The sequence below is a fragment of the Usitatibacter rugosus genome (assembly GCF_013003965.1).
In the GTDB taxonomy this organism is placed as follows: domain Bacteria; phylum Pseudomonadota; class Gammaproteobacteria; order Burkholderiales; family Usitatibacteraceae; genus Usitatibacter; species Usitatibacter rugosus.
Genome location: NZ_CP053069.1, coordinates 4,063,243 through 4,283,769, shown reverse-complemented (window position 1 = coordinate 4,283,769; position 220,527 = coordinate 4,063,243). Strand labels below are relative to the sequence as shown.

The 220,527-nt window shown below is 66.4% G+C and carries 223 protein-coding genes and 1 tRNA gene (2 of these 224 cut by a window edge); 106 read left to right on the top strand and 118 right to left on the bottom strand.

Annotation, left to right across the window (positions count from 1 at the left end; genetic code table 11):
- The 5 genes from DSM104443_RS20385 to DSM104443_RS20365 all read right to left on the bottom strand — a co-directional run.
- Positions 1-859 carry the 5' portion of an AAA family ATPase gene (locus DSM104443_RS20385; RefSeq protein WP_171095617.1) on the bottom strand. The gene continues 1,577 nt to the left of window position 1, outside the view, so only the first 859 of its 2,436 coding nucleotides appear in the window; it begins with the start codon at positions 857-859; its stop codon lies off the left edge, out of view.
- Positions 856-1,410, bottom strand: coding sequence for a hypothetical protein (locus DSM104443_RS20380; RefSeq protein ID WP_171095615.1), 555 nt, complete (start codon positions 1,408-1,410; stop codon positions 856-858). The genes DSM104443_RS20385 and DSM104443_RS20380 overlap by 4 nt, the downstream gene beginning before the upstream one ends.
- A gap of 14 nt (positions 1,411-1,424) precedes the next feature.
- On the bottom strand, positions 1,425-3,137 hold the full coding sequence (locus tag DSM104443_RS20375) for an SIR2 family protein (protein ID WP_171095613.1): 1,713 nt from the start codon (positions 3,135-3,137) through the stop codon (positions 1,425-1,427).
- Positions 3,138-3,313: 176 nt separating this feature from the next.
- Entirely contained in the window at positions 3,314-4,111 is a 798-nt protein-coding gene (locus tag DSM104443_RS20370; RefSeq protein WP_171095611.1) for a substrate-binding domain-containing protein, read from the bottom strand.
- Positions 4,108-5,325 (bottom strand): S41 family peptidase, encoded by a 1,218-nt coding sequence (locus DSM104443_RS20365; protein WP_171095610.1) that lies wholly within the window; start codon positions 5,323-5,325, stop codon positions 4,108-4,110. The genes DSM104443_RS20370 and DSM104443_RS20365 overlap by 4 nt, the downstream gene beginning before the upstream one ends.
- A gap of 66 nt (positions 5,326-5,391) precedes the next feature.
- Between DSM104443_RS20365 and DSM104443_RS20360 the strand changes: the two genes are divergently transcribed.
- Genes DSM104443_RS20360 through DSM104443_RS20350 form a run of 3 tightly spaced genes read left to right on the top strand, consistent with a single transcriptional unit; the run spans position 5,392 to position 6,749 of the window.
- The gene (locus tag DSM104443_RS20360; protein ID WP_171095608.1) at positions 5,392-5,919 is read left to right on the top strand and encodes a PARP-type zinc finger-containing protein; all 528 of its coding nucleotides are present in this window, start codon (positions 5,392-5,394) and stop codon (positions 5,917-5,919) included.
- 24 nt (positions 5,920-5,943) lie between these two features.
- Positions 5,944-6,327 carry a VOC family protein gene (locus DSM104443_RS20355; RefSeq protein ID WP_171095606.1) on the top strand — a complete coding sequence of 128 codons (384 nt, stop codon included), beginning with the start codon at positions 5,944-5,946 and terminating at the stop codon, positions 6,325-6,327.
- Positions 6,324-6,749, top strand: a complete 426-nt coding sequence (locus DSM104443_RS20350; protein WP_171095604.1) for a VOC family protein — start codon at positions 6,324-6,326, stop codon at positions 6,747-6,749. Before DSM104443_RS20355 ends, DSM104443_RS20350 begins: the two co-directional genes overlap by 4 nt.
- On the opposite strand, the gene DSM104443_RS20345 is transcribed toward DSM104443_RS20350, so the two are convergent.
- The 5 genes from DSM104443_RS20345 to senB form a co-directional block, all read right to left on the bottom strand.
- Positions 6,736-8,391: a sulfurtransferase gene (locus DSM104443_RS20345; protein ID WP_171095602.1), complete on the bottom strand. Its 1,656-nt coding sequence runs from the start codon at positions 8,389-8,391 to the stop codon at positions 6,736-6,738. The genes DSM104443_RS20350 and DSM104443_RS20345 overlap by 14 nt on opposite strands.
- Before the next feature lie 11 nt (positions 8,392-8,402).
- Positions 8,403-9,269: an ABC transporter permease gene (locus DSM104443_RS20340; protein ID WP_171095600.1), complete on the bottom strand. Its 867-nt coding sequence runs from the start codon at positions 9,267-9,269 to the stop codon at positions 8,403-8,405.
- Entirely contained in the window at positions 9,266-10,141 is an 876-nt protein-coding gene (locus DSM104443_RS20335) for an ABC transporter ATP-binding protein (protein WP_171095598.1), read from the bottom strand. The genes DSM104443_RS20340 and DSM104443_RS20335 overlap by 4 nt, the downstream gene beginning before the upstream one ends.
- A complete protein-coding gene (locus DSM104443_RS20330; RefSeq protein WP_171095596.1) occupies positions 10,141-10,524 on the bottom strand; it encodes a GntR family transcriptional regulator in 384 nt (127 codons plus the stop codon). Before DSM104443_RS20330 ends, DSM104443_RS20335 begins: the two co-directional genes overlap by 1 nt.
- A gap of 90 nt (positions 10,525-10,614) precedes the next feature.
- Complete coding sequence (senB, locus tag DSM104443_RS20325; protein ID WP_171095594.1) at positions 10,615-11,610, bottom strand: selenoneine biosynthesis selenosugar synthase SenB; 996 nt, start codon at positions 11,608-11,610, stop codon at positions 10,615-10,617.
- A 12-nt stretch (positions 11,611-11,622) separates the two neighbouring features.
- Between senB and senA the strand changes: the two genes are divergently transcribed.
- The gene (gene senA, locus DSM104443_RS20320) at positions 11,623-12,792 is read left to right on the top strand and encodes a selenoneine synthase SenA (RefSeq protein ID WP_171095592.1); all 1,170 of its coding nucleotides are present in this window, start codon (positions 11,623-11,625) and stop codon (positions 12,790-12,792) included.
- Between the two features lie 15 nt (positions 12,793-12,807).
- Here senA and DSM104443_RS20315 read toward each other — a convergent pair whose 3' ends face one another.
- Both DSM104443_RS20315 and DSM104443_RS20310 read right to left on the bottom strand, forming a co-directional pair.
- Complete coding sequence (locus DSM104443_RS20315; protein WP_171095590.1) at positions 12,808-13,791, bottom strand: tripartite tricarboxylate transporter substrate binding protein; 984 nt, start codon at positions 13,789-13,791, stop codon at positions 12,808-12,810.
- A 190-nt stretch (positions 13,792-13,981) separates the two neighbouring features.
- Entirely contained in the window at positions 13,982-15,082 is a 1,101-nt protein-coding gene (locus DSM104443_RS20310) for a DUF3616 domain-containing protein (protein WP_171095588.1), read from the bottom strand.
- Between the two features lie 95 nt (positions 15,083-15,177).
- Between DSM104443_RS20310 and olsF the strand changes: the two genes are divergently transcribed.
- Positions 15,178-16,944, top strand: a complete 1,767-nt coding sequence (olsF, locus tag DSM104443_RS20305; protein ID WP_171095586.1) for a bifunctional ornithine lipid synthase OlsF — start codon at positions 15,178-15,180, stop codon at positions 16,942-16,944.
- Here the strand turns inward: olsF and DSM104443_RS20300 are convergent.
- Entirely contained in the window at positions 16,931-17,740 is an 810-nt protein-coding gene (locus tag DSM104443_RS20300) for an alpha/beta fold hydrolase (RefSeq protein WP_171095584.1), read from the bottom strand. The genes olsF and DSM104443_RS20300 overlap by 14 nt on opposite strands.
- 157 nt (positions 17,741-17,897) lie before the next feature.
- Between DSM104443_RS20300 and DSM104443_RS20295 the strand changes: the two genes are divergently transcribed.
- The 5 genes from DSM104443_RS20295 (at position 17,898) to DSM104443_RS20275 (ending at position 22,357) form a co-directional block, all read left to right on the top strand.
- Positions 17,898-18,404 carry a hemerythrin domain-containing protein gene (locus DSM104443_RS20295; RefSeq protein WP_171095581.1) on the top strand — a complete coding sequence of 169 codons (507 nt, stop codon included), beginning with the start codon at positions 17,898-17,900 and terminating at the stop codon, positions 18,402-18,404.
- Between the two features lie 68 nt (positions 18,405-18,472).
- On the top strand, positions 18,473-19,501 hold the full coding sequence (locus DSM104443_RS20290; RefSeq protein WP_171095579.1) for an aldo/keto reductase: 1,029 nt from the start codon (positions 18,473-18,475) through the stop codon (positions 19,499-19,501).
- Positions 19,498-20,250, top strand: coding sequence for a hypothetical protein (locus DSM104443_RS20285; RefSeq protein WP_171095577.1), 753 nt, complete (start codon positions 19,498-19,500; stop codon positions 20,248-20,250). Before DSM104443_RS20290 ends, DSM104443_RS20285 begins: the two co-directional genes overlap by 4 nt.
- Before the next feature lie 53 nt (positions 20,251-20,303).
- On the top strand, positions 20,304-21,440 hold the full coding sequence (locus DSM104443_RS20280; protein ID WP_171096662.1) for a BaiN/RdsA family NAD(P)/FAD-dependent oxidoreductase: 1,137 nt from the start codon (positions 20,304-20,306) through the stop codon (positions 21,438-21,440).
- 101 nt (positions 21,441-21,541) lie between these two features.
- Positions 21,542-22,357, top strand: a complete 816-nt coding sequence (locus tag DSM104443_RS20275) for a caspase family protein (RefSeq protein WP_171095575.1) — start codon at positions 21,542-21,544, stop codon at positions 22,355-22,357.
- 61 nt (positions 22,358-22,418) lie between these two features.
- Here the strand turns inward: DSM104443_RS20275 and DSM104443_RS20270 are convergent, their stop codons facing one another.
- Both DSM104443_RS20270 and DSM104443_RS20265 read right to left on the bottom strand, forming a co-directional pair.
- Entirely contained in the window at positions 22,419-23,603 is a 1,185-nt protein-coding gene (locus tag DSM104443_RS20270) for a lytic murein transglycosylase (RefSeq protein ID WP_171095573.1), read from the bottom strand.
- 99 nt (positions 23,604-23,702) lie between these two features.
- Positions 23,703-24,767 carry a hypothetical protein gene (locus DSM104443_RS20265; RefSeq protein ID WP_171095571.1) on the bottom strand — a complete coding sequence of 355 codons (1,065 nt, stop codon included), beginning with the start codon at positions 24,765-24,767 and terminating at the stop codon, positions 23,703-23,705.
- A gap of 141 nt (positions 24,768-24,908) precedes the next feature.
- Between DSM104443_RS20265 and DSM104443_RS20260 the strand changes: the two genes are divergently transcribed.
- Positions 24,909-25,379 carry a hypothetical protein gene (locus DSM104443_RS20260; RefSeq protein WP_212756820.1) on the top strand — a complete coding sequence of 157 codons (471 nt, stop codon included), beginning with the start codon at positions 24,909-24,911 and terminating at the stop codon, positions 25,377-25,379.
- Complete coding sequence (locus DSM104443_RS20255) at positions 25,376-25,852, top strand: thioredoxin family protein (RefSeq protein WP_171095567.1); 477 nt, start codon at positions 25,376-25,378, stop codon at positions 25,850-25,852. The genes DSM104443_RS20260 and DSM104443_RS20255 overlap by 4 nt, the downstream gene beginning before the upstream one ends.
- Here DSM104443_RS20255 and DSM104443_RS20250 read toward each other — a convergent pair.
- The 3 genes from DSM104443_RS20250 to DSM104443_RS20240 are packed head-to-tail and all read right to left on the bottom strand — an operon-like array spanning position 25,821 to position 31,892.
- Entirely contained in the window at positions 25,821-28,166 is a 2,346-nt protein-coding gene (locus DSM104443_RS20250) for a PAS domain-containing hybrid sensor histidine kinase/response regulator (RefSeq protein ID WP_171095565.1), read from the bottom strand. The two genes, DSM104443_RS20255 and DSM104443_RS20250, sit on opposite strands and share 32 nt — an antisense overlap.
- Before the next feature lie 31 nt (positions 28,167-28,197).
- Positions 28,198-31,584, bottom strand: a complete 3,387-nt coding sequence (locus DSM104443_RS22095; protein ID WP_171095563.1) for a S41 family peptidase — start codon at positions 31,582-31,584, stop codon at positions 28,198-28,200.
- Positions 31,585-31,622: 38 nt separating this feature from the next.
- Positions 31,623-31,892, bottom strand: coding sequence for an HPr family phosphocarrier protein (locus DSM104443_RS20240; protein ID WP_171095560.1), 270 nt, complete (start codon positions 31,890-31,892; stop codon positions 31,623-31,625).
- A gap of 163 nt (positions 31,893-32,055) precedes the next feature.
- Between DSM104443_RS20240 and DSM104443_RS20235 the strand changes: the two genes are divergently transcribed.
- Entirely contained in the window at positions 32,056-32,937 is an 882-nt protein-coding gene (locus DSM104443_RS20235; protein ID WP_171095558.1) for a pirin family protein, read from the top strand.
- A 45-nt stretch (positions 32,938-32,982) separates the two neighbouring features.
- On the top strand, positions 32,983-33,606 hold the full coding sequence (locus tag DSM104443_RS20230; protein WP_171095556.1) for a glutathione S-transferase family protein: 624 nt from the start codon (positions 32,983-32,985) through the stop codon (positions 33,604-33,606).
- A 17-nt stretch (positions 33,607-33,623) separates the two neighbouring features.
- On the opposite strand, the gene DSM104443_RS20225 is transcribed toward DSM104443_RS20230, so the two are convergent.
- Positions 33,624-34,688 carry a potassium channel family protein gene (locus DSM104443_RS20225; RefSeq protein ID WP_171095554.1) on the bottom strand — a complete coding sequence of 355 codons (1,065 nt, stop codon included), beginning with the start codon at positions 34,686-34,688 and terminating at the stop codon, positions 33,624-33,626.
- Between the two features lie 30 nt (positions 34,689-34,718).
- On the opposite strand from DSM104443_RS20225, the gene DSM104443_RS20220 reads away from it, so the two are divergent.
- Positions 34,719-35,366 (top strand): tetratricopeptide repeat protein, encoded by a 648-nt coding sequence (locus DSM104443_RS20220; RefSeq protein ID WP_171095552.1) that lies wholly within the window; start codon positions 34,719-34,721, stop codon positions 35,364-35,366.
- A gap of 37 nt (positions 35,367-35,403) precedes the next feature.
- Here the strand turns inward: DSM104443_RS20220 and DSM104443_RS20215 are convergent, their stop codons facing one another.
- Together DSM104443_RS20215 and DSM104443_RS20210 are read right to left on the bottom strand one after the other, a co-directional pair.
- A complete protein-coding gene (locus DSM104443_RS20215) occupies positions 35,404-36,396 on the bottom strand; it encodes an alpha/beta hydrolase family protein (RefSeq protein ID WP_171095550.1) in 993 nt (330 codons plus the stop codon).
- Positions 36,397-36,567: 171 nt separating this feature from the next.
- Complete coding sequence (locus tag DSM104443_RS20210) at positions 36,568-37,530, bottom strand: tripartite tricarboxylate transporter substrate-binding protein (protein WP_171095548.1); 963 nt, start codon at positions 37,528-37,530, stop codon at positions 36,568-36,570.
- Between the two features lie 58 nt (positions 37,531-37,588).
- Between DSM104443_RS20210 and DSM104443_RS20205 the strand changes: the two genes are divergently transcribed.
- Positions 37,589-38,560: a zinc-binding dehydrogenase gene (locus DSM104443_RS20205; protein WP_171095546.1), complete on the top strand. Its 972-nt coding sequence runs from the start codon at positions 37,589-37,591 to the stop codon at positions 38,558-38,560.
- Positions 38,557-39,519 (top strand): Bug family tripartite tricarboxylate transporter substrate binding protein, encoded by a 963-nt coding sequence (locus tag DSM104443_RS20200; protein WP_171095544.1) that lies wholly within the window; start codon positions 38,557-38,559, stop codon positions 39,517-39,519. Before DSM104443_RS20205 ends, DSM104443_RS20200 begins: the two co-directional genes overlap by 4 nt.
- Positions 39,520-39,622: 103 nt before the next feature.
- Here DSM104443_RS20200 and DSM104443_RS20195 read toward each other — a convergent pair whose 3' ends face one another.
- The 7 genes from DSM104443_RS20195 to DSM104443_RS20165 all read right to left on the bottom strand — a co-directional run bounded on the left by DSM104443_RS20195 (position 39,623) and on the right by DSM104443_RS20165 (position 43,622).
- On the bottom strand, positions 39,623-40,279 hold the full coding sequence (locus DSM104443_RS20195; RefSeq protein ID WP_171095542.1) for a GNAT family N-acetyltransferase: 657 nt from the start codon (positions 40,277-40,279) through the stop codon (positions 39,623-39,625).
- Between the two features lie 23 nt (positions 40,280-40,302).
- Entirely contained in the window at positions 40,303-40,860 is a 558-nt protein-coding gene (locus DSM104443_RS20190; protein WP_171095541.1) for a flavin reductase family protein, read from the bottom strand.
- 30 nt (positions 40,861-40,890) lie between these two features.
- Positions 40,891-41,373, bottom strand: coding sequence for a GNAT family N-acetyltransferase (locus DSM104443_RS20185; protein ID WP_171095538.1), 483 nt, complete (start codon positions 41,371-41,373; stop codon positions 40,891-40,893).
- Between the two features lie 93 nt (positions 41,374-41,466).
- Entirely contained in the window at positions 41,467-42,630 is a 1,164-nt protein-coding gene (locus DSM104443_RS20180; RefSeq protein WP_171095537.1) for a glycerophosphodiester phosphodiesterase, read from the bottom strand.
- Positions 42,631-42,740: 110 nt separating this feature from the next.
- A complete protein-coding gene (locus tag DSM104443_RS20175; RefSeq protein ID WP_171095535.1) occupies positions 42,741-42,938 on the bottom strand; it encodes a hypothetical protein in 198 nt (65 codons plus the stop codon).
- The gene (locus tag DSM104443_RS20170; RefSeq protein ID WP_171095533.1) at positions 42,935-43,297 is read right to left on the bottom strand and encodes a phage holin family protein; all 363 of its coding nucleotides are present in this window, start codon (positions 43,295-43,297) and stop codon (positions 42,935-42,937) included. The genes DSM104443_RS20175 and DSM104443_RS20170 overlap by 4 nt, the downstream gene beginning before the upstream one ends.
- A gap of 1 nt (position 43,298) precedes the next feature.
- Positions 43,299-43,622, bottom strand: a complete 324-nt coding sequence (locus DSM104443_RS20165) for an ElaB/YgaM/YqjD family protein (RefSeq protein ID WP_171095531.1) — start codon at positions 43,620-43,622, stop codon at positions 43,299-43,301.
- Positions 43,623-43,779: 157 nt separating this feature from the next.
- Here DSM104443_RS20165 and DSM104443_RS20160 point away from each other — a divergent pair, with 157 nt between their 5' ends.
- From DSM104443_RS20160 to DSM104443_RS20140, 5 genes are all read left to right on the top strand, one after another.
- Entirely contained in the window at positions 43,780-44,043 is a 264-nt protein-coding gene (locus DSM104443_RS20160) for a hypothetical protein (protein WP_171095529.1), read from the top strand.
- A gap of 99 nt (positions 44,044-44,142) precedes the next feature.
- Positions 44,143-44,853, top strand: a complete 711-nt coding sequence (locus tag DSM104443_RS20155) for an alpha/beta fold hydrolase (RefSeq protein WP_212756818.1) — start codon at positions 44,143-44,145, stop codon at positions 44,851-44,853.
- Positions 44,854-44,866: 13 nt separating this feature from the next.
- Positions 44,867-45,697 carry an alpha/beta fold hydrolase gene (locus DSM104443_RS20150; RefSeq protein WP_171095525.1) on the top strand — a complete coding sequence of 277 codons (831 nt, stop codon included), beginning with the start codon at positions 44,867-44,869 and terminating at the stop codon, positions 45,695-45,697.
- Positions 45,694-46,128, top strand: a complete 435-nt coding sequence (locus tag DSM104443_RS20145; RefSeq protein ID WP_171095524.1) for a DUF6010 family protein — start codon at positions 45,694-45,696, stop codon at positions 46,126-46,128. The genes DSM104443_RS20150 and DSM104443_RS20145 overlap by 4 nt, the downstream gene beginning before the upstream one ends.
- A gap of 130 nt (positions 46,129-46,258) precedes the next feature.
- Positions 46,259-46,603, top strand: coding sequence for a helix-turn-helix domain-containing protein (locus tag DSM104443_RS20140; RefSeq protein ID WP_171095521.1), 345 nt, complete (start codon positions 46,259-46,261; stop codon positions 46,601-46,603).
- Here the strand turns inward: DSM104443_RS20140 and DSM104443_RS20135 are convergent.
- Both DSM104443_RS20135 and DSM104443_RS20130 read right to left on the bottom strand, forming a co-directional pair.
- Positions 46,590-47,219, bottom strand: coding sequence for a response regulator (locus DSM104443_RS20135; protein ID WP_171095519.1), 630 nt, complete (start codon positions 47,217-47,219; stop codon positions 46,590-46,592). The two genes, DSM104443_RS20140 and DSM104443_RS20135, sit on opposite strands and share 14 nt — an antisense overlap.
- Positions 47,216-50,251, bottom strand: coding sequence for a sensor histidine kinase (locus DSM104443_RS20130; protein ID WP_171095517.1), 3,036 nt, complete (start codon positions 50,249-50,251; stop codon positions 47,216-47,218). Before DSM104443_RS20130 ends, DSM104443_RS20135 begins: the two co-directional genes overlap by 4 nt.
- Positions 50,252-50,380: 129 nt before the next feature.
- Between DSM104443_RS20130 and DSM104443_RS20125 the strand changes: the two genes are divergently transcribed.
- A complete protein-coding gene (locus DSM104443_RS20125) occupies positions 50,381-50,767 on the top strand; it encodes a hypothetical protein (protein WP_171095515.1) in 387 nt (128 codons plus the stop codon).
- A 6-nt stretch (positions 50,768-50,773) separates the two neighbouring features.
- Here DSM104443_RS20125 and DSM104443_RS20120 read toward each other — a convergent pair whose 3' ends face one another.
- Positions 50,774-52,024, bottom strand: a complete 1,251-nt coding sequence (locus tag DSM104443_RS20120) for an NAD(P)/FAD-dependent oxidoreductase (RefSeq protein ID WP_171095512.1) — start codon at positions 52,022-52,024, stop codon at positions 50,774-50,776.
- Positions 52,021-53,007 (bottom strand): tripartite tricarboxylate transporter substrate binding protein, encoded by a 987-nt coding sequence (locus tag DSM104443_RS20115; protein ID WP_171095510.1) that lies wholly within the window; start codon positions 53,005-53,007, stop codon positions 52,021-52,023. Before DSM104443_RS20115 ends, DSM104443_RS20120 begins: the two co-directional genes overlap by 4 nt.
- A gap of 120 nt (positions 53,008-53,127) precedes the next feature.
- Here DSM104443_RS20115 and DSM104443_RS20110 point away from each other — a divergent pair, with 120 nt between their 5' ends.
- Entirely contained in the window at positions 53,128-53,568 is a 441-nt protein-coding gene (locus tag DSM104443_RS20110; RefSeq protein ID WP_171095508.1) for an OsmC family protein, read from the top strand.
- Between the two features lie 10 nt (positions 53,569-53,578).
- Here the strand turns inward: DSM104443_RS20110 and DSM104443_RS20105 are convergent, their stop codons facing one another.
- Together DSM104443_RS20105 and DSM104443_RS20100 are read right to left on the bottom strand one after the other, a co-directional pair.
- Positions 53,579-55,099, bottom strand: coding sequence for an alpha/beta hydrolase domain-containing protein (locus tag DSM104443_RS20105; RefSeq protein WP_171095506.1), 1,521 nt, complete (start codon positions 55,097-55,099; stop codon positions 53,579-53,581).
- Positions 55,100-55,157: 58 nt separating this feature from the next.
- Positions 55,158-56,057 carry a LysR family transcriptional regulator gene (locus DSM104443_RS20100; RefSeq protein ID WP_171095504.1) on the bottom strand — a complete coding sequence of 300 codons (900 nt, stop codon included), beginning with the start codon at positions 56,055-56,057 and terminating at the stop codon, positions 55,158-55,160.
- A gap of 98 nt (positions 56,058-56,155) precedes the next feature.
- On the opposite strand from DSM104443_RS20100, the gene DSM104443_RS20095 reads away from it, so the two are divergent.
- Positions 56,156-57,055, top strand: a complete 900-nt coding sequence (locus DSM104443_RS20095; protein ID WP_212756816.1) for an alpha/beta fold hydrolase — start codon at positions 56,156-56,158, stop codon at positions 57,053-57,055.
- Positions 57,056-57,099: 44 nt separating this feature from the next.
- Here DSM104443_RS20095 and DSM104443_RS20090 read toward each other — a convergent pair whose 3' ends face one another.
- Genes DSM104443_RS20090 through DSM104443_RS20065 form a run of 6 tightly spaced genes read right to left on the bottom strand, consistent with a single transcriptional unit; the run spans position 57,100 to position 64,377 of the window.
- Positions 57,100-57,687, bottom strand: a complete 588-nt coding sequence (locus tag DSM104443_RS20090) for a hypothetical protein (protein WP_171095500.1) — start codon at positions 57,685-57,687, stop codon at positions 57,100-57,102.
- A 29-nt stretch (positions 57,688-57,716) separates the two neighbouring features.
- Positions 57,717-59,852, bottom strand: a complete 2,136-nt coding sequence (locus tag DSM104443_RS20085; RefSeq protein WP_171095498.1) for a choice-of-anchor U domain-containing protein — start codon at positions 59,850-59,852, stop codon at positions 57,717-57,719.
- A gap of 41 nt (positions 59,853-59,893) precedes the next feature.
- Positions 59,894-61,057: a serine hydrolase domain-containing protein gene (locus tag DSM104443_RS20080; protein WP_171095496.1), complete on the bottom strand. Its 1,164-nt coding sequence runs from the start codon at positions 61,055-61,057 to the stop codon at positions 59,894-59,896.
- 9 nt (positions 61,058-61,066) lie between these two features.
- Entirely contained in the window at positions 61,067-63,079 is a 2,013-nt protein-coding gene (locus DSM104443_RS20075) for a C13 family peptidase (protein WP_171095494.1), read from the bottom strand.
- Between the two features lie 51 nt (positions 63,080-63,130).
- A complete protein-coding gene (locus tag DSM104443_RS20070) occupies positions 63,131-63,517 on the bottom strand; it encodes a hypothetical protein (RefSeq protein ID WP_171095492.1) in 387 nt (128 codons plus the stop codon).
- On the bottom strand, positions 63,514-64,377 hold the full coding sequence (locus DSM104443_RS20065) for a LysR family transcriptional regulator (RefSeq protein WP_246232374.1): 864 nt from the start codon (positions 64,375-64,377) through the stop codon (positions 63,514-63,516). Before DSM104443_RS20065 ends, DSM104443_RS20070 begins: the two co-directional genes overlap by 4 nt.
- A 422-nt stretch (positions 64,378-64,799) precedes the next feature.
- Between DSM104443_RS20065 and DSM104443_RS20060 the strand changes: the two genes are divergently transcribed.
- From DSM104443_RS20060 to dndC, 4 genes are all read left to right on the top strand, one after another.
- Positions 64,800-65,531: a hypothetical protein gene (locus DSM104443_RS20060; RefSeq protein WP_171095488.1), complete on the top strand. Its 732-nt coding sequence runs from the start codon at positions 64,800-64,802 to the stop codon at positions 65,529-65,531.
- Positions 65,532-66,063: 532 nt separating this feature from the next.
- On the top strand, positions 66,064-67,035 hold the full coding sequence (locus DSM104443_RS20055) for a HEPN domain-containing protein (RefSeq protein WP_171095486.1): 972 nt from the start codon (positions 66,064-66,066) through the stop codon (positions 67,033-67,035).
- Positions 67,036-67,201: 166 nt separating this feature from the next.
- The gene (locus DSM104443_RS20050) at positions 67,202-67,795 is read left to right on the top strand and encodes a hypothetical protein (RefSeq protein ID WP_171095483.1); all 594 of its coding nucleotides are present in this window, start codon (positions 67,202-67,204) and stop codon (positions 67,793-67,795) included.
- Between the two features lie 7 nt (positions 67,796-67,802).
- A complete protein-coding gene (dndC, locus tag DSM104443_RS20045) occupies positions 67,803-68,819 on the top strand; it encodes a DNA phosphorothioation system sulfurtransferase DndC (RefSeq protein WP_171095481.1) in 1,017 nt (338 codons plus the stop codon).
- Between the two features lie 7 nt (positions 68,820-68,826).
- Here dndC and DSM104443_RS20040 read toward each other — a convergent pair whose 3' ends face one another.
- From DSM104443_RS20040 to DSM104443_RS19990, 11 genes are all read right to left on the bottom strand, one after another.
- A complete protein-coding gene (locus tag DSM104443_RS20040) occupies positions 68,827-69,609 on the bottom strand; it encodes an N-acyl homoserine lactonase family protein (RefSeq protein WP_171095479.1) in 783 nt (260 codons plus the stop codon).
- On the bottom strand, positions 69,593-70,987 hold the full coding sequence (locus DSM104443_RS20035) for an MmgE/PrpD family protein (RefSeq protein ID WP_171095477.1): 1,395 nt from the start codon (positions 70,985-70,987) through the stop codon (positions 69,593-69,595). Before DSM104443_RS20035 ends, DSM104443_RS20040 begins: the two co-directional genes overlap by 17 nt.
- Complete coding sequence (locus tag DSM104443_RS20030; protein ID WP_171095475.1) at positions 70,988-71,962, bottom strand: Bug family tripartite tricarboxylate transporter substrate binding protein; 975 nt, start codon at positions 71,960-71,962, stop codon at positions 70,988-70,990.
- A gap of 16 nt (positions 71,963-71,978) precedes the next feature.
- Entirely contained in the window at positions 71,979-72,947 is a 969-nt protein-coding gene (locus DSM104443_RS20025; protein WP_171095473.1) for a Bug family tripartite tricarboxylate transporter substrate binding protein, read from the bottom strand.
- Between the two features lie 68 nt (positions 72,948-73,015).
- Positions 73,016-73,744, bottom strand: coding sequence for an SDR family NAD(P)-dependent oxidoreductase (locus DSM104443_RS20020; RefSeq protein ID WP_171095470.1), 729 nt, complete (start codon positions 73,742-73,744; stop codon positions 73,016-73,018).
- Positions 73,741-75,168, bottom strand: a complete 1,428-nt coding sequence (locus tag DSM104443_RS20015; protein ID WP_171095468.1) for an MmgE/PrpD family protein — start codon at positions 75,166-75,168, stop codon at positions 73,741-73,743. Before DSM104443_RS20015 ends, DSM104443_RS20020 begins: the two co-directional genes overlap by 4 nt.
- Entirely contained in the window at positions 75,165-76,163 is a 999-nt protein-coding gene (locus DSM104443_RS20010) for an NAD-dependent epimerase/dehydratase family protein (protein WP_171095466.1), read from the bottom strand. Before DSM104443_RS20010 ends, DSM104443_RS20015 begins: the two co-directional genes overlap by 4 nt.
- A 203-nt stretch (positions 76,164-76,366) precedes the next feature.
- Positions 76,367-77,317, bottom strand: a complete 951-nt coding sequence (locus tag DSM104443_RS20005) for a Bug family tripartite tricarboxylate transporter substrate binding protein (RefSeq protein WP_171095464.1) — start codon at positions 77,315-77,317, stop codon at positions 76,367-76,369.
- Between the two features lie 42 nt (positions 77,318-77,359).
- Positions 77,360-78,172 (bottom strand): N-acyl homoserine lactonase family protein, encoded by an 813-nt coding sequence (locus tag DSM104443_RS20000; RefSeq protein ID WP_171095462.1) that lies wholly within the window; start codon positions 78,170-78,172, stop codon positions 77,360-77,362.
- Between the two features lie 47 nt (positions 78,173-78,219).
- On the bottom strand, positions 78,220-79,560 hold the full coding sequence (locus tag DSM104443_RS19995; protein WP_171095460.1) for an MmgE/PrpD family protein: 1,341 nt from the start codon (positions 79,558-79,560) through the stop codon (positions 78,220-78,222).
- 23 nt (positions 79,561-79,583) lie between these two features.
- Positions 79,584-80,984: an MmgE/PrpD family protein gene (locus DSM104443_RS19990; RefSeq protein ID WP_171095458.1), complete on the bottom strand. Its 1,401-nt coding sequence runs from the start codon at positions 80,982-80,984 to the stop codon at positions 79,584-79,586.
- A 107-nt stretch (positions 80,985-81,091) separates the two neighbouring features.
- Between DSM104443_RS19990 and DSM104443_RS19985 the strand changes: the two genes are divergently transcribed.
- From DSM104443_RS19985 to DSM104443_RS19960, 6 genes are all read left to right on the top strand, one after another.
- A complete protein-coding gene (locus DSM104443_RS19985; protein WP_171095456.1) occupies positions 81,092-82,018 on the top strand; it encodes a LysR family transcriptional regulator in 927 nt (308 codons plus the stop codon).
- A gap of 119 nt (positions 82,019-82,137) precedes the next feature.
- A complete protein-coding gene (locus tag DSM104443_RS19980) occupies positions 82,138-83,115 on the top strand; it encodes a Bug family tripartite tricarboxylate transporter substrate binding protein (RefSeq protein ID WP_171095454.1) in 978 nt (325 codons plus the stop codon).
- Positions 83,112-83,987: an isocitrate lyase/PEP mutase family protein gene (locus DSM104443_RS19975; protein WP_212756814.1), complete on the top strand. Its 876-nt coding sequence runs from the start codon at positions 83,112-83,114 to the stop codon at positions 83,985-83,987. Before DSM104443_RS19980 ends, DSM104443_RS19975 begins: the two co-directional genes overlap by 4 nt.
- A gap of 94 nt (positions 83,988-84,081) precedes the next feature.
- Entirely contained in the window at positions 84,082-85,476 is a 1,395-nt protein-coding gene (locus DSM104443_RS19970; protein WP_171095452.1) for a 3-isopropylmalate dehydratase large subunit, read from the top strand.
- Positions 85,477-85,478: 2 nt separating this feature from the next.
- Complete coding sequence (leuD, locus tag DSM104443_RS19965) at positions 85,479-86,090, top strand: 3-isopropylmalate dehydratase small subunit (protein ID WP_171095450.1); 612 nt, start codon at positions 85,479-85,481, stop codon at positions 86,088-86,090.
- A gap of 27 nt (positions 86,091-86,117) precedes the next feature.
- Positions 86,118-86,303, top strand: a complete 186-nt coding sequence (locus tag DSM104443_RS19960) for a tautomerase family protein (protein WP_171095448.1) — start codon at positions 86,118-86,120, stop codon at positions 86,301-86,303.
- Here DSM104443_RS19960 and DSM104443_RS19955 read toward each other — a convergent pair.
- The 13 genes from DSM104443_RS19955 to DSM104443_RS19895 all read right to left on the bottom strand — a co-directional run bounded on the left by DSM104443_RS19955 (position 86,272) and on the right by DSM104443_RS19895 (position 98,226).
- Positions 86,272-87,678, bottom strand: coding sequence for a patatin-like phospholipase family protein (locus DSM104443_RS19955; protein WP_171095446.1), 1,407 nt, complete (start codon positions 87,676-87,678; stop codon positions 86,272-86,274). The two genes, DSM104443_RS19960 and DSM104443_RS19955, sit on opposite strands and share 32 nt — an antisense overlap.
- Before the next feature lie 21 nt (positions 87,679-87,699).
- Positions 87,700-88,059 carry a YciI family protein gene (locus DSM104443_RS19950; RefSeq protein ID WP_171095444.1) on the bottom strand — a complete coding sequence of 120 codons (360 nt, stop codon included), beginning with the start codon at positions 88,057-88,059 and terminating at the stop codon, positions 87,700-87,702.
- 86 nt (positions 88,060-88,145) lie between these two features.
- Positions 88,146-88,589, bottom strand: a complete 444-nt coding sequence (locus DSM104443_RS19945) for a VOC family protein (protein WP_171095442.1) — start codon at positions 88,587-88,589, stop codon at positions 88,146-88,148.
- A 30-nt stretch (positions 88,590-88,619) separates the two neighbouring features.
- Positions 88,620-89,447 carry a helix-turn-helix domain-containing protein gene (locus tag DSM104443_RS19940; RefSeq protein ID WP_171095440.1) on the bottom strand — a complete coding sequence of 276 codons (828 nt, stop codon included), beginning with the start codon at positions 89,445-89,447 and terminating at the stop codon, positions 88,620-88,622.
- A complete protein-coding gene (locus tag DSM104443_RS19935) occupies positions 89,447-89,905 on the bottom strand; it encodes a hypothetical protein (RefSeq protein ID WP_171095438.1) in 459 nt (152 codons plus the stop codon). Before DSM104443_RS19935 ends, DSM104443_RS19940 begins: the two co-directional genes overlap by 1 nt.
- Position 89,906: 1 nt before the next feature.
- Positions 89,907-90,632, bottom strand: coding sequence for an alpha/beta hydrolase (locus DSM104443_RS19930; protein ID WP_171095436.1), 726 nt, complete (start codon positions 90,630-90,632; stop codon positions 89,907-89,909).
- On the bottom strand, positions 90,632-91,987 hold the full coding sequence (locus DSM104443_RS19925) for a DUF58 domain-containing protein (RefSeq protein ID WP_212756812.1): 1,356 nt from the start codon (positions 91,985-91,987) through the stop codon (positions 90,632-90,634). Before DSM104443_RS19925 ends, DSM104443_RS19930 begins: the two co-directional genes overlap by 1 nt.
- Positions 91,984-92,970: an AAA family ATPase gene (locus DSM104443_RS19920; RefSeq protein ID WP_171095434.1), complete on the bottom strand. Its 987-nt coding sequence runs from the start codon at positions 92,968-92,970 to the stop codon at positions 91,984-91,986. The genes DSM104443_RS19925 and DSM104443_RS19920 overlap by 4 nt, the downstream gene beginning before the upstream one ends.
- Positions 92,967-94,268 (bottom strand): DUF4350 domain-containing protein, encoded by a 1,302-nt coding sequence (locus DSM104443_RS19915; protein ID WP_171095432.1) that lies wholly within the window; start codon positions 94,266-94,268, stop codon positions 92,967-92,969. The genes DSM104443_RS19920 and DSM104443_RS19915 overlap by 4 nt, the downstream gene beginning before the upstream one ends.
- Positions 94,265-95,779 (bottom strand): DUF4129 domain-containing protein, encoded by a 1,515-nt coding sequence (locus DSM104443_RS19910; RefSeq protein ID WP_171095430.1) that lies wholly within the window; start codon positions 95,777-95,779, stop codon positions 94,265-94,267. Before DSM104443_RS19910 ends, DSM104443_RS19915 begins: the two co-directional genes overlap by 4 nt.
- Positions 95,769-96,758, bottom strand: a complete 990-nt coding sequence (locus DSM104443_RS19905; protein ID WP_171095428.1) for a stage II sporulation protein M — start codon at positions 96,756-96,758, stop codon at positions 95,769-95,771. Before DSM104443_RS19905 ends, DSM104443_RS19910 begins: the two co-directional genes overlap by 11 nt.
- Positions 96,755-97,441, bottom strand: coding sequence for an RDD family protein (locus tag DSM104443_RS19900; RefSeq protein ID WP_171095426.1), 687 nt, complete (start codon positions 97,439-97,441; stop codon positions 96,755-96,757). The genes DSM104443_RS19905 and DSM104443_RS19900 overlap by 4 nt, the downstream gene beginning before the upstream one ends.
- Positions 97,438-98,226 carry a BPSS1780 family membrane protein gene (locus tag DSM104443_RS19895; protein ID WP_171095424.1) on the bottom strand — a complete coding sequence of 263 codons (789 nt, stop codon included), beginning with the start codon at positions 98,224-98,226 and terminating at the stop codon, positions 97,438-97,440. The genes DSM104443_RS19900 and DSM104443_RS19895 overlap by 4 nt, the downstream gene beginning before the upstream one ends.
- A 105-nt stretch (positions 98,227-98,331) precedes the next feature.
- Between DSM104443_RS19895 and DSM104443_RS19890 the strand changes: the two genes are divergently transcribed.
- From DSM104443_RS19890 to DSM104443_RS19875, 4 genes are all read left to right on the top strand, one after another.
- Positions 98,332-98,505 (top strand): hypothetical protein, encoded by a 174-nt coding sequence (locus DSM104443_RS19890; protein ID WP_171095422.1) that lies wholly within the window; start codon positions 98,332-98,334, stop codon positions 98,503-98,505.
- Between the two features lie 16 nt (positions 98,506-98,521).
- The gene (locus DSM104443_RS19885) at positions 98,522-99,193 is read left to right on the top strand and encodes a response regulator transcription factor (RefSeq protein ID WP_171095420.1); all 672 of its coding nucleotides are present in this window, start codon (positions 98,522-98,524) and stop codon (positions 99,191-99,193) included.
- The gene (locus DSM104443_RS19880; protein ID WP_171095418.1) at positions 99,190-100,578 is read left to right on the top strand and encodes a sensor histidine kinase; all 1,389 of its coding nucleotides are present in this window, start codon (positions 99,190-99,192) and stop codon (positions 100,576-100,578) included. The genes DSM104443_RS19885 and DSM104443_RS19880 overlap by 4 nt, the downstream gene beginning before the upstream one ends.
- Before the next feature lie 103 nt (positions 100,579-100,681).
- A complete protein-coding gene (locus DSM104443_RS19875; RefSeq protein ID WP_171095416.1) occupies positions 100,682-102,298 on the top strand; it encodes an MFS transporter in 1,617 nt (538 codons plus the stop codon).
- Between the two features lie 77 nt (positions 102,299-102,375).
- On the opposite strand, the gene DSM104443_RS19870 is transcribed toward DSM104443_RS19875, so the two are convergent.
- The 12 genes from DSM104443_RS19870 to DSM104443_RS19815 form a co-directional block, all read right to left on the bottom strand.
- Entirely contained in the window at positions 102,376-102,873 is a 498-nt protein-coding gene (locus DSM104443_RS19870; RefSeq protein WP_171095414.1) for a hypothetical protein, read from the bottom strand.
- 184 nt (positions 102,874-103,057) lie between these two features.
- On the bottom strand, positions 103,058-105,712 hold the full coding sequence (locus tag DSM104443_RS19865) for a Calx-beta domain-containing protein (protein ID WP_171095412.1): 2,655 nt from the start codon (positions 105,710-105,712) through the stop codon (positions 103,058-103,060).
- A 31-nt stretch (positions 105,713-105,743) separates the two neighbouring features.
- Positions 105,744-111,287, bottom strand: coding sequence for a Calx-beta domain-containing protein (locus tag DSM104443_RS19860; protein ID WP_171095409.1), 5,544 nt, complete (start codon positions 111,285-111,287; stop codon positions 105,744-105,746).
- Between the two features lie 257 nt (positions 111,288-111,544).
- A complete protein-coding gene (locus DSM104443_RS19855) occupies positions 111,545-112,510 on the bottom strand; it encodes a Bug family tripartite tricarboxylate transporter substrate binding protein (RefSeq protein WP_171095407.1) in 966 nt (321 codons plus the stop codon).
- Between the two features lie 23 nt (positions 112,511-112,533).
- Positions 112,534-113,307 carry a 2-dehydro-3-deoxyglucarate aldolase gene (gene garL, locus DSM104443_RS19850; protein ID WP_171095405.1) on the bottom strand — a complete coding sequence of 258 codons (774 nt, stop codon included), beginning with the start codon at positions 113,305-113,307 and terminating at the stop codon, positions 112,534-112,536.
- A gap of 8 nt (positions 113,308-113,315) precedes the next feature.
- The gene (locus DSM104443_RS19845) at positions 113,316-114,284 is read right to left on the bottom strand and encodes a Bug family tripartite tricarboxylate transporter substrate binding protein (protein WP_212756811.1); all 969 of its coding nucleotides are present in this window, start codon (positions 114,282-114,284) and stop codon (positions 113,316-113,318) included.
- 2 nt (positions 114,285-114,286) lie between these two features.
- On the bottom strand, positions 114,287-115,309 hold the full coding sequence (locus DSM104443_RS19840; RefSeq protein WP_171095400.1) for an SMP-30/gluconolactonase/LRE family protein: 1,023 nt from the start codon (positions 115,307-115,309) through the stop codon (positions 114,287-114,289).
- Positions 115,310-115,526: 217 nt separating this feature from the next.
- Positions 115,527-117,260: an L-arabinonate dehydratase gene (gene araD, locus DSM104443_RS19835; protein WP_171095398.1), complete on the bottom strand. Its 1,734-nt coding sequence runs from the start codon at positions 117,258-117,260 to the stop codon at positions 115,527-115,529.
- A complete protein-coding gene (locus tag DSM104443_RS19830; RefSeq protein WP_171095396.1) occupies positions 117,253-118,218 on the bottom strand; it encodes a Bug family tripartite tricarboxylate transporter substrate binding protein in 966 nt (321 codons plus the stop codon). The genes araD and DSM104443_RS19830 overlap by 8 nt, the downstream gene beginning before the upstream one ends.
- A 24-nt stretch (positions 118,219-118,242) precedes the next feature.
- Positions 118,243-119,190 carry a dihydrodipicolinate synthase family protein gene (locus DSM104443_RS19825; RefSeq protein WP_171095394.1) on the bottom strand — a complete coding sequence of 316 codons (948 nt, stop codon included), beginning with the start codon at positions 119,188-119,190 and terminating at the stop codon, positions 118,243-118,245.
- A gap of 75 nt (positions 119,191-119,265) precedes the next feature.
- On the bottom strand, positions 119,266-120,297 hold the full coding sequence (locus DSM104443_RS19820; RefSeq protein ID WP_171095392.1) for a LacI family DNA-binding transcriptional regulator: 1,032 nt from the start codon (positions 120,295-120,297) through the stop codon (positions 119,266-119,268).
- 47 nt (positions 120,298-120,344) lie between these two features.
- Complete coding sequence (locus tag DSM104443_RS19815) at positions 120,345-121,388, bottom strand: AbrB family transcriptional regulator (RefSeq protein ID WP_171095390.1); 1,044 nt, start codon at positions 121,386-121,388, stop codon at positions 120,345-120,347.
- Positions 121,389-121,483: 95 nt separating this feature from the next.
- On the opposite strand from DSM104443_RS19815, the gene DSM104443_RS19810 reads away from it, so the two are divergent.
- The 4 genes from DSM104443_RS19810 to DSM104443_RS19800 all read left to right on the top strand — a co-directional run bounded on the left by DSM104443_RS19810 (position 121,484) and on the right by DSM104443_RS19800 (position 125,086).
- Positions 121,484-121,559: transfer RNA gene (locus DSM104443_RS19810), tRNA-Phe, on the top strand.
- Between the two features lie 142 nt (positions 121,560-121,701).
- Positions 121,702-122,076, top strand: a complete 375-nt coding sequence (locus tag DSM104443_RS19805) for an STAS domain-containing protein (protein WP_171095387.1) — start codon at positions 121,702-121,704, stop codon at positions 122,074-122,076.
- 8 nt (positions 122,077-122,084) lie between these two features.
- Positions 122,085-123,041, top strand: a complete 957-nt coding sequence (locus tag DSM104443_RS21970) for an MBL fold metallo-hydrolase (protein WP_246232372.1) — start codon at positions 122,085-122,087, stop codon at positions 123,039-123,041.
- Positions 122,942-125,086: a SpoIIE family protein phosphatase gene (locus DSM104443_RS19800; RefSeq protein WP_246233009.1), complete on the top strand. Its 2,145-nt coding sequence runs from the start codon at positions 122,942-122,944 to the stop codon at positions 125,084-125,086. The genes DSM104443_RS21970 and DSM104443_RS19800 overlap by 100 nt, the downstream gene beginning before the upstream one ends.
- A gap of 49 nt (positions 125,087-125,135) precedes the next feature.
- Here the strand turns inward: DSM104443_RS19800 and DSM104443_RS19795 are convergent, their stop codons facing one another.
- A complete protein-coding gene (locus DSM104443_RS19795) occupies positions 125,136-125,741 on the bottom strand; it encodes an OmpA family protein (RefSeq protein ID WP_171095383.1) in 606 nt (201 codons plus the stop codon).
- A 7-nt stretch (positions 125,742-125,748) separates the two neighbouring features.
- Entirely contained in the window at positions 125,749-126,201 is a 453-nt protein-coding gene (locus tag DSM104443_RS19790) for a FecR family protein (protein ID WP_171095380.1), read from the bottom strand.
- Positions 126,202-126,282: 81 nt separating this feature from the next.
- On the opposite strand from DSM104443_RS19790, the gene DSM104443_RS19785 reads away from it, so the two are divergent.
- The gene (locus DSM104443_RS19785) at positions 126,283-126,681 is read left to right on the top strand and encodes an ATP-binding protein (protein WP_171095377.1); all 399 of its coding nucleotides are present in this window, start codon (positions 126,283-126,285) and stop codon (positions 126,679-126,681) included.
- On the opposite strand, the gene pap is transcribed toward DSM104443_RS19785, so the two are convergent.
- From pap to kynA, 3 genes are read right to left on the bottom strand one after another with little or no spacing between them, the layout of a single operon-like run.
- Positions 126,668-128,140 (bottom strand): polyphosphate:AMP phosphotransferase, encoded by a 1,473-nt coding sequence (pap, locus tag DSM104443_RS19780; RefSeq protein ID WP_171095375.1) that lies wholly within the window; start codon positions 128,138-128,140, stop codon positions 126,668-126,670. The genes DSM104443_RS19785 and pap overlap by 14 nt on opposite strands.
- 4 nt (positions 128,141-128,144) lie before the next feature.
- On the bottom strand, positions 128,145-129,623 hold the full coding sequence (locus DSM104443_RS19775; RefSeq protein ID WP_171095373.1) for a CYTH and CHAD domain-containing protein: 1,479 nt from the start codon (positions 129,621-129,623) through the stop codon (positions 128,145-128,147).
- Positions 129,624-129,625: 2 nt separating this feature from the next.
- A complete protein-coding gene (kynA, locus tag DSM104443_RS19770; protein WP_171095371.1) occupies positions 129,626-130,465 on the bottom strand; it encodes a tryptophan 2,3-dioxygenase in 840 nt (279 codons plus the stop codon).
- A 72-nt stretch (positions 130,466-130,537) separates the two neighbouring features.
- Here kynA and arsS point away from each other — a divergent pair, with 72 nt between their 5' ends.
- The 9 genes from arsS to DSM104443_RS19725 are packed head-to-tail and all read left to right on the top strand — an operon-like array spanning position 130,538 to position 139,784.
- Entirely contained in the window at positions 130,538-131,500 is a 963-nt protein-coding gene (arsS, locus tag DSM104443_RS19765; protein WP_171095370.1) for an arsenosugar biosynthesis radical SAM (seleno)protein ArsS, read from the top strand.
- Position 131,501: 1 nt separating this feature from the next.
- Positions 131,502-132,464 (top strand): hypothetical protein, encoded by a 963-nt coding sequence (locus DSM104443_RS19760; protein ID WP_171095368.1) that lies wholly within the window; start codon positions 131,502-131,504, stop codon positions 132,462-132,464.
- Between the two features lie 10 nt (positions 132,465-132,474).
- Positions 132,475-133,530: a patatin-like phospholipase family protein gene (locus tag DSM104443_RS19755; protein ID WP_171095366.1), complete on the top strand. Its 1,056-nt coding sequence runs from the start codon at positions 132,475-132,477 to the stop codon at positions 133,528-133,530.
- A gap of 28 nt (positions 133,531-133,558) precedes the next feature.
- Entirely contained in the window at positions 133,559-135,787 is a 2,229-nt protein-coding gene (gene lpdA / locus DSM104443_RS19750) for a dihydrolipoyl dehydrogenase (RefSeq protein WP_171095364.1), read from the top strand.
- Positions 135,788-135,798: 11 nt separating this feature from the next.
- Complete coding sequence (locus DSM104443_RS19745) at positions 135,799-136,608, top strand: DUF547 domain-containing protein (protein ID WP_171095362.1); 810 nt, start codon at positions 135,799-135,801, stop codon at positions 136,606-136,608.
- Positions 136,609-136,611: 3 nt separating this feature from the next.
- Positions 136,612-137,313 carry a TIGR04283 family arsenosugar biosynthesis glycosyltransferase gene (locus tag DSM104443_RS19740; protein WP_171095361.1) on the top strand — a complete coding sequence of 234 codons (702 nt, stop codon included), beginning with the start codon at positions 136,612-136,614 and terminating at the stop codon, positions 137,311-137,313.
- Positions 137,294-137,938 (top strand): TIGR04282 family arsenosugar biosynthesis glycosyltransferase, encoded by a 645-nt coding sequence (locus DSM104443_RS19735; protein ID WP_171095360.1) that lies wholly within the window; start codon positions 137,294-137,296, stop codon positions 137,936-137,938. The genes DSM104443_RS19740 and DSM104443_RS19735 overlap by 20 nt, the downstream gene beginning before the upstream one ends.
- The gene (locus DSM104443_RS19730) at positions 137,935-138,675 is read left to right on the top strand and encodes a DUF3047 domain-containing protein (RefSeq protein WP_171095358.1); all 741 of its coding nucleotides are present in this window, start codon (positions 137,935-137,937) and stop codon (positions 138,673-138,675) included. The genes DSM104443_RS19735 and DSM104443_RS19730 overlap by 4 nt, the downstream gene beginning before the upstream one ends.
- Positions 138,672-139,784 carry an FAD-dependent oxidoreductase gene (locus DSM104443_RS19725; RefSeq protein ID WP_171095356.1) on the top strand — a complete coding sequence of 371 codons (1,113 nt, stop codon included), beginning with the start codon at positions 138,672-138,674 and terminating at the stop codon, positions 139,782-139,784. Before DSM104443_RS19730 ends, DSM104443_RS19725 begins: the two co-directional genes overlap by 4 nt.
- A gap of 3 nt (positions 139,785-139,787) precedes the next feature.
- Here the strand turns inward: DSM104443_RS19725 and DSM104443_RS19720 are convergent, their stop codons facing one another.
- The 3 genes from DSM104443_RS19720 to DSM104443_RS19710 are packed head-to-tail and all read right to left on the bottom strand — an operon-like array spanning position 139,788 to position 142,209.
- A complete protein-coding gene (locus tag DSM104443_RS19720) occupies positions 139,788-140,057 on the bottom strand; it encodes a hypothetical protein (RefSeq protein ID WP_171095354.1) in 270 nt (89 codons plus the stop codon).
- Positions 140,058-140,092: 35 nt separating this feature from the next.
- Positions 140,093-141,385, bottom strand: a complete 1,293-nt coding sequence (locus DSM104443_RS19715; protein WP_343034619.1) for an HlyC/CorC family transporter — start codon at positions 141,383-141,385, stop codon at positions 140,093-140,095.
- A complete protein-coding gene (locus DSM104443_RS19710) occupies positions 141,382-142,209 on the bottom strand; it encodes a cytochrome C assembly family protein (RefSeq protein ID WP_171095352.1) in 828 nt (275 codons plus the stop codon). The genes DSM104443_RS19715 and DSM104443_RS19710 overlap by 4 nt, the downstream gene beginning before the upstream one ends.
- A gap of 46 nt (positions 142,210-142,255) precedes the next feature.
- On the opposite strand from DSM104443_RS19710, the gene ffh reads away from it, so the two are divergent.
- The 10 genes from ffh (at position 142,256) to rplS (ending at position 150,938) form a co-directional block, all read left to right on the top strand.
- Positions 142,256-143,608: a signal recognition particle protein gene (gene ffh, locus DSM104443_RS19705; protein WP_171095350.1), complete on the top strand. Its 1,353-nt coding sequence runs from the start codon at positions 142,256-142,258 to the stop codon at positions 143,606-143,608.
- A 5-nt stretch (positions 143,609-143,613) separates the two neighbouring features.
- The gene (locus DSM104443_RS19700) at positions 143,614-144,132 is read left to right on the top strand and encodes a DUF4166 domain-containing protein (protein WP_171095348.1); all 519 of its coding nucleotides are present in this window, start codon (positions 143,614-143,616) and stop codon (positions 144,130-144,132) included.
- A complete protein-coding gene (locus tag DSM104443_RS19695; RefSeq protein ID WP_171095346.1) occupies positions 144,122-144,526 on the top strand; it encodes a thiol-disulfide oxidoreductase DCC family protein in 405 nt (134 codons plus the stop codon). The genes DSM104443_RS19700 and DSM104443_RS19695 overlap by 11 nt, the downstream gene beginning before the upstream one ends.
- Positions 144,523-145,632, top strand: a complete 1,110-nt coding sequence (locus tag DSM104443_RS19690) for a saccharopine dehydrogenase family protein (protein WP_171095344.1) — start codon at positions 144,523-144,525, stop codon at positions 145,630-145,632. The genes DSM104443_RS19695 and DSM104443_RS19690 overlap by 4 nt, the downstream gene beginning before the upstream one ends.
- Complete coding sequence (locus tag DSM104443_RS19685) at positions 145,629-147,023, top strand: M20/M25/M40 family metallo-hydrolase (protein WP_171095342.1); 1,395 nt, start codon at positions 145,629-145,631, stop codon at positions 147,021-147,023. Before DSM104443_RS19690 ends, DSM104443_RS19685 begins: the two co-directional genes overlap by 4 nt.
- Before the next feature lie 20 nt (positions 147,024-147,043).
- Positions 147,044-148,156: an ABC transporter substrate-binding protein gene (locus DSM104443_RS19680; RefSeq protein ID WP_171095339.1), complete on the top strand. Its 1,113-nt coding sequence runs from the start codon at positions 147,044-147,046 to the stop codon at positions 148,154-148,156.
- 742 nt (positions 148,157-148,898) lie between these two features.
- Positions 148,899-149,177, top strand: coding sequence for a 30S ribosomal protein S16 (gene rpsP / locus DSM104443_RS19675; protein ID WP_171095337.1), 279 nt, complete (start codon positions 148,899-148,901; stop codon positions 149,175-149,177).
- Between the two features lie 40 nt (positions 149,178-149,217).
- Positions 149,218-149,703: a ribosome maturation factor RimM gene (gene rimM, locus DSM104443_RS19670; RefSeq protein WP_171096654.1), complete on the top strand. Its 486-nt coding sequence runs from the start codon at positions 149,218-149,220 to the stop codon at positions 149,701-149,703.
- Positions 149,703-150,470, top strand: a complete 768-nt coding sequence (trmD, locus tag DSM104443_RS19665) for a tRNA (guanosine(37)-N1)-methyltransferase TrmD (protein WP_171095335.1) — start codon at positions 149,703-149,705, stop codon at positions 150,468-150,470. The genes rimM and trmD overlap by 1 nt, the downstream gene beginning before the upstream one ends.
- Before the next feature lie 69 nt (positions 150,471-150,539).
- Complete coding sequence (rplS, locus tag DSM104443_RS19660) at positions 150,540-150,938, top strand: 50S ribosomal protein L19 (RefSeq protein ID WP_171095333.1); 399 nt, start codon at positions 150,540-150,542, stop codon at positions 150,936-150,938.
- Between the two features lie 88 nt (positions 150,939-151,026).
- On the opposite strand, the gene ypfJ is transcribed toward rplS, so the two are convergent.
- The 3 genes from ypfJ to DSM104443_RS19645 are packed head-to-tail and all read right to left on the bottom strand — an operon-like array spanning position 151,027 to position 153,567.
- Positions 151,027-151,878, bottom strand: coding sequence for a KPN_02809 family neutral zinc metallopeptidase (ypfJ, locus tag DSM104443_RS19655; RefSeq protein ID WP_171095331.1), 852 nt, complete (start codon positions 151,876-151,878; stop codon positions 151,027-151,029).
- Positions 151,879-151,912: 34 nt separating this feature from the next.
- Complete coding sequence (locus DSM104443_RS19650; RefSeq protein WP_171095329.1) at positions 151,913-152,815, bottom strand: AEC family transporter; 903 nt, start codon at positions 152,813-152,815, stop codon at positions 151,913-151,915.
- Positions 152,815-153,567, bottom strand: a complete 753-nt coding sequence (locus DSM104443_RS19645) for a GntR family transcriptional regulator (protein ID WP_171095326.1) — start codon at positions 153,565-153,567, stop codon at positions 152,815-152,817. Before DSM104443_RS19645 ends, DSM104443_RS19650 begins: the two co-directional genes overlap by 1 nt.
- Before the next feature lie 88 nt (positions 153,568-153,655).
- On the opposite strand from DSM104443_RS19645, the gene DSM104443_RS19640 reads away from it, so the two are divergent.
- The 22 genes from DSM104443_RS19640 (at position 153,656) to DSM104443_RS19535 (ending at position 172,048) form a co-directional block, all read left to right on the top strand.
- Complete coding sequence (locus DSM104443_RS19640; RefSeq protein WP_171095324.1) at positions 153,656-153,937, top strand: UxaA family hydrolase; 282 nt, start codon at positions 153,656-153,658, stop codon at positions 153,935-153,937.
- Positions 153,938-153,967: 30 nt separating this feature from the next.
- Positions 153,968-155,137, top strand: coding sequence for a UxaA family hydrolase (locus DSM104443_RS19635; protein WP_171095322.1), 1,170 nt, complete (start codon positions 153,968-153,970; stop codon positions 155,135-155,137).
- A gap of 91 nt (positions 155,138-155,228) precedes the next feature.
- Positions 155,229-156,158: a YeiH family protein gene (locus tag DSM104443_RS19630; protein ID WP_212756806.1), complete on the top strand. Its 930-nt coding sequence runs from the start codon at positions 155,229-155,231 to the stop codon at positions 156,156-156,158.
- Positions 156,155-156,874 (top strand): succinate dehydrogenase/fumarate reductase iron-sulfur subunit, encoded by a 720-nt coding sequence (locus tag DSM104443_RS19625; protein ID WP_171095318.1) that lies wholly within the window; start codon positions 156,155-156,157, stop codon positions 156,872-156,874. Before DSM104443_RS19630 ends, DSM104443_RS19625 begins: the two co-directional genes overlap by 4 nt.
- Positions 156,871-157,209 (top strand): succinate dehydrogenase/fumarate reductase transmembrane subunit, encoded by a 339-nt coding sequence (locus DSM104443_RS19620; RefSeq protein ID WP_212756804.1) that lies wholly within the window; start codon positions 156,871-156,873, stop codon positions 157,207-157,209. Before DSM104443_RS19625 ends, DSM104443_RS19620 begins: the two co-directional genes overlap by 4 nt.
- Positions 157,206-157,541 carry a succinate dehydrogenase/fumarate reductase transmembrane subunit gene (locus DSM104443_RS19615; protein ID WP_171095316.1) on the top strand — a complete coding sequence of 112 codons (336 nt, stop codon included), beginning with the start codon at positions 157,206-157,208 and terminating at the stop codon, positions 157,539-157,541. Before DSM104443_RS19620 ends, DSM104443_RS19615 begins: the two co-directional genes overlap by 4 nt.
- Positions 157,542-157,587: 46 nt before the next feature.
- Positions 157,588-158,556: a Bug family tripartite tricarboxylate transporter substrate binding protein gene (locus tag DSM104443_RS19610; RefSeq protein ID WP_212756802.1), complete on the top strand. Its 969-nt coding sequence runs from the start codon at positions 157,588-157,590 to the stop codon at positions 158,554-158,556.
- Positions 158,556-159,431, top strand: coding sequence for a fumarate hydratase (locus DSM104443_RS19605; protein WP_171095315.1), 876 nt, complete (start codon positions 158,556-158,558; stop codon positions 159,429-159,431). Before DSM104443_RS19610 ends, DSM104443_RS19605 begins: the two co-directional genes overlap by 1 nt.
- A gap of 2 nt (positions 159,432-159,433) precedes the next feature.
- A complete protein-coding gene (locus tag DSM104443_RS19600; protein ID WP_171095313.1) occupies positions 159,434-160,045 on the top strand; it encodes a fumarate hydratase C-terminal domain-containing protein in 612 nt (203 codons plus the stop codon).
- Between the two features lie 188 nt (positions 160,046-160,233).
- Positions 160,234-160,860: an energy transducer TonB gene (locus DSM104443_RS22090; RefSeq protein ID WP_171095311.1), complete on the top strand. Its 627-nt coding sequence runs from the start codon at positions 160,234-160,236 to the stop codon at positions 160,858-160,860.
- Positions 160,861-160,921: 61 nt separating this feature from the next.
- A complete protein-coding gene (locus tag DSM104443_RS19590; RefSeq protein ID WP_171095309.1) occupies positions 160,922-161,791 on the top strand; it encodes a MotA/TolQ/ExbB proton channel family protein in 870 nt (289 codons plus the stop codon).
- 21 nt (positions 161,792-161,812) lie between these two features.
- Complete coding sequence (locus DSM104443_RS19585; protein ID WP_171095307.1) at positions 161,813-162,247, top strand: ExbD/TolR family protein; 435 nt, start codon at positions 161,813-161,815, stop codon at positions 162,245-162,247.
- 24 nt (positions 162,248-162,271) lie between these two features.
- On the top strand, positions 162,272-162,700 hold the full coding sequence (locus DSM104443_RS19580; protein ID WP_171095305.1) for an ExbD/TolR family protein: 429 nt from the start codon (positions 162,272-162,274) through the stop codon (positions 162,698-162,700).
- An 11-nt stretch (positions 162,701-162,711) separates the two neighbouring features.
- Positions 162,712-163,905 (top strand): tetratricopeptide repeat protein, encoded by a 1,194-nt coding sequence (locus DSM104443_RS19575; protein WP_212756800.1) that lies wholly within the window; start codon positions 162,712-162,714, stop codon positions 163,903-163,905.
- Positions 163,906-163,938: 33 nt separating this feature from the next.
- A complete protein-coding gene (locus DSM104443_RS19570; RefSeq protein WP_171095303.1) occupies positions 163,939-165,897 on the top strand; it encodes a TRAP transporter permease in 1,959 nt (652 codons plus the stop codon).
- Positions 165,894-167,630, top strand: coding sequence for an L-aspartate oxidase (locus DSM104443_RS19565; RefSeq protein WP_171095301.1), 1,737 nt, complete (start codon positions 165,894-165,896; stop codon positions 167,628-167,630). Before DSM104443_RS19570 ends, DSM104443_RS19565 begins: the two co-directional genes overlap by 4 nt.
- Positions 167,627-168,643 (top strand): Ldh family oxidoreductase, encoded by a 1,017-nt coding sequence (locus tag DSM104443_RS19560; protein ID WP_171095299.1) that lies wholly within the window; start codon positions 167,627-167,629, stop codon positions 168,641-168,643. The genes DSM104443_RS19565 and DSM104443_RS19560 overlap by 4 nt, the downstream gene beginning before the upstream one ends.
- Entirely contained in the window at positions 168,643-169,128 is a 486-nt protein-coding gene (locus tag DSM104443_RS19555) for a methylated-DNA--[protein]-cysteine S-methyltransferase (RefSeq protein ID WP_171095297.1), read from the top strand. Before DSM104443_RS19560 ends, DSM104443_RS19555 begins: the two co-directional genes overlap by 1 nt.
- A complete protein-coding gene (xerD, locus tag DSM104443_RS19550) occupies positions 169,112-170,023 on the top strand; it encodes a site-specific tyrosine recombinase XerD (protein ID WP_171095295.1) in 912 nt (303 codons plus the stop codon). The genes DSM104443_RS19555 and xerD overlap by 17 nt, the downstream gene beginning before the upstream one ends.
- Positions 170,020-170,772, top strand: coding sequence for a sulfite exporter TauE/SafE family protein (locus DSM104443_RS19545; RefSeq protein ID WP_171095293.1), 753 nt, complete (start codon positions 170,020-170,022; stop codon positions 170,770-170,772). Before xerD ends, DSM104443_RS19545 begins: the two co-directional genes overlap by 4 nt.
- A complete protein-coding gene (locus DSM104443_RS19540; protein ID WP_171095291.1) occupies positions 170,769-171,248 on the top strand; it encodes an aminoacyl-tRNA deacylase in 480 nt (159 codons plus the stop codon). Before DSM104443_RS19545 ends, DSM104443_RS19540 begins: the two co-directional genes overlap by 4 nt.
- A 35-nt stretch (positions 171,249-171,283) precedes the next feature.
- Positions 171,284-172,048 carry a BPSS1780 family membrane protein gene (locus DSM104443_RS19535; protein WP_171095290.1) on the top strand — a complete coding sequence of 255 codons (765 nt, stop codon included), beginning with the start codon at positions 171,284-171,286 and terminating at the stop codon, positions 172,046-172,048.
- Positions 172,049-172,112: 64 nt separating this feature from the next.
- Here the strand turns inward: DSM104443_RS19535 and DSM104443_RS19530 are convergent, their stop codons facing one another.
- Both DSM104443_RS19530 and DSM104443_RS19525 read right to left on the bottom strand, forming a co-directional pair.
- Positions 172,113-172,307, bottom strand: coding sequence for a DUF2905 family protein (locus DSM104443_RS19530; protein WP_171095288.1), 195 nt, complete (start codon positions 172,305-172,307; stop codon positions 172,113-172,115).
- The gene (locus DSM104443_RS19525) at positions 172,304-172,657 is read right to left on the bottom strand and encodes a dihydroneopterin aldolase (protein WP_171095286.1); all 354 of its coding nucleotides are present in this window, start codon (positions 172,655-172,657) and stop codon (positions 172,304-172,306) included. Before DSM104443_RS19525 ends, DSM104443_RS19530 begins: the two co-directional genes overlap by 4 nt.
- Before the next feature lie 26 nt (positions 172,658-172,683).
- Here DSM104443_RS19525 and plsY point away from each other — a divergent pair, with 26 nt between their 5' ends.
- Genes plsY through DSM104443_RS19510 form a run of 3 tightly spaced genes read left to right on the top strand, consistent with a single transcriptional unit; the run spans position 172,684 to position 174,837 of the window.
- A complete protein-coding gene (gene plsY, locus DSM104443_RS19520) occupies positions 172,684-173,304 on the top strand; it encodes a glycerol-3-phosphate 1-O-acyltransferase PlsY (protein ID WP_171095284.1) in 621 nt (206 codons plus the stop codon).
- Positions 173,301-173,867, top strand: a complete 567-nt coding sequence (locus DSM104443_RS19515; protein WP_171095281.1) for a response regulator transcription factor — start codon at positions 173,301-173,303, stop codon at positions 173,865-173,867. Before plsY ends, DSM104443_RS19515 begins: the two co-directional genes overlap by 4 nt.
- Positions 173,868-173,877: 10 nt before the next feature.
- A complete protein-coding gene (locus DSM104443_RS19510) occupies positions 173,878-174,837 on the top strand; it encodes a hypothetical protein (RefSeq protein ID WP_171095279.1) in 960 nt (319 codons plus the stop codon).
- Here the strand turns inward: DSM104443_RS19510 and DSM104443_RS19505 are convergent.
- Positions 174,820-175,200 (bottom strand): DUF2784 domain-containing protein, encoded by a 381-nt coding sequence (locus DSM104443_RS19505; RefSeq protein ID WP_171095277.1) that lies wholly within the window; start codon positions 175,198-175,200, stop codon positions 174,820-174,822. The genes DSM104443_RS19510 and DSM104443_RS19505 overlap by 18 nt on opposite strands.
- Before the next feature lie 37 nt (positions 175,201-175,237).
- Here DSM104443_RS19505 and DSM104443_RS19500 point away from each other — a divergent pair, with 37 nt between their 5' ends.
- Positions 175,238-177,238 carry a S9 family peptidase gene (locus tag DSM104443_RS19500; RefSeq protein WP_171095275.1) on the top strand — a complete coding sequence of 667 codons (2,001 nt, stop codon included), beginning with the start codon at positions 175,238-175,240 and terminating at the stop codon, positions 177,236-177,238.
- On the opposite strand, the gene DSM104443_RS19495 is transcribed toward DSM104443_RS19500, so the two are convergent.
- The 3 genes from DSM104443_RS19495 to DSM104443_RS19485 are packed head-to-tail and all read right to left on the bottom strand — an operon-like array spanning position 177,239 to position 180,916.
- Entirely contained in the window at positions 177,239-179,191 is a 1,953-nt protein-coding gene (locus DSM104443_RS19495; protein ID WP_212756798.1) for an alpha/beta hydrolase family protein, read from the bottom strand.
- The gene (locus tag DSM104443_RS19490; RefSeq protein WP_171095273.1) at positions 179,188-180,045 is read right to left on the bottom strand and encodes a sulfurtransferase; all 858 of its coding nucleotides are present in this window, start codon (positions 180,043-180,045) and stop codon (positions 179,188-179,190) included. The genes DSM104443_RS19495 and DSM104443_RS19490 overlap by 4 nt, the downstream gene beginning before the upstream one ends.
- Before the next feature lies 1 nt (position 180,046).
- Entirely contained in the window at positions 180,047-180,916 is an 870-nt protein-coding gene (locus tag DSM104443_RS19485) for a DMT family transporter (RefSeq protein ID WP_246232369.1), read from the bottom strand.
- 21 nt (positions 180,917-180,937) lie between these two features.
- Here DSM104443_RS19485 and DSM104443_RS19480 point away from each other — a divergent pair, with 21 nt between their 5' ends.
- A complete protein-coding gene (locus tag DSM104443_RS19480; RefSeq protein WP_171095271.1) occupies positions 180,938-182,125 on the top strand; it encodes an MFS transporter in 1,188 nt (395 codons plus the stop codon).
- Here DSM104443_RS19480 and DSM104443_RS19475 read toward each other — a convergent pair.
- The 6 genes from DSM104443_RS19475 to DSM104443_RS19450 are packed head-to-tail and all read right to left on the bottom strand — an operon-like array spanning position 182,016 to position 186,825.
- The gene (locus tag DSM104443_RS19475; protein WP_171095268.1) at positions 182,016-184,184 is read right to left on the bottom strand and encodes a peptidase domain-containing ABC transporter; all 2,169 of its coding nucleotides are present in this window, start codon (positions 184,182-184,184) and stop codon (positions 182,016-182,018) included. The two genes, DSM104443_RS19480 and DSM104443_RS19475, sit on opposite strands and share 110 nt — an antisense overlap.
- Positions 184,184-185,437 carry a beta-barrel domain-containing protein gene (locus DSM104443_RS19470; RefSeq protein WP_171095266.1) on the bottom strand — a complete coding sequence of 418 codons (1,254 nt, stop codon included), beginning with the start codon at positions 185,435-185,437 and terminating at the stop codon, positions 184,184-184,186. Before DSM104443_RS19470 ends, DSM104443_RS19475 begins: the two co-directional genes overlap by 1 nt.
- 1 nt (position 185,438) lies before the next feature.
- Positions 185,439-186,254 (bottom strand): CPBP family intramembrane glutamic endopeptidase, encoded by an 816-nt coding sequence (locus DSM104443_RS19465; protein WP_171095264.1) that lies wholly within the window; start codon positions 186,252-186,254, stop codon positions 185,439-185,441.
- A 32-nt stretch (positions 186,255-186,286) separates the two neighbouring features.
- On the bottom strand, positions 186,287-186,469 hold the full coding sequence (locus DSM104443_RS19460) for a hypothetical protein (protein ID WP_171095262.1): 183 nt from the start codon (positions 186,467-186,469) through the stop codon (positions 186,287-186,289).
- A gap of 24 nt (positions 186,470-186,493) precedes the next feature.
- Positions 186,494-186,667, bottom strand: coding sequence for a hypothetical protein (locus DSM104443_RS19455; RefSeq protein ID WP_171095260.1), 174 nt, complete (start codon positions 186,665-186,667; stop codon positions 186,494-186,496).
- Entirely contained in the window at positions 186,664-186,825 is a 162-nt protein-coding gene (locus tag DSM104443_RS19450) for a hypothetical protein (RefSeq protein WP_171095257.1), read from the bottom strand. Before DSM104443_RS19450 ends, DSM104443_RS19455 begins: the two co-directional genes overlap by 4 nt.
- 132 nt (positions 186,826-186,957) lie before the next feature.
- Between DSM104443_RS19450 and DSM104443_RS19445 the strand changes: the two genes are divergently transcribed.
- From DSM104443_RS19445 to DSM104443_RS19435, 3 genes are all read left to right on the top strand, one after another.
- The gene (locus DSM104443_RS19445; RefSeq protein WP_171095255.1) at positions 186,958-187,173 is read left to right on the top strand and encodes a type II toxin-antitoxin system HicB family antitoxin; all 216 of its coding nucleotides are present in this window, start codon (positions 186,958-186,960) and stop codon (positions 187,171-187,173) included.
- 79 nt (positions 187,174-187,252) lie between these two features.
- The gene (gene fusA, locus DSM104443_RS19440; RefSeq protein WP_171095252.1) at positions 187,253-189,301 is read left to right on the top strand and encodes an elongation factor G; all 2,049 of its coding nucleotides are present in this window, start codon (positions 187,253-187,255) and stop codon (positions 189,299-189,301) included.
- A 177-nt stretch (positions 189,302-189,478) separates the two neighbouring features.
- Positions 189,479-190,036, top strand: coding sequence for an STY4526/YPO1902 family pathogenicity island replication protein (locus tag DSM104443_RS19435; protein WP_171095250.1), 558 nt, complete (start codon positions 189,479-189,481; stop codon positions 190,034-190,036).
- A gap of 21 nt (positions 190,037-190,057) precedes the next feature.
- Here the strand turns inward: DSM104443_RS19435 and DSM104443_RS19430 are convergent, their stop codons facing one another.
- From DSM104443_RS19430 to DSM104443_RS19420, 3 genes are all read right to left on the bottom strand, one after another.
- Positions 190,058-191,032, bottom strand: a complete 975-nt coding sequence (locus tag DSM104443_RS19430) for a hypothetical protein (RefSeq protein ID WP_171095248.1) — start codon at positions 191,030-191,032, stop codon at positions 190,058-190,060.
- A gap of 167 nt (positions 191,033-191,199) precedes the next feature.
- Complete coding sequence (locus tag DSM104443_RS22085; RefSeq protein WP_171095246.1) at positions 191,200-192,267, bottom strand: hypothetical protein; 1,068 nt, start codon at positions 192,265-192,267, stop codon at positions 191,200-191,202.
- 106 nt (positions 192,268-192,373) lie between these two features.
- Positions 192,374-193,486: an aromatic ring-hydroxylating oxygenase subunit alpha gene (locus DSM104443_RS19420; RefSeq protein WP_171095244.1), complete on the bottom strand. Its 1,113-nt coding sequence runs from the start codon at positions 193,484-193,486 to the stop codon at positions 192,374-192,376.
- A gap of 255 nt (positions 193,487-193,741) precedes the next feature.
- Here DSM104443_RS19420 and xseB point away from each other — a divergent pair, with 255 nt between their 5' ends.
- The 6 genes from xseB to DSM104443_RS19390 are packed head-to-tail and all read left to right on the top strand — an operon-like array spanning position 193,742 to position 198,508.
- Positions 193,742-193,984 carry an exodeoxyribonuclease VII small subunit gene (gene xseB / locus DSM104443_RS19415; RefSeq protein ID WP_171095242.1) on the top strand — a complete coding sequence of 81 codons (243 nt, stop codon included), beginning with the start codon at positions 193,742-193,744 and terminating at the stop codon, positions 193,982-193,984.
- 44 nt (positions 193,985-194,028) lie between these two features.
- Positions 194,029-194,877 (top strand): polyprenyl synthetase family protein, encoded by an 849-nt coding sequence (locus DSM104443_RS19410; protein WP_171096644.1) that lies wholly within the window; start codon positions 194,029-194,031, stop codon positions 194,875-194,877.
- Between the two features lie 34 nt (positions 194,878-194,911).
- The gene (gene dxs / locus DSM104443_RS19405; RefSeq protein ID WP_171095240.1) at positions 194,912-196,807 is read left to right on the top strand and encodes a 1-deoxy-D-xylulose-5-phosphate synthase; all 1,896 of its coding nucleotides are present in this window, start codon (positions 194,912-194,914) and stop codon (positions 196,805-196,807) included.
- 2 nt (positions 196,808-196,809) lie between these two features.
- Positions 196,810-197,325, top strand: coding sequence for a hypothetical protein (locus tag DSM104443_RS19400; protein WP_171095238.1), 516 nt, complete (start codon positions 196,810-196,812; stop codon positions 197,323-197,325).
- Between the two features lie 2 nt (positions 197,326-197,327).
- A complete protein-coding gene (locus tag DSM104443_RS19395; protein WP_171095236.1) occupies positions 197,328-198,107 on the top strand; it encodes an SDR family NAD(P)-dependent oxidoreductase in 780 nt (259 codons plus the stop codon).
- Between the two features lie 35 nt (positions 198,108-198,142).
- Positions 198,143-198,508: a hypothetical protein gene (locus tag DSM104443_RS19390; protein ID WP_171095234.1), complete on the top strand. Its 366-nt coding sequence runs from the start codon at positions 198,143-198,145 to the stop codon at positions 198,506-198,508.
- A gap of 108 nt (positions 198,509-198,616) precedes the next feature.
- Here DSM104443_RS19390 and DSM104443_RS19385 read toward each other — a convergent pair whose 3' ends face one another.
- From DSM104443_RS19385 to DSM104443_RS19370, 4 genes are all read right to left on the bottom strand, one after another.
- Positions 198,617-200,716, bottom strand: a complete 2,100-nt coding sequence (locus DSM104443_RS19385) for a 3-hydroxybutyrate oligomer hydrolase family protein (RefSeq protein ID WP_171095232.1) — start codon at positions 200,714-200,716, stop codon at positions 198,617-198,619.
- A gap of 194 nt (positions 200,717-200,910) precedes the next feature.
- Positions 200,911-202,329: a sigma-54 interaction domain-containing protein gene (locus DSM104443_RS19380; RefSeq protein ID WP_171095230.1), complete on the bottom strand. Its 1,419-nt coding sequence runs from the start codon at positions 202,327-202,329 to the stop codon at positions 200,911-200,913.
- Between the two features lie 69 nt (positions 202,330-202,398).
- Positions 202,399-203,100: a glutathione binding-like protein gene (locus DSM104443_RS19375; protein ID WP_171095228.1), complete on the bottom strand. Its 702-nt coding sequence runs from the start codon at positions 203,098-203,100 to the stop codon at positions 202,399-202,401.
- Positions 203,101-203,222: 122 nt separating this feature from the next.
- On the bottom strand, positions 203,223-204,299 hold the full coding sequence (locus DSM104443_RS19370; protein ID WP_171095226.1) for an NADH:flavin oxidoreductase/NADH oxidase: 1,077 nt from the start codon (positions 204,297-204,299) through the stop codon (positions 203,223-203,225).
- A 40-nt stretch (positions 204,300-204,339) separates the two neighbouring features.
- On the opposite strand from DSM104443_RS19370, the gene DSM104443_RS19365 reads away from it, so the two are divergent.
- Positions 204,340-205,407: a patatin-like phospholipase family protein gene (locus DSM104443_RS19365; RefSeq protein ID WP_171095224.1), complete on the top strand. Its 1,068-nt coding sequence runs from the start codon at positions 204,340-204,342 to the stop codon at positions 205,405-205,407.
- Positions 205,408-205,414: 7 nt separating this feature from the next.
- Here the strand turns inward: DSM104443_RS19365 and DSM104443_RS19360 are convergent, their stop codons facing one another.
- Genes DSM104443_RS19360 through metH form a run of 4 tightly spaced genes read right to left on the bottom strand, consistent with a single transcriptional unit; the run spans position 205,415 to position 211,602 of the window.
- Positions 205,415-206,050, bottom strand: coding sequence for a DsbA family protein (locus tag DSM104443_RS19360; RefSeq protein ID WP_171095222.1), 636 nt, complete (start codon positions 206,048-206,050; stop codon positions 205,415-205,417).
- 26 nt (positions 206,051-206,076) lie between these two features.
- A complete protein-coding gene (locus tag DSM104443_RS19355; RefSeq protein ID WP_171095220.1) occupies positions 206,077-206,928 on the bottom strand; it encodes a DMT family transporter in 852 nt (283 codons plus the stop codon).
- Between the two features lie 7 nt (positions 206,929-206,935).
- Positions 206,936-207,895, bottom strand: a complete 960-nt coding sequence (locus DSM104443_RS19350) for a Bug family tripartite tricarboxylate transporter substrate binding protein (RefSeq protein ID WP_171095218.1) — start codon at positions 207,893-207,895, stop codon at positions 206,936-206,938.
- Positions 207,895-211,602, bottom strand: a complete 3,708-nt coding sequence (gene metH, locus DSM104443_RS19345; protein WP_171095215.1) for a methionine synthase — start codon at positions 211,600-211,602, stop codon at positions 207,895-207,897. Before metH ends, DSM104443_RS19350 begins: the two co-directional genes overlap by 1 nt.
- A 35-nt stretch (positions 211,603-211,637) precedes the next feature.
- On the opposite strand from metH, the gene DSM104443_RS19340 reads away from it, so the two are divergent.
- The 6 genes from DSM104443_RS19340 to DSM104443_RS19315 all read left to right on the top strand — a co-directional run bounded on the left by DSM104443_RS19340 (position 211,638) and on the right by DSM104443_RS19315 (position 214,939).
- On the top strand, positions 211,638-212,783 hold the full coding sequence (locus tag DSM104443_RS19340) for a trans-sulfuration enzyme family protein (protein ID WP_171095213.1): 1,146 nt from the start codon (positions 211,638-211,640) through the stop codon (positions 212,781-212,783).
- Positions 212,780-213,061: a DUF427 domain-containing protein gene (locus tag DSM104443_RS19335; protein WP_171095211.1), complete on the top strand. Its 282-nt coding sequence runs from the start codon at positions 212,780-212,782 to the stop codon at positions 213,059-213,061. Before DSM104443_RS19340 ends, DSM104443_RS19335 begins: the two co-directional genes overlap by 4 nt.
- A 43-nt stretch (positions 213,062-213,104) precedes the next feature.
- Positions 213,105-213,485 carry a hypothetical protein gene (locus tag DSM104443_RS19330; RefSeq protein WP_171095209.1) on the top strand — a complete coding sequence of 127 codons (381 nt, stop codon included), beginning with the start codon at positions 213,105-213,107 and terminating at the stop codon, positions 213,483-213,485.
- 76 nt (positions 213,486-213,561) lie between these two features.
- Positions 213,562-214,215, top strand: a complete 654-nt coding sequence (locus tag DSM104443_RS19325) for a hypothetical protein (protein ID WP_171095207.1) — start codon at positions 213,562-213,564, stop codon at positions 214,213-214,215.
- A gap of 8 nt (positions 214,216-214,223) precedes the next feature.
- Complete coding sequence (locus tag DSM104443_RS19320) at positions 214,224-214,556, top strand: heavy-metal-associated domain-containing protein (protein WP_246232366.1); 333 nt, start codon at positions 214,224-214,226, stop codon at positions 214,554-214,556.
- Positions 214,553-214,939, top strand: a complete 387-nt coding sequence (locus DSM104443_RS19315; protein ID WP_171095205.1) for a hypothetical protein — start codon at positions 214,553-214,555, stop codon at positions 214,937-214,939. Before DSM104443_RS19320 ends, DSM104443_RS19315 begins: the two co-directional genes overlap by 4 nt.
- A 64-nt stretch (positions 214,940-215,003) precedes the next feature.
- On the opposite strand, the gene DSM104443_RS19310 is transcribed toward DSM104443_RS19315, so the two are convergent.
- The 8 genes in view from DSM104443_RS19310 to atzF are tightly spaced (each overlapping or abutting the next) and all read right to left on the bottom strand, a layout consistent with a single transcriptional unit that may run on beyond the window.
- Positions 215,004-215,705, bottom strand: a complete 702-nt coding sequence (locus DSM104443_RS19310) for a GntR family transcriptional regulator (RefSeq protein WP_212756796.1) — start codon at positions 215,703-215,705, stop codon at positions 215,004-215,006.
- Positions 215,702-216,103 (bottom strand): oxalurate catabolism protein HpxZ, encoded by a 402-nt coding sequence (gene hpxZ / locus DSM104443_RS19305; protein WP_171095201.1) that lies wholly within the window; start codon positions 216,101-216,103, stop codon positions 215,702-215,704. Before hpxZ ends, DSM104443_RS19310 begins: the two co-directional genes overlap by 4 nt.
- Complete coding sequence (locus DSM104443_RS19300) at positions 216,100-217,488, bottom strand: AtzE family amidohydrolase (RefSeq protein ID WP_171095199.1); 1,389 nt, start codon at positions 217,486-217,488, stop codon at positions 216,100-216,102. Before DSM104443_RS19300 ends, hpxZ begins: the two co-directional genes overlap by 4 nt.
- Positions 217,485-217,667 carry a DUF4089 domain-containing protein gene (locus DSM104443_RS19295; protein ID WP_171095197.1) on the bottom strand — a complete coding sequence of 61 codons (183 nt, stop codon included), beginning with the start codon at positions 217,665-217,667 and terminating at the stop codon, positions 217,485-217,487. Before DSM104443_RS19295 ends, DSM104443_RS19300 begins: the two co-directional genes overlap by 4 nt.
- Positions 217,668-218,492 (bottom strand): ABC transporter ATP-binding protein, encoded by an 825-nt coding sequence (locus DSM104443_RS19290; protein ID WP_171095195.1) that lies wholly within the window; start codon positions 218,490-218,492, stop codon positions 217,668-217,670. It lies immediately after the preceding gene.
- Positions 218,489-219,247: an ABC transporter permease gene (locus DSM104443_RS19285; protein WP_171095193.1), complete on the bottom strand. Its 759-nt coding sequence runs from the start codon at positions 219,245-219,247 to the stop codon at positions 218,489-218,491. The genes DSM104443_RS19290 and DSM104443_RS19285 overlap by 4 nt, the downstream gene beginning before the upstream one ends.
- A complete protein-coding gene (locus DSM104443_RS19280; RefSeq protein WP_171095191.1) occupies positions 219,244-220,248 on the bottom strand; it encodes an ABC transporter substrate-binding protein in 1,005 nt (334 codons plus the stop codon). Before DSM104443_RS19280 ends, DSM104443_RS19285 begins: the two co-directional genes overlap by 4 nt.
- On the bottom strand, positions 220,245-220,527 hold the final stretch of the coding sequence (gene atzF / locus DSM104443_RS19275) for an allophanate hydrolase (protein ID WP_246232364.1). The gene runs 1,568 nt beyond the window's last position; the window shows 283 of its 1,851 coding nt (coding positions 1,569-1,851); its start codon lies beyond the right edge, outside the window; the stop codon is at positions 220,245-220,247. Before atzF ends, DSM104443_RS19280 begins: the two co-directional genes overlap by 4 nt.

Below are 220,527 nucleotides of genomic sequence, written 5' to 3'. Positions count from 1 at the left end.
TCGCCTCGACTTCCAGCGCGACGATCTCCGCTTGCGAGTCGGTTGGAACTAGGACGTTCCACTGCTCGCGCGCCGAAGATACTTCCCGCTGAAGGCCGGCAAGCTCCTGGAGAGGCGCATCTTCGTTGGCCGAACCTAGAAGGCGAGCAAGTTCCTCAAGCGGCATCTCGGCCGGAACTGAAATGGCCATCCCCACAAGGATCGGATCTAGGGACGTTCTGAAAGCCGCCATTCGCACCCTGAGCTCGGCCAACTCCTTCTGACTGGCGACCGACCGTTTCCCAATCTCCGGAATGTCCTCGCGCACTTCCCAGTACCGGGGAACCGTACCCTTGAGCCTGCGCACGTCTCCCGCGTCATGAAGGCCGTCGATCAGGGCGTCGAGGTGATCGAGTCCAAGCAGGTCCTTCACGAACCTTGTTAAGGGCGTTTCCGACTGGCGCGCGCTGCCTCCCTCGTATAGTTCCAACAATCGACCCAAGGTGGCCTGAGCTAGAAAGCAGCGCTCCCCGTAGTGGTGGGAGTCATCGCTCGATAGCAAGGGAGTCGCAGTGATCCCATCGCTGTCGATCGTCGCAACACCCCATTGGGTGTCGTTGCCGTAGTTCTCGCAAGCAGCTTTGACCGAAGCGCTTTGTGCCTCTTTGTGTATTAGATGTGCAGCGTAGTTGACGTCAATTCGTTGAAACGATTGAACTCGCCCGGTGAGTGCCAACTCGAGTGCAGATAGAAGGCTAGTTTTCCCCGTTCCATTCTGTCCGTGTATCAGCACAACTGGCGCATCGAGGGGGACGTTTATGGTTCCTCGGATGCTCCGAAAGTTCGTTATGGACAATGACTTGAGTCGAGCTGAACTCATGTCGAAGCCATTCCGCTGTCTCTCGGCTCATCGAGGCTCGAATCGATAAGCTTGTGCAACCCCTCGCTCACCGCGCTGGCCCCTTGCGGAGCCCTCATGACTAGGTCAGAGAAGGGAGCTCCAAGACCTTCAGCGACGTTTCGCACTTCCTTGAGCGAGTCGGCAAGCTTCCCTGACGATGCGGGCACGTTAAGCGGGAGAAGCACGGCGAGAGACCGTTGAATCTCGTCTGGTTCAAGACTCGCGACAAACAGCACGCGGCAGAGCCTAGCCATGGCCTCAACCACTCTATCCATTGGTCTTGGCCCGACCAGCAGCAGCGTAATTGGGCGTTTCGATTGGGAAACGTCTAAGGCGCGCGCCAGTCCCTCGACGTTTCTCAAGATACTGGCTCCTTGCTCGAAAGCTGTGTCCGCGATCACAACAACTTCGCTCGATACCCTTGTTCCAATAAAGACAGCGGCGAACGGAAACTCTAACCCTGAGATGTTGATTGGCGTAGCTAATGCCTTGAACCCCGCTGGGGCCAGAGCCTCGGCAATCTCGCCCATCGAGCGAGGCGCATTCACATCGACACCTGCATGCGGAACCTCTGGGCTAGCTCATCGATGCTGCTCGCAGCAGAGAATATGCTGGCGATACTGACGTCCTGTGCACCGGCTTTCCCCGTCCGTCCTGGTGGCGTTCGCGGGGTTCGCGCATAGGAAGAGGCAAGCTCGCCTGCTTGTATTACCACCACATCTGGTGCGTCTTCGACGTGACCACTCCTAACTAGCGTGAGTGCGGAGTGACTATTTGCCGTAAGGAGCACTCTGCATGTACGTCGCCCATTCGAGATGGTCAAGACGCCCGCAGCGATGTCCGTAGTTTTCGAGAGAGCCAAAGACCACCAGCCCTTTAGAACACCCAAACCCAATAGTCCAATCGCAATCGAACATTCGCGAAATCCAGATGCATTGAGCCCTGGATAGGCCGCAAGAGACTGAATCGGGACGGGAAGAGCCGGTTCGTACGCGTCAACGCCGACGCCCGTCCCATTTCTAAATAGCGCGAGAAAATAGGAAACATAGTTGATCAGGGCGTTCACATACGCGAGCCGGTCAAGACCGTCGGCGCCAGATGCGGCGGCATTTCGAAGGGTGATGGCCCCTTCCTTAAGCATTCCCCTGCCCGCGGGGTCGATGAGGCCGGGTAATAAGTCGATCAGTGCGATGACTTTCGACGTAAGTGCGTGGAGGACGACGGCGGGTAGCAGCTGTCTTGCGTACGCTCTCAGCAACGATCCTTCAACAATTGCTTGTCGATTGGTGGCGTTGAACGTAGCTCGATAGACGTTCTGAAGCAGCCCAATCTGATCGGTGCCGACCTGATCTTCTGAAAACACGAAGCTGGGCCGATCTCCTGGCCAGGGCCATGCCGTCCTCGCCTCTGAGTTTGCAAAGAGAGACTGAATGTTTGCATCCTGCGCCGACAGACCCATCATCAGCGTTGGCTTCGATCCAATGAGTGAGCCGAGAGCATCCACCACTCCCAAGTTATCGGGGAGACTGAGCCATCCATTAATCTGTGACTGACGAGCGACGAGAAATCGCCTGTACTCGCCCTCATTCGCTGTTGCTTTGACCGCACATCCGTGAAATTTGTATAGGGTGCTTCGGAGAGCCGGTGTGCGCAAGTCGGTGAACTTCACGCATACAACCAGCACGTTTGTGGAGGGATATAGCTTGGTCAAAGCCCTCTCCAAGAGACCATCCCAGTTCGCACTTGCCACGGTCGAGGCGACGCCCTCGAGAATCAGAATGGCAACACAAAGGTGCTCGACGTCCGGCTCTAGGGACGGATTCGCATACGTCGAGCGAACATCTGCTGCCTCCCAAAGTAGGAAGTCTTCGTCCTTTCCATCGACAAGAGTATCTAGAAACCGCGCGTAGTTTGTGGACAGTCGCCTGACTATCGCGTCCGTGTCTGGCCAGGCCGAGAACGGAACAGAGATATCAAAGCGAGCCCGTTCCGGTGCTGTTGGCGAGGCGAGGTTTAGTGCGCGATCGAGGGCGCTTCTGAACGGACATGCTGTATCGGCTGGGTCGATATGAGATCGCAAATATTCAATTACCTTGCCGATGATTGTCTGCAATCCAGGAACGCGTCCAAACGAGATGCCGGATCCGAGCCAGAGCGCATAGCGGTCTTCAGCCACTCCTTTCGCAACTGGCAGAAAAGGGCCGTCCAGCAGTTCTAACGTCTGCCGAACAGTTATTGTGGCGGCGGTGAAAGTCATGTTTATAAGATCTTCGGAGAGACCCAAGAACGCCCGCTCAGATTGCCTCTTCGGCTCGGTCGAAACCCTACACACTGAGGTAGGAATTGGCGCCGACGAGGTCCATCTACGCGACAGGCGCCTCTTCGTATCGCGTGCGATCGGTGTCGTGCCGGAAGTCGAGGTCGCTCATGTCGCTACTGTCCGGACATGGGTGCCAGCCCGGCCTTCGTAATCGCCGCCGCCGCTTCCGGCGACGAGAGGAACTTGATCAGCGCGCGGCTCGCATCCGCGTTCTCGACCGAGTTGGCGAGCACGCCCGAGAAGGCGACACGCGATTGCAGCTCCGAGGGAATCGGGCCGACCAAATCGATGCCCGGCACGTGCATCAGCTCGCTCACCTGCTGGAAGCCGATCTCCGCCTCCCCGCGCGCAACGACCGCGGCGACGGGTTCCCCCGAGGGCGGCCCACGCACCTTGCGGCTCTTCGACTGGATCTGCTCCCACACGCCGAGCTGCTGGAACAGCACGGTGGAAAGGTAAGTGCCGCTGCTGCTGTCCGAGTAGGCGATGGACTTGGCCGAAAGCAGAGTCTTCTTGAAGGCATCCACGGTCGAGATGTCCGGCTTCGCCGCGCCGGCTTTCACCACCATCCCAATCTGCGAGCGCGCGAAGGCAACCTTGGTATCGCCTTGCACTTGTCCCTTCTTCGCCAGATCGTCGATCGCCTTGCCGTCCATGATGACGACATCGACGCCTTCACCGCGGCCGATGCGCGCGGGAATGGCTTCGGGCGAATCACCCATCGACGGGCCGCGCGTCGTGACGAGCTTGTGGCCGCTCGCCTTCTCGAACGCGGGGGCGAGTTCCGAATACGCGCCGTAGAACCCGGCCGAGATCATCACGCGAACCTCTGCGGCGGACGCGCCCTGCGCGGCCAGCAGCGCGGCGAGTGCGAGGGTGGAAACCCATCGAGCCAGCGATCCTGCTTTCATTGTTCTCTCCTCGGAAATAAGTCAGTTTGCGCCGCCTTCAAAGGCGGGAGCTGTTGCAGCGCGCGTTCCAGCACGGCGTCGCGTTCACCCGTACGACGATCCGCTCCTTCGACCACGATGTCCGGTACGAGGCCCTTGCCGTCGAACGATCGGAGCTTGGGCGTGAGATAGCGCGCCGTCGTGAGCTTGAGGACTCCATCGTTCCCGCCCAGGGGAAGGAGCGTCTGGATCGTCCCGATGCCCGCGGTGTTCGAACCCACGACGATGGCGCGCTTGTTGTCCTGCAAGGCACCCGCGACGATCTCCGCGCCGCTGGACGTATAGCCGTTGACGAGCACCACGAGGGGGACCGATTGCCGGACCTGCTCGCTCACACCCTCATACGGGTTCGGGGCAAATGCGCCGCGAACGTAGTTCGATTTCTTCGCGGTAAGGCTCATCGGCACATCCTTGGACCGACCCCGCAGCTCGGCGATGGGGGCATCGGTGGGCAGGAACGCGGCGGCGATCCCGATGCTCACGGGAAGCAGGCCACCCGTGTTACCCCGGAGGTCGAGGACCAGGCCCCGAACGTTGGATCCGGCCTCCTTGTCGAGCTTCTTCAACTGGTCGGCCAGCAGCGTCATCGCATCCGGGCTGAACCGGGCGAGGCGCACGTAGGCAATGTTGCCGGCCAGCAGGCGGCCGTCGGCGATGGGAGGGGAATAGGCCTCGCGTTCCAGGTCGAACTCCCTGGCCTTCGCCTCGCCCTCGCGCACGATCGCGATCTTGATCCGCGAGCCCTTGTCACCCCGGAGAAGGCGGATGATCTCGTCGAGGGGTAAACCAGTCACGGGTTTCGCGTCGATGCGAACGATGACGTCGCCGGCGAGAATTCCACCGCGTGCGGCAGCCGACCCCTCGAACGGCGTCAGCACCTCGATCAACCCGTCCCGGTCCCGCACCTCGATCCCGATGACGCCTGTCTGTTTCGGGTTGAGCAGGTTGTCGTACTTCTCCTTGTCGATATAGGAGGAATACCGGTCGAGCGCTGCAACCATGCCGCTGACGCATCCGCCGATGAGCTTCTGATCGCTGGGGACATCGACGTAGTCCGTACGGATTCGCGCGACCGACTCGTTGAAGATGCGCGTCATGTCCGTCGGCGGTGGATCGGCTGCGGCCTCGGCGAAGCCCGGCAGCAAAGCGATGGCGACAAGGATCGTCCGGGTCATGGAGGCCAGCCCTCTGTTTGGGATGGCCATGATAATGCCCGCGCTGGGTCGCTTTACAATCTGCCCATGCCAAACACCTTCGAACCGGCCGCCACGGGCCGATCCAAATGCCGCGGCTGCGGAATCGCCATCGCGAAGGGCGAGCTGCGCTTCGGTGAGCGCGTTCCCAATGCTTTCGGCGAGGGCGAGGCCACGCAGTGGTTCCATCCGCTGTGCGCGGCGTTCAAGCGGCCGGACGCGGTGATCGCGGGTCTCGAGACGGCGGCGCCGGACCTTCCCGATCGCGCGACCCTGGAACGCGTGGCCAAAACGTCGAGCGCACACGCGCGTTTGCAGCGCATCGATGGCGCGGAGCGCTCACCGACAGGACAAGCCAAGTGCCGCCACTGCAAGGAGCCGATCGAGAAAGGCACCTGGCGCATCCGCCTCGTGTTCTACGAGGAGGGCATGTTCTCGCCCGGCGGCTACGTGCACATGGCCTGCCGCGGTCCCTACTTCGAATCCACCGAGCTCGTGGAACCGGTGCTGCACTTCAGCCCGGCACTCTCCGTAACGGATCGCGAGGAACTCAAGGCCGCGATGGAAGCCTCATAGGGAGACATCCCCGTGGAGGCCGCAATGCTGCAGAAATCTCCGATGTATTCCTACATTCCCGTGAAAGACGTTCCACGCGCGCGCAAGTTTTACGAGGAGAAGGTCGGCCTCAAGGCGAAAGAGGAGCGCGCCGGCGGCGTGGTCTACGAATTCGGCGATCACACCGCGTGCTTCATGTATCCGACGCCCAACGCCGGCACGTCGGCCGCGAGCCAGGCTTTCTGGTCGGTGGACAACCTCGAGCGCGAAGTGGCGGAGCTGAAGAAGCGCGGCGTGAAGTTCGAGGAGTACGACGTCCCCGGCATGAAGACCGAGAACTCCATCGCCACGGGCGGCGGCGCCAAAGCCGCGTGGTTCAAGGACACCGAGGGCAACATCATGGCCCTCATCCAGGACGTGCCCCAATGAGCGTCGAATTCCACCGGGGGCGTTTGATCGACCACGTGCAGCTCCACGTGAAGGACCTCGCGAAGAGCCTCGCCTTCTACAAGGCCGCGCTCGGAGCGTTGGGCAAGGGCGACATCGTCCACGAAGGCGACGGCTACTTCTATGCCGACGAGCTCTTCATCGATGCCGATGCATCCGTGAAGGTCCTGCCCGTCCACATCGCTTTCCTGGCCGCGAGCCAGGAAGAGGTGCAGCGCTTCCATCGCGACGCGCTGAAGGCGGGTGGCAAGGACAACGGTAAGCCCGGGCCGCGGGACTACCACCCCGGCTATTACGCGGCGTTCGTGCTCGATCCCGACGGCAACAACATCGAGGCCACGTACCACGGGCCCTCGACACGGAGCGCCCCGTCGGTCGTGTTCAAGCCGATCACGCCGGCGTGAGCATCTTCACGGCCGGGTAGCCCATCAGCTTCAGCACGTAGTAGTTGACCGCTGCCTCGCCGGGATCGTCGGAGAAAGCGACGAGCTCGGCGTAGCGCGGCACGCCCGCCTTGGTGAGGACGGCCCAGATGTCCTTCGCTTCCTTCGGCGTGCCGTCGGGCTTGAGCAGCTCCGTGTACGGCACATGCACGACCTTGCCTTCCGGCGCCTTGGCCGGAACCTGCGAGCCCGAAGCGATGAACACTCTCGGGATCGCACTGGAAGCATTCGCGGCAGCCGGTTGTGTCTTTGCGGTGTAGACGACGGGCCGCACCGGTGAGACGTCCTTCGTCACCGCGAAGCCCCGACGAGACATGCGGTCCAGCGATTCGATGGAGTCCATCGACTCCATGAAGATCGAGACCTTCTTCTGCCCCAGCCGCTCGAGCAGCACGTACGCGAGCGCCGCGTCCTTGGTCACGCCGGCGTTGGAGACGACGACCGCTTCATGCGAAGGATCCACGCCCGACGCGCCGAGGATCTCCGCGAGCTTCACCGGATCGCCGATGTTGCCCCGGAACGATTCCGCGGGAACGTTGAGCGCGAACGGCACGTGCCCCTGGCTGTAGGCCGCGGCGGGCCGCACGTCCACGACGCTCACGCGCGCGATGCCGTACATGCGCAGCATCTTGCCGCCCCACGCCTGCAGCCAATCCGTCTCGCGCATCATCCCGGGCGCGCCGTAGGTCCAGAACGGCAGGTCGCGATCGTCCTGCAACCAGCCCAATTGCGATTCGAGCGAAAGCTTCACCTTCGGATAGCCCACGATGTGCTTGAGGGCGAAGTACGGAACGCTCGCCGCACCGCCCCCGCCGCAGTGCGCCTGGATCTCCTGGTCGGAGCGGATTCCGACGAGCGAGAGCATCGCCTTCATCTCCTCGGGCGACTTGAACGTCTTGTCGGCGTTGAAGAGATCCTCGGAGGGCAGCGACACCGCGTGCGGAATGTGGCCCGCCTTGTTGAAGAATCCCGTGGCGCCGTAGTGATAGTCGAGGCCGAGCGCATCGACGAGCACCTTGCCGCCGGTATCGCCGGATGCCGCAACCAACTCCGGCATGCGCGCTCGCACGTCCTCGTTGGTCTTCGTGACGCGGAAGGTGCCGGGTGAGGGTGCGGGCGTCGCGTCCTTCGTGACCGGAAGCCCGAGCGCCTGCCACTTCGCGATCCCGCCGTCGAGGATGAAGAGATCCTTCGCGGGGAATCCGTAGTACGTGAGCGAGAAGAAGAGCCGGGTCGCGAACCACGTGCCGCCCTGGTCGTACATCACGACCTTCTTCCCGGGAGTGAGGCCCATCGCCTGGAACATCTTCTCGATCTCCGCGAGCGGCATGTCGCGCACGCCGAAGCTCGCCAGCCTGAACACGTCCGCATTCACCGCACCGGGGATGTGCTGCTTCGCGTAGAGATTTGGCGGCTGTGCGTCGATCAGCAGCACCCCGGCCGTCTCGCGGTTCTTCGCAAGCCACGCCGCGTCGATGAGGTTGCTCGCCAGGGCCGATTGCGCGAAAAGGACCATTGCGATCCCCGCGAAGGGGAACATCACTCTCCGGAAGAGGAACGTCATTCCCGTGAAGACGGGAATCCAGGTTTTCAGCATCTTCATCGTTGTCTCCGTCAGATCGGCTCGCGCGAGCGACGTATGCGGATCGCCACCGCGAGGAAAGCCACCGCAAGGGCGAGCCCGACCCAGAGACCGTAGCTCGAGACGAACCGCACGGGATCCAGCTGCGCGGTCGACAGCACCATGCTCTTCCCGGCGCCCGGGACGAATCCTTCGGTGATCGCTCCGGTGACGCGGTACTTCAGGAAGGAATAGACGTACGAGCTGTCGAACGCGATCCTCTCGAACAGGAAGACCCCGAAGAGCGGAAGCGTGGCCCAGAGGAACGGCGCCTTCTTCGCCCACGCGGATACGAACAGCAGCGCGCCGTAGATCGGCGCGTACCAGAGCGCGTGCACGACGAGGCCATAGGCCATCACCACGGTCATCTCCCCGAGCGGCAGCGACGACCACACCGCGCCGACGTCGACGCCCTTCGCTGCGAGCACGACACCGCTCGAGGCGAAGATCAGGAGCTGCGTAGCCAGCGCGACACAGAATGCGACGGCCGGGAGCACCGCCATGGGCACGACGAACTTCGAGAGCACCGTCATGCGGTCCGAGACCGGCATCGATTTCCAGAAGAGGATGCTGCGGTCGCGCCGCTCGGCATACAGGGCGTCGAGGCAATAGAACAGCGCGACGATGAAGGTGATGAAGAGGATCATCGAGGCGGAGAAGCTGTACGGCATCGCGACGATGAACGCCCGCTTAGCGGGATCCATCTGCGAGAGCCCCTGCAGCGGTGCCGCCTGCTTGGCAATGTGCGCGGTGAACGCCAGCACCTCGAAGCCCGCCGCGACCAGCGGCGCGATGTACAGGGACCGGTGCTCCCAGAGCTCGCGTCGCAGGGACCAAACCAGTGTCGAGCGCGCGTTCATGCCGCCACCCGTTGCGCGGTGCCTGCGTCGTTGCCGATGAGAGCCACGAAGACATCCGCGATGCTCGGCGTGCGCACCTCGCCCAGCTCGGCCAGGCGCGTCCGGTTCGCGTTGTCGTAGAGCAGGATGCTGCGGCCGAAGACCTGCCGCTCGTGCAGCGGCGACAACGCGCGCGCCGCTTCGGCGTTCTCGGGCATCACCATCACTTCCGAGAAGCGCCCCTCGAACGCTTCCATCGAGGAATCCAGCACGATGCGGCCGCGGTTGATGAAGGCCACGTCGGTGAGGACGTGCTGGATCTCTTCCACCTGGTGAGTGGTCACGAGGATGGTGCGCTTGCCGTCGAAGTAGTCGTTCAGCAGCGAGTCGTAGAACTGCTTGCGGAAGAGGATGTCGAGGCCGAGCGTGGGCTCGTCCAGCACCAGCAGCTTCGCGTCGATGGCCATGACGAGCGCGAGGTGCAGCTGCGTCACCATGCCCTTCGAGAGCTTGCCCACCTTCTTGTCGCGCGGGAGCGTCGTCTTCGCGAGGAAGGCGTCGGCCTTCGCGCGGTCGAAGCGCGGATGCACGCCGGCCACGTAGTCCACGGCCTGCGAGACCTTGATCCAGCGCGGCAGCACTGCCACGTCCGCGATGAAGCACGCCTCGCGCATCAGCTCGTCGCGCTCCTTCCACGGATCGCGCCCGAGCACCTTCAGCTCGCCCTGGCACGGCGTGAGGCCGAGGATCGCATTGAGCGCAGTCGTCTTGCCCGCGCCGTTGGGGCCGATCAAGCCCAGGATGCGGCCCTCCTCGACGCGAAGGTCCACGCCATCCAGCGCGGCGGTGGTGCCATAGGTTTTCCGCAGTCCGCGGGCCTCGATGCAGGACATCAGCTCTCCTTCTTTCCGGTGCGGCGCTTCGCGGCGGGGCGGGCGAGAAGATCCTCGACCGTGAGCCCGAGGCGCTCGATGTGCTCGCGAAGCCGCGGCCATTCGTCCTTCAGGAACCCCTCGCGCTCGCTCTTCAGCAGCAGGCCGCGCGCGCCCTGGTTCACGAACATGCCCAGCCCCCGCCTCGTCTCCACCAGCCCCTCGTCCACGAGCTGCTGGTATCCCTTCATGACGGTGAGCGGGTTCACCCTGGATTCAGCCGACACGGTGCGAACGGAAGGCAGCGAGTCGCCCTCGTTCAACGCGCCGTCGAGGATCATGGCGACGATCCGGTCGCGGAGCTGCCGGTAGATCGGCTGGCTGTCGTTCCACTCTCCGTCCATCGGCGGTGCGGCTTTCCCTGGGTGACCTAGTGTTATAGTTGACTATAACACGTGGCCGAATGCAAGCCCGGGTCGGGCGAAAAGGAAAAGCTACGGGGAGCCGAGCAGGTCCGCGGCCAGCTTCAGCACGGCCGCCTTCTCACGGGCGGGATCGAAGAGCGGCGAGCGCTCGTGGCATTGCTCGCGCAGCCGCTTCATCAGCGCACCGCTTTGCGTCCGGTGCAGCTCGTCGCGGCATGCGATGAGCATCAGGGCCAACTGGGCCGCGCTTCCGTGGTGGAAGTATCCGAAATAATCGGGACCGAGCATCCCGATGTTGCCCTCCACGTCCGAGGCGAGCACCGGCGTGCCGGAGCGAATCGCTTCGTGGACTACATGCGCTCCACCCTCGGCACGGCTCGTGTGGACGAGCAGGTGCGCGCGCTGGATCCGCCGGCGCACTTCTTCGTGGGGCAGGCCGCCCAGCCACCGGTAGTTCGGAGCGCCCTTGGCCGTCGCACGGGCGCGAGCGCCGAGGCTTGGATCGAGTGCCTCGCCGATGTGGTCGATGAAGATGTCGCGCTCCGCACGCAGCTGAAGCGCGGCATCGAAGAGCGTCTCGGGCGACTTCACGTCGCGCAGGTGCCCGACCATCACGGCCCGCAGGCGCGAGTGGGGCTTGGTGAGCGTGGGCCGCTTCGTGGCCGACTGGAAGATCACCCGGGCCTTTGCGCGCGCGGAGGGCGGCAACCTCTCCTTGCCGAGCTCCTGCAGCACGACCACGTGCTGGGCCAGCGACAGCGCCTCCTTCGACAGGGGATCCATTCCATCGAGCCCGTAGAGATCGGTGCCCGTCATCACGACCGCAAGCCCGTGCTCCCCGCGGATTCCGGCCCACGTGTTGATCGAGGCCAGCGAGCGCACGGCATGCAACGCGATCATCGCGTCGTCGCGCTCGGAGGCACCGCCGTCGGGCCAATGCTGCACGATGCGCGTCCTGTAGCGGGGTGCCAGCATCCGCGCCCAGCGCGACGCCGTCTGCCAGTTGCCGTTGTTGGCATCGGCAAGGGCCGGAGTCACAATGACGATCGATCTTTCGTGGGCCATCGACCTCCTTCGATGCTGGGTGATACGCAGGCAACGCCGGGGCACTTTGCGAGAACCGCGGGGCGGGCCTGGCTGCGCGAGGCGCTGCAGCAGTCCCGCAGCCGCACCTTAGCCCTGTTTGCCGCGTTCGAGAAACGGCTCGCCGCCAGCAACCTCACGATACCCATGTCGCCGCAGGTAAATCCACCGCTGTGGGAGCTGGGCCACGTCGGCTGGTTCCAGGACTGGTGGGTCGCGCGCAACGTCGAGCGTGGCGCGGGCGTGCGCTGCAATCCGGATCGCGCGAGGAGTGCGTCGCGGCTTCCCGGCGCGGATGCCCTCTACGACTCCAGCAACGTCCCGCACGATTCGCGCTGGTCGTTACCATTGCCGAGCCCCGCGGAGACGAAGGCCTATCTCGCGGCCGGTCTCGCCGACACGCTGGCGCTGCTCGACACCGCGGCCGAGACCGACGCCGACCTCTACTTCTTCCGCCTCGTGCTCCTGCACGAGGACATGCACGGCGAAGCGGTTGCCTACATGGCGCAGGCGCTCGGCATTCCCGATCCGCGTGACGCGGCTCTTCCCGGACCGCCTTTGGCCGCCGTGACGGGCACGCTCTGGATCCCCGGTCGCCCGTGGGTGCTGGGCCGCAAGGCGGACGCCCCGGGCTTTGCATTCGACAACGAGCAAGGCATGGCGCCGGTGATCGTGGAGACGTTCGAGATCGACGCCTCGCCGCTCACCTGGGCGCGCTACCTTCCGTTCCTCGAGCAGGGTGCCGCGGTTCCGCGCTATCTCCGCAAGCAGGACGGTGCGTGGCAGCGCCTGGCGTTCGGATCATGGATCCCGCTGCAGCCCGACGCGGCGGTCTGCCATATCACGTTGCCGGAAGCGCTGGCGTGGTGCCGTTGGGCGGGGCGGCGCCTGCCCACCGAAGCGGAATGGGAACTGGCCGAGCACACGTCATCGACCTTCACGTGGGGCTCGGTGTGGGAGTGGACCGCCAGTGCGTTCGCGCCGTACCCGGGCTTCGAGCCGCATCCCTATCGCGATTACTCCGAACCCTGGTTCTACACGCGCCAGGTGCTGAAGGGAGCGAGCGCCATGACCCACCCGCGCATCGCCCACCCCAAGTACCGCAACTTCTTCACGCCGGACCGCAACGACATCCCCGCGGGCTTCCGCACCGTCGCGCAATAAAGGGGTCAGACTCCTTTATTCGGCCTTCACCTTCGCGTCGCGGATCACCTTGCCCCACTTGTCCATCTCGCCGACGATGAACGCGTCGAACTCGGCGGGTGTGTTGCCGACGGGCACGATGCCCAGGTCGTCGAAGGCTTTCTTCACCTCTTCCATCCGCACCACGGCTGCGACTTCCGCGGAGAGCTTCTTCACGATCTCGGGCGGCGTGCCCGCGGGGGCGAGGAAGCCGGCCCACGTGCTGCCGGTGAATCCCGTGAAGCCCTGCTCGATGAACGTCGGGACTTCCGGCGCGGCTGCGAGGCGCCGGTCCGCGGAGATGCCGATCATGCGGATCTTCCCCGCCTTGCCGTTGGGGAGGATTCCCGAGGGCGCATCGAAGAGAAGCTGGATCCGACCGCCGAGCAGATCCGCCATCGCGGGCGCCGTGCCCTTGTAGGGGATGTGCACCATGTCCACGCCGGTGAGCGACTTGAAGTATTCCGTCGTGAGGTGCGCGGCCGCCCCGTTGCCCGACGAGCCGAAGCTGATCTTCCCGGGATTGGCCTTCGCGTAGGCCACGAGCTCCTTGCCGTTCTTCACCGGCAGGTCGACGTTCACCGCGGCGATGAGCGGCGAGATGCCCACGAGCGAGACCGGCATGAAGTCCTTGCGCGAGTCGTACGGCAGCTTCGCGTAGAGCGCCGGGCTCGAAGAGAACGCCGCGATCACCAGCACGAACGTATAGCCGTCAGGCGCGGACTTCGCGAGCGCCTCGGTGCCGACGATGCCGTTGGCCCCGGGCTTGTTGTCGATCGTGAAGGGCTGCTTCAGCCGCTCCTGCAGCCGCAGCGCCACGGTGCGCGCCGTGATGTCGGTGAAGCCGCCGGGCGTGTACGGAACGATGATGCGGACGGGCTTCGTCGGCCAGTCGGCCTGCGCGAGTGCGAGCGAGGGGGCGAGGGCGAGGAGCGAAGCGGCGAGGGCAGCGCCGTGGAAGCGGCGGCGGGTCGTTTGCATGGCGGAACATCCTCCGGTGACGGCCCGGCGTCTGGCGGCCGGCGCTCGAAGGGCATCGTAGAACGGTAACGATCCCGACCGCAACGCGTCACGGGCCGCCTTCAGGATGTTCCTGGTTCTTCTTTGTGGCATCTCTCATCCCCCGGTGAGACCTCCGGCCCGCTCTCCCCCGTGCGGGCCGATTTTTTTGCTACGCGGGCAGGACGAAGAGATCCGCCGCGACGCCGTGCTTGCCGAGGTACCGGGCCTTCGCCGCGCGTTCGTAGACGACGAGCAGGCGATCGCGGCCGTCCCGCGACGGAACGACGACGATGCCTTCAGGATGATCGCTGCCTTGTCCCACCGGAAGGTCGAGCGCCTTGATCACGTCGCCCTCGCGGACGCGCCGCTGCACATCGGAGCGCGCGCCGCCGATCCAGCGATGGACACGAGCGGGCCCATCGAGCCCGGACGTCGGCCCGGCGAGCACGAGGAGATCGAGGCCCTGGCGTGCGAGGCCACGGACGCCGAGCCCACCCAGCCTGAGGAAATGCTTGCGGTAGAGGCGTTGCCCGCGCCCGAAGCGCGCGAGCCGCAGCAGCGACGGATGCCCGCGCACGGGACGCAGCTCGATCTCGAGGATCACCGCGTAGTCATTGAGCACCGGCCCGCGCAATCCGAGCAGCACGCGATCGCCGACGACCGCGAGCCCTTCGATGTCGAGTCCGTTCTCCTTGCCGGGCAGCGCCAGCGAATCGCCGAGATGCTCGTCGCCGCGCAGCGCCGCGATGAGCGCGTTGCCGCCGCGTCCGTCCTCGAGCCGCGCCGCCAACCGCTTGCGATCACCGTGGCCCGCACGCTTCCGCAAATGCTGCGTGCCGTCGTTGCCGACGATCGGGATCCGCGCGATCAGGCAACGCGAAGGCTTGCGCTCGGTGCGTGCGAGCGTCTTCGCGACACGCCGTGCCGACATGCCCGGCTCCGGCATCGTGCGCGAGGCAGCGTGCGAACCCACGAGCCACAAGTAGCCGTCGGCGATGTCCAGGTCTTCCAGGTCCGCCTCGCCCTTCGAGCCGCCGGGGACCGAGAGGAAATCATCGAGGGCGAAGGAGGCGTGAGCCGCAAAGAGCGGAGGCCGTGCACGCGCGCGATCCAGCCGCTCCACGCTGCGCGTCTCGTCGCACGCGACCCAGAGCGAATCGCCGGAGCCGCTGATCCCGGAGAGGCCGTCGCGCATGACATGCGGCCCCTCCAGCTCGTCGAGGGCGGGATCGAACTGCAGGGCCACGCGGCCGCGCGAAGGTCTCTTCATGGGCGAGATTGAATGACGCTCCTGTGACGTTTTCGCGACGGGGACGTTCGACAAATGTCCTCGATCCGCAACGCGATGTTCGTAGCATTTACATCATGTTCCAGATCCAGCAAGTGATCGAAGCGAAGTTCCCCGATCTCAAGCGCCAGCCCGCGATGATCACGCGTCCGGCGCTCGCCTGGCTGCGCAGGATGGCGCGCGAGCGGGAGGTCAACGACTTCCTCGCGGATAACGCCGGGCTGGAGGGCATCGAGTTCATCGACCGCATCCTCGAGCACTTCAATTTCAGTTATTCGGTCGACAGCGGCGAGATCGAGAACATTCCCGCCGAAGGCCGCGTGGTGATCGTCGCGAACCACCCCCTGGGCCTGCTGGACGGGATCGCGCTGCTGAAGATGGTGAGCCGCGTGCGCAAGGACGTGCGCATTGTCGCGAACGACATCCTGATGCGCTTCGAGCCGCTCCACCCGCTGCTGCTGCCGGTGGCCAACCTCGGCGCCGGCTACAACAAGGACAACGTGCGCGCGATCCACGATGCGCTCGCCAACGACGAGGCCGTGATCATCTTCCCGAGCGGCGAGGTGTCGCGCGCGGGGCTCACGGGGATCCGCGACGGTCGCTGGCAGGCGGGATTCCTGCGCTTCGCCGAGCAGGCGAAGGCGCCGCTGCTTCCCGTGCACCTGGATGGCCGCAACTCGGCGCTCTTCTACGGTGTCTCCACCGTCTTCAAGCCGCTCTCGACGTTGATGCTCTTCAGCGAGGCGATGCGCCAGAGGAACGTGAAGCTCCCCGTGCACGTAGGTGAACTGATCCCGTGGAAGGAGATCGCCGCCCTCGATGTCCCGCGCGAGCAGAAGATCCGCCGCATCACGAACCAGCTCTACGGCATCTCCAAGCCCGCGAAGGTCCTCGCGTTCCGCACCGAGAAGCCGGTGGCGCATCCCGAGAATCGCCTGGACCTGCGCCGCGAGCTGCGCGCGGCCGAGCGTCTCGGGCAGACCACCGACGGCAAGGAGATCTACCTCTTCACGGCGCGCGGCAATTCGGCGGTGATGCGCGAGCTGGGGCGGCTGCGCGAGATCGCCTTTCGCCAGGTGGGCGAGGGCACCGGGAAGCGCCGCGATCTCGACGCCTTCGACTGCTACTACAAGCACGTCGTGCTCTGGGACGAGTCCGAGCTGCAGATCGTCGGCGCCTATCGCATCGGCGAGGTGCAGGACATCCTCGCGAAGCGTGGCGCCGAAGGCCTCTACACGCACACGCTCTTCTCGTTCGAGGAGGGGCTGCGCTCGCACTTCTCGCAATCGCTCGAGCTGGGCCGCAGCTTCGTGCAGCCGCGCTACCAGGGCCTGCGCGCGCTGGATAACCTCTGGCAGGGCATCGGCGCGTACATCGCCTCGCGCCCGCAGGTGCGCTACCTCTTTGGGCCCGTCAGCGTGAGCGCGGGCTACCCCGAGGAGGCGAGGAAGCTCCTCGTGTACTTCTACCAACGCTACTTCGGCATGCCCGAGCGCCTGGCCACGCCGCGCGTCCCATTCGTGATCACCGAATCGGAGGAGCGCGTGCTGGCCGGCATGATTCCGGGCGACGACTACACCCGCGACTTCCGTGCGTTGAAGCAGCGCCTCGCCGACCTGGGCGTGAACGTGCCGACGCTCTACAAGCAATACACGGAGCTGTGCGACGAGGGCGGAGCGCACTTCCTCGGCTTCAGCGTCGATCCGGCGTTTTCGGGCTGCATCGATGGGCTCGTGGTCGTGGACCTGCTGCGCCTCAAGCCTTCCAAGCGCGACCGCTACCTGCGCACGCCGCTTGCCGCGACGGTGGCACCCGCGGACAACGGCCTGCTCAAGTCCGCCTAGCAGCGCTCCACTCGCCGACGCGCTGCGCCACCCACGGGCCGTCGTCCAGCGGGAGGTCGTGGCCCGCGTCGAGGTGCACCTCGATCGGTACTTTCCAGCGCTTCGCGATCGCGCGTGAGCACGCCGGGTCCACCAGCCTGTCGCCCTCGCTCACGAGTACCAGTGTCGGGACTTTGGGCGGCTGCGGCGGAGCGGAGTAGCGCGCGGCCGCGATCAGCTGGCGAAGGGCGTTCGCGTGCGACACGGGCGCGTCGTTGCGGATGCGCGTCCACGCCTCGACGATGTTGCCGTCGGGATCGCCGCGCGTGCTGGTGAGGGCGAGCGTGCGCTTCTCCCGAGCCCGCGCGTCCCGCGAGAGCGCGAGCCTCAGGATGGCCGCATAGTTGCCCGGAATCAGGCGATCCTGGATCGGGCTGTACGACCGCAGGCTCGTGCCGATGAGCACCATCGACTCGACTTCCCTGGGGTAGCGCGTTGCCCACTCGACCGCGATCATGCCGCCCAGCGAGAGGCCGAGCACGTGATACGGCGGCTTCGCGCCCGTCTGCGCGAGATCGCTACGGAGCCGTTCGAGAATCCCCGCGATCGTGGCGGGGCTCTTTTCCTTCACGCGCGTTCCGGTGCCGGGAAGGTCCGGCGTCAGGAGCTGCGCGCAGGGAAGGGCGTCCGCGAGCTGCCGCGTGAACCGGCCCCATTGCCGGGCTTCGCGCGTCAGGCCGCGCAGCAACACCCAACGCCCCGTGCCCGTCTCGAGCTGGGGGCGGATTCGCGTGTTCGGGCTGTCGTCCTTCCACATCTGCCGAGTGTAGGCAGGGCGGCCGGGGCCGTACCGTGAAAAGTGGGTGGCGTGGGCGTGAAAAATGGACGCTCCGACACCGCGATGGCGTGTACGCCTACAGCCACCGAACGGCCCGTAGCCTATTTTTGGGTCTACTTTGTTCAGGAGAGATCCCATGAGAACCCAAACCCATTCCCGCACCGCCGCCGCACCCCGCAAGTCCGCCACGGCGCCCGACGCGATCGCCCTGCTGAAGGCCGATCACAAGAAGGTTTCCGACATGTTCGCGCAGTACGAGAAGCTGGGCGACCGCGCCAAGGTCCAGAAGCTGAAGCTCGCCCGCAAGATCTGCGGCGAGCTGAAGGTGCACACCCAGATCGAGGAAGAGATCCTCTATCCGGCCGCGCGCGCCTACCTGCCCAAGCAGGACGACCTTCTCGACGAAGCCCAGGTCGAGCACAACGGCGCCAAGCAGCTCATCGCCGAGCTGGACGCGATGCAGCCCGACGACGACTACTTCGATGCCAAGGTCACGGTGCTCTCCGAGTACATCAAGCACCACGTGAAGGAAGAGCACGAGGAGATGTTCCCGAAGCTGCGCAAGACCGACCTCGACCTGCAGGAGCTGGGCATGCGCCTCGCGTTCCGCAAGTCGGAGCTGGCGAAGCAGGTCTCGCCCTAGGCTAGAATGTTTCTTCACCCGGGAAGCCCCGCCTCGGCGGGGCTTTTCGCTTTTTCGGGAGAGGAAACATGGATTATCGATCGCTGGGCGAGAGCGGCCTCAAGGTCTCGCCCATCTGCCTGGGCACGATGATGTTCGGTGACCGCACGGATCCGAACGAGGCGGCCCGCATCGTGAGCTCGGCGCGCACCGCCGGCGTGAATTTCATCGACACCGCGAACGTGTACGCCAGGGGCGATTCGGAGCGCGTCGTCGGCGAGTTCATCCGCCCGCACCGCGCGCACTGGGTGCTTGCGACGAAGGTCGCCAACATCATGGGCGATGGTCCCAACGATCGCGGCCTGTCGAAGGCCCACATGGTCCGCGCGCTGGATGCGAGTCTCGATCGGCTGCACACCGACTACATCGACCTCTACTACTTGCATAAGGATGACACCTCCACGCCGCTGGAGGAGACGTTGCGCGCCATGGACGGCTTCATCCGCGCCGGGAAGGTCCGCTACTGGGCGCTCTCCAACTACCGCGCCTGGCGCATCGCCGAGGTCATGCGCCTCTGCGACGCGCTCGGCATGCCGCGGCCGATCGCCCTGCAGCCGTACTACAACGCGATGAACCGCATGCCGGAGGTCGAGGTCCTGCCCGCGTGCGCCTATTACGGGATGGGGGTGGTCCCCTACAGCCCGCTCGCTCGCGGCGTGCTGACCGGCAAGTACAAGGCGGGTGCCAAGCCCCCCGAGGATTCCCGTGCCGGCCGCGGCGACAAGCGCATCGCCCAGACCGAGTTTCGCGAGGAGTCGATGAAGTACGCGGAGAAGATGGCGGCGCATGCGAAGAAGAAAGGCGTCACGCCCGGGCAGTTCGCCACGGCGTGGGTGCTCGCGAGCGACATCGTCACCTCCGTGCTGGCCGGCCCGCGCACGCTGGAACAGTGGGAGGAATATCTCGGAGCGCTCAACGTGAAGTGGGCGCCTGAGGACGAGGCGCTGGTCGATGGGCTCGTCGCCCCCGGCCATCCCTCCACGCCCGGCTACTCCGACCCGATGTATCCGTTCTTCGGGCGGACGCGCTCGGGTAATCCGGTGCGGAGCCCGCGGTGAACGCGTTCCGGCGGGCGGTTTGTGCGGCGCTCCTCGGCGCGTCGGTGCTGCTGCTCGCCGCGGCTTGCGGTGGAAGCAGTGGCGGCGACAGCGGGACAGTCAATCCACCTCCGCCTCCGCCCCCGCCGCCTCCCGCGGGGCAGAAGATCCGCTTCGTCAATTTCACCAACAACCCGATCGTCTTCGAGGGCGGCGGTGAAACCACGACGGTGCCACCGCAGTCGACCACCGACCCGCACTCGGTCGCGACAGGTCCGGTGCCCTTCACCGCACGTTCGAACCAGGGTGATGGCTCTTCCACGATCAGTGGATCCGTGAACGTCGCGGCGGGTGAGGTCGGGCTCGTGACGGCGTTCGCCGGCGTGGGATCGAGCCCGCTCGAGCAGTTCGTGACCATCAAGGGGCAGCCCGCGGATGCTGCGCGGGTCACGTTCTCCGCCTACGCCTATCGCGACAACTCGAGCTTCGACGTGTATGTGCTCGCACCCGGCACGCCGATCGCGGGAGCGACGCCGCTCTTCACCGGGGTGACGTACCGGGCGGCGCCGGTGCAATCCATCCATTTCGGAACGTACGCGGTCACCGTGGTGAACAGCGGAACGATGAACGTCGTCACGCAATCCGGGCCGATCGCGATCACCGACGGGCAGGATACGGCCATCGTCCTGGCTCGGGATTTCCCGCTGCGCGAGCGCTTGCTCGTCGTGAATCTCGGCACCGCCACGTACTACCCGGACGTCCGGCCTTAGTGGCTGGACCGGCCCGTTTCGACGTCGCGGTCGTCGGAGCCGGCGCCGCGGGGATGATGGCCGCGGCCACCGCCGGGCAGCGTGGCCGCAGCGTGGTCCTCATCGACCACTACAAGGAGCTGGGCGAGAAGATCCGCATTTCCGGCGGCGGGCGCTGCAACTTCACCAACCTGCACGCGACGCACCGCGACTTCCTCTCGCGCAATCCCGACTTCTGCCGCTCGGCGTTCGCGCGCTTCACGCCACGTGATTTCATCGCGCTCGTGGAGAAGCACGGCATCGCATATCACGAGAAGACGCTGGGACAGCTCTTCTGCGACGACTCGGCGAAACAAGTGATCGAGTTGTTGAAGAAGGAATGCGATGACGGGTCCGTGACGTGGATGCGGCCCTGCGGCGTGACGGACGTCGTGAAGACGGATGAAGGATTCGAGATTGGCACCGAGGAAGGCGCCGTTCACGTGGCGTCGCTGATCGTCGCGTCCGGGGGCCTCACCGTGCCGAAGATCGGTGCCACGCCGTTTGCGTACAAGCTCGCGGAGCAGTTCGGGCTCGCGGTGGTGCCTCCCAAGCCGGCGCTGGTGCCGCTTGCGATGGACGAGCCGTGGCTGAAGATCTACGGCGAGCTTTCGGGGCTCTCGCTCGATGTCGAGATCACGTGCGGCGGCCGGAAGTTTCGCGAGGCCCTGTTGATCACGCATCGCGGCCTCTCGGGCCCGGCGGTGCTGCAGGCCTCGTCGTACTGGCAGATGGAGGAGTCGCGCGATCCCCTGCACGTGAACCTGTTGCCCGGCACCGATGCACGCGCGTTCCTCGCCACCCATCGGCAGTCGCCCTTGAACCTCGCCACGCTCGTCGCGCATCGCTGGCCCGCGCGCTTCGCCCAGGCCTGGTGCACCGAGCACGACGCGACGCTTCCGATCACGCAGCTTCCCGAGCGCAAGGTGCAGGAGCTCGCCACGCTGCTCGGCGACTGGAAGCTGCAACCCAGCGGCACGCTCGGCTACAACAAGGCCGAGGTCACGCTGGGCGGCGTGGACACGAAGGGCCTCTCGTCCAAGACGATGGAAGCCCGCACTGTCCCCGGCCTCTTCTTCATCGGCGAGGCCGTCGACGTCACCGGCCACCTCGGCGGCTTCAACTTCCAATGGGCCTGGGCTTCCGGCCATGCGGCCGGCGAAGCGGCCTGAAGAGCGGAAGAAATTAGGGTCAGCTTCTTTTTAGCGCCAGTCCGGCCGCGTGGCCGGGGCACTAAAAAGAAGCTGACCCTAATTTCTTCTACACTTTGTCCATGCCTAAAGCCAAAGCACTCTCCTTGCATGTAGGTGTCGACTCCGTCGACCCGAAGCATTACGCCGGCTGGAAGGGCGAGCTCAAATGCGCCGAGCAGGACGCGGTGGACATGGCCGCGGTCGCGAAGGGCATGGGCATCAAGGCCAAGGTGCTGCACACCAAGGCGGCCACGCGCTCCGGCGTGCTGAAGGCGATCGAGGAGGCGGGCAAGCAGCTCAAGGCCGGCGACTTCTTCCTGCTCACTTTCTCCGGCTACGGCAGCCAGGTGATGGACGTGAGCGGCGACGAGATCGACCTCATGGACGAGACGTGGTGCGTGCACGACGCGCAGTTGATCGACGACGAGCTCCATTGGGAGCTGGGCCGGTTCTGCCGCGGCGTGCGAGTCCTCGTGATCGTCGATTCCTCGCCCAGCGGCTCGGTGGTGCGCGACGTCACGCCTACGCCCGATCCGCCGCCCGCAGGACAACGCTCGCGCCTCATGCCGATCTCCGTGCGCGAGAAGGTCTACCGGCAGAACATGAAGTTCTACGACGACCTGCAGAAGAAGACGCGCGCCGATGCGACGACCGAGAACGGGCCGTCCGTCATCGTGTGGGTCGCCTGCCAGGAAAACCAGGCGGCGCTCGAAGGCAAGGCCAACGGCGTGATGACGGGGCAGATCCTGCGCCTGTGGAACCAGGGCTCGTTCCAGGGCGGCTACCAGCGCTTCTTCATGCACCTCGTCGCGAAGATGCCCAGCTCGCAAACGCCGCAGCTCCGAACCTATGGAGACGTGGCCACCTTCGAGATGCAAAAGGTCTTCGCGCCGTAGAGCAATAAAGGGGTCAGACCACTTTATTCGCAACGGCACCGAATAAAGTGGTCTGACCCCTTTATTGCTTGCGAAGGGCCTTCAGGACTCGTTGCCCTGCATAACCATCGGGCGCCACTCCCTCGGAAACCTGGAAGGCCTTCACGGCATCGATGGTGCGCGGCCCGATCAATCCATCCGCCTCGCCGACGTCGTAGCCGCGCAGCGCGAGACGCTCCTGCAGCTCGAAGCGCTCCGAGCGCGAGAGCCCGGGGTCATCCGTGGGCCACGATTTCCTGAAGGGCTTCCCGCCGCGCAAGCGGTCGGAGAGGTGCGCGATCGCGAGCGCATACGATTCCGCGGTGTTGTACGAGTAGATCGCGTCGTAGTTGCGGAGCGCCAGGAATGCCGGGCCGCGAGCACCCGCGGGCAGCAGCAGCGCCGCCTTCGCATCGCCCAGCAGCGGCTTGCCGTCGACGCGCTGGATGCCGTGCTTCACCCAATCGTCGAGATGGATCTTCGTGCGGCGGCCCGAAGGGCCCGTGTACTTCGCCGGGATCCGAACCTCGTAGCCCCACGGCTGGCCGCTCTGCCATCCGGCTTGCTTGAGGTAGTTCGCGGTGGAGCCGAGCGCATCGGGCACGGAGCTCACGACATCGCGCCGGCCGTCGCCGTCGAAATCCACCGCCAGGCGCTGGAACGTCGAGGGCATGAATTGCGTGTGGCCGAACGCGCCGGCCCAGGAGCCCTTGAGGAGATCGACCTCGATGTCGCCGCTGCCGAGGATCTTCAGCACCGACACCAGCTCGCCGCGGAAGTACGCCTGCCGCTTGCCGTAGCAGGAGGCCGTGACGAGCGAGCGCACCAGCGGGCGCTTGCCCATGATCTTCCCGTAGTTGGACTCCACGCCCCACACCGCGACCACCGTGTAGCGGTCGACGCCGTACACCTTCTCCGCGCGCTCGAGCGTCTTGTTCCACTGCTTCAGCTGCGCCTGGCCCTCGGCGATGCGCTTGTCGTCGACCAGCCCGGCCATGTACTGCCAGATGGGCGTCGAGAACTCCGGCTGGTTGCCCATCGCGACGATCACCGTCTGGTCCGGCTCGATGCGGCTCATCGCCACGTCGAACTGGTCGTTGGTGATGCCTTCGCGCTGCGCCTGCGTGCGCAGCTCCGCGAGGCAGGCGGTGAATTCGGCGGGGAGGGGCGGCTCTGCCTGGGCCAGTGCCAGGGCGGGAAGGAGGAGAAGGATCGGAACGCCGCGCATTCCGTCCATTATCGCAATAAAGGGGTCAGACTCCTTTATTCGCCATGGCAAAGTGGCAAATAAAAGTGGCAAATAAAGGAGTCTGACCCCTTTATTGCGTCAGCCTTTTCGGCGATTTTTCACGAGCCAGGAGTCGACAATGGCCACGGTCTGGTCGATGGCCGCGGACTTCTTGCCGTGCTGGGCACCGACGCATTGCACAAGGCGATCGACGCGCTCGATGTTGGGAGCGCCGGCAGCCAGCGCGCGAGCAGCAGACGAAGGAGACCCCAGCGACTGCGCGGCATTCGCGTACTTCTCGAACGGCACCATGTCGTTGCGATCGGCGCCGAGCGAGACGCAGAGATCGACGACGTAGTTGTAGAGGGCGCGAGACTCCTCGATGTTGCCGTGCACCGCATCCTTGATCGGGCGCACGCCGTCGGCGAGCACGCAGCGGTAGTTGCCCGCCATCAGCATCGCCCACTTGGCGAGCGGGACGAACACCGAGTCGTGCACCTTCAACTTCACCGGCAGCTCGATCTTCTCGCCGTTCACCTCGAAGCGCGCGGCCTCGACGCTGTCCGCGATCTCGCGAAGCATCTTCGTATCCGCATCGGAAGCAAAGCGAGCCGCCTTGAAGTTGGTGGGCAACCGCACCTGGAGCACGTTCACCTCTTCCTCGGGCGGGCGGAAGGCCTGGGGATCGGGCGAGCAGAGCGTGAGGAACTGGGGATCGACGTTGTCCCACACGGAAGGATCGGTGTAGCTCTCGCGGCACTTCGACGCATCCACGCCGGGGACGCGCGCGAGATACGGCAGCGGCGGCATGTTCATGATCGACATCGTCGGCACCTTCGACTTGCCGACCAAATCGAGCAGCGCACGCACTGCAGGCTGCCCGTACTGCGGCTCCTGCATGGCGAGCACCACCATGTCGAACGCCTTCGGGTCGAGCCCTTCCGGACCGCTCGCCGTGAGCTTGCCCGGCAGGTTCTTCGAGTTGACCTCGACCAGCCCCTCGCGCCCCTTCACCGGCATGCGCACCACCGCGCCCTTGGCGTTGATGAGCGCCTGCTCGGCGGGCAGGCAGACGAGATTGACGCTGTGCCCGGCGAGGGCGAGCTTCACGCCGAGCAGGGAGCCATAGGAGGCGCCCAGGATGAGTATTTTTCGAGTGGCCATGCGAGGACTCCCTTCCAACTTCATTCGAGACGCGTATGGTCCGCCACCCACGCCGCGTTGTCGCCTCTTTGCCGTAATAACCCTTGAAACGGACGCTCCGATATCAAGCGAGGTGACTTCCGGTTTGTTATGCTGCAGCGCATGAATCCCCTCCTGGCCATCCACGTTTTGATCAGCCTGGTGGCCATCGCCATCGGGCTTTACTGGGCCGCGGGCCTCCTCAGGAACGACCGCATGGACAAGGCCACGGCCTGGTTCCTCGCGCTCACGATCGCCACCTCGGCCACGGGCTTCATCCTGCCCGCCGAGAAGATCCTCCCCTCGCACATCACGGGAATCCTCTCGCTCATCCTGCTCGCAATGGCGTGCGTCGCCCGCTATCCAAAGAAAATGAACGGCGCGTGGCGCGGCATCTTCCTGTTCACGGCGGTCGCATCGCTTTATCTCAACGTGTTCGTGCTCGTGGTGCAGCTCTTCCTCAAGGTGCCCGCGCTGAAGGCTCTTGCACCGCAGCAGAATGAGCCGCCCTTCCTCGCCGCGCAGGGGCTCACGTTGGTGGTCTTCGTCGCCATCGGAATCCTCTCCCTCAAGCGTTTCCGTCCCATCCCATGATCGCCTTCCGCCGCTTCGCCCTCGCACGGGCCGCCGCCATCCTTGCGCTGACCTTGCCGTTAGCCACCATCGCGGCTGAGCCGCTCTATCCCGACGTCTCGCGCGGCAAGGCGGACGTGGACGCCGCGCTCAAGCAGGCCGCGGCAACGAAGAAGCGCGTGATCGTGGATTTCGGCGGCAACTGGTGCGCCGACTGCAAGGTCCTCGATATCAATCTCAAGAAGCCGGAGAACGCCGAGTTCCTGCAGAAGCACTACGTGCTGGTGCACGTGAACGTCGGCGACAAGGGCATCACCGACAACTTCGAGGTTGCCGAGCGCTACGCCATCCCGCTGAAGAAGGGCGTGCCCGCGCTGGCCGTGCTGGAAGCCGACGGCAAGGTGGTCTACGCGCAGAGGAACGGCGAGTTCGAGTCCATGAGGAAGCTGGACCCGAAGTCCGTCAACGAATTCCTGCAGCAGTGGGCGCGCTGAGCGGTTCCTTCGTCTTCCGGTCCAGCGATTCCAGCAACGCCTTCAACGCATCGATCTCCGCGGGCTTCACCAGGTGGAAGTCGAAGCCTGCGTCGCGTGCGAGCGCGCGGTCCTTGTCCTGCCCCCAGCCGGTGAGTGCCACGATCGTCGCGTCGTGCTTCGGGAACAGCGAGCGCAACGTGCGCGCGACCTCGTAGCCGTCCATGCGCGGCATGCCGATGTCGAGGAACACCAGCGACGGCTCGTAGGCCCGGAATGCCGCGATGGCTTCGGGGCCGTCCCGGGCGATGCGCACTTCCGAACCCATTGCGTCGAGGATCATCGCGAGGCTGTCGCCGGCATCGCGGTTGTCGTCCACCACGAGGATGCGGCGGCGCTGCACGGCGGACGGGTTGGCCTGCACGCTCGACGCGGCGGCGGCTTCGGTCTGGATGAGCGGCAGGCGCAAGGTGAACTCGCTGCCCTTGCCCACGCCCTCGCTGCGCGCCTCGAGCTTGCCCTCGTGCATCTCCGAGAGACGCCGCGCAAGCGCGAGGCCGATGCCCAGCCCGCCCTGGCCGCGCCCGCTGGTGCGATCGCCGCGGCTGAACATGTTGAACATTCGGGGCAGCGCTTCGGGCGCGATGCCGCTGCCGTTGTCGGCGATCGTGACCAGGGCCTCGGGGCCTTCGCCACGCCGCAGCTCGAGTGCGATCCGTCCACCGTCGTCCGTGTACTTGGCCGCGTTGTCGAGGAGGTTGGTGAGGATCTGCGCGAGGCGCACGGGATCGCCATCGACCCACAGCGATTCTTCCGGCAGCGAAACCGTCAGCACGTGCCTGGCGGCCTGCATCAGCGGCTGGCTCGACTCGACGGCGTTGCGCACGATTGTCTTCAGGTCCACGCGCTCGCGGCGCAGCGTGAAGGTGCCGCGGCTGATGCGCGAGACCTCGAGCAGGTCGTCCACGAGCCGCACGAGGTGGTTCACTTGCCGCTCCATCATCTCGCGCACCGGGGAGAGCTTGTCGTCGTCGCCTCCGGTCATCCGCATGATCGCGACCGAGTTGCGTAGCGGTGCGAGCGGGTTGCGAAGCTCGTGCGAGAGCGTGGCGAGGAATTCGTCCTTCGCCTGATCCGCTTCGCGCAGCTGCTCGGCCTGGAGGCGCATCGCCTGCTCGATCTGCTGGCGCTCGGTCGTGTCGCGTGCGGTGCCCGCCACGGCAACGACGTCGCCCAGCGGCCCGAAGACCGGCGCGAAGATGTAGTCGTAGACCCTGCGGCCATCCGTGCCGGTGAAGGGCACCTCGCCGCGAATCGGCTGGCGCGTGGCGACGACCTGGTCGATCTCGCGATCGTGCATCTCGGCCTGCCAGGGCGGGTAGCCCAGCTCGAGGCAGGTCCTGCCGAGCGATTCCTCCCGGTTCTTGCCCCACATGCGGAGCAGCGCCTGGTTCGCGTACATGAAGCGGTGCTCGAGGTCGAAGACGAACACGAGATCGGGCGTGTTCGAGAGCGCCGTCTCGTACACCAGTTTCTGGCGTGCGGCCTCGACCGACATGCGTTCGCGCTCCGACTCGCTCTCCATCCGGTCGTTGATGTTGCGGAAGTAGATCGCCACGCCGAGGGAGACCGGGTAGACGTGCACCTCGTACCAGCGCTGGTGGTCGGGATAGAAGTTGGTGATCTGCTGCGGCACGCGCTGCTCCATCGCCTGGCGGTACACCGGCTCGAAGATGCTGCCGTTCAGGCCGGGGAACGACTCCCACAGCACGGTGCCCTCAAGCTCTCCCCGCGACTGGCCGAGGATCAGCTCGGCACCGCGGTTTACGTAGGTGAATCGCCAGTCATGGTCGAGCGCGAAGAAGCCTTCGGGGATGCTCTCCAGGATCTCGGTCGCGCGGAGCGCCTTCGCGTCCTGGTGCGCACGCGCGGCCTTCGCGTGTTCCGTTACGTCCTCCGTGCGATGGAGGATCCAGGCGATCTCCCCCGATTCGGACAGCACGGGCGTGTTCTCCACCGACCAGTAGTGCTCGTCGGTGCCGCCGGTGGGCAGGGGCAGGTCGTAGCGCTGGATGGGCATGCGGTCGGGACCACGCGTGGACAGCACGCTGGCGAGCGATGTGCGCAGTGTCTCCATCGTGGCCAGTTGCGGCGCCCCCGCAGCCTGGAAGGCCTCGAAGATGCCGCGGCCGACGAGGGATTCCCGGGTGCGGCGTGTCCCCGCGAGGTAAGCGTCGCTGGCCGCCAGGATGGTAAATCTTGCATCGGGGGCGAGGACGGCGATCAGCCCCGGTAAATGGGCGAAGATGCGCTCGAAGTCCAGGGCCGTTTGCATGGCCCCATCTTACGGATTCCCCCGCGTCCCGCTAGCGGGGAATGACGGGAGCCGGGTAGGGCTTCTCCTTCAATTTCTGCTCGAGCACGCGGATCGCGGCTGCAAGCTGCGCATCTTCGCCGCGGTACGTCGCGTTCGGCGGGTTGTCGACTTCGATATCGGGCGTGACGCCGGTGCCTTCGATGATCCACGCGCCGTCGGGCGTGAATTGCCCGAACTCCGCGGCGCGCACGCCGCCTCCGTCGATCAGGCCATTCGAATCGGTGAGCCACACGCCGGCGCCGGCCGTGCGCTTGCCGATCACGGTGCCGATGCCGAGGCGCTTGATCCCCTCGGCGAAGGTCTCGCCGTCGGAGTACGTGCCCTCGTCGATCAGCACCACGACGTGCCCGCGGAACGCGGCCTGCATGTTGGAGAAGGTGCCGCCGCTCGGCGTGCGCCACCACGCCCACACGCGGCGCATGAGCTTCTCGATCAGGATCGAATCGATGTTGCCGCCGCCGTTGCCGCGCACGTCGATGATGAGGCCCTCGCGGTCGATGCTCGGGTAGTACTCGCGCGCGAACGAGGCGAGGTCGTTCGGTCCCATCGCGCGGAGATACAGGTAACCGAAGCGGCCCTTCGATTCGGCTTCCACCTTGTCGCGCACGCGCCATTCGTAGTCGCGCCGCTTCATCTCGGACTCGCGCGCGAACGGCACCGGGGTCGCGATGGTTTTCCGTGGCGCGCTGCCCGGCGTGCGCAGCTCCACCAGCACCTGCTTGCCCGCGCGGTCGCGAAGCATCGCGTGCACGTCGGAAACCTCGCGCACCGGGCGGCCGTCGATCGCGACGAGGATGTCGCCTTCCTTCGCGGAAACCTCCGTCCTCGAAAGCGGCGGCAGGTCGTTCAGCAGGTCGGGATCGGCGCGATAGAGCTTCGCGATGCGCACCGTTCCGTCGGCGGCCTTTTCATAGGTCGCTCCGAGCGACGCGGGATTGATCGCATCGGTGCCACGGCGCAGGTCGCCGCCGCGCGACTGCGAGTGCAACAGCGAGAGCTCGGCCATCATCTGCGACAGCAGGTCGGCGAGCTCCTCGCGGTCAGTGACGCGCGGGAGCAGCGCTCCGTACTTCGCGCGCATCGCCTTCCAGTCCACGCCCTTCAGCTTCGAGTCGTAGAACCAGTCGCGGTGCATGCGCCATGCGTCGGCGAACATGCCGTTCCATTCCTCGCGCGGCAGCACGGAGAACTGCCAGTCGGCGAGCCGCACCTGGAACTTGGGCAGCTCCGTCGGCGGGCGCGGCGTGGGATCGACGATGTACATGTCGCCCGCCTGTCCGCCCGCGGCCCATTTGCGCACGAAGAGCTTCTTCGCATCGGTGGAGATCACGAACTGCCGCACGTCCGCGGACCACACCTCGGGCGACGCGCCGGTGTTGTCGATGGGCACGGACTTCAGCGTCGCCTTCGCTTCGGGCGTCGTGTCGGCCTCGAGATACCAGAGGCGCTTGCCGTCGCTCGCGAGGCCGGTGTAGTTGCCCGCGGGCAGCGGCACTTCGTAGACGCGCTTCTCGAGGCCATCCCACGCGATGGCCGGGACCTTCGGCGGCGTCACGGGGCGTGGCGGCTCGCCCGGGGAGCCCTTCGCGGGCGCGGCGCCGGGTGTCGCGGGCGGCACGGGGCCGGGCGTCGGGGGTGCGGGGTCCTGGCCTTCGGCGAGACCCTTCGCGGGCTCGGCTTTCGAGGGCTCCGTCTTCGGCGGCTCGACGCGCACGGGCGCGGGCTTCGTCGGATCGGCCTTCTCCGGCTCGGGCTTCAGCGCCTCCAGCTCATCGCGCGGCTGGAACGGGAAGCGGTTGCCGGGCTGGAGCGCGATCGCATAGACGCGCGAGCGTTTGTCGAAATAGGGACCCATGTTGCGGTCACCCCAGGGGCCGCTCGCGAGCGCCTCGAAGTTGCGGTTGCCGATGAACCAGAACCATTTGCCGTCGGGCGAGAAGGACGGGCGCGTGCTCGGGTAGCGCGTCGACGCGACCGGAAAGGCCTTCAAGTCGCTCGTGCGATAGATCACGACCTGGGTAATTCCCGCACGGCCGATGGCGCGCTCCGCCGCGAAGGCGCTGCTGTCCGGCGCCCACGCGAGGTTGGCGAACGATTGCCCGGATTGATCCTTGCGCTCGTCCACGAGGCGATCGCGACCCGAGCTCACCTCGAGCAGCCACAGGCGCTGGCGGCGATCGTGGTGCGCGATCCACTTGCCGTCGGGGGACGGCGTCGCATCGAGGCGCGTGCCGTCGGCATTCTTCGTGAGCTGCTTGCCCGGGCCGCTGCCATCCGCGGGAAAGAGCCACAGCTCGGTCTCGCCCGACGCGTCCGCGATGACGAGCACCGATTTGCCATCGGGCATGATCTCCGCGCTGCGGGCGCGCGCACCCGGGGGCAGGTCGATGTCCACGCGGCGAAGCGCTCCGATGCCCGCCGTGGCCACGGCGCCGCGCGCGACGATCGCGATGCGGTCGCCGTTGGAGGACAGCGCGACGGTCGCGAAGCGTTCCATCGGGCGCACCCAGCGCTCGCGCTGCTGGTCGAAGTCCGAGAGCAGGCGCGGTGCCAGCAGCCGATCGCCGCCGGCCGCGAGCTCGAGCACGTGAAGGTCCGCGCCCTGCTGGTACACCGCGCGATCGCCCGACACCGAATACGCGCGCACCTCGAAATCCGTGTGCCGCGTGTGCTGGCGAAGGTCCCCGCCGCTCGCATTCATCGACCACAGGTTCATCACGCCGCCATTGCGGTCGGAGAGGAACACGATGCGATCGCGCCACGCCTGGGGATTGCTGCTGTTGGCATCGGGGCGCGTGAGGGCCGTGGCTTCCGCGCCTTCACGGAATTTCCACAATGTGGTCGTGGCGCCGCCGCGATAATTGCGGACGTTGTCGCCCTTGCGGTCGCCCTGCGTGAAGACGAGCGTGCCGTCGGCGAGCGTGGTCGCGGCGCCGCCTTCCTCCAGCGCGATGGGTCGGACCGTCGCCTTGTCGATCGAGACCGCGGCCAGGCGAAGCTTGCGCAGGCCATGCAGGTATCGCGTGGTGACGAGCACCTCGCCGTTGCCATTCCAGCCGACGACATCGGCGCGGTCGCCGTACCAGGTGAGCCGCTTCGGCAAGCCTCCGCCGATGGGCATCACGTACGCCTCGGTCGGCCCTTCATAGGAGGCGCTGAACGCGACCCAGCGGCCATCGGGCGAGATGGCCGGCGTGGATTCGGTGCCCGGATGGGAGGTGAGGCGTTGTGCGTCGCCGCCGGCGAGGGTGGTGCGCCACAGGTCGCCTTCGGCGACGAAGACGACCGTGTCACCGTTTATGGCGGGCTGGCGGAAATAGGCGGCGAGCGAGGGTGTTGCCGCGAGGACGGCAAGGACGACTGCGAGTGTGCGCACGGCGGGCCCCTTTGGACGGACCCGCCGGATTGTACCGGCTAGCTCTTCTCCCCGAAGCCGCCGTCGATCAGGCGCGTGACGGCCGTCATCGCCTCGATCTCGTCGGGCCCCGCGGTCTCGATGTAGATGCGCGAGCCCATGCCGGCGGCGAGGATCATCACGGCCACGAGGCTTCTCGCATTCGCGCGTCTCCCATTGGCGACTAACACGACGGTTGAGGTGAACTGCGTTGCGAGGATGGTGAGGCGGGCGGCGGCACGCGCGTGCAGGCCGTAGCGATTCTTGATGACGATCTCATTTTGTTGCATGGGGTGGTCCTCCTGCTGGATTGCGAATGCGAACCTTTGGGGCCGATCGTTTGCAAGTTGGTTCCCGCGAATCCACATTCAAGTGTAAATGGGTGCTCGATGTTCCTTCATCGAGGTTTCGCTGTGGCCATGAGGCAACACATCGTTGTTGTAGAGTGACAGCATGCCGATTCGACATGTCATCGATCCCCGACACACGGAGCTCTCGCCGGGCTTCACCGTGCGCCGCTCGCTGCCCTCGTTGCCCGCGCGCTCCGTGGGGCCATTCGTGTTCTTCGACCACTTCGGCCCCGTCGATGCGAAGCCGGGCGACAACCACGACGTCCGGCCGCACCCGCACATCGGCCTCGCGACGGTCACGTACATGCTCGAGGGCGCGCAACTGCATCGCGACAGCCTGGGTTCGGTGCAGCGCATCGAGCCGGGCGCGGTGAACTGGATGACCGCCGGCCGCGGCATCGTGCACTCGGAGCGCACGCCACCGGACCTCCGAGACAAGGATCGTCGCACGCACGGGTTGCAGCTTTGGGTCGGGTTGCCGAAAAGTGCGGAGGAAGCCGAGCCTTCGTTCCAGCATGCGGAAGCCGCGTCGATCCCGGTGTGGAAGGACGGCGTCACCACGGTGCGCGTTCTCGTCGGCACGTTCGATGGGCTCCGCTCGCCGGTGAAGACCTTCGCGCCCACGCAGTACCTCGACATCTCCACGAAGGGTGGGCGCTTCACGCTGCCCGCGGATTTCGGCGGCGGTATCGCGGAGCGGGCGATCTACGCCTTCGATGCCGGGCTGGAAGCGGACGACCAGCCCGTTCCGCTCGAAAGGCTCACGGTGCTCGAGCCCGGCAGCGACGTCGTATTGGCCTCCAACAAGAAGGCCCGCTTCGTCGTCATCGGTGGCGCGCCCCTCGATGGCCCGCGCCACATGTGGTGGAATTTCGTCTCCTCCAGCCAGGACCGCATCGATCAGGCAAAGAAGGACTGGTCGACCATGGCCATGGGTACGATTCCGGGTGATGACACCGAATGGATCCCCCTCCCCAACAAATAGGGTCAGACCCTATTTCCCTCGAAAAAAGGGTCTGACCCTCATTTCATGATCACCATCCATCACCTCAACGATTCCCGCTCCGAACGCATCGTGTGGCTCGCCGAGGAGCTCGGCCTGCCGTACAAGCTCGTGCGCCACCAGCGCGAGAAGACGGGTGCTGCGCCGCCGGAATACAAGGAGCTCCATCCGCTCGGCAAGGCGCCGGTGATCGAGGACGGAGACGTGAAGCTCGCGGAATCCGGCGCGATCGTCGAATACCTCGTGCAGCGCCACGGCGGCGGCCGTCTTGCCCCCAAGCCGGAGGACGCGTCGTACCGCGATTACATTTATTGGATGCACTTCGCCGAGGGCAGCCTGATGACGCTCTCGATGGTCGCGCTGTTCGTGAGCCGCATTCCGGAGGCGAAGGAAAGTCCCGTGAAGCAGCGCATCGATGGGCGGCTGAAGGGAATGCTCGCGTTCGTGGACGCCGAGCTCGCATCGCGCACGTGGTTCGCGGGAGACGCCTTCACCGCGGCGGACGTGATGATGCTGTTCCCGTTCACCACGATGCGCCACTACCTCGACTACGACATCTCCGCGTATCCGAACATCGTCGCGTATGTGAAGCGCATCGAGGCGCGGCCCGCCTACGTGAAAGCGATGTCGCTGGCGGGACGCGGGAAGTAAATAGGGTCAGCTACTTTTTAGAGTGGCGGGGCGGTTTCCACTCGCATGCCCGGCTTGTCCGGGTTCGCGTGGATCGCGAAGAGCAGGTCGTCCGCCTCGAAGCGTAGCGTCGGCGAATCCCAGAAGCCGATCACCTGCCCTCCACGCTCGATCGCCACGACGAGCATCGCGGGAATCTCGCCCCAGCACTTGCCGATCTCTGCCGGCAGCACCTTGCGTTCGACGATGCGCAGGAAGCCCGCGTGCCCCGCGAGCAGGTCGGAGATGAAGCGCGTCGTGTAGCGCGAGTTGACGGCATCGGCCATCAGGAAGCCCGCAAGCCGCGAAGGCGCGATCACTTCCTGCGCCCCGGCGCGCTGCACCAGCCGCAGGTTCTCCTCGTCCTTCACCTGCGCGAGGATGCGGATGCCGGTGTTGAGGTTGCGCGCGGTGAGCGTCGCGAGCGCCACGATCTCGTCGCTGCGGATGCAGAAGAGGATCGCCTTCGCCTTCGCGATCCCCGCCTGCTGCTGGACGATGTCGCGCGTGCAATCGCCCCGCAGGCCGACATGCCCGGCCTCCGCGGCTTCCTCGAGACGCTCGGGATCCATGTCGATCACCACGACGCGATGCGATCCGCCCTCGGGCGATGCGAGCGCTTTCGCCGCGCTGCTCCCTGCGTACCCGTAACCGCAGACGATGACGTGATCGCCGAGGCTTTCCTGGATCTTCCTCATGCGGCGGTCCTCCACGAAGCGTTGCCAGAAGAATTCATACGCCGTCCCGATGAACATGAGCCAGATGAAGATGCGGATCGGCGTGATCACCAGCGCGTCCACGAGCCGCGCCTGGTCGCCGACGGGAACGATGTCGCCGTAGCCGACCGTGGTGATCGTCACCATCGTGAAGTAGAGGACGTCGGCGAAGCCGAGCGGCCCCTTGCCGTTCGCGTCGTGGAGGTTGTGCCGCTCGAGCCAGAACACGACGACGGCCGCGACAATCCCGATGACGATCAGCGCCACGCGTCCCGCAAGGCGCCGTCCCGTGGACACCTCGCGCACGTAGAGGAGGCGCATGTACTGGGAAGCCTGGGCGCGTCGCATGGTCCGGATTGTAAGCGTAGAGTGAAGGCCATGAAGACCGCCCTCGCTTCCTTCCTGGTGGCGGCGATCACGGCCCTCGCGCCGGCGCTCGCCGCCGAACCGCAGATGACCCGCCCGCAGGCGCTGAAACGGCTGGCCGATTCGGACGCCGGCAAGCGCCGCGAGGCCATCGCCCGCCTCGGCGACGTGGGCGTGATGGCGGATGCGAAGGCGCTCGTGGACGAGCTCCGCGACCCCGACGAGCAGGCCCGCACCCACGCCGAGGAAGCGCTGTGGAAGATCTGGGCACGCTCGGGCGATGCGAAGGTTGACGCGCTCTACGCGAAGGGCATGGCCCAGATGTCGGCCGGCGATGGCGAGGGTGCTGTCGAGACCTTCACGCGCATCATCAAGATGAAGCCCGCCTTTGCCGAGGCCTGGAACAAGCGCGCCACCGTGTACTTCCTCATGGAGGAGTACGAGAAGTCACTCGCCGATTGCGATGAGGTGATGAAGCGAAACCCCTATCACTTCGGTGCGCTATCGGGATATTTCCAGATCTACCTGGAGATGGAGGAGTACGAGCGCGCGATCCGCTATGGCCGCCGTGCGCTCGCGATCAACCCGAACCTCGAGGGACTGAAGAACTCCGTCGAGGCCCTGGAGCGCCAGATCGGAAAGAGCGAGCAGGTCGTCTAGACCCGCAAAAATGGGGTCAGACCCCAATTAGGGTCAGCTACTTTTTCTGCCACTGGTCCGCGGGCTCGAGCACCGACTTTGCCTCGGATCCGTCGAGCCACTCACGCGCATTTGCGTCGTCGCGCAAGTACGCATCCCAGAACGCGGTGCTGAGGGCGAGGATCGCGCGGTGATGGTTGGGGTTGCGCGTCTCGCGATCGCCGGGGAGTGCGCGGTCCGTGAAGGCGGAATGCTCGGCGAGGTTCAGCACCACCTCGTACTTGCTGCCGGGCGGAAGCGCGGGGAAGACTTCGAGGCGCGATGCGAGGTCGATGAAGCCAATGGGCGCCGTGTCCAACGTGCCCGTCATCAACATCCATGGAATGCCGACGGCGCCGAACGAGCGCTTTGCGTCGCCCCGCCGTGGACCGCTGGGGCTGAACATGACCGCTGCTTTGATACGAGCGTCCGGACCCCTGCCGAGCGACATGGATTGGCCCGACACCGCCTGCGTCGTGATCGCCCCGAACGAATGGCCCGACATGCCGACGTGCGCGAGGTCGAGGCGGCCACGCAACGGCGATGCGGTGTCGGTGTTCCAACGCTCGAGCTGGTCGAGCGTGGCGCGCACGTCCTTCTCGCGCAGCAGGAGGTTGTTGAAGGTCGCCGCATTGCGCATCGCCTTCATGCGCTCCGCCGGCGGCACGCCCTGCCACACGGACGCATCGCTGCCGGGGTGCTGGAGGAATACGGCGACGTAACCGCGCTTCGCCCAGTGCTCGCCCATGAATGCGTTGCCCTCGCGCGAGCCGCCGAGGCCGTGGCTGAAGAGCACGACCGGCGCCGGAGCTGTTCCCGCGGGGAGGAAAACTCGCAGGGGCACCTGGCGTTTCTCGCCCGGCACGGCGAGATCGACCGTTCGGACCTTCGCCCTGGAAGATATGGCGAGCGGATCGTATCCGTCGGCTGCGAACGCCTCGCCGTTGTCGATCAGCAGTACGGCCGTGGCGCACAGCGCGGCAAAGGCAATGGCAGGGACGAGCGGTCTCATGGCCCGTCCTTTCTAGCATGCAGCTTCATCCACTCAAAACACTCGAGTGTATGAATTTGTGTGGACGAATAAAGGGGTCAGACCCCTTTATTCGGTAAGGCATGAATAAAGGGGTCTGACCCCTTTATTCGGTAAGGCATGAATAAAGGGGTCTGACCCCTTTATTCGTCCTTACTCAGCCTTGATGCCGGCGGCCTTGATGATGGGCACCCACTTGTCCATCTCTGCCTTGTGGAACGCGGCGAGACCTTCGGGCGTCTGCTGTTCCCTGGTCGCCATGTCGAGGCCGAGATCGGCGAAGCGCGCCTTCACCGAGGGCTCCGCCAGTGCAGCCGTCATCGCCGCATTGAGCTTCGCGATCACGTCCTTCGGTGTTCCCTTCGGCGCGAAGAAGCCGAACCAGCCGGAGACGTAAAGGCCTTTCACGCCCGCTTCGTCCGCGGTGGGAATGCCGGGCACGACGTCGGAACGCGCCGGCGACATATTTGCATACGCTTTGATCGTCCCCGCGCGCACCTGGGGCAGCGCCGCGGCGGCCTGCACCACGAGGAGGTCGATGTTGCCCCCGAGGATGTCCTGCATCGCCGGTCCCGCACCCTTGTACGGCACGAAGAGCATCGTGGCCCCGGTCAACTGCTGAAGCAGCACACCCGTGGTCTGCGCGGCGGCGTTCTGGTTCGCGAGCGTCGCCTTGCCGGGATTGGCCTTCATCCAGGCGACGAGGCTCTTGAGGTCATCTGCGGGAAGGCCTTTCCGGCCGAGCAGAAGCTGCGGATTGATCGACAGCAGCCCGATCGGCTCGAAATCCTTCTGCAGGTCGTAGGTCCCGGGGAACACGACGGCATTCGCGACGTGCGTGTCCCACTGGCCGATATCGATCGTGTAGCCATCGGGCGCCGAGCGGGCGAGTCGTCCCACCGCGATCGAGCCACCCGCGCCGCCGACGTTCTCCACGACGACGGTCTGCCCCAGCGTCACGCGCATCCGTTCGGCCATGATCCGCGCCACGGCATCGGTGGATCCGCCGGGCGGGAAGGGGACGAGCAGCGTGATGTTGCGGGTGGGGTACTGCGCGGCGGCGAGGCCGCTGAAAAGCACGAGGACGAGCGAGAGCACCCTGCCGATCTTGTTCATGGCGTTTATCTCCTCCGGTTGGCTGGCAAGATCGTACTCCCAAGGTATTCTGGCTCCCATGAAGTCCTATTCCATGCAGGCCACGGCGGACACCGCCGTCATCGAGCTCAAGGAAGTCCCCGTCCCCGAGCCCGGACCCACCCAGCTCCTCGTGAAGCTCCACGCGGCGAGCCTGAATCGCGGCGAGTTCATCCTCGGCCACGGCCTCACCAAGCCGGGCAGCAACAAGCCCATCGGCATGGAAGGCGCGGGCGTGGTCGAGAAGGTCGGCTCGGCGGTCACGACATTCAAACCGGGCGACCGCGTGATGCTGCGCGGGCCGGGAACATTCTCCGAATACACCGCGGCGGACGTGCGGGAGGCGATCATGATGCCGCCCAACCTCTCGTTCATCGACGCCTCGGCCATTCCGCTCACGTTCCTCGTCGTGCACGACATGCTCGTGCAGCAGGGGAAGCTCAAGGCCGGCGAGTGGCTGCTTGTCACGGGTGTCAGTTCCGGTGTGGGTGTCGCGTCGCTGCAGGCGGCGAAGGCGATGGGCGCCAAGGTGATCGGCACGTCGGGCTCGCGCGCGAAGCTGGATCGCCTCGATGAAGTCGGTCTCGACATCGGTCTCCACACACGCAAAGGCGATTTCTCCACGGCGGTACTCGAGGCCACGGGCGGCAAGGGCGTGAACCTCGTCGTGAACACCGTCGGCGGTTCCGTGTTCGAGGAGTGCATTCGCTCGATGGCGTTCGAGGGGCGGCTCGCGACCGTGGGCTACGTGGACAACCAGCTCTCGGCGAAGATCGACATCCAGGCGCTGCATGCGAAGCGCCTCACGCTCTTCGGCGTCTCGAACAAGATGCGCACGCCCGAGCAGCGCGCGGCCGGCGTGCCCGCGTTCGTGCGCGACTTCATGCCGCACATCGCCGCCGGGCGCATCAAGCCGCTCGTGGACAGCGTCTACCCGTTCGACAAGCTCGAAGAGGCGAAGGCGCACATGGAAGCCAACCAGCACCTCGGAAAGATCGTCCTGAAGATATGATCCTGCGCGCCTTCTTTGTCGCTGCCACCCTCGTTGCGTCGCTGGACGCGGCGGCCCAAGCCTATCCCTCGAAAGCGATCCGCCTTGTCGTCGGCTTCGCGCCCGGTGGCGCTGCGGATACGGTCGCCCGTGCGTATGCGGATCAATTGACCCGCATCCTCGGGCAGCCGATCGTGATCGAGAACCGCGCGGGCGCGGGCTCGTCGATCGCGGCCGACAACGTCGCCAAGTCGCCGCCCGATGGCTACTCGGTGCTGATCGCGAGCCCGGCTTCGATCTCGGTGAACCCGGCGCTGAACGCCAAGCTCACGTACAAGGCGAGCGACCTCGCGCCCATCACGAAGATCTCCACTTCGCCGCTGATCGTCGTCGCCAATCCCTCGATCGGCATCAACTCGCTGAAGGACTTGGTCGACCAGGCGAAGAAGAACCCCGGCAAGCTGAACTACGCGACCTCGGGCGTGGGCTCGGCGCCGCACTTCGGTGCCGCGTACTTCAGCCAGATCGCGAAGGTCGAGATGGTGCACGTGCCGTTCAAGGGCGGCTCGCCCGCGATCGTCTCGGTGATCTCGGGCGACACGCAGGTCTCGTTCGCCACGCCGCCGTCGGTGCTCGGCATGGTGAAGGCCGGCCGCTTGAAGGCGTTGGCCATCACCGACCGCGAGCGCTCCTCGCTCATGCCTGACATCCCGGGCACGAAGGAAGCGGGCCTGCCCGACTACGCGATTGCCTTCTGGTACGGGCTCTTCGTTCCCGCCGGCACGCCGCCCGAGATCGTGAAGAAGCTCTACGACGCCACGGTCCAGGCGGGCCGCACGCCGGAAGTGAAAGCCACGCTCGCCCGTGAAGGCACCGAGGTCGCGCTCTCGAAGTCGCCCGAAGAGTTTGCCTCGTTCCTCGTCGAGGACGCCAAGTTCTGGGTCAAGCTCGCCAAGGAATCCGGCGCCACCGCCGACTAAGCAGGGTCGAATAAAGGGGTCAGACCACTTTATTCGCCTCGTCTCCCGGCCCTCGCCGGGTTGAACCGAGACGAATAAAGTGGTCTGACCCCTTTATTCGACCCTAATTTCTGACGACGATCCGCATCGGCACTTCGCGAGTCACGACGAAGCCCATCTTCTTGTAGAGCTCCACGGCGCGGGTGTTCTTGGCTGCCACGTGCAGGAAGGGCGTCTCGCCGCGTGCGAGCAGGCGGCGGACCATGAGCTCCGTCATGCGTCTTGCGAGTCCGCGGCCCTGGAACTCGGGGCGCGTACAGATGCCGCTGATCTCCCGCAGCGTTCCGTCCTGCAGCCTCTCGCCCGCCATCGCGACGAGCAGCTCATCCTCGAATACGCCGTACCACTCGCCGAGCTCGATCGTCCTTTCTCCAAAAGGACCGGGCCGCGTGAGGGCGGTGAGCTCCATCGCCTGCGGAACGTGCTCGGCGCGAAGCCGAACCACGTGCAGCGTCTCGTCGGAGGGAGGAAGCGAGCCCGTCCAGAGCATCGGGCACATCGTCGTGTCGAGCTCGATCTTCCAACCGGCAGGCTCCGCACCGGTCCACTCGCCGCAGTAGAAGCGCTCGCCGGCCTCGCAGTAGGGAGCGATCCCGGCGAAATCGGCGGAAGACGGTTCAGCGAACGCGAGCAGCGGCGAATAGCCGGCAGCAAAGCGCCGCGCGCGCTCCGTACCGGCAGTGAGGCGCTTCTGCGAGCCCGCGAAGGCCCGCCAGATCATGTTCGACAGCGTTTCCAAATTTCCTAGAGCATCCCCGGATCGAAGAGGCGCCGCCGGCTGACATTCGTGCCGGAGAGCATGAAGACGCCATCCCCGCGATAGTGGAACGTCCTAGGATACTTGGGCGACGCCGCGACGTGGCCCTTCACCACTTTCCAGATGAAGAGCGAGCGCTTCCGGGCGAGCGTCTTGTCGAAGAGCTTGCACTCGAAGCTCGCATAGCACTCGCGGATCAACGGGGCCTTCACTTTCGACGCCTTGCCCGCCGTGAGACCGAATGCCTCGAACTTGTCGATCTCCGCGCCCGTGCTGTTGCCGATGCGAATCGCTGTCTCGAGCAGCTCCACCGTCGGGATGTTGATCACGCACTCCTTCGTCTTCGTGACGATGTCGCGCGTGTAGTCCTGGTCCCAGATGTACGTGCCGACGAGGACGGGGCCGTCGCCCATCATCATGTGCCAGCCCATCGTCATCACGTTGGGCACGCCTTTCCACGCGGTGGAAACGAGGATGACCGGCCCGGGCTCGAGCAGTCGGCGAATGTCGCCAGGATCGACTTCGCGTTTTCGATAGGTGCGCATGGGAGTGGGACCTCCGAAACCGCGGTGGGTTCAGGCGGGGTCACGCAGCTCGTAGCGCTGGTCGCCGACCTCCGCGCCGGTCACGTGGATGAATCCGAGCGAACGCGCCAGGTGGATCGAAGCATCATTGCGGCTGTCGACGTTGGCGAGGAAACGCGTTGTTCCGTGGCGCTCGCGCAGGATCCGCATCATCGCCTCGGTCGCTTCCCGGCCGAAACCCTTGCCCTGCGACGAGGGCGCGATCACGTACGCGATCCACGCTTGCCGTCCGGAGACGGTCGCCTGCACGAAGCCGATGGCCTTGCCGGTCCCGACCTCGCGAACGATCCAGTTCAACCACAGCTCGCTGCCATCCGCCGACTTCCCTTCCTCCAGGCGTGCGTAGCGCGTCGCCAGCGCTTCGAGCGAGACGGGCGCCGCTTCATCGATGTAGCGGTAGATAGAGGGATCGGCCAGCACCGTGAACATCTCGGGTGCATGCCCGCGGGTGAGGGGCTCGAGGGTGATGCGCATGCGTCCAGAGTAGCGGCTTGCTACCCGGCTCGCCAGCGCCGGCTCCGCGGCATGTATAGCCATGCCTGCGGCGCCGGCGCCGCAATCAAGGGCTCAGTCGAAATCGCGATCGCACTTGCGCGTCGCGGTTAGGCACTCGTCGTAGTTGGAATCCGTCGCGAGCAGGAACATCGCGCGCGCGGCGAACGCCGTGTCGACGAAATCGCTGAAGACACCGTCCACGCCCAGCTCGTAGAAGCGGATGTACTCGCGAACCGGCACGCCGCCGAACGGGGGTGGCATGCGCGACGCTTCATTGCGGAACGTGTACGGAACCACGAGCAGGCCAGCCTTGTGCGCATCGGCGACCACGTTGGTGGGCGGCAGCAGCGCGGCGGACGTCCAGCTCTGGATGTACGGCTTCCAGGGGCCGATGCCGTCGGCGTACGTCTTCACCTCGGCGAGGCCCGCGGGCGTGACGAGATCCTTGAAGAGCCCGGTGCGGCCGGCGACGGTCCAGTCGTACGGACGATCGTAGGGCGCCGTGAAGTCGAGCGAGCCGTCGGCGTTGATGTCGTTTGCGTCGATGAGCTGGATCAGCCGTACGGACGTCTTGCGGTTGAGGTAGCGCAGGTTCGCGGTCTCGAACGACTGGATGAATACCGGCGCATCACGGCGGTTCCAGCCTGCACGCGAGAGCGCGGCCAGGAGACGGTCTTCGAGCGCCAGGCCGATCGACTGGTGGTACGTCGGATGCTTCGTCTCCGGGTACACGCCGATCGTGCGGCCCACGTCGTCGGACTTACGCTTGGCGAGCGCGATCACTTCGTCGAACGTCGGGATCGCAAACTTGCCGTTGAAGCGTTGGTCACGATCCGCGAGCGGCTGCTTGGCGCGGATGTACTGCTTCACCTCCGCCAGCGTGAAGTCACTCGCGAACCAGCCTTCCTGCGGGAAGCCGTCGATCATCACCGTGCGCTTGCGGTTGGCGAACTGCGGCAACTGGCTCACGTTCGTGGTGTCGACGAGGTTCGGCTCGTGGCGCGCGATGAGGAAGCCATCCTTCGTGGCGACGAGGTCGGGCTCGATGAAGTCCGCGCCCAGCTCGATCGCGAGCGCATAGCCTTCGAGCGTGTGATCCGGGAGATATCCGGGGGCACCGCGGTGGCCGATGACGAGCGGCGCTGCCTTGCCGTCCTTGTGGTCCGCTGCTGCGAGCGGGGACATGACCGCGCTGGCGGCCGCGAAGATCGCGGCAGCGATGATTCCGAGTTTCATGAAGCGCTCCGTGTGCGGTGGTGGAGCGCGGATCGTGCTCTACGGCCGTGACGGAGCGATGAAGCTTACGTGGCACTGTCGCTGTGGCGCGACCGGCCAGCCCGCGAGACTTACTTGCGGAACGAGGAAAGTATCGAGACGATGCTTCGGACGACCGAGAACATCGTGAGACCGCGCGTCAGCCAGCCCGCCCCGACCGAGAGCTTGTCGCGGAACGTGACGACCTCGTAGCGGAGCTGTGCGCGATAGAGCGCCGACTGCGCGATCAGGAGGTCCTTGCGAACCTGGAGGTCTTCTCCCTCGTTCATGGGGTCGGATCTCCAGTGACTTCGCGCAGCGCCTTCAGGTCGGCTTCGAGCTCGCGCACCGTCGCGTCGAAAGGCGGCGCGCGGTTGTAGACCGCCGAGCGCAGCCGCATGAGCGCCAGGCCGCCGCCCGCTCCATAGAGAACAACGACGCCACCCAGTGCAAGCAGGCGATAGGTGTCCCAGAACGCCGCGGCGATGAGGATGCCGAAGAGCACGAGCGCCCCGCCCATCAGGAACGCCGCCACGACGCCGAGCACGAGCATGCGCTGGAGGTGCAGCGCCTCCTCGCGCAGCTCGAGCCCGAGGAGCTCGACACGTGTGCCGATCAGGCCGAGGAGGGCGGTACCCGCTTCGCGCATGCTAGCGGCGATTGGACGCGATCATGATGCCGATGATGACACCCGCCGCGGCCGCGACACCCACCGCGGTCCACGGATTGCCTTTCACGTAGGCATCCGCCTCGCGGGCGGCGCCCGTGGCCTTGTCCATCGCGTCGCCCTGCAACTCGCGAAGACGGCCCTTCGCGGCTTCCAGGTTGGCGCCCACCGTATTACGCATCTCGGCGGCCTTTTCGCCGCTCACGTTCGCGAGCGAGCGCAGCAGCGTCTCGGTGTCGGTGACGATCTTGCCGAAATCCTCGAGAAGCCGCTGGCGTGCCGCGGCGAGGTCGTTTTCCTGGGTCATGGTGTTCCCCAATGAAGGTTGGCAGGGACCCAGTATATTCCGCGCCGTCGTCAACGCCTGCCTATTGAGCAAGCGAATGCAATTCCGACGAGCGCTCCGCGAATAGATTGGCGTCACACCTCGACCCCGACGGTGCCCACCAACGAAAGGAACACACATGAAATACCCGATGCTGAAGGCCGCGCTGGCCGCCACCACCCTTTCCTTCGCCGCGCCGCACGCGTTCGCGGATGGCCACGAGAACGCCAACGTGTTCGTGAAGGCGGCCGCGAAGAAGGAGAGCGCCACGATCTCGAAGGCCGAGATGCAGAAGATGATGGAGAAGGCGTTCGACAAGGTCGACACGGAGAAGAAAGGGAAGATCAACCAGAAGCAGTTCGAGCTCTTCATGGCCGAGCTCACGCGCATGAGCGGGGGCTGAACGACCATGGACTCCCTACGCACCGCACACGTGTCCGTGTCGTTCCTGGTCGCACTGATGGTCACGTTTCCCCCGCCTGTCAAAGCCAAGGAGAAAAGCATGAGCAAGCCCAGCATCGTCCTCGTCCATGGCGCGTTCGCCGACTCCTCGAGCTGGGACGGCGTCGTCACCAAGTTGCGCGCCCAGGGCTACCCTGTCATCGCCGCCGCGAATCCGCTTCGAAGCGTGAAGGGCGACGCGGCCTACGTGGCCAGCGTCCTCGACAGCATCGAAGGCCCGATCGTGCTGGTGGGCCACTCGTACGGCGGGACGGTCATCACCAACGCCGTCAACGGCAACGCGAACGTGAAGGCGCTGGTCTATGTCGCGGGCTTTGCGCCCGACAAGGGCGAGACCGCGGTCTATCTCTCCGGCAAGTTTCCCGGGGGCACGCTGGGGCCGACGCTGGCGCCGCCGGTCACGTTGCCCGACGGGGGCAAGGATCTCTACATCCAGCAGGACAAGTTCCGCGCGCAGTTCGCCGCCGACGTGCCCGCGGTCCAGACGACCCGCATGGCGGCTGCGCAGCGTCCCGTCACCGAGGCCGCGCTCAACGAAGCGTCCGGGGACGCCGCATGGAAGTCGGTTCCGTCCTGGTTCATCTACGGAGAGCTCGACAACAACATCCCCGCGGCGGCCATCAGCTACATGGCCGAGCGTGCGGGTGCGCGCAAGACCGTGAACGTGAAAGGCGCATCGCACGTGGTGATGGTCTCGCACCCGGACCAGGTCGCGAAGCTGATCGGCGAAGCTGCCGCGTCGGCCCGCTGAGCGGAGGGGCCCCATGAGCACGATCACCACCCGGGACGGCACGCGGATCTACTACAAGGACTGGGGCAAGGGGCAGCCGGTGGTCTTCAGCCACGGCTGGCCGCTTTCCTCCGATGCGTGGGAAGCGCAGATGTTCTTCCTCGCCTCGAATGGCTATCGGTGCATCGCGCACGACCGGCGCGGCCACGGCCGGTCGAGCCAGCCGTGGAACGGCAACGACATGGACACGTACGCGGACGATCTCGCCGAGCTTTTCGCGGCGCTCGACCTGCGCGACGCGATCATGGTCGGCCACTCCACGGGCGGCGGCGAGGTCGCGCGCTTCATCGGCCGCCACGGCACGCAGCGTGTCGCCAAGGTCGTGCTCATGGGCGCGGTACCTCCGATCATGTTGAAGACGCCTTCCAACCCGGGCGGCCTGCCGATCGAGGTCTTCGACGGCTTCCGCAGGGCGTACCTCGAGGATCGCGCGCAGTTCTTCCTCGACGTCGCGAGCGGACCGTTCTTCGGCTTCAACCGGCCCGGCGCGAAGGTCTCGGAGGGGCTCATCCAGTCGTGGTGGCTGCAGGGCATGATGTGCGGCCACAAGAACGGCTACGACTGCATCAAAGCGTTCTCGGAGACCGACTTCACCGAGGACCTGAAGAAGATCGACGTTCCCACGCTGATCATCCACGGCGATGACGACCAGATCGTGCCCTTCCGTGCGTCGGCGATCCTCTCGGCGAAGCTCGTGAAGAAAGCCGAGCTGAAGATCTACAGGGGCGGTACGCACAGCCTGGGCGACACCAGCAAGAAGGATCTCAACGCCGACCTGCTGGCGTTCGCGAGGAGCCAACCATGAGCACCCACTCGCACGATTCGGCCTTCTCGAAGCGCCCGATCCTCACGGGCGTGGCCGTCGGCATCGGTTCACTGCTGCCGCATGCGTTCCTGCCACCCCAGGCTTCGCTGGCGTTCGCGGCGATCCTCATCGCGCTCATCGCCGGAATCTACTTCGGCTTCGCGGTGATGAACGGGTCGCCTCGTGACCAGATGGTCGAGTTCAACATCACCGGACTCTTCGCGACGGCCGGGTTGTTGGGGCTGCTCTACTGGCCGGTCGTCTTGCCTCTCGCGTACTTCGCACATGCCTGCTGGGACCTGGCGCACCACAACCGCGCGCACCTGCCGCTGGTCGCCATTCCTCGCTGGTACGTGCCGTGGTGCGTGGTGATCGACGTGATCGTCGGCACGGGCCTGCTCGTCATCTGGCGCAGCCACGGCCTCATCTAGCCACGCTGGGGTAGGACTCGTGACTCACACTATCGAAGGACAACAAGTTCGAGCTTTCCGGTCTTATGCGTCGCGTGTCGCGCTCGCAGGATGGCATCACCTCATTGCCATCCTGCGAAAGGAAACTCGAATGCACACTTCAAGCGGACTCAAGCCACGCGCGATGGAACGCGTGATGGCGCACATCGAAGACAACATCGGCGAGAACTTGAACCTCGGCACGCTGGCGAGCATCGCCTGCGTCAGCAAGTTCCACTTCGTGAGGATGTTTCGCCGGAGCACGGGCCACAGCCCGATGGCCTTCGTGCTGCGCCGGCGCATCGAGCTCGCGCGGCTCGCGCTGGAGGGACGGGAGACGACGCTGGCGAGCGTGGCGGCGGAGCTCGGGTTCTACGACCAGAGCCACTTCACGCGCTCCTTCCGCCGCCACACCGGCTTCACGCCGGGGAAGTACCAACCGCTCACATGTCGATGATGCCGCGCTTGAGCGCGATGGTGACGGCGTGCGTCCGGTCGCTCGCGGAGAGCTTGCCCATGATGTTCTTCACATGCGACTTGACGGTGTCTTCGGAGAGCGAGAGCTGCGCGGCGATGGTCTTGTTGGAGCCGCCGGCGGCCACACGCTTGAGCACGTCGACTTCGCGGGGCGAAAGGGTGTCGTCGGCGACGTGGGCCGCGAGCTCGGCGGCGATCTCCCGCGGGATATAGCGCTGGCCGGCGTGCGCGGAGCGAATGCCCTCCACGAGATCCTCGTGCGGCATGCTCTTCAGCAGGTAACCGATCGCACCGGCCTTCAGCGCACGCAGCGCCTGGGCATCGCCCTGGTACGTGGTCAGCATCACGATGCGGGCATTGGGCCACTCGGCGCGGATGGCCGCGGCGGCGGCGATGCCGTCCATGCCCGGCATCTGCAGGTCCATCAGGGTCACGTCCGGCCGGTGCTCGCGGAAGCGAGCGAGCGCTTCGTGTCCGTCGCTTGCCTGCGCAACGATCTTCATGCCGGGCACGCTGTCGATCACGGCGGCCAATCCCTCGCGCAGGAGCGGATGGTCGTCGACGACGAGGATGCGTATGGGCGCGGTGTCGGTCATCGTTGGGCTCCCAGGAGGTCGCGAATCGATTGCCACGCCGAGCGTGGAGCGCGGCGGACGTATGCGGCGGCGGCGGGCACGCGCAGGGCGATCTCCGTGCCGGTGCCGGCCCCCTCGCGGCTCCAGACGTCGAGCTGCGCGCCCAGCTTCTGTGCTCGCTCGCGCATTCCGCGCATGCCCCAATGGCCGGCGGATTGGGCTGCGTCGAGGTTTACGCCAACGCCATCGTCCCGAACGCGCACGCGCAGCCCTTCTTCTTCATAGATGAGCTGGACTTCGATCGACGCGGCGCGGGCGTGGCGAAATGCGTTGAGCAGCGCCTCGCGTCCGATCTGGTAGGCCTCCTGCCTTGTCGCCGCTCCCAGGGGGCGCGGTGCACCCTCGACGAGCGTGCGAAAGTCGATCTCCAGTCCCCGGGCCAGCTCCTGGCCCACCGCGGCCAGCGCATCGCCAAGGTCGCGGCCCGCATCCGCGGGAACGCGCAGGTCCTGGATGCGGTCACGGCCCTCGCTCACGGCGGCCGTGGCGCGCTCGATGGTCTTCTCGAGCATCGCGCGAACGGGTTCCTCGCGAGGGAGATGGTTGGCCGCCGCTTGCACGCTGTAGACGAGGCCCTGTGTTCCCTGCAGCAACGTGTCGTGCAGCTCGCGCGCGATGCGCTCGCGCTCCGCCATGCGCTCGTTGAAGCGGGTGCGCATCTGCCTTGCCACCTGCCGGACCCGGAACCGGATCACGGCCCACAGGGCGAGCCCGGATGCCGCCACGCACAGCGCGATGAACCATCCGGTCTGGAAGAACGTCGGCGGGATCCGGAACTCCAGCGTTCCGCCCGTCTCGTTCCACACACCGTCATTGTTGGAGGCCATGACGTGGAAGCGATGCAGGCCCGGAGCGAGGTTCGTGTAGAACGCCTGCTGGCGGCCGCGCACGTCCTGCCAATCCTTGTCGACGCCTTCGAGCTTGTAGCGGTAGCGAACCTTCTCGGCCATCGTGAGGCTGATGCCGACGTAGTCGATGCGGATCGAGGCGGGGTTCGCGGGCAATGTCGCCTTCTCCGTAAGCGCATAGGACTTGCCGTCGGCAACAAGAGCCTGGATCGAGACTTGCGGAGGAACCAGGTTGCGATGGATGCGAGTGGGATCGAGGGAATAGATGTCCACCCCCGTAGCGAACCAGAGCCGGCCATCGGTGCCCTCGACCGCGCTCGGCAGCGGACGAATCCTGGCGCTGGTGCCTTGCACGCCGTCGGCCGCATCGAAGATCTCGCCCCGGATGCGATGTGCGGGCTCGGTAGCCGCTAGGCGCAGCTCAGCGGACGTGATGTGGATGATTCCAGGCGCGGCGTTGAGCCACAGGTCACCGTCGGCCGTTTCGATGATGCCGGTGATGTTCCTGAACGCGCCCTCCACCTCGGAGCTCATCGCCCGGAAACGCGTGCCGTCGAAGAGCGCCAGTCCGACATCGCCGCCGGCCCAGACCCGCCCGCGCCTGGCGTGGATGGCCGTGACGTTGCCGATGGGAAGCCGATCCTTCCCGGCGAACACACGGGCGCGGTCGCCCTCGACCACGGCCACGCGGCCTTCCGTGTAGCCGAACCACACGCGCCCCTCGGCATCCGTCGCCATCGAAATCGCGGTCAGCTCCGGCAACGACGCGATGCCACCGTAGGCCTTCCAGGCTCCGTCCTTCAGCCGGAACACGCCGTTGCGCACGATCGAAACCCAGAGCGCCCCGGCGCGGTCCTTGGCCATCGCCTGCACATCCCAGTCGCCCGTGCCCTCCGGCCGCTTCATGCGGTCTACGCGTCCCGGCGCAAAGCGCACGAACCCGTTGGGGCCTCCCAGCAGGACGGAGCCATCGTCGAGACGAATCGCGCAGGACACCGAGCCCACGTTCGCGGGAAGAAGCTCCGGACGGTCCTGGACCTTGAACGACGGGAACATCCATCCTCCGACCCACAAGGCTCCTCGATCCGCGGCGACGATGGCTGCGTTGATCGGAGCGTAGCCAGCCTCCAGCACAGGTGGCGGGGGCACGACCGCGGCGACGGTGCGCTCCGAGAAGCGAAGCAGGCCGCGCTCCGATGCAACCCACACGTTGCCTTCGCTATCTTCGAAGATATTGAACGCGACGGCGGGCTTGATGGAATCCCACGACTCGACTCGATTCGCCGATCGCGGGTCCAGCCCTTCCGGGCGCGTGTTCCGCCGCACTTCGCCCTTCTCCGAGGTGACCCAAACCGCGCCGTCCCGATCGAACAGGAGGGAGCGTTGCGGCGACCGGGTCCGTTGGCGAGGGGTGTCGTTCTGGAAGACCTTGCGGACCACAGCACCGTTGCCCCACCAGACCGCGCCGGACCGCGACTCGAACAGGGCCGTTGTCCCTGCCGCTCCGGTCTCGTGGTCACCGGGCGCGCCAACCTCGCGAAACATCGTCTCGCCCTTGGGCAGGAAACGAACCGACTTGCGGGTTGCGCTCCAGAGCGTTCCCGCGCTGTCGACCATCACGGGATCCGTCAGCTCATTCGGATGGCCGCTTTCCGGGCCGAGCCTTAGCCAACGCGAGCCTTCGAGGCGCGCGACGCCGCCGGTGCCTCCCATCCAGATTCTCCCGTCGTGATCTTCGGTGAACGACATCACGGAGCCCGGCGGGAGGCCCTCGCGTTCCGTGTAGATCGTCGCCTGGCCGTCCTTCAGGAAGGCCGCGCCGCCGAAGGAGAAGCCGATCCACACACCGCCCGAGGAGGGAGCGAAAAGTTCGAAGATGGCGATCGACGACAGGCGATCGTCGCGTGGAATCTCGACCGGCTCGAAGCGCAAGCCGTCGAACCGGTGCAGGCCGTTGGTGCTGGCAATCCAGAGGTATCCGTCGCTGGCCTGCACGAGTGTCGAGATCCCGGTGGGAACGCCGTCCCTGGGACTCCACGTGGTGAGGCGGAGATCGCGGAGCTTGCTGTCGAGGCTCAGCGCGGAAGCTGCCGTGCACCAGGCCAGGAGAATCAACGCTGCCGCCAGTCGTCCGGTGCCGGCCATCGATGTCTTTCGCCGTGGGAGAAGGAAATCTAACGCAAGGCGTGGAGGATCAAATCACTCGAAAGCATGAGCGGGGCATCCCCGGAATTCGGGTACTTCCCCCCAACATCGATGCCTACGATGCCATGGATGCAAAGACTTTTCTCCATGTTTCCCACGGGGCGGCCGGGCTACGCGCTCCTGCTGATGCGAGCGGCGCTGGGCCTCATGGTGCTGGCCGGCGTGATCGCTCCGTTGGCGAGCCGCGAGGCGTCGCCGGTCGTGCTGCTGCTTGCGTGGGTGGCGGTGATCTCGCTGGCGGTGGGAGTGCTCACGCCCGTCGCTTCGCTCTTGTGCGTCGTGCTCGAGCTCATCGCGTGGCGCGCGTCGGGCGGAGACCTCGAGGTGGTTTACGTCTGTTCGGTGATCACCGCGCTTGCGCTCGCGCTGCTCGGACCGGGCGGCTACTCCGTGGACGCGCGGCTCTTCGGACGAAGGCAGGTCATCTTCCGCTCCGGTGAGGATTCGAACCGGTGACGGCTCTTACTTCACCGTGAAGCGCGAGGGCCGGAAAGGCGTCACGTCGATGCCGGGCTTCTTCCCCGCGACGATCTCCGCGATGTACTTGCCCATGACGGGGCCGCCGGTGATCCCGAAGTGGCCGTTGCCGAAGGCGAAGTACGCGTTGTCGTAGCCCGGTGCTTGTCCCAATGCGGGCAGGCCATCCGGGAAGGAGGGGCGATCGCCGGCCCAACGCGTGACGTTCCCGAGCTTCAAGGCGGGGAACATCTTCAGGGCCTGGCGCTTGAGCAGCTCGGTGCGTGACCAGTCCGGTTCCGAATCGACGCCTCCGAACTCCGCCGTACCCGCCACCCGTAGCCCCATGTTCATCGGCGCGCAAGCGAACGAGAGGTCGCGATTGGTGACGGTGACCTTCGGCATCACGTTCGAATCGACGACGGTGATGTGATAACCGCGCTCGGCTTCGAGCGGCACCTCGATGCCCAGTGCGGCTGCAAGCTTGCGCGAACCGACGCCCGCCGCGATCACGAGACGCTCAACCGGCATCGTGGTGTCGTTCACCGAGATCGCCTGCACGTGCATTCCGTTGGTGAGGATCGAGACGACCTTGCCGCGCACGATCGTGGCGCCGTTCTTCTCGGCTTCCTTCGCGAGGATCGTCGTGAGCTGGTGCGGGTTCTTCACGCGGCCGTTGTCGGGCAGCAGGAGGCCACTCCCATATATGGGGGCCAGCGTGGGTTCGGCCTCGAGGACCTCGGCGCCGCTGATGGGGATGGCCTTGATGCCGGCCGCTTCGCGCATGAACTGCGCGAGCTGCGAGCCTTGCGCGTAGTTCTCGCGCTCGGAGACGTAGAGCTGGCCGCAGCGGTCGATGAGCGCATCGGCTTCCGTGCCGCGCGTGAGTTCCGCGTATGCGTCGAACGTGCCGCGGTGGAGGTCGCGCATGGCGCGGGAAGTCTTCAGTGCGTTCTCGACCTTCGCTTCCTTCGCCGCGGCCATGAACCACGGCAGCACCTTGAGGAAGTATCCGGGCCGGACCTTGAGCGGACCCTCGTCGTCGAGCAGCCACTTGGGCGCCTCGCTGAGGATGCCGGGAATGAGATACGGGACTACCGCGCCCGGGCTGATGTTGCCCGCGTTGCCGAAGGACGTGCCCTCGCCGATGTTGCCGGCCTCGACCAGCGTGACGGTGAAGCCCTGGCGCTGCAGGAAGAGGGCGGAGCAGACGCCGACGATGCCGCCGCCGATGACGGTGACTTGCGACGTCATCATTCCACCTTGATGTTGCGGTCCTTCACGAGCTTGCCGAACTTCTGCGTCTCGCTGCGGATGAACTGTGCGGTCTCGGCGGGACTCTTCGTGCCGTCCGGTTCCATGCCGAGGGCGACCAGCTTTTCACGCAACACGGGCGTGGCCAGCACGTCTTTCATGGCCGCGTTGAGCTTCGCCACGACGTCGGGCGGCGTGCCGGCTGGCGCCTGGATCGATTCCCAAGTGCCGATATCGAAGCCGGGGACGCCGGACTCTGCCACGGTCGGGATGTCGGGCAAGTAGCCGACGCGCTTCGAGGTGGAGACCGCGATGCCGCGAAGCTTGCCTTCCTTCACCAGCGGCACGGCCGACCCAATGCCCGGGAACATCATCGTCACGCGTCCACCCAGCAGCTCGGTGATCGCGGGACCGCTGCCCTTGAACGGGATGTGCAGCATCTCGGTTCCGGTCATCGCGGAGAACATTTCACCCGCGAGGTGCGCGGCGCTCCCCTGGCCAAAGGATGCGTACGTGAGCTTGCCGGGCTGCGCCTTCGCGAGCGCGACCAGCTCCGCCACGTTCTTCGCGGGGATCTCCATGTTCGTGATCAGCATCAGCGGCACGACCGCGACCAGGCCCACGGGCGCGAAATCCTTCTCCGGATCGAACGAGAGCTTGTAGAGGCTGGGGTTGATCGCGAACGACGCCGAGACGAAGAGCAGCGTGTAGCCGTCCGCGGGCTGGCTCTTCACGAACTCGGTGGCGATGATGGTGTTGGCGCCGGGCTTGTTCTCGACGACGACCGGTTGGCCGAGCTTGTCGGAGAGGGCCTGGGCCGTGAGGCGGGCCGCGGAGTCGGAACCGCCGCCCGGCGGGAAGCCCACGATCAACTTGATCGGTTTGTTGGGATACTGGGCATGGGCAATGCCGGCGCTCGCGAGGAAAAGGACGCCGAGCGTGACCGCTCCGGCGAGGCGGGCGAATGAATGGCGGATAAGGGACATTGGCGCTCCGACGTGGGTATCGCCCTCAGGATGCCTTGCCCACGCGCCCCGCGGCAAGGCACCAAGGGTCGCAACCGTTGTCAGAGCTGGCAGGCTTCAACAATTCCAAGGAGAAGAACCATGAGTGGCATCGAAAAGACGGCAAGCGTTCACTGGGAAGGCGGCGGCAAGGCCGGCGTCGGCAAGATCAGCACGCAAACGGCCGCCCTGAAGGAATACCCCTATGGCTTCGGCAGCCGCTTCGAGGACGACCGGCGGGGCACGAACCCGGAGGAGATCCTCGCCGCCGCGCACGCCGCGTGCTTCACCATGGCGTTCTCGTTTGCTTGCGACAAGGCGGGGTTCAAGACGGAGATCGTCGATACGAAGGCCGCCGTGCGGCTCGTGAAGGATGGCGACGGGTTCACCATCGATCGCATCGCGCTGGAGTTGACCGCGAAGGTGCCCGGGATCACGCCGGAGAAGTTCGAGGAGCTGGCCCAGGGCGCGAAGAAGGGCTGCCCGCTCTCGAAGGCGCTGGCCAGCGTGCCCGAGGTGACTCTCAAGGCGACGCTGGCCTAGCGGAGGGTTTTTACCGGGCTGTCTGTGCCCCTCGCGCCCTCGGGCGCGACGGAGCGAACGCCGGATTCTCCGCCGCCGCATTCACGATCACCGCACCATCGTCCTCGAGCAGCAGCTTCTGCGACTCGAGGTCACGCACGGCCAGGCGGATCTTCGTCATGTACTCGTTGACGCCGCCGGGATAGCGCGCCTCGAGCACTTCCTTCGTGAACGGCCGGTATGTCCCGGCTTGCCGACACGCCATCACCGAGAGCGGTGAGTTCATGTAGCCGTGGCTCGCGATCGGCACCATCAGGTCCGGCAGCACCACGCCGCTCATCGGGTTGTGATCGCGATCGAGCTTCGGGACCATCAGCACCGAGCCCGTCAGGTACTTCGGCGCCTGGAAGACCTCCCCGTCAGTCGGCCGAGCTTCGAGCGCGAACAGCTTGTTGGCCGGAGGAGATGCCTTGCCCTGAACCCACAGGTCGAGCGCCACCAACTGCGCGCGCAGAGCCGGCGACCAGTCGATCTGCCCCTGGCCTTCGTCGCAGTCCTTGTTCTTCGTGCGCGAGTTCGTGTGCGGCGCGCCGGCGATGTCGTACATGCGCACGTTGTCGGGGATGGGGAGATCGGCCGAGCCCTTCGCGCCGGTGCGTGAAAGCGCCGCGCGTCCGCCCATGTAGTCGTTGTAGGTGTGGTTCACCATCACGAGCGGCAGCTTCGTGTACTTCGGACCCGCGACCTTCATTACCTCGCCGTACGTGAAGGGCTCTTCGTGCACGCCGCGATGCTCGGGGTTGGTGTGGCCCGGCGTCTCGGATGCGACCGAGGTCGGCCCCGGCCCCGCATCGAGTAGCGGCATGCCGCCCGCGGCCGCGTTCACGATGTGCAGCGCATCGAAGGCCGTCTTGCCGCCCGCCTCGTTGAACCCGTTCACGAGGAAGCTCTTCAGGAAGCGCGCGGTCTGTGAGTAGCCGAGCCCGTAGACGCGCTCGATGCCATCCTTGCGCAGGTAGATTGCGACGTCGCGAACCGCCGCGAAGCCCACGCCTTCCGCGTAGAGCTTCTTGCTGCCGCTCTCGAACGCCGGCAGCGTCGGGCCTTCGCCGAGCTCCCATTGCACGACGGCGAGCGAGTAGCCGCGGTCCTGCAGGAAGCCGGTGCCCTGGTCGAGCGAACCGACGAGGATCGGGCGCGTGCGCGGGCTGTTGTAGAGGCCGTGCGCGATCGGGCGGCCGCGGTTGGGCACGTCCACGATCAGCGCGCCGTTACCCGCGCGGGGATTCTCGGGAACGATCAGCGTGACCGGCGTCTTGTACTCGACCATGCCGCTTGCATTGCGCGGCGCCTTGTCGAGGCCGGGGATCTTCTCGGTGGGAGACAGTACGCCGCGAGCCTCGGCCTCGATCTTCACGAACTTGCCCGCGGCAAAGTCACCGTACGGCTCCTTCGACGTGATGGAGAACTCGGTGATGGCCGCACCGGCCAGGGCGGGCACGAGGGCAAGCGACAGGATTGTTGCGGCGCGCGAAATCGCGGGCAGGGTCATCGGGACTCCTCCGTATATCGTTCTTATGTGTTCCCGATCCTACGCTGCCCCCGGAACGTCACATACCGCGTTCCCAGTACGGAGGATCCCCGAACGCCGCTCTCAAGCATTCGATGAGGGCGCGCACCTTCGCCGATGCGCCCCGTGTCGTGGCGTACGCGACGTGCACTTCCGCGCTGTCCGCTTCGGCTCCGATCTTCAGGACTTGCAGCTTCTTCGCATCCAGCTCGGGGCGGCAGATGTACGTCGGCAGCAAGGTGATGCCGAGGCCCGCGATCGCGGCGTCGCGCATGGCGATCCCGTTGTTCACGCGCAGGAAACGCTTCGGGCGGACGACGGTGGAGGTCTTGCCCGCCTTGAAGCGCCAATCGGAATCCCGGTTGGCGTAGAGGATGCCGGCATGGTCGTGGAGTGCCTCGAGCGTGCGGGGCGTTCCGTGCTTGCGCAGATATGCCGGCGACGCGACGAGCACCCGCCGGCTCATGGCCACTCGCTTCGCGATCACGCGCGCGTCCGCCACGGCGCCATGGCGGATCACCGCGTCGTACCCATCGGCGGCGACGTCCACGAAGCGGTCGTCCAGCTCCAGCGAGAGCTGGATGCCCGGGTTCGCGAGCAGGAAGGGATAGAGCGCACGTCCGAGGTGCAGCGTGCCGAAGCTCACCGGCGCCGAGATGCGGAACGGCCCGGCAAGCTGGCCGCGGCGATCGGCGATCTCCGCCCGGGCGTCGGCCGCTTCCTGCACGATCCGCCGTGCCCGGTCGAGAAAGGCGCTGCCCTCGACGGTCAGGTTGAGCTTCCGCGTGGTGCGCTGCACGAGGTGTGCACCAAGAGAGCGCTCCAATTCGGTGAGCCGCTCGCTCACGACGGACTTGGAAAGATTCAGGGCTCGCGCCGCCCCGCTCACGGAGCCCGCGTCCGCGATGGCCAGGAAGGCGGCAATGCCGTCGAACTTCATTGTTCGACTATACCGAACGCCGGATTCGCGGTCGCGTCCTTATGCGCGGGTGCACGATCCGATCTAATCGGGGCGTATATCAACCTATGGGAGCAGTCATGAAAGCGCTTCGGAAATTCCTGGTGGCTGTCGCGGCCCTTGCAAGCTTTAGCGCCGCCGCCCAGGACGTGAAGATCGAGAGCAAATTCGCCGACGTGAACGGCATCAAGATGCATTACCTCGTCGCGGGCAAGGGCGAGCCGATCATCCTGATGCACGGCTACGCGCAGAACAGCCACATGTGGCGCCCCGCGATGAAGGAGCTGGCGAAGACGCACCTCGTCGTCGCTCCCGATCTCCGCGGCTTCGGCGACACCACCAAGGCCGAGAGCGGCTACGACAAGAAGTCGATGGCGGTGGATGTGCACGCACTGGCGCAGAAGCTCGGCATCAAGAAGGCCGGCATCGCGGGTCACGACATCGGGCTGATGGTCGCCTATGCGTACGCCGCGCAATACCCCACGGAGGTTGATCGCATCGTGCTGCTGGATGCCTTCATCCCAGGCGTAGGTGACACGACGAATCTCTTCCTGCTGAAGGACCTCTGGCACTTCCACTTCTACGGCCCGACGCCGCTCGCGTTGGTCACGGGGCGTGAGCGCGTCTACTTCGAGCACTTCTGGAACGACTTCGCGGCCGACGGCAAGAAGTCCGTCTCCGAGGCCGACCGCGTTTTCTATGCGAAGAAGTACGCGCTGCCGGGAGCGATGAAGTCGGGCATGGAAGTCTTCCGCAACTTCGACCAGGACGCGAAGGACAACGCCGTCTTCGCGAAGACGAAGCTCACGATGCCGATGTTGGTGCTGGGCGGCGAGAAGTCCGGCGGCGATTTCCTCGTCACGCAGGGCAAGATGGTCGCCACCAACGTCGAGGGCGTGATCATCAAGGATTCCGGCCACTGGCTCGTCGACGAGCAGCCCGGCCAGGTGATCCCGAAGCTGGTCGCCTTCTTCAAGTAAATAGGGTCAGACCCTATTTCGGGCAATAAAGGGGTCTGACCCCTTTATTGCTTCGGGGACTTGTCGGCCTGGGCCAGCAGGTCGCCGATCGTGCCGGACCAGATCTCGAAGAATCCGTCCGCCCTCGAGACCCGCAGCCAGCTCTCCCACCGCGTGTCGGCGAGCGCAGGGTCGCGCGCGGCGACGCCTTCCTGCGAAATGGAAACCGAGACGCTGCCCCCGCCCCCGCCCTTGCCCTTCTGCTCGTCGCGGATCTTCCTGAAGTAGGCCTGGAATTTCGACAGCTCGGCCTGCGACTCGGGCGAGAACGAGTAAAGGAACCAGCGCCGGTTGGCGGGCGCGGGCTCCAATCCATCCAGTCCCGTCTGGAGAATCGAGAGGCGCATCGGCAGCGCCTTGTCGACCGCCTCGAACGACCCCGGTTCGCGAGGCTTGATGGAAAGTCGCAACACGGGGACCTGATCGGCTTTCGGTGACAAGCGCGTGTCGGCTTGCACCGCCAGCATGAATTCCGCCGGGTTCGCGTCCAGCAGCTTGCCCTGCAACGACACGAGCTGCGGAACGGACCGCAGCGGAATGCCGCCACAGGAGGCGAGCAGGGCGGCGAGGACTACGCAGGCGGCGATCTTCATGGGCGCTTCCCGAAGGGGAGACCCGCAGATTACCCGCGCGCGCGCCGCCGCCCAACCGCCGCGACACCGACCATCGACGCCACGAGCATCAACAACAGCCACTCACTCAATGTCGGCACGGCCGCGACTCCGCCGGGGCCGAACCCGGGACCACCCTGGTCCACGATCGTGCCGTTGGCTACGAGGTCGTCGTCGCCCAGGCCCCCATCCACGATCGCGATCGTGATCGTGTTGCCCGCGACCGCCGAAGCGATCGTGTACCAATGCGGCGCCGGGTCGGAGGGCGTGGGTCCGAACTTCCAGTAGCGGATGCCAGTGACGGACGTCGGGTAGGTGATGGCGAGCGTTGCCGTGGAGCCCGGTGTGCAGCCCGTGAGCGTGAAGTCGAAGAGGCCGTGGGGGAAGGTGACTCCGGCAGGCGGAGGAGTCGCAACCGCGGTGACAGGGATGAACGAAGGCGTCGGTGCGAACGTGCAGCCCGCACCACCGCCCGACAGCACCGCCGTGATCGTGCCCGTGCCGGTCGCGCTCGGACCGCTGAACGAAGGCTGCACGGGCGTGACCATCAGCGCGTTCGAAGGCGGGCTCGTGCCGATGGCGTTGCGTGCGGTGACGGTACAGCTCACGGCGACGCCATTCGCGAGGCCCGTTACCACGATCGGCGAAGCAGCGAGAGTCACCGGCGGAGCGGCGCCGCACGTCGCGGTGTAGTCGAGGATCGCCGAGCCGCCATCCGCATTCGGCGTGAACGCCAGCGTGGCGGTACCGTTGCCCGGCGTCGCGCTCATGAGCGTCGGCGCGTCGGGGGCGTTCACGACCGTCAACGTCGCGTCGTTTCCGTCGCCGCCGACGTACGAGATGCGGAACGTGTGCCCGCCGCCCGTCAGCGTGGAACCTTCGGGGAGACCGGTGAAAATGAACGGCAGCGGCGTGACGTTGCCCGCGTTCGTCAGCAAGGCGATGGCCGTGCCCGGGGGCAACGATGCCGCCACCACGCCCAGCGTCAGCGTTGCGCCTGTTCCCGTGATGGATGTGCCGGACTGCACGCGGTCATACGCAAAGGGCCCGGGGATGTCGACGAAGTACTGCGCGCCATTGAAGGAGACCCCCTGGAACGACATCGTTGCAGATGCGCCCGCGGTGTTCGCCCCCGGCGCGATCGCTCCGGCAGAGAGGTTCACGGTACTGGTGACGGTCCCGCTGCCCCGCAACGTCCCGCCGGCGGCGACGGTCAGTGGGGAAGTCAGCGTGCCGTCCAGCACGAGGGTACCCACCAGGATCTGGGTCTGGCCGGGGCCGCTGGTGCCGCTGAGGCGCAGCACGCTCCCGCTGATCTTCTGCAGCACGGTAGCGGTGATCTGGCCCCCGAAGTCCCCGCCCTGGATCCGCAGTGTCGTACCCGAGGTTTCCTCGACGTTTCCGTTGCCCACCAGGTTCCGGATCGAGGCATTGGCGGTCGTGAAGCGGAGCAATGCCCCTGCCATGACCCTGGTGCTCGCCGCGCTCCCCGTGATGGCCGGAAGTACAGCGCTCGCGCCCTCCACGACCCCGGACTGTACGACCAGGGTTGTCGCGGGGGTGAAGAACAACACGCTTGCCGTGATGCGGATGGTCCCGTTGTTGACGGGGTCGTTGAGCTGCGCGTTGGCGTCTTCGACTTGCAGGGTCTGTGCCAGCGTGAGGGTTCGGCCGGGGGCCGCCGCCACGATGCTGGTGCCTGTCGTTCCGAAGCGCACGACGGCCGTCAACGCCATGTCGGAGAGGGCGACCAGCTTCGCGCCATTGTCGAGGGAGACGGTACTTGGAACGGCGCCCGGCACGGCGATCGAGACGGTGCCCTGGTTGATCGAAAGCGTCGTGCCCGGATCGAATCCATTCGCGCCCGTGAGGGTCACGTTGCCCGGGCCGTCCTTCGGGATCCCCCCCGAGCCCGTCAGCATGAACGCGCCGTTCGCGAGCACGAAGTCGTTGTTCACCATGCCGAAGCCGACACCCGTGAGGTCGATGTTCGCGCCGAGGACGAGCGTATCGCCCGGCGTAATCGTCGCGACGCAGTTCTGGAAGGACGCGAGGTCGTTCGCGTTACAGATTGCGTGTGCTGCGGTGGGAATGAGGCAAGACGAAACTGCGAGGGCAAAAGCCCCCAGGCGCGCGCTGAAATTCAAGATCCGGTTCCCTGATGTTGTTTTTTGATTCTCGGGAAATTCTACCGAATCGTCGCGCGCTCGTCGCGCACGCTCATCGCCGCCTCGACCTGCTCCCGGAACTGCTTGCGGAGCGGCGTGCGATCCACGTCGGCGACCTGCACCATGTAGATGGCGATGAGCTCTTCCTTCGGATCGATCCAGAAGTACGTGCCCGCGTAGCCGCCCCATCCGTAGGCGCCGTCCGCGGCACGCACCTCGAAGCCGTAGCCGAACCCGAAGCCCGGACGGTTGAGCATCTCGCCCACGTGGTTGGCGGTCATGAGGTCCACGGTCTTCCGCGTGAGATAGCGCTTGCCCTTCCACTCGCCGCCGTTCAGCAGCATGAGGCAGAAGCGCAGGTAATCCTCCGTCGTGCTCACCAGCCCATGGCCACCGGATTCGAAAGCGGGACGCTGCGCGATCGCGAAGCTCGGCGGCACGGGCCCATCGGGGCGCTTCCACGGCTGCGCGGCGCGTGCGGCGACTCCGGGCACGAGGAAGAAGCCGGTGTCCTCCATTCCGAGCGGGCGGAAGAGGCGTTGCTCGAGTACGTTGCCCAGTGGCTGCTTCTCGATCACTTCGAGTACGCGGCCCAGCACGTCGATGGAAACGCCGTACTCCCAGCGCGTGCCCGGCGAGAACTTGAGCGGCAGCTTCGCGATGCGCGCGGCCTGCTCGGAATTCTCGACGTCGCGATTGAGGATCCCGGCGCTGTTCCACGCCTTCGCGAACGGCGTGTCGCCCGGCGCGGGATAGGTGAGTCCCGAAGTGTGCGTGAGCAGGTGCTCGATCGTCATCGCGGGATCGAAGCCGGCGATGTAGCGTGAGACGGGGTCCTTGAGGGAGAGCTTTCCTTCCTCGGCCAGCATCAGGATCGCCACGCTCACGATCGGCTTCGTCATCGAGTAAATGCGGAAGGGTGAGTCGGTGCGCATCGGCTTGTGCTCCGCGCGGTCGCGCTCACCCAACGCGGAGAAGTACGCCACCTTGCCTTTGCGCGCGATGAGAATCACGGCGCCGGCGGGAACCCCGGTCTTGATGTGCTCCCGCGTGGCCGCTTCCATCTCCGCGAGCTTCGCGGAAGACATTCCAACCTCATCGGGGCTCGCTGCGCGGGGAATCGGCAGGTCCGCGAGCGCGGCGGTTGCGGTACCCAGGAACAACGCGAGGAGGAAAGACTTCATCGCCGCATCCTACTGCTTGGGCGCGGGCGTTGCCTTGCCCTCGAGCTGTGCTTCCAACGCCGCAAGGCGCGGCGCGATGTTCGCACCCACGGACATCTGCGGATCGGATTTCTCCGCGCGCACCTTCGCCTCGCGCTCGACGATCAGCGGCTGCGCGATCTCGAAGGCTTTCGTGAACGAACGGGTGTTGCGCAGGCCGTCGTCGAAGTACGCCTTGCCGAAGTACGTCCACTCCGCCTCGTTGCTGCAGCCGAAGGAGGTCTTGTCCGCCGCGGCGGCCGTGACGACCAGCGTGTCCGGGTCCTCGAGCGGCTTCACGAACCCGCCCGAATAGCAGGCCGAGACGATCACCACCCGGTTGCGAATGCCGGATTCGTCGAGCAGCGTACGCAGTGCCGCGGGATCGACCTCCTCGAAATTCAGCGGCCAGAGCTGCAACGAGAACCGGTGCTGCTCGGAGCCATGCGAGGTCATGAAGAGCACGAGGACGTCCTCGTCCTTGTCCATCACGCTCGCAATGCGATTCAGCGCCGCGCGCAGGCTGGTCTTGCTGGCGATGGGCAGGTCGTTGAGCGTCGAGCGGTTGTTGATGAGGCGGATCGAGTGACCCTCGGCGCCGAAGCGCTCGGCCATCAGCTTCGTCGTCGCGTCGACCTCGCGGCGGAACACGTCCTGGCTGCCGTAGCCGCCGAACGCCACGAAGAAGACGTCGATCACGCCCTTCTTGCCGGGGTGAATGGCCTCGAGCGATTGCGTGAGCAGGCCGGGCTGCTTGTAGAAGACCGCCTCGGTGGCCGGCGTGACGCGATCCCGGGCCGCGGTGGTGTCCGCGGAATCGTGCTTCTCCGTCCACAGCACGCGGTCGCGGTAAGCCGAGGACAGCGGCATCAGGATCACGAAGCAGGATGCGAGCGCGCCGAACCGGCGCAGGCTGGGCTCCACCTGGCGCGCCGCGAAGACGGCGACCGCCAGGATCATCCAGGGACCGACGATGCCGTAGAGCATCGGCAGGTAAAGGCTTTCGCTGGGGCCCGTGAGCATGAACGCCAGGTACTGCAGGACGTCGAGCACGATCTCGATCAGCAATCCGGCCACGAAGAGCCGCGGCACTTCGGAGGTGCGGCCGATGGCGAGCGCGGCGGCGATCGCTGCCAGCAACAGCAGCGGCACGTGCATGAGGGCGCTGGCCAGTGCCCAGCCGTTCCACTCGCCGTCGAGCCCCGCGAGGATGAAACCGAACGCCGTCGGGATCAGCACGCCGATCACGGTGAGGAGGAACGCGGCCTTCCAGCTTCCCGGCGGCCGGCCATCGCGTGGCCGCAGGAAGAACGTGAGGCGCAGCGCATCGACGACCATGCTTCCTGCCTGGCGCATGCGGGTCGGCGGCACGTCGGCTGCCGGCACGGGGGATTCCACCGGGGCTGCATCGGAGCTCGTGACAGCGAGACTGGATTCTGCCGTGACGAGACCGGGCCCTGCCGCGACGGCCGCTTCCTTCACGCGCGCGTTGACCATCGCCACGAACTCATCGGCTTCCGCCGGCGACTCGAATGCCGCGATCGGTATCGGGACGAACGTCACGGAATCGAGGCTCAGGTGCACGGTGTCGTGCGCGATGCGCGCGCTCGCGATCCGGTCCCAGCGATGCAGCGACTGCGTGTCTTCCGACGTGAACCGCAAACCCTCGGGCTCGATGTCCATCGTGCGCGGGGATGCGAGATACGCGCTGCGGGAGATCGCGCGCCGGTAACCCGCCAGCGTGGATACGTTCATCGCGAAGAAGCCCGCGATCGCCGCGGCCACGGCCCACAACACCACGAGGGACGGGACGGTCCGCCCCGACAATCCCATCTGGGCGAGGACGCCGAGCCCGCCGAACATCAGCACCGAGCCCAGGAAGGAACCGATCCTGTACGGCCGGGGTGACGCAGTGCGGCTGTTGATGACGGCGGCCGTCGCGAATTGCTTCGGCGCGATCGAATACGTGTAGGACTGCTTCATGGCGCGGGCCTGCGGTTGCATTGGGACGCCCGCATGTTACCCGCTGCACGCCGCGGATTTGCTTCGCCGCGGTTACGGCTTGGCGAGGTCCTCGATCGCGTGCTGCAGGGCCAGGAGGGCGGGCGACATCGGGATGTGCCCACCGCGCATCGCGAGCTGCAACGCGTCGCGCAGGCGCCGTGCCTCGATGGCCGCGCGCATCTGTGCATGCGGGCCGGTCGGCGGCAGGGTGAGGCCCTCGCGGCTGTGCACCCGCTGCAGCACCATCATCAGCTTCGCCTGGAGCAGGCGCTGCGAAGTCGGGCCCGAGCCGGCGCGACCGGCACCGAGGGTCGCCATGAGCGCGCCGCGCAGCTCCGCGGCGAGGACGGCCGTGCGCTGCGGCGTGCGGATGCGTCCGGAGGTCACGGGCTTCGCGGCACGGCGCAGGTGCCGGATCGAGCGGCGGGCGGTGATCATGGTTTTTCTCCTTTGGAGGTGTGCTTCAGGGCGTCTCGGAGTGCGGTGATGGTCGAGGCATCCGACGCGGCCTTTCGATACGCAAGGCCGATCGGCACGGCGGGCAACTCTTCTTCCATGCGCACGCGGCGCAGCGTCCCGGCGGCGAGGTCTTCGCGCACCGTGGATTCGAACGCGGGCGTGATCCCCAGGCCGGCCTTCACGAGCGCCAGCATCGCGGGGATGTCGATGGATTCGATGTGCGGCTCGGGCGGCAGCAACCCGGCGGCGAGATAGGCGCGCTGCACGAGGATGCGTGCGGTGTAGCTGGCGGGCGGCAGGATCCACTCGCGATTCGCGAGCTTCTTCCACGTGGCTCCCCGGCCCGCATCGCGATCGCCCTTCGCCGTCACGACGAAGAGCCGCTCCGATCGCACCTGCTCGAGGGCCAGTGCCGTGTTGCCGAAGACTTCGATGGCTTCGGGGGTGAAGAGCGTGAGCACGGCATCGAGCTCGCCGTTCACGAGTTGCTCGGCGAGCGGCACGATGCGGCTCTCCACCAGGTGGAAGCGCGGCAGGTCGGCGTGGCCCGCCATCTCCAGCAGCGCGGGCGGCAACATCTTCCACGCGATGAAGGGTGCGGTGCCGAGGCGGAACGTCGTGCGAACGCCGATGCCTTGCGCGTTCGCCGTTTCGCCCAGTGCGGGGACTCGCTGCAGGATGCCGCGCGCGTGCCGGATGAAGGCCTCGCCGGATGCCGTGGGCTTCATGCCCTGGGCGCTGCGCTCGAACAACGACGCGCCCGCCATCGACTCGACTTCACGGAGGCTTTTGGAGAGCGCGGGTGCCGAAAGGTGCAGCCGCTCGGAGGCGGTGCGCATGCTGCCTGTTTCCGAAAGCAGGCATACGAGCTGGAGCTGTGAGAGCCTCAGCCGGTGCAGGTTTCGCTTGGAGGCGGCATTCATGTGTAAACCAAAGGTTAACACAAGAGCCTAAAAATCGAATGGACCCCCGGAAGGCCCCGGAGCAGGATGGAGGCTGATCGAAGGCCGACACCCGAGCGGCCGGCAGCCACCGACAGGAGGGAGGCCATGCGATTCGCAGCCCGCTTCGCGGCAACAACGATGTGTCGGGCCGCAATCGTCTGGTGACTCGCGAGGCGCGGGCAACTGCCGGGCAGGCGTTGATCCCTTGGGATACGCTACGAAGAGCGGAATCGCTTGCAGGAAGCCAAGCGACTCAAGCGAATTTCTGCCTGTCGAGCTACGTGGTAATCCGGTGCAAACAGCCTTAGAGGGGCGCCATGGCAAGCCTAAAAGAAAAACTCGCCACTGCATCTGCAGTCGTTAATGCCATAGACGCTCTAGCAGAGGAATACTCCGACCGTCCAACACTGCGGGCGAGCCTTCACCTCTTACCGCATCTCGGTCCGGCACTTGACGCCCTCTTAGACGGTCGAGCAGCCGCAATTTTTCGCGCCCGAATCGAGCACTTCATCGTGGAGCTGCATGGCCGTTTGGAGTGCGTTGAGGCAAATTCGGCACTCGACTTGAACTCCCCTGCTTTTCTCGATGTGATGAGGAATGTGTTCGAACACGTCGAACGAACACGATCGGAATCGAAACGAGCGATGTTTGCAGGACTCGTTGCCCATCAGATCGCCGCCGCCCCCGATTGGGAAGAAACTGAGCTGGCGATGCGCCTTCTGTCCAGTCTCGATCTGCCCCATATCGAGGTCTTGGTTGCGGCCACGTCTGCCCGAGTATGTGATGGAGCGTTCGTGGGACTGCGCACCATTGCGCTCAAGGAAGGGGAAGTGGGTCCGGCAAAAATGCCCCCCGAACTTCTCACTGACAAGCTCCCAGGCCGTTCGCGAGAAGTGCTGCTGTTGGTATGCGCAGAGTTGGTCAGCATGGGTCTCTTGCACGACGAAGGCATCGGGCGATGGAACGGAACCGCGATGCAGTACTTAGTCCCCACGGAACTCGCCGACTGGCTTCTAGCGCGAATTGTCGATATCCCCGATCTGAAATGAGTGGCTTCGACCCAATTTCCCGCATCTCGATGATGTCGCTGTTGTGGCGGTGGCTATGACGCATGAATTTGAGCCGTGGGTAATCGCTGAGAGCGGGCGATTGACCATCGGAGCCGTGGTGCAATCGAACGTCCAATGCAATCTGGTATTGCCTCCTTGGGACTCCGGCGAACTAAAGGCCGAGTTCAGTTGGAGAGGTCGAAATGTTCCATTGACGGGATTCGGCATATTTGAACATCCAGCCCCGCGTCGCCGCGCGAAGGCCAACTGGCAGGTTCGTATGAGCGAAATCCATATTCACCGAACCGGAGCCAAGGGCCTTGAGCGGGTGCGCCCATGCTTCGCCAAAGGTTTAGTGGGGAACTTGGAGCTCATTCGTCAACTTTCGACGGAGAGTCCTACTGGGCGAACCTCAGTTCACTTCGTTCTTACGCCGAACAGGATGTTGGAACCTACGGTGCGGTTCAATCCGTCGCCTGGAGGTGGTTGTAAGTCCGAGACAAGAGACGTGATCCGAGTACGAGTTCCTTCATTGGGCACGATCAGCTTTCGTCATCTCTACGATTGGGACGCTAGCACCGATCATCGCGTCATGCGATCAAAGAGCTACCTGGTCGCCAGGGTTTCCACTGCCACGCCAGCTGCTGGTACCAAGGTCCTTGAGAGTGAGTCGCTTCCCGTGTTGGAGGACCTCTTGCTGCTCGCTGGCTTTGCGTCGCGTATCCCCACCAGGTGCGCGGGATGGATAGCGTCGGACCGGCGTAATCGGGTCCATTACTTTCGCCGGCAGCTACGACTACCCGCAGGTGAGCAGCGCCATGAAACGATAGTGAATGGCGGAATGGTCGAGTTGGGGGACTTTGAGCGGTTCTTGAATGCTTGTATCGTCCCGCTCCGCGCGTCGACGTACCTGCTCCATATGCGTAGCGCCTTCTATGCACTCGAGAATGCTCGGAGACACTCGGTCGAACGAAAGCTTGTTTCGCTGTTCTCCGCATTTGAAGGACTAGTCAACGAGATAACGGCAAAGAGGTCCAGCGAGCGATTCTCGGTTGATCGGCCTTTGCGCAAGCAAGCCACGGAGCGGGTGAAGGCGGTATTCGACGGATGGGTTGACGACGGATCGTTGACCGCCGAAGTAGGTGCTCAGTTGATGGTTCAGCTTGGCAAGGCGCAGTCCATTTCTAGACGCGAGCAATATCGCTTGCTCCAGGAGGCAGTGCCGTTCGAAATGGAAGACCTTTGGCCGCTCGTTGGACGCAAAGGTGTCAAGTCCCTCTACGACATTCGAAATGCGATCGCGCACGGGTCTGCAATGTCACCAAGTCGCTTCCATGCACTGGTCGCCGCGGGACACCATATCGAGTGGCTCCTGGAGCGATTGATCTGCGCGATCCTTGGGTGGTCATTGGAGGATACGGATCTATCCTCATCCGAGTTGCGATCCTACTGGTTGTCGCAGACGTGTGACTGGAGACTCGCCGAAAAAGGATTTGGCGAATAGTTCGCCTTTTGACGCGTCTTGGGACGCGGAAAACGTAGAGCAATTCGGCGCCAATGGCGCGCAGTTGTAAAGTCGCGCGTAGCGGTACAAACGAAGCCGACATTGATTAGGTGGAGGGGGAATGACAAGGCTCACTCTCAGGCGGTACCGTCTCGTTGTTCCAGGGGTGCTTCTCTATCTCACGTTCATGCCGCTGGTCAGAGGCGAATTGTCGCTGGACTCGCTTCTTGCGGTAGACATCGCAGCACTGGCGGGAACTGCGGGAGTGTTCGTTGTCGGATACATCTATCGGCTCCTGCGTCTACGCGATCTCATTTTCGGATGGTACGTGTACGAAATCCAGGCGAATCTGCGCGACGGACTCACGCAACCCTTCCTTGAAACAGCATTTGGTCGTGCTGTTCGCGATATGGATCCGAGTCGTGTCATGCCAGTTTTCTACCACTTCGTAGACAACGACGAGTCACTGAAGTCCAAGACGAATGAGATCTATGAGAACGGACTCTCACTTAGCTCGTGCGCCGACCTATTTGTAGTTAGCGCATTTGGCGTGGTTGCGTATCTGGTCGGATACCTCTGGTTTCATACGCAGGAATATTTTTTTGCAGCCGTAATTTTTCTAAGCCTGTGCATCCTTAGTCAGATGTTCGGGGCGCTGGCGCTGTCCAGGCATAAGCGACTGGGCAGTGAGCAAGTTGAAGTGATCCGAGTCATTCACTCAGCGGCCCTAGCTGAACGACTTCGTGCGCTAGCGGGATAGAACCTCCGTGCGCGATTCGAAGGCGATAGCAGAGATTCAATCACTATATCGGTCAAGCGATCGGCGTTGGATCTTGGGATTTAGCGGAGGAAAAGACTCTACTGCCGTGCTGAAACTCGTATTCAACGCGCTGCTCGAGTTGAATAGGCCGCTTGAAAAGCCTGTGACTGTTGTTTACTGCGACACAGGAGTGGAAATCCCCGTCATTCGAGACTTTGTAAGAAAGACGCTAAGAAATCTATCTCGCGAAGTGCGGGACGTGGATCTGCCAATAGAGACCCGATGTGTGCAACCGCGCCTCAGCGATCGCTACTTTGTGAAGGTGATAGGGCGCGGATATCCACCACCGACGAGCAAGTTTCGTTGGTGTACCAATCGCCTGCGAATTGACCCTGTTCAGAGCGTTGTGAGGGCTATTGGCGGATCGAGCTCACTTGTCTTGCTGGGCGTTCGGTATGGTGAAAGCGACGCCCGTGACAAGGCAATGGACAAGCATTTGGTGCCCAGAACACCATTCCTACGTCAGGCCGGCGGTACCGATACGCTGATCTACAGTCCTATTCGTAGCTATTCACTAGTGGACGTATGGGACACCGTTTCGCCTGATGCCGCTCCAAGAAGTATTGACGCGACTACATTGGCGTCTCTCTACCGAGGTACAAGTGGCGAATGTCCGGTAGTTCGCGATCAACGCGGTGCACCATGCGGTGCCGGGCGATTCGGATGCTGGACGTGTACCGTTGTGCGCAAGGATGCCGCGATGATCAATCTTGTCGAGAGCGGTACGACCGCAATGCAGCCGCTGCTGGAGTTTAGGGATTGGCTTGCCCTGATGCGCGATGATCCGAAAAATCGGTGGAGCAAGAGGCGGAATGGAGCGGTTGGTCTAGGACCGCTAACGATGGCTGCCAGAAAGCTAATACTGCGCAGATTGATGCTGGCCGAGGAGAAGTCCGGAATGAAGCTGATTCTTCGCAGTGAACTTCGAGCGATCGAGAGTCTTTGGGCGCTTGAACGTAGCTAGACTCTGGCTAACCCGGCGGTTGATCAAGGCGAACAATAAATTCAGGAACTACGGTCGGATATCGCTGCATCACTAAGGGATCGTGGCCCGGGATGATGTGCTGTGGCGACGAGGCGAGTGAGCGAAGGGTGTCGTAGCCCTCGAGCGCCTCGCTCACGTTGAAGACCGTGCCGAACACTCGCCCCTCCTCGAAGTGCTCGTAGTAGTGGCTGGTGTCCGAGGCGAGAACGACCCAGCCGCGCCGAGTATTAACGCGCACGCACTGCATTCCCGCCGTGTGGCCGCCGATGCGGTGGATGCTGATGCCGGGGAACGGATCGGCCGAGCCCTCCGTGAACTGCACGCGCCCCTGGAAGACGAGGCGGATCATGCCCTCGACGTCCGCTACGTCGTAGCCGTGGTTGAAGCGCGTGTGGCACATGTGGCGGCCCGTCGCGTAGCGCATCTCGTCGTCCTGCACGTGGAAGCGGGCGTTCGGGAACCACCGATAGCCGCCCACGTGGTCGTAGTGGAAGTGAGTGACGATCACGTCCTCGATCTTCTCTGGATCCATGCCCAGCAGCTTCAGGCCCTCGATCGGCTCGCGAAGGTACGTGCGTTTGCGTTGCGCCGCGACCTCGCGCGTGAAGCCGGTGTCGATCACGATCGTGCGCTCCGGGGAGCGTGCGACCCACAGGAAGTAATCCATCGGCATGGGCGCATCGTGCGGATCGCCGCCGAGGAAGTTGGCGCTGCGCCGGGCCTCGCGCGTGGCATAGCGGATGGCGTAGAGCTCATGCACGGGCAGCATGTCGTCCTTTCGCGGGAACGAGGAGCTGCGTGAGCTCGCGGATGTCTTTCATGTCGTCTAGATTCTGCGTGAGGTCGCGCACGGTGCGGGCGGCGTCTCCCAGGCGCGGCGTGGCGAGCGCGAGGAATTTCTCCTCGACCTCCACGCCGGAGAGCGGCCATTCCGGTTCGCCGCGCGCGTTGGAGACGGAGTGATTGAGAACGCGCCCGTCGGTAAGCTCGATCTCGACCCGCGCGCCCCGCTCATCCGGATAGCGCACGTCGAGCGACGGATCCACGCCCACGGTGATGCGCTCCATCATCCACTTCACATGCGGGTCGGAGAGCCGTGCCGTGGTGTAGTGGAAGATCGACGCATTACGCTCGATGAACGCGAGCGCCACCGAGAACCCGATGCTGAACTGCGCCTGCTCGCCATCGGCCGGCTCCTCGATCGCCGCGGCGCGCGTCACGGTGTCGACGAACACGCGCACTTGCTTCACCTGCTCCGGCACGACGCCTTCCTTCACGATGAGATCGATCGTTGCATCGAGGGGTGCGTGGTTCCCGCGGCAGCCCGCGTGGCGCTTGAGATACGTCTCGTCGATGCGGAACTCCGTCCCCAGGCCTTCCAGGATCTCTCCAATAAAGGGGTCAGACCCCTTTATTGCGATAAAAGGGTCTGACCCCTTTATTCCGCCGAAGGCCTTGAGGAAGCCATTCTCGAGGACGAGCGGGGCGCCCGCATCACCGGCGCCCGCGAGCGCCGCGGCGACGAATCCCGCTTCGCAGCTCCGGGCCACCTGGATGGGCTGCGAGCCGGAGCTCTTCAGCGCCTCCTTGAAGCCGATGCCGAGGTTGGCGCCGATCGCGATGGCATGGCCCGTGGCTGCGGGAGAAAACCCACGCAGATTCGCGAGCGCCGCGGACGCCGAAACCGAGCCCAGCAGTGCCGTGCTCTGGAACCCGCGGTTCACGCACTCGGGGTAGATCGCGCGACCGAGGCGCAGGAACACTTCATACCCCGCAGCCACGGCGGCGATCACGGCGCGGCCGTCCGAATGACGGATCTCCGCCTCCGCCAGCACGGCGGGAATCACGACGGAGGAGGGATGGCCGCCGGTGAAGCGCGAGCCGTCCTCGAGGTACGTCGAGTGGGTGGCGAACGAATTGACCAGCGCCGTCTCGCGCGCGGATCCGGTGAGCTCCTCGCCCCAGATGCGGCACGGGCCCTGCGCCTCGAGCAGCGGCAGCAGGCGATGGTGGTTGTGGAGTTGCACGCCCGCGAGGCCGGCGCCGAGTGTATCCAGCACGCGGACCTTCACCGCCTCGATGACGGCCGGCGGCATCGACGGCATGTCGAGGCGCGAGGCGAAAGCACCGAGGGCGGCAGCCAGCATTCAGTCCGCCCGAAGCTTGAGATCCGCCACGATCTGCTTCCACTTGGCGATGTCGGCGTTGAGGCGCTTCGTGAACGACTCGGAGCTGTCCGCGATCACCTCCGCGCCCTGCTGCGCGTAGACGTCCTGGATCTCCTTCGATCGCAGCGCCTCGACGACATCCGCATGGATCTTGTCGAGCACCGCCTTCGGAGTCTTGACCGGCGCGAAGAGTCCGAACCACGTGTCCGCCTCGTAGCCTTTCAAACCCGACTCATCGAGGGTAGGAATGTCCGGCAAGAACGGGGACCGTTTCGCGCTTGTCGTGGCGAGCGCGCGAAGCTTCCCGCTCTTCACATACGGCAGCATCGGCGGCGCATTGGCGATCCACACCTGCACCTGGCCGGAGAGCATGTCGGCCATCGCCGGCCCGCTGCCCTTGTACGGCACGTGCGTGATCTGCACGCCGGCCATCTTGTTGAAGATCTCGGTGGCGAGGTGAGAAGGCGTGCCGTTGCCGGGCGTGGCGTAGTTCAACTTCCCGGGATTGGCCTTGGCGTAGGCGATCAGCTCCTGCACCGTGTTCGCGGGCACCGACGGATGCACGACCAGGATGTTGGTCGTATTGGCGACCATCGTGATCGCGGAGAAGTCTTTCGACGAATCGAAACCGGCATTCGCGTACAGGCTCTGCGCGATGGCGTTCACGCCCAGCAGGCCGAAGAGCAGCGTGTACCCATCCGCCGGCGCATCGGCCGCGGCCTTGGCGCCGATGGTGCCGCCTGCGCCACCGCGGTTGTCGATCACGACCGGCTGGCCCCACTTCTCGGAAAGTTTCTGCGCCAGGGGACGCGCGAGGATGTCCGTGCCCCCGCCCGGTGGGAACGGGATGATCATCTTCACCGGCCGGTTGGGCCAGGCTTGCGCGAGCACCACGCTGGAGAAGGCAGCAAGCGCGAGGCTCGCGGCAATGCGGGCAAGGAAACGAGTGGTCATGTTCGGCATTCTCCGCTCAGTCGGCCTTGGCGCCGGCATCGCGCGCGATCTTGCCCCAGCGCACGATCTCTTCCTGCAGGAACTTCGCGTAGGCCTCGGGGGATGCATGCAGGAAGCCCTCGATGCCGATCTTCTTGAACTCCTCCATCACCTGCGGATGGTTCACCGCTTTCACGAGCGCGTCGTTCAGCTTCGCGATGACGGCGGGCGGCGTTCCCTTCGGTGCCATCAGGCCGAACCAGTTCACGGCCACCACGGAGGGCAGGCCCTGCTCGGCCGTGGTCGGGGTATCCGGCAGCACGGCACTGCGCTGCTTGTTGGTGACGACGATCGCTCGCAGCTTGCCTTCCCGGATCTGCGTCGAGACCGCGGGCACGTCCATCATGATGCCGTTCACATGGCCGCCAATCGTGTCGATGGTGGCGGGACCCGCGCCCTTGTAGGGCACGTGGAGGAAGTTGCCCTTCGACTCGTTCTTCAGCAGCTCGATGGCCAGGTGCGGCAGCCCCCCGTTGCCCGCGGAAGAGAGCGAGACCTGCTTCGTCTTCGAGAGCGCCACCAGCTCCGGCAGCGTCTTCGCCGGCACCGACGGATGCACGGCGAGGACCTCGGGCGTCAGGGCAACGGTATTGATGGGCGCGAAATCCTTCGCCGTGTCGTAGGGAATGTTGGCGTAGGTCGCGAGGCTGATCACCAGCGGCGAGAGACTGCCCAGCGTGATGGTGTAGCCGTCGGGCGCGCTCTTGGCCACGAAGTCCGTGCCGAGCGTGGCGTTGGCGCCGGGCTTGTTCTCGATGACCACCGGTTGGCCCAGCACCTCGGCCATCTTCGGCGCGATGATGCGCGCGACCGCGTCATTGGAGCCGCCGGGCGGGAAGCCCACGACCAGCTTGATCGGCTTGTTCGGATAGTCCTGCGCGGCCGCCGACAGCGATGCAAACGCGAGCACGGCACTGGCAAGCAGGGTCTTGAAGGCATGGTTCATCGTTTCTCTCCTATCTTCCGCGCGTCGTCATCCCGCGCTTCGTCATCCCCGCGTAGGCGGGGAACCAGCTATCGAGGGTCGAATGCGGCCGACGTCCCGCCATCGATGGGCAGGATCGCGCCCGCCAGGTAATTGGCGTCGCTGCTGAGCAGGAAACGGATCACGGCCGTGCAGTCCGAAGGCTCCGCCATGCGCCCCAGGGGAGAAACCCCCGAGAGCTTGTATCCGCTGCCGGCGCTCACTTCCTTCACCATGGGTGTATTCACGGTTGCCGGGGCGATTGCGTTGACGAGGATGCCCTTCGACGCGAGCTCCACCGAGAGCACCTTCGTGATGTGGACCAGCGCCGCTTTCGAGGCCGCGTAGGCACCGCCGTTCACCTTCGGGCGGATCGCGGAGACCGAGGCCACCATCACGATGCGGGCAGGATCATTGGGCTTCGCGGCGCGCTCGAGCAGCGGCAGCGCGGCGCGCGCCGTAAGCCAGGGCCCGCGCGTGTTCACGGCGAAGATCGCGTCGAAGTCCGCTTCCGACATTCCCAGGAGCGCTCCGGTGCGGAGAATGCCTGCGGAGCAGATGAGCGCGTCGAGCGTCTGCGTGGCCGAGCCGATCATCTCGAAGGCGGTCGCAACGGATTCCGACGAAGACACGTCGCACGGAATCGGCACGAAGTTTGGATGCGCATGCGACTGGTGCGCCCGGTCGAGGCCGAACACGCGCCAGCCGCGGGCCAGCAGGTCGCCGCAACAGTCGAGGCCGATGCCCGAAGCCGAGCCCGTGACGGCGGCGTGCTTCATCCGATGATCTTCACCCGTCCCAGCGCGGTGGCGAGCGAGCGGACCGTCGTGGCCTCGGGCGTGGCGTCCACGATGGCGAGGATGGCGCGAGCCGTCTCCGGCCCCGCCGCCGCGGTGGCGAGGGAGATGAACTTTCGGCGCACCTCGGCCTCGTCCATCGGGTTCTCCGGCATGCCGCGCGAGTAGTCCACGCGCTTCACGATCTTGCGGCCGTCGCGGGTCTCGACCGTCACCTTGCCGGCGTAGAGCTCCGGATAGACAGCGTCCATCTCCTGATCGACCTGCACGTCGATGCGCGAGGCGAGATCGACGACGTCACGTTCCTTGATCCGCTCCTCGGTGAACTGCTCGAGGTACGCCTGGCCGTCCAGCATACCCACGGCCACGTCGTAGCGGATGCTCATCTGCGCGTTCAGCACCGTGGTCGGGCGGTAGACGAAGCCCGTCTGCGTCTCGACCACGCGCGAGACGCCGATCAGCACGCGCTTCACATCCTTCGCTTCCAGCTTGTTCTCGGCGAGGACCGCGAGCGCCGCGTCGATGCTCGAATGGTTGCTGCCGCAGCACGCATACGGCTTGAAGCACGTGCCCTCGGTGCGCCAGTCGCGGCCGAGGCCGTCGGCGATCTCGTGGATGCGGACTTCATCGGACGTCGCCTGCAGGAAGCCGCCATCCGGAGCCTCGAGGATGAAGCGCGGGCCGTGGTAGCCGCGCTGCGCGAGGAGTGCCGCCATGATCCCGCTCTGCGCCGCGCGTCCCGGATGGAACCGCTTGCTCATCGCGCCGTCGCTGTTGAACGCCCACAGGCCCGACGACTGCGTGCCGGCCATGCCGAGCGCGCTCGCCGTGGTCTCCGCATCGAGGCCGAGGATCACGCTCGCGGCGGCCGCGGCGCCGAAGGTGCCGGTGGTGCCCGTGAGGTGCCAGCCGCGCATGCGCGAGGAGCTGGGGTTGGCCGCGAGCGAGACACGGATCATCGTCTCGTAGCCCGCGGCGATGGCCGTCATGAGCCGCTCGCCGCTGATGTTCTCGCGCTCGCCGAGCGCCAGCGCCGCGGGGATCACCACCGCGCCCGGATGGATCTTGGCGCGCGCGTGGTCGTCGAAGTCGAACGAGTGCACGGCGGTTCCGGCCGCGAGGGCCGCGTTCATCGCCGAGACTTTTGCGCCGCCGCCGCACCACATCGTGGCTTCCGTCGGGCCGCCCTGCTCATGGGCGAAGTCGTGGATGGTGCGCGCCCACGGCATCGTGAGCCCGTGCAGGCCGCAGCCGATCGCGTCGACGAAGGCCTTCCGCACGATCTTCTTCACGGGCGCCGGGACGTCCGAGGGTTTCAGTTTCGCGATGAAGCCGGCCAGCTGCCGCGTGGTGCCCTGGCTCGTCGTCGCCACCGCCTGCCATTCCTTGCCGCCGATGTTCGTCATGCCGCTCTCCTGTTCGTGTCCTGCGCGCGCCGCCATGCCACGAGGCGCCGCACGCCTTCCGCCAGATCCACCTTCGGGGTCCAGCCCAGCAGGCGCTCGGCCTTGGCTCGGCTGAAATGCATCTCCGTCGACGTGGAAGCCCGCAACGCCTTCGGATCCGTCCTGTATTCGGGCTCGAGCTTCGAGCCCATCGCCTCCAGCAGCACGCGCACCAGCTCGTTCAGCGTGGACGCCTTGCCGGTGCAGACGTTGAAGCTCTCGCCCGAGACGTCGCTCGCCATCGCGGCCACGTTCGCCGCCGCCACGTCGGAGACATGGATGTAGTCGTGCACCTCCCGCCCGTCGTCGGGAATCGTCGGACGCTCCCCGCGCAGGATGCGGTCGTAGTTCTCCATGATGTAGAGCGCGTTCACGCCGCGGTAGTGCTGGCGCTCGCCATACACCGTGGAATAACGCATGCCGACGAACTCGATGCCGTGGCGCTGGTGATAGAGGCGCCCCAGGTTCTCGCCGATGATCTTGGTGGCGGAGTAGAGCGTGGCCGCGGGCGAGAACGTCGCGAAGTTGATCGGGCCGTCTTCGCGCAGCTCTTCCTTGCCCGGATCGCCGTAGATCGCCGTCGACGAGGAGAAGACCACTTTCTTCACGCCGGCGTAGCGGCAGGCCTCCATGAGATTCAGCTGGCCCATCACGTTCACCTCGAGGCCCAGCGGCGGGTTCTGGCCGAGGGGCAGCGTGAGGAACGCGGCGAAGGAGAACACACCGGTCGTGTCCTTGAATGCGTCGAAGAGATCCGAGGCTTGGCGGATGTCGCCCTTCACCACTTTGATGCGCGCGTCCTTCATCAGGTCCGCGATGAGGTCCGTGGAGCCGAGGGAGTAGTTGTCGAAGAGCACGACTTCGCGGGCGCCGGATTCAAGGAGTTTTTCGGCCGTGTGGGAACCGATGAGGCTGACACCTCCGGTGATGACGAATTTGTTTCCCGTGATCTTCATGGTCGACAGTTCAAACGTTGGGTTTTAAGGGGAAGGAAGGGAAGGAAAAGCGGAGGAAGGGAAGGAAAGCTCTGAAAGCGAAATGGTTGCGGCGCCTGAGATCGAGGCGACGGCACTTCAATCCCATTTAATGATCTCCTTCCCTTCCTCCGCTTTTCCTTCCCATCCTTCCCTTTCAAATGGGCCTTCCAACCTTCCTGCTCTTAATCCTGTGGAGGAATTCCGGCTTCCTTGATCATCGTCCCCCAGCTCGCAATCTCGGTCTTCATGAAAGCCCCGAACTCCGCCGGCGTGCTCGCCTTCACCGCGAGCCCCTTCACTTCGAATTTCTTCGCGAGCTCCGGACTCGCCAGCGCCGCGTTCAGCGCCTGCGAGAGGCGAGCGACGATCTCCGGCGGCACGCCCACGGGAGCCGCCATGCCGAACCAGACCGAGAGGTCGTACCCCGGAAGTCCGGCTTCATGGATGGACGGAATCTGCGGCGCCTGCGGGAAGCGCTGCTTGGTGGAGACGCCGTACGCCTTCACCTTGCCGGCGGCGAGCTGCGTCACGGCGACGGAGAGGTCCACGAACATGAAGTCCACCTGGCCGCTCATCACGTCGACCAGCGCTTGCGGCGAGCCTTTGTACGCGACCGGGAGCGCTTCGAATTTGCCGAGCGAGACCACGCGGGCCGCGGCGACTTGCGCGCTGCCCGAGCCATAGCCGTAGGTGAGCTTGCCGGGATTGGCGCGGCCGTACTTCACCAGCTCTTCGAGCGTGTTCGCCTGGACCTTGGGTCCACCAATGAGCACGATCGGCGAGTCGGCGATCATGCCGATGGGCGTCAGGTCCTTCAGCGGGTCGTAAGGGAGCTTCCGGTACATGCTCACGTTCGAGGCGCCGGTCGTGACGCCCAGGATCACGATCGTGTAGCCGTCGGCGGGCGAGCTGGTCGCCGTCGTCATGCCGATGATTCCCTGCGCGCCGCCCTTGTTGTCGATGATCACGGGCTGCTTCAGGTCCCGCGCCATGCCTTCGGCGAGCTCGCGCGCGACGATGTCGGTGCCGCTTCCGGGCGGGAAGGGCACGACCATCTTGATCGGCTTCTCGGGGAAGGCGGCGCTCGCCACCGTGGCGGCGAGGGCGAGGACTGCGGCTGCGATGCGTTTCATGAATTCTCCTCGTGATGCTTTTGTTGTGTGCGCCTCGTGGGTTCAGGCACTGCCGTGCGCTTCGTGGGGTGCTACATCAAGACGCGCGGCGATGCCTTCCAGCGCCTGCGTGGGCGCGGGATAGCGTTGCATCACCAGCGGGTCGTGTCCGGGTACGACGTGGCTCGGCGTGTCGGCGAGCATCACGAGCTTGCCGAAGCCTTCCATCATTTCGCCGACGTGATAGACGAGCGGGAAGGCGCGCAGCTTCTCGAAGTGCTCGTAGTAGTGCGAGGCGTCGCTCGCGAGCACGATCCAGCCGCGCTTCGTGTGCACGCGCACCGCCTGCATGCCCTTCGTGTGGCCGCCGACGCGGTGCACGGAGAGGCCCGGTGCGATTTCGCCATCGCCATCGTGGAAGGTCACCTTCTTCTCGTAGACCTTCCGCACGAGGCCGCACACGTGGTCGGGCTCGACGGCACGGTTGAAGCGCTCGTGGCGCATCGAGCGGCCGGTCGAGAAGTCCATCTCGCTCTCCTGCAGGTGGAAAGTCGCGTTCGGGAACGAGTCCCAGGCGCCGATGTGGTCGTTGTGGAAGTGCGTGACGATCACGTGCTCAACGGCCTTCGCGTCCACGCCCACGAGCTGCAAGGCTTCCACGGGCGTGCGCAGCAGCGTGCGGTGGCGCTTGTCGGCCATGTCCTGGTTGAAGCCGGTGTCCACGACGAACGTGTGCTCGGGCGTACGAACCACCCAGAGGAAGTAGTCCATGGTCGTGTCCGCGTCGTGCGGGTCGCCGCCGATGAAGAGGTCCTTCCGCCGGGCTTTGCGCCAGGCGTATTTCAGGGCGAGGACTTCGTACGTCGGCAGGGTCATTCGTCGTCCATCACTCGTGTCATTCCCGCGAAGGCGGGAATCCAGCTTCACCTTACGATCGTGAGCTTCAGCATTTCGGAGATCGAGGCGACCTTCTCCACGTTCATCGCCATGTCCGCGAGCGCCGTCGCTTTCTTCGCACCGATCACCGGCGAGGCGAGGCTGTCGAACTTCACGCGCAGCTCGTCGTCGCTCATCGAGTTCTGGATCGAGCCCTTGGGATAGTCGACCTGCGAGGTGTAGATCATCCCGTCGGATTGCGTGACGGTGATGCGGACCGACACGCCGCGCGGGAGGCGCACGGTCTCGAACCGCGCGAGGGCCGAAAGGCGCTTTACGTCGGCGTTGCGGATGTTCTTGTCCGAGTACTGCTTCAGCAGTGCCTTGCCCTCGAGCATCGCGACGGCGACGGAGAAGGGCAGCGACACCTGCGCCTCGTGGTACGTGGTCGGCGTTGCGTTGCGGTGGTACTTGGACCAGTCCTCGTGGCGCTCGATGTCGATCGAGGTCACCTTCTTGGGGTCGAAGCCGGGTTGCTTGCGGATCTCCAGCGCGCAGTCGATCGCGTTGTGGATGGGGCGCGCGCACGAGTAGGGCTTGAACTCGATGTCGAGCGGGTAGTCGCCGTCCAGGCCTTCGTCGAGGGCGTGCGGCTTGCGCTGGTCGCTGTAGGCGTTGAGCCAGCCGCGTTCGCCCTCGAAGACGAGCGCCGTGCCGGTGAAGCCGAGCTTCGCCATCAGCGCGCTGGTGATGCCGCTGCGCGCCGCGGGACCGGGGTTGAAGCGCTTCTGCATCGACGGGCCGTACATCTCCATCAGGCCGGCCGACTGCGCGCCCGCCATGCCGAGGGCGGAGACGGTCTTCGCGGCGTTCAGCTTCAGCATCTTCGCCGCGGCGATCGTGGAGCCGAAGACGCCCGCGTTCGGCGTGGTGTGGAAGCCGCGGTTGCGCATCGAGGGATTCGCGGCGCGGCTCGCGCGTTCCATCATTTCGCAGCCCGCGGCCAGGGCCACGATGAGGTCCTTGCCGTTCGCGCTGGAACCTTCCGCGGCGGCGAGCGCCGAGGAGTAGACGGGCGGGCTGAAGTGGAAGAGCGCGAGGACATCGATGTCGTCCAGCTCCAGCGAGTGCGAGGAGATGGCGTTGGCGAACGCGGCGGTGGTCATCGAGACGCTCGCGTTGTCGCCGATGATCCGCGCCGGCCCCTTGCCGCCTTCGTGCTTCGCGAAGGCCCGCGCGGCCTCGCCGCTGTCGTGCTGGCTGCCGCCGACGGCCACGCCGAGGTAGTCCAGCAGCAGGCGCTTCACGCCATGCGTCGTGTTCTCGGGCAGCGCGGCGTACTTGAGTCCGGTGAATCGGGTGGCGAGTTTCTCTGCGTAAGTGCTCATATTTAATTGGGGTCTGACCCCATCTATTTGACGGGTTGAGCTATGGCTTCGATCAGTGGCTTGAGATCGGGCAGCGTTTCGAGGCGATCGACGACCTCGACGACGCGCTGCGCATCGCCGCGGGCCATGCAAGGTGCGACAACGTTGTAGAACTTGTCGACGATCTCCGCGGGCGTGAGCGGCTTCTCCGGACTGCCACGGCGATGCAGCGCCAGCTTCTCGAAGGTGCGGCCGTCCTTCGTCGTGACCTTCACGCGGCAGGCGTGGCGGAAATCCTTGCCCATCGCCTCGATCTCCTTGTCCACGTACGCCTTCTGCCTCGCAATGAAACCCAGGATCTTCGGGTCCTTCAATCGCGATTCCTGATACTGCGAGGTGAAGGCCACACCGTCGTAGGCGATCACGGCCATGCCGTAGAAGAGGTTCATCTGCGCGGCGGTGACGCCTTGCGCCTTGTACTCCCAGGCGCAGTGCACGTACGTCATCGGCGAGAGGCCCGTGTCCACGGCCGCGATGTCGTCGGCCGCGAGCTTGTTCTCGACCATGATTTCCTTCAGCGCATCGAGCGCGCTGTGGATGCTGGTCACGCTCGCGTGGGGCTTGTAGCCGACCTGCAGCGTCTCCCACTTCGTGCCGAGGCCGTCGGTGAGGCGCGCGGGATTCGGCTTGGTGGAGTGCGACGAGACGAAGCCGCCATAGGGCGCCTCGACGATGTCGACGATGCCGGTGAAATCCTTCGCGGCGAGCTTGGCGGCGTAGACGCCCACTTGCGATGCGTGGCCGCAGTGCAGGCGCTTCACCATTGCGCCCTCCTGGGCCGCCATGAGGCCGGCGCCGAGCGAGCCCGCGACGCCGAGCGCGTGCTGGAACCGCGTCGCATCGAGGCCGAGCATGCGGGCGGCCGTGGCACCGGACGCGAAGGCGCCCGTCGTCCCTTGCGGATGGAAGCCACGCATGAAGAGATCCATCGTCGCGCCGTTGCCGATGCGCGTGGCGATCTCGTAGCCCGCGACCATCGCGGTGATGAGGTCCTTGCCGCTCCCGCGGCCGGCTTCTTCGGCGAGCGCGATGCCGACGGGCGTCGTGAGGGTGCCCGCGTGGAGGATCGATTCCTTGTGGATGTCGTCCAGCTCGAAGGCGTGGCCCGAGGTTCCGTTCACGAGTGCGGCGAGTGCGGCGGAGGTCTTGCGGCCCATGCCGATCAGCGAGGCGACCGGCTTCGCGCCCTCGAGGTCGGCCAGCTCCGCGACTTTCTTCGTCCACGGCAGGGTGGCGCCGAAGAGGCAGCAGCCCAGGCTGTCCAGCACGGAGGATTTCATGCGCTGGACGGCTTCCGGAGGGATCTGGTCGAACTGGAGGGACGAGCCGAAGCGCGCGAGGTCGCGCGTGGCGTGCTCCTGCAGGGGCGGCAGGGTGGTGCTCATGTTTTATAGGAATGGAGCCGAGGCGGAACCGCGATGATAGGAACCGCGCGGGTGGTAAATAAATGGGCTAGGATTCAGTTCACTGGTAACACCGGGTTACGAATCCCATGCTCGACAACCTCGCGGACCTCGGCGCCTTCGTGCGCCTCGCCGACAGCGGCAGCTTCAAGGCCACGGCGCAGCAGCTGGACATGTCCGGGCCGGCCGTCTCCAAGGCCATCGCGCGCCTCGAATCGCGCCTCGGCGTGAAGCTCTTCAACCGCACCACGCGCAGCGTCGCCCTCACCAATGACGGCCAGGCATTCCTCGAGCGCTGCCGGCGAATCCTCGACGACATCCAGGAAGCCGAAGAGCTGATGACGCGCGGCCGCCTGCAGTTGCGCGGGCGACTTCGCATCCAGATGCCGCTGGCCTTCGGCCGCCTCGTCGTACTGCCCAAGGTGCAGGCGTTCCTCAAGGCTCACCCGGACCTCACGCTCGACGTGGACCTGTCCGATCGCGTCGTCGATTTCGCCGACGAGGGGCTGGATGTGGCCGTTCGGATCGGGGATGTTCCGGATTCGCGCGTCATCGCCCGCAAGATCTACGACATCCGCTTCGTCACCTGCGCCTCGCCCGCGTACCTCGCGAAGCACGGCACGCCGAAGAAGCCCGAGGACCTCGAGAACCATCGCTGCCTCACGTACTGGATCCCGTCCCTCGGCCGCCATCGCGAGTGGCCCTTCGCGCATCGTGGAGTGCGATTCGCCAGGACGTTCGTGGGACGGTTGAACGTGAACAACTCCGAGGCGCTGGTGGACGCCGCGCTGAAGGGCGAGGGCATCGTCTCGGTGGCGACTTTCATTGCCGTCGATGCGGTGAAGTCCGGGAAGCTCAAGGTCGTGATGCCCGACTTCGTGACGCTCGGGCCGCCCGTCTCCGCGGTCTACCTCCCCAACCGCCACCTCGCCGCTCGCGTTCGCGCCTTCCTGGATTTCCTCGCCACCGTCGTGCCGCCGAACCCGCCCTGGGACCGCGCGGTGCTCAAGAAATAGGGAAGCAATAAAGTGGTCTGACCCCTTTATTGCTTCGTTACTAAAACGGTATTGGTGGCGCGACAGATCCATCCTGCATACTGAAAAGAAAAGACCACCGCAACTCGGAGGATCATCCAATGCAACGACGCACGTTCGTGAAGTCCGCACTCGCGCTGGGCGCAGCGTCCGCCACCGCCGCGTGGGCGCAGCAACGCGAGAAGTTTCCGTCCAAGCCGATCAAGTTCGTCGTGCCCTTCGCGGCCGGCGGCGGCGGGGACCTCACCGCTCGCATGCTCGCGCAGCGCGTCTCCGAGAGGACCGGCAACCCGATCGTGGTCGAGAACCGCGTGGGCGCCGGCGGCAACATCGGGGCGGAGTACGTGATGAAGTCGCCGCCCGACGGCTACACGGTGCTCAACATGTCGAGCACCTATCCGATCCAGGCGGCGTTGAATCCCAGGCTGGGCTTCGATCCCATCAACGACATGCAGCCGATCATGATGGTGGCGCGCGACCCGCTGCTCCTCATGGTGAACACCGCCTCGCCGCTCAAGTCCATCAAGGACATGATCGATTTCGCGAAGAAGAACCCGCACAAGCTCACGCACGGCTCGGCGGGCGTGGGCTCCATCGCGCACCTCGGCATGGAGGAGATGGCGTTCATGATGAACATCGACCTCGTCCATGTACCGTACAAAGGTTCGTCGCAGGCCTTCAACGACCTGCTCGGCAACTCCGTCGACCTCATGCTTTCCAGCGCCACGTTCGGTGCGCCGTACGTGAAGTCGGGCCGCGTTCGCGCGCTGGCGGTCGTGGGCGAGAAGCGCGGTCCGAGCCTGCCGGACGTGCCGACCTTCACCGAAGTTGGATTCCCCGACTACAAGGTCGTGGACTGGAAGGCCGTCGCGGGGCCGAAGGGCATCCCGGCGGACATCGTGGCCTTCCTCAACGCGGAGCTGAACGCGGCGCTCAAGCACAAGGCCGTCACCGACAAGTTCGAGGCGGAGGGATCCACCGCGGTCGGTGGCACGCCCGAACAGATGATGCAGATCGTGCGCTCCGATATCGAGCGCTGGAAAACCGTGGCAGAAAAAGCAAAGGTGAAAATCGAATGAGCTCCAGCAAACTCAACAAGGAAATGCGCCGCCTCCTGACGGTCGGCGCGGGCCACATCATGCCGGGCTGTGCCAACGCGCTCGCCGCGCGGATGATCGAGGCCGCCGGCCACAAGATGACGATGGCCAGTGGTGCCGCCATCGCCAACACGTACCTCGGCGTGCCCGACATCGGCCTCACGACGTCGACGGAAGTCGCGGCCCACGTGGCGGCAATGCGCGACGTGACGGAGCTCTGCATCCTGGCCGACGCCGACACCGGCTTCGGCAACGCGCTGAACACGCGCCGCACCGTGCAGCTCTTCGAGCGTGCCGGAGCGAACGCCATCATGATCGAGGACCAGACCTACCCGAAGCGCTGCGGCCACTTCGAAGGCAAGGACGTGATCCCGAAGTCGGAAATGGTCGCGAAGCTGAAGGCCGCCGTCGATGCGCGCGTCGATCCGGACATGATGATCCTCGCCCGCACAGACGCTCGTGCCGTCGAAGGCTTCGAAGCCGCGCTCGACCGCGCGCGTGCCTACCAGGAGGCGGGAGCGGATTTCCTCTTCGTCGAGGCGCCCATCACCAAGGAGGAGCTGCTCGCCATCCCGAAGGCGGTGCCGGGCATCCACATCTGCAACATGGTGATCGGCGGCAAGACGCCGCTGCTGCCCCGCGAGGAGCTCGCCGCGGCCGGATACTCCGTGATCGTCTATGCGAACGCCGCGCTGCAGGCTTCGCTGCTCGCCATGCAACAAGTGCTCGGACACCTGCACACCAAAGGCACGATCGTCGGCGTCGAGGACAAGATCATGATGTTCAAGGAACGCCAGGAAGCCCTGAACGCGAAAAAGTACCAGGACCTCGAGAAGCGTTACGTCGTGAAGTAGGTGAATAAAGGAGTCAGACTCCTTTATTCATCGTCGTCCCCGCGAAGGCGGGGACCCACTGGATTCCCGCCTTCGCGGGAATGACGGGATAGACATGAAGACGTTCTTCGACAAGGTGTGGGAAGACCACGTGATCGCCAAGCTGGGCGATGACGCGGACCTGCTGCAGGTCGATCGCCTGGTGCTGCACGAGCTGTCGGGCAGCCAGGTGGTCACGTCGCTCGCGAAGGCGGGCCGGCAGCCGATGAACAAGAACCAGGTGTTCACGGTGATCGAGCACCTGATCTCCACGAAGCCCGGCCGCGGCCCGACGGACTCCGTGTCGAAGAGCGGTCCCATCATGATCGAGGCGACGCGCAAGGCCTCGCGCGAGTGGGGCTTCCACTTCATCGACTTCGACGATGCACGCCAGGGCATCGCGCACGTTGTGGCGCCCGAGCTCGGCATCGCGTTCCCGGGTGCGACGCTTGTGTGCTGCGATAGCCATACGTCGACAGTGGGCGGAGTCGGCGCGCTCGCATGGGGCATCGGTGCGTCGGAAGCGGAACACGCACTCGCCACGCAGGCCCTCGCGCAATCGAAGCCGAAGCAGTTGCGCGTCACCTTCAACGGCAAGCTCGGTGCCGGCGTCTACGCGAAGGACATGATCCTCGCGCTCATCGGCAAGATCGGCGCGCAGGGCGGCATCGGCTTCGCCACCGAATACGCCGGGCCGGCCGTCACAGCGCTTCCGATCGAAGGGCGGCTCACGATCTGCAACATGTCGATCGAGTTCCAGAGCAAGTACGGGTTCGTGCCGCCCGACGAATCGACCATCGACTTCCTCAAGGGCAAGGAGTTCTCGCCCAAGGGCGAGGCGTGGGAGAAGGCCGCCGCGTACTGGAGGACGCTTCGCACCGACGAGGGCGCGAAGTTCGACCGTGAAGTGGAGATTGACTGCGACACGCTCGTGCCGCAGGTCACGTGGGGCACAAGTCCGCAGCAGGTGACTTCCATCGACGGGCGCGTGCCGGAGCTTTCGGAAGCCGCCGACAGCGAGGCTCGCGCGCTCGCCGAAAGCGCCATGCAGTACATGCAGCTCACGCCCGGCATGGCGTTGAAGGGACTGCCGATCGACGTGGCCTACATCGGGTCGTGCACCAACGCGCGTCTCTCGGATTTGCGCGTGGCCGCGGCGGTGTTGAAAGGCCACAAGGTGAAAGCCGGCGTCCAGGCCGTGTGCATCCCGGGCTCGACGCCGGTGAAGCGTGCCGCCGAGGCCGAGGGGCTGGACCTCATCTTCAAGGAAGCCGGCTTCGAGTGGCACGAATCGGCCTGCGGCTTTTGCGGCAGCATCGGCGACAATCGCTTCTCGGACCTGCGCACCATCAGCACGACCAACCGCAACTTCCAGGGCCGGCAAGGCCCGAAGACGCGCACGCACCTCGCGAGCCCGGCGACGGTGGCCGCTTCCGCGATCGCGGGCTGCATCGCGGACGCGAGGAGCTGACCATGGAATCCTTCCGCAAGGTCACCGCAGTCGCCGCGCCGATGATGCGCATCAACATCGACACGGACCAGATCATCCCGACGCTCTTCCTCGGCGGCACCGACTCGAAGGGCTACGGCAAGCACCTGTTCCACCATCACCGCTACATGCCGGATGGATCGCCGAATCCCGAGTTCATCCTCAACCAGCCGCCGTACGACAAGTCCGAGGTGCTGCTCGCCGACCGCAACTTCGGCTGCGGTTCCTCTCGCGAGCGCGCGCCCTGGGCGCTGCGCGAGTACGGCTTCCGCGCGGTGATCGCGCCGTCCTTCGGCGGCATCTTCTTCAACAACTGCTACCGCAACGGGATCGTTCCGGTAGAGCTGCCGATCGAGCAGGTCCGGCAGATCGTCGAAGAGGTGGAAGCCTCCAAGGGCGCGGGCAAGGTCACCGTGGATCTCGAGACGCAGACGGTGACGTCGCCCAAGGGCTCGGTGTTCGCTTTCACCGCGCAACCGACGCTGCGCCACATGCTGCTCGAGGGAATGGATGAGATCGCGATGACGCTCTCCCGCCAGGGCGAGCTCGATGCGTTCCGGACCAAAGACCGCGAACGCCGGCCTTGGGCATACTGACGCCGACTACATCCTGAGGAGAAGCGAATGCCCATCGTCCAGGTCCAGCTCCTGCGCGGACGCACGATCGAGCAGAAGGAAGCCGCGGCGCGAGACATTGTCGAGGCACTGGCGAAGCACATCGGTGCACGCCCGCAGGCCACGCGTGTGATCTTCACCGACGTCGATCCCGCCGAGTGGTTCAAGGGCGAGGAACTGTTGCCTCCGAAGTAGGCTCCACGCGCTCGCGGATGTACTGTTGCAGGCGCCGCAGCCCGAGCGCACCACGCCGTCCGCCCTCGATGGCATCGTCGACCTGCTGCGGGGTCAGCGTGAGGCGCGTGGGAATCGCGTTCAGCTTGTCGCGGTACTCGGGCTCCAGCCGGTCGATGGTGAGGAAGGCGAGCAGGAACTTCACGTCGTCGCAGTTCCAGCCCTTCGAGGGACCGCCGAGCTGCACGACCTGCTCGTCCGAGAGCGCGCAGCGGAAGCGCACCAGCGACTCGCGCCATTCGCGCACCATGGTGCCGAAGCTGTCCGCGGCGAAGCGCGCCGAGGAGTTCGTGGACACGTCCGACGCCGCGAGCGCGAGATCCACGCCGCCCGGTCCCATCTCCGAGAGCGCCCATTCGCCCCCGGGCCCTCGCGAAGCATCGACCACGATGAAGATCATGCGGCGCACCTTCACGGCGTCGCGCTCCGTCATCGGTGCATAGGGCGTGTCGAGGATCGCACGCGTGACGGCGATAGTGGCGAGCCCCAGGTTGTCGGTGACGCCGCCGTCCACGAGCTTCAGGTACTTCACGCGCTTCGGATCGCGGTAGTACGCCATCTGCGCGGCGGCCTTCAGGATCCGGGGCGCGTCGGGATCGGCGTTGACCCGCTCGAAGAGCGGAGGCAGCGGCTCGTTGCACTCGTCGGGATAGGCGCGCATCACCACCGGGGAGAACACGAGCGGCACCGCCATCGACGCCACGACGGCGTCGGCCACGCTGTAGCTGCGGATGTCGGAGCACAGGATCGAGAACGCGCGCGGGATGAACGGGAACGGGATGCCGGCGTAGAGCTCGGTCGCGTGGATGCGGACGTCGGGCTTGCGGTGGCGATAGATGTCGGCGAAGGTCGCGCCGTTGAAGACGTGCTTGTCGAGCGAGTCGCCGAAATTCTCGCGCGCATTGAGCCCGCCGCCGAGGATCCGCAGGAGGTTGTTCGGCGACAGGACCGAGAGGTGCATGTCGCGCTCGAAGTCGCGCAGCAGCACCTTCTCGCGGAAATCCTCGAGCCCCTTCGGCCCGTTCAGGCCGAAGTACGCGGAGGCGAGCGAGCCTCCGGAGACGCTCGTGAGGAAAGTGACGTCGTCGGCGAGCGTGCCTTGCGGCGTCTTGGTGTCCTTGAGGGCCGTGAGCACGCCATGCGCGAAGGCCGCGGCGCGCAGCCCGCCGCCCGAGAACGAAATCGCGATCGCGTTCTCGGAGACGAGGTCCAGCGGGGCGTCCATTCCCGGCGGCGTGTCCTTCGTCATCGGCTTGTTGGTCGCCGGGTTGAAGACGCTGGTCGCGCACCCCGTGAGGAGCAGGGTCAGGAAGAGGACGGCGCACGCACGGGGCATGCGCCGATCATGCCAGAAGGTTCAGTCCGCGTGACCGCAGTCCCCGCCGGTGAACATCTCGCGGACCTCGCACTCGCCGTCGCCCCCGGCCACGGCCAGGAACTCCTTCGCGAGCTGGATCGCCTGCGCCTTCGACTCGCATTCGATGATGGCGAAGCCCGCCGTGACCTCCTTCGTCTCGACGAACGGGCCGTCGGTCACGGACACCTTGCCGCTGGCGGCACGCACCCGCGCACCCAGCGAGCTGGGCAGGCAGCCGCCGGTCGCGATGAGGACGCCCGACCGGGTCATCCTCTCGTTGAAGGCACCCATCTTCGCCATGTCCTCGGCGGAGGGCGGAGCGGTGGATTCGGCGGCGCGGTAGATCGACATGTAACGCATGGGAAAGACTCCTTCGGGTTGTAGGTACGACTAGTCGTACCCCGGCCCGTCATTTTCGACAGCCCGGCGAAGTCTTTTTGTTACCGTTACTTGAACATCGCGTCGTAGCGGCGCTGCATTTCCTCGGGCGTGACCTTCTCGATGCTGTGGCCGATCAGCCACCGGTGGCCCCAGGGATCGAAGACGCTGCCGCCGCGCTCGCCGTAGAAGGCGTCCGAGGGCGGGCGTTCGAGCCTGGCTCCCGCGGCGACCGCCTTCTCGATCATCGCGTCGGCATTGTCCACGTGCAGGTGCAGCGTCACCGGCGTGCCGCCCACGAGGTGCGGGCCGCGGATGCCGTACTCGGGAAACTCGTCGGAGATCATGAGCGTGGTGCCGCCGAGCTGCAGCTCCGCGTGGCCGATGCGCCCCGTGGGCTCGGTGAGGCGGAAGAGCTCCTTCGCGCCGAAGACGTCGCAATAGAAACGCAGCGCGGCGCCGGCGTCGGAAACGCAGATGTACGCGAACAGCTCGTGGACGGTGTTGGCCATGGCGGACTCCGATCGGGTGATGCGCCAACTCTAGCCGCGGCGCGCGGTCCCGTCTTGAATGAAATTGACCGGGATGTGGTCCTTGAAGGCCGGTGCGATGCGGCGGTACTGCTCGGGCGTCACGCCGGCGAACTCGCTGAACTCCCGGCTGAAATGCGCCTGGTCGCTGTAGCCCGCCTCGATCGCCAGCGCCGCCCAGTCGATGGCTGGGTCGCCCTCGAGCCGCTCGAGCACCTGGCGGAATCGCATCACCCGCGCGTAGAGCTTCGGCGGCAGGCCCACCTCCTGGCGGAACATCGCGATGAACGCGCGGTGGCTGTAGCCGCTCTCGCGCACGAGGTCGGCGACCCGGCTCGCGGGGTCGAAGCGCATCAGCGACTGTGCTACCGCGGGATGGAGGCCGCGCACGGGCCGCACGCGCGAGACGAGGAATGCCTCCATCACGCGCAGCCGCTCCTCGGGACGCTTTGCCTCGCGCATCTCGCCCAACGCCGCGTTCACGGTCGCGTCTCCCCAGAGATCGCCGAGGCGCACATGCCGGCCCGCGAGCTCGTCCGCGGTCACGCCGAGCAGCGCCCGCGCCGCACCGGGCCGCAGTTGCGCGCCGACCGTCATCGTTCCAGGAACCGTCTCCTTTATGTAGAACGAAGCGCGCATGCCGCAGGCGACCGCGTGTCCGTACGCCGCCGCGCTGCCGCCTTCGATGAGCCGCACGGTGGGACCTTGCAAGCGGAAGGCGATATGCATCTCCGCCGAGGGCGCCATGTTCTCCGTTTGCGTTCCGCCGCGCGCCGTCGAGCCGCCGTGCCAGACGCTTCGCACGAAGGGGCGCAACAGCGGATGGGCGGGGCGTTCCATTACTTCCTGGGCGGCTCGAAGAGGCAGGCTTCCTGCGTCACTGCGAATTCGAACGCGTTCTCGCTGGCCGTCGTGACGTATGCATAGCGCATCGTGACGCCGATGCCGAGCAGGGCACGGAGCTTGTCATCCGCGCAGACCTTCTTCTTCGTTGTTTCCTCGAAAGCCGGGACATTGGCGCGGAGCTGCTCCAGGGTTTCCCCCGGCGCGGGCCTCTGGAGGAGCGTGTAGTGATATGTGAGCACGCTTCCGGCCGAGGACGCGCGATCCAGGCGCGTGGCCGCATCGACCATCATCGGCGCCTGCTTGTTGAACTCGGTCACGGCCGTCCGCAGGATCTCCTGCACCTGCGACGGATTGTTCTTCGCCGGTTCGCGCATCTTGCCGATGATCTTCCCGGCCACGACCGCCACCAGGAACAGGACCGCGGCCACCGCCAGGGGAATCACCTTCTTCATGTCAGTTCGGCACCTTCGATGCCTGCGCCGCGAACTCGGCGACATAGCCCGCGACGAACTCGATGTTCTTCGCTTGCTGGCCCTTCTGTTCCGCCGAGGCATCCGGGCCGTAGCCGAACGCATGATCGCCCCGGGTCAGAGATGCCTGTTGCTTGCTGTTCGAAATCCCCGGAAGCGCCACGTACTCCGCGAAGCGCGCGGCGGGACAGACGGGATCCTTGTCGCCGAGGATGAAGGCTACGGGACGCTTTTCCCTCTCGATCCCGGGATACATCTTCTCGATCGGGCCCTGGTGGCAAACGGGCGTGATCAGCGCGATACCTTTCAGGGTGGGGTCCGCGGCGAATACGCGATAGCTGACCAGCGAGCCGAGCGACTTGCCTCCGACGAAGACCCTGGTCTTGTCGACCTTCGGGTCCGCGCGCACAAGCGCGAGCACGGCCTGGAAGTCGGCGGTCTCTTCGGCCAGGCCGGGGGACATCTCCAGCTTCGCGGGATCGCGCGTGTAGAAGCGCCAGTCGAATCGATAGACGGCGACCCCTTCCTTCACGAGCGCCGAGGCGGTTTGCTCCAGGATCGGCAGGCGCATGTGATAACCCTGGCCGGCTCCAAGCACCATGACCGGGAAGGGACCCTTGCCTGGCGGATGGGCGGCGATGACCTCGGGCGCCTGGGCACGCGCTTCGGCTGCGAGAAGCACTGCAACGAACAGAAGCGCGCGAACCATCAGAACCTCCCGGAGCGTTTGAGGTCGAGGTAGCGATTCACGAGGCGCACGGCGAGCTCCTTCGGTGGGACGTCGAGGAGCATCGCACCCGCGCTCTCGACGCGGCGCGTGATGCTCGCCCGCTCGCGCTCGTAGATCGCGCCGGCGGCGTAGGTGAGTGCGTCGTCCAGCGTGCGCACGGGCGTGTCGCGGACGGAGTCCAGCGCCGACTCGCGCAGGTTGGCGAAGAGCACGAGGTGTTTACGCTTCAGCAACGCCAGCGCCGGCAGCAGCGTCTCCTCGTCTTCGTCGCGCAGGTTGGAAACAACGACCACCAGCGACCGCCGCTTCAACCGCCGCGACAGCTCCACGGCTGCCGCGTGATAGTCGGGCGGGCGCAGCGTCGGCTGCACGTCGTAGAGCGCGTTCAGGAATGCGTTGATCGTCTCCCGCGACTTGCGCGCCGGTACGAAGCGCGGCTCGGCGCCGGCGAAGGTCATGAGTCCGGCGGCGTCGCCCTGGCGCAGCGCGACGAAGGCGAGGAGCAGCACCGCGTTCAACACTTCGTCGAAGTGCGAGAGCAGCCCGTCTCGCGCGTTCATGCGCCGGCCACTGTCGATGAGGAAGACGATCTGCTGGTCGCGCTCGTCCTGGTACTCGCGGGCGATCGGTCGGCGAAGGCGGGCGGTGGCACTCCAGTCGATCTGCCGGAGTGAATCGCCCTCGCGATAGTCGCGAAGCTGGTGGAACTCGAGGCCTTCGCCGCGGCGGCGCTGCTTCAGCACGCCGATCTGCGAGAGGCGGTTCTCGGTGGCAAAGAGCGCGTAGTCGGCGAGCTCGGCGAAATCGGGATAGCTCCGCACGGATTGCGCGGCTCCGAAGCGCACGCGGCTGTCCCAGAGTCTGAACGGAGAGCCCACGCGTGCCTCGGCAGGCGCGAAGCCGAGCGTGCCGCGCTCCGTGGCGCGCATCTTGTAGGGCGCCATCGCATAGCCGCGCGCGGGAACGCTCACCTGCACGGGCAATCCCGCGGATTCGACCGAGGCGGGATGATGGTCGTGCACCTCGCAGCGCACGGGGAACGGGCCGGGATTCGAGATGCGCAGGAAGCATTCGCGCCAGCGGCCGATCGGAACGGACCCGGGCATACGGCGCTCGAGCGCCAGGCGCGGCGGTAATGCTCGCGCGGCCGCGAGGTCCGCGAGCGCAGCCACGGCAACGATGCCGACGGCCACGAGCCACGCGTCGGTGAGCCCGGGCCAGATCGCCGCGGCGATCGCGAAGAGGAGCAATGCCACGCCGAGCGCCACCGCGAGCCGCGACGGGATAGGCCGTCCGGCGTGCGAGAGCGATACGGGCGGCACGTGCGCGCTCACAGGCGCGGCGCCTCCACGGATTGCAGCAGGTCGCCAAGGATGGAGTCCGCATCGCGGCCTTCGATCTCGAACTCGGGCGAGACCGACACTCGGTGCCGCAGGACCGCGAGGGCGACCTGCTTTACGTCGTCGGGCGAAGCGAAGGGGCGAGCGTTGGCGAGGGCGGAGGCCCGGGCCGCGCGAATCAGTGCGATGCTCGCCCTCGGCCCGGCGCCGCGCGTAAGGCCCGCGTGGTCGCGCGTCGCACGCGCGAGCCGTACCGCGTAGTCGATCACCTTGTCGTCGACGGTGAGCATCGAGGCCAGCTTCTGCAGCGTGAGGACCTGGTTCGCCTCGAGCACCGGCTGCACCGCCTCGACGTTGAGCTTGTCGCCCACCATCGACTGCGTCACCTGGCGTGTGAGCCGCACCTCTTCATCCGCGGCGGGGTAGCCGATGCGCACGTTGAGCAGGAAGCGGTCCAACTGCGCGTCGGGCAGCGGATACGTGCCTTCGTGCTCGATCGGGTTCTGCGTCGCGAACACCATGAACGGCTGCGTGAGCGGGTGCGCCGTGCCCTCGATGGTGACTTGCGCCTCCTGCATCACCTCGAGCAGCGAGGCCTGCGTCTTCGCCGGCGCGCGGTTGATCTCGTCGGCCAGGAGGAAATTCGTGAACACCGGCCCCTTGCGCGACACGAAGGTGCTCGTCGCCCCGTCGTAGATGGTGTGGCCCGTCACGTCCGAGGGCATGAGGTCGGGCGTGAACTGGATGCGGGCGAAGCTCGCGCGCAGCGTGCGGGCCAGTGCCTTCACGAGCAGCGTCTTGCCCAGGCCCGGCACGCCCTCGACCAGCACGTGGCCGCCCGCCACGAGCCCGGCGAGCGATTGCGCGATCACCTCGTCCTGGCCCACCACGACCTTGCGGATCTCGGTTGCGACGGCGTTGATCAGCGCCGCGGCCTTCTCGGGCGCGTCGGGCGGAATCTGCATCTCGGTGCTCATGAAGGGGCTCCCTTGTTCTTGGACGGTGCTGGATTCCCGCCTGCGCGGGAATGACGAGAGTCGGCGGTATGACGAAGGCTGTGGGCGAGGCCCGACTCGAGGCCCTGCAATGCCGCGGCTGTGGTGACGAATGCGACGGGGCTCGTTCCGCCGCCGTTCAGCGCACGGTGCACGGTGGCCGGTGTTTGCCCGGTGAGGCTCACGAGCGTGTCTTCGGCCTTGGAGTGCGCGAGGCCGGCAAGGCCGCCGCGCCGGCGCAGCGCCGAGCGCCACACGCGATCGCGCACGGCCTCGAGCAGGCGTTGCGCCTCGCCGCGCGACCACACGAAACGTCCGGCCGCGCGCAGGTGTTCGATGAGGCTGCGGCGCACCGGCGCGGGCTCGGGCTCGAGCGGCCCGAAGCGCGGCACGATGCGGCCCAGCCACAGGAGCAGCAGCACGATCGCCGAGACCATCACGGGCCACGCGTTCTCGCGCATCCACTCCCACAGCGACGGGGACGGAATGCGCAGGAAGAGCATCGAGGTGCGTTGATCGGGCGCGGCCGTGGCGAGGCGCCACGCGAACTCGGCGTGATGGTATTCGCCCAGGTCGCGGTTGCGAAGGAAGGCGAGGCTCGACAGCACCACGACCCGGCCCGCATCCGCATCGAAGGCGACCACGACCAGGCGATCGTCGGCCATCGCGGTCACGAGGTTCGGTGGCTCTCCTTCGCCCGCGATGCGCAGGCCCTGCCCGGTCTGCCGCACGCGCAGCACCTTCGAGGCGCCGGGCCACACGATGCTGGCCAGGTACTCGCGCCGCCCGCCCTTCTTCGGATCCGCGGCCTTCAGGGCCTCGCGCTTCTCGTTCTCGCGCTTCTTCGCCTCGCGGCGTTCCTCGGGCGTGCCGCGCAGCCATTCGGGGACGTCGCGCTCGATGCCGTAGTTGTCCAGCAGCGGATCGTCGATGCCGCCGGACTCGGCCTCGACGACGAGCACGCCGCCGCGCCGGACCCAGGCGTCGATCTCGCGCACCCGTTGCTGCGTCATGAACGGCAGGCGGCGCGCGGCGAGGATGAGCACGCCCTTCTCCGGCGGGCGGGCGAGCTGCACCGGCGAGCGCGCGAACTCGGTGCGCGCGCCCATGCGCGGCAGGAACTGGCTCAGCGCGAGGTAGGGATTCTTGCGGGCCTCCTCGCCCTGGTCCACCTGGTGGGGATGCTCGACCCACGTGTACCAGTTGAACGCGGCATAGAGGAACAAGCCCAGGAAGGGCGCGGCCACGAGCGCGACGCGGAAGGCGATCTTGCGCGTCATCTCGGGGCCTGTGCGTCGCCGGCGAACTCGCGCCGCCATTCGCCGGCGAGCGCCACGACGGCTTCCGCTCCGACCGCGCGGTGCCCGTACGCGAGCGATTGCCACGCGCTGACCAGGCGGCGGAAATACTGCCGCGCGGTGTCGCGGGCGTTGTGCTCGACCTTGCGCAGGCAATCGCCTTCCGTGTCGCCGCGCAGGAACTCCATGCCCTGGTCGAGGAAGCGCACGAGGGCTCCGCGATAGAGGAGCGAGAGCGCCTCGCGCGTGCGGCCTTCCTTCGCGAGCGCGGCGGCTACCGCGGCCACATCGTCCGGCAGCGACTCGGGACGCACGTCGAGGCCGAAGAGGAAATCGGGCCGCTCGGCCTGGCCCGCCCCGAAGCCGCGCAGCCGGGCGTAGCGCGCCAGCAGGTAGAGCACGACGGCGAGCGCGAGGCCCCCCACGATCCACGTCGCGTAGCGCGCGATGCCCGCGAGCAACCGCGCGAGATCCTCGATCCATCCGAAGTTCCACGGCTTCGACTTGCTGTCGCTCTTCCAGTCGAACTTGGGCCCCACGTACTCGAGCTGCTTGCGCATCTCCGTCTTGCCGAATTCCGGCTGGGCGAGCACGGCCTTGATCTCCTTCGCCGGATCCTTCGCCGCGGCTTTCTGCGGAGCGGCGGCCGGCGGCTCGGCCTGCGCGTGTGAGACGGAAGGCAGCGGAAGCAGTACGCAAGCGAGCAGCAGGGCAGCGACGACGCCCGCAGCGGAAGCCACGGGCGCGGCGAGGCGCTCGGCCAGGTGGCGGAAGCGAAGCTCGATGTCCCAGCCCTCGAGCATGGTCCGGCGCTGCAGGTAGAGCGTGAAGCCCGAAGCGACGTAGACGGGCTCCACGAGCGACGTGGCGAACGTGCCGAGCAGCGCGCCGACGAGCGCGCCGTCGCGAGAGGTGCCGGACCGGAAGATGTTCTCGAGGAGGTTCTCGACCGGCACCTGCACCGGGATCAACAAGGCGAGCCCGATGCTCACGGCGATCACCAGGAACAGCTCCACGCCGAGCAGCAGGAAGGTGAGCCACACGGCCGAGCCGCGTGCATCGCGATCGAGCAGGCGGACGCGCTGGCGCCCCGCCTTGCCGCGCGAGCGCTCGAGCTGGTGCACGGGGAGATGGAACGAGCGCGCGAAATCGAAGCGGCCCCAGGTGAGCGCGCTGAGGATCCGCGTGCCCATCAGCCACTGGCGCGGGGAACCAAGGATGGCGCGCGGCCCCGTCGGTTCGCCGAAGAGCGAGCGCGACAGGAGCGCCAGCAGGATGCGGTCGAAGAGCGGCTTCAGCCACCACAGCACGCACCACGCGATGACCGGGTGGTCCCAGAGCAGCGCGTAGGTCAGGAAGGCGATCGGCAGATAAGCGGCGAGCCATGTTCCGTACACCGAGCCCGCGTGCTCGCGTACGAGGGCGAAGCCGAGATCGAGCGCCTCCGTGGGATTGCGCGGGCGCAGCCGCACGGCCATGCGTTCAAGATCCACGCTGCCGCCCGGCGAACGTGAGGTAGATGAAGAACACGGCGGCGAGCGTCGCGCCGAACGCGATCTTGATGCCGAAGGGCAGCGAGGTACGCGAGGACCAGAACGCCTCGATGAAGGCGGCCATCACCGTCATCAATGCCGCCCCGTAGAGCAAGCGCGCGGCGGGAACGCCGTTCCTGCGTAGCGCCTCGGCGCGTGTCGTGCGGCCGGGGGCTATGAGGGCGTGTCCGATCAGCAGGCCCGCGCCGCCCGCGTACACGAGGCCCAGCAGCTCGGGCGCGCTGTGCCCCGCGACAAAGCCCCAGAACGTCTCGCCGTAGCCGATCTGCGTGAGATAGCCCGCGACCGCGCCGAGGAAGATGCCGTTGAAGAGGAGTGCCGCGAGCGTCCCGAGCCCGAAGAACGCGCCGCCGGCCACGACCTGGAAGTCGATCCGCACGTTGTTCGCGATGTAGTGGCCGAACATCATCATGTCCGTATCGGCCTCGCGCGCGGTGCCGTAGCGCATGTTGCCCGGCGCGTACATGGACTGGATCTGCGCGAGCTGCTCGGGGCTCGCGAGGTAGAAGACGAAATCGGGGAAGTACTGCAGCACGAAGATGCCGCCGAGGAAGGGTCCGAAGAACGTGATCGCCGCGACCAGCAGGTAGGGCCACTGGCGGCGCGCCTCCGCGGGAAAGCCCGAGACGATGAACTCGCGAAGCTGTGCCAGGGCGCCGCCGCGGCGCTCGGCGCGCGCGCCGTGGATGGCGAGGTGGGCGGCGACCACGCGCGCATGCAGCTTGTCGATGAGCGACGTGCGGTACTGCCGGTCGCGCGCCAGGGCGAGATGCGCCACGAGCAGGCGGAAGCGGCGCGGCACGTCCTGCGGCGGGATCTCCTCGGCGGCCTCCTTTTTTTTGCGCTTGCGTCCGGCAATCGCCCGGTCGAGCGCCTCCCAATCGGCGGCGTGCTTCGCCTCGAATTCGGCTTCGCTCACCGGCGGCCTCTCAGGAAAGCGGCGATGGCGCTGATGCGGTCGGCCGCGGCATCACCGTGAAGGTTGCCCACCAGTGGCCCGGCGGTTTCCGCAAGCTCCGCGGCGCGCTCGTGCGACCAGGTGCCGCGGCGCTCGCCGAAGTCGAGGACCGCACGCTGCTCGAGCGCGCTCAATGCGACGGGCGACGCGAGGCCCGGCACTTCCGGCGCGCTGGTGGCGCGGGCCGCGAGCGAATCGCGATGGATCACCACGGTGCCCGCGGCGAGGTCGCCGAGGCGCCGGAACTGCGGATCGAAGAGCATCACCGTGAAGCCCACGGCGTAGCCGACCGGGAAGGTGTCCGCGATGCGCACGATGTTTCGCAGCAGCGCCGCGCTCCAGCCCACGGGCGTTCCGTCCGCATGCACCACCGCGAGATGGCAGACGCGCTTGCCGGGCGTGGCGCCGTTCCAGAGCGCCTCGAAGAACACCGGGTAGAGCGTGGAGATCGCGAACCAGAGGATCGTCATCACGCCCAGGCCCGCGTCGCCGAAGTGCTGCAGGAGCGGCGGCAGCGACATCATCGCCATCGCGCGGATGCCGAAGTCGATGCTCCACGCACGCGCACGCGCGACCGGCCCCGCGAGGCGGAGCGTGATCTCGGCGCCCTCGGGCAGCGAGACGGGCCGCAGCGTGTCGATCACTTCGGGGCGAGGTAGATGTCGCGGTACGCGGTGTAGATCGAGGCCCAGATCATCGGGCTCACGACGAGCAGGCCCAGGCCCAGCGGGATCATCGCGACGATCAGCAGCAGCAGGAACACGAGGCCGTAGATCAGGAACGGCCAGATGTTGCGCGCGCAGCCCGTGAAGCTCGCCTTCATCGCCTCGAGCGGCGCCAGGTTGTGGAACACCACCAGGGGCGGTGCGAACCAGAGCGCCATCACGAGCGGCAGCGAGAGCGCCATCACCACCAGCACGAAGAGGATCAGGAGCGGCGCCATCGCGAGGGCCATCGTGAGCATGTCCGCGTTGACGTCGAAATTCCCGCCCAGGTAGAAGGGCATGGAGATCGCGAGGCCGATGCCGGCGATCACCGCGACGACCATCGCGCCCGCGAGGTAGATGAGGCCGACCAGGATGAGATTGCCGACGTTGGCCTTGAAGCCCGCGAACAGGTGGGCCACCTCGAGCTTGCCGCCGTTCTCGAGCTCACGGCAGCCGAGCATGAAGCCGGCGGCGAACACCGGGTAGAGCATCGAGGAGACGATCGAGCCCAGCGGGATGATCGCGAGCACCACCGTCATCACCATGAAGATCACGAACATCACGATCCAGACCAGCGGGGCGCGCTTGTAGAGCACCCAGGATTCGCCGACCCACGCCGTGCCGCGGCCCGCCGGGACCTTGCGGCCTTCTGCGACGAAAGCGTCATCGGAATCCGCTTCGAGGACGGCGGCTTTCGGCGGTGCGAAAGGGTTGTCTGACATGGACATCGCGGTTACCTCCAGGGGTGCGGCCCATTCTAGACGACCCGTCAGACGCCCGTCAGGTTGGGAGCCAAAGCTGGGTTCTTCGGCCTGGAGGACCCCGCGATGGGATGGCTCAGCGAATTCTTCTTCATCGGCTCCGCGGTCCTGCCCGTGATCTTCTTCCTGGCCGGCGAGCCGCTCTGGGCGGCGATGTCCTCGACCTTCCTCTGCATGGCCGGCGCCGTGTGCGCCATCGACGACCCGGAAGCCCCCCACCGGCGCCCGCCCCCGCACTAGGCGATAATTCCCGGCGATGCGCCTGCTCATCGCCGAAGACAGCACCCTCCTCGCGAACGGACTCGCCGACGCCCTGCGCGGCGAAGGCTACGCCGTCGATTGCGTGCCCGACGGCGTCGAGGCGGACGCGGCGCTGTCCTCCCAGTCGTTCGACCTCCTGATCCTGGATCTGAATTTGCCCCGCCTGCACGGGCTCGAGGTGCTGAAGCGCCTTCGTGCCCGGCGCTCGACGATGCCGGTGCTGGTGCTCACGGCGCAGGACCGCCTCGAAGACCGCGTGCGCGGCCTCGACCTCGGGGCGGACGATTACCTCACGAAGCCCTTCGACCTCCCGGAGCTGCAGGCGCGCGTGCGTGCGCTCACGCGGCGCTCGGGCCATGGCGGGCAATCGACGGTCACGCACGGATCGCTCACCTACGAATCGACGAGCCGCGTCGTGACGATGAAAGGCGAGCCGCTCGAGCTCTCCGCGCGCGAGCTCGCGTTGCTGGAGATCTTCCTCGCGCGCGTGGGGCGGATGGTGAGCAAGGAGCAGATCCTCGACCTGCTGTGTGAGTGGGGCGGCGAGGTTTCCGCCAACGCGGTGGAGGTCTACGTGTCGCGCCTGCGCAAGAAGCTCGAGGCGGGCGACATCCGCATCACGACGCATCGCGGCCTGGGCTACTGCCTCGAGCGGGAAAAGGCGTGAAGCCCTTCGGCGAGGGCGGCTCGCGATCGCTGCTGCACGATGTCGTCGACTGGATGCTGGCTCCCCTGGCCGTGCTCTGGCCGGTGTCGATCGCGGTGAGCTACGCGATCGGCAGCGCGCTCGCCGATGGCCCGTTCGACCGCGAGCTGAGCGACTTCGCCAACGCCGTGTCCGAGGAGATTCGCCGCGCCCCACCCGGCCTCGGGGCCCCGATTCGATTTCCGGTGCTGGAGCGCGCACGCTCGGCGACCGCCGATCCGATGTTCGCGCAGATCTCGAAACCTAGCGGCGAGCTGGTCGCCGGTGACGCCTTCGTTCCGCTGCCACCGGTCGATGCGTGCGTGCGCGGCAGCGTAAGGCTTCGCAGCGTCACGACCGAGGAGGGCGACTTGCGCATCGCGTGCGAGCTCTCCGGCCCCGAGGGAGGAGCCACCGTGATCGTGCAGGTCGCGGAGTTCCTCGACCGGCGCCGCGAGCACGCCACGCGGGTCACGCTGATGATGATGGGCGCGGTGCTGGTGTTCGTCCCGATCGTCTCGGGACTCGCGCTGCTGGCGATCTACCGGGGACTGGCCCCCATCCGGAGGCTGCGCGAGGAGATCGCGTCGCGCGATCCATCCGACCTGCGGCCGCTTCCCGTCGAGGGCGCGCCCGCCGAGATGGAGCCGCTGCTGAAGTCGGTGAACGTGCAGATGGAGCGCGTGCGCGCGAACCTCGATTCGCAGCGCCACTTCGTCGCCGATGCCGCGCACCAGCTGCGCACGCCGCTCGCGGCGCTGAAGACGCAGTCGCAGTTGGCGCGCGGCGCGCAGACCCTGGAGGAGGCGAGCGCGCGCCTGGACCGCATCGCCGAGAGCGCGGATCACGTCTCGCATCTCGCGAGCCAGCTCCTGTCGCTTGCGCGCGCCGACGACGCGAAGGCCGACGGCGAGCGGGCGGTGAACCTCGAAGTGAAGATGCGCCTGGCCTGCCTGCACCGGTCGGATGCGGCGATCGCCAAGTCCATCCACCTCGCCTTCGAGGCGCCCGACGAGCCCGTCACCGTGATGGGCGATCCCGACCTCGTCTACGAGATGTTCCTCAATCTCGTGGACAACGCCGTGCGCTACACGCCCGAGGGCGGCGAGGTCACGGCCCGCGTGCTGGGCACTCCGGCGCCGGCCGCGGAGGTCGAGGACAACGGCCCCGGTGTTCCCGACGCCGACCGCGAGATGGTCTTCGAGCGCTTCCATCGCGTCCTGGGCAGCGGTGCTCCGGGCAGCGGCCTCGGGCTGTCCATCGTGAGATCGATCGCCGCGCGCTACGGCGCCACGGTCTCGCTCTCGCCGGGACGCGAGGGGCGTGGAGCCCTCTTCCGGGTGGCCTTTCCTCCGGGTAAACCCTAGGTTTCACCCGCCGGGACGTCAGGCCGGCGTCAGTTGGCCCCGCCACGCTCCGTGATATGTGCGCCCACCGAGGCGCCTATTACAAATATAGGAGGGGAAACTGATGAACACGGCTGCAAGGGGCACCTATGTCGAGGCGTCCGAGGAAAAGCGCGTCATCTTCGCGTCTTCGCTCGGAACCGTCTTCGAGTGGTACGACTTCTATCTCTACGCCACGCTGGCGCCGTTCTTCGCGGCGCTGTTCTTCCCGGCGGGCAATGCAACGGCAGCCCTGTTGTCGGCGTTCGCGGCGTACGCGGCCGGCTTCCTCGTGCGTCCGTTCGGCGCGCTGGTCTTCGGGCGGATCGGCGATCTCGTCGGCCGCAAGTACACCTTCCTGATGACGATCCTCTTCATGGGCGGCTCGACCTTCCTGGTCGGCCTGCTGCCCAAGTTCGAGACCGTCGGTTGGGTCGCCCCGATCCTGCTGGTGACGCTGCGCCTCGTGCAGGGCCTGGCGCTCGGCGGCGAGTACGGCGGTGCCGCGACCTACGTGGCCGAGCATGCTCCGGAAGGCAAGCGCGGTTACGACACGGCCTGGATCCAGACCACGGCGACCCTGGGCTTCTTCCTGTCGCTCCTCGTGATCGGCCTGTGCCGTTTCAGCGGTTGGCTCACCCCGGCGGAATTCGCCGATTGGGGCTGGCGCATTCCGTTCCTGGTCTCGGTGATCCTGCTCATCTTCTCGATCTACATCCGGCTGAAGCTGAACGAATCGCCGCTGTTCCAGAAGATGAAGGCCGAGGGCAAGGGCTCCAGCTCCCCGCTCACCGACAGCTTCCTGCGCTACCCGAACAACAAGTACGTGCTGCTGGCACTGCTTGGCGCGACGGCCGGCCAGGGCGTCGTGTGGTACACGGGCCAGTTCTATGCGCTGTTCTTCCTCACCATCACGCTGAAGGTCGATGGACAGACGGCGTACACGCTGATCGCGATCGCGCTGCTGCTGGGCACGCCGTTCTTCATCGTGTTCGGCGCGCTGTCGGACAAGATCGGCCGCCTGAAGATCATCCTCGCGGGCTGCCTCATCGCGGCATTGACGTACGTGCCGCTGTTCAAGGCGCTCACGCACTACGTGAACCCGGACCTGGAGAGCTTCCAGGCCAAGACCACGATCACGGTGGAAGCGAAGGACTGCAACTTCCACATCTTCGTGGGCCCGTGGAGCAAGTTCACCGATTGCGACCGCACCAAGGACTTCCTCACCAAGCAGGGCCTGTCGTTCACGTCCACGGACGCCCCGGCAAGCGCTACGGCGGGTGTGGTCACCACGATCGGCGATGCCAAGGTCGAGGGCTGGGACCAGGCGAAGATCCTCGCGACGCTGAAGGCGAAGGGCTACGTCGCGGGCGCCAACAAGGACAAGATCAACTGGCCGGCCACGCTCGTCATCCTGTTCGTGATGATGATCTACGTGACGATGGTGTACGGCCCGATCGCGGCCTTCCTGGTGGAGCTCTTCCCGACGCGGATCCGCTACACGTCCATGTCGCTGCCGTACCACATCGGCAACGGCTGGTTCGGCGGGATGCTGCCGCTGCTCGCCACCGCGCTGGTGGCGGCGACGGGGGACATCTACTTCGGCCTCTGGTATCCGATCGGCATCGCGTTGATGACGTTCGTGATCGGCCTGTTGTTCCTCAAGGACAACAAGGACCGGCCGCTGAACGCCGACGACTGATTTAAGTTGTAGAAAGGAAAGGCCCGCCGAAGCGATTCGGCGGGCCTTTCTTTCTACAGCGCCAGCTTGAAACCGCTCTAGTTACCCGTGGCGCTCTGGATGCGCGTATCGATGCGATCCCACGCGGCGCGGGAAGCCGGGCGCACGTCGTCCCAGGGAATGTCGCCGTTCTTGCTGTAGCGGCGATAGTCGGACTCGAGGTCGTCCTCGACTTCCTCGAACGTCTTGCCGTCATAGCGCGTGCGGCCTTCCCAGCCCGTGCGATAGGCCGGCTCGTAGTAGGTCCAGTCGCGGCCATCGGCGTAGTAGGGCTGCGTGACGTACGTTTCCTTCCAGTACGCGGTCTCGACGGTCGGGTCGACCATCTCGGCCACGCCCTTGCCGGCCAGGCCGCCGGCGATCGCGCCGGCTACGCCACCGACCACGGCACCAATCGGGCCGCCGACGGCCGTGCCGGCCACCGCACCCGCGGCACCGCCCGCGGCTGCACCTGCGCCGACGCCGACCGGGTGCGCGCCCGGTGCGCCGGTGATGGGATCACGATTGGGCTCGCCGGTTTTCGGGGTCTCTCTCATCTGAATCTCCTCGTGTGGTTGAACGGACAAACGGAGATCCATAAAGGCAATGGGCGTGCCACGAAGGACACGCCCATTGAGCGTTGCTACGAACCGCCGCGGCATCCGGACTCGGATCGGTGGCAGAAATGTCTTTCCAGGGTCGGTACTTTTCTCCGACTCAGCGTTGTCTTGCTGTACTTGCCTACTGAAGCGCGGGCAAGGTTACCGCGTCGATCCAAGCGGCATCGGAACCGATGCTTCCATTGACGTCCTTCGCGTAGAGCCAGCGGAACGTGTGGAGACCTGCAGGAACCGGGACGCTGAACAACGTCCATCCCGTCACAGTGGTCCCGCTGAACTTCGCCTGCTCGACCCCGTCGACGAAGAAGCGCAGGTAGTCAAAGTTGAGCTCGCTCGACACCTTGTAGCGGAAACTCGCGGTCCCGGCCTGGTATGTGCCCGTAACTTCTATTCCTGCGGATTCGCCGTCGTACACGGTATCGGTCCGCATCTGGTAGACGCCTTCGAAGGCTCCAGAGTCGTTCGACACGTGCCAGCCGGTCGTCGCGCCAGCGGGAATCACCCAACCCACGGGAATCAATCCGTCCAGGGGGAACACCTCGTCATCGTCTTCGACCGCCACCGTCGCGACGAAAGGCGCAACGATGGCGACCCCGGGGCTAGGCGACGAGAGGGTTACCTTGAACTGCTCCGGTGACTCGGTTGCCGCGTCGTTGGTGATCGGAATGACGATCGCCTTTGGCGTTTCGTCGCCAGGTAGCCAGGAAAGCGTCCCTGCCGACAGCGTGAAGTCATTGGTCGCGATCGCGGAACCGGCGGTCATCGTATAGCCGACCGAGACGGGAATCGCGAAATCGGGTCCAAGGCGATTCACAGTGAGCGTCGCCGTCCCGGCCGCTTCATTCACGACGTACTTGGTGGCGGAGAACTGAACGGCGGCGGGCGGCGCTTCGTCGTCCGCGATGGTCACGAACGCCATCGACGGCGTCCCCACCGTCATGCCCGCCGAGGGTGCCGAAAGGGCGATGAAGAAGGTCCGCGAGCCTTGGACGATCGCGTTGTTGAGGATGGGGATCGAGATGACCTTCGGTGCGGCGTCGTTTAAGCCCCAGGAAAGGACGCCGGTACGTGCTGCGACGTTGCCGGCGACTCCGAAGTCGGTTCCGGAGATGGCGCTGACGTTGTGGGTTGTCCACGTCACGTTGGCCGGCGATACCGCAGAGCCGATCCTGCTCACTGCGACGGCGACCGACGCGCCGTTCTCGTTCACCAGATATTCGGCCACCGCGAACACGAATCCCGCATCGTTGTCGGCTAGCGTGACAGTCGCCGTCGGGGTGGCGCCAATCGTGGCGCCCGCTCCCCAAGCGTTCAGGAGATTTACGGTAAAGGTCTTTGTCCCCTCCGACAAGGCATCATCGATGATCGCGATCGCGAACGATTTTGGCGACGCATCTCCCGCGTCCCAGTTGAACATGCCGGTAAACGGTGCGCTATTGCCGGGCACACCGAAGTCTGTGCCCGCCACCGCTGTCCCGTCGGCCGTCGACCAGGAGACAAACGCCGCGTTCGCGAGAGCACCCGAGCGCGTCACCGTAAGCGTGACCGACGTGGCGCCCTCCGTCACAGTCGCAGTTGGGGCGCTGAACTGCAGCGTATTGTCGTCGTCGAGGATCGTAACGGTCGTCGAGCTCGGTGATCCAAGGGGCCCGCCAGCTGGCGTCGAGAGGGCGACCGAGAACGTGCGCGAAGGGTTCGCACCCGGCAAATCGATGATCGGTATGTTGACTACCTTCGGGGCCGTGTCGCCGTCCTCCCAAACGAGCGTTGCGGCGTACGGGACGTAGTGCGTGCCCGCGATAGCTGTGCCGTTCGCGGTCGCATAGTTGACCGCGAACACACCGGTACCGGGTCCGCAGCGAACAACGGTGATAGGTACCACCCCCACAGATTCCAAGACCGACGCGGTGGCGGCAGCCATCGCGATTCCACTGTCGTCGCTGTTGATGGTGACTATGGCCGTGCTGAATGGTCCGGCAGTCAGCTGTGTTCCGGCCGAGGGTGCAGACAGAGTGACGGTGAAGGTCTCTGGTCCCTCGACCAGCGAGTCGTTGAGGATCGTGACGTACGCAGCGCCTCCCGGCCCCGGTCCCAGGTCGATGGTTTTCATTGCGACCTCCCCCGCTGCCCAGGTAAGTGTCCCTGTACGCTGAACGCTCGATCCTGAAGCGCCGAAGTCCTGTCCCGCGATTGCGGTGCCATTTGCGGTTGTCCACGTAACGGAGGCAGCGGGAACAACCGAACCGCTCCGTGCGAGCCTACCCACGAGGAGACTTACCTGCGGGCCCCCTTCAGTTACCGTCACGGTGGGTGTGCTGAAAAAGAGGGAGCTCTCATTGTCGCGAATGTGAACCAGCATTTCTGCTGTATCGAGTGTGGCGCCCCCTGTGGGATTGGAGAGCACGATGGTGAAGCCCTCCAGTTCCTCGAATGCGCTGTCGTCGATCACTGGGATGTTCGAGAATGGCGTCCCCACCGAGATCGTCTTTGGAGCGCCATCGCCCGCTGCCCAGGACAGCGTTCCGGTCATCTGTGCGGGGTTGCCAACCATACCGAAATCCTGCCCCGCAATCGCATTCAAGTTGGCTGTCGTCCAAGTGACGCTAATCGCACCCGCGGTCGACCCGACACGGTTCACCGTGACGGCGATCGCCGCGGTCCCCTCGACGTATTGGTAAAGGGCGGGAGCGAAACTGATCGATGGCGCCTGAGCGTGCGACGAGAGCGCTCCGGCAACGATGAACAGCGCCGCTAGCAGTCTAGTGAAGGATCTCATGGTGCGGACTCCCTGGTTGAGCATGTGGCCCTCACTGCACCGGCAACGTGACGGCGTCGATCCACGCCGTATCGCCGCCTGCAGAGATACTTCCGTCCTTCGTGTAGACCCATCGGAACGTGTGCGTGCCCGCTGGAACGGCGTGGCTGAAGGCCGTCCAGCCCGAGACCGCCGTGCCGCTGAACTTCGCCACCTCCACGCCGTCGACAAAGAAGCGGAGGAAATCGAGGTCGAGCTCGCTCTGCACCCTGTAGCGGAAGGCCACCGTGCCGGCTTGATAAGTGCCGCTCACCTCGATGCCTGCGCTCTCGTTTTCGTAGATCTTGTCCGCGCGCAGCGCGTAGACGCCTTCGAAGGGTCCGGTGTCGTTCGAGACGTGCCAGCCGGTCGTCGCGCCGGACGGGGTCACCCAGCCTAGGGGAATGAGCCCGGCTGGCGGAAACACCTCGTCGTCGTCTTCGATCAGCACGGCGGCCGACGCATTCGCGCCGAGTCCCGAACCCGGGGACGGGGCGGAGAGCGTGACCGTGAAGTGCTCCGGCGACTCGGCCACGGCGTCATTTGTGATCGGCACGACGATCGTCTTGGGAGTCGAATCGCCTGCGGCCCAGGCCAGCGTGCCGTTGGTAGTCGTGAAGTCCGTCGTCGCCAGCGCCGTCGCGGCCGCCGTTGTGTAGCTCACAGTTACCGGCAACGCGGGATCACCGTTGCGCGTTACTGCGAGCACCACCGAAGCACCCGGACCTTCGCGCACCAGGTACTTCGCCTGCGCGAGCTGGAGCGTGGAAGGTGCCGCGCTCTCGTCGTCGAAAATCGTGACGGTCGCGGTTCCGGGCGAGCCGAGGACTGTCGGCGCCGTCGGCGTCAGCGTGACGGTAAAGGCGCGCGAGCCCTGCGCGGTCGCATTGTTCAGAATGGCGATCGACACGGTCTTGGCCGTACCGTCGCCGGCGCTCCAGAAGATGCCGCCCGATCGAGGGGCTGCATTTCCGGCGATCCCGAAGTCGGTACCGGAAGTCGCCGTGCTATTCGTAGTCGCCCAGTTGAGGACGGCTCCCGCAGTCACCGGTCCGACGCGATTGACGGTGAGCGTTACCGTGCCACCGTTCTCGTTCACAAGGTAGCTTGGTCCCGAGAAGGCCACTCCTGCGTCGTTGTCGTTCAGCGTTACGGCGACGGAAGGCGTTACACCCAGGCTCGTGCCCGCGCCGACCGGCGAAGACAGCGTCACCGTGAACGCTTTCGGATTCTCAACGATCGCGTCGTCCAGGATCGGTATGGTGACGGTCTTCGCAACGGCGTCACCCGCCACCCAGCTCAGCATGCCGGTAGTAGGTGTGGCGACGCCGGCGACGCCGAAGTCTGTGCCCGCAGTGGCCGTGCCATTGACGGTGCTCCAGGAGACGCTTGCCGGTGCGCCGGCGCCGCCCGATCGCGTGACCGACAGCGACAACGTGGGCGTGCCCTCCGTTACCGTCGCGGTGGTAGCGGCAAACTGCAACGTGTTGTCGTCGTCGCTGATGGTGACCGTCGCCGACGCCGGCGTGCCCACTGTCGTACCCACGGCCCCCGAAAGCCCGATCGTGAAGGTGCGCGCGGCGTTCGTCGCGGAGTTGTCGATGATCGGGATCGTGATACTGCGAGCGGTGGCGTCTCCGTCGGGCCACGAGAGCGTCCCCGAGATTGGTGCACTGTTGCCGGAGGCTCCGAAGTGCGTGCCGGAGATCGCAGTGCTGTTGGTCGTTGCGTAGTTCACACTGATCGCGCCGGTGGCCGAGCCGCTGCGTGCCACGGGAACGACGAGGGAGGCGCCGCTTTCCGCGATGGCGTAGGTCGCCGCGGAAAGGGAGACGCCGCTGTCCTCACTGACAATCGTGACGGTGGCGGTGGAGCTCGGCCCGATCGTCGCGGTGCCCGTCGCGGCCGAGAGGACGACGGTGAACGTCTCGTCCGCCTCGACCGCAGCGTCGTTGAGGACGCGAACGAACGGTGCCGCGACCACGTTGGGTCCGACCGAGATCGACTTGGGTGACCCGTCGCCCGCTGTCCAGTTCAACGTCCCGGTGGTCTGCGTGAAGTCCGACGCAGCCGCGGCAGTACCCGCAACCGTCGTGTAGGTCACGCCTGCCACGCCCGCAAGATTGCCGGTTCGGGTGACGGTAAGTGTTCCATTCGCACCTGTCTCACCGACCGTGAGCGCGCTCGGCGAAAATTCGAGCCGACTTTCATTGTCGACGAGCGTGATGGTTGTGGTGGTGACTGGCCCCAACAGGGCAAAATTCGTCGGATTCGATAGCGTGATCGTGAAAGTCTCGTCGCCCTCGAACGCCGTGTCGTCGAGAATCGGAATCGTCTGGGAGATTCCGACCGCGATGGTCTTGGGCGTCAAGTCTCCGACGAACCACGTGAGCACGCCGGAACGTTGCGCGGGATTGCCGCTGGTACCGAAGTCGGCGCCAGCCATGGCTGTCCCGTTCGCCGTCGTCCATGTCGCACTGACCTGGTTCTGTGTGCCCCCCAAACGATTGACGGGAATCAGCACAGTTGAGCCGCCTTCGGTTACCGAGTAGGTCGGCGCGCCAAAGGTGATAGTGGTTTCGTTGTCGTCGATGGCGACGACGTTTGTGGTGATGCCTCCCAGCGTTGCCCCAGCACCAGTGGGATTGGAAAGAACGACGGAAAAGCTCCGTGCCGGTTGATACGTATCATTGTTGAGGATGCCCACGTTGACCGACTGCGTAGAGGCATCGCCCGCCGCCCAGGTCAACGTTCCCGTCACCGGTGCGAACACACCCGGCACGCCGAAGTCAGTGCCCGAGATCGCGCTGCCGTCCACGGTAGTCCAGGAGACGGACGCCGGGCCCGTGGCGCTGCCGGTCCTCGTCACCGCGATGACCGTGCTGCCCCCGGATTCGATCCACGCGCTCGACGCCGCGCTGAACTGCACCGTGTTTTCGTCATCTGCGATGGTGACGACGGTCGTCGATGGCTCGATCAACGTGGCGCCCGTGGGCGCGCTCAGCGACACGTTGAACGTCCGCGCCGCGTTCGATGCGCCGTTATCCAATATCGGGATCGTGATGATCTGTGGGGCCGAGTCGCCGGCGGTCCATGTGAGCGTGCCGGTCGTGGCCGTGTAGTGCGTTCCTGCGATCGCCGTGCCGTTGCTCGTCGCGAAACTCACGCTGGCCGGGCCGTCGTCGTCACCCGTACGGGCCACGACCACGTCGACCGAGCCGGCCGCTTCGTGGGTCTGCTTTTCGGTCACCACCATGCCGAGGCCGGAGCCCACCGGGAGGGATACGGCGTCGATCCACGCGCGGTCCTCGCAATTGACCCCGCCTTGCGCAGGATCGTTGGGGAACGACACGGCATTGCAGGGCTCATTCCAGGCGTTGGAGAATCGCCAGCGAAGCGTGTGGAACCCCGCGGAAAGCGGGATCGTGACGAACTTCCAGCCGCTTTCCCCGCCCGGAACGGTGAACACGGTCGTTCCGTCAATGGAGAACGTCAGCTTGGATATCCCGCTGGAGGAGCTGTCGTAGCTCGAAATGCGGTAGGCAAATCCGATCGTTCCCGCCAGTAGCTTGCGCGTATAGGTGAGATCGGACGTGGCGGCGTTGTCGTAGGGGTAGGTGGGCGGGGAAAGACCAAGCAGCTGTGCCGACACCAGGCTCGACGTGTCGCCCGGCATGAAGGACTGGTTGTTCGCGACAGTCCAGGCTCCGTTGGAAGCTCCTGGCGTGACGAAGCCCGCGGGGACCATGCCGCCGCCCGGGAACGTTCCGGGTATCAGTACCCGGGCAGTCGACTGGGGTCCCAGAAAGGCCCCGCTGGCTCCGGTGGGAAGCGGATTCGAGAGCACCACCGTGAACGCCTCGCTCTCTTCGTTTACACCGTTGCCGGCGATTGGAATCGTGATGGTCTTGCTGGCCAGGTCACCTGCGATCCATGAGAGCGTGCCGCTGACGGGCGTGAAGTCCGCAACCGAGGTCGCCGTTCCGCTCTGGGTTGTGTAGCCGATCGACACCGCGCTGGTGCCAGGTGGCTTCCGAGTGACTGTCAGTGTTGCGTTTCCGCTCGGGGATGCGACGACGGATGTCGTCGCGAACTCGATCACGCTGCCGATGACCGTCGGCATGACGCCGGATAACGCGGCGCGATTATCGTTCATGACCTTGGCGGTGTTCGCCGTTGCCGAGCCACAGGGTTGTGGAAGACCGTTCGGCGGCGGGTTGCCCGGACCCGGAAGGGGCGCAAAGCAGTTGCTTTGATTGGGATTGGAGAACCGCATGAGCCGGCGCGACCCGGACGCGGTACTGAAGAAGTAGGCCATGATGTCGCGGAAGTTCTTGCCGTTATCGAATTGGCATTCCGGGTAGCCAGTGCACGAACCGGCCGACGGAGGAGTTCTCGGAAGGCTCGGATCGCAACTCAGTCCGCCAGCCGCGCAGTACGCATAGCCGAACGAATACGTGGTCGTGCCGATGGGGGAAGCAGTGCGTTGATCGTATTGCTCGGTCGCGCGATCGTGGTTGTTTCCCATGTTGTGCCCGAGTTCGTGGGCATGGATGTCTTCACAGCCGCGTACACAGCCGGCCACGACGGAATACAGGAGACCCGGGTCGGGAGTCGAATCTCCCAGCCAAGCGACGCCGCTGCCGACGAAATCGCCGCCCGGGATATCGATGAGCAGCGAGACCATGTCGGCCCCATAGAGCGAACGAAGGCCCTCTACGGAACCGAATACATCGGACTGGAAGGACGAGAACCCGGGTGTGATCGCGTTTAGTGCGGCGTTGTGATCCGTTCCATCGTAGGTGACTTGCAGCGAACCGACGAGACGGAGGGTAATAGCCACCTCGCTGTCGGCGTAGGCGGTATTGATCCGTGTCACGATGAAATTGAGGCGTTCCTGCACGGCAGGGCCCAGCTTTGCTGCGAGCAAGTGGCTATAGACGAACATCAGGTCGATCACCGCAATCGGCGTTGGAGTCGCCTTGGCGATGCTGGCCGTGTTGACGCCCGGAATGGGCACAACAAGCTCCGGAGTTCCCTGCGGTGAGCGCTGGCCTTTCGACTTGGCCGGAGGGACGCGAGCATCGTTTTCTTCCAGGCGCTGCACCTTGGGTTGCAGGGCCTCTTCCTGCGCAACGTCCACGAGCCAATCCTGCCCGCCACCGGGAACGATGCGGAACTCTCCTTGGGGCGTGGAGATGAATGCAAACGTTCCTCCTGGGCCCGATGTGACCACCGCGCGATAGTTGACGCCGAGGTCGCGGTGGTGACCGACAAACGAAGAGATTCCGCCGCCGTGGTCCTGGGACAGGTCCAGTACAAAGGTATTGGCGGCACCTGAGGGGAGCGTCACTTCGAACTCGGCGAGATGCTTCAGCGCCTTCATGGAGGTCGCGTTGAATTTCACCGGGTGCGCTTCCGACCGAAGGCTGGAGCTCGCACGCTGCGCCTTGGTTGCAGGCGCAGCAGAGACCATCTGCGGAGCCACGGCGTTAACGGCGAATGGCACGCACAGCATGAACAAGCCTGTGGTGATGACACCGGCGATTCGGTTCATTGGAGCTCCCTGATGGTTCCCACCGTGGCGGCGTCGCCTATGGGCGATGCGCGGCCGGTTGGATTATTTGTTTCCTGCGCAAGTCCGGATTGAACAGGTCGCGGCGGCGCTTAGTCAACCCGGGGGCGAAGCCTTCGAATCGTGTGTTCGTCGCGCCGGTGTCTGCCACGTCCGCGAACGAATTCAAGCACAGTAGATGTGCCAGAACAAAAAAGCCGCCCGAAGGCGGCTCTTAATTCGGTGCCCACCGGTGCAGCTCAGTCGAACTTGGCGCCCGACTCCTTGATCACCTTGGCCCAGCGCGCCTTCTCGCTGGCGATGAACTGGCCGAACTGCTCCGGCGACATCGGACGCACCTCGGCGCCGGCGCCTTCGAGCCGCGCCTTCATCTCCGGGGTGGCGAGGATCTTCGTGATGGCGGCGTGAAGCGCGGTCACGACTTCCTTCGGCGTGTTCGCGGGAGCGACGATGCCCTGGAACGAGCCCGTCTCGAAGCCCGGGTAGCCTGATTCGGCGACGGTCGGCAGGTCGGGGGCCGCGGAGAAGCGCTTCTCGGAGGAGATCGCGAGGGCCTTCAGCTTTCCGTCCTTCACCATCGGATACGTGGCGAGCATGCCGTTGAACATCACCTGCGCCTGGCCGCCCATGAGATCCGCGAGCGCCTGCGAGCCGCCCTTGTAGGGGATGTAGGTCCACTTGATGCCCGAGCGCATCGCGAAGTCGATGCCCGCGAGGTGGTTGGCACCGCCGAGGCCCGACACCGCGAAGTTGAGCGAGTCCGGCTTCGCCTTGGCGAGCGCCACCAGCTCCTTCACGTTGTTGGCCGGCACCGACGGATGCGCGGCGAGGATGTGCGGCGAGTACGCCACCATGATGACGGGCGCGAAATCCTTCACCGGGTCGAAGGGCAGCGTCGGGAACACGCTCGGGCTGATGGCGAGCGAGCCGATGTCGGCCAGCAGCAGGGTGTAGCCCGCGTCGGTCGACTTCGCGACGAAGTCCGCGCCGATGTTGCCGGTGGCGCCCGGCTTGTTCTCGACCACGACCGGCTGCTTCCACTCTTCCGACATTTTCTGCCCCACGGCTCGCGCGAGGATGTCGGACGTGCCGCCCGGCGGGTAGGGCACGATGATCTTGATCGGCTTGTTCGGATACTGCGCGAAGGCCGTGCCCGAAAGTGCGAGGGCGGCGAGCGCCAGCGTGATGCGGCGGATGATGGACATTGCTTTGCTCCTCCGGGTGATTTCTAGGATTTGAACTTGTCGCGCAGCGCCTGCGTGGCGCCGCGGAAGAGGCCGAGGTCGCTTCCCACCGCGACCCACGAGGCACCCCATTCCATGTAGCGGCGCGCGTCGGCTTCCACGGGCGCCAGCGTTCCCACGGGCTTGCCCGCGGCGCGCGCGCGGTCGTAGACCTGCTTTGTTGCAGCCTGCACGTCCGCATGCCCGGGGTTGCCGAGCTGGCCATAGGCGGCCGCGAGATCCGACGGGCCGACGAAGATGCCGTCCACGCCCTCCACGGCCGCGATGGCATCGATGTTCTCGACGCCCTTGCGGCTCTCGATCTGCACCATCACGGCGATGCTCTCGTTGGCGAGCTTGAAGAAATCCGGCACGGTGCCGTACTTGTTCTGGCGCTGCGAGACCGACACGCCGCGAATGCCCTGGGGCGGATAGCGCGTGGCGGCCACCGCGGCGCGCGCCTGCTCGGCGGTCTCCACGAACGGGATGAGGAAATTCACGAAGCCTGCATCCAGCAGCCGCTTGATGATCACCGGCTCGTTGACCGGCGGGCGGGCCATCGGGGCCGCGCTGCTGTCCTTCAGCGCCATCAGCTGCGGGATGAGTGTGATCACGTCGTTCGGCGAATGCTCGCCGTCGAGGAGGATCCAGTCGAATCCCGCGAGGCCGAGGACCTCCGCGGTGATCGGGTTGGCGAGGGACGACCAGCAGCCGATGAGCTTCTTGCCGGCCTTGAGGTCTTTCTTGAACTGGTTGGGGATGGCTTGGTAGGGAGTCATTGTCTTTGTTAGTTCGCGGCGATGTTCTTGTCCTTGATCACTTTCGCATAGCGGGTCCGGTCGCGGTCGATCAGCTTCTGGAACGCGACGGGACCCTCCGCCTCCGGCACCGCGCCCTGCTGCACGAGCTTTTCCTTCAGGTCGCCGTTGGCCAACACATATCGCACATCGGCCGTGATCTTGTCGATGGTTTCCTTTGGCGTGCCCGCGGGTGCGAGGAGCCCGATCCACGAGGCGGCGTCGAAGCCCGGGAGGGTGCCTTCCGCGAGCGTCGGCACGTCGGGCAGCACGGGGGAACGTTGCAGCCCCGTGACGGCGAGCGCGCGGAGCTTCCCGGCCTGGATGTTGGAGCTGCTTTCGAGCACGGTGGCGAACGAGAGCTGCACGTGGCCGGCGATCAGGTCGGCGATGGCAGGCCCGCCGCCCTTGTACGGCACGTGGATCATCTGCACCTTCGCTTCGTCCTCGAACATGGCCGCGGCGAGGTGGGGCGCTCCTCCGCTGCCCGAGCTGCTGTACGTGACGGCACCCGGCTTCGCGGCCGCGAGGGCGATCATTTCCTTCGCGGTCTTCGCGGGCACGGCGGGATTGACCAGCATCACGAGCGGCAGGTGGGCCACGAGTGTCACGGGCGCGAACGAGGTGTCCGCGTTGTAGTTCAGCTTGTAGAGCGACGGGTTCACCGACTGCGTGCCGACGTTGCCCATCAGCAGCGTGTAGCCGTCGTTCTTCGCTCGTGAGACCAGCTCGGCGCCGATCGCGCCGGCAGCCCCCGGCTTGTTCTCCACGACCACCGGTTGGCCCCAGCGATCGGAGAGCTTCTGCGCGAGGAGGCGCGTGCCCGTGTCCGTGCCTCCGCCGGGCGGGAAGGGCACGATGATCGTGACGGGCTTCGCCGGGTACTGCGCGTGCGCCGCGCCGGCCAGCGCGAGGGCGGCGATTGCGAGGCCGAGGCCGGTGAACGCGCGACGATGCATCGTCATCCTCCCAGGACGCCCTGCGTGTTGAGGTAAACGGAGTAGACCGACTGCGACGCGGCCATGAACAGGCGATTGCGCGCGGGACCGCCGAAGGCCACGTTGGCGCAGCGCTCCGGCAGCTTGATGCGCCCGATGATCTTGCCCTCGGGGTTCACGCACATCACGCCGTCCAGCTCGTCGCTGCCCATGCCCCAGCCGCACCAGAGGTTGCCGTCGGTGTCGACGCGCATGCCGTCGATGCTTCCGGCGCCGGGGCTGAAGAACACGCGCTTGTTGGCGAGGCGCGTGCCGCCGTCGACGACATCGAAGACCAGCATGCTGCGCGGATTGGCGCCGGCCTCGACGACGTAGAGCTTCGATTCGTCCGGCGAGAACGCGAGGCCGTTGGGGCGGTTCACCTCGCCCGTGACGACGGTGGCCTTGCCGGTCTTGCCATCGACGCGATAGACGTTGGTGGGGAGCTGCGGCTCGGCCTTGTAGCCCTCGTAGAAACCGAGGATGCCGAAGGGCGGGTCGGTGAACCAGATGGAGCCGTCGCTCTTGCAGACGATGTCGTTCGGCGAATTGAGCGGCTTGCCGTCGAACTTGTCGATTACCGTGGTGACGGTGCCGTCGTACTCGGTGCGCGAGATGCGGCGCTGGCCGTGCTCGCACGAGAGCAACCGGCCCTGGCGGTCGCGTGTGTTGCCGTTGGCGAATCCGCTGGGCTTGCGGAAGTTGGAGACGACGCCCGTCTCTTCGTCCCAGCGCACGATGCGGTTGTTCGGGATGTCGCTCCACAGCAGGTAGCGTCCGTCGCCGAAGTACACCGGCCCTTCGCTCCAGCGGCAGCCGGTGGCAAGGCGCTCCACGCCCGCGAGCGCCAGGCGGTACTTGTTGAACGACGGGTCCAGCACGATCACGGACGGATCGGGATAGCGCGTGGTCGGCGCCCATTGCGCGAATGCCGGCGCGGCGGCGGTTGCTGCGAGTGCGGATGCGGCGGAGACGAAGTGGCGGCGCGAGATGCTTTGCGGTTCCATGTCTTTGCCCTCCCAGGCGGTTGTTACCGCTGCGCGGAAGTCAAAGGCGATGGAACCACGGAGAACACGGAGAACACGGAGGAAAGCAAAAGCAATTCTAGAAGGGCCGCGATGCATCGTTCATCGACGCTTTCTTGACCCTGCCTTGCTTTGGTTTTCCTCCGTGTTCTCCGTGTTCTCCGTGGTTCAACCGCTTTTGACGTAACCCGCGAAGCGGCTAATGAATCTCGGGGTCCGGCGTCTTCGCGCCGTTGTCTTCCAGGAAATCGAAGTCGCAACCTTGATCGGCCTGCGTGACGTGCTTGAGATACAGCGTGCCGTAACCGCGCGTGTACTTCGGCGCCGGCGGCTGCCAGGCCTTGCGGCGCTTTTCCAGCTCCGCGGGCTCGACCAGCAGGTCGATCTTGCGGGCGGGGATGTCGAGCGAGATGAGATCGCCATCGCGAACCAACGCGAGCGGCCCGCCGACGTGCGACTCGGGCGTCACGTGCAGCACGCAGGCGCCGTAGCTGGTGCCGCTCATGCGCGCATCGGAGAGGCGCACCATGTCGCGCACGCCCTGCTGCAGGAGCTTCTTCGGGATCGGGAGCTGGCCCCACTCGGGCATGCCCGGCGCGCCCTGCGGGCCGGCGCCTTGCAGCACGATGACGGAGGTCGCGTCCACTTCGAGCGCGGGATCGTCGATGCGGTCGTTCATGTCGTCGTAGCTCGAGAAGACGACCGCCTTGCCGGTGTGCTTGATGAGGTGCTGCTCCATCGCGGCCGGCTTGATGACGGCGCCGCCCGGGGCGAGCGTGCCGAAGAGGACGGCGAGCCCGTCCTTTTCCACCAGCGGGTTGGAGCGGGGGCGGATCACGTCGTCGTTGAAGGTCTTCGCGGTGGCTATGTTCTCGGCGATCGACTTGCCGGTGGCGGTGAGCGCCTTCGTGTCGATCAAGTCACCCAGCGACTTCATAAGGGCGCGCAATCCGCCCGCGTAGAAGAAATCTTCCATCAGGAACTTGCCCGAGGGGCGGATGTTGGCGAGCACCGGCGTCTTGCGGGCCAGTGCATCGAAGCGTTCCAGCGTGAGGTTCACGCCGGCGCGGCGCGCGAGCGCGATCATGTGCACGACGGCATTCGTGGAGCCGCCGAGCGCCAGCACGGTGATCACCGCGTTGTCGATCGAGCGCTCGTTCACGATGTCGGAGGGCTTCAGGTCTTCCCACACCATGTCCACGATGCGCCGGCCCGAGTTCTCGGCCATCTGGGCGTGGCGCGAATCGGGCGCGGGGATCGACGTGGACCCGGGGAGCGAGAGGCCGAGCGCTTCCATCGCGGAAGTCATCGTCGAGGCCGTGCCCATCGTCATGCAGGTGCCCGGTGAGCGCGCGATGCCATCCTCCACGCCCTGCCAGTCTTCTTCCGTGATGTTGCCGGCGCGCAGCTCCGCCCAGTACTTCCACGTGTCGCTGCCGCTGCCGAGGAACTTGCCCTGGAAGTCGCCGCGCAGCATCGGGCCCGCGGGCACGAAGAGCGCGGGGAGATTCATCGAGAGCGCGCCCATCACGAGCGCGGGCGTGGTCTTGTCGCAACCGCCCATGAGGATGGCGCCGTCCGCCGGATACGAGCGGAGCACTTCCTCCGTCTCCATGGCGAGCAGGTTGCGGTACATCATCGTCGTGGGCTTCTGGAACGTCTCGCCCAGCGTGATCGCGGGAATCTCCACGGGGAAACCGCCCGCCTGCCACACGCCTCGCTTCACCTCCTCCGCGCGCAGGCGCAGGTGCGAGTGGCACGGGTTGATGTCGCTCCACGTGTTGATGATGGCGATGACGGGCTTGCCCGCGTAGTCGGCGCGCGTGAAGCCCGCGCCCGCGACGCGCGAGCGATGCCCGAAGGCGCGCAGGTCCTTGGCTCCGAGCCAGCGGTGGCTGCGGAGGTCTTCCGGCTTCTTCTTGCGGTCAGTCACTTTGCTTGATCCCGCCCGCGTCGATGACGCCCTTCCAGCGCGCGAGCTCCGAGTCGAGGAACTTCGAGAACTCGGCGGGCGTGCCGCCGACGACCTCGAAGCCGATGTCGTTCAGCTTCTTCACCACGCCCGGATCCTTCGCGGCCTGCAGCACGGCGCCGACGATCTTGTCCGAGACGTCTTTGGGAAGGCCCTTCGGTGCGACGATCGCCTGCCACGAGAAGACCTCGAGGCCGGGTACGCCGGCTTCCGCGAGCGTGGGTACGTTGGGCACCGACGGGTCGCGCTTGTCCGACGTGACGGCGAGCAGCTTCATCTTGCCGCCCTTCACGTGCTGCGTGATCGAGCCGAGGTTCTGGAACGACGCGTTCGAGTTGCCCGCGATGATGTCGAGGTGGGCCGCGCTGCCGCCCTTGTACGGGATGTGGATGCCGGTGGTGCCCGTCTTCTGCCAGAAGAGCGCCGCGGTGAGGTGGTCCGACGAGCCCGTGCCCGAGGAGGCGAAGCTCACCTTGCCGGGATTCTTCTTCAGGTAGTCGATGAACTCCGCGAGGGTGTTCGGCGGGAAGCTGGCCGAGGTCACGAGCGCGTTGGGCGTGCGCACCAGCACGGAGATGAGGTCGTAGTCCTTCTTCGGGTCGTAGCCCAGGTCCTTGTAGAGGACCGGGTTGATCGCGAAGACGCCGATGGATCCGACGAACAGCGTGTAGCCGTCCGCGGGCTGCTTCGCGACGAACGTGCCGCCGATGCCGCCGTTGGCGCCCGGCTTGTTGTCGATGATGATCGGCTGGCCGAGGATTTCGGAGAGCTTGTTGCCGAAGGTGCGCGCGGTGATGTCCGACGATCCGCCCGGCGTGAAGGGGACGACGATCGTGATGGGGCGAGTGGGATATTGCGCGGTCGCGGCGAGGGATGCGCAGGCCGCGAAGGCGGCCAGCACTTTGTGCAGCAGCTTCATGGGTACTCCTCCGGTTTTCTTGATTTAGGCGGCGGCCAGCTCGGCCGTGAGCGCGCGGTCGTGTGCGAGCAGCTTCGAGGCTGCCTCTTTCACGCGCGCGTGGTGTTGCGAATCGAGATTGGAGAGCATGGGGAGCATCGGGCCCATGTCGGCGATGCCGGCCAGCGTGACCGCCTCGTGCAGCACGCGGATCGGCGAGTATTCGTCGCGCGCATCCTCGAGCGGGATGTAGGCGGCGCGGACCTTCTCGGCTTCGTCGTAGCGCTGGGCCTTCAGCAGCTCCAGCAGGCGCATCGAACCGCGCGGGGCCACGCACACCGAGCCGGAGGTGAAGCCTTTCAGGCCGAAGTCGCGCAGGTGGACGATGGCCGGGCGCTCGCCGATGCCGCTGATGATCTTCGAGCGGTCGGTGAGGGTGACCAGCTTGGCGAGGAAGTCGTCCTTCGCCGGATCGTTGCGGACGATGGCGTACTTCACGGCGCAGGCGGTGCCGTCGTTCAGCAGCGCGGCCGTGGTCTCGGGCGAGATGTAGCCCTCGGCCTTCACGTAGACGATGACCGGCTTGCCGAACGCTTCGGCGATGCGGCGGATGCCTTTCGCGGCGCCCGCGTCGGTGCACGGATAGCCCTGCGGCAGCGGCAGGACCATGGCGGTGGGGAATTTGCGGTCGCGCAGGATCGCGGCCTGGTCCATGGCCTTGCCGTAGTCGGGGCCGACCGAGGGGATCACCCACGTGTCCTTGCCCGCGGCTTCGGCGAGGGAATCCACGATCACGGCGTATTCGCCCGTGCCGATGTTGTAGAAGTTCGCGTTGCCGCCGTACATGAGCGTGCGCACGCCGCCGGCTTCGAGGTGGCGGATCAGGGCGCGGTTGGCATCCGGGTTCACGCGGAGGTCGGCGTTGCGGGCCAGGGGCGGAACGGAGAGCACCGAGGCGGAGAGGTCGGCAGGGGTGACGGGGGAGGTTTTCATGGTCGGGTTCCTTCAGGCGAACGGCGATGTTAGCGCTGTCATGCGGAGCCTGTCAATCCGCTTGCAGGGCCGCTTTCAGGCGCTGGCGCGGGGGACGACGGTGAAGCCCAGGTCCACGATCGGGGCGTCGATCGGGCGGCCTTCGACCCGGTCGATCACGAACCGGGCGGCGGTGCGCCCGATGGCGGTTCCGTCGATGCGTACGGTCGAAAGTGCGGGGTGCAGGTCGGCGGCGAAATCGAGGTCCCCGAAGCCGAAGACCTTGAGCTCGCCGGGCACGTCGATGCCGCGGGCGTGGCATTCGATCAGCACGCCCTGGGCGAGCACGTCGGAGCTGCAGAAGACGGCGTCGATGTCGGGCCAGCGTTCGAGCAGCGCTGCCAATCCACGCCGTCCGCGGCCGATGGTCGTGGGCGCCTTCACGAGGCGCGCCGGCGGCACGACACCCAGGAGCTTTTCGCACTGCTTCGCGAAGCCCTCGCGACGCAGGCCCGCCCGATAGTCGTCCGCGGAGATGATCGCGGGGCGTTTCACGCCGCGCGAGACGAGGTAGTCCGCGGCTGCCACGCCCACTTTCTCATGGGAGAAACCCACCAGCATGTCGATGGGCGTGGGCGTGAGGTCCCAGGTCTCGACGACGGGAATTCCGGCGGCGGCGAGGCGCTTGCGGCCGTGCGGCGAATGCATCACGCCGGTCAGCACGACGCCGTCGGGGCGCCGGCCGATCACGGCGTCGAGCAGGTCGTCCTCGCGCCGGCCGTCGTAGCCGCTCTGGCCCAGCACCACGTCATAGCCGCCCGCGGCGAGCGCGTCGGTGAGTGCCTGCACCGTTTCCAGGAACACGAGACCGGCGACGGTCGGCACGATCGCGACCACCAGGCGGCTGCGCGCCGAGGCGAGCCCGCCCGCCAGCCGGTTGGGGACGTACCCGGTCCGCTCGACCGCTTTCTGCACCCGCTCCAGGGTCTCCGGCGAGAGTTGCGACGGGTTGTTCAGCGCTCGCGAAACGGTGATCGGCGAGACCTTCGCCAGACGCGCCACGTCATCGAGCGTCATGGCGCCACCGCCCTTGCGAGGGCGTCGAACGGGAGGGCGGCGGGCGTTCATGGTGCCCAATGATACCGCTGTCAAATAATGAGGGTCAGACCCCCCCTTTATTTGAGGCCGTGCTTGCGGAAGAGCTTGAAGAGCGTCTGGGAGAAGAGGATCACCACCAGGTAGCGGCAGACGTGGGCCGCGGTGACGAAGGGCACGCCGATCTTGAGGACCTTGGCGGTGATCGACATCTCCGCGATCCCGCCCGGCGCCGCGGCGAGCAGCGTCGCACCGATGTAGGCCCCCGAGCCCCAGGACAACCCGAGCGCGATCAGAACGCAGAGCACCAGCATCAGCGCGCCCGCGGGGACGAGGGCGGCCACGAAGCGGGGCGCCTCGCGAAGGAACGAGCGCTGGAACTGCACGCCGAGCGAGCAGGCGAGCAGGAGCTGCGCGATGTTGGTGACCGGCGTCGGCACGGAAGAGAGCGACACTCCGGCCGCCGTGAGCCCGATCGTGACCAGGAGCGGCGCCAGCATGTACGCGTTCGGGATCTTCGCCTTCTTGCCGGCGAAACCCACGCCGAATCCCATGGCGAGCAGGATCGCGAAGCCCCCTGCGTCGAAAGGCGTGGTGATCGGCGTGTAGTCGGCGGCGCCGGCGAAGCCCGCGTAGGTGATGAACGCGGGCACGAGCGTCACGACGAAGAGCATGCGGATCGCGTTGGCCAGCGCCACGCGGTCGGGCAGTGCGCCGTGCCGCTCGCCCATCACCGCCATCTCGGCGGCTCCGCCCGGCATGCTCGAGAACCAGGCGGTCGCGGGATCGACCTTCGCCACGCGCGCGATCACGAGCGAGGAGAGGCCGCCGGCGGTGATCGCGAGAATCCCCAACGCCACGAACCAGAGGCCGTACGTCGAGACTTCGTGCACCACCGGAGCCGTGAAGTAGAGGCCGAGCGAGACGCCGACGATGGTCTGGCCGGCCTCGCGGCCGAAAGGCGGCGCCGCGAGCGAGGCGCCGGCGAACTGCACGATCGCCATCGCCAGCAGCGGCCCGATCATCCAGGGGATGGGAGTCTTGAGCCACGCGAACAGGGAGCCGGCCGCGAGGCAGATCCCCAGCGCGCCCAGCACCCGGAGGGTCCGCCGATGTCGTTCCACCCCCGGATTCTGGCTTCGGGACCGCGGAAACGCTATAATTTCGAGCTTTCCGGGGTCCATACCTGCAGGGGTATTGCCCATTTCCCGGGAAACACGGCCTGGTAGCTCAGTTGGTAGAGCAGCGGATTGAAAATCCGTGTGTCGGTGGTTCAATTCCGCCCCAGGCCACCATCTTCTTGCTGAAGAGGCCCGCCGCGAGCGGGCCTTTTCTTTTCCAGCCGGGTGCGGCGTATTCCGGGTTGCCCCCGGACCGGAGCTAACCCACAATAGGGTTCAAAGCGGCGAAAGTTCGCTCAAACACCGCACACCCACAATGACCGTCTCTCCCCGGCGTTACGCGAACGCGGTGGTCCTGTCCGTGGCCGGCAGGCTCGACCAGGACACCTGCGACGACTTTCGCCTGGAACTCATGAAGCACGTTGAACAGACCGCGCGTGACGGCGGCGCGATCGTGCTCGATCTCGGCGGCCTCGAGTACGTGTCTTCCGCGGGCCTTCGCTGCTTCATGCTCGCCTCGCGCCAGGCCAAGTCGCAGCACGGCCGCATCCTCGTCGCCTCGCTGCAGCCGATGGTCGCGGAGATCTTCGAGATCAGCCACTTCAACCTCGTGTTCCAGGTCCTGCCGACGGTCCGCGAGGCCCTGGGCGCCACCTCATCCGACGCGCTCGCCGCGTACGAGAAAGCGTAGGCCGGGCGATGCGCATCCGCTTCTGGGGTACGCGGGGCTCGATCCCCGTGGCCCTCACCTCCGTGGACATCCGCGACAAGCTCGCCCTCGCACTCCTCGAGGCGTCGGGCCGCCGCTTCGATTCCTACGAGGAAGCGCACGACTTCGCCAGCTCCGAGCTCGACTTCTCCGTCACCAACACGTTCGGCGGCCACACGCCCTGCGTGGAGATCGAGGCGGACAGCGAGGAATACTTCGTCTGCGACATGGGCAGCGGAGCGCGTCCCTTCGGCGTGCACGTCCTCGCCAAGCAGGCACGCCGCCCCGCCACGGTCAACGTCTTCATGTCCCACGTGCACTGGGACCACATCATGGGCTTCCCCTTCTTCGGGCCGGCCTATGTCCCGAACACGAAGATCCGCATCCACGGCTGCCATGACGTGCTGGAGCAGGCGTTTCGCCTCCAGCAGGCCGCTCCGTGCTTCCCGGTGGACTTCTCGCAGCTCGCCGCGAACATCGAGTTCGTGAAGCTCGAGCCCGACAAGCCCAACCTCGTCTCCGGCCTCACCGTCATCCCGCACCTGCAGCTGCATTCCGGCGATTCGTACGGCTATCGCTTCGAGAAGGACGGCAAGAGCGTCGTGTACTCGACCGATTCCGAGCACAAGCTCGAGAACCGCGCCGAGGCCGAGGGCTTCGCCGCGTTCTTCAAGGAAGCCGACGTGGTGATCTTCGATGCGATGTATGCGCTCGCCGAAGCGATCAGCGTGAAGGCCGACTGGGGCCACTCGTCCAACATCGTCGGCGTGGAGCTCTGCCAGATGGCGCGCGCCAAGCACCTCGTGCTCTTCCACCACGAGCCCGCGAACGACGACGCCACGCTGGAATCGCTGCTGAAGGAGGCGCGCCGCTTCGAGGAGCTCACGAGGAGCGACCACGCGCTGAAGGTCTCCGCTTCCTACGACGGCCTGGAGCTCGACGTCTGAAGTCCCTGGGCGGATTCCGTCTCGCCGCCCTCCTGCTCGTCGCAGCCCTTTCCTACACCCTCGCGGTTTCGCCGGCGTGGCTGCAGCGCTTCCAGGCCGGCGTCTTCGACTACTACCAGCGCATCTTCCCGCTGCCGCGCGTGCAGCAGCCCGTCGTCATCGTCGGCATCGACGAGCATTCGCTGCGCGAGTTCGGACAGTGGCCGTGGCCGCGCACGCGCATGGGCGACCTGATCCGCGCGATCTCGGCGGGCAAGCCCGCGGCCATCGGCCTCGACCTCTTCTTCCCGGAGCCGGACCGCTACTCGCCCGGCAACCTGGTGGCGATGATGCCCGGCATCACCTCCGAGGCCGCGCGCCTGCTGATGTCGCTGCCCACCAACGACTCGCTGTTCGCCAACGCGATCACCGAGAGCCCGGCACCGGTGATCCTCGGCATCTCGGGCGAGAACGACGCGGACTCGATCACGAAGCAGGTCCCGAAGTCGACGCCGGTGCGGCTGTTCACGCAGCGCGAGCTGCCCATCCACCAGTTCAAGAGCCACATCGGCAATGTCTCGGTGCTGGTTTCCGCGGCCGCGAGCAGCGCGCTCATGAACGAGGGCGAGCAGGGCGCGATCGTGCGTCGCTCGCCGCTCGTGGCGAGGCTTGCCGGCGGCACCTTCGGAGCCCTCGGGCTGGAGACGCTGCGCCAGGGCATGCAAGCGGACCTCGTGGTGCGAGACCGCGGCTACGGGCTGATCCAGATCGAGATGGGCGAGGCCAAGGTGCTCGCGCAGGAAGACGGCACCGCATGGATCCGCTTCGGCCATCACGACGACACGCGCTTCGTGACCGCGTACGACGTGATGCTCGGCAAGATCGCCGAAGGGCAGTTCGAGAACAAGATCGTGCTGGTCGGCATGATGGGACTGGGCGTGACCGACTACAAGGTGACGCCGCTCGCCGAGTTCAACCCCGGCGTCGAGGTGCACGCGCAGATCGCGGAGAACCTCTACAACGGCGTGTCGCTCGTGCGGCCCTCGCCGATGCCGCGCTTGGAGGCGCTGATCCTCATCGTGTTGGGCTTCCTCGTCGTGCGCTTCGTGCCGAGGACGCGGGCGCAATACGGCTTCGCGATCGTCGTGGGCGGCATTGGGGCCACGCTCGCCGCGGGGCTGCTGTTGTTCGCGGAGTTCGGCATCCTCCTCGATCCGATCGTGCCCTCGCTGGGCGCGCTGGGCGCCTTCGGCATGATGCTCGTGGGCACGCTCGCGAACTCGGAGCGCCAGCGCCGGCAGCTTCGCGAGCAGGCCGCGCGCGTGGCGGGCGAGCTCGACGCGGCGAAGCGCATCCAGATGGGGTTGCTGCCCAACCCGGCGGAGACGCTCGCGTCGGAGCGGCGCGTGCTGGTCGCGGCATTGCTTGAACCCGCGCGCACGGTGGGCGGCGATTTCTACGACTGCTTCCTGATCGGTGATCGCTACCTCTTCTTCGTTGTCGCGGATGTGTCGGGCAAGGGCCTGCCCGCGGCGCTCTTCATGGCGAGCGTGAAGTCGCAGATCAAGAGCTCGGCGCTGCAGGGCGGAGAGGTCGGCGCGATGCTCACGCGCGCGCAGGACGAGATCGAGCGCGAGAATCCGGAGCAGCTCTTCGTGACGGCATTCGCGGGCCTCCTCGACCTCCACAGCGGGCGCCTGGAGTATGCGAACGCGGGACACGAGCCGCCGTATGCACGCCGCCCGCACTCGGCGCCCGAGCGCCTTGGAGAATCCGGCGGGCCGCCGCTGGGCGTGGTCGACGAGTTTCGCTTCCCGAGTGCCGAGCGCACGCTCGTTCCCGGCGAGTGGATCTGCGTGGTCACGGATGGCGCCACGGAGGCGATGAACCCGGAGCGCGCGTTCTTCGGCGTGGAGCGCCTGCGCACCGCGCTCGGATGGGTTCCCGACGACGTGACGCCCGAGGATGTGATCCGGCGCCTGCGCGACGACGTGCGCAAATTCGCCGACGGGGCCGAAGCGCCCGACGACCTCACGTTGCTGGCCCTGCAGTGGAAAGGAAATTAGGGTCAGCTTCTTTTTCGTTTGCACGAAAAAAGAAGCTGACCCTAATTTCCTATCTGACGTTGATTTCGACGCGCCGGTTGCGCGCTTCCGACATGTTGTCGTCGGTGGGCACCAGCAGCTCGCGCTTGCCGCGCCCGGCGGCGCCCACGCGCTCGGCGGGAATGCCCAGGCCCACGAGCATCTCGCGCAGCCGCTCGGCTCTCGCGAGCGAAAGCTTGTCGTTGTAGGCGAGGCCGCCCACGGTGTCGGTGTGGCCGATCACCATGATGTCCGGCAGGGGGCGCTTCTTCACGTCCGCGAAGACCTTGTCGAGCTCCACCTTGGAAGCGGGCGTGAGCTCGTCCTTGCCCTCGAGGAAGTAGAGCGTGAACGACGCGGGCCGGCCGGGAAGCGCATCGACCGTGTCCGCGAAGATCTCGTGGACCTGGTCGCGCGTCATGTTGGCGCTGACCATGCCGCCGTCGGGCTTGATCCTCTCGCTGCCGAACGCGGAGTGGATGATCTTCTTCTGCCCGTTCGACTCGACGACGATCGTGCCGATGTGGCCGTCCTTCGCAGGGACGACCACGAACAGCTCCGGGGCGACCGGTTTTCTCGGCTCGGAAGCGCAGGCGGCGAGGAGCAGGGCCGCCAGGAGGAGTCCGAGTCGTTTCAAGCGGGCCTTAGTGGCGCTGGACGGCCGGCTCGTCGACCTGCACGACGAACTCGGTGCCACGCACGCCCATCACGGCGGAGGGGGTGCGGATCTTCATCGCCTCGGGCGACTGCTTGACCATCTTGCCCGACACGGCGGCGAGCTTGCCCTTCTTGAGCGAGCCCTCGAACTCACCCGCGTGGGTGGTCGTGTCGAACGAATAGCGGTCGATGGCGAAGATGCTGTTGGGACCGACGGAGACCAGGCTGTTGTCGGTGAACGTGATGCCTGCAGCGCCGTCCGTGCCCGTGAGCACGACGTCCGAGGCCTGGATACCCATCCCGACCTTCGCGGATTGCTTGGTGGCGCCGCGCTGGATCTGCACGTCGCCTTTCGAGACCTTCACTTGGCCGATATCCGCGGCCAACGCGGTGCCGGCGCAGGCCAAGAGTGCCGCCATCAGGATCGTGGGGGTTTTCATGTTTTTTGCTCCGCTTTTTGTTGTGCGGATGCATCCTATAATGCCCGAAAGGGCAAAAATGTGAACGCCGTCACAACTCGCATGGGTATGTTTACGTCGCGGCTGGACTCGTGGAAGCGAGCCCGCGGCTTCATCGAGGGCTTCTGCGAGGCTTCCGGCGTGCCGCGGGACTCCTGCCTCAAGGTCTGCCTGGTGCTCGAGGAGCTCTTCCTCAACACCGTGAAACACGGCCACCGGGGCGGCAGCGATGCCCCGGTCTGGATCCGCCTTACTGCCGACGACGGGCAAGTGTCGCTAACGTATGAAGACCGAGCGCCGCCCTTCAATCCCTTCGCCCGCGCTACACGTGAAATGCTGGAAGCGCTGGCCGAGACCCGCCGCGAAGGCGGCCTGGGCGTGCTGCTCGCCCACGGCCTGACCGCGACCTCCGAGTACGCCTACCTGTACGGCCGCAACCGCATCCAGCTCACGCTCGCTTGATCGCCTGCACCAGGCGCTCGAGCACTTCCACCCGGGCGTGCAGCTTGTCGTTGGCCGCGATCAGGTTCCACGGCGCCATGTCCGTGGAGGTGCGCTCGATCATGTCGCACACCGCCTGCTCGTACTTCGGCCACTGCTTGCGGTTGCGCCAATCCTCGGCGGTGATCTTGTAGCGCTTGTACGCGATTTCCTTGCGCTGCTTGAAGCGCTTCAGCTGCTCCTCGGGCGTGACCGCCATCCAGAACTTCACGACGAGGATCCCGGACTCGGCCATCTCCGCTTCGAACTCGTTGATCTCCTGGTAGGCGCGCATCCACGCGAATTGCGTCGCGAACCCTTCCACGCGCTCGACCAGCACGCGCCCGTACCAGGAGCGGTCGAAGATCGTCGTGTGGCCGGGCTGAGGCACGTTGCGCCAGAAACGCCAGAGGTAAGGCTGCGCACGCTCTTCTTCCGTGGGCGCAGCAACCGGGATGACACGGTAGTAACGAGCGTCGAGCGCGCGCGTGATGCGGCGAATGGTGCTGCCCTTTCCGGCGGCGTCCATGCCCTCGAAGACCGCGCACACGCCACGGTCGCGCATTGCCTTGCTGCGCATGGCGTACGCGAGCTCCGCCTGCAGTGCGTCCAGCTTCTTGTCGTATTGCGGACGCGTGAGCTTCGCGGCGTAGTCGAGCGACTTGAGGATGTTGTGCCCGTCGAGCGGCGGGGTGGCCGGTGGCGCGGGCGAGGGAAGCGTGGGCATCTCGCCTTCCAGGCGATGCTTCATCGCCGAGAGCAGGATGCGTCCGGCCGTGAGCGAGCGGTACTGCGGATCGTAGCCCTCGATCACGTGCCACGGCGCCGCGCCGGTGGACGTTTCGCGCACCGCGTCCTCGCTGATGTCGCGGAATTTGTCGTAGTCCTTGTAGTACTTCCATTCGTTCGCGGTCGCGCGCCACGCCGTGAGCTTGCTCGAGCCGAGCTTCTTCAGCCGCTTCTTCATCTGCGGCTTGGTGATGTGGAACCAGAGCTTCACCACGAGCACGCCCTCGGCCGAGAGCATGCGCTCCAGGCGGCGGATGCGGTCCAGCTCGCGCCCGAACGCGGCCTTGCCGGTCTTGCCCCGCGTGCGATCGACGATCGCGTCGGTGTACCAGGAGCCGAAGAAGATCCCGATCTTTCCCTTGGGTGGCAGGGCCTGCCAGTAGCGCCACATCACCGGCCGGCCCTTGTCTGCAGGCCCGGGCTTGCCGAAGGCGAAGGCCCGAAGGTGGCGCGGATCCATCCATTCGTTGAAGAGGTTGACCGTCTCGCCCTTGCCCGCGCCCTCGACGCCGCTCACGATCAACAGGACGGGGAACTTGCCCTTCTCCAGCAGCTGGTACTGGGCTTCGAGCAACGCCTGGCGCAGCTTCGGCTCCTCGCGCTTGTAGCGTTCCTTCGACAGCTTGTGGCCGATCTCCGCGGTCTCGAACATGGGGTCAACTCCAGAATTGTTTTGACGAAGCGAGGCGTTCGACGCGCGCCTCGGCGGTGTGCGCATCGCCGTCGATGCGGGCTGCGAGGTAGCCGCGGGCGAACGCGGCGAAATCGGCGGGCGGATGCAGCCCGGAAAGGAGACGCGCGGCCGTGGCCGCGTCGTTGGACGTGCCGAGGACGTCCTGGAGATCGGAGAGCTCGCGCAGGTAGCGCTCGACGCGCTTCTCCCGGAAGAGCGACGCGAAGCCGTCCACGGCGTAGCGAAGGCGCTTGGCGTCGATGCGCACCGCGTGGCGCTCCTCGGTCGTGCGCTGTGCGAGGCCCTGCGCATCGGCGATGAGCCGGCGGTGGCGCTTCCGCGCGAGTCGCGTCGCGAAGTCCATGAGCGTGACGGCGGCTTCGGGAGGGTCGGAGACCGGGCCCGAGAGCCATTTCGTGAGGTCGAGCACGAGGGCGGCGAAGGATTTCGCGAGCAGGGCGGCGCGGGCCTGCTCGAGCGCCTTCTTCCGCGGTGCGCTCACGCGGCGCGCGATGCGCTTGCCCATGACTGGATCGCCGAAAGCGCGGGCGAGCGGCGGCAGGGTTTCGGTGGCGAACACATCCCAATCGCGCGCCTCGCCGAGCGTGCGGGCGAGCTCGCCGAGATCGGCGCGCCACGCTTCCGCTTCGGGCGGCAGCACCTCGCGGAAGATCCGCAGCGCCGAGCGCATGCGCCGGAGACCCACGCGTGCCTGGTGCACGAACTCGGGATCGTTCGTCGCGAGCACGCCTTCCTCGTTGGCCTGGAGCTGCTCGAGGCTCGCGGCCACCAGGGCCCGCGCGGCCTGCTCGACATCCATGCCCGGATCGAGCGTCACGCGCCGCGACTTCACGGGCTGCAGGGCTTCGTGGCGCAGCAGTCGGTACCCGCGCTCGGCCTTCGTCACGGAGCTGGGATGCAGCGAGATCTCGGCCGCGAGGGCGCGCGCGAAATCGAAGGCCGCGGCGCGGTCGCCTTCCTTCAGCTCGATCTCCACTTCGCACACGCTGTCCGTGTCCCCGCCCACCGAGGCCTGGCCCCGATCGAGCGCGACCTCGACGCGCGTGCCGGGCACGGGCTCGATATCCCACGTTTCGCGCTGGAACTCGACGGTGAAGGCCGGCCGCAGCCGCTCGCCCACGGTGCCCGAAGCCTTGTCGAGCATCGTGCCTTCCAGCGCCGCGAGGTCGATCGTGGCGTCGGGGCGCTCGGTCTCCCATTCGTGCCGCTCGTGGAGGCCGCCGGTGCCGCTCGTGCCGCCCTTCAGGGTCTGGGTCCAGGTGCGGCCGGACTTGCGCAGCCGCAGCGCCATGCCCGCCTTCTGCAGCTCGCAGTCGGGCGTGTCGTAGTAGATGCTGGTGAGCTTGCGGCGCGTGGGCCGCACGCCGGAGAGCGGGCCGGCGCGGCGAAAGGCCGCGACGTCGGCCGGCGAGAGCGAGAGCTTGAGCTCGATCTCGGTCATGGCTAGAGGGACGTCCGCGCCTGCCAGAGCTCGGGGAACAGGACGCCTTCCACGACGCGCTTCAAGTAGCTCACGCCCGAGGTGCCGCCGGTGCCGCGCTTGAAGCCGATCACGCGCTCGACCGTCGTCGCATGGCGGAAGCGCCACTGCCGGAACGCATCCTCGAGGTCGACCAGCTTCTCGGCGAGCTCGTAGAGATCCCAGTTCTTGCCGGTGGATTTGTAGACGTCCACCCAGGCCTGCAACACCGATTCGTTGAACGCGTGCGAGACGCTCCAGTCGCGCTCGACGACGGCCGCGTCGATCGCGAAACCGCGCCGGGCGAGCACGCGGATGGCCTCGTCGTAGAGCGAGGGCTCGGCGAGCAGCTTCTCGAGCGGGCCGTGCAGGTCGTCGCGGTGGCGGTGGGGCGACATCTTGATCGCGTCCTTGTTGCCGAGCAGGAATTCGATGGCGCGGTACTGGTACGACTGGAAGCCCGAGGAGCTGCCGAGCGAGCCGCGAAACGCCGAGTATTCCGCCGGCGTGAGGGTCGCGAGGACATCCCAGGACTGGTTCAGCTGCGCCATGATCCGGGCCACCCGCGAGAGCATCTTGAAGCCCGAGGAGAGGTCGTCGTCGCGAATGGCCGAGCGGGCGGCGCGAAGCTCGTGGAGCATGAGCTTCATCCACAGCTCCGTCGCCTGGTGCTGGACGATGAAGAGCATCTCGTTGTGGTCGCCCGAGCGGGGCGCCTGCGCGGCGAGCAGGTTGTCCAGCTGGAGGTAGTCGCCATAGCTCATGGCGCCTGCGAAATCGAGGCGGGCGCCGTCGGCGGGGGCGTGTTCCTTGGGATCGGCCATTCGGGGAAACGGGACTGGGGAAGGGGTGCTTTGCTATGATGCCCGAATCCCTCGAGGCGCACGGCCCACCCAATGCACGCCACGCTTCCCCTCCTAGCCCGGTCCAACTTCCCCGCCTTGCGGCGCAATGCGCTGGATATCGTCCAGGTGAACGTGGGATACGTGTGCAACCAGTCGTGCCTGCATTGCCACGTGAACGCGGGCCCGACGCGCACCGAAACGATGTCGCTCGAGACCGCCGACCAGGTGCTGGCCTATCTCGCCGCGAGCGGCGCCGGTACGCTGGACATCACCGGCGGCGCCCCCGAGATGAACCGGGTGTTTCGCCACCTGGTCACCGAGGCGCGCAAGCTCGGCGTCAAGGTGATGGACCGCTGCAACCTCACCATCCTCTTCGAGCCGGGCCAGGAAGATCTCGCGGCCTTCCTTGCGGCGAATCGCGTCGAGATCGTCGCCTCGCTGCCGTGCTACACCGAAGAGCTGGTCGACCGGCAGCGCGGCAAGGGCGTCTACGAGAAGAGCGTGCGCGCGATCCGCGTGCTGAACGAGCTGGGCTACGGCCGCGAGGGCAGCGGCCTGGAGCTGAGCCTCGTCTACAACCCGCAGGGCCCGAGCCTGCCGCCGTCGCAGGAGAAGCTCGAGGCCGACTACAAGCGCATCCTCGGCGAGCACTTCGGCATCGTCTTCAACCGCCTCTACACGCTCGCCAACATGCCGATCCAGCGCTTCGGCTCCACGCTGGTGACGAAGGGCCAGTTCAACACGTACATGGATCTCCTGCGCGGAGCCCATCGCGACGAGAACCTCGGCACCGTGATGTGCCGCAACCTGGTCTCGATCGACTACCAGGGCTACCTCTACGACTGCGACTTCAACCAGATGCTCGGGCTGCCGCTCGTGCGTCCGGGGCGCAAGCGCACGCACGTGAGCGACGTCATGGGTGAAGACCTCACCGGCAACCCGATCGTCGTTCGCGACCACTGCTTCGGCTGCACGGCGGGGCAAGGCTCCAGCTGCGGCGGGGCGCTGGCCTGACATGGCCGCGTCTCCCCTCGCGCTCGGCATCGAGCGGGACGAGCGTCCCGGCCGCGCCTGCCCGCAGGACTACCGCTATCCGCCGCGCTCGTTCGACCGCGCACCCGAGATCGAGTGCGAAACGCTCTACGTCGCGGGCGGCCTGTACGGCAACGTCGATGCGCTCGATGCGCTCCTCGCGATGGTGGCGCGTGAGCCGGGAGCCAAGCTCGCCTTCAACGGCGATTTCCACTGGTTCGACGTAGCGCCTTCGGACTTCGACTACGTTGCGAGCACGGTGCTCGCGCATTCGGCGACCCGCGGCAACGTCGAGACCGAGATCGCGCACGAAGACAGCGGCGCGGGCTGCGGCTGCGCTTATCCCGCCGAGGTGGGCGATGCGGAAGTCGAGCGCTCCAACCGGATCCTCGATGCGCTCCGCGAGACGTCGCGCCGCTTTCCGGACCTTCGCAAGCGCCACGGCGAGCTGCCGATGAATCTCGTGGCCCGCGTCGGCGATGCGCGCGTGGGCCTCGTGCATGGCGACGCCGCTTCGCTCGCCGGATGGGGCTTCGCCCACGACCAGCTCGACAATCCGCGCAAGGCCCGCTGGCTCGAGAGCGTGTTCGCCGAATCGAAAGTCGACGTCTTCGCGAGCAGCCACACCTGCCTGCCGGCTTGCCGCGCCTTCCCGTTCGGTGCCGTCATCAACAACGGCGCGGCGGGCATGCCGAATTTCTCCGGAACGGCGCACGGGATCGTCACCCGCATCGCCTGCAGTGCCGCGCCGTCCGAAACGCTGTATGGGGTTCAAGTGCGCGGCGTCCACGTCGATGCGCTCGCCCTGCGATTCGACGAGCGCCGGTGGAACGAGCGCTTCCTCGCGTCCTGGCCCGAGGGCTCCCCTGCCCACGAGTCCTATTACCGCCGTATCGCACACGGCCCGAAGTTCACGAAGTCGCAAGCCGCGCCCCACGCGGCCTAGGGAGATAAAAATGACAACGAAAAAAACCGCGAAGAAGACGGCTGCCGCCGCACCCCGCACGACGCACGTGGCGCCGAAGAAGTCCGCGACGCAGGTGAAGCGCATCAACCTCGCGCTGCAGGGCGGCGGATCCCACGGCGCGTTCGCGTGGGGAATCATCGACGCGATGCTGGCCGACGGCCGGCTCGAAGTCGAAGGCATCTCCGGCACCAGTGCCGGCTCGGTGAATGCCGTGCTCGTCGCCTACGGCTACCTGCTGAACGGCCCCGAGGGTGCGCGCGAGATGCTGGAGAAGTTCTGGCGCACGCTCTCCGAGCAGCGCGCAGGCTTCAACTCGCCCGAGTCGTTCAAGGTCTTCAAGATGATGACGGGCACCATGTCGCCGTACCAATGGAACCCGTACAACTGGAACCCGTTCCGCGCGACGATCGAGAAGGTCGTCGACTTCGAGCGGCTGCGCCAGGACAAGGGCGGGGTGAAGCTCTTCCTCGCGGCGACGAACGTCGAGACCGGCAAGGCGCGCATCTTCACGAACGAGGAGATCACGCCCGACGTGGTGATGGCCTCGTCCTGCCTGCCGTTCCTCTTTCAAGCCGTCGAGATCGAGGGCCAGTTCTACTGGGACGGCGGCTACATGGGCAACCCGGTGCTCTATCCGCTCTTCTATCACACCGATTCGCGCGACGTGGTCATCCTGCACATCAACCCGATCTACCGCCCGGGCGTGCCGCGCACGGCGCCGGAGATCGAGAACCGCCTGAACGAGCTCACGTTCAACTCGGCGCTGATCAAGGAGTTCCGCGCCATCGCCTTCGTCGGGAAGATGCTCGAGGACGGCTGGCTCAAGCCCGAGTTCGCCGCGAAGGTGAAGAACGTCCTCATCCACTCCATCCGCGCCGACAAGGCGTTGAAGGACCTGGGTGTCGCGAGCAAGTTCTCGACCGACTGGCGCTTCCTCACCGATCTCTGCGAGCGGGGCCGTAAGGAATCGACCGAATGGCTCGACGCACACTTCAAGGATCTCGGGAAGCAGTCCAGCGTCGACCTGAGGGCCGAGTTCCTCTAGTCGTCGTTTCCTCACCGAAGGAGCGTTCGTGAAAGCCGGCAAGATCCTCGTCTTCATCGTGCTGCTGGCCGGGATCGGCGCGTTCTTCGCGTTCGACCTGAAGCAGTATTTCTCTCTCGAGTATTTCCAGGGGCAGCGCGCGGTGCTCGAAGGCTACCGGGATTCGCATCCCGTGCAGACCACGGCCGTGTTCTTCGCGGTGTACGTGCTGGTGACGGGGCTTTCGCTGCCGGGTGCCACGATCCTCACGCTGGTGGCCGGGGCGCTCTTCGGCCTCGTGTGGGGCGTGATCCTCGTTTCCTTCGCCTCGACGATCGGCGCCACCACCGCCTTCCTCGCCTCGCGCTACCTGCTGCGCGACTGGGTCCAGGGCAAGTTCGGCGACAAGCTGAAGACCATCAACGACGGCATCGAGCGGGAAGGCGCGTTCTACCTCTTCGCGTTGCGCCTGGTGCCGGCTTTCCCCTTCTTCCTCATCAACCTCGTGATGGGCCTCACGAAGATGCCGGTGCGGACCTACTTCATCACGAGCCAGATCGGCATGTTCGCGGGCACGATCGTGTACGTGTACGCAGGGACGCAGCTGGGACAGTTCAAGATCTCCCCGGGCCTGGTGGCCGCGTTCGTGTTCCTCGGGATCTTCCCGCTCGCGGCCAAGAAGGTCCTCGATGCGCTGAAGGCCCGCAAGGTCTACGCGAAGTGGACGCGGCCCGCGTCGTACGACCGCAACATGGTCGTGATCGGCGGCGGCTCCGCGGGCCTGGTCACCGCCTACATCGCCGCGGCGGTGAAGGCGAAGGTGACGCTCATCGAACGCCACAAGATGGGCGGCGATTGCCTCAACACCGGCTGCGTGCCCTCGAAGGCGCTCATCAAGACGGCGAAGCTGCTGAACCAGATCAAGCACTCGAAGGACTACGGCGTGAAGAGCGCCACGGCCGAGTTCGATTTCGCCGAGGCGATGGAGCGCGTGCAGAAGGTCGTGGCCGATATCGAGCCGCATGACTCGGTCGCGCGCTACACGGGCCTGGGTGTCGAGGTGCTGAAGGGCACGGCGAAGATCACCTCGCCCTGGACCGTCGAGGTCACGCTGAACGACGGCGGCAAGCAGACGCTCACGACCAAGAACATCACCATCGCCACGGGCGGCAAGCCCTTCATCCCGCCGATCCCGGGGCTGCGCGAAGCGAACCCGCTGCACTCCGACAACCTGTGGGAGATCCGCAAGCAGCCCAAGCGCCTGGTCGTGCTCGGTGGCGGGCCGATCGGCTGCGAGCTCGCGCAGGCGTTCGCGCGCCTCGGCTCGAAGGTGACCCAGGTGGAGATGGCGCCGCGCATCATGACCAAGGAGGACCCGGAGTTCTCCGAGATGGTCGCGAAGCGCTTCCGCGAGGACGGCATCGACGTGCTCGTGGACCACAAGGCGACGGAGGTGCGCGTCGAGGGCGGCGAGAAGATCGTCGTCGTCCAGCACCAGGGCGCCGAGAAGCGCATCGCATGCGACGAGATCCTCTGCGCCGTGGGGCGTGCCGCCAACACGCAGGGCTTCGGCCTCGAGGAGCTGGGCATCCCGCTCACGAAGCAGAAGACCGTGGAGGTGAACGAATACCTCCAGGCCCACTATCCGAACATCTACGCCTGCGGCGATGCGATCGGGCCGTACCAGTTCACGCACACCGCGTCGCACACGGCCTGGTATTGCGCGGTGAACGGCCTCTTCGGCCGCTTCAAGAGCTTCAAGGTCGACTACTCCGTGATCCCCTGGGCCACGTTCACGGATCCGGAAGTCGCGCGCGTGGGCTTGAGCGAGACCGAGGCGAAGGAGAAGGGCGTGAAGTACGACGTCTTCACCTACGGCATCGACGACCTCGACCGCGCCATCGCCGACAGCGAGAACCACGGGCTGGTGAAGGTGCTCACCGCGGCGGGCAGCGACAAGATCATCGGCTGCACGATCGCCGGGCCCAACGCCGGGGAGATCATCGTCGAGTTCGTGACGGCGATGAAGTACGGCATTGGACTCAACAAGATCCTCGGCACCATCCACATCTATCCGACCTACGCCGAATCGAACAAGTACGCGGCCGGCATCTGGAAGCGCTCGACGGTCACGAAGGGCCAGATGGAAGTCGCCACGGCGTTCAACGACTGGACGCGCGGCGCCGGCGGGCTGGGTACGGTGATCGCCAAGGCTCTCGCCATGTCCGGCAACAAGGAACGCTACTACGCCGCCGCGCCCACGCACGGCGACGACTGAAGGGAATCCGAATGAAAGCACTGCTCCGCCTCGCCGTCGTCCTGCTGGGGTTCATGGCCGCCAGCGCCTTCGCGCAATTCGATCAAACGCACAAGGCGTGGGACGACCTCCTCAAGAAGCATGTGAAGTACACGCAGAACGGCAATGCCTCGCGCGTGGACTACGCCGGTTTTGCGAAAGACCGCGCCGCGCTGAAAGCGGTGCTCGACAGTGACTCCGCGGTGCCGAAGGCGGAGTTCGACAAGTGGCCCAAGCCCGCCCAGCAGGCGTTCCTCATCAACGCGTACAACGCATTCACGGTGGAGCTCATCCTCACCAAGTACCCGGACCTGAAGTCGATCCGCGACCTGGGCAGCTTCGTCTCGAAGCCGTGGAGCAAGAAGTTCTTCACGCTCTTCGGCCAGGAGACGAACCTGGACAACATCGAGCACGACATGCTGAGGAAGGGCGGCGTGTACGACGATCCGCGCGTCCACGTGGCTGTCGTCTGCGCTTCGATCGGCTGCCCCATGCTCCGGAACGAGGCCTTCACGGCCGCGAACCTCGAAGCCTCGCTCGAAGACGCCATGAAGCGCTTCCTCTCCGATCGCACCCGCAACCGCCTCAACCCGCAGACGAAGAAGCTCGAGATCTCGAAGATCTTCGACTGGTACGGCAAGGACTTCGAGAAGGGCCACAAGGGCTTCACCTCGGTGAAGGCGACGATGGCGAAGTACGCGGATCAACTGGCCGATGCACCGGCCGACCGCGCGCTGGTCAGGGACCAGAAGGCCGACGTCACGTTCCTCGACTACGACTGGTCGCTCAACGACGCGAAATGATGAATGGAGCCTGACCCTCTTCATCTCTCCATCGTCGTCCCGGCTTTGAACGAGGCGGCCTCGATCGGGGCGTGCCTCGCGCGGCTGCAGGCGGCCCGCCGGGCCGGGGCCGAGGTGATCGTCGTGGATGGCGGCAGCGCCGATGCGACTCGCGAGATCGCGGCGCCGCTCGCCGATCGCGTTATCGAATCGCCTCGCGGGCGCGCGCTCCAGATGAACGCCGGTGCGCGGGCGAGCTCGGGCACCGTGCTGCTCTTCCTGCATGCCGACACGATCCTTCCCGAGTCCGCGGTCCTGGCCCTCGCGCGCGGGCTCGAGAGCTCCGGGCGGGCGTGGGGACGCTTCGACGTGCGCATCGACGGCGAACATCCGCTGCTGCCCGTGGTCGCATTCTTCATGAACCTGCGATCGAGGCTGACCGGCATCGCCACGGGCGACCAGGCGATCTTCGTCCGGCGCGAAGCCTTCGAGCAGGTGGGCGGCTTCCGGGCGATCCCGCTCATGGAAGACATCGCGATCTGCAAGGCGCTGAAGCTGCTGTCGCGCCCCGCGTGCCTGCGCGAGCGCGTGGTGACCTCCGGCCGCCGCTGGGAGAAGCGCGGCACCCTTCGCACCATCCTCCTCATGTGGCGCCTGCGGCTCGCCTACGCGCTCGGCGCCGATCCCGCACGGCTCGCGCAACGCTATGACGGCCGCGCCGCCTGAGGCGCGCGCCCGCGTCGCGGTCTTCGCCAAGGCGCCGGTGCCGGGGCTGGTGAAGACGCGCCTGGCCACGCTGCTCGGTGCCGACGGCGCTGCCGCGCTGCATGCCGGCCTCGTTCGCCGCGCACTCTCCACCGCGGTCGAATCCCGCCTCGGTCCTGTCGAGCTCTGGTGCGCACCGGACGCAACGCATTCGTTCTTCAGCCGCTGCGCAGAGCTCTTCGGAGCCACGCTGCACGTGCAGGAGGGCGACGATCTGGGATCTCGCATGGCAGCCGCCTTCGAGCACGGGCTCGCGGCGGGCGATCGTGTCGTGCTGATCGGCAGCGACTGCCCCGTGCTGAAGCCGTCCGACCTTCGCGACGCGGCGGCCGCGGTCGCGACGCACGACGTGGCGTTCGCTCCCGCGGAAGACGGCGGCTACGTGCTGGTCGCCCTGTCTCGCAAGCTGCCGGCACTCTTCGAGGGCGTGTCGTGGGGCACCTCGGCCGTCATGGGCCAGACGCGCACGCGGGTCGCGGAGCTCGGCGTGCGGTGCAAGGAGCTGCCGATGCGCTGGGACGTCGACCGTCCCGAGGACTTCGCTCGCCTGCAGCTCGAGGGAAGGCTGCCCGAGGTCCTGTCGTGACGCAAAGACGGGGCGCTGCCGTGCTGTCCATCGTGGCCGGCGTTGCATTCGCGGCGCACGCCGTCGACACGGCGGGCATCACGGCGTTCTCCGCGATGGATCCCGCGCAGCCGATTCCGCCGTCCTGGTACGAGATCAAGCTCACGCGCCTGAAGCCGCCCGAGTTCACGCTCGTGCGCGACGACGGTGCGACCGTTCTGCGTTCCAATGCGGACTCCGCCGGCGGATCGCTGGTGCATCGCGTGGACGTGGATCCGAAAGGCAAGCCGCGCCTCGCTTGGCGCTGGAAAATCGATCACGTCGTCGAAGGCGGGGACCTCACGCGGCCCGAAGGCGACGACTACGCGGCGCGGGTCTACGTCATGTTCGACCTGCCGCTCTCGGAGCTTCCGCTCGGGCTGCGAACCAAGGTGCGGCTGGCGCGGCTCCTCCACAGCGACGTGCCGTCCGCGGCGATCTGCTACGTCTGGGACAACCGCCAGCCCGTGGGCACGATCCGGCCGAACACGCATGTCGGCAACGTGCGGATGATCGTGCTGCGGAGCGGTCCTGAAGGCGCGGGCAAGTGGGCCGCCGAGTCGCGGGACCTCGATGCGGATTTCCGCGCCGCGTTCGCGGGCGTGACGACGCAACCCACGCCGCGCATCGTCGGCGTCGCGGTCGGCAACGACACCGACCAGACGCACGGGAGCGTAACCGCCTGGTTCGGCGACCTTCGCATCGAGGCCGCGCGATGAAGCGCCTCGTGCTGCTGGGCGGCGGGCATGCGCACCTCTTCGTGCTGGAGGACCTCGCCCACCACCCCGACGAGAACGTCGAGGTCTCGATGGTGACGCCGCTGCCCATGCTCACCTACACGGGCATGCTTCCGGGCTACGTCGCGGGGCACTACTCGCTCGAGCGCTGCTCCATCGACCTCGTGCGCCTCGCGGGCAAGGCGCACGCGTCGTTCGTGCAGACGCTGGGCGTCCTGATCAATCCCGACGCGAAGGAAGTGATCTGCGCCGACGGCACGGTGCTGGCCTACGACGTGCTCTCGATCGACATCGGCTCGCGTCCCGCCATCGCGGCGAAGGGCGTCGAGCGCAACGCCCTCGTGCTGCGGCCGCTCGCGAAGTTCGTGAACGGGTGGATGCGGCTGCTCGCGCATGCGAAGGACCAGGGGCTGGGCTCGGTCTCCGTCGTGGGCGGCGGCGCGGGCGGCGTGGAGATCGCGTTCGCCATCGCGCATCGCCTGCGCCGCGAGCTCGACAACCACGCGCCGCACGTGCGCGTGTTCAGCGATTCGCCGCAGATCCTGCCGGAGTTCAACGAGGGCGTGCGGCAGCGCGCGATCCACAACGCCGCGCGCTACGAGATCGGCCTGCACGCCGGCAGTGGGGTGGCGGAAGTGGGCGCGGGCTACGTTCGCCTCGACAACCACCTCGAGTTCGAATCCGGCGCCACGCTCTGGGCCGCGGGCGCGGGTGCGCCCGAGATCTTCGCCGAGTCGGGCCTCGCCACGGACGAGAAGGGCTTCCTCGCCATCGACGAGAACCTCCAGTCCACGTCGCACCCCGGCATCTTCGCCGCGGGCGACTGCGCTTCACGTGTGCGCAATCCGCTGCCGAAGGCCGGCGTCTTTGCCGTGCGCGCGGGGCCGGTGCTCGCGGCCAACCTGCGCGCGGCGCTCGCCGGCGGCCCGCTCACGGAATTCCGCACGCGCCGCAACTACCTCGCGCTCCTCTCCACGGGCCACAAGCACGCGATCGGTGCCTACGGCCCCTTGGGATGGGAGGGCAACTGGGCGTGGAACTGGAAGGACCGGATCGACCGTCGCTTCGTCGACCGGTTTACCGCGACCTGACGATCAGGGAGCGCCGGAGCGCGACGGGGCCACGTTCGTGCTGACGCCCCCGCCTTCTTTCTCGAGCTGGTCGCGGTTGATCACCGTGACGTCTCCGCCCTGGGTCGCGAGCGGCGTGCGGCGGCGCATGTTGCTGCCGGTCGTGGCCTCGAGCTCGTGCGGCAGGGCGCGCGCGCCTTTCGGGGTGTCGGCGGATTCGGTCGTGGCGCAGCCTGCGGCGGCGAAGGTAGCGAGGGCGAGCGTGGCTGCGATGGAAAGCTTGATCAACTTCATCTCCCGGTTCTGGAACATTCAAAAGAAGCGAGAGCTTATGCTGCTTCGGCCTCTCCTGTCTTGTCCTGCCGTCCGGAAATCCGCACCACTTTCACCATCCTGTCGAGGACCTGGATCACTTCCATGCGGTAGCCGGCGATCTCGACGTGGGTGCCGGGCTCGGGGATGTCTTCGAGCGCCTCGAGCACGAGGCCGTTGACGGTCTTGGGGCCGTCCAGCGGAAACTCGAAGCCCGCCTTGCGGTTCAGCACGCGTAACGGGCAGGCGCCGTCGGCGATGACGGATCCGTCGGTCTCGCGCGAATAGAGGCGGCCGGCCATCGGCGACTGGCTGGTGAACTCGCCGACGATCTCCTCGAGGATGTCCTGCAGCGTGCAGAGGCCCAGGATCTCGCCGTACTCGTCGACCACCAGCGCCACGTGCCGCAGGCGATCCTGGAAGTTCTGCAGCTGGTCGAGCAGCTTCGTGCCCTCGGGGACGAAGTAGGGCTCGCGCAGGATCCCCCGCAGCTCGTCCTTCGTGAGCTCGCCCTTGCGCGTGGTGTTCAAGTACTTGCGCACGTGCAGGATGCCCACGACCTTGTCGAGGCTGCCCTCGTAGACCACCAGGCGCGTGTGGTGCGAGGTGGACACGTGGGTGTTGATCTCGTCGATGTCGTCCTCGATGTCGATCGACTCGATGTGCGTGCGCGGCGTCATCGTGTCGTCGACCGTCATGTCCTCCAGCTCGAAGAGGTTGAGGAAGATCGACTGGTGCTTCTTGGGAATGAACTTGCCGCCCTCCAGCACGAGGGTGCGCAGCTCCCCCATCGACAGCGGCTGCGCCTCCCCGCCGACCGGCTGGATGCGCAGGACCAGGAGGATGCCCTTCACCAGGAGGTTGATGAGGTACATCAGCGGCTTGGTCACGCGCAGCAGCGGCGTGAGGAGATAGGACGCGGCGAGCGCGATCGGCTCGGAGAAGCGGGCGCCGAAGATCTTGGGGAGGATCTCCGCGAAGATGAGGATCGCGAAGCTCGCCGCGCCGGTCGCGATCGCGAGCGTGTAGTCGCCCTCGCCGAGGAGGCGCCGGGCGATCTCGGCCACGAGCACCGTCGTGGCCGCGTTGATGACGGTGTTGCCGGCGAGGATGAAGGCGAGCAGCTCGTCCGTGCGCTGGAGCAGGTTCGAGGCCAGGCGGGCGCCGCGGCTGCCCTCGCGCACGAGGTGGCGCAGGCGATAGCGGTTCAACGCCATCATGCAGGTCTCGGACATCGAGAAGAAGCCCGAGCACGCCAGCATGACCGCCAGCGTGGCGAACAGCCACTGTATGGGGATCTCGTCGGTCAACGCTGGAGGACGATCTCGAAGACGAACTTGCTGCCGACGTAGGCGAGCAGCAGCATGAAGAAGCCGGCGAGCGTCCAGCGAACGGCCTTCCGCCCGCGCCAGCCGCGCAGGTGGTGGCCCGCGAGCAGCCCCCCGAAGATGAGCCAGGAGAGGATCGCGAAGACGTTCTTGTGCGTGAACGTGAGCGGCTTGTTGAACAGCAGCTCGGAGAAGAACACGCCGCTCACCACGGTGAGGGTGAGCAGGATGAAGGCGGCGAGCAGGATGCGGAAGAGCAGCGCTTCCATCTCCAGCAGCGGCGGCAGGGCCTTGATGAAGGGTGGCATCACGCCTCGATGCAGCCACTTCTCCTCGGCGAGCATCACCAGCGCATGCACGGTGGCCACGATCACGAGGGCGTAGGCGAGCATCGCGATCGCGAAGTGCAGCGTGAAGAGCGGCTCGGCGGTGTAGGTGACGATGTGGCGGGAAGGCACCGCGCCTTGCAGCACCACGGCGGCCAGCGCGATCGGCGCCATCAGCCCCTGCATCCCGGAAAGGCCCGGATAGGCGAGTCCCGCGAGCCAGTAGATGAGCGCGGTGAGCCAGACGAGGAGCGAGACGGCGTTGGCCACGCCGAGGTTCAGCCCCTCTGTGACGACGATGCCCCGGTGCAGCAGCATGGCGTGCAGCACCAGCGCGACCGGGACCAGCAGGTTTTCGAGGCGCACGTCCGGGCCCGGGGCGGGACCCCCGGCGACGGCCGGGCGCGTGGCGCGCCAGGCGAGGGCGGAGAGCGCGAGCCAGAGGCCCGCGGTGCTAAAATAGAGCAGCAGATCAGGCATTTTCCGTGGTCGTTCGACCAAACCTCATCCAGTTTACCCGCTCCCCATGCTCGACGCCCTGACGCAACGCCTCTCCTCCGTCGTGAAGACGCTGCGCGGTCACGCGCGCCTGACCGAGGAGAACATCCAGGAAGCCCTGCGCGAGGTCCGCCTGGCGCTGCTCGACGCCGACGCGGGCCTGCCGGTGGTGAAGGAATTCGTCGCGCGCGTGAAGGAAAAGGCGCTCGGCCAGGAAGTGGTCGGCAGCCTCACGCCGGGCCAGGCGCTGGTGGGCGTGGTGAACGCGGAGCTCGTGAACCTCATGGGCGGCGTGGGCGAGGGGTTGAACCTCGCGCAGCAGCCTCCCGCCATCGTGCTGCTCGCCGGCCTCCAGGGCGCGGGCAAGACGACCTCCGCGGGCAAGCTCGCGCGCCTGCTCACGAAGACCACCAAGAAAAAGGTGCTGCTGGTCTCCACCGACGTCTACCGCCCCGCGGCCATCGACCAGCTCGCCACCCTCGCGAAGACGCTCGAGGTCGACCTCTTCCCCTCGGACCCGTCGCAGAAGCCGGTCTCGATCGCCGCCAACGCGCTCGACTGGGCGAAGAAGCATTACTACGACGTGCTCATCGTCGACACCGCCGGCCGCCTCGCGATCGACGAGGCGATGATGGCCGAGGTGAAGGCGATCCACGCGGCATTGAATCCGGTCGAGACGCTCTTCGTCGTGGACGCGATGCAGGGCCAGGACGCGGTGAACGTCGCGAAGGCGTTCTCCGAGGCGCTCCCGCTCACGGGCGTGGTGCTCACCAAGCTCGACGGCGATTCGCGCGGCGGCGCGGCGCTCTCGGTGCGCCACGTCACCGGCAAGCCCATCAAGTTCGTCGGCGTCTCGGAGAAGCTCGACGGCCTCGAGGCCTTCCACCCGGACCGCATGGCCTCGCGCATCCTCGGCATGGGCGACATCCTCTCGCTGGTCGAGGACGCGCGCTCCCGGGTCGACGAGAAGGAAGCGCAGAAGCTCGCGGACAAGTTCAAGAAGGGCAAGGACTTCGACCTCGAGGACTTCAAGGCCCAGCTCCAGCAGATGAAGAAGATGGGCGGCGTGGCCTCGATGATGGACAAGCTGCCCGCGCAACTCACGCAGATGGCCTCGGCCTCGCCCGACCTGGGCGAGAAGGCGCTGCGCCGCACCGAGGGCATCATCAATGCGATGACGCCGCAGGAGCGCCGCAAGCCCGAGATCCTCAAGGCCTCGCGCAAGCGCCGCATCGCCGCCGGCGCGGGCGTGCCGGTGCAGGAAGTGAACCAGCTGCTCAACAAGTTCGAGCAGATGCAGAAGATGATGAAGATGATGCGCACCGGCGGCCTCGCCAAGATGATGCGCAACATGAAGGGCATGCTGCCCGGCATGCGGTAGCCGCCGTGCCGTTCCGCGAGCTGATCGGCTCGGGCTTCGCGGAGCTTCCCCTGCAGGTTCGCAACGTCCACGACGATCGCGCGCAAACGGAGCTCGTGGGCCGCTGCCGCGTCGAACGCGGCACGGGTCTCCTCTCGCGACTCTTCTGCGCGGTCTCGTCGCTTCCCGCCGCCGGCGAGGATGTCCCCGTGCGAGTGACCATCCGCCGCAATGCCGAGGGCGAAACCTGGACGCGCGAGTTCGCCGGGAATCCCATGATCTCGTCGCTTCGCGCGCGCGCCGGCTTGCTCGAGGAGCGCCTCGGTCCCACGACGTTCCGCTTCGCGCTCGCCGCCGATCGCGAGCGCATCTCCTGGAACGTCGTCGGCGTTCGCGTCCTGGGCGTGCCGCTGCCGGCGTCGCTCTTCTCCGGCGTTCGCGCTTCCGAATCCGTGTCCGGGGATCGATATCGCTTCGACGTCGAGGCCCGCTTGCCGGTCGTGGGCTTGCTCGTTCGCTACCAGGGCACGCTCGATGCCGCCTGAGGGTCCCATCCTCGTCTTCGACGGCGTCTGCGTCCTGTGCAGCCGCTGGGTCGGCTTCATCATCGAGCGCGATCGAGCCGCGCGATTCCGCTTCGCCCCGATGCAGTCGCAGACCGGGCGCTCGCTCCTGCTGCGCCACGGGCTCGACCCCGACGATCCGCTCTCGCTCCTCGTCGTCGAAGGTGACGACGCCTGGACGGATTCCGAGGCGATCCTGCGCGTGGCCGGATCCTTCGGGGGAGCGTGGCGAATCGCGGCCCTCGCGCGGGTCATTCCGCGATCCTGGCGGAACCGGGCGTATCGGACTCTCGCTCGCAACCGCTACCGCTGGTTCGGCCGGCGCGAGACCTGCCTCGTTCCGACGCCGGAGCTGCGCGCCCGGTTCATCGAGTGAATCGCCCGCCCCTCAAGACCCTGCTGCTGGGGGCCACGGGCCACTTCGGATCGATCATCGCGCGGCGCCTGCGCGGCATTCCCGGTGTCGGGCCGATCGTGGCGGGGCGCAATACGGAGCGCGTGCGCGCGAGCGCAGCGGACCTCGGCGTCGCGCACGCCGTCCTCGATCGCGACGATCCTGCCTTTGCATCGAAACTGCGCGATCTCGCGCCGGCCCTCGTGATCGTGACGGCGGGGCCTTTCCAGTCGCAGGACTTCCGGGTGGCGCGCGCGTGCATCGCTGCAGGGGCGCACTACGTCGATATCGCCGACGGGCGTGAGTTCGTCTGCGGCATCCGCGCGCTGGACGCCGCGGCGAAAGAGCGGGACGTTTGCGTGATCTCCGGCGCGAGCTCCGTGCCGACGCTCTCATCCGCGGTCATTGAGCGGCTCGTGTCGGGGTTCGACGTGGAATCGATCGACTTCGGAATCACGACCTCCTCGCGATCCCCGGGCCTCGCCACGGTTCGCGCGGTGCTCGGGTACTGCGGACGCCGCGTGCCGCACTGGCGCGATGGCGCCCAGGCCGAGGCCTACGGAAGCCAGGGTGGATGGCGCCGCACGATCGAAGGCGTGGGATCGCGGGCATTTCTTCCGGCCGATGTTCCCGACCTCACGCTGCTGCGCGAGCGATTCCTGTCGCTGCGCTCGCTGCGTTTCGGAGCGGGCTCGGAAATGCCGGGCGCGCATTCCGGCCTGGGTGTCATCGCGGCGGCGGTTCGCGCGGGCCTGGTCACGGATGCGTCGCGACTCGCGCGGCCGTTGATCGGGGTGTCGCGTTGGCTGGAACGATTCGGCACCGGAACCAGCGCAATGTACGTCGATGTCGCGGGGCGAACTCCGGAGGGGCGGAGCGTCTCCCGAACCTGGGAGCTCGTGGCCTCGAGCGAGGATGGCGCGAACATTCCCTGCATGGCGGTGGTTTGCCTGGCGCGAAAATTTGCTGACGGGACGCTGACGATGCGGGGCGCTTTTCCCGGTGCGGGGCTGGTGACGCTCGACGAGTACCTTCGCGAGCTCGAAGGCTTGGACATCCGAGTTCGCACGCGGGAAAATGCATCATGAGCATCGCAAGATATTTCGTCCTCGCATTCATCGCGTTCGTGACCGCCGCGGCCGCGGCACAGGCGCTCACTCCCCACGAGCAGCTCACGCGCGACATCTACAAGGAGCTGGTGGAGATCCGCACCGTGCATCCCGATGGCGACAACACCGCCGCGGCGCGCGCGATGGCCAAGCGCCTGATCGACGCGGGGTTCGACCCCAAGGACGTCGAGGTGATCGAGCCCCATCCGCTCAAGGGCAACGTGGTTGCGCGCTTGCGCGGGACGGGGGAGCTCAAGCCGCTGCTGCTCCTCGCGCACCTGGACGTGGTCGAGGCGAAGAAGGAAGACTGGTCCGACGGTCTCGATCCCTTCAAGCTCACCGAGCGCGACGGGTACTTCTACGGCCGCGGCGTGATCGACGACAAGGCGATGGCCGCGATCTTCATCGCGAACCTCGCGAAGGCGAAGCGCGAGGGGTGGAAGCCGAAGCGCGACATCATCGTGGCGCTCACCGCCGACGAGGAGACGGGCGGACACAACGGCGTGGCGTGGCTGCTCAAGAACCGGCCGGAGCTGATCGCCGCCGAGGTGGCGCTGAACGAGGGCGGCGGCGGGCAGTACCGGCGCGGCAAGCCCTTCGTCCTGAACGTGCAGGTGAGCGAGAAGATGTACCTCACGTTCGATTTCGAGGTCACGCACGCGGGTGGGCACAGCTCGACGCCGGGCCGCGAGAACGCGATCTACGAGCTGGCCGCGGCGCTCGACCGTCTCTCGCGATTCGACCTGCCCGCGCGTCCCAACATGATGATGCGGAGGATGGCCGCGAAGCTGGTGGACGTCGAGACCGGCGATCTCGCGAAGGCCTTCGGCGCCGTGGCCGAGGGCCGGGCGACGGACGACGACTACAAGGTCATCTCGCGCGTGCCGCGCTACAACGCGCAGCTTCGCACCACCTGCGTTGCCACGCGAATCGAGGGCGGTCATGGCGACAACGCGTTGCCGCAGCGCGCCAAGGCCGCGGTCAATTGCCGACTGCTTCCCGGCGAGGATCCGGAGTTCGTCCGCTCGGAGCTGCAGCGCGTGGCGGGCGACAAGGTGACGGTGACGCCGCGCGGCAGCGCGCGCAAGAGCGATCCGTCGGATCCGGAATCGCCGTGGATTCAGACCATCGCGCGCATCTCGGCCGAAACCTGGCCCACCGCGACCGTCGTGCCGGTCATGAGCGCCGGCGCCACGGATGGCTCGAGGCTTCGCAACGCGGGCTACGCCGTCTATGGCGTCTCGGGAATCTTCACGGAGCTGGGGGAAAATCGCCTGCACGGGAAGGACGAGCGCGTTGGAGTACGCTCGTTCTTCGATGCAACCGGTTTCCTCGACCGGCTGGTGCGCGCTCTCGGAAGCGGAACATAACTAGAAGCAAGGTGACGAACATGTACAAGCGATACGCCGCTGCGGCCCTCGCCGCGATCGCGCTCCCCCTTTCGGCGGGCGCGCAGGCACAGAAGATCCTCATCGGGCAATCGACGCCGCTCACGGGCTCCAACGCGGAGATCGGCAAGGACATCCGCGATGGCGCCAACGCCTACTTCCGGAAGGTGAACGAGGCGGGCGGCATCAACGGCCGGCAGATCGAGATGCTGTCGCTCGACGACAAGAACGACCGCAAGACGGCCGGCGCCAACGCGGTGAAGCTCGTGAACGAGAGCCACGTGCTCGCGCTCTTCGGCTTCGCCTCGGCCACGCTCTCGCTCGACGCGATGCCCATCGTGAAGGAGAAGGGCGTGCCCTTCTTCGCGCCGTTCACGGGTGCCGACGCGATCCACAAGCAGAACGACCACGTCTTCGTGATGCGTGCTTCGTATGCCGACGAGCTGGTGAAGATCCTCGAGCACTGGGGCAGCCTCGGCGCCGACCGCGTGACGGTGCTCCACTACGACGACGAGATCGGCAACCAGAACTTCGCCACCGTCGAGCGCATCCTGAAGGCGGCCAACAAGAAGGCCGTGAGCGTGAAGGTGCAGCGTAACGCCCCGCTCGACGACAAGGCCATCCAGGCGATCATCAAGAGCGACCCGCAGGTGATCGTCGCGACCACGCTCTACGGCAACACCAGCGAGCTGCTGAAGGGCCTCAAGGCCGCGAAGCTTCCCTACAACGTGACCTCGCTCTCGTTCGTGGGTCCGAGCCAGCTCGCGAAAGCCGCGGGGGCCGATGCCGCGGGCGTCTCCGTCGCGGGCGTCGTGCCGCCGCCTACGAAGAAAGTCGTCCCGGTCATCAGTGAATGCGGCGATGCGGTGAAGAAGGCCGGCATCCCCGAGCTCAACTACACGAACCTCGAGGCTTGCATCGCGGCCAAGGTCCTGGTCGAGGCGATTCGTCGTGCGGGCTCGAACGTGACGCGTGAGGGTCTCTACAAGGCGCTCACGGGGATTGGGACCTACGATGCCGGGGGCTATACCGTTTCCTTCAGTCCGGAGTCTCGCCACGGTAGTCACTACGTCGAGCTCGCGGTGATCGGGAAGAACGGGCAGTTTCGTTTCTAGCGATGCAACAGGCGAGGGGGCCGAGGGGGTCGGTAGGCCTTTTTTCGTCGATTCCGGACTCGGGGGATCGGGGACTTCGGGACGCTTCAATACGTTGATGTCACTTGCGACGGTTGAAGGTGGGGCATTGATCGTTGCTACATTCCGCCGCACTCCGACTCGAACGGTTCATTCCCCCGGTCCTCCATCGAGAAAAAAGTCCTACGCGACCCCCTGTCCCCCGCGACCGGTCGCGATACGAGGATCGGGTCGAAGATCGGAGGCTGGACCATCATCCAGCCGAACCCAGGTGATGAGAACCCAAGTCGTGTGACAGACATTTGGCCCGCATGCGTTGAAGTCGGTCCAAAGGGTTGGATCTTCGTGTTGCGAATTCGCTTGCCCCGTCTTGCCGGTCGTGGAGGACAGGGGGTCGCGTAGGACTTTTTTCTCGATGGAGGACCGGGGAATGAACCGCTCGCGTCGGAGTGCGGCCGAATGTAGCGGCGATCAATGCCAGGCCTGCAACCGTCGTAAGTGACGTCAACGTATAGGCGCATCCCGAAAGTCCACGACCCCCCGAGTCCGGAATCGACGAAAAAAGGCCTACCGACCCCCTCGTCCTCCTCAACTGTCTCGGCGCAGCCGCCAATTGCGGTAACCCCATGAATCGACTATACTTGCGGGCTCCCTGTCTCACCGACGGGGATGCGTAGTTCCTCTCATGCAGTCGTTACCCGTTTGCAACGGGAAGGAGATCACAGTGGTAGTCATTCGTCTGGCGCGTGGCGGAGCCAAGAACCGCCCCTTCTACAACGTCGTCGTCGCCGATTCGCGCATGCCGCGAGATGGCCGGTTCATCGAGCGCATCGGGTACTACAACCCGAAGGCCTCCGAGAAAGAACCCCAATTCCGCATCGCCCTCGACCGCGTCGCCCATTGGGTCGACACGGGCGCGCAGCCTTCGGACGCCGTGAAGAAACTGATCAAGCGTGCGAAGCACGAAATCACCGGCAAAGAAGCGGCCCCCGCCAAGAAGTAAGGCGGAGGCGGCGCCTCCCGGGGAGTCGGAGCGGGTGGTGATGGGGCGCATCAGCGCTCCCTTCGGCATCCAGGGCTGGATCAAGCTCAAGACGTTCACCGAATTCCCCGACGGCCTCGCCGATCACGATCGCTGGTGGATCGGGTCGGGGCAGGACTGGAAGGCGTACTCGCTGCTGGAGTTCGCGGCCCGCCCGGCCGCCACGGTGGCGAAGCTGGAAGGCGTGGACGATCGCAACGGCGCCGAGGCACTGCGCGGACTTGAAGTCGTGGTCTCGCGCAAGGCGCTCGGCGAAGCAGGACCCGAGGCCATCTACTGGATGGATCTCGTGGGCCTGGAAGTGGTGAGCCTCTCGGGCGAGGCACTCGGCAAGGTCGGTGGGTTGTTCGAGACCGGCGAGACGAGCGTGCTGGTCGTGAACGGCGAGCGTGAACGGATGATCCCGTTCATCCCGCAGTACGTGAAGGGCGTGGACCGCGAAGCGAAGCGCATCACGGTCGACTGGGAAGCGGACTACGACGCGTGATGCAATTCGACGTCGTCACGATCTTCCCGGAGATGTTCGAGGCGGTCACCCGCCACGGCATCACGCGCAGGGCCCTGGAGGAAGGGCGCTTCGGATTCGCGACGTGGAACCCGCGCGACTTCGTGAACGACAACCACCGTACGGTCGATGACCGTCCCTACGGCGGAGGTCCGGGAATGGTGATGCTGGCCGATCCGCTCGAGGCGTGCCTCGATGCAGCGATCGGAAGGCAGAAGGAAAAGGGCGTCGCATCGCCGAAGGTGGTGCTGATGTCCCCGCAAGGCGAAAGGCTCGATGAGCGCGTCGTGCGGGAGCTGTCCTCGGAGCAGGGCCTGGTGATTCTCGCTGGCCGCTACGAGGGGATCGACGAGCGGTTGATCGCGAAGCGCGTGGACCGCGAAGTATCGATCGGGGATTTCGTGGTCTCGGGGGGCGAGCTCCCGGCGATGATGGTGATGGACAGCATCGTGAGGCGGCTTCCGGGCAGCCTCAACGACGCGGAGAGCGCGGTTCAGGATTCATTCTCCGCGGGGCTCCTCGACTGGCCGCATTACACGAGGCCGGAGGTGTGGAAGGAAGCGAAGGTGCCCGATGTGTTGATGTCGGGAAACCACGCGGCAATCGCGCGCTGGCGCAGGAAGCAGGCGCTGGGGCGAACGTGGGAAAGAAGGCCCGATCTCCTCGACGGGCTGGAGCTGTCGAAAGAGGACGCGAAGCTGCTCGACGAATACAGGCGCGAGCAAGCGCAAGCGCAGCAGCAACAATAAACCTCGCCGCATCCCGTCCGCGGGCTCTGCGCGAAAGGCCGGAAGGCCGGAACCGACAAAGGAAACGACATGGATCTGATTGCGAAGCTGGAGCAGGAAGAGATCAAGCGGCTGAACCGCAAGATCCCCGATTTCGCCCCGGGCGACACCGTCATCGTCAAGGTGACCGTGGTCGAAGGCGACAAGAAGCGCGAGCAGGCGTACGAAGGCGTGGTCATCGCCAAGCGCAACCGCGGCCTCAATTCGAATTTCATCGTGCGCAAGATCTCCAGCGGCGAAGGCGTCGAGCGTACGTTCCAGACGTACTCGCCGGCCCTGGCCTCGATCGAGATCAAGCGCCGTGGCGACGTGCGCCGCGCGAAGCTCTACTACCTGCGTGGCCTCACGGGCAAGAAGGCGCGCATCCGCGAGAAGCTCGCTTCGCTCGAGACGCGCGAGATCCTGCCGCCGGACGAAGAAGCCAAGTAGCAGGCCGTCATCCCCGCGCAGGCGGGGATCCAGCGGCAAGAATGAAAAGGGCGCCCTCGGGCGCCCTTTTCATTTCAAGGGTCGTGAATTACGGTGCGCGAGCCGCGAACGTATCGCAGGCGCCGGGATTGCCGGAGTCGAACCCGCGCTTGAACCAGCGAACGCGTTGCTCCGACGATCCGTGCGTGAAGGAATCCGGCACGACGCGGCCCTGCGTCTGCTTCTGCAGGTTGTCGTCGCCCACGGCGCCCGCCGCGGCGATGGCCTCCTCGAGATCGCCCGGCTCGAGGACCTTCTTGAAGTCGCTTGCGTAGTGGCCCCAGATGCCGGCGTAGCAATCCGCCTGCAGCTCCATGCGCACGAGCATGCCCTCGGCGCCCTTCCCGCCGCCGCGAGCGCCGTCGACCTTGCTCATCACGCCCGTGAGCTTCTGCACGTGGTGCCCGACTTCGTGCGCGATCACGTAGGCCTGCGCGAAATCGCCGGGGGCCTTGAAGCGATCCTTCAACTGGCGGAAGAACGCGAGGTCGATGTAGAGCTTCTCGTCGCCCGGGCAATAGAAGGGCCCCATCGCCGCCTGGCCGGTGCCGCACGCGGTTTGCGTGGCGCCTTCATAGAGCACGAGCGTGGGCTTGCGGTAAGCGTTGCCGGTCTTGCGGAAAATGTCTTCCCACGCATCCTCGGTGGAGGCGAGCACGCGGCCGACGAAGACGGAGCCCGCATCCCTCGGAGCGTTGGGATCGCGCGGTGCGCTTTGCGGCGCCTGCTGCTGCTGGATGGCCTGCGAGCCCTGGAGCACTACCGAGGGGTCGATGCCGAAATACCAGGCGATCAGGGCGATGGCGATCGTGCCGATCCCAATGCCGCCGCCCACGCCGCCGACACCCATGCCACGGCGGTCCTCGATGTTCGAGCTTTCGCGTTCGCCTTCGAGTTTCATGGCCTGTTGACCTCCGTGGGGTACCGCGGGTTCCCTACCTCGAAACCTCGAGCCAGGCGATCCAGGCGGGAATGGTGAGCATCGAAAGCAGCGTACCGACCGTTATCTGAGTCGCAACGGCGTCGCCGGTTCCCCCCATTCGCACCGCCAGGATGTAGGCGGATGACGCGGTGGGGAGTGAGGCAGCGAGAACCAGGGTCGCGGTTTCGAGCGGTTCGAGGCCCAGCATGCGCGCGAGGCCCCACGCGATACAAGGAAGGACGAGGAGCTTGATCGCAAGCCAGTAGGCGTGCGCGGCGACCGGCCCCTGGCCCGGCTGCAGCCGCAGCGCGGCGCCCACGGAGAGCAGGCCCGCGGGAAGCGCCGTCTGCGCGAGGAGGTTCAGCGTCTGGTCGGCGAAGCCCGGCAGCGGGAGTCCGAGCGCGTTCCAGAGAAACCCCGCGGCCGTCGAGAGCAACAGGGGATTGCGCGCGAGTTCCCTGCCCACACCGAGGCTGCTGCCCGCCGCGAGCATCGCCACGGCGGCGATGTTCACGATCGGGATCATCACGCCCATCACGAGCGCGGCGAGCGCGAGTCCCTGCGCGCCATAGAGGCTTCCCGCCACCGCGAGGCCGACATACGTGTTGAAGCGGAATGCGCACTGGTAGCAGCTCGCGGCGAGGCGCTCTTCGAGGTGGAAGAGCCGCCGCGCGGGAAGGGCTAGGATCATCCCGGCGGCCGTGAAGGCGATCGCGGCACCGACGACCACGCCGGTCTTCGCGAGGTCGATCTGCGCCGTGGCGAGCGAGCGGAAGAGCAGCGCCGGGAAAAGCACGTAGTAGACGAGCTTCTCCAGCCCCTCCCAGAAGCCGCGGCCGTAGTCGAACTTCCGCGACAGCACGAAGCCGATCGCGATCAGGAGGAAATTGGGGACGATGGCGGCCGCGGCGTGCATCAGATCGGCTCGGCCTTGCCCAGCGTGTTGTGGTATTCGAAGTGCTCGCTGTCGACGCGCGAGATGCGCAGCTCCACGGGCCGGTCGCGGAACGTGTACGCGAGCCGGCGGATCTCCAGCATCGCCGCGCCTTCGCCGACGCCGAGCACCTGGGCTTCCGCGCGCGTGGCCAGCGTGGCGCGCAGCCGCTCGTCGGTGCGCAGCACGTTGATGCCGTAGCGGCTCTGGTAGAGGTGGTAGATGGTGTTGTCGCGCGCGAGGAAGATCTTCTCGGTGAGCCCGGGAAAGAGCTCGGCCGGCAGCGCGATGTCGTCGAGGATGGCGCGCCGCCCGCCCAGGGAGAGCACGTTGCGGATGCGGATCACTTTCTCGAGCGGCGAGATGCCGAGCGCCGCCGCGTCCTTCGCGTTGGCCCGGTCGCGGCGGAAATCCAGCGTCGTCACTTCGGGATAGCTCTTGGTGCCGTCGCGGCCGACGACGTGAAAGAAGTGGAACATCAGCCGGCCCGGGTCGTGCGCCGCGACGAACGTCCCCTTGCCCTGCCTTCGCACCAGCGCTTGCTGGGCCACCAGGCCGTCGACCGCCTTGCGGATCGTGCCGATCGCCACGCCGAAGTCGCGGGCCAGCTGCGCCTCCGATGGGATCGCTTCGCCCGGCTTCCATTCGCCGGCGGCCATGCCCTCGGCGAGGCGGGAGCGGACCTGCTCGGCGAGCGGGCGTCCGGCGGCGAGCTGGCGGGAACGCGAGGGCATCGGCCGAGGATACATCCAACTCATCTAGTTGACCTGCCCTCGGCCGATTCGGAGAATCGGGGCAGGCAGGTCAAATCAGGAGACAGCAATGATCCATTTCGTGGTCCACGACGAGAACGACTCGGTCGGCGTCGTCGTGGTCGAAGGCGTGAAGACGGGCCAGAAGCTCTCCGGCTGGATCATGGACCAGGACAAGGACATCGCCATCGAGGCGAAGTCCGACATCCCCATCGGCCACAAGCTGGCGATCAAGCCGCTCAAGAGCGGCGACACGGTGATCAAGTACGGCGTGGACATCGGCAAGACCATCGCGGCGATCGCGGTGGGCGAGCACACGCACGTGCAGAACCTCCGCACGAAGCGCTGGTAGAGCGCGGCCGTCATCAAGGAAAGAGACACCATGGACCTGAGCAAATCGAGTTTCTGGGGCTACAAGCGCGAGAACGGCCGTGTCGGCGTGCGCAACCACGTCATCATCCTGCCGGTCGACGATCTCTCGAACGCCGCGGCCGAGGCCGTTGCCAACAACATCAAGGGCACGCTGGCCATTCCCCATCCCTATGGCCGCCTGCAGTTCGGCGCCGACCTGGACCTGCACTTCCACACGCTGATCGGCACGGGCTGCAACCCGAACGTCGCGGCCGTGGTCGTGATCTGCATCGAGGACGGCTGGGCGAAGAAGGTGGCCGACGCCATCGCCGCGACCGGCAAGCCCGTCGCGTTCTTCGGCATCGAGGGGCACGGCGACCACGACACGATCATGCGCGCCTCGAAGAAGGCGAAGGAGTTCGTGCAGTGGGCGAGCGAGCTTCGCCGCGAGGAGCGCCCGTTGAAGGACCTGTGGATCTCCACGAAGTGCGGCGAGTCGGACACCACGTCCGGCTGCGGCGCCAACCCGACCGTCGGCAACGCGTTCGACCAGATGTACGACCACGGTGTCACGCTCGCCTTCGGCGAGACCACGGAGCTCACGGGTGGCGAGCACCTCGTCGCCGCGCGCTGCCGCACGCCGGAGGTGCGCAAGAAATTCCAGTTCATGTTCGACCGCTACCAGGCGATCGTCGAGGCGCACAAGACGAGCGACCTGCGCGACTCGCAGCCGACCAAGGGCAACATCGCGGGTGGCCTCACCACCATCGAGGAGAAGGCGCTCGGCAACATCCAGAAGATCGGCCGCAAGTGCCTGGTCGACGGCGTGCTGGACAAGCACGAGGTGCCGACGGGGCCGGGCCTGTGGTTCCTCGATTCGTCCTCGGCCGCCGCGGAGATGGTCACGCTGTGCGGCGCCGCGGGATACGCGGTGCACTTCTTCCCCACGGGGCAGGGCAACGTCATCGGCAATCCGATCCTTCCCGTCATCAAGCTCTGCGCCAACCCGCGCACGGTGAAGCTGATGAGCGAGCACGTCGACGTCGATGTCTCGGGCCTGCTGCGCAAGGAGATGAGCCCCGACCAGGCGGGCGACGCGCTGCTGGACTGCATGTTCCGCACGGCCAACGGCCGCCTCACCGCCGCAGAGGCGCTGGGCCACCGCGAGTTCGTGCTGACGCGCCTGTACGAAAGTGCCTGACCAGAAAAATCGGGGTCAGAGTGGAGTTTCCGCCTTGCGCGAAAACTCCACTCTGACCCGGGTTTTTCCGGGTCTCGCGGTGTGTGCCGTCGTGGCGATCGCCGCGACGTTTCTCTCCGTGCATTACCGCGCCTCGGCGATGCTGTTCGCGCTGCTGCTCGGCATGGCCCTGAACTTCCTCACGGAGGAGGGCCAATGCCGTGCAGGGATCCAGGTCGCTTCGTCGCACGTGTTGCGCATCGGCGTGGCGCTGCTGGGACTGAAGATCACCGTGGACCAGGTGGTCGCCCTGGGGTGGGAAGTCGTGGTGCTCGTCGTCGTGGCCGTGGTGGCGACCGTCCTCGTGGGCCTCCTGGTGGCGCGTGCGATGAAGCTCACGAACGCATTCGGCACGCTCACCGGCGGCGCCGTCGCGATCTGCGGCGTGTCGGCGGCGCTGGCGATCGCATCGATCCTGCCCAAGCATCAACATGCGGAGCGCGACGCGAGCTTCACCGCGATCGGCGTGACGGCGCTCTCGACGCTCGCGATGATCGTCTATCCCCTGATCGTCGGCGCATTCGGGTTGAACCAGCACGAGGCCGGGATCTTCCTCGGCGGCACGATCCACGACGTGGCGCAGGTCGTCGGTGCGGGCTATTCCGTCTCCCAGGACACGGGCGATACCGCGACGATCGTGAAGCTGCTGCGCGTGGGGATGCTGCTGCCGGTCTGCCTCGCGATCGGCGTGGCCCTCCACGTGCGCGGGAGCGAGGCGGCACGCTCGGCACCCCTGCTGCCCTGGTTCGCCGTGGTCTTCGCTATCCTCGTGGTCGTGAACAGCCTGGGCTTCATTCCGAAATCGGTGGCCGATGCCGGCAACGAATTGTCGCGCTGGTTCCTCGTGACCGCGATCGCGGCGATCGGCATGAAGACCTCGATCAAGTCGCTGATCGCGATGGGGCTGAAGCCGGTGATGCTCGTCGTGCTCGAGACCGTCTTCCTCGCCGCGCTCGTGATGGCGGCCATCCACTGGCGATGAGCGACGCGCTGCGCGTCCGGGTCTGGCGGGGCGGCGAGGATGGCCGCTTCGAGGCGTTCGAGGTGCCGCGGCGCGAGAGCCAGACCGTGCTCGACGTCGTCACCTATATCCAGCGCACGTTGGATCCCACGCTCGCCTATCGCTTCGCCTGCCGCGTCGGCATGTGCGGCTCGTGCGCGATGACGGTGAACGGCCGTCCGCGCTGGACCTGCCGCACGCACGTCGATCGCGTGGCCGAGGGCGGCGAGGTGGAGATCGCGCCGCTGCGCAACCTCCCGGTGGTGCGCGACCTCGTCGCCGACATGAGCGAGTTCTTCGACAAGTGGGCGAAGGCGAAGGGGCAGTTCGCCCCCACGCGCACGCGGGCCGACGGCTTCGCGGTCGTGAAGCCGGATTCGCGCGAGCGCCGCGAGGCCGACGCCGGCATCGAGTGCATCGGCTGCGGCGTCTGCTACAGCGCGTGCGACGTCGTCACGTGGAACCGCGACTATCTCGGACCGGCCGCGCTCAACCGCGCGTGGACGCTGGTGAACGATTCGCGCGACGGGGGGCAGGCCGCGCGCCTCGCGGCCGTGTCCGGCGATGCTGGTTGCCACTCGTGCCACACGCACATGAGCTGCACCGAGCACTGCCCGAAGCAGATCTCGCCCACGCGCTCGATCGCGGGATTGAAGCGCGCGACGCTTCGCATCGCCCTCGGCGGCGAGGAGCCGTGAGCGTCCGCACCGAGGTGAGGCTTTGGGTCGCGCAGCGCGCGACCGCGGCCGTGCTCGCGTTCTGCGTCGCGGTGCACCTGGTCACGATCATCTATGCGGTTCGCGGCGGGCTGAGCGCGGCGGAGATCCTCGAGCGCACGCGCGGCAACGTCGCGATGGCTCTGTTCTACGCCGTCTTCGTTCTCTCCGCCGCGGTCCACGCAGGCATCGGGCTGCGCAACGTCGCCGCCGAGTGGCTCGACTGGCGCGGTCGCTCGGCGCGATTCGCGGTGATGTTCTTCTCGCTGATGCTGGCGTTCCTCGGCCTGCGCGCCGTGTGGGCGGTCTTCGCATGAAGGCGAGCCGCAACCATCCGGCCTTCTGGGCGTTCCTCGTGCATCGCCTGTCGGGCGTGGCGCTCGCGTTTTTCCTGCCCGCGCACTTCTATGTGCTCGGCACGGCGCTGGAAGGCGCCGCTCGCCTGGACGGAATGCTCCAGTGGACGGAGCAGCCGCTGGTGAAGGCCGCGGAATGGATCCTCGTGCTGCTGCTGGCGGCGCACCTGGCCGGCGGGCTTCGCCTGCTGGTCCTCGAGTTCCTGCCGTGGCGGGATTGGCAGAAGACCCTCGCCGCGCTGGCCGCCGGCGCCAGCCTCGCCTGTGCACTGGCCTTCGCCTTCGCGCGTTAATGCTGTAATAGCGCGAATCCAGCAAGACAACCGGAGGATTCCCCGCATGATGCAGACGTTGAAGCGCCTGGCCGCCGTGGCATTGGCCGCGGCCGTTCCCTCGCTCGCCGTGGCGCAAGCCTTTCCCACCAAGCCGGTGAAGATCGTCGTGCCCTTCGCCGCCGGCGGCGCCACGGATGTCGTTGCACGTCTCCTGGCGCAGAAGCTGCAGGAAGCCTGGGGCCAGCCCGTGGTCGTCGAGAACAAGGCAGGCGCCGGCGGCAACATCGGCGCGGACCTCGTGGCCAAGTCCCCCGGGGATGGCTACACGCTCCTCATGGCCTCGGGCTCGATCGTCACGGCCAACCCGCACATGTACAAGACGCTCACCTACGATCCCGCGAAGGACCTGGTGCCCGTCACCAACGTCGCGAGCGGCCCGCAGGTGATCGCGGTCAACCCCGCCGTCCCGGCCAAGGACCTGAAAGAGCTGGTCGCGATGGCCAAGGCCAACCCGAAGACCGTGAACTACGGCTCGGCCGGCATCGGCACGCAGACGCACCTCGCGGCCGAGAACTTCTCGTACGCCGCGGGCATCGACATGACGCACGTTCCATATAAAGGAGAATCGGCGGCGATCACCGATCTCATGGGCGGCCAGATCCAGCTCGCCACGCCCAACCTCGCCGCGGCGCTGAACCAGATCAAGGAAGGCAAGCTCCGCGCGCTCGCCGTCACCAGCAAGGAACGCAGCCCCCAATTGCCCGACGTGCCCGCGGCGTCTGAAGTGCTGCCCGGCTTCGAGAACGCCGGCTGGTTCGGCCTCATGGCCGCGGCCGGCACGCCGAAGGACGTGATCGACAAGATCCAGAAGGACAGCGCGAAGATCCTCCTCTCCCCCGAGTTCCGCGAGAAGCTCACGCAGCAGGGCATGGTCCCGGTGGCCAACACCCCGGCCGACTTCGCCGTGGCGATCCGCGAGGAAAGCGCGCGCTGGGCCAAGGTCATCAAGGAACGCGGGCTTACCGCCAACTGATGAAGGTCGATCTCCGCCAGGTCGAGGATGCGGCGCGCGAGCTCTACGTTCGAGCGCTGAAGGTCCTGCCTCCCGACATCAAGGAAGCCTTCGCGCGCGTTTCGCGCGCGGAGTCCGATTCCACGGCGAAGAGCATCCTGGGCACGATGATCCGCAACATCGCCGTGGCCGAGCAGACCGACAACCTCCTCTGCCAGGACACGGGCATCCCCATCTATAGCGTCACGATCGGCCGCGGCGTCGAGGTCGACGGAGCATTGCTCAAGGATGCGATCCGCTCCGGCTGCGCGCGTGCGACGAAGGAGCACTCGCTCCGCTCCTCGGTCGTCCATCCGATCACGCGCAAGAACGAGCAGACCTCCTGCGGCCCCGGGGTGCCCCCCATCCATATCGATTTCTCCGACCATCCCGACGAGCTGGTGATCGAGATGGTCCCGAAGGGCAGCGGCTCGGAGAACAACTCGTGGCTGCGCATGGCGATCCCCGCCGAAGGCGTGGCCGCGATCAAGACCTTCGTGATCGACTGCGTGCTCGACGCCGGCGGCAAGACCTGCCCTCCCACCATCGTCGGCGTGGGCGTCGGCGGCACCTCGGATCTCTGCGTCGCCCTCGCCAAGCGCGCGGCCACGCGCCCGCTGGGCTCGGCCTGCGCGGATGCGGAAGGCGCGAAGCTCGAGCGCGAGCTCACCGAGGCGGTGAACATGCTGGGCGTGGGACCGCAGGGCCTCGGCGGGGACACCACCGCATTCGCCGTCCACGTGGAGATCGCCGCGACGCACATCACGATGAATCCGGTCGCCGTGAACATGCAGTGCCACTCGGCACGGCGCGCCTCGGCCACGTTCACGCCGCGCGGCGTGGCTTACGGTTTCTGACCATGGCGCATCACGTGCTCGCCACCCCGGTGACCGAGGCCCAGGTCCGGGCGCTGCGGATCAACGACACGGTCACGCTGGAAGGGACCCTGTTCGGGATCCGCGACGCCAACCAGATCGCCCTCTTCGACAAGGGCCGCGAAACCCGTTTCGATCTCAACGGCCACGCCGCGATGCACACCGCACCAAATGTGCGCCGCGTCGAGCCCAGCGTGGAGCATCCGACCGGCTACGCGCCGATGTGCGTCGGCACCACGACCTCGGCCCGAATGGAACGATTTACCCGTCCGCTCCTGGAAAAGCAGGGCGTACGCCTCATCGTCGGTAAAGGAGGGCTCGGCGCGGGGTCGCTGGCCGCGTTCGGCGAGCGAGGTGGCGCGTACCTTGCTGTGATCGGCGGGACCGCGGCGCTGGAGACCACGTGGGTGGAAGCGATCGAGGACGTCGACATGGACGACCTCCATCCGGAATCCTTGTGGAAATTCAGGGTCCGAGGATTTGGGCCACTGCTGGTCGCCATGGACAGCCACGGCGGTAGTCTTTATGCCGAGGTGGAGACCCGGGCCCGGGGTAACCGGGAGGGTGCCCTGAGCCGTCTCGGAGTGGTAAAATAGCGGTCTTTGTCCGGTAACACGGCAGGTAACAAAAAGATCCTGGTGGTATTAGTGCTACCACACCGGGGTTGGCGTAAAGTAGCGCGCGGCCGAGAGGCCGCAGGGGAAAAATTCGCGGTTCCCACGAGGAACCGTCCAAGACCAGACCCGCCAAGGATGCGGGCCGAAATTCGAGTGAGGGTCCCGAAGTGGATTACGCCGATTCGCAGCGAAGCTGGGGGAAGCATGCCCCGAGCATCATCTTCGTCATCGTCCTGCACCTCTTGGTGGGATATGCGCTGGTCACTGGCCTCGCCCGCAAGATGGTCGATGTCATCAAGCAGCCCCTCGAGACGAAGATCATCGAGGAGGTGAAGAAGGTCATTCCGGACACGCCTCCGCCGCCTCCGCCCAAGCTGAACACGCCGCCGCCGCCGTTCATCCCGCCGCCGGAAGTGAACATCCAGGTTCCGGTCGTGACGCCCCCGCCTTCGATCAGCACGACGACCACCGAGCGCCCGCCGCCCGGCCCGCCGCCGGTGATCGCGCCGCAGCCCTCGACGCAGCCCGCCGTGCGCCGCAACTTCTCGCCCGTGAGCCGCGTGCAGCCGGTGTTCCCGCGCGATGCCATCAAGAAAGGCATCGAGCGCGGCGTCGTGATCGCCCATGCGTACGTGGGACCCGATGGCGCCGTGAAGGAAGTGCGCATCGTGAGCGCCAACCCCTCCCGCGTGTTCGACCGCGAGGTGATCCGCGCCTTGTCGCAATGGCGCTTCGCCCCGGAACCGGTCGGGTTCATCGCCGAGTTCGAGCTCGAATTCAAGCTGACGGACTGACGTCCGCCATCCACCCCGGATTTTTTTCGTACCAGTGAACTGGAATCAAAAGGAGAACGTTATGCAACTGATCAGCCGACTGCCCGCGCTTGTTGCGGCATTTCTCATCGCCTGCGCGCCGGCAGTAACCATGCTGGTCGCGCCCCAGGCCGCGCTTGCCCAAGCGCCCGCGACGGAGCCCGCGAAACCCGCGGAAGCCGCTCCGGCCACGGCCAAGGCCCCGCCGCCCGGTGCAACGACCGAGAAGGAATCGGTCGAGAACCCCTACGGTATCGAAGCCATGTGGCGCACGGGCGACTTCATCACGAAGGGCACGTTCGTCATCCTCGTGATCATGTCGATGGGCTCGTGGTACATCATGTTCGTGAAGGTGTACGAGCAGTTCAAGCTGTTCCGCCAGGCCAAGGACGCGCTCGGCACGTTCTGGTCCGCCGGTTCGGTGCAGGAAGGCGTCTCCACCCTCAAGGAAGGCAGCCCCTTCCGCTTCGTCGCCGAGCAGGGCATCAAGGCCACGTCGCACCACGAGGGCAAGCTCCTCGAGACGATCGACCTCAACACCTGGGTCACGATGTCCATCCAGCGCGCCGTCGAGAACGTCTCCTCGCGCCTGCAGGACGGCCTCGCGTTCCTCGCGACGGTGGGTTCCACGGCTCCGTTCGTCGGCCTCTTCGGCACGGTGTGGGGCATCTACCACGCGCTGACCGCCATCGGCATCGCCGGCCAGGCCTCGATCGACAAGGTCGCGGGCCCGGTGGGTGAAGCGCTGATCATGACGGCCTTCGGCCTCGCGGTCGCGGTGCCCGCGGTGCTCGGCTACAACTGGCTGGTTCGTCGCAACAAGGTCGCCATGGAGTACCTGCGCACGTTCAGCGCGGACCTCCACATGGTCCTGATGAGCGGCACGGCCAAGAAGTCGCCTGTCGCCCGTTAACCGGAACCAAGGAAAGCCGCCATGGCAGTTACCGTCGGCCAGGCCGAAGCGGAAGCCGAAGACCAGGTGATGTCCGCCATCAACACCACGCCCCTCGTGGACGTGATGTTGGTGCTGCTCATCATCTTCCTGATCACCATCCCGGCGATCATCCAGCAGATCCCGGTGGTGTTGCCGGACGAGCGCAACGTCCCGAACCAGACGAAGCCCGAGAACATCGTCATCGCCGTGAACAAGGATGGTGACGTGTTCTGGAACATGGAGGCCGTGCCCGATTCGAAGGCGCTCTTCGAGCGCCTGAAGAGGGTGGCCGTGCTCCAGCCGCAGCCGGAGGTCCACATCCGAGCCGACCAGGACGTGCGTTACGAAGCGGTCGGCCGGGTCGTGGCCACGTGCCAGCGCGCCTCGATCCTCAAGATCGGCTTCATCACCCAGCCGCCGCCCCTCGGCGGCTGACGTGGCACCGAAAGGAAGCAAGACATGGGAATGAACGTTGGCTCCGGCGGAGATTCCGATCCGGACGTGATGCTGGACATCAACACCACGCCGTTGATCGACGTGATGCTGGTGCTCATCATCATGCTGATCATCACCATCCCGATCCAGACGCACGCGGTGAAGCTGAACATGCCGGTGGGCACGCCCCCTCCGCCGCCCGTGCCTCCGGTCGTGATCCAGCTCGACGTGGACTTCGACGGCACCGTGCTCTGGAACGGCGAGATCGTTCCGGACCGCCCGACGCTCGACCTGCGCTTCCGCAATGCGGCGACGCTGGAGGTCCAGCCCGAGTTCCACCTGCGCCCGAACAAGCTCGTGAAGTACAAGAGCGTCGCGGGCGTGATGGCCTCGGCCCAGAGCCACGGCATCACCAAGATCGGCCTCGTAGGCGCCGAGCAGTTCCTCGACTGAGGTAGCGACCCATGCAGCGTTCGCCCCGACTTCGCGCCGCCGCCGCGGCGGTCTTCCTCGCCCTCGCGGGCACCGCCTTCGTCGCTTCGGCGCAGACGGTCCGCCCCGAGGTCGGCAACCCGCTCAAGGCAGCCCAGGGCCTCACCAAGTCCGGCAAGCATCGCGAGGCCCTCGCGGAAATCGCGAAGGCCGACGCCGTGAGCGGCAAGACGCCCTACGAGAACCTCCTCATCAACCAGATGCGCGGCAGCGTCGCGGCGCAGGCCGGCGACAACGAGACGGCCCTCAAGGCGTTCGATGCGGTGCTGGCCACCGGCAACCTGCCGGCGGGTGAGCAGCAGAAGATCCTCCAGGCCCAGGCCGGCATCGCCTACCGCGGCAAGGACTATCCGAAGGCCATCACGTACGCCACGAAGTACCGCGGCCTGGGCGGCGGCGACGCGGGCGTGCGCACGATCCTGCTCCAGTCCTACTTCCTCACCAGCGACTGCGCCTCCGTCAACAAGCTGATCGGCGACGGCAAGCCCACCGAGGAAGAGCTGCAGATCGTCGCCAACTGCAACCTGAAGCAGAAGGACAACGCGGGCTACGTCGCCGCGATGGAGAAGCTCGCAACGTACTACCCGAAGAAGGAGTACTGGACGGATCTCCTGAACCGCGTGCAGAAGAAGCCCGGCTTCTCCGACCGCCTGGCGCTCGACGTGTATCGCCTGAAGATGCAGACGGGCAACATCACCAGCGCGGCCGACTACATGGAGATGGCCCAGCTCGCCCTCCAGGCCGGCATCCCCGCCGAGGCGAAGACGGTCGTCGACAAGGGCTACCAGGCCAAGGTGCTCGGCGTCGGAGCGGAAGCCGATCGCCAGAAGCGCCTCAAGGATCTCGTCGAGAAGTCCCTCGCCGAGTCCCAGGCCGCCCGTGCCGCTGCCGAGGCCGAAGCGCGCAACGCGAAGGAAGGGACCGATCTCGTGAAGATCGGCGCCAACTACGTGTACGAAGGCAATGCCGACAAAGGTATCAAGATGATGGAAGAAGGCGTGAAGCGAGGCGGCCTGAAGCGCCCCGAAGACGCCAAGCTCCAGCTCGGTGAAGCCCTCATCACCGCCGGGCACAAGGCCAAGGCTGTCAACGTGCTGAAGGATGTGAAGGGCACCGACGGAACGGCCGATCTCGCCCGTCTCTGGAGCCTGCACGCCCAGCGGTAATCCGGTTACAGTCTCCTCTTCCCAGGAGGGGACATGTCGGAACAAGACGCGCTGACGGATGATCAGCGCCGCAAGGTCGAGGAATTCGTCGAGGAAGAGGAAGGCGCCGTAAGCCGCTACAAGGGCTGGCTCGCGACCTTCCTCACCGTCGTCGCCGTCGCCTCGTCCGCGTTCCACCTCTTCGTTGCCTCGCCCTGGGGCATCATGCGCACCGATCTCCTGCGCGGCGTGCACGTCGGCATCATCCTTTTCCTCACGTACATGATGTTCCCGGTCGCCAAGCGCTACCGGCACCGCTTGATGTGGTGGGACGTGATCCTCGCGTTGCTGTCGCTCACGGTGATCATCTACATGCTGGCCGGCGGCGACGACTTCGTCGACCGCACGACGATGCCCAACAACTGGGACATCGTGATGGGCGTGACGCTGATCGTGCTCGTGATCGAGGCCACGCGCCGCACGTCGGGCTGGATCATGCCGATCGTGATCGGCACGTTCATCGCCTACGCGTTCGCCGGCCCGTGGCTGCCGCACCCGTGGACGCACCGCGGCTACGACATCGGACGCCTCGTGGGCCACATGTACATGACGCTGGAAGGCATCTTCGGCGTCGCCGTGGACGTCTCGGCCACGCTCATCATCCTGTTCACGATCTACGGCGCGTTCCTCCAGTACTCGGGCGCCGGGAAGTTCTACCTCGATTTCTCCTTCGCGCTCCTGGGCGGCAAGACCACGAGCTCCGGGCGCGCGGTGGTGCTCTCCTCCTTCCTGCTGGGCGGGCCTTCGGGCTCGGGCGTGGCGACCACGGTCACGATCGGATCCGTCGCCTACCCGATGCTCCAGCGCGCGGGCTACGAGAAGAACGCGGCCGGGGGCCTGCTCGCCGCCGGCGGCCTGGGCGCCATCCTCTCTCCACCCGTGCTGGGTGCCGCCGCCTTCCTGATCGCCGAGTTCCTCAAGGTCTCGTACCTCGAGGTGATCAAGATGGCGACCATCCCGACGGTGCTCTATTACTTCTCGCTCTTCCTGATGGTGGAGCTGGACGCGCGCAAGTACGGGATGAGCAACGAAGTGTTCGAGAAGGTGGAGAGCGCGTGGTCGCTCGCCAAGCGCTACTGGTTCCACTTCCTCTCGCTGATCTCGATCGTGGTCTTCATGCTGTGGGGCTTCTCGCCCACGCTCTCCGTGTTCTGGGCGACGGTGACCGCTTTCGTCGTGAGCTTCCTCGACCGCGAATCGGCGATGTACCCGAAGCGGGTCGTGCAGGCGATGGAGGCGGGCACGACCGGTGTCCTCAACGTCGCGGCGACCTGCGCCTCGGCCGGCATCATCGTGGGTGTGGTCACGCTCACGGGCCTGGGCCTCAAGTTCTCCTCGATCGTGATCGACTACGCGGGCGGCAGCCTGGCGCTCACCGCGCTCTACACGGCGCTGATCGTGTGGATCGTGGGACTCGCCGTGCCGGTCACCGCGTCGTATATCATCTGTGCGGTGATCGCAGCGCCGGCGCTCATCACGCTGGGCGTCCCGGACTACGCGGCGCACATGTTCATCTTCTACTACGCGCTGCTCTCGGAGGTCTCGCCGCCGACCGCGCTGTCGTGCTTCGCGGCCGCGGCCATCACGGGAGGCGATCCGTACAAGACGACGCTGCAGGCGTGGAAGTACACGATGCCCGCGTTCGTCGTGCCGTTCTTCTTCGTGCTCGACCCGATGGGCTCGGGGATCCTGCTGCAGCTCCCGAAGGGCGGCACGTGGTCGCAGGTGATCGTCGTGGTGTTCTTCTGCTTCGCGGCCATCGCCGCGCTCGCCGCCGGCCTGCAGGGCTGGCTGCTGATGAAGACCAACCTGCTCGAACGGTCGCTGCTGGTCGTGGGCGGGCTGCTCATCATCGTGCCCGCGAACTACCTCGACGACGTGGGCCTCGGCCTCGCCGTCCTCGCGCTCGCGCTGCAGTACGGCCGGCGACGAAAGATGCTCGCCGCCACGTGAAGTCGATCCGGACCGACATCCTCATCCTCGGTTCGGGCGGCGCCGGCCTCTTCGCCGCCCTGCACGCGAAGCGCGTCGCACCCGAACTCTCCGTCACGATCGCCGTGAAGGGCCTGCTCGGCAAATGCGGCTGCACGCGCATGGTCCAGGGCGGCTACAACGTGGCGCTCGCGGAAGGCGACTCGGTCGAGCGCCACTTCATGGACACCGTCGAGGGCGGCAAGTGGCTTCCCGACCAGGACCTCGCCTGGACGCTCGTCACGAAGGCGGTCGAGCGCGTGCGCGAGCTCGAGAACGAGATCGGCTGCTTCTTCGACCGCAACCCCGACGGCACGCTACACCAGAAGGCTTTCGCCGGGCAGACGTTCGACCGCACCGTCCACAAGGGCGACCTCACCGGCATCGAGATCATCAACCGCCTCGCCGAGCAGGTGTGGGTGGCGGGCGTCGATCGGCTCGAGGAGCACCGCGCGATCGAGCTCGTGAAGGATCGCGAGGGCGGGGCGCTGGCGGGCGTTTTGCTGGTCGACATGCGCACCGGCGAGTTCGTCTTCGTGCAGGCGCGGGCAGTGCTGCTCGCCACCGGCGGCGGCCCGACGATGTACCGCTACCACACGCCCTCGGGCGACAAGAGCTGCGATGGCCTCGCGATGGCGCTGCGAGCCGGGTTGCCGCTGCGCGACATGGAGATGGTCCAGTTCCACCCGACGGGCCTGCTCGCCGGCCCCGGCACGCGCATGACGGGCACGGTTCTCGAGGAAGGCCTGCGCGGCGCGGGCGGGTATCTGCTGGACGGCGCGGGGCGGCGTTTCATGGAGGACTACGATCCGCGGCTGGAGCGGGCCACGCGCGACATCGTCTCCCGCGCCATCTACGCCGAGATGCGCGCCGGGCGCACCACGCCCCACGGCGGCGTCTACATCTCGATGGGACACCTCGGTCCCGACAGCGTCCGCAAGGCGTTCAAGGGAATGGTCGAGCGCTGTGCGGATTGCGGCTTCGACCTCGCGGGCGGCCGCGTCGAAGTCGTGCCGACCGCGCACTACATGATGGGCGGTGTCGAGTTCGATGCCCAATGCCGAACCGCCCTGGCCGGCCTCTTCGCGGCGGGCGAGGACACGGGCGGCGTGCACGGAGCGAACCGCCTCGGCGGCAACGGCGTGGCGAACTCGACCGTCTTCGGCGGCATCGCGGGCGATGCGATGGCGCATTGGATCGCGCGCGAGGGCGCCTGGCGGGAGCCGGATCCCACCGCCCTCGAGGCGGGTGTGGCGCGGGCCCGGCAGCCGTTCGGGCAGCCGGGCACCGGGCTGGAGGAGATCCGCGAAGGCCTCTACGCGACCATGTGGGACGACGTGGGCATCCTTCGCGACGCCGGGGGCCTGGCCCGCGCCGACGCCAGCCTGCAGGCCCTGGAGGGCCGCCTGATGCAGACCGGCATCTCGGGCAAGGACCTTCGCTACAATCTCACCTGGCACGACTGGATGAACCTGGAAAGCCTGATCACCGTGAGCCGAGCGATCCGCGAAGCCGCAGAGGCGCGCACCGACTCGCGCGGCGCCCACTTCCGCGAGGATTTCCCCGAGACGGGTCCGCTGGACACGTCTGCCTATTCCCGCGTGCGAATTGCTCCTTCTTCCTTGGGAGAGGGCCGGGGAGACGGTTTCCTCGTGGACTTCGTACCCGTGCGCTTCACGCGCGTTCGCCCAGGCGAGAGCCTGATCGCCGCATGAGCGCCCTCATTCCCGTGGCGGAGCTGGAGCAGCTGATGACGCTCGCGCTGGAGAAGAGCGGCGCCACGCCCGCGATGGCCCGCGCCACGGCCCGCGCCCTCGCGACCGCGGAGTTGGACGGCATCCCGTCGCACGGCGCCTCGCGCGTGCCGCAGTACTGCGGTCACGTGAAGATCGGGCGGGCCAACGGCGCCGCGATTCCGGTGGTCGCGCGCGATTCGAAGGCCGCGTGCCTGGTCGATGCCAAGCAGGGCCTCGCCTTCGAGGCGTGCACGCTCGGCGTCGTCGAGGCCATCCGCCGCGCGAAGGCGTTCGGCGTGTCCTATGTGGCCGTGGTCAACAGCAACCATTTCGGGGCCGCGGCCTATCACGTCGAAGCGATCGCGGCGGCCGGCCTGGTCGGGCTCGCCTTCGGCAACTCACCAGCCGCCATGCCCGCGTGGGGCGGGAAGCGCGCTCTCTTCGGCACCAATCCGATCGCCGCGACCTTCCCGCGCCGCGAGGCGCCGCCGCTCGTGATCGACCTTTCGCTCTCGGAAGTGGCGCGCGGCAAGATCATGGTCGCCGCGCGCGACAACAAGCCCATCCCGCACGGCTGGGCGCTCGACAAGCACGGCCAGCCCACCACCGACGCCAAGGCCGCGCTGGACGGCAGCATGCTGCCCGCGGGCGGCGTGAAGGGCGCGATGCTGGCGCTCACCATCGAGCTGCTCGCCTGCGCGCTGTCGGGCGCGGCGTTCGGCTTCGAGTCCGACAGCTTCTTCGTCGAGGAGGGCAAGCCCACGCGCATCGGCCAGGGCTTCCTCGCCATCGATCCGGGCGCGCTCGCGGGCCGCGAGGTCTTCCTCGAGCGCGTGGAGACGCTGGTCGCGGCCATGCTGGAGGACGAAGGCGTGCGCCTGCCCGGCGACCGCCGCCGCGCCAATCGCGCGAAGGCGCTGCGCGACGGCATCGCCGTCCCGCCCGATCTCCTCGCGAAGATCCACGCGCTCGCGGGTACGGCGGCCGCCTGATGGGTGCTCCCCTGCAGGCCTGGCAAGCGCGGGTTCGAACACCCTTCGCGGTGCTGGGCATCGCGGCAAACGACACGCACGTCACCGGGGTGCGCTACCTCGCGCCCGGCATCGAGGCGATGGCGCCGAAGAAGAACACGGTGGCCTACCTCGCCTGCGTGCAGATCCAGGCCTACCTCGAGGATCCCGCCTTCGTCTTCGACCTTCCACTCAAGCTCTCCGGCACGCACCACCGCGTGCAGGTCTGGGAAGCGATGCAGAAGATCGCCGCCGGCAAGACCCGCACCTACGGCGAGCTTGCGAAGGAGCTCGGCTCGTCGCCTCGCGCGGTGGGCGGAGCCTGCGGCGCGAATCCGCTGCCGCTCATCGTGCCGTGCCACCGCATCGTCGCCGCGAGCGACATCGGCGGGTTCATGGGCCGGCGCGAGGAAGGCTTCGAACGCTCCATCAAGCGCTGGCTGCTGGAGCATGAAGGCGCTCTCTGAACCCGATGCGCGGCTCCTCGACCGCTTCTCCGACGGCCTCTGGCTCTCCGACGGGCTCGCGAAGAACACGCTCGAGAGCTACCGCCGCGACCTCGCGCAATTCTCGCGCTGGCTCGCCGAAGCGGATGGCAAGCACCTGATCGACGCCGCCCCCGCGGACCTGCAGCGCCATCTCGCCTGGCAGGTGGGCACGAAGCTGGCGAAGCCGCGCAGCACCGGGCGCCTCGTCTCTTCGCTGAAGCGCTTCTACCAGTTCGCCATGCGCGAAGGGCTGCGCCGCGACGATCCCAGCGCGGAGCTCGACGCGCCGCGCATCCCGCGATCGCTGCCGAAATCGATCTCCGAAACGGAGGTCGAGTCGCTGCTCGCCGCTCCCGAGGAAGACACGCTGCTGGGCCTGCGCGACCGCGCCATGCTGGAGACGCTCTACGCGAGCGGCCTGCGTGTCTCCGAGCTGGTGACGCTGAAGACGATGCAGGTGAGCCTCGACATGGGCGTGGTGCGCGTGCTCGGCAAGGGCGCCAAGGAGCGCCTCACGCCGCTCGGCGAGGAAGCCGTCTCCTGGATCGTGCGCTACCAGAAGGAGTCGCGGCCGCAGTTGCTCGGCGCGCGCAAGTCCGACTCGCTCTTCCTCACCGCGCGCGGCAAGCCCATGACGCGCCAGTCGTTCTGGAACCTCGTGAAGCGCCACGCGCAGGTGGCCGGCATTCGCCAGGCCATCTCGCCGCACACGCTGCGCCACGCCTTCGCGACACATCTCATCAACCACGGCGCGGACCTTCGCGTGGTGCAGATGCTGCTCGGCCACGCCGACATCACCACCACGCAGATCTACACGCACGTGGCCCGCGAGCGCCTGAAGGCCCTGCACAAGAAGCACCACCCGCGCGGATGATCGACGTCCACACCCTCTCTCCCTGGCTCTGGATCGCCGCCCCGCTCGCGATCGTGTTCGCCTATACGATCTTCGGCATCAGCGGCTTCGGCTCGACCATCATCGCCGTGCCGATCCTCGCGCACTGGCTGCCGGTCACGTTCCTCGTGCCGCTGATGGTGCTGCTCGACATGTCCGCGGCGATGCTCATCGGCTCGAAGAACCGCGAGCACGTGAGCAAGGAAGAGATCAAGCGCCTGGTCCCGGTGATGTTCGTGGGCTTTTTGCTGGGCGTCACGCTGCTCGTGAAGGTGGACCCGGACAAGCTACGCGTGGCGCTCGGCGTCTTCGCGGTTGCCGTCGGCGTGCACGGCATCGTGAACCCGGTGCTGCATTCGACGATCTCCAAGTGGTGGAGCATTCCCGCGGGTCTCTTCGGCGGCTCCATCGCGACGATCTTCGGCGCGGGAGGTCCCATCTACGCGACCTACCTCGGCGGCCGGCTGCACGACAAGAACCAGATCCGCTCGACGGTCTCCACGCTGATCTCCATCTCCGCTTTCTCGCGCGCGGTGCTCTATGCGATCGGCGGACTGCTGCTGCACTGGACCATCTTCGCGGGCATGGCGCTGCTGGCGCCCTTCGTCTGGCTCGGCCTGAAGGCCGGGTCTCGCATCCACACCGGGCTCACCCAGACGCAGATGCGAAGGGTCGTGGGCATCCTGCTCGTGTGTACCGGCGCCTCGCTGCTGGTGCACGTCTTCGGATGAAGAGCACCGGCACGCCCGCGACGGCGTTCCTCGCGAAGGAGGGCGTCGCGTACACGGAGCATTTCTACGAGTACGTCGAGCATGGCGGCACGTCGGTGTCCTCCGGAGCGCTGGGCGTGCCCGAGCACGAGGTGGTGAAGACGCTCGTGATGGAGACGGACCAGGGAGACCCGATCGTGGTGCTCATGCACGGCGACCGGAAGGTCTCCACCAAGGAGCTCGCGCGCGCCATGGGCGTGAAGCGCGTCTTTCCGTGCAAGCCGGAGGTGGCGCAGCGCCACTCGGGCTACCTGGTCGGAGGCACGTCGCCTTTCGGGACGCGCAAGCCCATGCCGATCTTCCTCGAGAAGAGCGTCCTCGAGCTGCCGCACATCTACATCAACGGCGGCCGGCGGGGCTACCTGCTCGGCATGGCGCCCTCGGAGATCGTGCGCACGCTTTCGCCGCAGCTTGTTGAGGTGGCGCTCGAGGAGTAAATTCGCGTCGCGCGTCCACCCCTGAAAGGAACCGCATGAACACGGTTCTCACCACCGCCGCCAACGATCCCGCTCCTCCCCAGCTCGTTCTGCCCGGCAAGGCCCTCCCGGCCTCCGCGGCGTTCTCGTGGATCGCCGAGGGCTGGGCGCTTTTCCGCAAGGCGGCGCTGATGTGGGTGGTGCTGACCGTCCTGATCCTCATCGCCGGGATCGTCGTGAGCATGGTTCCGTTCCTCGGTACCGTGGTCTGGCAACTGATGACGGCGCTCATCGCCGGCGGCCTGGTGCTGGGCTGCTGGACGCTGGAGGAGGACGGCGAGCTGGAGCTCGATCACCTCTTCGCGGGGTTCAAGCGCAACTTCCGCGGGCTCGCCCTGGTGGGCGTGGCCTATCTCGTGGGCGTGGTGATCATCCTGGCGGTGTTCTCGATCTTCGTCGGGCTCACGGTGCTCCCGGCGCTGCTGATGGGCAATTCCGAGGCTGCCGTGGCCGCCTTCGCCACGATGAGCGGCGGCCTGCTGGTCGGCACGCTCGTGCTCACGGTGCTGAGCGTCGCGCTCGGCGCGGCGATGTGGTTCGCGCCGGCGCTGGTGATCATGCACAACGTGGCGCCCCTGGAAGCGCTGAAGGCGAGCTTCTTCGCGGTGCTGCGCAACTTCGTGCCGGCATTGATCTTCGCGATCGTGATGTTCCTGCTCGCGATCGTCGCCTCGATTCCCTTCGGCCTCGGAATGCTCGTCTGGGTGCCGGTCCTGATCACCGCTTCCTATCGCGCCTACCGGCAGATCTTCACGGCGTAGATGAATAAAGGGGTCAGACCACTTTATTCGGTGAGGCATGAATAAAGTGGTCTGACCCCTTTATTCAGATCAGGCGACCCAGGAGGGTGAGGGCGAGCGAGAGAATGAGGGTCGTGGTGATGGGGATGTAGACGAGCTTGCCGCGGAACTTCACGGTGAGGTCGCCGGGGAGGCGGCCCAGGCCGTAGCGGGAGAGGAACGGTCCTGCAAGCGAGAGCACCACGATCGCGACCACCACCACCAACAGCCACTTGATCATGCGCGCTTGCGCTCGAGCGTCACGCCCACGCGGCGCACGTTGCGGATGTGCCCCAGCTTCGCGACCGAAAGCCGGACCCACGGCGCGCGGAAATCGTTGGTGATCACGCCGCACACGTGCTCGGCGAGCGCCTCGAGGAGGTTGAACTTGCGGTCCTTGAGCTCGGAGATCACGCGCTCGACGACCTTGCCGTAGTGGACCGTGTCGCCGATCGCGTCGCTGGTGCCGGGCTTCGCATCGGGAATGCCGATCTCGATGTCCAGCTCCAGCGTCTGCGCGCGCTGGATCTCCCACTCGTAGATCCCCACCCAGGCATCGACCCGGAATTCCCGGATGAAAATCGTGTCCATGGGGGCATATTGTAAAGTAACGGGTTATGCAGGCCCTCCTCTTCGCCGCCGGCGCCTACCTCATCGGATCGATCCCGTTCGCGGTGATCGTGAGCCGCGCGATGGGGCTCGAGGACCCGCGTTCCTACGGCTCGGGCAACCCCGGCGCCACCAACGTCCTGCGCTCCGGGAACAAGATCGCGGCGGTGCTCACCCTGCTCGGCGACGGGGCCAAGGGTTGGTTCGCGGTCTGGCTCGCCGGGAGGCTCGAAGCTCCGGCCGACGTGGTCGCCGTGGCGGCGATCGCCGTCTTCCTCGGGCACGTTTTCCCGGTGTGGTTGCGCTTCAAGGGCGGCAAGGGCGTGGCCACCGCCGCGGGCGTCCTCCTCGCCATCGACTGGCGTGTAGGACTGGCGGTCCTGGCGGTCTGGCTCGCGGTCGTGGTCGCAAGCCGCTATTCTTCGCTGGGCGCGATCGTGGCTGCCGTCTTCGCGCCCGCCGCCGTGTACTACGTTTCCGGTTTCAGCTCTTTCTTCCTCGCGGTGATCGCCATGGGTGCGATTCTCCTATGGCGCCACGAGGCCAATATCCGCAAGCTGGTGAACGGCGAAGAACGCCGGATCGGCGATGCGAAAAAAGAAGGCGAAGGCGCAGAGCAACCCTCATGACGACATCCGACGACAACGACCTCGACTTCACCAACGTCCAGAGCGCCCCGGCTCCCCAGCCTTCCCCGCAGAAGCTCGAGAACGCGCGCCTCGAAGCCATCTCCGGCAACCAGGAGCTCCAGCAGTCGGGGTTCTACGTCGCCATGGGCCGGCGCTCCAGCGTTCGCATCCCGCCCAAGGACGGCAGCGAGAAGCACACGCTCCTGGTGATCGAGGACGACAAGACGCTCTGCAAGCTCCTGGACGAGATCCTCGGCGCGGCGGGCTACACCGTGCGCATCGCCTCCAACCGTGCGCAGATCAACACCGAGGTCAACCGCTCCCCGCTGCCCGACCTCATGCTCCTGGACGTGCAGCTCCCGGACGCGGACGGCCTGAAGATCCTCGCCAAGCTGCGCTCGCACCCGAAGTTCGCCGAGCTCCCCGTGGTCATGATGACGGGCCGCTCCGGCGCCGCCGACGTGATGCAGGGCCTCGCAGCCGGTGCGGATGGCTACGTCACCAAGCCGTTCAAGATGAGCGCGCTGGTGGGCGTTGTGAACGCGGCGCTCGGGAAGGTCTGAGGCGGCGGCCTTGGCCGCTCTCGAACGCAATACCTGGATCGTCGTTATCGTCGCCATGGCCCTCGTGGCGACGGGCTGGTGGGGCCTGTCGAGCCTCCCCGACGCGTCCTCGAGCTCCACGCATCTCAAGACGGTCGTGGCCCCGGCCCCACTCGAAGTCCCTGTATCGGCGATCCCTGCGGGGCGGAATGCGTCTTCCGATCCCGACGCCTGGAGCGCTATGGACTCCGTCTCGACGGCCGGCTCCCGTTTTCGAGACTCGAAGGACTTGCGCGCATTCTTCGATCGGGCAAAGGAGGTCGGCGGCTCGGCTTATCTCTACTACGCCACGAAAGCCCGCGGGCGATGCCTCAACGTCATCCTGCTTGGGAACATGAAGACCGAGCAGATGATGGCCTCGGGCCCCGAAGGGCAAGACACCGTGCGAATGGCCGCCTGGCGCGAATGGAGCGCTCCCTGTGCTCGTTTCGAGGGCTACGCCATCTCGCAGGAAGAAGGGAACCAGCTCTACCAGCGCCTGCGAGATGCCGACGAAGGCCCCGCGGCCCAGTTCTTCAAGGCGTCCGTTACGAGTGATCAGCACAAGGGACTCGTGCGGGGTGCCCTCGAATCGGGCAGTCCGGAACTCGCCGATCTCGTCGCGCCACGTATCGCCTATCTTGCCAAGGACCCTCCTCCGCGAGGCGCGACCGAAGCCGAAACGAAGGCCTACGCGAAATGGGTGCAAGCCGAGCAAACCAGCTGGAAGCTCGCGGTGTGCGAATTGGGCGCGTATTGCGGTCGGGGGTCCGAGACCTGGATTGCCGCCTGCATGGCAACCGGGGAGTGCGGCGAGGGCAACTATCGCAGGCCGTATCGCTACTTCTTCTACGCGACGGTGGCGGACCTGCAGGCGATTGCCGCGCGACGCGACGCGATTGTTGAGGCCGTGCGGGCTCGCGACTGGGCCGCCCTAGGCCTCGCGCCCTGAACGACGCGGCGGGAAGCGCCACCAGGTCCACGCCACCGCTGCGGCGAAGGCAACGTAAACCGAAGTAAACACCCACGGCGGCGCCGACCAGAACAGCCACGAGTGGATCCACCGGGCGACGAACCCCCGTTCGTCCGAGACGCCGCGCAGCGAATCCTCCCAGATCGTGAGCGGGCAGGCCTGTCCTACAAGGGACTCTGCGGCCACGAACGCGATCGCCGCCAAGTGCGAGGCGCGGAAGGCGAAATTCCTTGCCCAGGGCTTGCCGAGGGCCGCGCCCAGCCAGATGGCCGGCAGCCCGCCGACCACGAAGAGCACGAACAACGCGTGCACAACGAGGATGAAATCCGCGGCCGGGCTCATGTACGATTGTCACCGTTTGTCACTCACGAATCCTCCCATGCGCGCACCCATTGTTGCCGCGGTTTTCGCCGCGGCCCTGCCCTTCCTGACCCTTCCGGCGACGGCCCAGAAATCCAAGGCGATCGAGCCGACCTACACGAAGGCGTCCGAAATCCCCGTCGAGGCGTTCTTCAAGCGCCCCGAGCTGTCCAACATGTCGCTCTCTCCAGACGGCAAGACGCTCGCCGCGCTCACGTCCGTCGGAGGTCGCAACAACATCGTCGTGGTGGACCTCGAGAATCGCAAGCCGCGCGTCATCACCTCCTTCACGGAGTACGACGTGGGCGGCGTCGAGTGGATCAACGACAAGCGCCTCTTCTTCCGCGTCGTCGAGTCCCGCGACGTGCTGAACAACACGCGGTTCCGCGGCACCTTCGCGATCGACATCGATGGCGAGAACCTGCGCAATCTGACCGACACGACGCGGGCAACAGTGGGAGCCAAGACGATCGCGAGCATGGGCTTCGAGCGCCGTACCGACGACGGTACCGATGACCTCATCGTCGAAGTCGAGCAACGCTTCGAGGCAGCGGACATCTATCGCGTGGATACGCGCACGGGCCGGATGAAGGAGAACCTCACGCTCGAGGCGCCGGAAGACACGGATGGCTACGTGCTCGACTGGAATCGCATCCCGCGCGTGGCTTTCTCGAGCGATCGGCGCAAGGGAATCACGTCCATCTACTATCGAGATGACCTGAAGAGCCCGTGGACTCCGCTCCTGTCATACGGATTGGCCAACGACTCCGAGCGGATCGTCCCGATTGCCTTCAACGCGGACAACCAGACGCTCTTCGTGACGTCCAACGTGGGCCGCGACAAGGCCGCGCTCTACACATACGACCCGAAGACGAAGAAGCTCGGTGACCTGATCCTCGAGCATCCGATGATCGACATCAACGGTGCGGGACTGCGCTTCGACAACAAGACGCACAGGCTGCTCGGAGTCGGATTCGCAGCCGACAAGCCCACCGTGATCTGGGTGGACCAGGACCTGGCGCGCGTCCAGGCCCAGGTCGACAAGGCGTTGCCGAATACGATCAACCAGTTGATCCGGGCGTCAAACAATCCGGATCGCCTCCTCGTGTTTTCGTGGTCGAGCACGGATCCGGGTCGCTACTACCTCCTCTCCCTCAAGCCCACGGTGAAGATGGAGCCGCTGCTCCCCACGCGTCCCGAGATCAAGCCCGAGCTGATGTCGGAGACGAAGTTCATCACCTACAAGGCGCGAGACGGTCTCGAGATCCCGGCCTGGCTCACGGTGCCCAAGGAGAGCTCGGGCAAGAACCTGCCGCTCGTCGTGAACATCCACGGCGGACCGTGGCTGCGCATCTACGGCGGCTATCCGTGGGGCCGGGACGAAGCCCAGTTCCTCGCGAGCCGAGGTTACGCCGTGCTCGAGCCCGAGCCACGCGCCTCGACGGGCTTCGGCCGCAAGCATCTCAACTCCGGCTTCAAGCAGTGGGGTCAGTCGATGCAGGACGACATCACCGACGGCGCCCTCCACCTGGTGAAGGAGGGCATCGTCGACAGGAAGCGCATCTGCCTTTACGGCGCGAGCTATGGCGGCTATGCGACGCTGCAGGGCCTGGTGCGCGAGCCGGATCTCTTCCGGTGCGGCGTGTCGTTCGTGGCGGTCACCGACCTGGTTGAGTTCGTGACCTCGAACGAGTCGGACACCAACATGAACAAGCTCGATTTCGCACCCGTGATGTACTCGCAAGTGGGAGACCCGTCGAAGGACAAGGCCATGCTGGTGGCCAACTCTCCCGCGATGAACGCTGCGAAGATCAAAGTGCCCGTGCTGCTCGCGATGGGCCAGATCGACGTTCGCGTTCCGCTCGAGCACGGCCGGCGCATGCGCTCGGCGATGGAAGCCTCGGGCGTGAAGCATGAGTACGTCGTGTACTCGGGCGAAGGCCACGGCTGGAACAAGGACGAGAACAACTTCGATTGGTACAAGCGCGTCGAGAAGTTCCTCGCCCAGAACCTCAAGTAGCTACTTCAGCAGCGTCGCCTTCGTGAACTCCACGGTGGCGGCGAGCAGGAAGTCCGTGTTGTCCTTCTTCGCGAAGCCGTGCCCCTCGTCCTTGGCCATCAGGAACCAGACGGGGGTGCCGGCCTGCTTCATCTGCCCGGTGATCTGCTCGGCCTCGGTGTAGGGCACGCGCGGGTCGTTGTAGCCCTGCACGACGAAGAGCGGCTTCTTCATCTCGGCCGTGTGGTTGAGCGGCGAGATTTCCTCGAGGTGCTTGCGCATCTCGGGGTCGCGCTCGTCGCCGTACTCCACGCGGCGAAGGTCGCGGCGATAGCTCTCGGTGCGCTCGAGGAACGTCACGAAGTTCGAGATGCCGACGATGCTGATCGCACCGGCGATGCGGTCCGAGAGCAGGTAGGCCGAGGCGAGCGTCATGTAGCCGCCGTAGCTGCCGCCGCGGATCTGCACGCGATCGGCATCGAGGTCGGGCTGGTCCTTGATCCAGTCGAGCAGCGCTCCCAGGTCCTTCACCGAATCCACGCGCTTGCGGCCGTCGTCCAGCGTGAGGAACGTCTTGCCGAACCCGGACGATCCGCGCACGTTGGGATAGATCAGCGCCACGCCCAGCTCGTTCACGAGGTAGTTCGCGTTGCCGATGAACCCGGCGCGCGCCTGCGCTTCCGGTCCACCGTGCACGTTGATCACCACGGGGCGCTTGCCGGTGAACTTCGCCGGCGGCCGGTAGAGGAAGCCGGAGATCTGCAGGCCGTCGAAGCTCTTCCACTTGACGAGGATCGGCTCGGCGAACTGGCTGGTGTTCAAGGCCGGGTTGTTGCCGTTGGTCCAGCGCGCGAGCTTGTTCGCCTTCACGTCGTACGAGAACACGTCGCCCGCCGAGCGGGCCGAGGTGATGGTGAAGCCGACTTCGTCCGACTTGGGCCGCCATTCGAGGCCCGAGATCACGCCGTCGAAGAGCGGCGGGCGCGGCAGCTCCTTCCGCGTGGCGAGGTCGATGAAGCGCAGCACGTGCGAGCCGCTCTCGTTGGTGATGAAGGCGATGCGGTTCGCGTCGAAGGAGATGTCGAAGTCGTCGACGTCGTACTTGTCCTGCGTGAGCGGGAGCTCCTTGCCGCCGTTCAGCGGCAGGTAGACGAGGCGCTGGAACTCGCTGCCGCGGTCGTTCGTCGCGAAGAGCGCCTTGCCGTCCTTCGCGAAGCGCGGCTTGCTCCACGACACCGTCTCGCCCTTCGCGGCGCGGCTCACCTTGCGCTTCTTGCCCGTGGCCACGTCCATCACCCAGAGGTCGCTGTCCGCGGCCGAGCGGTACTCGACGAACGCGAGCTGCTTCGCATCTTCGGAGAAGGCGAAGTTGAACCAGCCGCCGCCGTCCAGCGTGGCGATGACCTTGTCGGTCTGCGGCTTCAGCGGATCGATGGTGTGGATCTTGGTCCACACCTTCTTGTCGGGGTTGTTCCGATCGACGGGCTGCGTCGAGTACGCGACGAGGTTGCCCTTGCGCGCGACCGTGAGGCCGCCGGCCCGCTCCGTCTCGGACGTGAATGCCGTCACCGCCTTCGTCGCGACGTCGTAGCGGTGGAGGCGAAACGTCTCGTTGCCCCCTTCCGCGCGCGGGAAGATGAAGTATTCGCCGGTCGTCGGTTGGTAGGCAGCACCGGGAACGCCGTCGCGGAAATCGGTGAGCGGCTCGAGCGGCGCGCCCGGCTCGGAGACCCGATGGACCTGCATCGTGTTCTTCAGCCGCTGCCCGAGGATCATCTCGCGGCGGATCGGGTGCCACGAGTAGAGGCGGCTCGGCTTGAAGTCGTTGTACGGAGCGACCTTGCGCATCGTCTCCATCGGGATGGGCGGCACGCCGTCCACGATGAGGTTGGGATTGGGCTTGAGGACGTCTTCCTGGGCAAACGCCGTCGCCGTGGTGGCGAGCGCGGCGGCCATGAGGGCGCGGCGGATCATCGGTGATAACTCCCGGTGGCGACGGCTCGCGTCTTGTCGGAGCACCATTCGCTCCACGAGCCGGGGTAGAGGCGGGAGCCGCCGAGGCCGGCGAGCTCCATCGCGAAGATGTTGTGGCATGCGGTCACGCCCGAGCCGCACATGTGCACGGTCTGCTCGGGCTTCGTGCTGCCGATGATGGCTTCGAACTCCTTGCGCAGCTGCTCCGGCGACTTCCACGTCCCGTCGGGCTCGAGGTTGGTCTGCCAGAAGCGGTTGATGGCGCCGGGAACGCGGCCCGCCACCGGGTCCACGGGCTCGGTCTGGCCGCTGAAGCGGTCGGGCGCGCGCGCGTCGATCAACGCGCCGTCGGGGCGCTTGCGGAAGTAATCGACGAAGGGTGTATCCACCGTGGCGCCGAGCAGCGGCCGCGGCACGAACTTGCCGGAGCGCGGGGGCGGCGGATCCTTCGGCATCGGGCGCAGCTCCTTCTTCCACTTGCGGAAGTCGCCGTCCAGCAGCACGACCTTCTCGTGGCCCAGCCAGCGCAGCAGCCACCACAGGCGCACCGCCCAGTTGCCACCCATGTCGTCGTAGGCCACGACGGTGCGCTCCGAGGTCACGCCGCAGCGCCCCATCTTCCTGGAGAAGGTGTCGATGTCCGGGAGCGGATGGCGGCCGTTGGTGCCCGTGTGGGCGCCGGCGAGATCCTTGTCCACGCTCACGAAGTGCGCGTCGGGGATATGCCCCTCCATGTACGACTTCACGCCGTAGTCCGGCTTCATGAGGTCGTGGCGAACGTCGATCACCACCCAGTTGGGGTTGTCCAGGTTCCGCGTCAGCTCTTGCGTGGAGACCAGCAGTCTTGTGCTCATTTCATCCCTCGAATCCCGCTTCCTCGATCTGTTCCTTCGTCTCGACCCGCATCGCGAGCAGCCCGCTCACGATGATCACGCCCATGCCGCTCCACTCCACGGCGGTGAGCCGGTCGTCCCAGAGCACTAGTGTAGCGAGGGAGGCGAAGACGATGGTCGAGTATGAGAAAGCCCCCACGACCAGTGTGTTGCCGGTGCGGTAAGCCCGCGTCATCGCAAGCTGGCCCAGGGTGCCGCAGGCGCCCAGCCCGGCCAGGATCCACAGGTTGCCCAGGGTCACGGCATGGAACGACGCCGTGGCGAGTTGCCACACGCCACAGATGACGGTGGCGACGGCGGCGAACCAGAAGACGATGCGCACGTCCGGCTCTCCCTGCCGGCCCAGGGAGCGAACGGCGAGGTAGGCCCACGCCGCGGTGACCCCGGAGAAGAGACCGACCATCGCGGCACCTTCCACGCCTGTCTCGAAGGTGGGACCGAGCAGCAGGCCGACGCCCACGAAGCCGAGGATGATCGCGAACACGAGCCACGGCGAGAAGCGCTCGCCCAGCACCACCACGGTGGCGATGGCGAGGAAGAGTGGGGAGGTGTAGTTCAGCGTCTGCGCCATGGCGATCGGAAGCTTCGCGAGGGCGTAGAAGAAACCGACCAGCGAGACCGCACCCACGACGCCGCGGATGATGTGCGTGCCGAGGTGCGCGCTCTTCACCGTGCCGCCGGTGCGCAGGATGATGATGACCACCACGGCGAGCGTGACGACGGAACGATAGAACGCGAGCTCGGCGGTTCCGAAGAACTCGGCACCCAGCTTCACGAATACGCCCATGGCGGCGAAGAAGAAGCCGGCGACGAGCATCCAGGAGGAAGTCATGCGGCGCTTATTATAGGCGGCATGCGTTCCTCCCTCGGCGCCACCCTCGCGGTCCTGCAGCTCGTCTTCGCGCTCACGTGGGTGATCTACGTGATCTACCTGCCCGCGCTCGCCACGCAGGCTGGAATCCCGAAGCAATACGTGCCGTGGATCCTGCTGATGGACCAGGCGATCTTCATCGTCTGCGACTGGGCGGCGGGCGTGTACGCGGACCGCCTGGCCGCGAAGGTGGGGCGGATCGGGCCCAGCCTCGCGAGGATCACGCTGCTCTCGTGCGCGGCCTTCATCGCGTTGCCTTTTCTCGTGCCGCCTGGAGCCTCCTCGCTGTTCATCCTCCTCACGGTCGTATGGAGCGCCACTTCCTCGGCGCTTCGCGCCCCGCCGCTTGTGTTGATGGGTCGCTATGCGACGACCTCGCAGCAGCCTTGGCTCGCCGGGCTCTATCTCTTCGGGTTGGGTGCGGCGGGTGCGGTGGCGCCGTACCTCGGCCTGCAGCTGAAGGGCGTCGATCCGCGCATCCCGTTCGCGCTGTCGTCGATCGTGGTGGCGGCGGTGACCTTCGTGCTGGCGCGTGTCGATCTCGATGAGCCGGATGCCGCGCCGAGCGAACCGGCGCGCAGTGCCGGCCGCATGCCCGGCGGCATCTTCGGATTCGCGGTGGCGATCGTGCTGACGGCCATCGGATTCCAGATCCACTTCGCCGTGAATTCGGCGCCCGCATTCGTGCGCAACGGCGGCGGCCCCTACATCGAGCACCTGATGCCGGTCTTCTGGATCGGGTTCAACCTCCTCATGCTGCCCGCGACGATGCTCGTGAAGCGATACGACGCCGTGGTGATCATGCTGTTCTCCGCGCTGGTCGGTACCGCGGCGCTGTACGTCGCGGGAACGGCCACGGGCATCGAGACGCTCGTCGCCGCGCAGTTCGTGGCCGGAGGCGCGTGGGGCACCGTGTTGATGGGTGCGTTTACTGCGGCGCTCGATTTGGGCCGCACCGGGCGCGAAGGAAAGGTGACGGGGATTCTCTTCTCGGTGCTGGCCATCGCGGCCTTCGCGCGCATTTACTTCGCCACGATGGTCGCACCGGCCCAACCGCAGCTCACGCCGTCCTTGTGGCTGGTCCCGGTGGTGGCGTGGAGCCTCGCGACGCTGGTGCTGGCGGGACTTGCCGCAGGTCCTGGGAGACGCGTCCGCCCTGCAGCACGATGACGCGGCCCGCGGAGGCGATGGTCTCCGGCCGGTGCGCGATGAGGATGCGCGTCAGCGCAAGCTCGCGAATCGCATCGTTCACGGCGCGCTCCTTCTGCACGTCGAGCGCGCTCGTCGCCTCGTCGAGGAACAGGATTCGCGGCTGCTTGTAGAGTGCACGTGCGAGCAGGATGCGTTGGCGCTGCCCTCCGGAGAGCGCCGCGCCCATGTCGCCGATCAGCGTGTTGTAGCCCATCGGCATCGCGGCGATGTCGTCATGCACGGCGGCCAGGCGCGCGCAGCGTTCCACCGCCTCCTGGCTCGGCGTCGGATCGAAGAAGCTCACGTTGTCGGCGATCGATCCCGCGAAGAGCTGGTCGTCCTGCATCACCGTGCCGACGAGCTTGCGGTAGTGGTCGATGCCGAGCTTCTCGATGTCGATGCCGCCGGCCAGGATCTTCCCGTCGGTGGGCGAGAGGAGCCCGAGCATGAGCTTGAGCAACGTCGTCTTCCCGCCGCCCGAAGGCCCGACGATCGCTACCGACTCCCCGGGCTCGATGCGGAAGGAGCAGTTGCGTACGACGAAAGGCTCGGAGTCGGAATAGCGGAACGAGAGATCGCGCACTTCAAGAGACGCATCGATCTCGTCCGGCGCATGCGCGGGGCCGGCCTCCTCCGGCGGCGTGAGCACGATGTCGGCGAGGCGCTCGGCCTGGAGGTTCAGCATCCGCAGCTCGATCATCTTGTCGATGAGCCCGCCCACGCGCGCCGAGAACTGCTCCTTGTACGCGACGAACGCGAACAGCATCCCGACCGAGAACGCGTTGTCGAGGACGAGCAGTGCGCCGATCCAGATCACGGTGACCCGCTCGGCGCCGAAGACGAGCCCGTTGGCGGAGCGAAAGCCGAGCGAGAGCTTCTGCGTCGCGAGGTCGCGGTTGGTCGCGTCCACCACGAGGTTCAGCCACCGCGAGCGCCGTTCCTCCTGGCGCCCGAAGAGCTTGATCGACTGCACGCCGCGCACCGTCTCCAGGAAATGGCTCTGCTGCTTCGCGGTGTGCACGATGTGTTCCTCGGTCGCACGCCGCAACGGGTCATAGAAGACCCACCGGAGGAGCCCGTAAGCCGTGACGCTCGCGACCGCCACCATCGTGAGGAGGCCACTGTAGGCCAGCATCATGCCGAGCGTGACCGCGGCCATGAGGCCGTCGATCATCGCTTCCACGAAGCTCGAGGTCAGCGTGCGCTGGATGTTGCCGACCGCTCCGAAGCGCGAGACCACGTCGCCCAGGTGGCGCTTCTCGAAGTAGCTCACCGGCAGCCGCAGCAGGTGCGAGAAGACGTTCGCGAGCCACTGCAGGTTCAGCATCGTGCCGAGATAGAGCACCACCCACGATCGCAGCGCCGAGACGGCGACCTGGACGCCGGCCAGCAGGAGGAAGCCGAGACCGAGCACCGTGAGCAGGTCGCGATCCGCGGAGACCACCGCGCCATCCACGACCCATTGCATGTAGAACGGCGCGATCATCGCGAAGCCCTGCAGCGCGAGGGCGAGCAGCAGCACCTGGAGGAGCGATCGTTTCAGGCCCACTACGGACCCGGTGAGATCCCGAAGTCGCAGCCTCCGGCGCTCGTCATGCGCCTTGAACTCCGAGGTGGGCGTGGCCTCGAGCGCGATGCCCGTGAAGTGCTTCGAGACTTCGGCCATCGTGAGGCGCCGCACGCCGAAGGCCGGGTCGTGGATGACGGCGTGCCTCGCATCCGCCGAGCGCAGCACCACGAAGTGGTTCAGGTCCCAGTGCAGGATGCACGGCGTGCGCAGGCTCGAGAGCTCGGCCAACTCCAGCCGCAGCGGCCGCGGCGTGAGGTGCAATGCCCCGGCGATCTGCATCAGGTACGAGAGCGTCGCGCCCTTGAGCGACACGGTGAAGCGCCGGCGAAGCCCAGCGAGGTCGATGCGGTGGCCGTGGAAGTTGGCGATCATGCCGAGGCTGGCCAGCCCGCACTCCGCGGCCTCCGTCTGCAGGAAGACGGGCAGCTTCTGGCGCAATCCGAGCTCGAGCCGGCCGAGCGCCTCCATCACAGGCGCCCCGAGAGGCTCAGCAGCGGATCGAAGATCCACTCGATGAGTCGCCGCCGGTCGAGCAGGATGTCCGCTTCGACGAGCATGCCCGCCTGCAGCGGCTCGGGCTTTCCGTAGGCGAGCATCGCCTGCGAGTCGAGTGTCGCGCGGATGCGATAGAGCGATTCGCGGTTGCCGTCGGCCGGCGTGTATCCGAGGTCACCGGGTGCCAATGCGCTTCGCGAGACGGCGGTGACGTGCGCATGGTGCGAGCCGAACTTCTGCGCGGGGAAGGCGGGATAGCGCAGGAGCACGGCCTGCCCGGTGCGCACGAAGCCGATGGAGCGCGAGGGCGCGAACAAATGCGCCTCGAGCTTCACGTCCGCGGGAAGCAATGTGAGCAGCGGCGTTCCCTGCGTAGCGGCCTGCCCCGCCTCCACCAGCATCGACGCGACAATGCCGGCGTGCGGCGCGGTGATCACCGATCGGTAGGCGGCGCTGCGCTCCGCTCGCTCCTGGCCCAGCGACGCCCGCTGTCCGTCGAGAGCCGCGAGTTGCGCGAGGTACCGTGCCTTCGCCGCCGCTGCTTCCGACTGCAAGGCCTCCGCCTCCCGATGGGCCGCGTCGCGGGCGCGCTCGAGCGCCGAGATGCGGATGCGCACGTCCAGCGATTCGTCGCGCTTGCGGTCGGTCATCGCACGCGCTGCGAAGCCACTGCGCTCCAGCTCCTCGGCCCTCTCGATCTCTTCGGCGGCGAGCCTCGAACGCGAGCGCATCGCGTCGATCTCGTCGTCCAGCTTCCGCGCCTCGGCATCGAGCTTCGCGTGGCGCGTCGCGAGGGACTCGAGATCGGCGAGATACGTCGTCCCGGCGAGGTCGCGCTGCCTCGACAACGCGCGTTGCCGCTCGCGCAGGCTCGTCGTCACCTGGGCACCGACGGTTCCGTGCTCATCCGTGGCGCGCGGATCCACGAGCGACAGCAGCGGCGCACCCTTCGCCACCGAGTCGCCCTCGGCCACGAAGCGCGACTCGATCACGCCGGACTGCGTCGCCACCACTCTCGCAACGCCGCTCGTGGGCGTGAGGAAGCCGGTGACGCGCGCCTTGTTGGTCGATTCGCCCCACACCAGGAAGGCAACGATGGCAAGCGAGACCGCCGAGGCCGCCGCGGTCATCACGACCGTCGGCACGGGGCGCATCAGGACGATCGTGCCCAGCCAGGAGGTCGCGCGGGAGTCGTGCGCCTCGGCGCGGAAGAGCGGGCTCGACATCTCAGGTGCGCTCAGGTGCAGCGAGAGCCAGTCGTACGTACAGGACAAACGCAACGATCGCGAGAGGGAGGCAGATCAAGTTCGCAGTCCACGGAATGAGGCTTGTCGATGCGTCGGCCGGTTTGAGTAACAGCACGTGGCCGAGAAGCGGCCAGGCAATGAGCAGGTTGTATGTCGCGTGGCACAGCGTCGTTGCCCAAATCGATCCTGTGCGGTGGAAGAGGCAGGCGTAGAGGATTCCGGAGAAGAAGGTCTGAATCAGGTTATGGGGATGGACCAACGAGAAAACGATTGATGACAGCAGCGCTGCTGCAACCCAACCCCACTGCCGCTCCCACAGGCGGTACAGCACGCCGCGATAGAGCACCTCTTCGATGAGTGGCCCGAGTGATATTGCATACGCGGCCCCCACCAATCCCCAGGCCGCAAAGTAGTGCTCGTCCATGGCCGTTGGTTCGGTCAGGAATCCAAAGGCCGTTACGTCGTTGGCTCGATGCGTTACATGCAGTCCCCACAGGGCGATGGCTCCCCACAGGCCGAAGGTGAGCACCACTTTGCCGCCGGCCAAAGCCAGGGCTTCGAAGCGCTGTGGAGTGGATACGGGGTGATGGAATCCCTCGAGCACCAGTGACCGAAGTGCCGGTATGCCAAGCACCAGTGCAAACTGAAATGGGATGGCGACGAGATGACCCAGGGTGCCGTAGTACGGACTCGGAAGCGCGATTGCGCTCGCGAGCCAAGTCGTTGCAAGCATCGCCCCGAACGCCAGGGCTAGCAGCAGGAACGCGATCTGGAACCCTGTCGGCGATGACTTCATGGAAGGGGCGCGTTGCCGCGCCCTCTCGAGGCTTAGTTGCCCGCAATCCGGTCGAACATGTACGACGTGAAGTCCACCAGCTCGTCGTAGTTGCTTCTCAGGCCGCGGATGATTCCGTCGATGTCTCCCGGCGAGCACAGATCGAGGCCGCCTGAGATCTTCTCGACGAGTTCGGGGTCTAGCCCCTTGGGGATGGGGGGTGTCGTTTCGCTCATGTCATGTCTCCTGGATGTCGAGGGTCAAACCGCCGGCGGATCGCTGAACGGCGCATCCGGGTTGTACGGCGTCATCGGGAACTGCGGAAACGGTTCGATGGGCCAGGGTGAGATGGGGCCGGGAAGCTCCGGCATCTGGATGTCAACGCGAACGCCGCCCGAAACCTCCGGTGCGTCCTTCTTCTCGATTTCCTTCATGGATGTTCCTCGCTGGAATGCGGTTGCTGGATGCGTCCCGGCAGCAACCTCTCCGGGTCAGGGTTGGTGGGCGCGCGGTAGGTGATCTCGTCGAGCGCCGCGGGTACCGGCAATCCACCGGCGATGCGGAGCACTTCCTCGTAGCTGAGCTCTTTCATCCCTGTCTCCCGGGGTTGTCGATGGATGCATCGTAGGAACGACAGCGCGCGCACGCTCGCGAGAATCGACATTCGGTGCCGGGGAATTCCGAGCGCGCGGCGGAAGGGGAAGAGAACAATGGCGAGGTGGACATGACCCCTCCTGAAGCGCCCCGCTATCGCATCGCCGTCCATCGCGTGCGTGGGGACTACGTCGCCGTCGCGATGACGCTGCCCGGCTGCGAATCGCGCGGCGCCACCGCCGTGGAAGCCATCGAGCGCGTGCGTGCCGCGATCCGCGCGCACCTCGCCACCGCACGCCTCCTGGACGGGGAACGCGCGGTCGTGGAGCTCGAAATCAGCGCCTGACATCGGCCTGATTCATGGGTGTACATTAGGTGAGACACCCCCACCGCGTTGCTGCAGGGCAGCAGAAAGGATTTCTGCCATGCCGAGGTATTCGACGGAGAGCATCCACACCGTGGCCCTGGTGGGTCATGGCGGAGCCGGGAAGACGACCCTCGCCGAGGCTCTGCTACTGAAGACGGGGGTCATCGCAGCCGCAGGCAGCGTCGAGCGCGGCACCACGGTCGCGGACCACGACCCCCTCGAGAAGCAGTACGGCCACTCCCTCAACTCGGCCGTCGTCAATTTCCCCTACAAGGGCATCCACATCCACCTGCTGGATACGCCGGGCATGCCGGATTTCGCCGGGCAGTCCATCGCGGCGCTCGCGGCGGTGGAATTGGCAGTGATCGTCATCAACGCGCAGAACGGCATCGAGCTGAACACCACGCGCATGATGCGTGCCGCCGCCAAGCGCAACCTCGACCGCATGATCCTCATCAACAAGATCGACGCGGACAACGTCGATTTGGAAGGATTACTCGCGCGCATCCAGGACGTGTTCGGCAAGGAATGCCTGCCGATCAACCTGCCCGCGCATGGCCGCAAGGACGTCGTCGATTGCTTCTTCAACCCCGACGGCGATTCGGACTTCTCTTCGGTGAAGGCGGCGCACTCCGCGTTGATCGACCAGGTGGTGGAGGTCGACGAAGACCTGATGGCCACCTACCTCGAGCAAGGCGAGGAATTGAAGCCCGAGCAATTGCACGGCCCGCTGGAGAAGGCGCTGCGCGAAGGCCATCTCATTCCCGTGTGCTTCATGTCCGTGAAGACGGGTGCGGGCGTCGAGCAGTTCCTCGACATCCTCGCGAAGATCGCGCCCAACGCCACCGAGGGCAATCCGCCGCCGTTCGTGAAGTCGGATACGACCGAGGGCGAGGAATTCCACGCCGAGGCCGATCCGAAGAAGCACGTCCTCGCGCACGTCTTCAAGGTCATCATGGATCCGTACGTCGGCAAGGTCGCCGTGTTCCGCGTGCACCAGGGCACGATCACCCGGGACAGCCAGCTCTACATCGGCGAGGGCAAGAAGGCATTCAAGACCGGCCACATCTTCCAGCTGCAGGGGAAGGAGTACGTCGAGGTGGATTCCCTCGTGCCCGGCGACATCGGCGCCGTGACGAAGATCGAGGAGATCGAGTTCAACGCCGTGCTGCACGACTCGCACGACGAGGACCACATCCGCCTGCGCTCGCTCGATTTCCCGACGCCGATGCACTCGATCGCCGTGGAGACGAAGAAGAAAGGCGACGAGCAGCGACTCTTCGAAGTGCTGCACAAGCTCGAGGTCGAGGACCCCTGCTTCTGGATCGAGCGCCATCCCACGACGCACGAGACGGTGATGCGCGGCCTGGGCGACCTGCACATGCGCACCAAGCTCGAGAAGATGGGCCAGCAGTACAAGATGGACGTGGCGACCAAGCCGCCGAAGATTCCCTATCGCGAGACGGTGACGAAGAGAGCCGAAGGCCACTGCCGCCACAAGAAGCAGACCGGTGGCGCGGGACAGTTCGGCGAGGTGTTCCTCAAGATCGAACCGCTGCCTCGGGGCTCCGGCTTCCAGTTCGCGAGCGAAGTGAAGGGCGGCGTGATTCCCACTGTGTTCATTCCCGCGGTGGAGAAGGGCGTGAAGCAGGCGCTCGACGGTGGCGTGGTCGCGGGCTATCCGGTGGAGGACATCAAGGTCATCGTGTACGACGGCAAGAGCCACGACGTGGACTCGAAGGAGATCGCATTCGTCACCGCGGGACGCAAGGCGGTGATCGACGCGATCCTCAAGGCGAGCCCGATCATGCTCGAGCCCATCGTCAACATCGAGATCACCGCGCCCGATCGCTTCGTGGGTGACCTCACCGCCGATCTTTCCTCGAAGCGCGGCCACATCACGGGCACGGACTCCACGGGCGGCGATTTGATGGCGGTCGCCGGCCAGGTGCCGCTCTCCGAGGTGACCGAGTACCAGTCGCGCATCCGCTCGATGACCGGTGGGCAGGGCTCGTACCAGATCGAGTTCAGCCACTACGCGCCGGTGCCGCCCCAAACGCAGCAGCAGTTGGCCTCGCAATTCAAGCTCGCGCGCGAGGAAGATTAGGCCGCGCTACTGGAGTTTTCCGAAGAGCGATTGCGTTTCGTGCACTTAGCCGCGAGTCCTCGAAACCGGTTCAAGAACGTTTTGGAACGTCGTGGGGCACCGTCACGAAATGTGGGGATTCTCGATTGACGCGAGGCTTGCGTCGTAGCAAATTCGGGCCAAATCCAGGGAGGACACGTGATCGAAATCCGTGATCCACAGTTGCGGTTGCTGATGCTGGCCCACCTCATCCGGGAGTTGCAGGGCGAGGCCGCGCGCTCGGCGCCGCCGCCCGATGGGCTCACCGAAGTGCAGGCCGCGGAGTTGCGGGGGCTCACTTCCGACGAACTGGTGCGCTTGGCCGAGATGCCCGACCCGAAGGTCGCGATCTCCATCGACGCGGGTTCCTTCGAGCACGGACTGCGACAGGTCGACTACCTCGGAAAGCGCTCGCGGCAGCTCGAGTTCTTCATCCGCCACGGCGCGACCTCGAACATGCTCACGAAGCTCTTCCGGATCTCTTCGGCGGACGTGACGCTGAAGCGCCGGCTCTTCACCGGCACGGCTTCGAGCCTGCGCCGGCCCTCGATGCCCTCACACGTCGTGCGCGAGCAGATCCAGGCGCGCTGGTTCGAGATCCGCAGGGACAAGCGCGAAGAGCCGGAGCGCGCCGAGGATTACGAGCAGCTGCACGCGTCGTTCTCGATGCTCACCTTCGCGACCCTCTACGCCGTCGTGCACGAATTCGACGAATAGAGGGCCGCGCCTGAAGAGTTGCTAGGGCTTGGTGTACGCGATCCAGATCCAGCCGTTCTGGTACTTCCTCTCGCCGGCCTTCATCGTCACGTTCTTGCCGTCGGGCGCGGTGTACGATCCGCCGCCGCCGCCGCCGTGGTTGGTCTTGGAGCAGATGCCGCCCGACTTGCTGTAGCCGCCTCCGCCTCCGCTATAGCCACCGCCACCGCCGCCGCCTCCGGCGAAGCGTCCCTGGCAGTTCCCCGGGAGAGAGTTGTCGGACCACCCGCCGCCGCCGCCACCGCCGCCGAATCCGCCCCAACCGCCGAAGCTGTTGGCGACGGCGTCGATTTCACCCCGGCTTTCCGCTTGCGACTTTTCCGCATACCCGCCCATTCCGCCTTCGCCTCCGGCGGAGATGCTCTTGCCGCCTTTGCCCGCGAGACGATCGGGCTCGCGGCCCTTGATGAGCGCGAAGTAGGCGCCTTGAAAGCCTTCGCCGACGATGCCACCGCCACCGCCGCCGCCGGTGCCGGGCGAGTTGCCGACCTTGTACTGGTCACCGCCTCCACCGCCGCCTCCTTTCGTGCCGGCGACCCCGCTCGTGCGGTCGCCGCCCACGCCGTTCAGCGCGCCACCACCGGCCCCGAACGCGCCGCCGCGAGGCGCGCCCTCGCAACCCGCGCCGCCGCCGCCGCCCGCGGCGATCATCACGTTCTGCAGCGAGGCCGGGCCCGCGCCGCGCCACACGAACGATCCGCCGCCGCCACCGGCGCCGTTGCTGTTGTTCCACCGCGGGAGAGGCGCCGGCTGTCCTGACTGCCCGACGAGCACGGTGAGCACATCGCCCGGCTTGACCGGGAATGCTTCCGCGGCGGCGAAAGCGCCGATGCCACCGCCGTGGCATCCGCCGTCGCCTCCGCGCGCGCCATGCGCGAGGATGGAAACGCTCGTCACGCCGGCTGGGACGATCCACTTCTGGAGGGCCGGCTTGTCGAACTCGAACTTGCAGACCATGTCGTTCCCGCCGGCGGAGCTGCAGGCTTGGCCCCACGCGGAAACGGATGCGCAGAGCGCGAGAACACTGAGGGAAATGCGCCGAAATCGAAGGGGAGCTTGCATGAGACTCCTCGGATGGGTTGAACTACAAAAGTTGCTGCAACAAGGGCGAGCGTGAGGGCCGCTCAAGGCCCGTACGCGATCCAGACGAAACCGTTGGCGTACTTCCTATCCCCCGCTTTCATGGTCACGCCTCTCTGGGCACCGGCCGCCGCGAACGATCCACCGCCGCCTCCGCCGTGGCCGGTCTTCGCGCAGGTACCGCCGGCTTTGGAATAGCCGCCCCCACCTCCGCTGTAGCCACCGCCTCCGCCGCCACCTCCGGCAAAACGTCCTTGGCAGTTCCCCGGCACTTTGTTGTCGTTCCACCCGCCGCCGCCGCCGCCGCCGCCGAATCCGCCGTACCCGCCGACACTGTTCGGCAAGGGACCCTTGTCCCGGCCCGGCGGGTGTTCCTGGAAGCCACCGTCTCCACCCGCGCCTCCGGAGGCGATGCTCTTGCCTCCTTTGCCCGCTTGAGGATCCGGCTCGCGGCCCGCGATGACCGCGAAGTAGGCACCCTGCCTGCCCTCGCCCACGATGCCACCGCCGCCGCCGCCGCCCGTGCCGGGCGAATTCCCGATCCTGAAGGTGTCGCCCCCTCCGCCGCCGCCTCCGCCCGTCCCGGCGATTCCACTTGTGCGGTCGCCGCCGACGCCGTTGAATGCGCCGCCGCTGGCATGGAACGCCGCTCCGCGAGGCTCGCCTTCGCAACCGGCGCCGCCACCCCCGCCCGCGGCGACCAACACGTTCTGCAGCGAAGCCGCGCCGTCGCCGCGCCAGACGAAGGATCCGCCGCCGCCCCCGGCCCCGTTACTGGTGTTCCATCGGGGGAGCGGAGCCGGCTGCCCTTGCTGTCCTACCAGGACCGAGAGAACCTCACCCGGCTTCACCGGAAAATCTTCGGCAACGACGATCGCGCCGATACCCCCGCCATGGCATCCCCCGTCGCCGCCCCGGGCGCCATGCGCGAGGATGGTGACCTTGGTGACGCCGGCGGGAACAGTCCACTTCTGGATGACCGGTTTATCGTAAGCAAACTCGCAGACCGTGTTCGTTCGCTCGGGTCGGCAGGTTTGTGCCCATGCGGGAATCGTCGCGCAGAGCGCGAGGACGGCAAGGGATGTGCGCGGAAAACGAAGGGGAGCTTTCATGAGACTCCTCGGATTGATTGAACTACGAGAGATGACGCAAGAGACTCTACGGAATGGACGGCATCATGGACTCAATATCGAAGCGGTTCCTTGTTGTCGGGGGCCGCTAGGATGCTATCGCGAGCTCGCGCTGGATGAACTCGTGGAAGTGGACCATGCCGTCTTCCATCGGCGACTGGTACGGCCCGTGCTCCTCGCGGCCGTCTTCCAGTAGCGCCTTGCGGCCTTCCGTCATCCGCACGCAGATCTCTTCGTCTTCCTTCGCGGTCTCGTGGTACGCGTGCTGCTGCGCTTCCACGAACTCGCGCTCGAAGAGCGCGATCTCCTCGGGGTAGTAGAACTCCACCACGTTGCGGTGCTTCTCCGGCCCCAGGGGATAGAGCGTGGAGATCACGAGGACGTGCGGGTACCACTCGACCATCACGTTCGGGTAGTACGTGAGCCAGATGGCGCCGTGCGGAGGCGGCACGCCTTCGCGGTATCGCAGCACCTGCTCGTGCCACATCTTGTAGACGTCGCTGCCCGGCGTGCCCAGGCGCTGGTTCACGCCCACGGTCTGCACGTTGTACCAGTCGGAGAATTGCCACTGCAGGTCTTCGCAGGTGACGAACTGGCCCAGGCCCGGATGGAAGGGGCCGACGTGGTAGTCCTCGAGGTAGACCTCGACGAAGGTCTTCCAGTTGAAGTCGTAGTCGACGACTTCCACCTTGTCCAACTTGTAGTCGGTGAAGTCGAGCTCCTTCGCCACGCCCAGGTTCGCGAGGTCCTTTGCGACATTGCGCGCGCCGTTGAAGAGCATGCCGTTCCACTTCTGGAGCTCCTGCCGCGGGAGGTTCAGGCAGGGCTGGTCCTGGAAGTGCGGGGCGCCGAGGAGGGTGCCCTTGGAGTCGTAGGCCCACCGGTGCAGCGGGCAAGTAATGGTGCCGCCCGGAAGCGAGCCCGCGCCCGTGAGCATCTTGGCCTGCCGGTGGCGGCAGACGTTGGACACGAGGTCGTGCTTGCCGTCGTTGTTGATGAGCGACCACGCGCCGTTCGACCGCCAGTCGAGCACGCGGAATTCACCGGGATTGGGCGCCATCTGCTCATGGCCGACGTAACCCGGGCCACGGGCGAAGAGACGCTTCGCTTCGAGTTGTGCGACTGCCGGGTCGAAATACCACGACAACGGCAGATGGGGATTCGCGCGGGTGAGAACCCGCTGGCTCGCCAAGTCCGACATTCCCAACCTCCTGGGCGTACGAAGATTAAGACCACCGGGCTAATCGAGTCGCCAGCTTTTAACTCTGCGGGCTCCGTCCCGACCAACGATACTGCGACCTGACATTTTGGGCCAACTCCTCTTTGCTTTCAAGACCTTCCTGTTGCAATAGAAAGGCAATGGCGGGGCCATTGGCGCACCGCTCCGTCAAGGTGCTTTTGCACTGTCTCCGGGGCAAGCGCGTCCCGTAAAATGGCGTTTTCCCGGCCCTCCGCAATGCCCACTACGCCCCCGCCCGCAGGAACCGACGGCCTCACGTTCGAAAAGGCCCTTGAAGAGCTGGACGCGCTCGTCCATCGCATGGAGGACGGCCGGCTTCCCCTCGAGGAATCGCTGGTGGCCTACCAACGCGGCGCCGAGCTGATCAAGTTCTGCGAGTCCCGCCTGACCGATGCCCAGGCGCGCATTGCCATCCTGGAGGGCGATTCGCTCCAGGACCTCAAGACCGACGCGAAGTGAACCCCACGGATTTCCAGGCCTGGTCGCGCGAGACCGCGACACGCATGGAGGCGGCCCTCGGCGACCTCCTTCCTTCCAAGTCCATCGCCCCCTCGCGCCTGCACGATGCGATGCGCTACTCCGTCCTGGACGGCGGCAAGCGCGTTCGTCCGATGCTCGTGTTCGCGGGTGGCCTGGTGTCGGATGCGGACCCGGCCCGCCTCGCCGTCGCGGCCGGCGCGGTCGAGATGATCCACGCGTACTCGCTCGTCCATGACGACATGCCGTGCATGGACGACGACGTGCTTCGGCGCGGCAAGCCCACCACGCACGTGGAGTTCGACGAGGCCACGGCGCTCCTCGCGGGCGATGCGCTGCAGAGTCTCGCTTTCCAGCTCCTCGCCGACAACAAGCTTTCCGACGACCCCGCGATCCAGCTGAAGATGATCCAGCTCTTCGCCACGGCGTGCGGCTCGCGCGGCATGGCGGGGGGCCAGGCGATCGATCTCGACGCCGTGGGCAAGTCCCTCACGCTGCCGGAGCTGGAGTACATGCACATCCTCAAGACCGGAGCGCTGATCCGCGCCTCGGTGCTGATGGGCGCGCACTGCGGGCGGCCGATGCAGGCCGCCGAGCTGGAGCACCTGGACCGCTACGGCAAGTGCGTGGGCCTCGCCTTCCAGGTGGTCGACGACGTCCTCGACGAGGAAAGCGATTCGACGACGCTCGGAAAGACCGCGGGCAAGGACCGCGAGGCCAACAAGCCGACCTACACGAGCCTGATGGGCCTCGCCCCCGCGAAGAAATTCGCCCTGGAGCTACTGGCCGATGCGCATGAGGCCCTGAAGGGCTTCGACGCACGCGCCGACCGCCTGCGCCAGCTCGCCGATTTCATCGTCCACCGCGACCGATGACCCACGCCGGATTTGGGGCAAAATGAGCGCGTCCATGGGCACTTACGAGCTTCTCGAGGGGATCGGCAGTCCGGCCGACCTCCGTCGCCTGGAACGCAAGCAGCTTCCCGCGCTCGCGGCGGAGCTGCGCCGCTTCATCGTCGAATCGGTCGCTTCGACCGGCGGCCATTTCTCCTCCAACCTGGGCACGGTCGAGCTCACGATCGCGCTGCACTACGTCTTCAATACCCCGGATGACCGGATCGTGTGGGACGTCGGCCACCAGACCTACGGCCACAAGATCCTCACCGGCCGGCGCGAGCAGATGTCGAGGCTGCGCCAGAAGGGCGGGCCCGCGGGCTTCCCCCGCCGCGAGGAGAGCCCGTACGACACCTTCGGCACCGCGCATTCGTCGACCTCGATTTCGGCCGCCATCGGCATGGCTGTTGCTGCGCGCGCTGCCGGTTCCGACCGCCGGGCGATCGCCGTGATCGGCGACGGCGCGCTGACCGCCGGCATGGCCTTCGAGGCGCTGAACAACGCCAAGCAGGCCAACGCGAATGTGATCGTGATCCTGAACGACAACGACATGTCGATCTCGGAGAACGTCGGCGCGCTGAACAACTACCTCGCCAAGCTGATGTCCGGGCGTTTCTACGCCGCCACCAAGAAGACCGCGGAGAAGGTCCTCTCCAACGCGCCGCCGCTGAACAAACTGGCCAAGCGCTTCGAGGAGCACGCCAAGGGCATGATCACGCCCTCCACGATGTTCGAGGAGTTCGGCTTCAACTACACCGGCCCCATCGACGGCCACAACGTCGAAGTGCTGATCGACACGCTGAACAACGTGCGCCGCCTGGACGGCCCGCAGTTCCTGCACGTCGTCACCAAGAAGGGCCAGGGCTACAAGTACGCCGAGGAAGACCCGATCACCTACCACGGCCCCGGCAAGTTCGACCCCGAGGTCGGCCTCGTGAAGGCCAAGCCCGCGCCGGACGCGAAGCCCAAGCCCACGTACACGCAGGTCTTCGGCGAGTGGCTCTGCGACATGGCTCGCGCCGATCCGCGCGTGATGGGCATCACGCCCGCCATGCGCGAGGGCTCCGGCATGGTGAAGTTCTCGCAGGATTTCCCCGACCGCTATTTCGACGTCGGCATCGCGGAGCAGCACGCGGTCACGTTCGCCGCCGGCCTCGCGGTGGACGGCGTGCGCCCGGTGATGGCCATCTACTCGACCTTCCTGCAGCGCGCCTACGACCAGCTGATCCACGACGTGGCGCTGCAGAACCTGCCCGTGCTCTTCGCGCTCGACCGCGGCGGGCTCGTCGGCGCGGACGGTCCGACGCACCACGGGGCGTTCGACCTCGCGTTCCTGCGCTGCATCCCGAACATGACGATCATGGCGCCCGCGGACGAGAACGAGTGCCGCCAGATGCTCTTCACCGGCATCCAGCTTCCCGGTCCCTCGGCGGTCCGCTATCCGCGCGGCACCGGCCCGGGCGTGGAAGTGCAGAAGGAAATGCAGGCGCTGCCCGTGGGCCGCGGCGAATTGCGGCGCGAGGGCAAGCGCGTCGCCATCCTCGCGTTCGGCTCGATGGTGAAGCCCGCGCTCGACGCCGGCGCCGAGCTGAATGCGTCGGTCGCGAACATGCGCTTCGTGAAGCCGCTGGACGAAGCGCTCATCGCGCGCCTCGCCGCCTCGCACGAGCTGCTGGTGACTGTGGAAGAGGGCGCGGTCAACGGTGGAGCGGGGTCCGCCGTTCAGGAGTCGTTGCAGTCGCAGGGAATCGTCATCCCGGTGCTCTCGCTGGGGCTGCCCGATGCGTTCGTCGAGCATGGCGATCCCCAGCAGTTGCTCGCCGATTGCGGTTTGGACCGCGACGGCATCCTGCGCTCGATCCGCGAGCGCCTAGCCCACACCTCGGGGCGCCGCCCCGGAATGGCAGCCTGACCATGAAAAAAATAATCCTTCTCCTGGCAACACTCGTGTTCGCCGCCTCGGCGCACGCGCAGAAGACCTGCTCGAAAGCGGACGAGTCCAACGCCCAGAAAGCGATCGACCGCATCTCCTCCTGGTCCACGCTCAACGCCACCTGGAAGACCTATCGTCACTGCGACACGGGTCCCGTCGGCGAGTCCTTCACGGAAGCAATCCTGCGCCTCGTGATCGACTGGAAGAACATGAACCAGCTTGCCGACGCGATGGGCAAGGACACGGACTACAACGCCTTCATCCTCACGCACTTGAAGAGCGACGAAGCGAAAGGCGACGCGCAGGATGTCTACTCGCGCGCCAAGGGCGCCTGCCCGAAGGGCCTGGACACGTTCTGCAAGGACGTCATCGTCGCCGTGAATCCGCCCAAGGCACCGCCGCCCGCCACGCCGGCCGCGCTGCCGCCGGTGGCCACGCCGCAGCCGGGCGTACCGTCGCCCTCCACTCCGTCGCCCGCAACGCCCGACAAGAAATAGCCATGAAGCTCCAGGGAAAGTCCGCGCTCATCACCGGCGCGGCGCAGGGAATCGGCCTTGCATGCGCGGAGATCTTCGCGCGGGAAGGCGCCGCCGTGATGCTCGCGGACCGTGACGAGGCCCGTGGCCGCGAAGCCGCGGAACGAATCGCGAAGTCCGGCGCGCGCGCCGCGTTCGTCGCCTGCGATGTCTCGAAAAGCGCCCAGGTGCAGGCCGCCGTGGATGCAGCCGTGAAGGCCTTCGGCCGCCTCGACATCCTCGTGGCCAACGCCGGCATCGTCCACGCCGCCGAATTCCTGGATCTCAAGGAGGAAGACTTCACCCGCGTCCTCGACGTGAACCTGAAAGGCGTCTTCCTCGCCGGCCAGGCCGCGGCGCGCCAGATGGTGAAGCAGGGCGGGGGTGGGGCCATCATCAACATGTCGAGCGTCAACGCCGTGATGGCCATCCCGAACCAGGTGCCCTACGTCGTTTCGAAAGGTGCCATCAACCAGCTCACCAAGGTGATGTCGCTGTCACTCGCCGCGCACGGCATCCGCGTGAACGGCATCGGCCCGGGCACCATCCTCACCGAGCTCGCGAAGACCGCCGTGCTGGGCAACCGCGAGGCCGAGCGCAAGATCCTCTCGCGCACGCCGCTGGGCCGCATGGGAGAGCCTTCCGAAATCGCTTCGGTGGCCGCCTTCCTGGCCTCGGACGAAGCTTCGTACCTCACCGGCCAGACCATCTACCCCGATGGAGGGCGCCTGGCGCTCAACTACACCGTGCCGGTCGCCGACTGATAAAATTCCCGGTCTCGAATTCCAAGGATTCCGCCATGAAACGCATCGCTCTTGCCGTCCTGCTCTCGCTGGGCGCCCCCTTTGCCTTCGCCGCTGCCGATCCCATTCCGCCCCACACCTGTGGCGACGTGCCGGAATATCCGGGCCGCCTGGGCACGGACAACCAGAAGAAGAACTTCGACAAGTCCTACAAGGCGTACGACAAGTGCATCCGCGCCTACATCGACGACCGCGTCGCGACCATGAAGGCCAACGAGGCCACCGTGAACAAGATCGTCGAGGACACCAACACCATCGTCCTCAAGATGCGCGCCGATAGCGGCGAGGACGTCGGCAAGGACGCCAAGGCTCCGGCCGCGCCGAAGATGGACACGGGCGGCAAGCAGGGCGCGAAGTACTGAGCTGGGTCCCCACTTACGTGGGGAAGACAGCTCGGTATCCCCGTGTCGACGGGGATCCAGCAAGAAAAAGGGCGGCCTCGGCCGCCCTTTTCCATTCATGCCTCGGTGCTACTCGGGAATCGCCAGGATGCTGTTGGCGAAGAGGATCGCGTCCGCAGGCGCAGGCGTAGCCGCGATCGGCGGAACGTTCGCCGCGGTGATCGCCGGCGCAGCACCCGGAGCGCCGCCGCGCGGGATGGTGCGCACGACCTGCGAAGCCGGAATCGGCGTGTTGTTGCGCAGCTTGTTGTAGACGATGTCCATCGCCTGGATGAAGTAGCGATGCAGCGGCACCAGGCGCGTGTCGTAGCCCGCGAGCCCCAGGAAGCCGTCGAAGTGCTGCGCGTTCGTCACTTCGTAGTACGCGAGCTGGCTGCCGGTGTCGGAGAGCTTGTTCAGCGCGTAGTACGGGCGTGACGTGTGGTTCACCGGGATCAGCGTGTCGGAGCGTCCGTGCACGATGACCGCCGGCTTGCCGCGCAGGTTGCCGGTGCGCTTCACCTGCTCGATGCCGGCGCGCGTGGCGATCGCACCCGGCGTGGCACCCGTGAAGAGCGTGCGCAGGCAGTTGGCGCCATCGTAGTTGTAGTCGGCGAGGTTGCTCGAGGGCGAGATGGAGACCGCGTCGAGCGCCGTGCCGCCCACGGAGTTGTTGTTGAGGATATTGATGCCCGAGGTCGGCGGCACGCCGTTGCCGGTGCCGAAGAGCTGCGCCGAGGCGTTGTTGGCGATCACGGCAGGCACGCCCGCGACAGGAGCGCCGCCGAAGCTGTAGCCGCAGAGGTTGTCGCGCACGCCGGAACGCGAGTAGGCCGTTGCATACGTGTACGTGACCGACAGCGTGGCCAGGGCGTAGTGCGAGGCGTGGAAGAGATCGGAATCCGCCTCCCAGCCCGACGCGTGCAGCAAGGCCAGCGCGCTCGTCGCACGATCCGCCGTCGTGGTGCCGCTGATGATCCCGGCATTCGCGAGATCGGTGCAGCGGTTCGCCGCGTTGGGAGCGAGGATGTTGGTCGCGAGCAGCGGCGAGTTGGCCACCGACGGCGCCAGGGCCGCGCACGGCTGCACCATGTTCGCGATCGTGAAGTAGTCATACAGCGGCTTGCTGTTGGACGCCACGGTGGTCGAGCCGCGCCGGATGGTGACGCCCGTGGGCGCGTTCATCTGGATCTGCGGCTCCGCGACGGCCAGGCCGTCGATGTAGTTGTCGTTGTCCTGCTCCAGGGCGGCCACCGCGGCGCCGGCGCCGTTGGAGACGCTGGAGGCGATCACGATCGTGTTGTCGTTGTTGATGATCACCTGGCGCTCGCCGTTGTTCAGCGGGCCGTACTTCTCGTTGAGGGCGTAGAACGCGAAGCGGATGGCCTGGATCGTGTGCTGGCCCCAGTCCTTCTCGGGGTTCTGCTGCGAGTGCGCGTGCTTGTACGCCCAGCGGTTCGGGAAGGCGGTGTTGAACGCGGCGCGTTCCGCATCCGTGCCCGCGGCGGTGAAGATCGACTGCACGCCGAGCGTGCCGGCGTTGCCGCGCTGGCCCTGCAGGTTATAGACGGTGTTGGCGGCGAGGTCGTGGCCGCCGTTGCCCGAGCCCTTGTCGGTGTAGGCGACGGCGCAGCCTTTCTTCAGGCCCCACTCGCCGGCGGTGGCGATCGCGCCGTAGATGCCGCGCGAGCCGCTCGAGGCGGCCGTCACGATGCACGGGTTCGTCGTGCTGAAGGTGTTGGGGATCTGCACCATCACCGTCACGTTGAGCTTGCCGGTGCCGTCGTCGGCGTAGGCGATGAATTCCTCGCCCCCGATCCTGCCCTCGCCGGGCGTGACGGCGCCGCTGGAGTCCACGTTGGGGCCGTAGAGCACGCCGTAGCCGCCGTTGGTGGTCATGTCCACGAGCGCGCGGTAGTTGTTGTAGATGGCCTGGCGGCGAAGCTCCGCGACGGTGGGATTGGCCGCATCCGCGAACGCGGGCAGAGCGCCCTGCAGCCCGCTCTTGCCGAGGCCGGCCGTGAGGAGGTCGTTGCTCGTGCCGTCGTATGCGTTCCGCACGACGGTGCCCTTCACGAAGTCGGGCAGCGTGTTGACCGGCGGGATGGCGTTGTCGGAATCGCTGTTGTTGCAGGCCGCGAGCGCGGACGCGGCGACGATGAGGAGTGCGCGCGTGAATTGGGACGACATGGTTTCCCCTCCAAGGGTGGTTGTTCCGGGCGCTGCCGGTTCTTCTTCAGGACGGCAACGACTCGCAAGGCACGTGCCATCGGGACGGTTGCGCCAAGTCCCTGAGGCGAAAGACGAACCCCAGGAGCCTGGGAGGCTCTCTGCAAGGGCTTGTCCGGGATTGCGGAACAGTGTCCGAAATCCCGGACGAAACTTCAATGACGCCGGTCACCCCGCGCGGGCGCGAGGGCCGAAAGCTTCTGGTAGAGCGTCGCACGCGAGATGCCCAGCAGCTCCGCGGCGAGGATCTTCTTGCCCTCGGCGGCGGCGAGCGCGGACTTGATCGCGTGGCGCTCGGCATCGGCGACCACGTCGGCCAGGCGCAGCGTCGGGCGATCGCCCGGGCGTGACGCGGGAGCCAGCCGCGGCAGCACGAGGCTGAATTCCTCGGCCGAGAGGCGCGCGTTGTCGGAGTTCATCGTCACTTGCTCGAGGACGTTGCGCAGCTCCCGGATGTTGCCGGGCCAGGAGTAGGCGGAGAGCACGGCGAGCGCGGTGGGCGTGAGCTCCCGCGGCGGGCGGCCGCTCGCTCGCGAGATGTCCTCGAGGATGTGGTCGCACAGCAGCTCGAGGTCGCCGATGCGGTCGCGCAGCGGCGGCAGCTCGATCGGCAGCACCGAAAGACGATAGTAGAGGTCGGAACGGAAGCGGCCCATCGAGACCATCTGGCGCAGGTCCACGCTGGACGCCGCGATCACGCGCACATCCACCTTGGCCACGCGGTTGGATCCGAGCGGCTCGACTTCCTTCTCCTGCAGCACGCGCAGCAGCTTCGCCTGCACGCCCATCGGCATATCGCCCACCTCGTCGAGGAAGAGCGTGCCGCCGTTGGCGAGGACGAACTTGCCGTCGCGCCCGCGCTTGTCCGCGCCTGTGTAGGCCGAGGCCGCGGCCCCGAAGAACTCGGATTCGAGCAGCGTGTCGGGAATGGCGGCGACGTTGATGCCGATGAAGGGGCCGTGCGCGCGCGGGCTCGCCGCGTGGATCGCCTGGGCCAGCACTTCCTTGCCGGTGCCGGTCTCTCCCAGCAGCAGCACCGTGGTTTCCGCCTGCGCGGCACGGCGCGCCTGGCGCTTCGTCTCCATGGCGGCGGGCGAGCTGCCCATGAAGTTCGTGAACGTGTACTTCACGCGCCGCTCCTCGGCGAGGGTCTTCTGGGTGTCGGCGAGCTGCGTCTCCAGCCGCTGGAACTTGGAGACGAGCGGATGCAGGTGCTTGAGGCTGTCGAAGATCATGAAGCCCGCGGCGCCGATGATGCGGCCGCGCTCGTCCTTGATCGGCACGCGCATCACGACGAAGGAGTCGGGGCCGAACTGCATGATGTCGAGCATCATCGGCTCGCCGGTGCGCACCACTTCGCGCATGAGGCTGTTGGGGATCACGTCCTCGACCACTTTGCCGACGGCGCTCGCGGGTGAAGCAAGGCCCAGGCGCGCGGCGTACTTGTCGCTGATCCACACCACCTTGGCGTCGCGGTCGATGATGATCGCGCCCTCGCACATGCCGTCGAGGCCTTCGAACAGCGACTTCTTGGCGATCCGGCGAATGGCATCCGGATCCTTCAGGCGTCCCATGGGTTTTCCTCCTCCTGCGGCCCAAATAAAGGGGTCAGACCCCTTTATCGAGCTCTTTGGTTTTGGGCCTTACTTGACGACGCTGCTGTCCTGGCCGAAGAGGATCTTTCGCTCTTCCTCGGATCGGGTCGAGGTCGGCGAGGGATTGATCTCCTTCGCCCGGGCATACGCGCGCTGCGTGGCGGGGCGCGCGCGGATCGCGGCGAGCCAGCGCTTGAGGCTGGGGAAGTCGTCGATCTTCTGGCCCTGGCGATCCGGGTTGATCCACGGATACGCGGCCATGTCGGCGATCGTGTACTGCTTGCCCATGATGAAGTCGCGGCCCTTGAGGCGCTTGTCGAGCACGCCGTAGAGGCGGTTCGTTTCCTTCACGTAGCGGTCGATCGCGTAGGGGATCTTCTCGGGGGCGTACATGGAGAAGTGGTGGTTCTGGCCGAGCATCGGTCCCAGGCCGCCCATCTGCCACATGAGCCATTCCAGCGTCTCGACCTGGCCGCGCAAGTCCTTGGGGATGAACGTCCCGGTCTTGCCGGCGAGGTAGAGCAGGATCGCGCCCGACTCGAACACGCTGATCGGCTTGCCGCCATCGGCCGGCGCATGGTCGACGATCGCGGGAATCTTGTTGTTGGGCGAAATCGCAAGGAAGTCGGGCTTGAACTGGTCGCCCTTGCCGATGTTGATGCCGTGGAGGCGGTATTCCATCGCCGCTTCTTCCAGGAACATCGTGATCTTGTGGCCGTTTGGCGTGGTCCAGTAGTAGAGATCGATCATGGGTTCCCTCCGGGCCGGCCATTATGTCCGAAATATTGGACGAGCAAACAAGCCTCGGGTAGCGGGAACGGCGTTGGAGCGGACGAGAAGCGACGCCGCTCAACGCCGGCGGGCAGGGCGCCTCATTTTCCCATCGGCCCCGTGTCGCACCGTTTGTATTGGTCGGGCCATGCCATCGTCACGCCCAGGATCTTCGCGGCGTGGCGGGGCCAGTAGGGATCGCGCAGCAGTTCACGGGCGAGGAGCACGGCGTCGGCTTGTCCCGTGTGGAGGATGTGCTCCGACTGCACTGCATCGGTGATCAACCCCACCGCGCCGGTGGGAATGTCCACCTCGCGCTTCACCGCCTGCGAGAACGGCACCTGGTAACCGGGGCCGAGCGTGATCTTCTGGTCGTGCGCGTTGCCGCCGCTGGAGCAGGTGATGAAGTCGATGCCGATCGCCTTCAGCGCCTTGCAGAACACGATCGATTGCTCGAGGTCCCAGCCGCCTTCCTTCCAGTCGCTGGCCGAGATGCGCACGAGCACGGGCTTGTCCTGCGGCCACGCGTCACGGATCGCTTTCGCGGCGGCCAGGCCGAAGCGCATGCGATTTTCGAGCGAGCCGCCGTACGCATCGGTGCGATGGTTCGAAAGCGGCGAGAGGAACTCGTGGATGAGATATCCGTGCGCCGCGTGGACCTCCGCGACATCGAAGCCCGCATCGAGCGCGAAGCGGGCCGCCTTCGCAAAGTCGTCCACCGTCTTCTCGATCTCGGCCACGCTCATGGCGCGCGGCACCGCATAGTCGCCGAACGGAATGGCGCTCGGGCCGAGCGTCGTCCATCCGCCTTCCGAGGGCGCGAGCGGCTTGCCCCCGAGCCACGGCTTGTTGCACGAAGCCTTGCGCCCCGCATGCGCGATCTGCATGCCGGGCACGCTGCCGTGCGCGCGGATGAAATCGGTGACGCGCTTCCATTCCTTCGCATGCCTTTCGGACCAGATGCCCGCGTCCCAGGGCGTGATGCGTCCCTCGGGCGTCACGGCACTGGCTTCGGTGAGCACGAGCGAGGCGCCGCCGATCGCGCGGCTGCCGAGGTGCACGAGGTGCCACTCGTTGGGCAGGCCGTCCTCGGAAGAGTACTGGCACATCGGGGAAACGAAGACACGGTTCGGGAATTCGACCGTGCGCAGCCGCAGGGGCGAGAAGAGTTTCGACATGGGAATGCACGGAGAGGAGGTTCTTGCGAAGATAGCAGACATGAATCCCCTCACTATCCGCGCGGGACGCAAGGCGCTTGATCGCATCCGCACGCATGGCCTCGACGCGGCCGACATCGCGCTCGTTCCCGGTGCCGCCGGCGGACCCAAGGGCCTCGGCATCGCGGGGCTCGACCGCGCGATCTTCGGGGACTGGCTTCCGGCCAAGCCGCGCGTGCGCCACCTCGTGGGCTCGTCCATCGGAGCATGGCGCTTTGCCGCCGCTTGCTGCAGCGATCCGGCGGAGGTCCTCGCACGCTTCGCCAAGGGCTACTCCGAGCAGCGCTATGGCGCGAAGCCCAGCGCACGCAGCGTGTCCGACTCGGCCCGCGCCCTGTTGAAGGATCTCTTCGCGGGGCGCGAGGCGGAGATCCTCGGCCATGCGAACTACCGGCTGCACATCCTGGCCGTGCGCGGCCTCGGCCCCTTGAAGCGGGATTCGCGCTACGGCACGCCCATGGGCTTTGGCCTGGCTGCGCTCGCCAACGCCGTGGGACGCCGCCATCTCGCGCGGTTCATCGAGCGGACCGTGTTCCACGATCGCCGCGAGCGTCCGCCCTTCATGGCGGTCGATCGCTTCGATGCGTTCCATACGCACGCGGTGGCGCTCGACGTGAGAAATCTCAATGAGGCGCTGGTCGCCACCGCTTCGATCCCGATCGTGCTCGAGGGCGTGGCGGACATTCCCGATGCGCCCCTGGGCACGTACTGGGACGGCGGCATCATCGACTATCACTTGCACCTGCCCTACCAGCACGCCGAGGGCCTCGTGCTCTACCCGCACTTCACCGACCGCATCGTGCCCGGCTGGCTCGACAAGCCAATGCCCTGGCGGCGCGCGCGGGGCGAGTGGCTGGACAACGTGGTGCTCGTGGCGCCGTCCCGCGAATACCTCGCGAAGATGCCGCACGGCAAGCTGCCCGACCGCAACGATTTCAAGCGCTACCTGCACGACTACGACGCGCGCCTCAAGTACTGGCGATTCGCGATCAGCGAGAGCGATCGACTGGCGGAGGCGTTCCTCGCCTTCGCGGCGCGGCCCGATCCGGCCCTCGTACTGCCGCTCTGAAGCCGCGCTACGGGCGGGGGTATTGGAGGGCGACCTCTTCGCGGATCAACGCCTCCAGTCCCTTGGGTCCGGGCTGGGCAAGCGAACGGCCGTTCACGAAGAACTCCGGCGTGCCCGACACTTTGACCGTCTTGGCGGCCTCCATGTCCAGTGCCAGGCGCCGCGTGATCTCCGGCGCACCCATGTCGCGCTTCAGGCGATCGACATCCAGTCCGACGCCTTTGAGGATTCCGAGGGCCTGGTCCGCGTTTGCGACGTGACCGCGTGTCCAGCGGTCCTGCGACGCGAGCAGCGCTTCCAGCGCGGGAACGTACTTGTCCTGCGCGCGGGCGGCCTCGAGCATGCGCGCGACCGGCTCCGCGCCGCGGTGGAAGGGAACGTGGCGCACCGAAAGGCGCACACGACCGGGATGCGCGGCCATGAGCTTCTTCAGCCCGGGATAGAAAGCCGCACAGGCTTCGCACGCCGGGTCGAGGAACTCGACGATGTGCACCTTGGCGTCGGCCGGGCCGATCTGCGGAGAGTGCTCGCTCGCGAGCGCGCGCAGGCGGTTCGCGTTCTCTTGCGTGGGCATGCTCGATGCGTTCGTGCCGAGGACGAGGAACAGGGGCAGGGCGAGGGTGGCAAGGATGCGTGGGTTCATGCGCATGGAGTTCCGGTTGGGTGGGGCTAGCTGCGCGCCGCGAACGCGCCGATCACCGCGAGCATCATGCCAGCGATCTGGACCGGCGCCAGTGCCTCGCCGAACAGCGCGAGCGCCATGAACGCCGACACCGCCGGCGCCAGGTAAAGCAACGGCGCGACCTTCGACGCGGCGCCGCGCTTGAGCAACACCAGCAGGATCGAGATCCCGCCGACGGAGAGGCCGAGCACCGCCCAGGCCAGCGCGCCGTAGAGCGCGGGACTGCCGTCGAAGTGGTTGGACTCGAGCGCGTACGCGAAGGGCGCGGTGAGCACGGTCGCGCCGACGAACTGGATCGCGGCGTTCACGCGGAGATCCATGTCCGGCTTCGTGCGCTTCTGCCAGATCGTGCCCAGCGTGAACGACAACGTGGCGAGCACCGCGGCGAGGAGGGCCAGGATCGGGACGCCCGCGCCGGCCGCGAGCCGCGGCTCGAGGATGAGCGCCACGCCAACCACGCCGATCGCGATGCCCACCCACTGGCGCGGCAACAGGCGCTCGTGCAGCAGCGGGATCGCGAGCATCGCGGTGAAGAACGGGTGCAGCGCCGTGACGAGTCCCGTGAGCCCCGGGCCGAGCCCCTGCGACACGGCCCAGAACACGCCGCCCGTGTAGAACCCGTGCAGCAACATCCCCGCGATGATCGCGTCGCGCCATTTCCGGGGATCGCGCGGCCATGCGGCGCGGGCGCCGAAGGAAAGCGCGGCGAACACCGCGATGCTGCAGGCGAAGCGCAGCGCCAGGAACGTGATCGGATCGGCGCGTCCCGCGACGATGCCGGCGACGATGAACCCGGTCGCCCAGATCAGGACGAAGAGGCCCGACAGGAAGGCGATCATCGCCGCGCTAGTCGAGCGTGAGGTTCAGGGCGCTCGCGGCGCGCGCCCAGCGCTCGCGCTCGGTCCGCAAGCGCTCCGCGAGCGCCTCGGGCGTGGAGCCCACCGGATCGATCCATTGGCGATCCCACAGGCTCGCCTTCAGCTCGGGGCTCCGGATGATGCGCACGAGTTCGGCGTTCAGGCGTGCGAGGGCTTCGGGCGGCGTCTTCGCGGGCGCCATCACGGCGATCCACACGTCGGCCTCGAAGCCGGGATAGCCCGACTCCGCGACCGTCGGCACGTTCGCGATCAGCGGCGAGCGCTTCGCCGAAGTTTGCGCGAGGACCCTCACCTTGCCGGCTTCGACCTGCGGAATCAGCGCCGTCGGGTTGAGCGACAGCAGTTGCACGTCGCCGGCCACGAGCGCCATCACCGCAGGCGCGCCACCGTTGTACGGGATGTGGACCGTGCGAATGCCGGCCGCGCCATTCAGCAGCTCCATCGAGAGCTGCGAGATGCTTCCCTTCCCGACGGAGGCGAAGTTGAGCTTGCCCGGCTCGGCCTTCGCGCGCGACACAAGCTCCTTCAACGTCGCGATGCGGAGCGACGCATTCACCGCGATCAGGTTGGGCGAGGTGCCGACCAGCGTGATGGGTGCCAGGTCGCGCAGCGGATCGTAGGGAAGGTCCTTGTAGAGCGCCGGGCTCACGACGAGCGGGCCGTTGGTGCCGACGAGGAGCGTGAGCCCATCGGGCGCGCTCCTTGCGACGACCTCCGCCGCGATGTTGCCGCCGGCCCCGGGACGGTTCTCCACGACGACGGGTTGGCCGAGCGCTTTCGACAGCGGTTCGGCGAGCGTGCGCGCGACGACGTCGGGTTGTCCGCCGGCCGCGAACGGTACGACGAGCTTCACGGGTCGAGTGGGCGTCCAGTCGGCGAACGCGTGTCCCGCGAGTGCCAGGACGAACAGGAACAGGAGGCGACGCACTAGTAGTTCAGGTTCGGCGCGAGCCAGCGTTCCATCGCCGAGAGGTCCATGCCCTTGCGGTGCGCGTAGTCGGCGACCTGGTCGCGCTCGATCTTCCCCACCGCGAAATAGCGCGACTCGGGATGCGAAAGGTAGAAGCCGGCCACCGCGGCCGTGGGCAGCATGGCGTACGCGTCCGTGAGCTCCATGCCGGCGTTCTTCTCCGCCGAGAGCACGCGGAAGAGCTCGCCCTTCTCCGTATGGTCGGGGCAGGCGGGATAGCCGGGCGCGGGGCGGATGCCGGCGTACTTCTCGGCGACGAGGTCCTCGTTCGGGAGGTTCTCGCCTTCGGCATATCCCCAGAACGTGGTGCGCACGAGGTGGTGCAGGTGCTCGGCGAAGGCTTCGGCGAGGCGGTCGGCGATCGCCTTCAGCATGATCGCGCTGTAGTCGTCGTTCTTCTTCTCGAACTCCTTCACCTTCGCGTCGATGCCGATGCCGGCGGTGACCGCGAAGCCGCCCACGTAGTCCGCGACGCCCGAGTCCTTGGGGGCGACGAAGTCCGCGAGGCACTGGTTCGGGTTGCCCGAAGGCTTCTCGTTCTGCTGGCGCAGGTTGTGCCACGTCATCAGCGTGTGCGAGCGCGTCTCGTCGGTATAGACCTCGATGTCGTCACCCACGGCGTTCGCGGGCCACAGGCCGAAGACGCCGCTCGCGGTGAGCCAGCGGCCCTTCACGACGCGGTCCAGCATCGCGAGTCCGTCGCGATGGAGGTTGCTCGCGGCTTCTCCTACGACCTCGTCCTTGAGGATCGCCGGATACTTCCCGGCCAGGTCCCACGCCTGGAAGAACGGCGCCCAGTCGATGAAGGGCACGAGCTTCTCTAGCGGGTAGTTCTTGAGCGCCATCACGCCGAGGCTGCGCGGCTTGGGCGGCATGTGCGCGGCCCAGTCGATCTTGATGGCGTTGGCACGCGCGGCCGCGATCGCGACGGACTTCTGGCCCGTCTTGTTGGCGTGGGCCTCGCGCACTTTGACGTAATCGTCGCGCACCGACTGTACGTAGCCGTCGCGTCCGCCTTCGGTGGAGAGCAGGCTCGAAGCCACGCCAACCGCTCGCGATGCGTCCGGCACCCAGACCGTGGGGCCGGAGTAGTGCGGCTCGATCTTCACCGCCGTGTGCGTGCGCGACGTGGTGGCCCCGCCGATCAGCAGCGGCATCTTGAACCCGAGGCGCTCCATCTCCTTGGCGAAGTGGGCCATCTCCTCGAGCGAGGGCGTGATGAGGCCCGAGAGCCCGATCATGTCCGCGTTGGTCTCGATGGCGGTGTCGAGGATCTTCTGCGCCGGCACCATGACGCCGAGATCGACGACCTCGTAGTTGTTGCACTGGAGCACGACGCCCACGATGTTCTTGCCGATGTCGTGCACGTCGCCCTTGACGGTGGCCATCACGACCTTGCCCTTGGCCTTCGCATCGGCCGTGCCTAGGCGCTTCTTCTCTTCCTCGATGAAAGGCACGAGGTGGGCGACGGCCTGCTTCATCACGCGGGCACTCTTCACGACCTGCGGGAGGAACATCTTCCCGGAGCCGAAGAGGTCGCCCACGACGTTCATGCCGTCCATGAGCGGGCCCTCGATCACCTGGATCGGGCGCTCGAATTGCTGGCGGGCCTCTTCCGTGTCCTCGACGATGTATTGCGTGATGCCCTTCACGAGCGAGTGGACCAGGCGCTCCTTCACCGGAGCGCTGCGCCACTCGAGCTCCTGGGCGGCGTCCTTCTTCTGGCCCTTGAAGGTCTCGGCGAATTCGACCAGGCGCTCCGTCGAATCCTTGCGGCGGTCGAAGAGGACGTCCTCGACGTGCTCGAGCAGGTCCTTCGGGATCTCCGCGTACACGCCGAGCTGGCCCGCGTTGACGATGCCCATCGTCATGCCGGCTTTGGCCGCGTGATAGAGGAACGCCGTGTGCATCGCTTCGCGCACCGGTTCGTTGCCGCGGAAGGAGAAGGAGAGGTTCGAGACGCCGCCCGAGGTGCTCGCGTGCGGCAGGTGACGATGGATCCACGCCAGCGCCTCGAGGTAGTCGATGGCGTAGCGGTTGTGTTCCTCGATGCCGGTGGCGATCGCGAAGATGTTCGCATCGAAGATGATGTCTTCGGGCGGGATGCCGACCTGCTCGGTGAGGAGCTTGTAGCTGCGCTGGCAGATGGAGATCTTGCGCTCGAGCGTATCCGCCTGGCCCTTCTCGTCGAAGGCCATCACGATGACCGCCGCGCCGTAGCGCCGGGCGAGCGTCGCGTGCTTGATGAATTCCGCCTCGCCTTCCTTCATCGAGATCGAGTTCACGATGCACTTGCCCTGCACGCACTTGAGCCCCGCCTCGATCACGCTCCACTTCGAGCTGTCGATCATGACCGGCACGCGGCAGATGTCCGGTTCCGCCTGGACGAGGTTCAGGAACTTCGCCATGGCCGCCTGCGAGTCGAGCATCGCCTCGTCCATGTTCACGTCGATCACCTGCGCGCCGTTCTCCACCTGCTGGCGGGCGACCGTGAGGGCTTCGGCATAGTCGCCGGCGAGGATCAGGCGCGCGAAGGCCTTGGAGCCCGTGACGTTGGTGCGCTCGCCCACGTTCACGAAGAGCGAGTCGTGGCCGACGTTGAGGGGCTCGAGGCCCGCGAGGCGCAGCTTCGGCTCGATCTTCGGGATCACGCGCGGCGGGAAGGCGGAGACCGTCTCCACGATGGCCTTGATGTGATCGGGTGTGGTGCCGCAGCAGCCGCCGGTGATGTTGAGCCAGCCCGCTTGCGCCCATTCCTTGATGTAGCCCGCGGTCTCGGTCGGGAGCTCGTCGTACTCCGCCATCGCATTGGGAAGGCCCGCGTTCGGATGCGCGGAGACGAATACATCCGCGATGCGCGCGAGCTCCTCGATGTGCGGGCGCAGCTGCTTGGCGCCCAGCGCGCAGTTGAAGCCGACGGACAGGGGCTTCGCGTGGCGCACGGAATTCCAGAAGGCCTCCGGCGTCTGGCCCGAGAGCGTGCGGCCGGATGCATCGGTGATCGTGCCGGAGATCATGATCGGTAGCCGCGTGCCCGTCTCGGCGAAGTACTCGTCGACCGCGAAGAGCGCCGCCTTGCAGTTCAGCGTGTCGAAGATCGTCTCGACGAGGATCAGGTCCACGCCGCCTTCGACGAGGGCGATCGTCGCTTCGCGGTAGGCGTCCTTCACCTGGTCGAAGGTCACGGCCCGGTAGCCCGGATCGTTCACGTCGGGCGAGAGGGAGAGCGTGCGGTTCATCGGGCCCAGCACGCCGGCGACGAAGCGCGGTTTCTTCGGCGTCTTCGCCGTGAACCCGTCCGCCACGGAGCGGGCGAGGCGCGCGCCTTCGAGGTTCAGGTCGCGGACGATGGACTCGAGGCCGTAGTCGGCCTGCGAGATCGACGTCGAGTTGAAGGTGTTGGTCTCGAGGATGTCGGCGCCGGCCTCGAGGTATTGCTCGTGGATCTCGCGGATCACCCCGGGCTGCGTGAGCGTGAGGAGGTCGTTGTTGCCGCGCAGGTCCTTCGCGTGCGCCTTGAAGCGCTCGCCGCGGTACTGCTCCTCGGTCAGCGAGTGGCGCTGGATCATGGTGCCCATGGCGCCGTCCAGCACGAGGATGCGCTGGGCGAGCGCGTCCGTCAGCGCCTGGAGGCGGGCAGGGCGGGGGGAAATCGTCTGGTCCATGGCGTTATTATCCCTGACCCTCTCCCGTCTCCGCCATGAATCCGAAAGACCCCACGCTCCATCCGGAAACACTCGCCGCGCAAGGCCTCGGCCGCGTGGCCCAGCCCTATGCGGACATCGTGCCGCCGATCCACGTCTCGACGACCTACGAGCGCAGCGGGGACGGCACCTATCCCGGCGGCCGCGTGTATTCGCGCGCCGACAATCCGGGCTACGACCAGCCGGAGGCGCTGATCGCGGCGCTGGAAGGCGCGCCTTCGGCCATGCTCTTCGCCTCGGGGCAGGCCGCCTCGGCGGCGGTGTTCCAGTCGCTCGCGGCCGGCGACCGGGTGCTGGCCCCGCGCAACATGTACTGGGCCTTCCGCAAGTGGCTGCTGGAGTTCGCGGTGCCCTGGGGCCTCGTCGTGGATTTCTACGACAACGCCGATCCGGGCGACTTGGCGAAGCGCGTCGGCGAGAAGAAGACGCGGCTCGTGTGGGTCGAGACGCCGGCCAATCCCACCTGGGATGTGACCGATATCGCGGACGCGGCCCGTGCCGTGCACGCGGCGGGCGCGGTGCTCGCGGTGGATTCGACCTGCGCCACGCCCGTGCTCACGCGGCCGATCGAGCTGGGCGCCGATCTCGTCATGCACTCCGCCACGAAATACCTGAACGGCCACTCGGACGTGATCGCGGGCGTGCTCGCGACCGCGCGAGACGATGACCTCTGGAAGCGCATCCGCTACGTGCGCGGCGGCGGCGGCGCGATCCTCGGCCCCTTCGAGGCGGCGCTGCTGATGCGCGGCATGCGCACGCTGCACCTGCGCGTGAAGGCCGCGAGCACCAATGCGCTCGCGATCGCGCGCCACTTCGAGAAGGACAAGCGGTTCTCGCACGTGCTCTATCCGGGCCTCGCCTCGCATCCTGCGAGTGCCATCGCGGTGCGGCAGATGAGTGGCGGTTTCGGCGGGATGCTCTCACTGCGCGTTGCTGCGGGTGAGCAGGCGAGCAAGGACTTCACGGCACGTTTGAAAGTCTTCAAGCGCGCCACGTCGCTGGGCTCCGTCGAGAGCCTCGCGGAACATCGTGCGAGCGTGGAAGGCCCGGGCACGTTCTGCCCTGCCGACCTCGTCCGCCTCTCGGTCGGCATCGAGCACGTCGACGACCTCATCAACGACATCGAACAGGCCATCTCATGAAAGCGATCTGGAAGGACACGGTCATCGCGGAATCGAACGACACGGTGGTGGTGGAGGGAAACCACTATTTCCCGATCGGATCGGTGAAGCGCGACCTGCTGGTACCCAGCGACCACACCTCGGTGTGCCCGTGGAAGGGCACGGCCAACTACTACTCCCTCAACGTCGCGGGTGCCGAGAACAAGGATGCCGTCTGGTACTACGCCGAGCCCAAGGACGCGGCGAAGGAGATCAAGGGCCGCGTGGCATTCTGGAAGGGCGTGAAGGTCGTTTCCTGAAGACAGGAACCATCCGGTAAAATGTGCATCTGAAGAACAGACCATGACCCGCCGCCCCTTCCGCCGACTTCTGGCCCTGCTCGCAACTGTCACCCTGCTGTCCTCGCAGGCGGCGATGGCCGGCTTCGCGTGCCCGCTCACGGGGGAAACCCCGCAGGCGATGCACCAGGCCATGGACGAAGGCGCGTGCCACAAGGCGCCGGACGCGGGCTCGAAGACGCTCTGCCAGAAGTCCTGCCAGGACGAGGCGCAGCAGCGAGACAACCCGCAGGTCGATGTCCCCGCGGTGCCGGTGCACGATGCGCCGCCCGTCGCGAAATCGGAGGGTTGGGTTCCCGTCCTCCTGGCACTTCCCCCCGAGCCGGATCGCGCCCGGCCCACCGCACCACCCCCTCGCATCAAGAACGCGCGGTTCCAGAAATAGCCCACTGCTGAAGTGTCCGCACGCCCGGTGATCCGGCGCGTGCCGTTTCCCCTTGGACTCTTTCAGGAGATTGGACATGCGGAAATCCGCATTGCTGCTGGCCCTGGCGCTGCCCGGGTTCGCGTCGGCCAAGCCCATCGCGTTCGCCGACGGATGGACGGTCATGGCCGAGTACGGCACCAACACCATGCGCGAAGCGCAGGTCTTCTACGCCCCCGCGTACTGGTGGTCGGGCGGCCTCGCGGCGACGAAGCTCATCGCCGACGACAAGTCGTTCGAGCGCGAGATGGCCGGCGTGCAGGCGAACTACCTCGTGAAGCGCTGGAACCTGCCGGCGGCACAGGGCAACGTCTTTGCGTGGGCCGGCCTCGCCTCGGCGCGCGGCTACGACGCCGGGGGCACGTTCTCGGGCGTGGCCACGGCGCGCTACGGAGCGCAGGCCGACTACGAAACGCGGCGCATCTACATGTCCGCGAAGACCGACTGGTGGCAGTCGAGCCGCTTCACGCATGGCGTCAGCACGGTGCAACTCGGCATCGCGCCCTTCGAGCACGACTACGAGGACCTCGCGGTTTGGTTCGTCGTGCAGGCGCGGCGCTACACCGGCGGCATCCTCCCGAACGAGACCGAGGTCATCCCGATGTTGCGCCTCTTCAAGGGCAACTTCTGGATCGAGGGCGGCGTGGATCGAGAGCGCCGCCTCCAGCTCATGGTCATGATGAATTTCTAGGAACCGACATGAAGAACACGATGAAGGCATTGGTATTCGCCGCCGCGCTGCTCGCGGCCGGCGTGGCGCAGGCGAAGACGATCAAGATGGAAGTCCACGGCCTGGTGTGCGCGTTCTGCGCGCAGGGCATCGAGAAGAAGCTGAAATCGATGGCTCCCACGCAGGCCGTGTTCGTGAGCCTCGAGCACAAGGTGGTGGCCGTTTCCCTGAAGGACGGGCAGGACATCGACGACGCGACACTCGTCTCGCAGCTGAAGGACGCGGGCTACGACGTGCGCGCCATCGCGCGCGTGGACGACTCGCTGGAGCAGATCCGCGCTGAAGCGAAGGCGAAGCGGTGAGCCCGGCCGTGGACGCGCGCAGCACCGCGAGCTGGTCGTCCTGGATCTCGATCTTCACGAGCTCCGGGACGCTGCTGTGCTGCGCGCTGCCCGCGGCGCTGGTCGCCGTGGGCGCGGGTGCGACGCTCGCTTCCCTCGTGGGAGCCGTGCCGCAGCTGGTGTGGCTCTCCGAGCACAAGCTGCCGCTCTTCGCGCTCGCGGGCGGGATGCTGGCGATGGCCGGCGTCTTCCAATGGAGGGCGCGGTATGCACCTTGCCCCGCCGATCCCGCATTGGCCGCCGCCTGCATGCGGCAGCGGCGCGTCTCGGCGTGGGTCTACGGCGTGTCGGTCGCGATCTTCACGATCGGTTTCTTCTTCGCCTTCGTCGCACCGTATCTGTAAAAAATGAATGGGGTCAGACTCCATTTAGCTTCATCGAGCGAAGCTAAATGGAGTCTGACCCCATTCATTTGGTGGGTCGCGCCGTATACAGGCGGTGGAGGGTGATCTTGCGCACTTCCGCCTTGCTCGCCTCGATGTGGGAGCGCAGCAGGCGGATGGCCTCGTCCGTGCGGCGACGGATCACGGCGCGAAGGATTTGTGCGTGCTCGTCATACGTCTTGTCGATGCGATAAGCCTGCGTGAAGTCGAGCCGGCGCACGACACGGATGCGCTCGGTCACCTCGCGGTGGCAGCGCGCCACTTCCGGATTGCCCGCGGCCTCCACCAGCGCCATGTGGAAGCCTTCGTCGAGGGCGGCCACCTTCATGGGTTCCGTGAGCCGGTCGGCGGCAGGAACGAGCCACGTGGCTTTCAGCGCATCGAGGTCCGCGCGCTCCTCCGCATCGCACAGGCGCGTGACGGACGCGACCTCGAGGATCTGGCGCAGGTCGTAGAAGTCCTCGAACTGGTCGAAGTCGAATGGCCGCACGCTCCAGCCCACGCGCAGATGCACCTGCAGATAGCCCTCGCGCTCGAGGCGATACAGCGCATCGCGCACCGGCGTACGGCTCATCTTCAGGCGCTCGGCGATATCCGTTTCGCTGAAGCGGTCGCCGGGCAGCAGCTCGAAGTCGAAGATGCTCGCCTTCACCTGCTCGTAGGCGCTATCGGCGAGCGAGCGTTCGCGCGGCGCGGGGACCGCGAGCTTCGCGAGCGCACGGCTCACGGCTTCGCCTCCGCGAGCAGGCTCACGTGCGCCGCGACGATCCTCCATCCCTCGGGGAATCGCACCCAGGTCTGGCTCTGCCGGCCCGTCGCCGCCGAGCCCGAGCGCTGGAACTCCAGGTTGGCGGTGGCGAAGTCGGGGCCGAAGGTGGTGATCGCGGTGCGAAGGACGACGCGCTGGAGGTTGCGTGCCGGGCGCGCCGCACGGAACGCGGCGATCGCCTCATGGCCGTACAGGTTCTCGGTGGCGCCATAACGCAACGCATGCGCGCTGCTCCAGAAGAAGCCGTCGAGCGCGGCGACGTCGTTGCCGGTGAGCGCGGTCTCGTAGCGTTCGAGCTCGGTGCGAACTTCGGCCACGATCTCGGGCCGGTTGATGTCGTTCATGGCGATGCTCATGCGTGGAGGGCGGGCATGGGGGAAGCGGCAACACCGCGGGCAGAAAGCGCGGCGGCGACGCGAAAGCAGAGATCCTCGCGCCACGGCGCGGCGATCACCTGCACGCCGAGTGGGAGCGACCCCGGGCGCACGATCGGAGCCGTGACCACGGGGAGTCCGATGCACGAGATGGGTTGCGTGAGGAGCCCCATGCTCGGCCGCAGCGGCACGCGGCCGGACTCGAGGTCGAGCCATTCGGTGCCGATGGGCGTGGCCGCGCACGGCGTGGCGGCGGCGATGAAGACGTCCGTGTTCGCGAAGTGCGCGCGCACGGCCCCGCGGTAGAGAGCGCGGATGCGTTGCGCCTGCACGTACCAGGCCGCGGGCACGAGCGCCCCGGCGAAGAAGCGGTCGCGGGAGAGCGGCTCCATGTCGCCGCGCCGGTTCCGCAGGTCGTCGAGATGGAGGTTGCCGCCTTCGGACGCGCCGATGATGAACGCCGCGGCCCGGCCCAGCGCGGCCTCGGCCCAGGTGACGGTGCGCGTGACGTGCAGCGCCTTGCACGCGATGTCCACGGCGGCCTGCGCGTCGCTCGTGAGATTCGCCTCGAACCAGCCGCCGAGGCGCGCGATGCGTACGTCGCCGAGGTCGCCGTCGAGGGAGTCGCTCACCGGCTCCGGCGCTCGCTGCGCACAGGCCGGATCGCTCGCGTCCTCGCCCTGCATCGCATCGTAGGCGGCCGCGAGGTCGCGAAGGTCGGCGGCGATCGGCCCCAGGTGATCGAGGCTCGCGACGAACGGGAACGTGCCGGAGCGCGAAAGCCTGCCGTACGTCGGTTTCAATCCCCACACGCCGCAGAGCGAGGCGGGGACGCGGATCGATCCGTTGGTGTCGGAGGCGAGCGTGACCGGAACCAGGCGCGCGGCGGCCGCGGCACCGGAACCGCCCGAGGAACCGCCGGCGATGCGTTCGGGATCATGCGGGTTTCGCGTCGGTCCGTAGTGCGTGTTCTCCGTCGTGAAGCCGTAGGCGAACTCGTCCATGTTGAGCGTGCCCACCAGCACGGCGCCCGCGGACTTCATTCGGGTCACCAGCGCGGCATCCGACTTCGCGGGCGGGTGCGAGGCGTTGATCTTCGAGCCCGCGAGCGTGGCGAGCCCCGCGACGTCGAAGAGATTCTTCACCGCATACGGAACGCCGGCGAGCGGGGGAAGGACCTGCCCGGCCGCGCGCGCCTTGTCGACGGCCTTCGCTTCGGAGCGCGCACGATCGGCCGTCACGGCGACAAAGGCATTCAGCTGCGGATTCAGCCGGGCAATGTTCGCGAGCGTGCCCTCGACGACGTCGACCGCTTTCACCGTCCCATCGCGAATCGACTGCGCGATCGAGAGAGCGCTTTCGCTCACGGCTCGAACACCGGTGCGGGCTCGTCGTCGGGCTGGATCGGCACGGCGAGCAGGGGAGCGGCGATCTCCGCCAGGCGCTCGAACTGCAGGATCACGCGGTCGCGCTCCTCGCCCTTCAGCGTGAGGCCGTGGAGGGCGGCGGCGCCGTCGACGTACGCAGGAACCTTCTTGTTCGCCATCTACCGTCGGACCTCGCGCTGGAAGACCTCCAGGCTGTGCTTCTTGGCCGCGATGAAGGACGGCGACGTCAGCGTCTCGACGGTCCGCGGCCGCGGATCCCCGTAGCGCAGGATCTCGGCCACCTTGGTGGGCCGCTTCGTGAGCAGCAGCACCTCGTCGGCGAGGTACACGGCTTCTTCGAGGTCATGCGACACCAGCATCATCGTGGTTCCCGTGGCGATGAAGACTTCCTGCAGCTTCTCACGAATGAAGAGTGTCATCTCGTAATCCAGCGCGGAGAACGGCTCGTCGAGGAACAGCACCTCCGGATTGGGCGCCAGGGCCCGCATGATCGAGGCCGTCTGCTGCTGGCCGCCCGACATCTCGTACGGGTAGCGCTTGAGGTCGAATTTCACGTCGAACGACGCCACCAGCTCCTCCAGCCGGCGATCGACCTCGCGCTTGGACTTGCCCTCGAGCTTCAGCGGATAGGCGATGTTGTCGATGGTGCGCATCCACGGGAACATCGCCTCGCGGTAGTTCTGGAACACGTAGCCGATCTTCGTTTCCTTGAGCGACTTGCCGTCGAAGAGGATCTCTCCCTGGTCGATCGGGATCAGCCCCGAGATCATGTTGATCAGCGTCGACTTGCCGCAGCCGTTGGGCCCGAAGACCGAGACGATCTTGCCCTTGGGGATGTCGAGGTCGAAGTCCTCGTACAGCGGCCAGCCCGCGAAGAACTTCGTGAGCCCGCGGATCGTGATGTGGGTGCCGGTGGGGCCCGGGATGAACGGCGGGGCCGGCGGATCCGGCTCGAAGGGCGGGTTCACGACGCGCGCGTTCATCGTCCGCTCCAGTGCACGATCCGCCGCTCGATATAAAGGAAGAGCACATTGAGGGCATAACCCAGCACGCCCGCGGCGAGGATGGCGGCGTACATGCTCTTCACGTTGAGGACCTGCTGCGCATCGATGATGCGGTGGCCCAGGCCGTTGTCGGACCCGATGAACATCTCGGCCACGATCACGATCACCAGCGCCATCGAGACGGCGCTGCGCAGCCCCACGAAAGTCGGCTGCAGGCTCTCCCACACCAGCACGTCCTTGAAGATCTGCCAGCGATTGGCACCCATCACCTTCGCGGCCATCACGCGCTGCTTCCTCGCATTGATCACACCGTAGGCGCTGTTGAAGACGACCAGCAGGAACGCCCCGAATGCGGCGATCGCGACCTTGTTGATGTCGGACACGCCGAAGATCAGCAGGAAGAGCGGGATCAGCGCCGAGGACGGAGTCGAGCGGAAGAAGTCGATCAGGAACTCCACGCTTCGGTACGCCCGCTCGTTGCTGCCCAGCACGATCCCCAGCGGCACGCCGATCACCGCGGCGATCACGAAAGCTTGCAGCGTGCGCTTCACGGTCACGAGGAAGTCGATCAGCAGCGGTCCGCCGGCGAGACCGCTCACCAGGGCCGTGAGCGCGTCCCAGGGAGCGGGCAGCAGGATCGCCTTGATGAAGCCGGTGCGCACCACGAGGTCCCACGCGATGAAGAGCAACACGGGCCCGACGAAGGGGAGGGCCCGGCCCCAGGTCGCCTTCATGCCTTGTAGAGCAGCGTGTTCACGTCCACCTTCTGCGAGAAGATGCCCTTCTCGGTGAACAGGTCGTAGAACTTCTGGAAGTACGCGATCGAGCTCGCGTTGAATTCGCTGTAGGGCATGTACGAGGCGAGCGGCACCTCGTTGGTGAGCGGGCCCTCGATCGCGGTATAGCCCTTCATGAAGGCGCGCGCTTCGTCCGGCTTCGTGCGCACCAGCTCCACGCCTTTGATGTACGCCGCCATGTATTTCTTCGTGGCTTCGGGATTCTTCTTGATGAACTCCGAGGTGAGCGTCGCCGCGCCGCCATGCCAGGGCGCCATCGGGTCGCCGAGGATGTATTTCGCGACCACGCCCGCCTCGATGATCTTCGTCGTGCCGTTCATGCGGCCGATGGTGCCGGTGGGCTCGAGCGTGTAGCACGCGTCCACCTGGCCCGCGGCGATCGCGGCCACGTGCTGCCCGATCGGAAGCTCGATCACCGTGTTGCCCGTGGCGCCGGCCCGCTCGAGCATCGTCTTGGCCAGCGTCACGTTCTGGATACCTGGGCCCGAGGCGACGCGCTTGCCCTTGATCTCGCCGATCGTCTTGTAGGTGGCGTTCGCGGGCGCGATGAACTCATCCAGCACGAACTTCGCGTTGCTGGGATTGGTGCAGAAGATCTTGAAGAGCCCGGGCTGCGCGATGGCGCCGATGGCGAGGTTGGCCGATCCGGTGCCGTTGGCGCTGCCGTCGGAACGTCCCGAGAGCATCGCCTCCATCACCTGTTGAGCGCCGGCGAACTTGAGCGGCTCGACATCGACGCCCGCTTCCTTGAAGTAGCCCTTCTCGATCGCGGCGTAGAACGGCAGGCCCGACGCGATGGGCCAGAAGCCGACGCGGATCTTCGGCATCGCCTGCGCGCGAACGATCGCGGGTGCGCCGGCGATGAACGTGCCTGCGAGGGCAGCACCGATGAGCCGGCGGCGATTCGTGGGGACCAGGTCTTTCGGGGCGTCGTTCATGGCGTCTCCTTTTGGGGTGTCGCGGAAGTCGTGCGGGGGTTGCGGGATTCGAGATAGGCGCGCCATCCGCCGAAGCGCGAGATGTCCTCGGCACCGGCGATGGCTGCGGCTTCGCAGAGGAAGCCCTGCACGTGCGAGCCGTCCTCGAGCTCGAGCGTGCCGATGCACAGCGGCGCGGGAATGCCGGCGACGAAGCGGCCGAAGGCGGAAGCGGGCAGCTCCCACACTTCGACCGCGATGCGCTGGCCCTCGCCGGCGGTGCGCACGAGGCCCGGCTTG

Excerpts from the sequence above, each read along its gene's own strand:
- DSM104443_RS20265 (WP_171095571.1), bottom strand. The coding sequence starts at position 24,767 with ATGGCCACTCGAAAAATACTCATCCTGGGCGCCTCCTATGGCTCCCTG.
- rimM (WP_171096654.1), top strand. The coding sequence starts at position 149,218 with ATGGGGCGCATCAGCGCTCCCTTCGGCATCCAGGGCTGGATCAAGCTC.
- DSM104443_RS19860 (WP_171095409.1), bottom strand. The coding sequence starts at position 111,287 with ATGAACCGAATCGCCGGTGTCATCACCACAGGCTTGTTCATGCTGTGC.
- DSM104443_RS20190 (WP_171095541.1), bottom strand. The coding sequence starts at position 40,860 with ATGCGCACCTATCGAAAACGCGAAGTCGATCCTGGCGACATTCGCCGA.
- DSM104443_RS20215 (WP_171095550.1), bottom strand. The coding sequence starts at position 36,396 with ATGAGACCGCTCGTCCCTGCCATTGCCTTTGCCGCGCTGTGCGCCACG.
- DSM104443_RS19485 (WP_246232369.1), bottom strand. The coding sequence starts at position 180,916 with ATGACTTCCTCCTGGATGCTCGTCGCCGGCTTCTTCTTCGCCGCCATG.
- DSM104443_RS19650 (WP_171095329.1), bottom strand. The coding sequence starts at position 152,815 with ATGCACGCCGCGGCCGCCATCGTCCCCAATTTCCTCCTGATCGCGATC.
- DSM104443_RS19540 (WP_171095291.1), top strand. The coding sequence starts at position 170,769 with ATGAAGAGCACCGGCACGCCCGCGACGGCGTTCCTCGCGAAGGAGGGC.
- DSM104443_RS19400 (WP_171095238.1), top strand. The coding sequence starts at position 196,810 with ATGAAAAAAATAATCCTTCTCCTGGCAACACTCGTGTTCGCCGCCTCG.
- DSM104443_RS19740 (WP_171095361.1), top strand. The coding sequence starts at position 136,612 with ATGGAGCCTGACCCTCTTCATCTCTCCATCGTCGTCCCGGCTTTGAAC.
- DSM104443_RS20035 (WP_171095477.1), bottom strand. The coding sequence starts at position 70,987 with ATGCTGGCTGCCGCCCTCGGTGCTTTCGCCTCGCGCCTCGACATGCCG.
- DSM104443_RS19840 (WP_171095400.1), bottom strand. The coding sequence starts at position 115,309 with ATGGAACCGCAAAGCATCTCGCGCCGCCACTTCGTCTCCGCCGCATCC.
- DSM104443_RS19975 (WP_212756814.1), top strand. The coding sequence starts at position 83,112 with ATGAGCTCCAGCAAACTCAACAAGGAAATGCGCCGCCTCCTGACGGTC.
- DSM104443_RS19825 (WP_171095394.1), bottom strand. The coding sequence starts at position 119,190 with ATGAAAACCTCCCCCGTCACCCCTGCCGACCTCTCCGCCTCGGTGCTC.
- DSM104443_RS20140 (WP_171095521.1), top strand. The coding sequence starts at position 46,259 with ATGCACACTTCAAGCGGACTCAAGCCACGCGCGATGGAACGCGTGATG.
- DSM104443_RS19635 (WP_171095322.1), top strand. The coding sequence starts at position 153,968 with ATGGACCTGAGCAAATCGAGTTTCTGGGGCTACAAGCGCGAGAACGGC.
- DSM104443_RS20065 (WP_246232374.1), bottom strand. The coding sequence starts at position 64,377 with ATGCGCACCGCCTCCGAGCGGCTGCACCTTTCGGCACCCGCGCTCTCC.
- DSM104443_RS19590 (WP_171095309.1), top strand. The coding sequence starts at position 160,922 with ATGCAACTGATCAGCCGACTGCCCGCGCTTGTTGCGGCATTTCTCATC.
- DSM104443_RS19930 (WP_171095436.1), bottom strand. The coding sequence starts at position 90,632 with ATGGTTCGCGCGCTTCTGTTCGTTGCAGTGCTTCTCGCAGCCGAAGCG.
- DSM104443_RS20075 (WP_171095494.1), bottom strand. The coding sequence starts at position 63,079 with ATGCAACCGCAGGCCCGCGCCATGAAGCAGTCCTACACGTATTCGATC.
- DSM104443_RS19785 (WP_171095377.1), top strand. The coding sequence starts at position 126,283 with ATGGGTATGTTTACGTCGCGGCTGGACTCGTGGAAGCGAGCCCGCGGC.
- DSM104443_RS20090 (WP_171095500.1), bottom strand. The coding sequence starts at position 57,687 with ATGAAGATCGCCGCCTGCGTAGTCCTCGCCGCCCTGCTCGCCTCCTGT.
- DSM104443_RS20335 (WP_171095598.1), bottom strand. The coding sequence starts at position 10,141 with ATGTCCTGCATCGAGGCCCGCGGACTGCGGAAAACCTATGGCACCACC.
- hpxZ (WP_171095201.1), bottom strand. The coding sequence starts at position 216,103 with ATGAGCATCGCCATGAACGACATCAACCGGCCCGAGATCGTGGCCGAA.
- DSM104443_RS20370 (WP_171095611.1), bottom strand. The coding sequence starts at position 4,111 with ATGAAAGCAGGATCGCTGGCTCGATGGGTTTCCACCCTCGCACTCGCC.
- DSM104443_RS19605 (WP_171095315.1), top strand. The coding sequence starts at position 158,556 with ATGAAGGTCGATCTCCGCCAGGTCGAGGATGCGGCGCGCGAGCTCTAC.
- DSM104443_RS19935 (WP_171095438.1), bottom strand. The coding sequence starts at position 89,905 with ATGAAGAAGGTGATTCCCCTGGCGGTGGCCGCGGTCCTGTTCCTGGTG.
- DSM104443_RS20250 (WP_171095565.1), bottom strand. The coding sequence starts at position 28,166 with ATGCAAACGGCCCTGGACTTCGAGCGCATCTTCGCCCATTTACCGGGG.
- DSM104443_RS19475 (WP_171095268.1), bottom strand. The coding sequence starts at position 184,184 with ATGGAGGCGCTCGGCCGGCTCGAGCTCGGATTGCGCCAGAAGCTGCCC.
- DSM104443_RS19450 (WP_171095257.1), bottom strand. The coding sequence starts at position 186,825 with ATGAAAGAGCTCAGCTACGAGGAAGTGCTCCGCATCGCCGGTGGATTG.
- DSM104443_RS19355 (WP_171095220.1), bottom strand. The coding sequence starts at position 206,928 with ATGATCGCCTTCCTGTCGGGCCTCTTCGTCCTGATCTGGGCGACCGGG.
- DSM104443_RS19470 (WP_171095266.1), bottom strand. The coding sequence starts at position 185,437 with ATGTCGAGCCCGCTCTTCCGCGCCGAGGCGCACGACTCCCGCGCGACC.
- DSM104443_RS20260 (WP_212756820.1), top strand. The coding sequence starts at position 24,909 with ATGAATCCCCTCCTGGCCATCCACGTTTTGATCAGCCTGGTGGCCATC.
- DSM104443_RS19710 (WP_171095352.1), bottom strand. The coding sequence starts at position 142,209 with ATGCCTGATCTGCTGCTCTATTTTAGCACCGCGGGCCTCTGGCTCGCG.
- DSM104443_RS19410 (WP_171096644.1), top strand. The coding sequence starts at position 194,029 with ATGGAGGCGGCCCTCGGCGACCTCCTTCCTTCCAAGTCCATCGCCCCC.
- DSM104443_RS19760 (WP_171095368.1), top strand. The coding sequence starts at position 131,502 with ATGGCCGCGTCTCCCCTCGCGCTCGGCATCGAGCGGGACGAGCGTCCC.
- DSM104443_RS19390 (WP_171095234.1), top strand. The coding sequence starts at position 198,143 with ATGAAACGCATCGCTCTTGCCGTCCTGCTCTCGCTGGGCGCCCCCTTT.
- DSM104443_RS19445 (WP_171095255.1), top strand. The coding sequence starts at position 186,958 with ATGACCCCTCCTGAAGCGCCCCGCTATCGCATCGCCGTCCATCGCGTG.
- DSM104443_RS19745 (WP_171095362.1), top strand. The coding sequence starts at position 135,799 with ATGAAAGCACTGCTCCGCCTCGCCGTCGTCCTGCTGGGGTTCATGGCC.
- DSM104443_RS19560 (WP_171095299.1), top strand. The coding sequence starts at position 167,627 with ATGAGCGCCCTCATTCCCGTGGCGGAGCTGGAGCAGCTGATGACGCTC.
- DSM104443_RS19950 (WP_171095444.1), bottom strand. The coding sequence starts at position 88,059 with ATGCGTTACATGTCGATCTACCGCGCCGCCGAATCCACCGCTCCGCCC.
- trmD (WP_171095335.1), top strand. The coding sequence starts at position 149,703 with ATGCAATTCGACGTCGTCACGATCTTCCCGGAGATGTTCGAGGCGGTC.
- DSM104443_RS20205 (WP_171095546.1), top strand. The coding sequence starts at position 37,589 with ATGAAGTCCTATTCCATGCAGGCCACGGCGGACACCGCCGTCATCGAG.
- DSM104443_RS19720 (WP_171095354.1), bottom strand. The coding sequence starts at position 140,057 with ATGAAGTTGATCAAGCTTTCCATCGCAGCCACGCTCGCCCTCGCTACC.
- DSM104443_RS20350 (WP_171095604.1), top strand. The coding sequence starts at position 6,324 with ATGAGCGTCGAATTCCACCGGGGGCGTTTGATCGACCACGTGCAGCTC.
- DSM104443_RS19830 (WP_171095396.1), bottom strand. The coding sequence starts at position 118,218 with ATGAAGCTGCTGCACAAAGTGCTGGCCGCCTTCGCGGCCTGCGCATCC.
- DSM104443_RS19375 (WP_171095228.1), bottom strand. The coding sequence starts at position 203,100 with ATGATCGATCTCTACTACTGGACCACGCCAAACGGCCACAAGATCACG.
- DSM104443_RS20165 (WP_171095531.1), bottom strand. The coding sequence starts at position 43,622 with ATGACCCAGGAAAACGACCTCGCCGCGGCACGCCAGCGGCTTCTCGAG.
- DSM104443_RS20175 (WP_171095535.1), bottom strand. The coding sequence starts at position 42,938 with ATGAACGAGGGAGAAGACCTCCAGGTTCGCAAGGACCTCCTGATCGCG.
- DSM104443_RS19325 (WP_171095207.1), top strand. The coding sequence starts at position 213,562 with ATGCGGAAATCCGCATTGCTGCTGGCCCTGGCGCTGCCCGGGTTCGCG.
- DSM104443_RS19865 (WP_171095412.1), bottom strand. The coding sequence starts at position 105,712 with ATGAGATCCTTCACTAGACTGCTAGCGGCGCTGTTCATCGTTGCCGGA.
- DSM104443_RS20095 (WP_212756816.1), top strand. The coding sequence starts at position 56,156 with ATGAAAGCGCTTCGGAAATTCCTGGTGGCTGTCGCGGCCCTTGCAAGC.
- DSM104443_RS20130 (WP_171095517.1), bottom strand. The coding sequence starts at position 50,251 with ATGGCCGGCACCGGACGACTGGCGGCAGCGTTGATTCTCCTGGCCTGG.
- DSM104443_RS20225 (WP_171095554.1), bottom strand. The coding sequence starts at position 34,688 with ATGCGACGCGCCCAGGCTTCCCAGTACATGCGCCTCCTCTACGTGCGC.
- DSM104443_RS20330 (WP_171095596.1), bottom strand. The coding sequence starts at position 10,524 with ATGGACGGAGAGTGGAACGACAGCCAGCCGATCTACCGGCAGCTCCGC.
- DSM104443_RS19845 (WP_212756811.1), bottom strand. The coding sequence starts at position 114,284 with ATGCATCGTCGCGCGTTCACCGGCCTCGGCCTCGCAATCGCCGCCCTC.
- DSM104443_RS19615 (WP_171095316.1), top strand. The coding sequence starts at position 157,206 with ATGAAGGCGAGCCGCAACCATCCGGCCTTCTGGGCGTTCCTCGTGCAT.
- DSM104443_RS20135 (WP_171095519.1), bottom strand. The coding sequence starts at position 47,219 with ATGACCGACACCGCGCCCATACGCATCCTCGTCGTCGACGACCATCCG.
- DSM104443_RS20185 (WP_171095538.1), bottom strand. The coding sequence starts at position 41,373 with ATGCGCATCACCCTCGAGCCCCTCACCCGCGGGCATGCACCCGAGATG.
- DSM104443_RS19580 (WP_171095305.1), top strand. The coding sequence starts at position 162,272 with ATGGGAATGAACGTTGGCTCCGGCGGAGATTCCGATCCGGACGTGATG.
- DSM104443_RS19555 (WP_171095297.1), top strand. The coding sequence starts at position 168,643 with ATGGGTGCTCCCCTGCAGGCCTGGCAAGCGCGGGTTCGAACACCCTTC.
- DSM104443_RS19960 (WP_171095448.1), top strand. The coding sequence starts at position 86,118 with ATGCCCATCGTCCAGGTCCAGCTCCTGCGCGGACGCACGATCGAGCAG.
- DSM104443_RS20040 (WP_171095479.1), bottom strand. The coding sequence starts at position 69,609 with ATGCTGCCCGTGCATGAGCTCTACGCCATCCGCTATGCCACGCGCGAG.
- olsF (WP_171095586.1), top strand. The coding sequence starts at position 15,178 with ATGTTCCAGATCCAGCAAGTGATCGAAGCGAAGTTCCCCGATCTCAAG.
- DSM104443_RS19455 (WP_171095260.1), bottom strand. The coding sequence starts at position 186,667 with ATGAAGGAAATCGAGAAGAAGGACGCACCGGAGGTTTCGGGCGGCGTT.
- DSM104443_RS19535 (WP_171095290.1), top strand. The coding sequence starts at position 171,284 with ATGAACACGGTTCTCACCACCGCCGCCAACGATCCCGCTCCTCCCCAG.
- DSM104443_RS20310 (WP_171095588.1), bottom strand. The coding sequence starts at position 15,082 with ATGAAGAGACCTTCGCGCGGCCGCGTGGCCCTGCAGTTCGATCCCGCC.
- DSM104443_RS20145 (WP_171095524.1), top strand. The coding sequence starts at position 45,694 with ATGAGCACCCACTCGCACGATTCGGCCTTCTCGAAGCGCCCGATCCTC.
- DSM104443_RS19370 (WP_171095226.1), bottom strand. The coding sequence starts at position 204,299 with ATGTCGAAACTCTTCTCGCCCCTGCGGCTGCGCACGGTCGAATTCCCG.
- DSM104443_RS19985 (WP_171095456.1), top strand. The coding sequence starts at position 81,092 with ATGCTCGACAACCTCGCGGACCTCGGCGCCTTCGTGCGCCTCGCCGAC.
- DSM104443_RS22085 (WP_171095246.1), bottom strand. The coding sequence starts at position 192,267 with ATGAAAGCTCCCCTTCGTTTTCCGCGCACATCCCTTGCCGTCCTCGCG.
- DSM104443_RS20115 (WP_171095510.1), bottom strand. The coding sequence starts at position 53,007 with ATGTCCCTTATCCGCCATTCATTCGCCCGCCTCGCCGGAGCGGTCACG.
- garL (WP_171095405.1), bottom strand. The coding sequence starts at position 113,307 with ATGACTCCCTACCAAGCCATCCCCAACCAGTTCAAGAAAGACCTCAAG.
- DSM104443_RS20280 (WP_171096662.1), top strand. The coding sequence starts at position 20,304 with ATGATGGCCGCGGCCACCGCCGGGCAGCGTGGCCGCAGCGTGGTCCTC.
- DSM104443_RS20220 (WP_171095552.1), top strand. The coding sequence starts at position 34,719 with ATGAAGACCGCCCTCGCTTCCTTCCTGGTGGCGGCGATCACGGCCCTC.
- DSM104443_RS19755 (WP_171095366.1), top strand. The coding sequence starts at position 132,475 with ATGACAACGAAAAAAACCGCGAAGAAGACGGCTGCCGCCGCACCCCGC.
- DSM104443_RS19695 (WP_171095346.1), top strand. The coding sequence starts at position 144,122 with ATGCCGCCTGAGGGTCCCATCCTCGTCTTCGACGGCGTCTGCGTCCTG.
- DSM104443_RS20230 (WP_171095556.1), top strand. The coding sequence starts at position 32,983 with ATGATCACCATCCATCACCTCAACGATTCCCGCTCCGAACGCATCGTG.
- DSM104443_RS20100 (WP_171095504.1), bottom strand. The coding sequence starts at position 56,057 with ATGAAGTTCGACGGCATTGCCGCCTTCCTGGCCATCGCGGACGCGGGC.
- ffh (WP_171095350.1), top strand. The coding sequence starts at position 142,256 with ATGCTCGACGCCCTGACGCAACGCCTCTCCTCCGTCGTGAAGACGCTG.
- DSM104443_RS20170 (WP_171095533.1), bottom strand. The coding sequence starts at position 43,297 with ATGCGCGAAGCGGGTACCGCCCTCCTCGGCCTGATCGGCACACGTGTC.
- DSM104443_RS19515 (WP_171095281.1), top strand. The coding sequence starts at position 173,301 with ATGACGACATCCGACGACAACGACCTCGACTTCACCAACGTCCAGAGC.
- DSM104443_RS19820 (WP_171095392.1), bottom strand. The coding sequence starts at position 120,297 with ATGAACGCCCGCCGCCCTCCCGTTCGACGCCCTCGCAAGGGCGGTGGC.
- DSM104443_RS19295 (WP_171095197.1), bottom strand. The coding sequence starts at position 217,667 with ATGGCGAACAAGAAGGTTCCTGCGTACGTCGACGGCGCCGCCGCCCTC.
- DSM104443_RS20365 (WP_171095610.1), bottom strand. The coding sequence starts at position 5,325 with ATGACCCGGACGATCCTTGTCGCCATCGCTTTGCTGCCGGGCTTCGCC.
- arsS (WP_171095370.1), top strand. The coding sequence starts at position 130,538 with ATGCACGCCACGCTTCCCCTCCTAGCCCGGTCCAACTTCCCCGCCTTG.
- kynA (WP_171095371.1), bottom strand. The coding sequence starts at position 130,465 with ATGGCCGATCCCAAGGAACACGCCCCCGCCGACGGCGCCCGCCTCGAT.
- DSM104443_RS19430 (WP_171095248.1), bottom strand. The coding sequence starts at position 191,032 with ATGGTCTGCAAGTTCGAGTTCGACAAGCCGGCCCTCCAGAAGTGGATC.
- metH (WP_171095215.1), bottom strand. The coding sequence starts at position 211,602 with ATGGACCAGACGATTTCCCCCCGCCCTGCCCGCCTCCAGGCGCTGACG.
- dxs (WP_171095240.1), top strand. The coding sequence starts at position 194,912 with ATGGGCACTTACGAGCTTCTCGAGGGGATCGGCAGTCCGGCCGACCTC.
- DSM104443_RS19490 (WP_171095273.1), bottom strand. The coding sequence starts at position 180,045 with ATGAGCACAAGACTGCTGGTCTCCACGCAAGAGCTGACGCGGAACCTG.
- xerD (WP_171095295.1), top strand. The coding sequence starts at position 169,112 with ATGAAGGCGCTCTCTGAACCCGATGCGCGGCTCCTCGACCGCTTCTCC.
- DSM104443_RS19640 (WP_171095324.1), top strand. The coding sequence starts at position 153,656 with ATGATCCATTTCGTGGTCCACGACGAGAACGACTCGGTCGGCGTCGTC.
- DSM104443_RS19940 (WP_171095440.1), bottom strand. The coding sequence starts at position 89,447 with ATGGAACGCCCCGCCCATCCGCTGTTGCGCCCCTTCGTGCGAAGCGTC.
- senA (WP_171095592.1), top strand. The coding sequence starts at position 11,623 with ATGCTGGGTGATACGCAGGCAACGCCGGGGCACTTTGCGAGAACCGCG.
- DSM104443_RS19575 (WP_212756800.1), top strand. The coding sequence starts at position 162,712 with ATGCAGCGTTCGCCCCGACTTCGCGCCGCCGCCGCGGCGGTCTTCCTC.
- DSM104443_RS19995 (WP_171095460.1), bottom strand. The coding sequence starts at position 79,560 with ATGAGCACTTACGCAGAGAAACTCGCCACCCGATTCACCGGACTCAAG.
- DSM104443_RS19920 (WP_171095434.1), bottom strand. The coding sequence starts at position 92,970 with ATGAGCACCGAGATGCAGATTCCGCCCGACGCGCCCGAGAAGGCCGCG.
- DSM104443_RS19955 (WP_171095446.1), bottom strand. The coding sequence starts at position 87,678 with ATGCCCCGTGCGTGCGCCGTCCTCTTCCTGACCCTGCTCCTCACGGGG.
- DSM104443_RS19320 (WP_246232366.1), top strand. The coding sequence starts at position 214,224 with ATGAAGAACACGATGAAGGCATTGGTATTCGCCGCCGCGCTGCTCGCG.
- DSM104443_RS20180 (WP_171095537.1), bottom strand. The coding sequence starts at position 42,630 with ATGAAACTCGGAATCATCGCTGCCGCGATCTTCGCGGCCGCCAGCGCG.
- DSM104443_RS20110 (WP_171095508.1), top strand. The coding sequence starts at position 53,128 with ATGAGTGGCATCGAAAAGACGGCAAGCGTTCACTGGGAAGGCGGCGGC.
- DSM104443_RS19420 (WP_171095244.1), bottom strand. The coding sequence starts at position 193,486 with ATGTCGGACTTGGCGAGCCAGCGGGTTCTCACCCGCGCGAATCCCCAT.
- DSM104443_RS20355 (WP_171095606.1), top strand. The coding sequence starts at position 5,944 with ATGCTGCAGAAATCTCCGATGTATTCCTACATTCCCGTGAAAGACGTT.
- senB (WP_171095594.1), bottom strand. The coding sequence starts at position 11,610 with ATGGCCCACGAAAGATCGATCGTCATTGTGACTCCGGCCCTTGCCGAT.
- rplS (WP_171095333.1), top strand. The coding sequence starts at position 150,540 with ATGGATCTGATTGCGAAGCTGGAGCAGGAAGAGATCAAGCGGCTGAAC.
- DSM104443_RS20195 (WP_171095542.1), bottom strand. The coding sequence starts at position 40,279 with ATGATCTGGCGGGCCTTCGCGGGCTCGCAGAAGCGCCTCACTGCCGGT.
- DSM104443_RS20240 (WP_171095560.1), bottom strand. The coding sequence starts at position 31,892 with ATGCAACAAAATGAGATCGTCATCAAGAATCGCTACGGCCTGCACGCG.
- DSM104443_RS19335 (WP_171095211.1), top strand. The coding sequence starts at position 212,780 with ATGAAAGCGATCTGGAAGGACACGGTCATCGCGGAATCGAACGACACG.
- DSM104443_RS19685 (WP_171095342.1), top strand. The coding sequence starts at position 145,629 with ATGAGCATCGCAAGATATTTCGTCCTCGCATTCATCGCGTTCGTGACC.
- DSM104443_RS19945 (WP_171095442.1), bottom strand. The coding sequence starts at position 88,589 with ATGGCCAACACCGTCCACGAGCTGTTCGCGTACATCTGCGTTTCCGAC.
- DSM104443_RS19280 (WP_171095191.1), bottom strand. The coding sequence starts at position 220,248 with ATGAACGACGCCCCGAAAGACCTGGTCCCCACGAATCGCCGCCGGCTC.
- DSM104443_RS20295 (WP_171095581.1), top strand. The coding sequence starts at position 17,898 with ATGAGAACCCAAACCCATTCCCGCACCGCCGCCGCACCCCGCAAGTCC.
- DSM104443_RS20160 (WP_171095529.1), top strand. The coding sequence starts at position 43,780 with ATGAAATACCCGATGCTGAAGGCCGCGCTGGCCGCCACCACCCTTTCC.
- DSM104443_RS19875 (WP_171095416.1), top strand. The coding sequence starts at position 100,682 with ATGAACACGGCTGCAAGGGGCACCTATGTCGAGGCGTCCGAGGAAAAG.
- DSM104443_RS19970 (WP_171095452.1), top strand. The coding sequence starts at position 84,082 with ATGAAGACGTTCTTCGACAAGGTGTGGGAAGACCACGTGATCGCCAAG.
- DSM104443_RS19990 (WP_171095458.1), bottom strand. The coding sequence starts at position 80,984 with ATGAGCACCACCCTGCCGCCCCTGCAGGAGCACGCCACGCGCGACCTC.
- DSM104443_RS20255 (WP_171095567.1), top strand. The coding sequence starts at position 25,376 with ATGATCGCCTTCCGCCGCTTCGCCCTCGCACGGGCCGCCGCCATCCTT.
- DSM104443_RS20300 (WP_171095584.1), bottom strand. The coding sequence starts at position 17,740 with ATGTGGAAGGACGACAGCCCGAACACGCGAATCCGCCCCCAGCTCGAG.
- DSM104443_RS20150 (WP_171095525.1), top strand. The coding sequence starts at position 44,867 with ATGAGCACGATCACCACCCGGGACGGCACGCGGATCTACTACAAGGAC.
- DSM104443_RS19460 (WP_171095262.1), bottom strand. The coding sequence starts at position 186,469 with ATGAGCGAAACGACACCCCCCATCCCCAAGGGGCTAGACCCCGAACTC.
- DSM104443_RS19380 (WP_171095230.1), bottom strand. The coding sequence starts at position 202,329 with ATGGGACGCCTGAAGGATCCGGATGCCATTCGCCGGATCGCCAAGAAG.
- DSM104443_RS19340 (WP_171095213.1), top strand. The coding sequence starts at position 211,638 with ATGAATCCGAAAGACCCCACGCTCCATCCGGAAACACTCGCCGCGCAA.
- DSM104443_RS19465 (WP_171095264.1), bottom strand. The coding sequence starts at position 186,254 with ATGAAGTCATCGCCGACAGGGTTCCAGATCGCGTTCCTGCTGCTAGCC.
- DSM104443_RS20005 (WP_171095464.1), bottom strand. The coding sequence starts at position 77,317 with ATGAAACGCATCGCAGCCGCAGTCCTCGCCCTCGCCGCCACGGTGGCG.
- DSM104443_RS20340 (WP_171095600.1), bottom strand. The coding sequence starts at position 9,269 with ATGAACGCGCGCTCGACACTGGTTTGGTCCCTGCGACGCGAGCTCTGG.
- DSM104443_RS20375 (WP_171095613.1), bottom strand. The coding sequence starts at position 3,137 with ATGACTTTCACCGCCGCCACAATAACTGTTCGGCAGACGTTAGAACTG.
- DSM104443_RS19980 (WP_171095454.1), top strand. The coding sequence starts at position 82,138 with ATGCAACGACGCACGTTCGTGAAGTCCGCACTCGCGCTGGGCGCAGCG.
- DSM104443_RS19855 (WP_171095407.1), bottom strand. The coding sequence starts at position 112,510 with ATGTCCATCATCCGCCGCATCACGCTGGCGCTCGCCGCCCTCGCACTT.
- ypfJ (WP_171095331.1), bottom strand. The coding sequence starts at position 151,878 with ATGAAACTCGAAGGCGAACGCGAAAGCTCGAACATCGAGGACCGCCGT.
- DSM104443_RS19870 (WP_171095414.1), bottom strand. The coding sequence starts at position 102,873 with ATGAGAGAGACCCCGAAAACCGGCGAGCCCAATCGTGATCCCATCACC.
- DSM104443_RS19525 (WP_171095286.1), bottom strand. The coding sequence starts at position 172,657 with ATGGACACGATTTTCATCCGGGAATTCCGGGTCGATGCCTGGGTGGGG.
- DSM104443_RS20000 (WP_171095462.1), bottom strand. The coding sequence starts at position 78,172 with ATGACCCTGCCGACGTACGAAGTCCTCGCCCTGAAATACGCCTGGCGC.
- DSM104443_RS20290 (WP_171095579.1), top strand. The coding sequence starts at position 18,473 with ATGGATTATCGATCGCTGGGCGAGAGCGGCCTCAAGGTCTCGCCCATC.
- DSM104443_RS19725 (WP_171095356.1), top strand. The coding sequence starts at position 138,672 with ATGAAGCGCCTCGTGCTGCTGGGCGGCGGGCATGCGCACCTCTTCGTG.
- DSM104443_RS19330 (WP_171095209.1), top strand. The coding sequence starts at position 213,105 with ATGACCCGCCGCCCCTTCCGCCGACTTCTGGCCCTGCTCGCAACTGTC.
- xseB (WP_171095242.1), top strand. The coding sequence starts at position 193,742 with ATGCCCACTACGCCCCCGCCCGCAGGAACCGACGGCCTCACGTTCGAA.
- DSM104443_RS19600 (WP_171095313.1), top strand. The coding sequence starts at position 159,434 with ATGGCGCATCACGTGCTCGCCACCCCGGTGACCGAGGCCCAGGTCCGG.
- DSM104443_RS19570 (WP_171095303.1), top strand. The coding sequence starts at position 163,939 with ATGTCGGAACAAGACGCGCTGACGGATGATCAGCGCCGCAAGGTCGAG.
- DSM104443_RS19500 (WP_171095275.1), top strand. The coding sequence starts at position 175,238 with ATGCGCGCACCCATTGTTGCCGCGGTTTTCGCCGCGGCCCTGCCCTTC.
- DSM104443_RS20070 (WP_171095492.1), bottom strand. The coding sequence starts at position 63,517 with ATGATCACCGCCCGCCGCTCGATCCGGCACCTGCGCCGTGCCGCGAAG.
- DSM104443_RS19530 (WP_171095288.1), bottom strand. The coding sequence starts at position 172,307 with ATGATCAAGTGGCTGTTGGTGGTGGTGGTCGCGATCGTGGTGCTCTCG.
- DSM104443_RS19290 (WP_171095195.1), bottom strand. The coding sequence starts at position 218,492 with ATGAACGCGCGCGTCGTGAACCCGCCCTTCGAGCCGGATCCGCCGGCC.
- leuD (WP_171095450.1), top strand. The coding sequence starts at position 85,479 with ATGGAATCCTTCCGCAAGGTCACCGCAGTCGCCGCGCCGATGATGCGC.
- DSM104443_RS20080 (WP_171095496.1), bottom strand. The coding sequence starts at position 61,057 with ATGAAGTCTTTCCTCCTCGCGTTGTTCCTGGGTACCGCAACCGCCGCG.
- DSM104443_RS19890 (WP_171095422.1), top strand. The coding sequence starts at position 98,332 with ATGGGATGGCTCAGCGAATTCTTCTTCATCGGCTCCGCGGTCCTGCCC.
- DSM104443_RS20010 (WP_171095466.1), bottom strand. The coding sequence starts at position 76,163 with ATGAAGATCACGGGAAACAAATTCGTCATCACCGGAGGTGTCAGCCTC.
- DSM104443_RS20210 (WP_171095548.1), bottom strand. The coding sequence starts at position 37,530 with ATGAACAAGATCGGCAGGGTGCTCTCGCTCGTCCTCGTGCTTTTCAGC.
- DSM104443_RS20015 (WP_171095468.1), bottom strand. The coding sequence starts at position 75,168 with ATGACGAACATCGGCGGCAAGGAATGGCAGGCGGTGGCGACGACGAGC.
- DSM104443_RS19395 (WP_171095236.1), top strand. The coding sequence starts at position 197,328 with ATGAAGCTCCAGGGAAAGTCCGCGCTCATCACCGGCGCGGCGCAGGGA.
- plsY (WP_171095284.1), top strand. The coding sequence starts at position 172,684 with ATGCAGGCCCTCCTCTTCGCCGCCGGCGCCTACCTCATCGGATCGATC.
- DSM104443_RS19625 (WP_171095318.1), top strand. The coding sequence starts at position 156,155 with ATGAGCGACGCGCTGCGCGTCCGGGTCTGGCGGGGCGGCGAGGATGGC.
- DSM104443_RS19775 (WP_171095373.1), bottom strand. The coding sequence starts at position 129,623 with ATGACCGAGATCGAGCTCAAGCTCTCGCTCTCGCCGGCCGACGTCGCG.
- DSM104443_RS21970 (WP_246232372.1), top strand. The coding sequence starts at position 122,085 with ATGCGCATCCGCTTCTGGGGTACGCGGGGCTCGATCCCCGTGGCCCTC.
- DSM104443_RS19895 (WP_171095424.1), bottom strand. The coding sequence starts at position 98,226 with ATGTCAGACAACCCTTTCGCACCGCCGAAAGCCGCCGTCCTCGAAGCG.
- DSM104443_RS20020 (WP_171095470.1), bottom strand. The coding sequence starts at position 73,744 with ATGAAGCACGCCGCCGTCACGGGCTCGGCTTCGGGCATCGGCCTCGAC.
- DSM104443_RS19285 (WP_171095193.1), bottom strand. The coding sequence starts at position 219,247 with ATGAAGGCGACCTGGGGCCGGGCCCTCCCCTTCGTCGGGCCCGTGTTG.
- DSM104443_RS19805 (WP_171095387.1), top strand. The coding sequence starts at position 121,702 with ATGACCGTCTCTCCCCGGCGTTACGCGAACGCGGTGGTCCTGTCCGTG.
- DSM104443_RS20105 (WP_171095506.1), bottom strand. The coding sequence starts at position 55,099 with ATGACCCTGCCCGCGATTTCGCGCGCCGCAACAATCCTGTCGCTTGCC.
- DSM104443_RS19645 (WP_171095326.1), bottom strand. The coding sequence starts at position 153,567 with ATGCCCTCGCGTTCCCGCCAGCTCGCCGCCGGACGCCCGCTCGCCGAG.
- DSM104443_RS19495 (WP_212756798.1), bottom strand. The coding sequence starts at position 179,191 with ATGATCCGCCGCGCCCTCATGGCCGCCGCGCTCGCCACCACGGCGACG.
- DSM104443_RS19680 (WP_171095339.1), top strand. The coding sequence starts at position 147,044 with ATGTACAAGCGATACGCCGCTGCGGCCCTCGCCGCGATCGCGCTCCCC.
- DSM104443_RS20030 (WP_171095475.1), bottom strand. The coding sequence starts at position 71,962 with ATGACCACTCGTTTCCTTGCCCGCATTGCCGCGAGCCTCGCGCTTGCT.
- DSM104443_RS19365 (WP_171095224.1), top strand. The coding sequence starts at position 204,340 with ATGAATCCCCTCACTATCCGCGCGGGACGCAAGGCGCTTGATCGCATC.
- fusA (WP_171095252.1), top strand. The coding sequence starts at position 187,253 with ATGCCGAGGTATTCGACGGAGAGCATCCACACCGTGGCCCTGGTGGGT.
- DSM104443_RS20025 (WP_171095473.1), bottom strand. The coding sequence starts at position 72,947 with ATGAACCATGCCTTCAAGACCCTGCTTGCCAGTGCCGTGCTCGCGTTT.
- DSM104443_RS20120 (WP_171095512.1), bottom strand. The coding sequence starts at position 52,024 with ATGATGACGTCGCAAGTCACCGTCATCGGCGGCGGCATCGTCGGCGTC.
- DSM104443_RS20345 (WP_171095602.1), bottom strand. The coding sequence starts at position 8,391 with ATGAAGATGCTGAAAACCTGGATTCCCGTCTTCACGGGAATGACGTTC.
- DSM104443_RS20060 (WP_171095488.1), top strand. The coding sequence starts at position 64,800 with ATGGCAAGCCTAAAAGAAAAACTCGCCACTGCATCTGCAGTCGTTAAT.
- DSM104443_RS20125 (WP_171095515.1), top strand. The coding sequence starts at position 50,381 with ATGCAAAGACTTTTCTCCATGTTTCCCACGGGGCGGCCGGGCTACGCG.
- DSM104443_RS20360 (WP_171095608.1), top strand. The coding sequence starts at position 5,392 with ATGCCAAACACCTTCGAACCGGCCGCCACGGGCCGATCCAAATGCCGC.
- DSM104443_RS20270 (WP_171095573.1), bottom strand. The coding sequence starts at position 23,603 with ATGCGCGGCGTTCCGATCCTTCTCCTCCTTCCCGCCCTGGCACTGGCC.
- DSM104443_RS20315 (WP_171095590.1), bottom strand. The coding sequence starts at position 13,791 with ATGCAAACGACCCGCCGCCGCTTCCACGGCGCTGCCCTCGCCGCTTCG.
- DSM104443_RS19505 (WP_171095277.1), bottom strand. The coding sequence starts at position 175,200 with ATGAGCCCGGCCGCGGATTTCATCCTCGTTGTGCACGCGTTGTTCGTG.
- DSM104443_RS19790 (WP_171095380.1), bottom strand. The coding sequence starts at position 126,201 with ATGAAAACCCCCACGATCCTGATGGCGGCACTCTTGGCCTGCGCCGGC.
- DSM104443_RS19610 (WP_212756802.1), top strand. The coding sequence starts at position 157,588 with ATGATGCAGACGTTGAAGCGCCTGGCCGCCGTGGCATTGGCCGCGGCC.
- DSM104443_RS20380 (WP_171095615.1), bottom strand. The coding sequence starts at position 1,410 with ATGGGCGAGATTGCCGAGGCTCTGGCCCCAGCGGGGTTCAAGGCATTA.
- pap (WP_171095375.1), bottom strand. The coding sequence starts at position 128,140 with ATGTTCGAGACCGCGGAGATCGGCCACAAGCTGTCGAAGGAACGCTAC.
- DSM104443_RS20200 (WP_171095544.1), top strand. The coding sequence starts at position 38,557 with ATGATCCTGCGCGCCTTCTTTGTCGCTGCCACCCTCGTTGCGTCGCTG.
- DSM104443_RS19360 (WP_171095222.1), bottom strand. The coding sequence starts at position 206,050 with ATGAACCCACGCATCCTTGCCACCCTCGCCCTGCCCCTGTTCCTCGTC.
- DSM104443_RS19480 (WP_171095271.1), top strand. The coding sequence starts at position 180,938 with ATGCGTTCCTCCCTCGGCGCCACCCTCGCGGTCCTGCAGCTCGTCTTC.
- DSM104443_RS19385 (WP_171095232.1), bottom strand. The coding sequence starts at position 200,716 with ATGTCGTCCCAATTCACGCGCGCACTCCTCATCGTCGCCGCGTCCGCG.
- DSM104443_RS19735 (WP_171095360.1), top strand. The coding sequence starts at position 137,294 with ATGACGGCCGCGCCGCCTGAGGCGCGCGCCCGCGTCGCGGTCTTCGCC.
- DSM104443_RS19545 (WP_171095293.1), top strand. The coding sequence starts at position 170,020 with ATGATCGACGTCCACACCCTCTCTCCCTGGCTCTGGATCGCCGCCCCG.
- DSM104443_RS19885 (WP_171095420.1), top strand. The coding sequence starts at position 98,522 with ATGCGCCTGCTCATCGCCGAAGACAGCACCCTCCTCGCGAACGGACTC.
- DSM104443_RS20235 (WP_171095558.1), top strand. The coding sequence starts at position 32,056 with ATGCCGATTCGACATGTCATCGATCCCCGACACACGGAGCTCTCGCCG.
- DSM104443_RS19585 (WP_171095307.1), top strand. The coding sequence starts at position 161,813 with ATGGCAGTTACCGTCGGCCAGGCCGAAGCGGAAGCCGAAGACCAGGTG.
- DSM104443_RS19915 (WP_171095432.1), bottom strand. The coding sequence starts at position 94,268 with ATGACGCGCAAGATCGCCTTCCGCGTCGCGCTCGTGGCCGCGCCCTTC.
- DSM104443_RS20155 (WP_212756818.1), top strand. The coding sequence starts at position 44,143 with ATGAGCAAGCCCAGCATCGTCCTCGTCCATGGCGCGTTCGCCGACTCC.
- DSM104443_RS20275 (WP_171095575.1), top strand. The coding sequence starts at position 21,542 with ATGCCTAAAGCCAAAGCACTCTCCTTGCATGTAGGTGTCGACTCCGTC.